At 37.0% G+C, this 230,686-nt stretch carries 212 protein-coding genes, 1 rRNA gene, 1 other RNA gene and 2 other annotated features (2 of these 216 running past the window's edge); of the genes, 162 read left to right on the top strand and 52 right to left on the bottom strand.

Going from position 1 to position 230,686, the window contains the following annotated elements:
* The 3 genes from VXM77_RS09245 to galE form a co-directional block, all read left to right on the top strand.
* Positions 1-412, top strand: partial view of a galactokinase gene (locus VXM77_RS09245; protein WP_161831197.1) — the 3' portion only. Its footprint begins 758 nt before the window's first position; 412 of the gene's 1,170 nt are visible here — the last part of the coding sequence; the start codon falls outside the window, past its left edge; the stop codon is at positions 410-412.
* Between the two features lie 94 nt (positions 413-506).
* Positions 507-2,027: a UDP-glucose--hexose-1-phosphate uridylyltransferase gene (galT, locus tag VXM77_RS09240; protein WP_338506138.1), complete on the top strand. Its 1,521-nt coding sequence runs from the start codon at positions 507-509 to the stop codon at positions 2,025-2,027.
* A 12-nt stretch (positions 2,028-2,039) separates the two neighbouring features.
* Complete coding sequence (gene galE, locus VXM77_RS09235; protein ID WP_161831194.1) at positions 2,040-3,020, top strand: UDP-glucose 4-epimerase GalE; 981 nt, start codon at positions 2,040-2,042, stop codon at positions 3,018-3,020.
* A 460-nt stretch (positions 3,021-3,480) separates the two neighbouring features.
* On the opposite strand, the gene VXM77_RS09230 is transcribed toward galE, so the two are convergent.
* Both VXM77_RS09230 and VXM77_RS09225 read right to left on the bottom strand, forming a co-directional pair.
* Positions 3,481-3,924 carry a hypothetical protein gene (locus VXM77_RS09230; RefSeq protein WP_202618704.1) on the bottom strand — a complete coding sequence of 148 codons (444 nt, stop codon included), beginning with the start codon at positions 3,922-3,924 and terminating at the stop codon, positions 3,481-3,483.
* Between the two features lie 75 nt (positions 3,925-3,999).
* The gene (locus VXM77_RS09225; RefSeq protein WP_161831192.1) at positions 4,000-4,542 is read right to left on the bottom strand and encodes a hypothetical protein; all 543 of its coding nucleotides are present in this window, start codon (positions 4,540-4,542) and stop codon (positions 4,000-4,002) included.
* Between the two features lie 128 nt (positions 4,543-4,670).
* On the opposite strand from VXM77_RS09225, the gene glpK reads away from it, so the two are divergent.
* From glpK to yjeM, 5 genes are all read left to right on the top strand, one after another.
* Positions 4,671-6,158, top strand: coding sequence for a glycerol kinase GlpK (glpK, locus tag VXM77_RS09220; protein ID WP_161831190.1), 1,488 nt, complete (start codon positions 4,671-4,673; stop codon positions 6,156-6,158).
* A 296-nt stretch (positions 6,159-6,454) separates the two neighbouring features.
* Entirely contained in the window at positions 6,455-7,135 is a 681-nt protein-coding gene (locus VXM77_RS09215; protein ID WP_161831188.1) for a DUF554 domain-containing protein, read from the top strand.
* A gap of 141 nt (positions 7,136-7,276) precedes the next feature.
* The gene (locus VXM77_RS09210) at positions 7,277-7,723 is read left to right on the top strand and encodes an NUDIX domain-containing protein (protein ID WP_161831186.1); all 447 of its coding nucleotides are present in this window, start codon (positions 7,277-7,279) and stop codon (positions 7,721-7,723) included.
* A 120-nt stretch (positions 7,724-7,843) separates the two neighbouring features.
* The gene (locus VXM77_RS09205; RefSeq protein WP_161831185.1) at positions 7,844-9,082 is read left to right on the top strand and encodes an aminopeptidase P N-terminal domain-containing protein; all 1,239 of its coding nucleotides are present in this window, start codon (positions 7,844-7,846) and stop codon (positions 9,080-9,082) included.
* A gap of 379 nt (positions 9,083-9,461) precedes the next feature.
* Positions 9,462-10,952, top strand: coding sequence for a glutamate/gamma-aminobutyrate family transporter YjeM (gene yjeM, locus VXM77_RS09200; protein ID WP_161831183.1), 1,491 nt, complete (start codon positions 9,462-9,464; stop codon positions 10,950-10,952).
* A 42-nt stretch (positions 10,953-10,994) separates the two neighbouring features.
* Here yjeM and VXM77_RS09195 read toward each other — a convergent pair whose 3' ends face one another.
* Together VXM77_RS09195 and VXM77_RS09190 are read right to left on the bottom strand one after the other, a co-directional pair.
* On the bottom strand, positions 10,995-11,957 hold the full coding sequence (locus VXM77_RS09195) for a Na/Pi symporter (RefSeq protein WP_338506132.1): 963 nt from the start codon (positions 11,955-11,957) through the stop codon (positions 10,995-10,997).
* A 135-nt stretch (positions 11,958-12,092) separates the two neighbouring features.
* Positions 12,093-13,709 (bottom strand): Na/Pi cotransporter family protein, encoded by a 1,617-nt coding sequence (locus VXM77_RS09190; RefSeq protein ID WP_338506129.1) that lies wholly within the window; start codon positions 13,707-13,709, stop codon positions 12,093-12,095.
* Between the two features lie 611 nt (positions 13,710-14,320).
* Here VXM77_RS09190 and sufC point away from each other — a divergent pair.
* From sufC to VXM77_RS09160, 6 genes are all read left to right on the top strand, one after another.
* A complete protein-coding gene (gene sufC, locus VXM77_RS09185; protein ID WP_161831178.1) occupies positions 14,321-15,163 on the top strand; it encodes a Fe-S cluster assembly ATPase SufC in 843 nt (280 codons plus the stop codon).
* Between the two features lie 70 nt (positions 15,164-15,233).
* Positions 15,234-16,451 carry a Fe-S cluster assembly protein SufD gene (gene sufD / locus VXM77_RS09180; protein ID WP_262951121.1) on the top strand — a complete coding sequence of 406 codons (1,218 nt, stop codon included), beginning with the start codon at positions 15,234-15,236 and terminating at the stop codon, positions 16,449-16,451.
* 4 nt (positions 16,452-16,455) lie between these two features.
* Positions 16,456-17,694, top strand: a complete 1,239-nt coding sequence (locus VXM77_RS09175; RefSeq protein WP_262951120.1) for a cysteine desulfurase — start codon at positions 16,456-16,458, stop codon at positions 17,692-17,694.
* Entirely contained in the window at positions 17,681-18,121 is a 441-nt protein-coding gene (gene sufU / locus VXM77_RS09170; protein WP_161831173.1) for a Fe-S cluster assembly sulfur transfer protein SufU, read from the top strand. Before VXM77_RS09175 ends, sufU begins: the two co-directional genes overlap by 14 nt.
* 45 nt (positions 18,122-18,166) lie before the next feature.
* Positions 18,167-19,588: a Fe-S cluster assembly protein SufB gene (gene sufB / locus VXM77_RS09165; RefSeq protein WP_317452441.1), complete on the top strand. Its 1,422-nt coding sequence runs from the start codon at positions 18,167-18,169 to the stop codon at positions 19,586-19,588.
* Between the two features lie 103 nt (positions 19,589-19,691).
* A complete protein-coding gene (locus VXM77_RS09160; protein WP_338506124.1) occupies positions 19,692-19,997 on the top strand; it encodes a DUF2892 domain-containing protein in 306 nt (101 codons plus the stop codon).
* A 494-nt stretch (positions 19,998-20,491) separates the two neighbouring features.
* On the opposite strand, the gene VXM77_RS09155 is transcribed toward VXM77_RS09160, so the two are convergent.
* On the bottom strand, positions 20,492-20,953 hold the full coding sequence (locus VXM77_RS09155) for a CBS domain-containing protein (protein ID WP_338506122.1): 462 nt from the start codon (positions 20,951-20,953) through the stop codon (positions 20,492-20,494).
* A 230-nt stretch (positions 20,954-21,183) separates the two neighbouring features.
* On the opposite strand from VXM77_RS09155, the gene VXM77_RS09150 reads away from it, so the two are divergent.
* From VXM77_RS09150 to VXM77_RS09125, 6 genes are all read left to right on the top strand, one after another.
* On the top strand, positions 21,184-21,516 hold the full coding sequence (locus VXM77_RS09150) for a DUF1805 domain-containing protein (RefSeq protein WP_202618701.1): 333 nt from the start codon (positions 21,184-21,186) through the stop codon (positions 21,514-21,516).
* A 309-nt stretch (positions 21,517-21,825) separates the two neighbouring features.
* The gene (glgB, locus tag VXM77_RS09145; RefSeq protein WP_338506120.1) at positions 21,826-23,841 is read left to right on the top strand and encodes a 1,4-alpha-glucan branching protein GlgB; all 2,016 of its coding nucleotides are present in this window, start codon (positions 21,826-21,828) and stop codon (positions 23,839-23,841) included.
* A 45-nt stretch (positions 23,842-23,886) separates the two neighbouring features.
* A complete protein-coding gene (locus VXM77_RS09140) occupies positions 23,887-25,059 on the top strand; it encodes a glucose-1-phosphate adenylyltransferase (protein WP_338506119.1) in 1,173 nt (390 codons plus the stop codon).
* On the top strand, positions 25,049-27,496 hold the full coding sequence (locus VXM77_RS09135; RefSeq protein ID WP_262951115.1) for a glycogen/starch synthase: 2,448 nt from the start codon (positions 25,049-25,051) through the stop codon (positions 27,494-27,496). Before VXM77_RS09140 ends, VXM77_RS09135 begins: the two co-directional genes overlap by 11 nt.
* Before the next feature lie 316 nt (positions 27,497-27,812).
* Entirely contained in the window at positions 27,813-30,242 is a 2,430-nt protein-coding gene (locus VXM77_RS09130; RefSeq protein ID WP_161831163.1) for a glycogen/starch/alpha-glucan phosphorylase, read from the top strand.
* Positions 30,243-30,621: 379 nt separating this feature from the next.
* Positions 30,622-30,813, top strand: coding sequence for a hypothetical protein (locus VXM77_RS09125; RefSeq protein WP_262951114.1), 192 nt, complete (start codon positions 30,622-30,624; stop codon positions 30,811-30,813).
* A 212-nt stretch (positions 30,814-31,025) separates the two neighbouring features.
* On the opposite strand, the gene VXM77_RS09120 is transcribed toward VXM77_RS09125, so the two are convergent.
* The 3 genes from VXM77_RS09120 to VXM77_RS09110 form a co-directional block, all read right to left on the bottom strand.
* Positions 31,026-31,667, bottom strand: a complete 642-nt coding sequence (locus VXM77_RS09120; protein ID WP_161831162.1) for a hypothetical protein — start codon at positions 31,665-31,667, stop codon at positions 31,026-31,028.
* Positions 31,668-31,679: 12 nt separating this feature from the next.
* The gene (locus VXM77_RS09115; protein WP_161831161.1) at positions 31,680-32,528 is read right to left on the bottom strand and encodes a polysaccharide deacetylase family protein; all 849 of its coding nucleotides are present in this window, start codon (positions 32,526-32,528) and stop codon (positions 31,680-31,682) included.
* A gap of 179 nt (positions 32,529-32,707) precedes the next feature.
* Positions 32,708-33,310 carry a methyltransferase domain-containing protein gene (locus VXM77_RS09110; RefSeq protein ID WP_161831159.1) on the bottom strand — a complete coding sequence of 201 codons (603 nt, stop codon included), beginning with the start codon at positions 33,308-33,310 and terminating at the stop codon, positions 32,708-32,710.
* Between the two features lie 150 nt (positions 33,311-33,460).
* Between VXM77_RS09110 and VXM77_RS09105 the strand changes: the two genes are divergently transcribed.
* From VXM77_RS09105 to rbr, 6 genes are all read left to right on the top strand, one after another.
* On the top strand, positions 33,461-35,359 hold the full coding sequence (locus VXM77_RS09105) for a DEAD/DEAH box helicase (protein ID WP_161831158.1): 1,899 nt from the start codon (positions 33,461-33,463) through the stop codon (positions 35,357-35,359).
* Entirely contained in the window at positions 35,356-35,832 is a 477-nt protein-coding gene (locus VXM77_RS09100) for a hypothetical protein (protein ID WP_161831156.1), read from the top strand. Before VXM77_RS09105 ends, VXM77_RS09100 begins: the two co-directional genes overlap by 4 nt.
* Positions 35,833-35,837: 5 nt before the next feature.
* Positions 35,838-36,395, top strand: a complete 558-nt coding sequence (locus tag VXM77_RS09095) for an NUDIX hydrolase (protein ID WP_161831154.1) — start codon at positions 35,838-35,840, stop codon at positions 36,393-36,395.
* A gap of 205 nt (positions 36,396-36,600) precedes the next feature.
* On the top strand, positions 36,601-37,935 hold the full coding sequence (locus VXM77_RS09090) for an ABC transporter substrate-binding protein (protein WP_262950676.1): 1,335 nt from the start codon (positions 36,601-36,603) through the stop codon (positions 37,933-37,935).
* Between the two features lie 118 nt (positions 37,936-38,053).
* Positions 38,054-38,878: a PHP domain-containing protein gene (locus VXM77_RS09085; protein WP_161831152.1), complete on the top strand. Its 825-nt coding sequence runs from the start codon at positions 38,054-38,056 to the stop codon at positions 38,876-38,878.
* A 163-nt stretch (positions 38,879-39,041) separates the two neighbouring features.
* Positions 39,042-39,620: a rubrerythrin gene (gene rbr / locus VXM77_RS09080; RefSeq protein WP_161831151.1), complete on the top strand. Its 579-nt coding sequence runs from the start codon at positions 39,042-39,044 to the stop codon at positions 39,618-39,620.
* A 33-nt stretch (positions 39,621-39,653) separates the two neighbouring features.
* On the opposite strand, the gene VXM77_RS09075 is transcribed toward rbr, so the two are convergent.
* Positions 39,654-40,988, bottom strand: coding sequence for a dicarboxylate/amino acid:cation symporter (locus tag VXM77_RS09075; protein WP_161831150.1), 1,335 nt, complete (start codon positions 40,986-40,988; stop codon positions 39,654-39,656).
* Positions 40,989-41,305: 317 nt separating this feature from the next.
* Between VXM77_RS09075 and VXM77_RS09070 the strand changes: the two genes are divergently transcribed.
* From VXM77_RS09070 to VXM77_RS09055, 4 genes are all read left to right on the top strand, one after another.
* Positions 41,306-42,169 carry a shikimate dehydrogenase gene (locus VXM77_RS09070; RefSeq protein WP_338506106.1) on the top strand — a complete coding sequence of 288 codons (864 nt, stop codon included), beginning with the start codon at positions 41,306-41,308 and terminating at the stop codon, positions 42,167-42,169.
* Between the two features lie 5 nt (positions 42,170-42,174).
* Positions 42,175-42,624, top strand: coding sequence for a type II 3-dehydroquinate dehydratase (gene aroQ / locus VXM77_RS09065; RefSeq protein ID WP_262953883.1), 450 nt, complete (start codon positions 42,175-42,177; stop codon positions 42,622-42,624).
* A 253-nt stretch (positions 42,625-42,877) separates the two neighbouring features.
* A complete protein-coding gene (locus tag VXM77_RS09060) occupies positions 42,878-43,573 on the top strand; it encodes an acyl-ACP thioesterase domain-containing protein (protein WP_262953888.1) in 696 nt (231 codons plus the stop codon).
* 107 nt (positions 43,574-43,680) lie between these two features.
* Positions 43,681-44,301 (top strand): hypothetical protein, encoded by a 621-nt coding sequence (locus tag VXM77_RS09055; RefSeq protein WP_262950680.1) that lies wholly within the window; start codon positions 43,681-43,683, stop codon positions 44,299-44,301.
* A gap of 58 nt (positions 44,302-44,359) precedes the next feature.
* Here the strand turns inward: VXM77_RS09055 and VXM77_RS09050 are convergent, their stop codons facing one another.
* Positions 44,360-45,208 (bottom strand): patatin family protein, encoded by an 849-nt coding sequence (locus tag VXM77_RS09050; RefSeq protein ID WP_338506104.1) that lies wholly within the window; start codon positions 45,206-45,208, stop codon positions 44,360-44,362.
* Between the two features lie 218 nt (positions 45,209-45,426).
* On the opposite strand from VXM77_RS09050, the gene VXM77_RS09045 reads away from it, so the two are divergent.
* Positions 45,427-46,302, top strand: coding sequence for a radical SAM/SPASM domain-containing protein (locus VXM77_RS09045; RefSeq protein WP_338506103.1), 876 nt, complete (start codon positions 45,427-45,429; stop codon positions 46,300-46,302).
* A gap of 11 nt (positions 46,303-46,313) precedes the next feature.
* On the top strand, positions 46,314-46,724 hold the full coding sequence (locus tag VXM77_RS09040; RefSeq protein ID WP_338506101.1) for a peptide deformylase: 411 nt from the start codon (positions 46,314-46,316) through the stop codon (positions 46,722-46,724).
* Positions 46,725-46,858: 134 nt separating this feature from the next.
* On the opposite strand, the gene VXM77_RS09035 is transcribed toward VXM77_RS09040, so the two are convergent.
* Positions 46,859-47,320 (bottom strand): hypothetical protein, encoded by a 462-nt coding sequence (locus VXM77_RS09035; protein ID WP_161831142.1) that lies wholly within the window; start codon positions 47,318-47,320, stop codon positions 46,859-46,861.
* A 418-nt stretch (positions 47,321-47,738) separates the two neighbouring features.
* On the opposite strand from VXM77_RS09035, the gene VXM77_RS09030 reads away from it, so the two are divergent.
* Positions 47,739-48,020, top strand: a complete 282-nt coding sequence (locus tag VXM77_RS09030; RefSeq protein ID WP_262950685.1) for a nucleotide pyrophosphohydrolase — start codon at positions 47,739-47,741, stop codon at positions 48,018-48,020.
* A 40-nt stretch (positions 48,021-48,060) separates the two neighbouring features.
* Here VXM77_RS09030 and VXM77_RS09025 read toward each other — a convergent pair whose 3' ends face one another.
* A complete protein-coding gene (locus tag VXM77_RS09025; RefSeq protein WP_161831140.1) occupies positions 48,061-48,600 on the bottom strand; it encodes a metal-dependent hydrolase in 540 nt (179 codons plus the stop codon).
* Between the two features lie 99 nt (positions 48,601-48,699).
* Between VXM77_RS09025 and VXM77_RS09020 the strand changes: the two genes are divergently transcribed.
* From VXM77_RS09020 to VXM77_RS08990, 7 genes are all read left to right on the top strand, one after another.
* Positions 48,700-51,306 carry an ATP-dependent helicase gene (locus VXM77_RS09020; protein ID WP_338506099.1) on the top strand — a complete coding sequence of 869 codons (2,607 nt, stop codon included), beginning with the start codon at positions 48,700-48,702 and terminating at the stop codon, positions 51,304-51,306.
* A 322-nt stretch (positions 51,307-51,628) separates the two neighbouring features.
* Positions 51,629-52,924 (top strand): hypothetical protein, encoded by a 1,296-nt coding sequence (locus tag VXM77_RS09015; RefSeq protein ID WP_161831138.1) that lies wholly within the window; start codon positions 51,629-51,631, stop codon positions 52,922-52,924.
* Positions 52,908-53,570 (top strand): DUF6320 domain-containing protein, encoded by a 663-nt coding sequence (locus VXM77_RS09010; protein ID WP_161831137.1) that lies wholly within the window; start codon positions 52,908-52,910, stop codon positions 53,568-53,570. The genes VXM77_RS09015 and VXM77_RS09010 overlap by 17 nt, the downstream gene beginning before the upstream one ends.
* Before the next feature lie 200 nt (positions 53,571-53,770).
* Positions 53,771-54,223, top strand: coding sequence for a zinc ribbon domain-containing protein (locus VXM77_RS09005; RefSeq protein ID WP_161831136.1), 453 nt, complete (start codon positions 53,771-53,773; stop codon positions 54,221-54,223).
* Between the two features lie 410 nt (positions 54,224-54,633).
* Entirely contained in the window at positions 54,634-54,831 is a 198-nt protein-coding gene (locus VXM77_RS09000) for a hypothetical protein (protein WP_338506096.1), read from the top strand.
* A 137-nt stretch (positions 54,832-54,968) separates the two neighbouring features.
* Positions 54,969-56,312, top strand: coding sequence for an AMMECR1 domain-containing protein (locus tag VXM77_RS08995; RefSeq protein WP_161831134.1), 1,344 nt, complete (start codon positions 54,969-54,971; stop codon positions 56,310-56,312).
* An 83-nt stretch (positions 56,313-56,395) separates the two neighbouring features.
* Positions 56,396-56,821: a DUF2871 domain-containing protein gene (locus VXM77_RS08990; protein WP_237658877.1), complete on the top strand. Its 426-nt coding sequence runs from the start codon at positions 56,396-56,398 to the stop codon at positions 56,819-56,821.
* Positions 56,822-56,847: 26 nt separating this feature from the next.
* On the opposite strand, the gene VXM77_RS08985 is transcribed toward VXM77_RS08990, so the two are convergent.
* Positions 56,848-57,933, bottom strand: a complete 1,086-nt coding sequence (locus VXM77_RS08985) for a lysylphosphatidylglycerol synthase transmembrane domain-containing protein (protein ID WP_161831133.1) — start codon at positions 57,931-57,933, stop codon at positions 56,848-56,850.
* A gap of 614 nt (positions 57,934-58,547) precedes the next feature.
* Between VXM77_RS08985 and VXM77_RS08980 the strand changes: the two genes are divergently transcribed.
* From VXM77_RS08980 to VXM77_RS08970, 3 genes are all read left to right on the top strand, one after another.
* Positions 58,548-59,747, top strand: coding sequence for a M20 family metallopeptidase (locus VXM77_RS08980; RefSeq protein ID WP_262953879.1), 1,200 nt, complete (start codon positions 58,548-58,550; stop codon positions 59,745-59,747).
* A gap of 168 nt (positions 59,748-59,915) precedes the next feature.
* On the top strand, positions 59,916-60,845 hold the full coding sequence (gene cysK / locus VXM77_RS08975) for a cysteine synthase A (RefSeq protein ID WP_161831131.1): 930 nt from the start codon (positions 59,916-59,918) through the stop codon (positions 60,843-60,845).
* Positions 60,846-60,863: 18 nt separating this feature from the next.
* A complete protein-coding gene (locus VXM77_RS08970) occupies positions 60,864-61,307 on the top strand; it encodes a hypothetical protein (protein WP_161831130.1) in 444 nt (147 codons plus the stop codon).
* Positions 61,308-61,507: 200 nt separating this feature from the next.
* Here the strand turns inward: VXM77_RS08970 and VXM77_RS08965 are convergent, their stop codons facing one another.
* Entirely contained in the window at positions 61,508-61,933 is a 426-nt protein-coding gene (locus VXM77_RS08965; RefSeq protein WP_161831129.1) for an Hsp20/alpha crystallin family protein, read from the bottom strand.
* Positions 61,934-62,059: 126 nt separating this feature from the next.
* Complete coding sequence (locus VXM77_RS08960; protein ID WP_161831128.1) at positions 62,060-63,166, bottom strand: DEAD/DEAH box helicase; 1,107 nt, start codon at positions 63,164-63,166, stop codon at positions 62,060-62,062.
* Between the two features lie 212 nt (positions 63,167-63,378).
* On the opposite strand from VXM77_RS08960, the gene VXM77_RS08955 reads away from it, so the two are divergent.
* The gene (locus VXM77_RS08955) at positions 63,379-65,142 is read left to right on the top strand and encodes a helicase-related protein (RefSeq protein ID WP_161831127.1); all 1,764 of its coding nucleotides are present in this window, start codon (positions 63,379-63,381) and stop codon (positions 65,140-65,142) included.
* 53 nt (positions 65,143-65,195) lie between these two features.
* Here the strand turns inward: VXM77_RS08955 and VXM77_RS08950 are convergent, their stop codons facing one another.
* Positions 65,196-65,828 carry a DUF6198 family protein gene (locus VXM77_RS08950; protein ID WP_161831126.1) on the bottom strand — a complete coding sequence of 211 codons (633 nt, stop codon included), beginning with the start codon at positions 65,826-65,828 and terminating at the stop codon, positions 65,196-65,198.
* Positions 65,829-66,558: 730 nt separating this feature from the next.
* Between VXM77_RS08950 and pulA the strand changes: the two genes are divergently transcribed.
* The 3 genes from pulA (at position 66,559) to VXM77_RS08935 (ending at position 71,202) form a co-directional block, all read left to right on the top strand.
* Entirely contained in the window at positions 66,559-68,688 is a 2,130-nt protein-coding gene (gene pulA / locus VXM77_RS08945; protein ID WP_161831248.1) for a type I pullulanase, read from the top strand.
* A gap of 113 nt (positions 68,689-68,801) precedes the next feature.
* Positions 68,802-70,283, top strand: coding sequence for a coproporphyrinogen dehydrogenase HemZ (gene hemZ / locus VXM77_RS08940; RefSeq protein WP_161831125.1), 1,482 nt, complete (start codon positions 68,802-68,804; stop codon positions 70,281-70,283).
* The gene (locus VXM77_RS08935; RefSeq protein ID WP_161831124.1) at positions 70,273-71,202 is read left to right on the top strand and encodes an HD domain-containing protein; all 930 of its coding nucleotides are present in this window, start codon (positions 70,273-70,275) and stop codon (positions 71,200-71,202) included. The genes hemZ and VXM77_RS08935 overlap by 11 nt, the downstream gene beginning before the upstream one ends.
* A 37-nt stretch (positions 71,203-71,239) precedes the next feature.
* Here VXM77_RS08935 and VXM77_RS08930 read toward each other — a convergent pair whose 3' ends face one another.
* Entirely contained in the window at positions 71,240-72,832 is a 1,593-nt protein-coding gene (locus tag VXM77_RS08930) for a peptidylprolyl isomerase (protein WP_161831123.1), read from the bottom strand.
* A 186-nt stretch (positions 72,833-73,018) separates the two neighbouring features.
* Between VXM77_RS08930 and VXM77_RS08925 the strand changes: the two genes are divergently transcribed.
* The 17 genes from VXM77_RS08925 (at position 73,019) to VXM77_RS08845 (ending at position 93,993) form a co-directional block, all read left to right on the top strand.
* On the top strand, positions 73,019-73,111 hold the full coding sequence (locus VXM77_RS08925; RefSeq protein WP_161831122.1) for a YjcZ family sporulation protein: 93 nt from the start codon (positions 73,019-73,021) through the stop codon (positions 73,109-73,111).
* A gap of 360 nt (positions 73,112-73,471) precedes the next feature.
* Positions 73,472-74,416, top strand: coding sequence for an IS30 family transposase (locus VXM77_RS08920; RefSeq protein WP_289461060.1), 945 nt, complete (start codon positions 73,472-73,474; stop codon positions 74,414-74,416).
* A gap of 279 nt (positions 74,417-74,695) precedes the next feature.
* A complete protein-coding gene (locus tag VXM77_RS08915; protein WP_161832289.1) occupies positions 74,696-75,178 on the top strand; it encodes an NAD(P)H-dependent oxidoreductase subunit E in 483 nt (160 codons plus the stop codon).
* 109 nt (positions 75,179-75,287) lie between these two features.
* The gene (locus VXM77_RS08910; protein ID WP_161832288.1) at positions 75,288-75,632 is read left to right on the top strand and encodes a hypothetical protein; all 345 of its coding nucleotides are present in this window, start codon (positions 75,288-75,290) and stop codon (positions 75,630-75,632) included.
* 56 nt (positions 75,633-75,688) lie between these two features.
* The gene (locus VXM77_RS08905) at positions 75,689-76,234 is read left to right on the top strand and encodes an ATP-binding protein (protein ID WP_161832287.1); all 546 of its coding nucleotides are present in this window, start codon (positions 75,689-75,691) and stop codon (positions 76,232-76,234) included.
* A 20-nt stretch (positions 76,235-76,254) separates the two neighbouring features.
* Positions 76,255-76,623, top strand: a complete 369-nt coding sequence (locus tag VXM77_RS08900) for a (2Fe-2S) ferredoxin domain-containing protein (RefSeq protein ID WP_161832286.1) — start codon at positions 76,255-76,257, stop codon at positions 76,621-76,623.
* Between the two features lie 31 nt (positions 76,624-76,654).
* Positions 76,655-78,475 (top strand): NADH-quinone oxidoreductase subunit NuoF, encoded by a 1,821-nt coding sequence (nuoF, locus tag VXM77_RS08895; RefSeq protein WP_161832285.1) that lies wholly within the window; start codon positions 76,655-76,657, stop codon positions 78,473-78,475.
* Positions 78,476-78,486: 11 nt separating this feature from the next.
* Positions 78,487-80,244: an NADH-dependent [FeFe] hydrogenase, group A6 gene (locus VXM77_RS08890; protein WP_161832284.1), complete on the top strand. Its 1,758-nt coding sequence runs from the start codon at positions 78,487-78,489 to the stop codon at positions 80,242-80,244.
* A gap of 493 nt (positions 80,245-80,737) precedes the next feature.
* Positions 80,738-84,310: a pyruvate:ferredoxin (flavodoxin) oxidoreductase gene (gene nifJ / locus VXM77_RS08885; RefSeq protein WP_161832283.1), complete on the top strand. Its 3,573-nt coding sequence runs from the start codon at positions 80,738-80,740 to the stop codon at positions 84,308-84,310.
* 359 nt (positions 84,311-84,669) lie between these two features.
* A complete protein-coding gene (gene glgC, locus VXM77_RS08880) occupies positions 84,670-85,935 on the top strand; it encodes a glucose-1-phosphate adenylyltransferase (RefSeq protein WP_161832282.1) in 1,266 nt (421 codons plus the stop codon).
* A 4-nt stretch (positions 85,936-85,939) separates the two neighbouring features.
* Entirely contained in the window at positions 85,940-87,361 is a 1,422-nt protein-coding gene (locus VXM77_RS08875; RefSeq protein WP_161832281.1) for a glycogen synthase, read from the top strand.
* A 471-nt stretch (positions 87,362-87,832) separates the two neighbouring features.
* Positions 87,833-88,396 carry a GTP cyclohydrolase I FolE gene (folE, locus tag VXM77_RS08870; protein ID WP_161832280.1) on the top strand — a complete coding sequence of 188 codons (564 nt, stop codon included), beginning with the start codon at positions 87,833-87,835 and terminating at the stop codon, positions 88,394-88,396.
* An 11-nt stretch (positions 88,397-88,407) separates the two neighbouring features.
* On the top strand, positions 88,408-89,559 hold the full coding sequence (gene aroC, locus VXM77_RS08865; protein WP_161832279.1) for a chorismate synthase: 1,152 nt from the start codon (positions 88,408-88,410) through the stop codon (positions 89,557-89,559).
* A complete protein-coding gene (gene aroB, locus VXM77_RS08860; RefSeq protein WP_161832278.1) occupies positions 89,559-90,641 on the top strand; it encodes a 3-dehydroquinate synthase in 1,083 nt (360 codons plus the stop codon). Before aroC ends, aroB begins: the two co-directional genes overlap by 1 nt.
* Positions 90,632-91,903 (top strand): 3-phosphoshikimate 1-carboxyvinyltransferase, encoded by a 1,272-nt coding sequence (gene aroA / locus VXM77_RS08855; RefSeq protein ID WP_161832277.1) that lies wholly within the window; start codon positions 90,632-90,634, stop codon positions 91,901-91,903. Before aroB ends, aroA begins: the two co-directional genes overlap by 10 nt.
* A gap of 10 nt (positions 91,904-91,913) precedes the next feature.
* Positions 91,914-93,164, top strand: a complete 1,251-nt coding sequence (locus tag VXM77_RS08850; RefSeq protein WP_161832276.1) for a tetratricopeptide repeat protein — start codon at positions 91,914-91,916, stop codon at positions 93,162-93,164.
* A gap of 100 nt (positions 93,165-93,264) precedes the next feature.
* On the top strand, positions 93,265-93,993 hold the full coding sequence (locus tag VXM77_RS08845; RefSeq protein ID WP_161832275.1) for a zinc metallopeptidase: 729 nt from the start codon (positions 93,265-93,267) through the stop codon (positions 93,991-93,993).
* A 272-nt stretch (positions 93,994-94,265) separates the two neighbouring features.
* On the opposite strand, the gene VXM77_RS08840 is transcribed toward VXM77_RS08845, so the two are convergent.
* Positions 94,266-94,976, bottom strand: a complete 711-nt coding sequence (locus VXM77_RS08840) for a hypothetical protein (RefSeq protein WP_161832274.1) — start codon at positions 94,974-94,976, stop codon at positions 94,266-94,268.
* 921 nt (positions 94,977-95,897) lie between these two features.
* Here VXM77_RS08840 and VXM77_RS08835 point away from each other — a divergent pair.
* A complete protein-coding gene (locus VXM77_RS08835) occupies positions 95,898-96,602 on the top strand; it encodes a phospholipase D-like domain-containing protein (protein ID WP_161832273.1) in 705 nt (234 codons plus the stop codon).
* Positions 96,603-96,684: 82 nt separating this feature from the next.
* Here the strand turns inward: VXM77_RS08835 and VXM77_RS08830 are convergent, their stop codons facing one another.
* The 3 genes from VXM77_RS08830 to VXM77_RS08820 all read right to left on the bottom strand — a co-directional run bounded on the left by VXM77_RS08830 (position 96,685) and on the right by VXM77_RS08820 (position 100,469).
* Positions 96,685-98,016: a recombinase family protein gene (locus tag VXM77_RS08830; protein WP_338506083.1), complete on the bottom strand. Its 1,332-nt coding sequence runs from the start codon at positions 98,014-98,016 to the stop codon at positions 96,685-96,687.
* 21 nt (positions 98,017-98,037) lie between these two features.
* Complete coding sequence (locus VXM77_RS08825) at positions 98,038-99,396, bottom strand: recombinase family protein (protein WP_161832271.1); 1,359 nt, start codon at positions 99,394-99,396, stop codon at positions 98,038-98,040.
* Between the two features lie 485 nt (positions 99,397-99,881).
* Complete coding sequence (locus VXM77_RS08820; protein WP_338506081.1) at positions 99,882-100,469, bottom strand: LexA family transcriptional regulator; 588 nt, start codon at positions 100,467-100,469, stop codon at positions 99,882-99,884.
* 354 nt (positions 100,470-100,823) lie between these two features.
* Here VXM77_RS08820 and VXM77_RS08815 point away from each other — a divergent pair, with 354 nt between their 5' ends.
* From VXM77_RS08815 to VXM77_RS08790, 6 genes are all read left to right on the top strand, one after another.
* Positions 100,824-101,072, top strand: a complete 249-nt coding sequence (locus VXM77_RS08815) for a helix-turn-helix transcriptional regulator (protein WP_262951198.1) — start codon at positions 100,824-100,826, stop codon at positions 101,070-101,072.
* A 153-nt stretch (positions 101,073-101,225) separates the two neighbouring features.
* Positions 101,226-101,546, top strand: coding sequence for a hypothetical protein (locus tag VXM77_RS08810; protein WP_262951197.1), 321 nt, complete (start codon positions 101,226-101,228; stop codon positions 101,544-101,546).
* Between the two features lie 11 nt (positions 101,547-101,557).
* Positions 101,558-101,761 (top strand): hypothetical protein, encoded by a 204-nt coding sequence (locus VXM77_RS08805; RefSeq protein ID WP_338506079.1) that lies wholly within the window; start codon positions 101,558-101,560, stop codon positions 101,759-101,761.
* 268 nt (positions 101,762-102,029) lie between these two features.
* Positions 102,030-102,902: a hypothetical protein gene (locus VXM77_RS08800; RefSeq protein ID WP_338506076.1), complete on the top strand. Its 873-nt coding sequence runs from the start codon at positions 102,030-102,032 to the stop codon at positions 102,900-102,902.
* 150 nt (positions 102,903-103,052) lie between these two features.
* Positions 103,053-103,238 carry a hypothetical protein gene (locus tag VXM77_RS08795; RefSeq protein ID WP_262951195.1) on the top strand — a complete coding sequence of 62 codons (186 nt, stop codon included), beginning with the start codon at positions 103,053-103,055 and terminating at the stop codon, positions 103,236-103,238.
* A gap of 27 nt (positions 103,239-103,265) precedes the next feature.
* On the top strand, positions 103,266-103,631 hold the full coding sequence (locus tag VXM77_RS08790; RefSeq protein ID WP_262951194.1) for a hypothetical protein: 366 nt from the start codon (positions 103,266-103,268) through the stop codon (positions 103,629-103,631).
* A 47-nt stretch (positions 103,632-103,678) separates the two neighbouring features.
* On the opposite strand, the gene VXM77_RS08785 is transcribed toward VXM77_RS08790, so the two are convergent.
* Positions 103,679-105,058 (bottom strand): P-loop NTPase fold protein, encoded by a 1,380-nt coding sequence (locus tag VXM77_RS08785; RefSeq protein ID WP_338506074.1) that lies wholly within the window; start codon positions 105,056-105,058, stop codon positions 103,679-103,681.
* A 290-nt stretch (positions 105,059-105,348) separates the two neighbouring features.
* A complete protein-coding gene (locus VXM77_RS08780; protein ID WP_262951192.1) occupies positions 105,349-106,479 on the bottom strand; it encodes a DNA cytosine methyltransferase in 1,131 nt (376 codons plus the stop codon).
* 34 nt (positions 106,480-106,513) lie between these two features.
* Here VXM77_RS08780 and VXM77_RS08775 point away from each other — a divergent pair, with 34 nt between their 5' ends.
* Positions 106,514-107,554: a hypothetical protein gene (locus VXM77_RS08775; RefSeq protein ID WP_262951191.1), complete on the top strand. Its 1,041-nt coding sequence runs from the start codon at positions 106,514-106,516 to the stop codon at positions 107,552-107,554.
* A 213-nt stretch (positions 107,555-107,767) separates the two neighbouring features.
* On the opposite strand, the gene VXM77_RS08770 is transcribed toward VXM77_RS08775, so the two are convergent.
* A complete protein-coding gene (locus VXM77_RS08770; protein ID WP_338506070.1) occupies positions 107,768-107,995 on the bottom strand; it encodes a hypothetical protein in 228 nt (75 codons plus the stop codon).
* A 258-nt stretch (positions 107,996-108,253) separates the two neighbouring features.
* Between VXM77_RS08770 and VXM77_RS08765 the strand changes: the two genes are divergently transcribed.
* The 4 genes from VXM77_RS08765 to VXM77_RS08750 all read left to right on the top strand — a co-directional run bounded on the left by VXM77_RS08765 (position 108,254) and on the right by VXM77_RS08750 (position 114,752).
* Entirely contained in the window at positions 108,254-108,688 is a 435-nt protein-coding gene (locus VXM77_RS08765) for a phage holin family protein (RefSeq protein ID WP_338507434.1), read from the top strand.
* Positions 108,688-109,455 (top strand): N-acetylmuramoyl-L-alanine amidase, encoded by a 768-nt coding sequence (locus VXM77_RS08760; RefSeq protein WP_338506068.1) that lies wholly within the window; start codon positions 108,688-108,690, stop codon positions 109,453-109,455. Before VXM77_RS08765 ends, VXM77_RS08760 begins: the two co-directional genes overlap by 1 nt.
* 153 nt (positions 109,456-109,608) lie before the next feature.
* Complete coding sequence (locus VXM77_RS08755) at positions 109,609-111,381, top strand: P-loop NTPase fold protein (RefSeq protein ID WP_338506066.1); 1,773 nt, start codon at positions 109,609-109,611, stop codon at positions 111,379-111,381.
* 782 nt (positions 111,382-112,163) lie between these two features.
* The gene (locus VXM77_RS08750) at positions 112,164-114,752 is read left to right on the top strand and encodes a Spaf_1101 family AAA-like ATPase (RefSeq protein WP_338506064.1); all 2,589 of its coding nucleotides are present in this window, start codon (positions 112,164-112,166) and stop codon (positions 114,750-114,752) included.
* A 326-nt stretch (positions 114,753-115,078) separates the two neighbouring features.
* Here VXM77_RS08750 and VXM77_RS08745 read toward each other — a convergent pair whose 3' ends face one another.
* Complete coding sequence (locus tag VXM77_RS08745) at positions 115,079-116,638, bottom strand: hypothetical protein (protein WP_338506063.1); 1,560 nt, start codon at positions 116,636-116,638, stop codon at positions 115,079-115,081.
* A gap of 459 nt (positions 116,639-117,097) precedes the next feature.
* A complete protein-coding gene (locus VXM77_RS08740) occupies positions 117,098-117,418 on the bottom strand; it encodes a hypothetical protein (protein WP_338506061.1) in 321 nt (106 codons plus the stop codon).
* Positions 117,419-118,256: 838 nt separating this feature from the next.
* On the opposite strand from VXM77_RS08740, the gene VXM77_RS08735 reads away from it, so the two are divergent.
* Both VXM77_RS08735 and VXM77_RS08730 read left to right on the top strand, forming a co-directional pair.
* Positions 118,257-119,036: an HNH endonuclease gene (locus tag VXM77_RS08735; protein ID WP_338506060.1), complete on the top strand. Its 780-nt coding sequence runs from the start codon at positions 118,257-118,259 to the stop codon at positions 119,034-119,036.
* A gap of 214 nt (positions 119,037-119,250) precedes the next feature.
* Positions 119,251-120,057: a hypothetical protein gene (locus VXM77_RS08730; RefSeq protein WP_338506057.1), complete on the top strand. Its 807-nt coding sequence runs from the start codon at positions 119,251-119,253 to the stop codon at positions 120,055-120,057.
* A gap of 127 nt (positions 120,058-120,184) precedes the next feature.
* On the opposite strand, the gene VXM77_RS08725 is transcribed toward VXM77_RS08730, so the two are convergent.
* Positions 120,185-120,385, bottom strand: a complete 201-nt coding sequence (locus VXM77_RS08725) for a hypothetical protein (protein WP_338506055.1) — start codon at positions 120,383-120,385, stop codon at positions 120,185-120,187.
* Between the two features lie 850 nt (positions 120,386-121,235).
* Here VXM77_RS08725 and VXM77_RS08720 point away from each other — a divergent pair.
* From VXM77_RS08720 to VXM77_RS08705, 4 genes are all read left to right on the top strand, one after another.
* Positions 121,236-121,442: a hypothetical protein gene (locus VXM77_RS08720; protein WP_338506053.1), complete on the top strand. Its 207-nt coding sequence runs from the start codon at positions 121,236-121,238 to the stop codon at positions 121,440-121,442.
* 317 nt (positions 121,443-121,759) lie between these two features.
* Complete coding sequence (locus VXM77_RS08715; protein WP_338506051.1) at positions 121,760-121,966, top strand: DUF1659 domain-containing protein; 207 nt, start codon at positions 121,760-121,762, stop codon at positions 121,964-121,966.
* A gap of 21 nt (positions 121,967-121,987) precedes the next feature.
* Positions 121,988-122,230, top strand: coding sequence for a DUF2922 domain-containing protein (locus tag VXM77_RS08710; protein ID WP_338506050.1), 243 nt, complete (start codon positions 121,988-121,990; stop codon positions 122,228-122,230).
* A gap of 442 nt (positions 122,231-122,672) precedes the next feature.
* Entirely contained in the window at positions 122,673-124,916 is a 2,244-nt protein-coding gene (locus VXM77_RS08705; protein WP_338507432.1) for a DUF3427 domain-containing protein, read from the top strand.
* 390 nt (positions 124,917-125,306) lie between these two features.
* On the opposite strand, the gene VXM77_RS08700 is transcribed toward VXM77_RS08705, so the two are convergent.
* Positions 125,307-125,699, bottom strand: a complete 393-nt coding sequence (locus VXM77_RS08700) for a (deoxy)nucleoside triphosphate pyrophosphohydrolase (RefSeq protein ID WP_161832651.1) — start codon at positions 125,697-125,699, stop codon at positions 125,307-125,309.
* Positions 125,700-125,725: 26 nt separating this feature from the next.
* Positions 125,726-126,598 carry a YitT family protein gene (locus VXM77_RS08695; RefSeq protein WP_161832652.1) on the bottom strand — a complete coding sequence of 291 codons (873 nt, stop codon included), beginning with the start codon at positions 126,596-126,598 and terminating at the stop codon, positions 125,726-125,728.
* A 493-nt stretch (positions 126,599-127,091) separates the two neighbouring features.
* Here VXM77_RS08695 and dapB point away from each other — a divergent pair, with 493 nt between their 5' ends.
* The 5 genes from dapB (at position 127,092) to nth (ending at position 130,881) form a co-directional block, all read left to right on the top strand.
* The gene (gene dapB / locus VXM77_RS08690; RefSeq protein WP_161832653.1) at positions 127,092-127,802 is read left to right on the top strand and encodes a 4-hydroxy-tetrahydrodipicolinate reductase; all 711 of its coding nucleotides are present in this window, start codon (positions 127,092-127,094) and stop codon (positions 127,800-127,802) included.
* A 98-nt stretch (positions 127,803-127,900) separates the two neighbouring features.
* On the top strand, positions 127,901-129,058 hold the full coding sequence (locus VXM77_RS08685; RefSeq protein WP_161832654.1) for a CCA tRNA nucleotidyltransferase: 1,158 nt from the start codon (positions 127,901-127,903) through the stop codon (positions 129,056-129,058).
* Positions 129,048-129,527, top strand: a complete 480-nt coding sequence (locus VXM77_RS08680) for a hypothetical protein (protein ID WP_262950434.1) — start codon at positions 129,048-129,050, stop codon at positions 129,525-129,527. Before VXM77_RS08685 ends, VXM77_RS08680 begins: the two co-directional genes overlap by 11 nt.
* 11 nt (positions 129,528-129,538) lie before the next feature.
* Complete coding sequence (locus VXM77_RS08675; RefSeq protein ID WP_262950435.1) at positions 129,539-130,213, top strand: DnaD domain protein; 675 nt, start codon at positions 129,539-129,541, stop codon at positions 130,211-130,213.
* 17 nt (positions 130,214-130,230) lie between these two features.
* The gene (gene nth, locus VXM77_RS08670; RefSeq protein WP_161832657.1) at positions 130,231-130,881 is read left to right on the top strand and encodes an endonuclease III; all 651 of its coding nucleotides are present in this window, start codon (positions 130,231-130,233) and stop codon (positions 130,879-130,881) included.
* Positions 130,882-130,920: 39 nt separating this feature from the next.
* Here nth and VXM77_RS08665 read toward each other — a convergent pair whose 3' ends face one another.
* On the bottom strand, positions 130,921-133,974 hold the full coding sequence (locus VXM77_RS08665) for a PBP1A family penicillin-binding protein (RefSeq protein WP_161832658.1): 3,054 nt from the start codon (positions 133,972-133,974) through the stop codon (positions 130,921-130,923).
* 21 nt (positions 133,975-133,995) lie between these two features.
* The gene (gene recU / locus VXM77_RS08660) at positions 133,996-134,580 is read right to left on the bottom strand and encodes a Holliday junction resolvase RecU (protein WP_161832659.1); all 585 of its coding nucleotides are present in this window, start codon (positions 134,578-134,580) and stop codon (positions 133,996-133,998) included.
* 158 nt (positions 134,581-134,738) lie between these two features.
* Between recU and rnpB the strand changes: the two genes are divergently transcribed.
* From rnpB to recA, 4 genes are all read left to right on the top strand, one after another.
* Positions 134,739-135,117: RNase P RNA component class B (gene rnpB, locus VXM77_RS08655), an RNA gene on the top strand.
* A 257-nt stretch (positions 135,118-135,374) separates the two neighbouring features.
* Entirely contained in the window at positions 135,375-136,241 is an 867-nt protein-coding gene (locus VXM77_RS08650) for a RodZ domain-containing protein (RefSeq protein WP_161832660.1), read from the top strand.
* Between the two features lie 8 nt (positions 136,242-136,249).
* The gene (pgsA, locus tag VXM77_RS08645) at positions 136,250-136,831 is read left to right on the top strand and encodes a CDP-diacylglycerol--glycerol-3-phosphate 3-phosphatidyltransferase (protein WP_161832661.1); all 582 of its coding nucleotides are present in this window, start codon (positions 136,250-136,252) and stop codon (positions 136,829-136,831) included.
* A gap of 153 nt (positions 136,832-136,984) precedes the next feature.
* Positions 136,985-138,007 carry a recombinase RecA gene (gene recA / locus VXM77_RS08640; RefSeq protein WP_161832662.1) on the top strand — a complete coding sequence of 341 codons (1,023 nt, stop codon included), beginning with the start codon at positions 136,985-136,987 and terminating at the stop codon, positions 138,005-138,007.
* Positions 138,008-138,144: 137 nt separating this feature from the next.
* On the opposite strand, the gene VXM77_RS08635 is transcribed toward recA, so the two are convergent.
* Both VXM77_RS08635 and VXM77_RS08630 read right to left on the bottom strand, forming a co-directional pair.
* Positions 138,145-138,939 (bottom strand): ISL3 family transposase, encoded by a 795-nt coding sequence (locus tag VXM77_RS08635; protein WP_338506044.1) that lies wholly within the window; start codon positions 138,937-138,939, stop codon positions 138,145-138,147.
* Positions 138,912-139,481 (bottom strand): transposase family protein, encoded by a 570-nt coding sequence (locus VXM77_RS08630; RefSeq protein ID WP_338505899.1) that lies wholly within the window; start codon positions 139,479-139,481, stop codon positions 138,912-138,914. The genes VXM77_RS08635 and VXM77_RS08630 overlap by 28 nt, the downstream gene beginning before the upstream one ends.
* A 338-nt stretch (positions 139,482-139,819) precedes the next feature.
* On the opposite strand from VXM77_RS08630, the gene rny reads away from it, so the two are divergent.
* The 9 genes from rny to miaA all read left to right on the top strand — a co-directional run bounded on the left by rny (position 139,820) and on the right by miaA (position 151,548).
* A complete protein-coding gene (gene rny / locus VXM77_RS08625) occupies positions 139,820-141,373 on the top strand; it encodes a ribonuclease Y (protein WP_338506042.1) in 1,554 nt (517 codons plus the stop codon).
* Positions 141,374-141,705: 332 nt separating this feature from the next.
* On the top strand, positions 141,706-142,497 hold the full coding sequence (locus tag VXM77_RS08620; RefSeq protein ID WP_161831942.1) for a TIGR00282 family metallophosphoesterase: 792 nt from the start codon (positions 141,706-141,708) through the stop codon (positions 142,495-142,497).
* A 91-nt stretch (positions 142,498-142,588) separates the two neighbouring features.
* Positions 142,589-142,852 carry a stage V sporulation protein S gene (locus tag VXM77_RS08615; protein ID WP_006785428.1) on the top strand — a complete coding sequence of 88 codons (264 nt, stop codon included), beginning with the start codon at positions 142,589-142,591 and terminating at the stop codon, positions 142,850-142,852.
* Between the two features lie 170 nt (positions 142,853-143,022).
* The gene (gene miaB / locus VXM77_RS08610) at positions 143,023-144,531 is read left to right on the top strand and encodes a tRNA (N6-isopentenyl adenosine(37)-C2)-methylthiotransferase MiaB (RefSeq protein ID WP_161831943.1); all 1,509 of its coding nucleotides are present in this window, start codon (positions 143,023-143,025) and stop codon (positions 144,529-144,531) included.
* Positions 144,515-144,865 (top strand): YlbF family regulator, encoded by a 351-nt coding sequence (locus tag VXM77_RS08605; protein ID WP_161831944.1) that lies wholly within the window; start codon positions 144,515-144,517, stop codon positions 144,863-144,865. Before miaB ends, VXM77_RS08605 begins: the two co-directional genes overlap by 17 nt.
* Before the next feature lie 147 nt (positions 144,866-145,012).
* On the top strand, positions 145,013-145,555 hold the full coding sequence (gene cotE / locus VXM77_RS08600; protein WP_161831945.1) for an outer spore coat protein CotE: 543 nt from the start codon (positions 145,013-145,015) through the stop codon (positions 145,553-145,555).
* A 410-nt stretch (positions 145,556-145,965) separates the two neighbouring features.
* Positions 145,966-148,698: a DNA mismatch repair protein MutS gene (gene mutS / locus VXM77_RS08595; RefSeq protein WP_262953652.1), complete on the top strand. Its 2,733-nt coding sequence runs from the start codon at positions 145,966-145,968 to the stop codon at positions 148,696-148,698.
* A 7-nt stretch (positions 148,699-148,705) separates the two neighbouring features.
* Positions 148,706-150,628, top strand: coding sequence for a DNA mismatch repair endonuclease MutL (mutL, locus tag VXM77_RS08590; RefSeq protein WP_262953653.1), 1,923 nt, complete (start codon positions 148,706-148,708; stop codon positions 150,626-150,628).
* An 8-nt stretch (positions 150,629-150,636) separates the two neighbouring features.
* Positions 150,637-151,548: a tRNA (adenosine(37)-N6)-dimethylallyltransferase MiaA gene (gene miaA / locus VXM77_RS08585; RefSeq protein ID WP_161831948.1), complete on the top strand. Its 912-nt coding sequence runs from the start codon at positions 150,637-150,639 to the stop codon at positions 151,546-151,548.
* Between the two features lie 33 nt (positions 151,549-151,581).
* On the opposite strand, the gene lexA is transcribed toward miaA, so the two are convergent.
* Positions 151,582-152,229 (bottom strand): transcriptional repressor LexA, encoded by a 648-nt coding sequence (lexA, locus tag VXM77_RS08580; RefSeq protein ID WP_161831949.1) that lies wholly within the window; start codon positions 152,227-152,229, stop codon positions 151,582-151,584.
* Between the two features lie 230 nt (positions 152,230-152,459).
* Between lexA and VXM77_RS08575 the strand changes: the two genes are divergently transcribed.
* From VXM77_RS08575 to VXM77_RS08565, 3 genes are all read left to right on the top strand, one after another.
* A complete protein-coding gene (locus VXM77_RS08575) occupies positions 152,460-152,702 on the top strand; it encodes a DUF896 domain-containing protein (protein WP_161831950.1) in 243 nt (80 codons plus the stop codon).
* 253 nt (positions 152,703-152,955) lie between these two features.
* Positions 152,956-154,935, top strand: coding sequence for a transketolase (tkt, locus tag VXM77_RS08570; RefSeq protein ID WP_161831951.1), 1,980 nt, complete (start codon positions 152,956-152,958; stop codon positions 154,933-154,935).
* 206 nt (positions 154,936-155,141) lie between these two features.
* Positions 155,142-155,363, top strand: coding sequence for a YneF family protein (locus VXM77_RS08565; protein WP_161831952.1), 222 nt, complete (start codon positions 155,142-155,144; stop codon positions 155,361-155,363).
* A gap of 144 nt (positions 155,364-155,507) precedes the next feature.
* Here the strand turns inward: VXM77_RS08565 and plsY are convergent, their stop codons facing one another.
* Positions 155,508-156,092 (bottom strand): glycerol-3-phosphate 1-O-acyltransferase PlsY, encoded by a 585-nt coding sequence (gene plsY / locus VXM77_RS08560; protein ID WP_161831953.1) that lies wholly within the window; start codon positions 156,090-156,092, stop codon positions 155,508-155,510.
* Between the two features lie 249 nt (positions 156,093-156,341).
* On the opposite strand from plsY, the gene parE reads away from it, so the two are divergent.
* The 22 genes from parE to tyrS all read left to right on the top strand — a co-directional run bounded on the left by parE (position 156,342) and on the right by tyrS (position 181,174).
* The gene (parE, locus tag VXM77_RS08555) at positions 156,342-158,276 is read left to right on the top strand and encodes a DNA topoisomerase IV subunit B (protein ID WP_161831954.1); all 1,935 of its coding nucleotides are present in this window, start codon (positions 156,342-156,344) and stop codon (positions 158,274-158,276) included.
* Between the two features lie 3 nt (positions 158,277-158,279).
* Positions 158,280-160,685: a DNA topoisomerase IV subunit A gene (gene parC, locus VXM77_RS08550; RefSeq protein WP_161831955.1), complete on the top strand. Its 2,406-nt coding sequence runs from the start codon at positions 158,280-158,282 to the stop codon at positions 160,683-160,685.
* A gap of 171 nt (positions 160,686-160,856) precedes the next feature.
* Positions 160,857-161,126, top strand: coding sequence for a YabP/YqfC family sporulation protein (locus VXM77_RS08545; RefSeq protein ID WP_161831956.1), 270 nt, complete (start codon positions 160,857-160,859; stop codon positions 161,124-161,126).
* Entirely contained in the window at positions 161,119-162,249 is a 1,131-nt protein-coding gene (locus tag VXM77_RS08540) for a sporulation protein YqfD (RefSeq protein ID WP_161831957.1), read from the top strand. Before VXM77_RS08545 ends, VXM77_RS08540 begins: the two co-directional genes overlap by 8 nt.
* Before the next feature lie 12 nt (positions 162,250-162,261).
* Positions 162,262-163,230 (top strand): PhoH family protein, encoded by a 969-nt coding sequence (locus VXM77_RS08535; RefSeq protein WP_161831958.1) that lies wholly within the window; start codon positions 162,262-162,264, stop codon positions 163,228-163,230.
* 13 nt (positions 163,231-163,243) lie between these two features.
* Positions 163,244-163,717: an rRNA maturation RNase YbeY gene (ybeY, locus tag VXM77_RS08530; RefSeq protein ID WP_161831959.1), complete on the top strand. Its 474-nt coding sequence runs from the start codon at positions 163,244-163,246 to the stop codon at positions 163,715-163,717.
* The gene (locus VXM77_RS08525) at positions 163,695-164,084 is read left to right on the top strand and encodes a diacylglycerol kinase family protein (RefSeq protein WP_161831960.1); all 390 of its coding nucleotides are present in this window, start codon (positions 163,695-163,697) and stop codon (positions 164,082-164,084) included. The genes ybeY and VXM77_RS08525 overlap by 23 nt, the downstream gene beginning before the upstream one ends.
* An 11-nt stretch (positions 164,085-164,095) precedes the next feature.
* Entirely contained in the window at positions 164,096-164,500 is a 405-nt protein-coding gene (gene cdd, locus VXM77_RS08520; protein WP_161831975.1) for a cytidine deaminase, read from the top strand.
* Positions 164,500-165,408, top strand: a complete 909-nt coding sequence (gene era, locus VXM77_RS08515) for a GTPase Era (protein ID WP_161831961.1) — start codon at positions 164,500-164,502, stop codon at positions 165,406-165,408. The genes cdd and era overlap by 1 nt, the downstream gene beginning before the upstream one ends.
* A gap of 113 nt (positions 165,409-165,521) precedes the next feature.
* A complete protein-coding gene (locus VXM77_RS08510) occupies positions 165,522-165,680 on the top strand; it encodes a YqzL family protein (protein ID WP_161831962.1) in 159 nt (52 codons plus the stop codon).
* A gap of 1 nt (position 165,681) precedes the next feature.
* Positions 165,682-166,422, top strand: a complete 741-nt coding sequence (gene recO, locus VXM77_RS08505; protein WP_161831963.1) for a DNA repair protein RecO — start codon at positions 165,682-165,684, stop codon at positions 166,420-166,422.
* A gap of 525 nt (positions 166,423-166,947) precedes the next feature.
* Positions 166,948-168,321, top strand: a complete 1,374-nt coding sequence (locus tag VXM77_RS08500) for a glycine--tRNA ligase (RefSeq protein ID WP_338506024.1) — start codon at positions 166,948-166,950, stop codon at positions 168,319-168,321.
* 54 nt (positions 168,322-168,375) lie between these two features.
* Positions 168,376-170,175 carry a DNA primase gene (gene dnaG / locus VXM77_RS08495; RefSeq protein WP_161831965.1) on the top strand — a complete coding sequence of 600 codons (1,800 nt, stop codon included), beginning with the start codon at positions 168,376-168,378 and terminating at the stop codon, positions 170,173-170,175.
* A gap of 13 nt (positions 170,176-170,188) precedes the next feature.
* Positions 170,189-171,571 (top strand): RNA polymerase sigma factor RpoD, encoded by a 1,383-nt coding sequence (rpoD, locus tag VXM77_RS08490; RefSeq protein WP_161831966.1) that lies wholly within the window; start codon positions 170,189-170,191, stop codon positions 171,569-171,571.
* An 11-nt stretch (positions 171,572-171,582) separates the two neighbouring features.
* Positions 171,583-172,266 (top strand): class I SAM-dependent methyltransferase, encoded by a 684-nt coding sequence (locus VXM77_RS08485; protein ID WP_338506022.1) that lies wholly within the window; start codon positions 171,583-171,585, stop codon positions 172,264-172,266.
* Entirely contained in the window at positions 172,263-172,751 is a 489-nt protein-coding gene (locus tag VXM77_RS08480) for a Nif3-like dinuclear metal center hexameric protein (RefSeq protein WP_338506021.1), read from the top strand. The genes VXM77_RS08485 and VXM77_RS08480 overlap by 4 nt, the downstream gene beginning before the upstream one ends.
* A gap of 81 nt (positions 172,752-172,832) precedes the next feature.
* The gene (locus tag VXM77_RS08475) at positions 172,833-173,369 is read left to right on the top strand and encodes a Nif3-like dinuclear metal center hexameric protein (RefSeq protein ID WP_338506018.1); all 537 of its coding nucleotides are present in this window, start codon (positions 172,833-172,835) and stop codon (positions 173,367-173,369) included.
* 73 nt (positions 173,370-173,442) lie between these two features.
* Positions 173,443-173,650 (top strand) — a binding site (T-box leader).
* A gap of 44 nt (positions 173,651-173,694) precedes the next feature.
* A complete protein-coding gene (gene pheS / locus VXM77_RS08470) occupies positions 173,695-174,723 on the top strand; it encodes a phenylalanine--tRNA ligase subunit alpha (protein WP_161831969.1) in 1,029 nt (342 codons plus the stop codon).
* 23 nt (positions 174,724-174,746) lie between these two features.
* Positions 174,747-177,164, top strand: coding sequence for a phenylalanine--tRNA ligase subunit beta (gene pheT, locus VXM77_RS08465; RefSeq protein ID WP_262953918.1), 2,418 nt, complete (start codon positions 174,747-174,749; stop codon positions 177,162-177,164).
* Positions 177,165-177,279: 115 nt separating this feature from the next.
* Positions 177,280-178,341, top strand: a complete 1,062-nt coding sequence (locus VXM77_RS08460; protein WP_161831971.1) for a bifunctional 3-deoxy-7-phosphoheptulonate synthase/chorismate mutase — start codon at positions 177,280-177,282, stop codon at positions 178,339-178,341.
* 219 nt (positions 178,342-178,560) lie between these two features.
* Complete coding sequence (locus tag VXM77_RS08455) at positions 178,561-179,550, top strand: substrate-binding domain-containing protein (RefSeq protein ID WP_161831972.1); 990 nt, start codon at positions 178,561-178,563, stop codon at positions 179,548-179,550.
* 44 nt (positions 179,551-179,594) lie between these two features.
* Positions 179,595-179,798: a binding site (T-box leader), on the top strand.
* 110 nt (positions 179,799-179,908) lie between these two features.
* A complete protein-coding gene (tyrS, locus tag VXM77_RS08450; RefSeq protein WP_161831973.1) occupies positions 179,909-181,174 on the top strand; it encodes a tyrosine--tRNA ligase in 1,266 nt (421 codons plus the stop codon).
* A gap of 90 nt (positions 181,175-181,264) precedes the next feature.
* Here the strand turns inward: tyrS and rpsD are convergent, their stop codons facing one another.
* The gene (gene rpsD, locus VXM77_RS08445) at positions 181,265-181,864 is read right to left on the bottom strand and encodes a 30S ribosomal protein S4 (RefSeq protein ID WP_055241189.1); all 600 of its coding nucleotides are present in this window, start codon (positions 181,862-181,864) and stop codon (positions 181,265-181,267) included.
* 656 nt (positions 181,865-182,520) lie between these two features.
* Between rpsD and VXM77_RS08440 the strand changes: the two genes are divergently transcribed.
* The 9 genes from VXM77_RS08440 (at position 182,521) to VXM77_RS08400 (ending at position 195,289) form a co-directional block, all read left to right on the top strand.
* Positions 182,521-184,248 carry a septation ring formation regulator EzrA gene (locus VXM77_RS08440; protein ID WP_161831974.1) on the top strand — a complete coding sequence of 576 codons (1,728 nt, stop codon included), beginning with the start codon at positions 182,521-182,523 and terminating at the stop codon, positions 184,246-184,248.
* A gap of 208 nt (positions 184,249-184,456) precedes the next feature.
* Positions 184,457-184,912 (top strand): IS200/IS605 family transposase, encoded by a 456-nt coding sequence (tnpA, locus tag VXM77_RS08435; RefSeq protein WP_161832950.1) that lies wholly within the window; start codon positions 184,457-184,459, stop codon positions 184,910-184,912.
* 541 nt (positions 184,913-185,453) lie between these two features.
* Positions 185,454-186,587 carry a cysteine desulfurase family protein gene (locus VXM77_RS08430; protein WP_262950451.1) on the top strand — a complete coding sequence of 378 codons (1,134 nt, stop codon included), beginning with the start codon at positions 185,454-185,456 and terminating at the stop codon, positions 186,585-186,587.
* Between the two features lie 46 nt (positions 186,588-186,633).
* On the top strand, positions 186,634-187,863 hold the full coding sequence (thiI, locus tag VXM77_RS08425) for a tRNA uracil 4-sulfurtransferase ThiI (RefSeq protein WP_161832837.1): 1,230 nt from the start codon (positions 186,634-186,636) through the stop codon (positions 187,861-187,863).
* 468 nt (positions 187,864-188,331) lie between these two features.
* Positions 188,332-190,929 carry a bifunctional acetaldehyde-CoA/alcohol dehydrogenase gene (gene adhE / locus VXM77_RS08420; RefSeq protein WP_262950453.1) on the top strand — a complete coding sequence of 866 codons (2,598 nt, stop codon included), beginning with the start codon at positions 188,332-188,334 and terminating at the stop codon, positions 190,927-190,929.
* A 641-nt stretch (positions 190,930-191,570) separates the two neighbouring features.
* Positions 191,571-192,398 carry a hypothetical protein gene (locus VXM77_RS08415; protein WP_161832835.1) on the top strand — a complete coding sequence of 276 codons (828 nt, stop codon included), beginning with the start codon at positions 191,571-191,573 and terminating at the stop codon, positions 192,396-192,398.
* Positions 192,399-192,415: 17 nt separating this feature from the next.
* Positions 192,416-193,897, top strand: a complete 1,482-nt coding sequence (locus VXM77_RS08410; protein ID WP_338506003.1) for a hypothetical protein — start codon at positions 192,416-192,418, stop codon at positions 193,895-193,897.
* Positions 193,898-193,947: 50 nt separating this feature from the next.
* Entirely contained in the window at positions 193,948-194,595 is a 648-nt protein-coding gene (locus VXM77_RS08405) for an ATP-binding cassette domain-containing protein (protein WP_161832833.1), read from the top strand.
* Positions 194,588-195,289 (top strand): hypothetical protein, encoded by a 702-nt coding sequence (locus tag VXM77_RS08400; protein WP_161832832.1) that lies wholly within the window; start codon positions 194,588-194,590, stop codon positions 195,287-195,289. Before VXM77_RS08405 ends, VXM77_RS08400 begins: the two co-directional genes overlap by 8 nt.
* A 1,013-nt stretch (positions 195,290-196,302) precedes the next feature.
* Here VXM77_RS08400 and VXM77_RS08395 read toward each other — a convergent pair.
* The 4 genes from VXM77_RS08395 to VXM77_RS08380 form a co-directional block, all read right to left on the bottom strand.
* Positions 196,303-196,506 carry an alpha/beta-type small acid-soluble spore protein gene (locus VXM77_RS08395; protein ID WP_161832367.1) on the bottom strand — a complete coding sequence of 68 codons (204 nt, stop codon included), beginning with the start codon at positions 196,504-196,506 and terminating at the stop codon, positions 196,303-196,305.
* A gap of 111 nt (positions 196,507-196,617) precedes the next feature.
* Entirely contained in the window at positions 196,618-196,815 is a 198-nt protein-coding gene (locus tag VXM77_RS08390) for an alpha/beta-type small acid-soluble spore protein (protein WP_161832366.1), read from the bottom strand.
* A 79-nt stretch (positions 196,816-196,894) separates the two neighbouring features.
* Positions 196,895-197,080: an alpha/beta-type small acid-soluble spore protein gene (locus VXM77_RS08385; protein ID WP_161832365.1), complete on the bottom strand. Its 186-nt coding sequence runs from the start codon at positions 197,078-197,080 to the stop codon at positions 196,895-196,897.
* 102 nt (positions 197,081-197,182) lie between these two features.
* Positions 197,183-197,380 carry an alpha/beta-type small acid-soluble spore protein gene (locus tag VXM77_RS08380; RefSeq protein WP_161832364.1) on the bottom strand — a complete coding sequence of 66 codons (198 nt, stop codon included), beginning with the start codon at positions 197,378-197,380 and terminating at the stop codon, positions 197,183-197,185.
* A 247-nt stretch (positions 197,381-197,627) separates the two neighbouring features.
* Between VXM77_RS08380 and VXM77_RS08375 the strand changes: the two genes are divergently transcribed.
* From VXM77_RS08375 to VXM77_RS08300, 16 genes are all read left to right on the top strand, one after another.
* Complete coding sequence (locus tag VXM77_RS08375) at positions 197,628-198,371, top strand: RNA methyltransferase (protein ID WP_338505998.1); 744 nt, start codon at positions 197,628-197,630, stop codon at positions 198,369-198,371.
* A gap of 170 nt (positions 198,372-198,541) precedes the next feature.
* Complete coding sequence (rimP, locus tag VXM77_RS08370) at positions 198,542-199,009, top strand: ribosome maturation factor RimP (protein WP_338505997.1); 468 nt, start codon at positions 198,542-198,544, stop codon at positions 199,007-199,009.
* Positions 199,010-199,024: 15 nt separating this feature from the next.
* Positions 199,025-200,080: a transcription termination factor NusA gene (gene nusA, locus VXM77_RS08365; protein WP_338505995.1), complete on the top strand. Its 1,056-nt coding sequence runs from the start codon at positions 199,025-199,027 to the stop codon at positions 200,078-200,080.
* A 27-nt stretch (positions 200,081-200,107) separates the two neighbouring features.
* Entirely contained in the window at positions 200,108-200,380 is a 273-nt protein-coding gene (locus VXM77_RS08360) for a YlxR family protein (RefSeq protein ID WP_161832360.1), read from the top strand.
* Between the two features lie 9 nt (positions 200,381-200,389).
* A complete protein-coding gene (locus tag VXM77_RS08355; protein WP_161832359.1) occupies positions 200,390-200,725 on the top strand; it encodes a ribosomal L7Ae/L30e/S12e/Gadd45 family protein in 336 nt (111 codons plus the stop codon).
* 79 nt (positions 200,726-200,804) lie between these two features.
* Positions 200,805-202,787 (top strand): translation initiation factor IF-2, encoded by a 1,983-nt coding sequence (gene infB / locus VXM77_RS08350; protein WP_161832358.1) that lies wholly within the window; start codon positions 200,805-200,807, stop codon positions 202,785-202,787.
* Between the two features lie 35 nt (positions 202,788-202,822).
* Positions 202,823-203,176 (top strand): 30S ribosome-binding factor RbfA, encoded by a 354-nt coding sequence (gene rbfA, locus VXM77_RS08345; RefSeq protein WP_161832357.1) that lies wholly within the window; start codon positions 202,823-202,825, stop codon positions 203,174-203,176.
* 327 nt (positions 203,177-203,503) lie between these two features.
* On the top strand, positions 203,504-203,956 hold the full coding sequence (locus tag VXM77_RS08340) for a DUF4362 domain-containing protein (protein WP_161832356.1): 453 nt from the start codon (positions 203,504-203,506) through the stop codon (positions 203,954-203,956).
* Positions 203,957-204,057: 101 nt separating this feature from the next.
* Positions 204,058-205,863: an excinuclease ABC subunit UvrC gene (uvrC, locus tag VXM77_RS08335; protein WP_262950954.1), complete on the top strand. Its 1,806-nt coding sequence runs from the start codon at positions 204,058-204,060 to the stop codon at positions 205,861-205,863.
* A 109-nt stretch (positions 205,864-205,972) separates the two neighbouring features.
* Positions 205,973-206,185 (top strand): LuxR C-terminal-related transcriptional regulator, encoded by a 213-nt coding sequence (locus tag VXM77_RS08330; protein ID WP_161832354.1) that lies wholly within the window; start codon positions 205,973-205,975, stop codon positions 206,183-206,185.
* 518 nt (positions 206,186-206,703) lie between these two features.
* Entirely contained in the window at positions 206,704-207,804 is a 1,101-nt protein-coding gene (locus VXM77_RS08325) for an exonuclease domain-containing protein (protein WP_161832353.1), read from the top strand.
* A gap of 120 nt (positions 207,805-207,924) precedes the next feature.
* On the top strand, positions 207,925-208,923 hold the full coding sequence (locus tag VXM77_RS08320) for a GerMN domain-containing protein (RefSeq protein ID WP_161832352.1): 999 nt from the start codon (positions 207,925-207,927) through the stop codon (positions 208,921-208,923).
* 57 nt (positions 208,924-208,980) lie between these two features.
* Positions 208,981-209,691, top strand: coding sequence for a ribonuclease PH (gene rph, locus VXM77_RS08315; protein ID WP_161832351.1), 711 nt, complete (start codon positions 208,981-208,983; stop codon positions 209,689-209,691).
* Positions 209,692-209,703: 12 nt separating this feature from the next.
* Complete coding sequence (locus VXM77_RS08310; protein WP_338505985.1) at positions 209,704-210,297, top strand: XTP/dITP diphosphatase; 594 nt, start codon at positions 209,704-209,706, stop codon at positions 210,295-210,297.
* Positions 210,298-210,310: 13 nt separating this feature from the next.
* Positions 210,311-210,820 (top strand): metallophosphoesterase, encoded by a 510-nt coding sequence (locus tag VXM77_RS08305; protein WP_338505983.1) that lies wholly within the window; start codon positions 210,311-210,313, stop codon positions 210,818-210,820.
* A 22-nt stretch (positions 210,821-210,842) separates the two neighbouring features.
* Positions 210,843-211,766, top strand: a complete 924-nt coding sequence (locus VXM77_RS08300) for a tetratricopeptide repeat protein (RefSeq protein ID WP_262950952.1) — start codon at positions 210,843-210,845, stop codon at positions 211,764-211,766.
* A 70-nt stretch (positions 211,767-211,836) separates the two neighbouring features.
* Here VXM77_RS08300 and VXM77_RS08295 read toward each other — a convergent pair whose 3' ends face one another.
* The 4 genes from VXM77_RS08295 to VXM77_RS08280 all read right to left on the bottom strand — a co-directional run bounded on the left by VXM77_RS08295 (position 211,837) and on the right by VXM77_RS08280 (position 216,781).
* Entirely contained in the window at positions 211,837-213,129 is a 1,293-nt protein-coding gene (locus VXM77_RS08295) for an ISL3 family transposase (protein ID WP_338505980.1), read from the bottom strand.
* A 407-nt stretch (positions 213,130-213,536) separates the two neighbouring features.
* Positions 213,537-214,688 carry an ABC transporter permease gene (locus VXM77_RS08290; RefSeq protein ID WP_161832341.1) on the bottom strand — a complete coding sequence of 384 codons (1,152 nt, stop codon included), beginning with the start codon at positions 214,686-214,688 and terminating at the stop codon, positions 213,537-213,539.
* Complete coding sequence (locus VXM77_RS08285; protein ID WP_161832340.1) at positions 214,675-215,841, bottom strand: ABC transporter permease; 1,167 nt, start codon at positions 215,839-215,841, stop codon at positions 214,675-214,677. The genes VXM77_RS08290 and VXM77_RS08285 overlap by 14 nt, the downstream gene beginning before the upstream one ends.
* Position 215,842: 1 nt before the next feature.
* Complete coding sequence (locus tag VXM77_RS08280) at positions 215,843-216,781, bottom strand: ABC transporter ATP-binding protein (protein WP_262950945.1); 939 nt, start codon at positions 216,779-216,781, stop codon at positions 215,843-215,845.
* 471 nt (positions 216,782-217,252) lie between these two features.
* On the opposite strand from VXM77_RS08280, the gene VXM77_RS08275 reads away from it, so the two are divergent.
* Entirely contained in the window at positions 217,253-217,474 is a 222-nt protein-coding gene (locus VXM77_RS08275) for a hypothetical protein (protein WP_338505978.1), read from the top strand.
* Between the two features lie 29 nt (positions 217,475-217,503).
* Here VXM77_RS08275 and pgeF read toward each other — a convergent pair whose 3' ends face one another.
* Positions 217,504-218,325 (bottom strand): peptidoglycan editing factor PgeF, encoded by an 822-nt coding sequence (gene pgeF / locus VXM77_RS08270; RefSeq protein WP_338505976.1) that lies wholly within the window; start codon positions 218,323-218,325, stop codon positions 217,504-217,506.
* A 184-nt stretch (positions 218,326-218,509) separates the two neighbouring features.
* Here pgeF and VXM77_RS08265 point away from each other — a divergent pair, with 184 nt between their 5' ends.
* On the top strand, positions 218,510-219,178 hold the full coding sequence (locus tag VXM77_RS08265) for a TrkA family potassium uptake protein (RefSeq protein WP_161832758.1): 669 nt from the start codon (positions 218,510-218,512) through the stop codon (positions 219,176-219,178).
* 181 nt (positions 219,179-219,359) lie between these two features.
* Positions 219,360-219,971, top strand: a complete 612-nt coding sequence (locus tag VXM77_RS08260; RefSeq protein WP_161832759.1) for a hypothetical protein — start codon at positions 219,360-219,362, stop codon at positions 219,969-219,971.
* A gap of 499 nt (positions 219,972-220,470) precedes the next feature.
* On the opposite strand, the gene VXM77_RS08255 is transcribed toward VXM77_RS08260, so the two are convergent.
* Entirely contained in the window at positions 220,471-222,165 is a 1,695-nt protein-coding gene (locus tag VXM77_RS08255; RefSeq protein ID WP_161832760.1) for a ribonuclease J, read from the bottom strand.
* 373 nt (positions 222,166-222,538) lie between these two features.
* Here VXM77_RS08255 and VXM77_RS08250 point away from each other — a divergent pair, with 373 nt between their 5' ends.
* Entirely contained in the window at positions 222,539-223,309 is a 771-nt protein-coding gene (locus tag VXM77_RS08250) for a Cof-type HAD-IIB family hydrolase (RefSeq protein WP_338505971.1), read from the top strand.
* A gap of 21 nt (positions 223,310-223,330) precedes the next feature.
* On the top strand, positions 223,331-224,668 hold the full coding sequence (locus tag VXM77_RS08245; protein WP_161832762.1) for a tetratricopeptide repeat protein: 1,338 nt from the start codon (positions 223,331-223,333) through the stop codon (positions 224,666-224,668).
* 28 nt (positions 224,669-224,696) lie between these two features.
* On the opposite strand, the gene def is transcribed toward VXM77_RS08245, so the two are convergent.
* The 6 genes from def to VXM77_RS08215 form a co-directional block, all read right to left on the bottom strand.
* A complete protein-coding gene (gene def, locus VXM77_RS08240) occupies positions 224,697-225,251 on the bottom strand; it encodes a peptide deformylase (protein ID WP_161832763.1) in 555 nt (184 codons plus the stop codon).
* Between the two features lie 157 nt (positions 225,252-225,408).
* Complete coding sequence (locus VXM77_RS08235) at positions 225,409-225,504, bottom strand: YjcZ family sporulation protein (RefSeq protein WP_161832764.1); 96 nt, start codon at positions 225,502-225,504, stop codon at positions 225,409-225,411.
* A gap of 95 nt (positions 225,505-225,599) precedes the next feature.
* Positions 225,600-225,812: a hypothetical protein gene (locus tag VXM77_RS08230; protein WP_161832765.1), complete on the bottom strand. Its 213-nt coding sequence runs from the start codon at positions 225,810-225,812 to the stop codon at positions 225,600-225,602.
* A gap of 115 nt (positions 225,813-225,927) precedes the next feature.
* Positions 225,928-226,107, bottom strand: coding sequence for a sporulation protein YjcZ (locus VXM77_RS08225; protein WP_161832766.1), 180 nt, complete (start codon positions 226,105-226,107; stop codon positions 225,928-225,930).
* A 173-nt stretch (positions 226,108-226,280) separates the two neighbouring features.
* The gene (locus tag VXM77_RS08220; RefSeq protein ID WP_161832767.1) at positions 226,281-226,439 is read right to left on the bottom strand and encodes a YjcZ family sporulation protein; all 159 of its coding nucleotides are present in this window, start codon (positions 226,437-226,439) and stop codon (positions 226,281-226,283) included.
* A 137-nt stretch (positions 226,440-226,576) separates the two neighbouring features.
* Positions 226,577-226,768 (bottom strand): YjcZ family sporulation protein, encoded by a 192-nt coding sequence (locus tag VXM77_RS08215; protein ID WP_338505966.1) that lies wholly within the window; start codon positions 226,766-226,768, stop codon positions 226,577-226,579.
* 206 nt (positions 226,769-226,974) lie between these two features.
* Here VXM77_RS08215 and VXM77_RS08210 point away from each other — a divergent pair, with 206 nt between their 5' ends.
* The 7 genes from VXM77_RS08210 to VXM77_RS08180 all read left to right on the top strand — a co-directional run.
* Positions 226,975-228,225 carry an FtsW/RodA/SpoVE family cell cycle protein gene (locus tag VXM77_RS08210; protein ID WP_237658986.1) on the top strand — a complete coding sequence of 417 codons (1,251 nt, stop codon included), beginning with the start codon at positions 226,975-226,977 and terminating at the stop codon, positions 228,223-228,225.
* Positions 228,226-228,375: 150 nt separating this feature from the next.
* Complete coding sequence (gene ylbD / locus VXM77_RS08205; RefSeq protein ID WP_161832770.1) at positions 228,376-228,825, top strand: spore coat protein YlbD; 450 nt, start codon at positions 228,376-228,378, stop codon at positions 228,823-228,825.
* An 11-nt stretch (positions 228,826-228,836) separates the two neighbouring features.
* Positions 228,837-229,061: a YlbE-like family protein gene (locus VXM77_RS08200; protein WP_161832771.1), complete on the top strand. Its 225-nt coding sequence runs from the start codon at positions 228,837-228,839 to the stop codon at positions 229,059-229,061.
* 128 nt (positions 229,062-229,189) lie between these two features.
* Positions 229,190-229,591 carry a YlbF family regulator gene (locus VXM77_RS08195; RefSeq protein WP_161832772.1) on the top strand — a complete coding sequence of 134 codons (402 nt, stop codon included), beginning with the start codon at positions 229,190-229,192 and terminating at the stop codon, positions 229,589-229,591.
* A gap of 19 nt (positions 229,592-229,610) precedes the next feature.
* Positions 229,611-229,832: a DUF2129 domain-containing protein gene (locus VXM77_RS08190; protein ID WP_161832773.1), complete on the top strand. Its 222-nt coding sequence runs from the start codon at positions 229,611-229,613 to the stop codon at positions 229,830-229,832.
* A 113-nt stretch (positions 229,833-229,945) separates the two neighbouring features.
* Positions 229,946-230,218, top strand: coding sequence for a 30S ribosomal protein S16 (gene rpsP / locus VXM77_RS08185; RefSeq protein WP_161832774.1), 273 nt, complete (start codon positions 229,946-229,948; stop codon positions 230,216-230,218).
* 408 nt (positions 230,219-230,626) lie between these two features.
* A 16S ribosomal RNA gene (locus VXM77_RS08180) occupies positions 230,627-230,686 on the top strand (it continues 1,457 nt past the right edge of the window).

Below are 230,686 nucleotides of genomic sequence, written 5' to 3'. Positions count from 1 at the left end.
AGAAGAATTTAATCGTGTTTCGAATGTAATTAATAAGGATGTTTTATATCGTCGTGCTAAACATGCGGTTACAGAAAATGAGCGTGTTAAATTAGCGACACATGCTTTAGCAGCAAAAGATTTAAAACGTTTCGGTCAATTATTAAATCAGTCACATAAATCTTTACGTGACGATTATGAGGTAACAGGAAAAGAGTTAGATACTATTGTTGAATTAGCTTGGGCACAAGAAGGGGTTTTAGGTGCTCGTATGACAGGTGCAGGATTTGGAGGATGTGCGATTGCACTTGTTCAAAATGATGCATTAGAAACGGTGAAAGAGGCTATTGCTAAAGGGTATAAGGAAAAAATCGGATACGATGCACAACTTTATGTGGCAACAATTGGAGATGGGACAAAAACAATTGCTTAAGAAAGGGAGCGTATGGGGGGACGATGAAAGATATTTCATCACACCCTCTTCGTCTTTTGCCTAAGATTGTAGATAGATAAGAGGAGAGTAGGATATGGACATTAATTATGAGATTAATCGTTTAATTCAGTTTGGATTAGCACATCATATGATTGAAGAGGCGGATGTTTTATACGCTGCAAATAAAATAATTGATCTTTTAAAAGTACCATCGTTTGAGTACGAATCAGTTGAAGGTGAGGACCTTGAAAACCCAAGTACCATTTTAGAGGGGATTTTAGATTATGCGGTAAAACAAGGGGTTTTAGAGTGCGATAGTATTGATCACCGCAACTTATTTGATACGAAAATCATGGATTGCTTAATGCCACGTCCGTCAGAAGTGGTTAAAACATTTGAAAGCTACTATGCGAAAGATCCGAAAGAGGCGACACGTTATTACTATGACCTAAGTAAAGCTTCGAATTATATTCGTTTGAGCCGAGTGGCTAAAAATGTGAGTTGGAAAACAACAACAAAATACGGGGATTTGGATATAACGATTAATTTATCAAAGCCTGAAAAGGATCCTAAAGCTATTGCATTAGCGAAAAGCTTACCAAGTTCTAATTACCCTAAGTGTTTACTTTGTCAAGAAAATGTGGGTTATGCAGGAACGTTGAATCATCCAGCTCGCCAAAATCATCGAATTATTCCATTAGAGTTAACCGATGAATCATGGTTTTTACAATACTCTCCTTATGTTTATTACAATGAGCATTGTATTGTTTTAAAAGGTGATCATGAACCGATGCAAATTTCACGCTTAACATTTGAACGCTTGTTACAATTTGTTAGTCAATTTAAGCATTATTTTTTAGGATCAAATGCTGATTTACCGATTGTTGGGGGATCAATTTTGACACATGACCATTTCCAAGGTGGAGCTTATGAATTTGCAATGGAGCAGGCTCCAATTTTAAAAACATTAAATGTGTTAAATTATCAAGATGTAGAGGTTGGTTTTGTTCAGTGGCCGTTAAGTGTTTTACGCTTAAGAGGTGAAGATCGTGATCGTCTTGTTGAGTTAGGAGATCTTATTTTAACGGCATGGCGCACATATAGCGATGAGGCACTCGGTATCTTCTCACATACTGATGGGGTACCACACAATACGATTACGCCGATTGCTCGTTTTAAAGATGGAAAATATGAGTTAGATTTAGTATTACGTAATAATCGTACGTCGGATGAGCATCCAGATGGAATTTATCATCCACACGCGCATCTTCATCATTTGAAAAAAGAGAATATTGGATTAATCGAGGTCATGGGGCTTGCAGTGTTACCAGGGCGACTTCTTCATGAGCTAGATGTGGTGAAGCAAGCTTTAGTTCGACGAGATCCAAATGTATTGGTAGCAGCGGGTCTTGAAAAGCATCTTCCATGGCTTAAGGAGATGTTAGCAGCCTATGCATCAGTCACGGCAGAAGAGGCGATGGATTTAATTCATGATGAAGTTGGGCAAAAATTTGTTGAAATCTTAGAGTGTTGTGGTGTATATAAATTAACAGACGAAGGATTAGATGGGGTTCAACGATTTATTAACCATATTAATATTAATTGTTCGTTATAAGGAGGAAAAAAGATGAAAGTTTTAGTGACAGGTGGAGCTGGATATATTGGATCTCATGCCGTTTATGCCTTAATTGAGCAAGGTCATGAAGTGGTTGTTGTTGATAATTTAGTGACGGGACATCGTGCAGATGTTCACCCGGATGCAAAGTTTTATCATGGAAGTATTGCTGACTACTGCTTTATGACGGACGTTTTACGAGGGGAGAATGTAGATGGCGTGATTCACTTTGCGGCCTACTCATTAGTGGGTGAAAGTATGACAAATCCGTATAAATATTACGATAATAATATGAGTGGAACGAATGTTTTATTAAAAGCCATGGTGGATTGTGGTGTTTCTAACATTGTTTTCTCTTCAACAGCTGCAACTTATGGAGAGGCGATGAATATTCCAATTTTAGAAACAGATCCAACGAATCCGACTAATGTTTACGGAGAAACAAAGTTAGCGATGGAACGTATGATTAATTGGTACCACCAAGCACATGCGATGAATTATGTTTCGTTACGTTATTTCAATGTAGCGGGGGCTCATCCATCAGGACTAATTGGAGAGAAACATGATCCTGAAACACACCTTATTCCGATTATTTTACAAGTGGCGTCAGGTCGTCGTGAAGCGATTAACGTGTTTGGAAATGATTATGATACGGCAGATGGAACGTGTATCCGTGATTATATCCATGTGTGCGATTTAGCTGAGGCTCATATTTTAGCGATGAAATACTTAGTTGAAGGTGGAGAAAGTACGATTTGTAACTTAGGAAATGGCGAAGGATTCAGTGTTTTAGAAATGATTGAAGCAGCACGTGAAGTGACAAATCATCCAATTCCAGCGATTATCTCTCCACGTCGTGCAGGAGATCCAGCTAAATTAATTGCTTCAAGCCAAAAAGCGCAAGATATTCTTGGATGGACGCCTAAACATCCAGAAGTCAAAGATATGATTGCGAGTGCATGGGCAGTCGAAAAGAAAAAAATGCAAGCTTAATGCAAGCAAAAAATAAATAATAAAAAAAAGATGATCCCGCGTCTGCGTAGATCATCTTTTTTTGGGTTTGAAAGAAAGTCAATTTTTTAGAGAAGTCTTGATGAGGTATATTTTAGGTGCAAAGAGGTACTAAGAATTGAACTTCTAGGAGGTATAAAAGGGTGAATGGGAAGGTAGGGCTCGTCTTTTTTTGTGCTCAGAATATTCAAAGGTGTGCAAACTGTTACATCATTTGTATTGAAAACGTATTCAATTTGTGGTAAAGTATAGATGTTATCACAGAACTCGTCTTTTGGGAGTATGGTTTGATCTGGGGGGATAGACCGGTTGTGACGACATGAAAGGAATGTAATCACGTTTAGTATTAATGAATGATCCTTCATCGACGGGATGGAGGAACGAAATGAATGATTTTTTATTATTTAATGATAAAAGCTACTTCACGGTGAAGTAGCTTTTTTTATGTTAAAATATAGTCATTTTTTAAGGAATCAGTCTCTGAAAAGTCGTAGCCTTGAAGTAAGTTCATATGTGAGAAAAGCTGAAAAAGATAAAGATCGCTCATCAGTTCTTCGTGAGAGTGGGTCCCGTTAGGTTCGATGAGTTCAATCTCGGTTAGGGGGTCTTCTCCATAATAGGTTTCGATATGAGCGATGAGTTCAATAGAGGGAGAGGGATGCTTTCCCATGTAGCGCAACATTCTTTCGATTTCAGATACGGTTTGTTCTAGGTTTAATTGTTTTAAGGTGATGAGTTCCGATGAGTTGAAGGTTTTATCATATTCCATTTTATAAAGACATCGCCCGAGTTCGTGGACAACAAAGAAGAGGTAATAGATATCAACATCATTTCCGGTAAAATCAATGGCGCCATCATGGCGCTTATAACTAATGAGGTACTTCATTAAAATCCCCTCCTTAAAATAAGTGCTTACTACAGTTTATTCAATAGAAGGTAATAATTTAACGAAAGAGGAGAATTACTTAAAAAAAGATTCAAAAAAATAGGGGGATATATTTTTATTTTGTTCATCATAAAACGTACAGTAAATGGTTTCGGGATGGACGCCGTTTAAGTTATAAACATACAGGAAGTAATCCTTATTTGATAGATTTTCGAGAAAGGTTTCTTGGTTTAGAATGAGTTCAAGCGTGCTTGCTTGCAAGTTTTCGTTGGCTCCCCAGATGATGAAGTAATCCTTTGTTTGGTACGTTTGACACTGGTTGGTATGGGCATGGAGGGCCGCTTGATGTTCACCGTCAAAACTATATCTCCAAAATAGAAGTGCATTGGGTTTATACCAGGCAACATCTAATTGATGCGTTTTTTCATTACGATATAAAATAAATATCTTCTCATCCCAATTCAGCTGTTTAATCACCTCAATTTCGTTACCTAACCGTCGACTTAAATGTGTCGTAAGTTCTGAGGGTGAGGCGGTTGTAAAGTGTAAGAGAGCTAAATCGACGGCGAGAAGTATAAAAAGGGCAGATAGACATTGGCGTTTAAGTTGCTTAATCATATAGGATCCTCCTAATGGTAAGTCGTCTTTTAAATGTATGCGCAGAAGCGGGGGATTATCATTTTAGAAGAGGATATTTTGAAAACGTGGTATAATGAATGAAAGGGCTTTTGAAAAGGAGTGAGAACATGGATTTAATTTTAGCCATTGATCAGGGAACAACGAGTACGCGAGCGATTGTATTTAATAAACAAGGCGAAATCATTGAGAAGGCGCAAGAAGAAATTTCATGTCTCTATCCCAAGTCAGGGTGGGTCATGCAAGACGCGAATGAAATTTGGATTTCGACCTTAGCGGTACTGAATCGGATCCTGTTATCTCCCAATATTGATGTGAATCAAATAAAAGGGATTGGAATTGCGAATCAACGTGAGACTACTCTTTTGTGGGATAAAAAGACAGGGCGTCCGCTTGATTTAGCCATTGTGTGGCAGTCTAGACAAACGGAGTCGATTTGTGAGGAGTGGAAAGCACGAGGACTTGAAGATTGGGTAAAATCTAAAACTGGATTATTAATTGATCCCTATTTTTCAGCCTCAAAAATTCGTTTTTTATTAGATACCATTCCCGGAATTGAAGAGAAAGTAAAAAATGGCGAGGTGCTATTTGGGACGATTGATAGTTATTTAGTTTGGAAACTTTCTGGGGGAACGACGCACATTACGGATGTAACGAATGCTTCTCGAACGCTGTTATTTAATATTCATACGGGGGAGTGGGATGATGAATTACTGGAGGCATTTAACATTCCAAGGTGTATTTTGCCTAAGGTTTGTCAGACATCGGAAGTGTATACGGAAACTGCAGCTCATTTAATGGGACGTTCAATTCCAATCGCAGCTGTTTGCGGTGATCAGCAGGCTGCTCTATTCGGACAAGCGTGTTTTCATAAGGGTGCTGTTAAAAATACGTATGGAACAGGCTGCTTTGTATTAATGAATACAGGAACAAAACCGGTGTGCTCTAATCATGGGTTATTGACGACGGTTGCTTGGAAGATTAAGGGGGAAGTTTACTATGCTTTAGAGGGAAGTGTGTTTGTGGGGGGAAGTGCGATTCAATGGCTACGAGATGGTTTACGGTTAATCAAGCATGCGAGCGACTCAGAATGTTATGCGAATCGGGTGGAGGATTGTGACGGCGTTTATGTGGTTCCTTCTTTTGTCGGATTAGGGACCCCTTATTGGGATAGTGAGGTGCGAGGGGGAATGTTTGGATTGAGCCGCGGAACAACGAAGGAACATGTGATTCGTGCAACACTTGAGTCGATTGCTTATCAGAGTAAAGACGTTATTTTAGCGATGGAAGAGGATATTCATCAATCAATTAGCGAATTAAAGGTTGATGGAGGGGCTGTTCAAAATAAATTTTTGATGCAGTTTCAAAGCGACCTTTTAGGTGTTAATGTACTCGTTCCTACGGTGACGGAAACGACGGCTTTAGGGGTTGCTTGTTTAGCAGGGCTTGCAACAGGTGTTTATCGGCATCTTGATGAAATTGCTGATTCAGTTCAGGCAGGACAGCGTTATTTCCCCCAGATGGACGAAAAAAGGCGAGTGCAACTCTATGAAGGGTGGAAATGCGCAATTCAAGCGGTACGAATTTTTAAAGCGTAAGGATCGAAGGGGCACCGGAGTAGGGGAAATAATTAATCCTGGAATCTATCCTTATAAGTACAAAATATGACAAAAAAATCGGCTATTGTTTCGTATAATAAAGAAGCAATAGGGGTGTGATTAGCAGAGAAAAAACTAGATTGATGATGGTTGGCAGCGTCTAACGATGATTGATTTAGTTTTTTTCTTTTGGGGATGCCCTGTCCGTTAGAAGAGGAATTTTTTAGAGTACACGGCGATGCGTCTAGGCGTGAAGCGCCTTTACCCAATAGGGTTATTAATAAGGGGGGAATACGGTGCTTGGGACGGTTGTTAATGCGGCGGCAATTCTAATTGGTGGAGGAGTTGGCTTGTTACTGAAGGGCGGGTTACCTAGTCGATTTAGTGAACAGGTTATGAGGGCTTTGTCGTTGTGTGTGTTATATATTGGGGTAACAGGAATCTTCGAGGGAGGCCAGACCCTTCGGTTGATTTTATCGATGGTCATCGGCACGTTAATCGGAGAAGGATTAGATTTGGATGCTAAAGTTGGGAGAATTAGTTCGTGGGTTGAACGCAAATTTCATCGACCGAATCAACATGTATCATTAGCTGAAGGATTTTTAACGGCTAGCTTATTATTTTGTGTGGGGGCGATGTCAATTGTAGGAGCACTTGAGGATGGACTAAAGGGAGATGCGTCTATTCTTTATACGAAGTCGATGCTTGATGGAATTTTCGCTCTTATTTTTTCATCAAGTTTAGGGGCAGGCGTTGTCTTAGCTAGTCTATTTGTTTTTATTTATCAAGGCTCTCTTTCGCTCTTAGCAGGAGTTATATCGCCGTTTTTAACGGAGGGTGTTATTTCGGAGATGACGTGCGTGGGTTCATTGATTATTATTGGATTGGCGCTCAATATGTTGAAAATAACAGATTTAAAGTTAATGAATTTTGTTCCATCTATTTTTATGCCAATTCTGTTAGCTATTATTAACTAAATAGGATGATTTTAGGTCATTGATTCCCGTGAGAATCTTGAAAAAAAAGTAAAAAAAAAGAGTAATAATACGTATCTAAGAAATTAAGGAGTATAATTAAGGAATGGCCGGTAAGTTTAATAAGAGATTGGAGTGGAGAGAATGATAGAGGATATTTTTGGGGAAAAATTACCGAATCAACAGTATAAGGATCGCAGAGGTGTATATGCCATCATTTTAAATGAAAAGAATGAGGTGGCGACGGTCAAACTTCCACATGGGTATGTTCTACCAGGAGGAGGGGTTGAAGGTGATGAAACAAAAGATGAGTGTCTTCGTCGAGAATGTTTAGAGGAATTAGGATGGGAAATTGAAATTAATCAATTTGTTTGTGTCGCGTCGAATTATCACTATTCAATGTATCGAAAGCAATACTTACATTCAATTGGTTATTTTTATTTAGCAACCTATGTCAAGCAAGTGACGGCTCCAATTGAAAAGGATCATCAATTAGTTTGGATGAGTTTAGAAGATTGTCGCTTAAATCTGATTTTAGATCATCAGGCGTGGGCAATCGAAAAAGTAATCGGTATCTTAGGTCAGCTGTAATCAAACAGCTGGACGATTACTTGGAAAATTTCGCTAATTGTTGTGAAGGAATATTTTTTTCTTAATATACATCCAAGGGATGTGCTATAATAATATAAAACTTTTAAAGGAGTGAGGAAAATGTTGGAAACGTTAAAGTTTAGACGTCAAAAATTAGGGGGAAATATTAAAGATAATTCATTATTAATTATTTTCTCAGGAGAGGCGCCTGTACGATCAGGAGATCAGTTTTATGACTATACACCTCACCGTAACTTCTACTATTTAACGAATTTAGACCAACCGAAGATGGCCTATGTTTTACGTAAATATAACGGTGTGATGGAAGAATATTTATTTATTGAACAAGTAACAGAGCTCGAAGAAAAATGGACAGGTAAACGTTTAAGTAAGGAAGAAGCAACTAAAAAATCAGGGATTAAAAATGTATTACCGATTGATGAACTGCGTACGGTTCTTGGTCGATGGTTATTAAATGATAACTTTGAGAATGCCTATTTTGATTTTGAGCGTGGATCTTATCAGCATGCAGATACCGTTCAAGTCTTATTTGCTAAGGAATTAAAGCGTCAATATCCATTTTTACACGTTCAAAATATTTATCATGATATCACCGCTTTACGTTTAATTAAATCAGAAGATGAAATCACCAACATGCGAACTGCGATTGAAAAAACTCGTTTAGGGATTGAAGCTTTAATGAGAAATTCTAAACCTGGAATGTATGAGTATCAATTAGAAGCACATTACGATTTTGTGATTAAAACTGAGGGAGTAAAACATACGTCGTTCCATACGATTGCTGCGGCTGGTGCTAATGCGACGGTTCTTCACTACGATAAGAGTACATCTATTTGCCAAGATGGAGATTTAATTTTATTTGATCTTGGATGCGAATGGAATTACTATTGTTCAGATATTTCGCGTACTTTCCCAATTAACGGAAAATTCAGTGATCGTCAACGTGAAGTCTACGAGGCTGTTTTAGAAGCTCAAATGGAAATTATTGATAACGTTAGACCAGGACTTTCAATGCAAGATTTAAATGAATTTGCGCGTAAAAGATTAGCAGAGGCGTGTCGAAAAGTAGGATTAATTGAGAAGGAAGAAGACGTAGAGAAGTATTATTATCATAAAATTGGTCACTATTTAGGATTAGATACACATGATGTTGGAGGTCGTGGTGGGATTTTACAACCAGGAATGGTTATTACGATTGAGCCAGGACTTTATATTGCGGAAGAAGGAATTGGAATTCGTATTGAAGATGATATTCTTGTCACAAAAGAGGGACATGAAAACTTATCAAAAGATATTATTAAATCAGTGGATGATATTGAAAACTTTATGAAAAAATAATTAATTTTCCCCTCGTAGACTAAGGTCATGAGGGGATTTTTTTGTAGTTCGTTAGTGGTAATTAAATTCGCTGCCGTTGTATGTTCGGTGAATAGTCACCCTTGAAAAATAGTTCTAATGATGAGATAAATCATTTAAGAAGAGAGAGGCTTCGTCGGTGGAACAGGATTCAGTGAAAAGAGGGATGACCATTCGCCTTTTTATTGTAAAATACAGGAATGTGATTTCAAGTGCATTTGTGATAAAATTCATCAAAACTTGACAAAATGAGTAGGTTATTGATAATCTAAAAGTATATACCCATTCTAAATGGGGTATAGTATAAAACGTTTAGTTCAATAATTGTAACTAAAATTTATTACACAAGGGAAGGGAAAGCATGGAAAAAAGTAGTTCTGGAAAGCTTACGTTAGTATCGCTTATTTTAATGATTTTTACATCAGTTTTTGGATTTGCTAACATGCCTCGTGGATTTTTCTTAATGGGTTATGCGGCAATTCCTTGGTATCTTGTGGCGGGAATTTTGTTTTTTATTCCTTATGCCTTTATGATTGCTGAATTTGGAGCAGCTTTTAAAAGTGAAAAAGGTGGAATTTACTCATGGATGGAAAAATCAGTAGGGCCACGTTACGCTTTTATGGGGATTTTTATGTGGTATGCCTCATATGTCATTTGGATGGTAAACGTTGCTTCAACGATTTGGGTTCCTGTTTCCAATTTGATCTTCGGTCATGATACGACGGGGCAATGGAGTATTTTCGGATTAGCAAGTTCTCAAGTTTTAGGAATTTTAGGAGTTATTTGGTTAATTCTTGTTTTCCTTTTAATTTCTCGTGGATTAGAGAGTATTAAAAAGATTACTTCAATTGGTGGAACTGCGGTTGCCTTATTAAATGTCGTTTTATTAGTGGGAGGTGTGACCATCCTTATTTTAAATAAAGGACAATTAGCACAACCGATTCATGATGTAGCGACATCGTTTACTGTTTCACCAAATAGTAATTATCATAGTATTATTTCAATTTTATCATTTTTAACGTTCGCTATTTTTGCTTTCGGTGGAACCGAAGTCGTAGGTGGGTTAGTTGATGAAACAGAGGACCCAGTTAAAACATTCCCTAAAGGATTATTAATTGCCGCTGGATGCATCGTATTAGGATATACGGTTGGTATCTTTATGGTTGGTATTTTTACAAATTGGGATAGCGTCTTATCAAGCCCAGATATTAATATGGGGAATGTAGCTTATGTGGTCATGAATAACTTAGGTTATGAGTTAGGATCAGCTTTAGGATTTGGAGAACAAGTTGCCTTACAAATGGGGGCATGGACAGCGCGCTTCGTTGGTTTATCAATGTTCTTAGCCTTTAGTGGAGCCTTTATGACTTTATCATATAGCCCATTAAAACAGTTAATTGAAGGAACGCCAAAAGAAATTTGGCCAGAAAAAATGACAAAAATGAAAAATGGATTACCTTTAAATGCGATGAAACTTCAAGCGCTTATCGCGATTACACTCCTAGCGTTAGTTTCATTTGGGGGAGAATCAGCAGCGAAGTTTTTTGATAAACTTGTTTTAATGACTAACGTTGCAATGACAATTCCTTACTTATTCATTGCCTTTGCATTTATTTCGTTTAAAAAACGAGATGATATTGAAAAGCCATTCGTCTTATATAAAAATAAGACAATTGCAATTGGAATTTCGTGGGTTGTAACGATTGTGGTTGCCTTTGCTAACATTTTCTCTATTGTAGAACCTGTAACAAGTGGAAACTATGATCAAACACTATGGATGATTGCAGGACCAACGCTTTTTAGTGCGATTGCTCTTGTATTATATGCTCGTTACGATAAACGTACAAAATAAAAAAAGGATGATTACGTGTAAGGCGTAATCATCTTTTTTGTTTTAATGATAGGTGTGACGGGAAAGTCTTTTTTTATCGTGAAAAACAAGTTCCGCAAATTTAACAAATAAACGACTAAATGGTAAAAATAAAAAGACAGTCGATAGATTGAAGAATAATTGTATATTAGCGACTTGGCGCTCCGGTGTAGAACTAAACGCATCTGTAAAATGAATGAGCACCTCGATGAAAGGTAAGAATAAAAGTGTTCCTAAAAGATTGAATGTAAAATGGATAAGGGCGGCTTGTTTTCCAGCTGTGTTTCCACCTAAGCTCGATAGGATGGCGGTGAGACATGTTCCAATCTCATGACCGAACAGAATAGGAATCGCTGTATATAGATTAATCGCACCTGTTGCAACGAGTGAAATTAGAATCGCCGTCGATGCCGATGAACTTTGAATCAAAAATGTAATAGACATTCCAAGTAAAATACAAAGTAATGGGTTTCCTTGGACGTTGAAAATGAGCTGTTTAAATAAGGGGGACATGACGATAGGTTCCATTGAAGTTTTAACAATCGCAAGGCCTAAAAATAACATCCCAAAGCTAAATAAAAAGTATCCTATGTAATGAGGCGTCCTTTTTTTAAAGAGAAGCATGCATGAGGCACCGATGAAAATAAAATAGGGGATCATCTCTGTAAGCTTTAAGGTAATGAGTTGCGTCGTTACCGTTGTTCCAAGGTTAGCCCCCATAATAACACCGGTCGCTTGTAAAAGGGTCATTAAACCGCTATCTACTAGACCTACAACGAGGACGGTGATGGCGGAACTACTTTGGACAAGTGCTGTAAAGAGGCAACCGATTAATGCTCCCTTGTAAGGTGAGGTAATCGTCGTTGAGACTGTTTCCTTTAATCTATTGCCCGCTAAGGATTTAAGCGCGTGGCTCATTTGCCTCATGCCATATAAAAATAACGCGAGGCCACAAAATAAGTTTAGTATGATAGGTAGGATAGTCATGTTCATTCACTCCTATTATGTATAGTATCTTTAAAAGTCTATGATTTTTAAAGATACTATAAACCATAAATACTTCGACGAACTTTCAGGTTAGAAATGAAAAAAAGATAGGATTCGATCCTATCTTTTTTAAAATTATTTTGCTGTCGTATTTCCTAAGCTTAGAACATATTCTGCAATATTAATCGAATGATCACCGATACGCTCAAAGTTTGAAATCGCGTCTAAGAAAACAGCACCACTGTGGGCATTACATTTATTCTGGCTTAAACGCTGAATATGTTTATCGCGTAAAAGTTCCTCTAAACGATCGATATTTTCTTCGAAAATCATCGTATCATTAGCTTTTTCACGATTGTTTGTTTTATAGCTTGTATAAGAAGATTTAATAGATTCAATCGTATAGTTATAAATTAATTTTAACTCTTCTAAAGCATCTTTTGTAAAAGTTAATTTTCCAGTTGAAACTTCCTGAGCTAACTCTGCGATGTTTTTACTATGATCTCCGATACGTTCAATGTCGTTCACGATTTTAATCATCGATGCAATACGGTTTGTATCGACTTCTGTAATATCATGTGATGAAATTGAGACTAAGAAGGTCGATAAATCGCGCTCAAGACGATTTATCTCAGCTTCATTTTCATAAATTTTCTTTGTTTGTGATAAATCGCTTTCGATTAAAGCATTTGTTGCCAGTGTAACATTCTCTTTAGCGAGTTCAAACATAGTTAAACTTTCTTGGAAAGCTTGTTCAAACGCAATCGTCGGCGATTCGAGGAAACGAGGATCGAGTCGATTGATGGTTGTTTCGCTTTCTTTATCTTTAAGAGCTAAGTTAGCTAATTTAACGAATAGTCCCGCAAATGGTAGTAATAAAGCAGCATTCACAATATTAAAAATGGTATGAGCATTGGCAATTTGTCTATCAATGTCTCCACCAATTGTTACAACAATTTGTGAGAGGAGATTAATAAATGGTAGGAAAATTAAAGTTCCTATTAGGTTAAACGCTAAGTGAATGAAGGCAGCTTTCTTAGCTACTTTATTGGCATTTAAACTTGATAATAAGGCAGTGACACAGGTTCCGATATTATTACCGAATAAGATTGGGATTGCGACTTGCAAGTTAATCGCACCAGTTGCAGCTAAGGATAAAAGAATTGCTGTTGATGCAGAAGAACTTTGAACGACGGCAGTCATAATGGCCCCAACTAAGATACCTAAGAACATATTTCCTTCAAGTGCCACAATTAAATCTTGGAAGAAAGTTGTCTCGGCAATTGGGCTCATTGACTCTTTCATCGTGGATAATCCCATGAACAGTAAACCAAAGCCGAAAATAATTTTTCCGATTTCTTTTCGATTTTGTTGCTTCATAAATAAGATGAGTGCCGCTCCGATAATAATGAATAACGGAATGTAATCGTCAATTTTAAATGTAATTAATTGACCCGTAATCGTTGTCCCGATATTGGCCCCCATAATAACCCCTACAGCTTGGTATAAGCTCATTAAACCGGCGTTAACGAAACCAACGACCATGACCGTAGTTGCACTACTACTTTGAATAATTGCTGTGACAATTGTTCCTACTAATGCCCCTTTAAACGGATTCGTAATGGCTTTATCGAAGAAAGATTTTAAACGAGATCCTGCAGCGTTTTCAAGACCGTCTCCCATAAATTCCATACCGAATAAAAATAAGGCGAGTCCACTAAATAGACCTAGTAAGATGTTTATGTGTTCCATACAGTTACCTCCAAATTTTATCCTGTTCAATCATACTACAAAATCGCTTAAATGAAAATAATATGTTAATAGAATTACCCATATTTAAATTAAAAAACCGTCATAATTTTTGAAATTATAAATATTTATCAATTTTTATAAAATCGTTTTTGAATCTAAGGAGAAAAGAGCATTCATTGTTGGGATGATATTGTTATTTATAAAGGTTGTAATTCTCATTTGTTGTGAGGAAAGAGAGGGGAGCTTCCTAAATTAATGATCATTGCTTTATGACAAAATTCAGGACTTTAAAGAGGATTTTTTTATTTTTAGGAAGATAGAGATTGGTTTACGTTAAATAAATCAATTTACGATTAAGGGGAGTTATGCTCATAACTTATAAGACAGTGACGTAATATTTCTTATGAAATCGAAAATAAATGATTTATATTTATAAATCACCGTATGTTATTGGATGAAATGTCTAAAACTAACAAAGATTGGGGGCTTTATCCTATAAAATAACTGATTTTAAAAGAAGGTTATTATATTATTTGGTTTTAAGATACTAATTTAGTATAATAAAATTAATTTGAAAAAAATGTAGATGATTTGAACGGAGGAAATATGACATGCAAAAACCTGTTTTAACGATATCAGAATTACATGCGAATGTTGAAGATAAAGAAATTTTAAAAGGTGTAAATTTAGAAATTAAAGGGGGAGAAGTTCACGCGATTATGGGGCCAAACGGAACGGGGAAATCAACGCTTTCTTCGACGATTATGGGGCATCCAAAATATAAGGTGACAGGTGGTCATGTCACATTAAATGAAAAAAATGTGTTAAAAATGTCAGTTGATGAACGTGCACGCGCAGGATTGTTTTTAGCGATGCAATATCCAGCAGAGGTTCCTGGTGTGACAAATTCAGACTTTTTACGCACAGCTATGCAAACGCGTATGGAAGACGGAAAGGATGTTCCATTATTTAAATTTATTCGTGAATTAGATAAGAGTGTGGCAAAGCTTGAAATGAGAGAGGATTTACCTCATCGTTATTTAAATGAAGGATTTTCAGGTGGAGAAAAGAAACGAAATGAAATTTTACAAATGCTCATGTTAAAACCGAGTATTGCCATTTTAGATGAAATTGACTCAGGACTAGACGTCGATGCGCTTCGAATCGTAGGAGAGGCTGTCAACTCAATGCGAAGTGAAAACTTTGGGTGCTTGTTAATTACTCACTACCAACGTTTACTTGATCACATTAAGCCTGACTTTGTCCATATTATGATGAAAGGACGTATCGTTAAGTCTGGTGGTGCAGAATTAATCGAAAAAATTGATCGTGAAGGATATGATTGGATTAAAAAAGAATTAGGGATTGACGATGAACGCGTCATTGTAGAAGATGAAAAACGTAAAGTTGTATCAATTGGAACGTGCGCAACGAAAGAAATGTTAGACCTTTAATCTAAGCCAATACTATTAAGTTTATAAATAAATGAAAGTTTAATGTAATAGATGAAAGGGGTCAAATAAAATGACGCAGTTACCAAATTGGTTTAATGAAATGCAAAAAACGGTATTGGATAAAATGAAGACATTGGCCTTGCCTAAAGCGGATGGCACAGTGATTAAAAAGTGGGCTTTTGATCAACCTGAGATGCGTCAGGAGATGAAAGTTAATCAGGAGGATGTTTTATCAGCACTCACGTTTTTAAATGATGAAGCGGAAAAAAACATGATGATTGTTTGTGACGGTGAAATAATCTATAAGAAGTTAACCGAGGCATTTGATGGTGTAACGATTGCGACTTTAGAAGAAGCGTTAACGACGTATGAGGAGTTATTTAAATCTCATTTAATGTCGGTAGTTCCAATGGAGGAAAATCAATTAGTCGCGACTAATGTTGCGCATTTAAATAGTGGATTATTTATTCATATCCCTAAGAATAAGGTCATTGAAGAATGTTTGAATGTCATCTATGTTCAAATGAACGGATCGTTAATGAATCGCACACTCGTGGTGGCGGAACCGAATTCCCAATTTAAATATATCGAAAATTATTACAATCAGTCTCAAGCGATGATTAATGCGGTGTCTGAGGTTGTTGTTTTAGATAATGCGCAAGTTGAGTATGCGGCAATGGATCGATTACACGAACAAACAACGGTTTATCAATGTCGTAAAGCTTCAGTTTCCTCAAATGGTAGATTTTTATTATCATTGGGTGCATTAAATGATGGAAATACGGTATCTGAAAACTTAGTAGATTTAAATGGACAGGGTGCGTCGGCATGGGTGAAGACGGTTGCTATTGCAGAAGGTGGACAAAAGCAAAATATTACAATTAATATTGAGCACCATGCCCCGTATACAGAGGGTCACATTGTGAATCATGGAGTGTCAAAGGATGCAGCGCAGTTAACGTTTAATGGAATTGGAAAGATTAATAAAGGAATGCGTGGATCAAATGCTCAACAGGAAAGTCGTGCGATGATTTTATCTGAAACGGCCCGCGCTGATGCTAATCCAATCTTATTAATTGATGAATACGATGTGCAGGCGGGACATGCTGCGGGTGTCGGAAAAGTTGATGAAGAACAACTTTATTATTTAATGAGTCGTGGGTTAACGCGCCAAGCGGCCGAAATTTTAATTATTCATGGGTTTTTAATGCCTTTTATTGAAGATATTCAAAGTGAATCAATTAAAGCTGAATTCGTAAAAGTAATCGAACGTAAAATTAACGCTTAAAGAGGTGAATGTAATGTCAATTGATGTGAATCGAATCCGTGAAGATTTTCCTATTTTAAAGGAAGAGATGAATGGGCACCCTTTAGTTTATTTAGATAGTGGTGCAACGACATTAAAGCCTCAAAAGGTCATTGATGCCGTCAATAATTACAATACAAAGACAACCTCAAATGTTCATCGTGGCGTCTATCAGTTGAGTAATGATGCCACTGAATTATACGAGGGAGCTCGAGAAAAGGTTAGACAATTAATTAATGCTAAGACGGCATCTGAAATTGTCTTCACTAAAGGGGCGACGCATTCTTTAAATTTAGTGGCCCAAAGTTTCGGTCTCTATCATTTAAAGGCAGGAGACGAAATTATTGTGTCTGAGTTAGAACACCACAGTAGTTTCTTACCTTGGCAACACGTAGCACGGGTGACGGGGGCTGTTTTAAAGTTTATTCCTCTTGATGCGACAGGACATATTACGGTTGACAATTTTAAAAAAGTTTTAAGTGAAAAGACGAAGGTTGTTGCCATTAACTATGTTTCTAATGTAATGGGGTATGAATCGCCAATTAAAGAAATTACTGCATTAGCTCATGAAGTGGGAGCGATTGTTTCAGTTGATGCTGCACAGGCTGTTCCGCATATGAAGATTGATGTTCAAGACCTAGATTGTGATTTTTTATCATTTAGTGCTCATAAAATGTGTGGGCCGACTGGGGTTGGTGTTTTATACGGTAAATATGATCTTTTAAATTCATTAGAGCCTATTGAATTTGGTGGAGAGATGATTGATATCGTAGGAGAAACAACATCAACTTGGAAAGATGCTCCTTATCGCTTTGAAGCGGGAACACCTGTTATTGCAGGTGCGATTGGATTAGGAGCAGCAATTGACTACTTACAATCTATTGGCTTTGATGCGATTGCTCAACACGAGTTGGAACTTCGTGAATATGCGGTTTCAAAGTTAGATGAATTAGGTGGAATTACAATCTTTAATCGTGATGCAAAGACGGGGATTATCTCATTTAATATCGATGGGGTTCATCCGCATGATGCAGCGACGATTTATGATACGGAAGGAATTTGTGTTCGTGCAGGACATCATTGTGCGCAACCCCTTATGGGATGGCTATGCCAACCTGCTACACTAAGAGCAAGTTTTTATTTATATAATACAAAAGAGGAAGTGGATGCATTTATTGAGGCCACTCGTAAAGGAAAGGAGTTTTTTGACGGTGTCTTTTTCTAATTTAGAGCAACTATATCGCCAAGTTATTATGGATCATTATAAAAACCCTCGTAATAAAGGATTATTGCAAGAGGACGGATATCATGAAGTACATTTAAAAAATCCAACCTGCGGCGACGATATTACTGTTCAAGTAAAGGTTGAAGATGGAAAACTGACTGATTTACGTCATCAAGGGACAGGGTGTTCAATTTGCTGTTCTTCAGCGTCTGTTATGACGCAAACATTAAAGGAAAAAACATTAGATGAAGCTCAAGCTATTACAAATAACTTTTATGAACTAGTAAAAGGAAACGACTATGATGAAGAGTTAGATATGGGGGATTCACCTGTTTATCAAGGTGTTTCAAAATTTCCAGCACGTGTAAAATGTGCAACTATTTCATGGAAGGCTGCAGAGCAAGCGATTAACGAATTAAAAAAATAAGAGTTAAGATGGATATCATACCAAACCGAAATGGAGGGTTACTGGGTGAGCGCTGAAATAAAAGAAAAAAAGCATGAACTTGAAGGTATTGTAACGGACTATAAATACGGTTTTAAGACCGAACATAAAAATTTAAAAGACACGGGAAAAGGAATTTCTGAAGCGGTTGTTAGGGAAATCTCAGCGATTAAAGGTGAACCAGAGTGGATGCTTAATTATCGGTTAAAGGCTTATGCCCATTTCGCAAAAACAAAGATGCCAGCATGGGGACCTGACTTATCAGAAATTGACTTTGACGAGTATACTTATTACATTAAACCTTCTGAAAAGGCTGAAAATAGTTGGGAAGACGTTCCTGATGAAATTAAGGATACATTTGATAAATTAGGAATTCCTGAAGCAGAGGCTAAATTTTTATCAGGGGTTTCAACTCAATATGAATCAGAAGTGGTTTATCACAATAACCAAAAAGAACTTGAAGAAGCTGGCGTTATTTTTATGGATACAGATTCTGCCTTACGCCAATATCCAGATTTATTTAAAGAATATTTTGGTAAGGTTATTCCATATGCGGATAATAAATTTGCCGCGTTAAACAGTGCAGTTTGGTCAGGAGGATCGTTTATTTACGTTCCAAAAGGGGTTAAAATTGAAAAACCGCTCCAATCTTATTTCCGTATTAATACAGAAAGCATGGGACAATTCGAGCGAACATTGATTATTGTTGATGAGGGAGCTGATATCCATTATGTTGAAGGATGTACGGCACCGACCTATTCTGCCGATTCGTTACACGCCGCTGTTGTAGAGATTTATGTTCGCAAAGGTGGGCGTTGTCGATACTCAACGATTCAGAACTGGTCAAATAATATTTTAAACCTAGTAACGAAACGTGCTGTGTGTGAAGATTACGCGCATATGGAATGGATTGACGGGAATATCGGATCAAAGATTACAATGAAGTATCCGGCGTGTGTGTTAAAAGGTGAAGGTGCGAAGGGAACAACGATCTCAATTGCTTTTGCTGGAGAAGGACAAATCCAGGATGCAGGGGCTAAAATGATTCACTTAGCTCCTAATACGTCATCGACGATTATTTCGAAATCATTGTCACGAAATGGTGGAAATGTAACTTATCGTGGGATTGTCGAGCATGGGAAAAAAGCGAAGGGAGCAAAATCTCATGTGGAATGTGATACGATTATTTTAGATAGTCTTTCAAAGTCAGATACAATTCCGTATAACATTGTAAAGAATGATGATGTTACTATCCAACATGAGGCGACAGTTTCTAAAGTTTCAGAGGAACAGTTATTTTATTTAATGAGCCGAGGGTTAACTGAAGAACAAGCAACAGAAATGATTGTTATGGGATTCATCGAACCTTTCGCAAAAGAGTTACCGATGGAATATGCTGTAGAATTAAACCAATTATTAAAATTAGAAATGAACGGATCAATTGGATAAAAGATAAAGGTGAAAAGGCAATGTGTCTAATTAGACATTGCCTTTTTGTTGTATATATTTGTCGAAAAAGTGGAATATTAAACACGAAAGGAATGATGAATCTATGTGTGTGAAAAATGTTGGGCGTACAGACGCTTATATTCGAATTAGTGCAGGGTTAATGCTCATTAGTTTAGGAATCATGAAGCATAAAGGATGTTTAGCTGCTTTAGGGAGTCTTAAAGTTGCAGAAGGGGTAACAAGATATTGCCCAGTTTTAGATCTTTTCAACTGCTCAACGATGTCTGATGAGGAATTATTAGATGAGGCATTAGGAAGTTGTGTCTTAGATGTTGAGGAAGATGATGATGAATTCGAAGAGTTAGAGCATGAATGTGGATGTCATTGTGACCATCATGCAGAGGCGTAGGATAGCCATTCGTTTAAATGGGCCTCTTTTCTTTAAACAGAGTTAATTCTGTTAACTAAAAGTCGTTCAAAGGCTTAAACGAGTCTGTTAATTTATTTAGTTTTGGATGGCGAAAAAACTCGTAGTACTTATCCATTCATGATAGGGTAGGCGCTACGAGTTTTTTTATGAGCTCAAAAAGGGAGGGAACTCTAGGAGGATTAAGGATTCGATTTCCTTCAAGGCGTTGTCTTAAGAGATGAAGTTATTTATAGACCTCCCGGACAAGTGAATGTCATTCTAGTGTGATGATTAATAGGTTAAAGTGGCTAGGACGCTCTAAATAGAAATGGGGAATTTTTGACGGGATGACAAAGGTGTTTTTCACCAATATAAAAACGAAAATATCGTTAAGTAAGATACTTTCGTTTTTACGGTTAATTCTACTATAAGGGGCTTTATCAAGGGTGAGATGATAGGGTGGAAAAGTGAGGAATGATTGAATATCAATCATTTTATAGTGGAAAATCGTCAACCTCTAAGTCGCAATTAGGGTTTGTACAAGGTTCAGATATTTCTTTTAGTGCAATTTCAGCACGCCCATCCGTCAATTGGTGGATGGCCAAATCACCAAGGGTAATCATTCCAACTAATCTCCCCTCATCGTCCGTAACGGGGAGGCGGCGCACCTGTTTATCGGCCATGAGTGAGATGGCGCATCCGACTTCTGCATCTTCTTTAATGGTGTAAACGGGTTGCGTCATGATTTCTTCGACTTTAGTATTCATAGGGAGGATATCAGCGAACGCCCGGATGACAATATCACGATCTGTAATAATACCGATGACCTGTGAAGCATCATCGATGACAGGAACGGAACCAATATTATTTTTTTTCATCATTCGAGAGGCATTTAAAACAGTATCGTGAGCGGTAATTGCTTCAATACCATCAGTCATAAATTGTTTTACATTCATGAACAGGACTCCTTACCTTTTATATTTGTATTTAGTTTGTGCAATCACCGGAGTCTTATCCCACTTTTTAGTTTATTCATTCAGAACGTGTAAGAGTTTTAATAGGGAAAGAGGTAGGGATAAGAATCAGATTCTATTCTCCCCTGGAGTGAGAAGTTTATTAATTTCGTTAAATTTTAGGGAAAGGATATCATGAATGATTTTTTGTGCGCATATGCTATAGGGAGGTGATGAGTGTGCTAAACATAAATAAAATTAACATTGAAGGTTATGAATTCTTAACTTATGAGGTAGCGTTACCTAAAACTACATTATTTATTGTGTCACATGAAACGGTGGGTTATATCATGTGTGCGGCTCTTGATATTGATTTCTTTAATAATAGTGAAAAGTTAAGAGCTCGTAAAATTATTGCAGGGCGTGCAGAAGGAGTTCGTAGTATTCAACAACTTTTAGATGCTCCGCTTGCGAAAGTAACGGTTGCTTGCGAGGAGTTAGGAATTAAACCGGGGACAATTGGTAGAGATGCCTTAGTGTTAATGGCAAAGAGCGTTGAAAAATAGTTTTATAAAAGGGGTTATCCGTTAGAGGATAATCTTTTTTATTGTCAGGCTCTGGTTAGTGGGAGATGCCTTGTGCCAATCAGTAGGGGATATCTACTGGGACGGGGGAACCTATTAAAAAGTATAAAACTACGATGCATCCTTCAAAATTAGACAAATCAATTCCCTATTCTACGCTATAATAAAGGAATGAATGATTTACCATATTAATTCGAATATCGGGTGACACTCGTTCTTTAGAAGTTGAGATGTGGAATATCATTTAAAAGGAACAGGCGTCGCGCTACTGTTTATTAAGGGGGAAGTTTAATGTTTGAATTTGAATTAGCACAGGAAAATCGCAACTCATTTAAAAATGAAATTAAAAGTAGCTTAGTAAAAAAGGTGAAACCTTATTGCGAATTTACGGATATCGATCGCTACTTTTTTAGCGAGGGGACACATAAGCAACTTTATAAAAAGTTTGGGGCACATGTTGTTCGTGACGAATCAGGAATTTTAGGAACATACTTTTGTGTTTATGCGCCTCATGCTAAACACGTGGCAGTTGTTGGTGATTTTAATCATTGGAATGGAGAATTGCATGGTATGATTGGAGAGAATGGAATCTGGTCACTTTACATTCCAAAATTGCAAGAGGGTCATTTATATAAATATGAAATTACAACATCATGGGGGGAAAAAATCCTTAAAGCCGATCCTTACGCTTTTTATGCGGAAAATCGTCCAAATACGGCTTCAATGATTTATGATATTGAAGGATTTGAGTGGACAGATGAGAAGTGGGTTAACAAACGCCGACAATCTAATATTTTTGAACAACCGTTAAATATTTATGAATTACACCTAGGATCTTGGCGTCGTGGGGAAGAGCTAGTAGAGACAGAATCTTTTCATACTTATGCTGAAATCGCGGATGATTTAATTCAATATGTCTTAGATCATAGCTATACGCATATCGAATTAATGCCACTTTATGAACATCCATTTGATGGGTCTTGGGGATACCAAGCAACAGGATATTACGCAGCGAGTAGCCGTTACGGGGAACCAAAGGATCTCATGATGTTTATTAATCGATGCCACGAAGCAGGAATTGGTGTTATTATGGACTGGGTTCCAGGACATTTCTGCCGTGATGCACATGGTCTTTATAAATTTGATGGGGAAGCAGTTTACGAATATCCATTTGATGATGCGGCCGTTTCAGAATGGGGAACAGCTAACTTTGATTTAGCTAAAGGAGAAGTACGTAGTTTCTTAATTTCAAATGCTTTATTTTGGATGAAGTACTACCATGTCGATGGATTCCGTGTTGATGCCGTGGCAAATATTATTTATTGGGGTGGAAATAAGGAGCGTGGTGAAAATCACGGTGCCATTGAATTCTTAAAACGTATGAATACTGAAATCTTTGCCGAGGATGATAAAGTATTAATGATTGCTGAGGATTCAACAAGCTATCCATTAGTCACTGCACCAGTTTCTGTTGGCGGGTTAGGATTTAGTTACAAATGGAATATGGGATGGATGAACGATACATTAGACTATATTGAATTAGATAATATTTATCGTCCATATCATCATAACTACATTACTTTTGCAATGGCATACGCCTATAGTGAAAACTTTGTCTTACCATTTTCGCATGATGAAGTTGTCCATGGGAAGAAATCATTAGTTGATAAAGCTCCAGGAGATTACTGGCAAAAAATGGCCCAATATCGTTTGTTATGTACTTACCAAATGACATTACCAGGTAAGAAGTTGAACTTTATGGCAAATGAAATTGCTCAATTCCATGAGTGGAAAGATAAGGAGCAAGTGGACTGGCATTTATTAACGTATCCGGCTCATGATGCGTCAAATCGATATATTAAAGATTTAAATAAAGTCTATTTAAATAATGCAGCGTTTTGGGAATTAGATCATTCATTTGAAGGATTTGAATGGATTGACGTTAATAATAATGAGCAAAGTATGTTCTCTTATATTCGCCGTGCGAAAGATTCTGAGGATTTTGTCGTAGTTGTGCTAAACTTCAAACCAGTTTCTTACCATAACTATCGTCTTGGTGTTCCAAAAGAAGGAGAATATGTAGAGGTTTTAAATAGTGATCGTAATTATTATCACGGATCAAATCAATATAATGGATTACCATTGGTTGCATCTGAAGGAATCTGTCATGGAAAACCATATTTTATTGAAATGACGATTCCACCATATGGGGCAGTTATTTTAAAGTATCGTGCTAAAAAAAATGAAGAGGTTGTTTTAGAGGAAGAGGAATTAATTGAGACAATTGAGACAGAGATGGAAGCTTAATTGTTCGTTGTTTTGAAGGTATTTTGCTAAGGGGAGGGGAAAAGAATGGCAGTTAATAGTGTCGCTATGATATTAGCCGGGGGGAAAGGAACCCGATTAAAAGAGCTAACCATTCATCGTCCTAAGCCTGCCGTATCATTTGCAGGAAAGTATCGTCTAATAGACTTCGTATTAAGTAATTGTACAAATTCAGGAATTGATCAGGTTGGGGTATTAACACAATATGAACCGTTAGAATTAAATAGTTATATTGGAGAGGGGAGTTCATGGGATCTTGATGTCCATGGGGCATCTGTTACATTAATGGGGCCTTATACGTCTCGTGATTATGGGTTCTTATGGCAAGGGGGAACAGCTGAGGCTGTCATATTAAATATGCCATTTATTGAGCAATATAACCCAGATTATTTATTGGTTTTATCGGCAGATCATATTTATAAAATGGATTACCGTAAGTTGATTGATTATCATATTGAAAAGGGATCTCAATTGACAATTTCAACGATTCGTGTTCCCGAAGAAGAGACTAAAAGATTTGGAATGTTGAAGGTTGATCATGAAAATCGAGTGATAGAGTTTGAAGAAAAGCCTCAGAAAACAGAAAGTCGTTTAGCATCAATGGGGGTCTATGTTTTTAGTTGGAAGAAGTTTAAAGATGATATTATTCATAAGTATCAAAGACATCTTTATGAGGGGGTCGATTTTGCTCAAGATGTTATTCCTTACTTTATCGAGACGGATTCGGCTGTGTTTGCTTATGAGTATAAGGGGTACTGGCGCGATGTTGGAACGGTTGAAGGTTATTGGAAGGCACATATGGATTTATTAGATTCAGATAATGATTTAAATCTGCATGATTATAGTTGGCCTATTTTCTCAAAAACACCTAACCTCCCGCCACATCATATTTTAAAGGAGGCTAAGGTCCGAAATACTTGGATTAATGAGGGGAGCATGGTTTTCGGTGAAATATATGATTCAATCATTGGTCACCGTTGCGTTATTCAAGAGCGCTCCATTGTTGAAAAAAGTGTCATTTTAACGAGTGCTCAAATTGAACATGATTGCCACATTAGTTATGCAGTTATCGGAGATGAAGTTGTGATTCCGGCTCATACTGAGATTCACGGCGATGAAACAAATATTATTTTGGTGACAAATGATAATTTAGAGGAAATTCTTGAGCATCAGGGGAGGGGAGAAGATCATGAAAAATAAGGCATTGTGTGTGATTGATGGAACGAATACTTCCCAATCGCTTCAAAACTTACTAAATCAGCGTTGTGTAGCCGCCCTACCTTTTGCAGGACGTTATCGTTTAGTCGATTTCGCCCTATCGAATGCCGTCCATTCTGGGCTTACAAATGTATCAATTTTTCCGGATGGGGACTATCACTCATTAAGTGACCATATCCGCTCGGGAAAATTTTGGGGTCTTGATCGTAAGGTCGATGGGCTATTCTTGCTTCCCCCTAAAAAAGAAGTAAGTGCCATTGCAAATACGCTCACTTTTGCGAGAATGAGGGAATATATTGAATATTTCCTCCGTTCTCGACAAAAATATGTGGTTTTATATCATGCTAATATTATTACGACCATTCCATTTGAAGAGTTGGTTCAGTCACATATCGATTCAAAATCAGATGTGACTCAGGTTCATTATCGAAATAAACCGGTTAATATTTTTGTTTTATCTCGCGAATATTTAATTGATTTAATTTTAAAGTATGAGATTTCACCATATCAAACGGTTCTTGATCTAGTTGAAATGAATGATGGAATTAAGATTAATCGTTATGAGCATCGTATTTACACGCGTACCATTGATTCTATTTTGTCGTACTATCGAGCAAATCTTGATATGCTACATTATGAGTACGGGTTTCAAATTTTCTTGCTTGAGCGTCCCGTTCTTACGAAGACAAAAGATGAGTCACCGACGTTTTATACGAAACAAGCCGATGTTACTAATTCAATGATTGCCAATGGATGTCGAATTGAAGGTAAGGTCGAAAACTGTGTGCTATTTCGAGATGTAACGATTAAACGAGGGGCCATTGTTAGAAACTCGGTTATTTTACCGCGAACGGTTATTGGGGAAAATAGTATTATTGAACAGGTCATTACGGATAAGCATGTTTATATTAGTGACGGGGCTCGCCTAAGTGGTCAAGAGTATACCCCTATTGTTATTGGCAAGGGGCAGCGAGTGATTGGTAATAAAGGAATTAGCGTCGCTCAAATCTCAACTGAATGTGTTCCATTCTATAAAACGGGGGGACTCGCTGATGTAACGTTTGAACTTACACAGGAACTTATTAATCAGGGGTTAAATGTGGATGTTATTTTACCACTTTTTAACTCATTATCTGATCGATACCAGGAAAATTTAAGTCATGAATTACGATCGGTTGCTGTGATAGGGAAATTGGATGTTCCTTATGATGTTTATCGTTATACGAAAGATGGAATTAATTATTATTTCATTTCATGTGGAGAGTTAACACGTGAAAAATTATATGGTTATCGTGATGATTGTCAACGCTATGAATTATACTGTTATCTAGCTTTAGACTTTATTGAAAAAAGTGGACATAAATATGATATTATTCATTCTCATGACTGGTTAACGGGTCTAGTTCCATATTTCATGAAAAATGTATTTGCAAAACGGAGCAATCACTTTATGTTCACAAAAACGGTGTTTACGATTCATAATATTCATTATCAAGGAATATGCGATGTATCAGATTTAGCCATTATATCGCAATTTGATTCAATACCAAATGAAGTGATGCTATTTGAAAAAGTCAACTTTATGAAAACGGCTATTGTAACAAGTGATGAGGTGACAACCGTTTCTGAAACTTATTGTAATGAAATTTGTTATCCATATTTTGCGGAGGGGCTTGATCGCTTTATTGTCGCACGAAAAGATCATTTACATGGTATTTTAAATGGGATTAATTATAATTATAATAATCCGGCAACGGATTTGAGTATTTATAAACGATATACACCGAAGACCGTTGAAAATAAGAAAGAGAATAAATGTCAAATGCAACGTGAATTAGGACTTCCAGTGAATCCAAATGTGCCGGTCATTGGAATGGTTTCGCGTTTAGTTGAACAAAAGGGGTTTGATCTTATTTTAAAGGTCTTTGAAGAACTCATGAATGAAAATGTTCAATTCGTTTTATTAGGCGATGGGGATTACAAATATACGAGTTTCTTTAAGGCAATGGCCCAAAAGTACCCGAATAAGGTTTCTGTAAATATCGGATTTTACTCATATAATTCTCAAATGATCTATGCAGGAAGTGACCTTTTCTTAATGCCTTCACGTTTTGAACCGTGTGGGATTAGCCAAATGATAGCATTAAAATATGGAACGATCCCGGTTGTAAGGGAAACAGGGGGATTAAAGGATACTATTATTCCATATAATGAATTTATTCAACATGGAAATGGATTCGGTTTTGCTCACTATAACGCGCATGATATGTTGTTTACATTAAAGCGTGCGATTAATTTTTATCATATGCCTGAACATTGGGATAAATTAGTTCAGAGTGCCATGAGTCAAGATTTAAGTTGGAAAAATTCAACGGAAAAATATATTAATCTTTATAGAAATTTAATTAATGAAGAGTAGGAGTCGGATTAGACTCCTTTTTTTATGAGGTGATTCCATCACCTTTAATAGGGATCAGGTTTATGAAGATAAGAGCGTTATTTTTTTGATGGCACCATGATATTGAAAGAGAGAGGTATTTCTGTAATATTTTGGTTCTGGCGAAATAAACGAGATGAAATTTGCAGAAATATAGCATTTTTTAGCTTTAAAAGGAACGCGTTACATCTGAAACAGAGCTTTCATCTTTTAAATTATCTGATATAATAAGATTATGAAATGGAAAGATATGTAACATCGGAGGGGTGTTGCATACATGGAAGGGAGATTTATTCTCATGGCTAATGTATTTGCGAATAAAGACGTATTTAAGGATACGTTTCAGACGCGAGTGGAACAAATTTACGGCGTTAAATTTGAAGAAAGTACACCGCACCAAAGATATTTCACACTAGGGACACTTGTTCGTGAGTATATCTCATCAAATTGGATTGAGACAAACGAGGCGATTGTTGAGGGGAAGCATAAACAAGTCTACTATTTCTCAATGGAGTTTTTGATGGGACGTTTATTAACAAATAACATCATGAACTTGGGAATCCGTCCGGTTATTGAAGAAGCAATGAATGAGTTAGCAATTGACTTAAATGAATTAGAGCGCATTGAGGCAGATGCGGGTCTTGGTAATGGGGGATTAGGTCGTCTAGCAGCATGTTTTATGGACTCTATTGCATCTTTAGGATTACCAGGGCACGGTAATGGATTACGTTATCGTTATGGATTCTTTGAGCAAAAGATTATCGATGGTTATCAAGTAGAAATTCCAGATAAATGGTTACAACGTGGTTACGTATGGGAAGTTCGTAAGTCAAATGAATCGGTTGAAATTCCGTTCTACGGACACGTTCAAATAGAGAATGTTGATGGGAAAGAAGTCTATAAACATGTACCAGCTGAGTATGTAAGAGCTGTGCCTTATGATGTACCTGTTGTAGGGGACGTAGCGAATAACAATAAAACGGTTAATACATTACGTTTATGGTCATCGGAACCGACAGAAAATAAGTATCCTGATCATATTTCAGCTGTTGAATATGAAAAAGATGTACGTAATATTTCAGAATTCTTATATCCAGATGATTCAACAATAGAAGGAAAAATCTTACGTTTAAAACAACAATACTTCTTTGTAGCAGCCGGTGTAAGATGGGCTGTACGTCAACATAAAGAAGTTTACGGAACATTGAATAATTTCCATGAAAAAAATGTGTTACATATTAACGATACGCATCCAGCCTTAATCGTTCCAGAATTAATGCGTATTTTAATTGATGAAGAGGGGTACGGTTGGGATCAAGCTTGGGAAATTACTCAACATTCATGTGCTTACACGAACCATACAATTTTAGCGGAAGCACTTGAAAAATGGCCGGTTGATTTATTCCAACCATTATTACCACGTATTTATATGATTACGGAGGAAATTAACCGTCGTTACTGTTTAAAATTATTAGAGTTATATCCAAATCAACCAGAGAAAGTAGCTGAATTAGCTATTATTGGATATAATCAAGTGCGTATGGCTCATTTAGCAATTGTCGGGTCATTTAGCATTAATGGGGTTGCACAGTTACATACAGATATCTTAACTCATATTGAGATGAAAGATTTCTATCAAATGTATCCGGATCGTTTTAATAATAAAACAAACGGAATCACGCATCGTCGTTGGTTATTACATTGTAATCCAGAATTAACAAAGTTATTAGATAAAGAAATCGGAACAGGGTATCATACGAATACGTTTGAATTAGCGAAATTAGAGGATAAATTACATGATGAGCGAGTTCAAAAAGAAATTATGAATATGAAATATGCTCGTAAACAAGCGTTAGCAAATCGTATTGAACGTGAGCAAGGTGTGAAGTTAGATCCAAACTCGATTTTTGATATTCAAGTTAAGCGTCTTCATGCGTATAAACGCCAGTTGTTAAACGCAATGCATATTATGTATTTATACAATCGATTAAAAGAGGATGAACAATTTAGAGCGAACTTCCATCCTCAATCATTCATCTTCGGAGCAAAGGCAGCATCAGGTTACTATTTTGCTAAGAAGGTTATTAAACTTATTAATTCGATTGCTCAAAAAGTTAATAATGATCCAGAAACGTCTAACTTATTAAAAGTTGTTTTCGTAGAAAATTACAATGTCACGTATGCTGAGTTAATTATGCCAGCTGCTGATTTATCGGAACAAATTTCTACGGCATCAAAAGAGGCATCAGGAACAGGAAACATGAAGTTTATGATGAATGGGGCTATGACCATTGGAACATTAGATGGAGCGAATGTTGAAATTCATGAGCTAGTTGGAGATGAAAATAGCTTTATCTTTGGATTAAATGCGGATGAAGTTAATGATTACCAACAAAATGGTGGATATAACCCATGGAATCTTTACCATACAGATGTTCGTATTCGTCGTGTATTAGATCAATTAGTTAATGGATTCTTAACACCAGATAAAGAAGAATTCCGCGATATCTTTAATGCCGTGACACATAATGGCGATGAGTATTTTGTCTTAAAAGACTTTGATGCTTATGTGCGTGCGCAGGAGGCTGCTAATCAAGCTTATAAAAATCGCAAGAAATGGACTGAAATGTCAATGATTAATATTGCACGTTCTGGTAAATTCTCATCAGACCGTACGATTCAAGAATATGCAGACCAAATTTGGCATTTAGAAAAATTAAAATTTTAATAAAAAAAATCTCACGTTAGCGTGAGATTTTTTTTATTATTAAGACCTCAATAAGTTCTTATGTGATAAAATCGCTAGTTATTCATTGCATATATAGGGAATTTTTGGTAATTTATTGTTATAGATAAATAAGGCGGTGAAAATAGGAGGGGTTGAATGTTTTTAACGGTTGGACATAAGATTAAGTTATGCCGTAAGAGGCAACGTTTTAAAATGCGATGAAAAATTTATTTGTCAGTCTAACAGTATAGAAATTAGGATTTCTATAGCAGTGGTTGTAGAATATCCCCCTCTTGATCACAGTAGATCTATAAATATTCTGCTTTTAGTTGAGACAAATAAAGACTAACATCCTAATCATTTGATAAGGAGGGAGAAAATGTCTAATTTATTAAAGGTTATTATTTGTTTAATATTAATTTTCACGTTAATTAACTCAGTATTGCGCATTATATTAACAATAGGAATGGGTGGAATAGGAAAAATAGGATACGCATGGCCAGCTCTATTACATGTAGTTATTGTGATATATTTTTGTAAAGTTATTATTTCTTTTCGTAAAAGGGTATAGCGTTTAGCTAGGCTCTTTTATGATCCTCAATGAGTGATATAGATGAACTTGAAAGATTAACGATGAAAAAAGATTTATTAATTTACTCTAATTTGTAAGACTGACTGTAAAAGATGATAAGTTTTTTAGACGATTATCTATCGAGCACACAAAAAAAGACACCTTGATAGGTGTCTTTTTTTGTGTTTTTTTATGGTTAATGAGTTAACAAATTATGCGGTTTTTAATACTTCGTATAACTTTTCTTTTAGCTGATAGTAATGATTTGTTGCCTCAACATAATCATTATAACTGTCTTTCACCTGATTAAATGATGTTGTTACACTATTAAAGTATTGAATCGCTGTACTTGGTTTATCTTGATCAAAATTTTCCTTTAAACCTTTTAAGTTTTTGTTGAGTGCGCTAAGTTGTTGATTAAAGATTTTTAATGTATCTAGACGTTTTTTTTCAGCATCAATGGCCTCCGTCGCTACTTTCTTTTGGTCTTCTGTTAAAGCGGAAGTTGTTTTTTCAAGTTTAGATGTGACATCGGTTTTAATAAATTCAGCTAATTGGACCTCTAATTTTTTTGTTTCGTCGTATGCCTGATTGAAGGTTTCAAATGCTTGATCGGTTTCTGTTCCTTCAGTATAAGTTTCACCTAAGGTAATTAAAGCTTGGACAGCCTCATATAATTGGCTTACATTTTTTTCAATCGTTAAATCACTGACCGTTGTTTCATTTTCAATCTTTTTATCTATTTCGCTAAGCGTTGAATAGGTTTTTGTTTTAGGTGTTTGGTATGAAAAGGCGATAGTGAGGCCAATTCCTGTAATCACGATAGCCAATATAATTGATATTACTTTTTTCATGAAAAGGTCCTCCTAAATATCTTCGCTATTAAAGAAATTTCTACTAAAATGTTGTTCTGGGTTATAAGGTAGGAATTCATATCCTAGGTTTTGATAATACTCAATGACACGTGGCAATGCCTCAAGTGTTGAATTTTTCTCATGGAATAAAACGACTAGATTGGTAGCGGCTGATTTTAATTGCATATCTGCTTCAATTTTTTCTAAAATTTGATTTGCATCGCTATATTTCCAGTCTAAAGAATCAACGTCCCAATCCCAACATTTGAACCCAGCTTCATTTAAAGCTTTGATGTGTTCTGGTGTAAAGGTTCCTCCACCTGTTCCATAAGGGGCGCGGCAAAGTTCACTTTTAAATCCACCTGTCATTTCTTCAATCAAATTTTGTTCCTCTTTCAATTCAGCAACAAAGTTTGCAGGTCCGTTATCACCATATAGGTGGTTGTAGTTGTGAGACAGGGTATGCATTCCGATATAATGCCCGTCATCTTTCATTCGTTGCAATACTGCTTGTGCTTGATTATTATTAGTGAGGGAAGTTCCGAGGACAAAAAATGTTCCTTTTACTTGATATTGATCTAGAATGTCCATGACTTTGGGAGCATTCGCAGAGGGTCCGTCATCGAATGTAAGGTATACAAATTTTACTTCTTGATTACGCCAGCGTTTAAGCGGTGCTGATGAATCAAAGGCTAACTGTTCCAGTTTAGGTTTTTCAAAGGATAATTTTTTTTCCTGATTTGATGCATTTAAAAAAAATCCCCCGGCAATGATTAAAACACTAATAATTGTAAGAGATAAATAAAACAGTGGTGACGGTTTTTTCTTCGTCGAATAGTAATCTCGGTTGTAATAGGCCATAAGTCATCTCCCTTTCTCTGATTTTAATTGTTCCCTCACGGTTTAATGGAGGGGATATCCTATGTATAGTATATCCTAAATTACAGAATAAAACAAAATACTTTTTTTTTTGGATGAAAAAATTAGAATTGGTCTTTAATTATGTCACAATTTGCGATATTATTAGGTATTATTTTAAGCTAGATTCCAAGACCATAAATTAAAAAACGCTCCCTATGATCCTTATGGTAGTTTGGAAGTGTGATTTCTTTTTTTAAATGGAAAGGAGTTCGCTGATCAAGAAAATATTGATAGTCATCAGAGGGATAGTAAAGAATGAGTTCAACTTCACGGTAACACTCCTCGAGAGAGATTAAAATTTTTTCAATAATTTTTCTAAATATTTGAATTGAAAATGGATTAAAGAAGTAAAACTTATTTTCATTTGAACGAATGGGGTAGGTTTCACCGAGTCCACAATAAAAGGTGATATCATTTTGTGCAAAGGGATGCTTTTTAAAATAGTTTTTTTTGTTAAGAAGGGCTACTTCATAAAATTGTTCATTCATTTCTATCCCGGTGACGGGGATTTGAAAGAAATGATGAATATAAAAGTTGAGACGCCCTTTTCCGCAACCATAATCAACCACATGGTCGTTTTGATTTAAGGTATAGTTTTCAAATAGAAAGTTTAGAACCTCATAAGGTGTCGGTTCGTATCGATGGTATAGATGTGAGGTATGATATTTATCTGTCCCTTGTGTTTCAATATTTAATAAATGTTCATAGTCTTTTTCAGTCACGAGTGATACCCCCATTTGAATTTAATAATTTAATTGTAGGGGCATCCGGTTGAAGTTGCAACCGAGATCTTTTATTTTATAAAAATAAGTGGTGGTTTTTATAAAAAAATATAAAATGAGGCTATTATCTAAGGAAAGGGGAGTGAAAAGATGCGTGAGGCGGGAGAGATTCGCGTAAAAAAGATGTCGGCTCACAGACATCCTTATGAGCATCAGTCGGAGGCTTTAGAGGTTTTGGGGGAGATGGATAAGCATTCGAGTTTTAAATCTGTACTCGTTATCCCAACGGGGGGTGGAAAAACATTAACGGCATGTTGGTGGTTATTAAAGGGGGCGCTTAACAATAATAAAAAGGTATTATGGTTGGCGCATCGACAAATGTTATTAGAGCAAGCTGCAAAAACATTTGAAGACAATGCTTTTTCTGATGTGATGACCCAACGATCAGGATTTACCTATCGAATAATTTCGGGGGCACATCAATCGATGCAGGAGGTTCAGCCAGGTGATGATTTGCTCATTGTGAGTAAAGATAGTTTATGTAAACGATTAAAATTTTTGAATAAATGGTTAAAAAAGGAAACGGAGATTTACGTCATTATTGATGAGGCGCATCATGCGAGTGCTCCGACGTATGAAAAGATTTTACAACATATTCAAAATCGAGTGGCATCCGTTAAATTATTAGGATTAACGGCTACTCCTTTTCGAACGGATACGCGTTATTTGAGTGATGTTTTTCCGGATGATATCGCCTATAAGGTTGATTTAATTGATTTAATAAAACGTGGGATTTTATCAATGCCGTATTTTGAGGAATGCCAAACAGAATTAGTTTTAACTTTGACGGATCAGGAGAAAAAGCAACTCATGGTAGACGATTTTCCCATTGAAATTGCGGAAAAGATGGCTAATCATAAGTTAAGAAACGCAGCGATTGTTAGGCAGTATGATAAAGAAAAATATGGTCCTACTATTGTTTTTGCTATTAACCGACTTCATGCCCTTGTTCTAAAATCGTTATTTGAAAAGGCAAAGATTCGTTGTGGTGTAATCATTTCCCGGGAAACGGATGATATTTTGGAAATGAAGCAATTGGTGATGGAGAATGAATCTATTATATTAGATTATCAGTTAGGAAAAATTGATGTTTTAATAAATGTTAATATTTTGACGGAGGGAATAGATTTGCCGATGACTCGTTCGGTCTTTTTAACCCGCCCGACCACATCTGCTGCTTTAATGACGCAAATGATTGGCCGAGCATTACGAGGTGTGAAGGCGGGGGGAACGCATCAAGCCTATATTGTTAGTTTTATTGATGATTGGCAGGACCAGGTGAAGTGGGTTAATGCTAAGACCTTACTACAGGATCGAGAGGAAATAGTTGAAGAAATGGGCGATGAAAAAGAAGAAACTCAGAAAATGTATGAGAAAATTTCTTTTGCCAAATTGGAGGAGTATATCCATTTGCTAGACTCTAGTATTGATACAAAGGCACTTGAATCAATCCCCTTTATTAAGCGTGTTCCTTTGGGAATGTATGCATTTACTCTAGTGGATCGGGGAATTGAGCGAAGTCATCAAATTTTAGTTTACGATAGTACAAAGCGACGTTACGATCATTTAATTGCCCAATTACCGACGTTTTTTGACTATCATCACGTTCATGAAGAGATTACCTCTATTCAACTCTTAAATAAATTAACAGAGATTTGTGCACGTCGTTGCTTTTTAGGAGAAATGATTCCATCCTATGATGAACGTGACATTCAAGCGTTGTTACGTTATTTCAGTCGCTATCGAGAGGCGCCTCCATTTATTCCACTTGATGAGATGGAAAGGAAGAGTCTTGACTTGTCACAGGTTGCCTGCCAAATTATTGAGAAGAATATGACGAGAGCACAGCAACGGGCCTACATTGATTCACTTTGGAATGACCCAGAGCAACTATTCTCTATTTACTTTCACAAAAAACTGTTCTTTGTCCAACAATTGAATATTGAATTAAGAAGATGTTTAAAAGAGGAGGAAAATAAACAGAGATGAATCCTTATGATATTGCTGCTTTTTTGTCAGATGTTGAGTTACCCTATGTAAAAGAACGCCATCTGATTAAGCAAATTCACCACGATTTGGCGGTGAAGACATCGTTGGCGACATTTGAAATAGCCATCGATCATTGTTTAATAAGGCTAGATTCACAATTAGAGCGGGAACTTCAACAGTTAAGATCACACGGCGAATGTTTAATGGGGGGAGTAAATCCTATTCAAGATATGGCGCATTATTTAAAGGTGATTAAATTAAAACTCCTGTATACCGAAGCGGAGTATGTCAAACTAAAATTACGCACCCTTTTAAAACTTGTGGGTTATAAAAGAAGAGGGGAAAAGGTTATGAGCGAGTTTGATGAGTTACTGGATGAACTTAATCTGTTAGTGTTTGTCAAAGGAGAACTTGTCATTAAGAGGGTTGAAATAGGACTCGATGATTTTATGACAATTCGATTAAGGAGTTGATTTGAATGTTAAAGGAAAAAATTGAAGGATACGTGCCTCAAAATAAACAGGAGATGCAAGATAAAAAGGTAATGCTCGATTACTTGAATTTATTTGGGTCTCAATTACTGACACGAGAAAATGAATTTGCCCATTTTACAAGTTCAGGGTTTGTGTTGAATGAGGCGAGAGATAAAGTATTGATGGTCTATCATCATATTTATAATAGTTGGGCATGGACTGGAGGGCACGCAGATGGGCAAGCGGATTTATTGGCCGTTGCCTTAAAAGAAGCGAGAGAGGAGACGGGGGTTAAACACTTGACTCCGTTAACTGATGACATCATGTCAATTGAAATTTTACCGGTTATTGGGCACATGAAACGTGGAGAATATGTAAGTGCTCATCAGCATTTAAATGTTTCATATGTTTTAATTGCTAGTGAAACAGATGAGTTACGAATTAAAGAAGATGAAAATAGTCAGGTAGGATGGATTCCTGTTGATGAGATCAAACATTATGTGAGAGAAGAACATATGCTTCCCATTTATGAAAAGTTAATTCGACGTGTAAGCAAGGTTTAAGGCAGACTATGAAATGAAAAGGGTTTAATTGTTCCTGAAAAATGTCATTTTTGTGTTCTTTTTGTGAAATATTTGAAAACTATTGCATAAAGTGAAAAAATTGTATATAATCCTCTCGTAAAGTAAAAAGAACGACCCTTACCTGTTGGGAGGTAAGTCTTTTTCAAAAAATTCAATGGCCATATTGAATGGGAGGACGAAGAAAGTGAAAAAATTATTAGCATCATTTGCTGTATTATTTGGATTATCTTCGATGGTTGCTTGTTCACAAGACCAAAAAGAAGAAGGTAAAAAAGAAGAGAGCAACATTGTAAAAACAATTGAAAACCCAGTAGAAATTGAGTTTTGGCATGCGATGTCAGGACCAAACGAAACAGCGGTTAATCATTTAGTTGAGGAATTTAACGCAACAGTTGGGAAAGAAAAAGGAATTACAGTTAAACCTGTTTATCAAGGGTCTTATCCAGATTTAAAATCAAAAATTACGGCAGCAATTCGCGCTAAATCAGCACCTGCAATTGCTCAAGCTTATCCAGACTGGGTTGCTGAGTATTTACAATCAGGAGCAGTTGTTGAATTAGACGATTATATTTTCGATAAAGAAGTAGGAATTGAAAACTTTGATGATATTGCAAAAGCTTATCGCGATGAAAATAGTCAATATGAAGGTGGAAAATTCTATTCATTACCATTTAACAAATCGACAGAAGTTTTATACTATAACAAAACATTCTTCGAAGAAAATAATTTAGAAGTTCCAACAACTTGGGAAGAATTAGAAGAAGTATCTAAAAAAATTACTGAATTAACAGGAAATCCTGCATTTGGATTCGATTCAGCGGAGAATGCATTCCTTACTTTAGTTAAACAATTTGGTGGAGAATATACAAATACTAAAGGTGAAGTGTTATTTGGGGAATCAGATGCAGCAGTTGAAATGTTAGAAATGATTCAAAAGAATACAGATGCTGGATACTGGCGTTTACCAGGTGAAGATAAATATATGTCAGGACCATTTACAAGTGGTTTAGTACAAATGTTTGTTGGATCAACATCAGGAGCAGCACATGTTATTAATGGATTAAAAGAAACAAATGCGTTTGAATGGTCAGCAGCACCAATCCCTCAAAAGAGTGAAGATACAAAAGCGGTTATTCAACAAGGGACAAACGTTGTTGTGATGAAACAAGGATCAACAACTGATGAGCAAGTTTATGCAGCTTATGAGTTCGCTAAATTCTTAGGAACACATGATGCAAACCTTTACTGGACAATGAATACAGGATACTTACCAATTCGTCAAACAGTTGTTGACTCTGAAGAGTATCAAAACTATATCATTGAGTCTGGAGATATGACAAAAGAAGCTGGACCAAAACAATCAGATTACTATTTCTACGATGTAGTGTTTGTAAACCCTGATTTCAGTTCATACAATGTACGTACAGCAGCAGGTGTTGCGGTTGAAAATGTTGTATTAAATGGAATGGAACCACAAGCTGCAGTCGATGAAGCTTTAAAATCATTAGGTTTAAAATAACAAAAAGAAGATAGCCATTGGCTATCTTTTTTTTGATAAATAGGGTAGAGGAATGGATGTTGCTATAAATGTCGAATTTCGTTATAATGAAATCAAAAACGAGAAGGAGATGGATTAAATGTTAGTCGATTTACATATGCATTCTTACTATTCTGATGGATCGTTTTCTCCGAGAGAGGTGGTGGAGTTAGCAAAGAAAAAGGGTCTCGGTTTCATTTCAATTACGGACCATAATACGATTGCTGCCCACGACGAGTTTGAAAAATCTTGTCAGGAACTCGGAATGAATTATGTCCTTGGCGTGGAACTAGACTGTGTTTTTGGAGAACGATCGATTCATTTGCTTGCCTATCAATTTAAGGTAGATGAGGGCTTATTAGAGGTGATTAAAAGATCGCGTCAGCAGTTAGATCAAATGGGAGTTGATTTAATTCAACTCATGGAAAAAGATTATGATCAGCTTTCATCGACGGATTACGAGGCATATACTTATAATCGTCGGTTAGGTGGTTTTAAAGGAATTCATTATTTAAAAGATCGGGGAATTACTGAAAGCCTGATGGATGGATTAAAAGTTTATCGTGACTATGGAATCTTTTATTCCAATTACGATTTTCCACGCGTTGAGGAGGCCATTAAACACATTCATCGTTGTGGTGGGAAGGCTGTGCTAGCGCATCCAGGAAAATATTATCGGCAATCTTCATTAGAAGACGTTCGTAAAGATTTTAATCGATTGCTTCAAGCCGGAATTGATGGAATTGAATGTTATTATCCGATCCATAGTGATGAGTTAACCGCATGTTGTGTTGATTTTTGCAAGCAACATGACTTAATGATGACGGTAGGATGCGATTGCCATGGGGAAATGAGTAAAAAAGATAATGAGTATGTGATGGGATGTTTGAAAAAGGATGAAACAGAGTTAAACTTAAAATTCTAATGCTAGGAAGGATTCGGCGTCTTCATACCCTATATTTCGTGTCAACAATCAGAAGGTGGGTAACCGATTTTCATCAAGCGTCTATTTTCAATTAGTTCTTGAATGTTTAAGCCCCCCTAGAGCATATAGTTAAAAGGAATATATGTTTAATGGGGGTGGTGGCATGAATCGGGATATTGAGAAAATTGATAAACCAACGTTACGGCAGGCCCTAAAGGGGACTGAGTCTGAGAAAAATCTTCAAAAAGCGTTAATCGGTGAGGCATTGGCTCATAGTCGATACCAGTTTTATGCCAAGTGTGCAAAGTCGGCTGGCTATGAACAAATAGCGGCGATTTTTTTAGAGACAGCAGGAAATGAACAGGCACATGCTGAGATTTGGTTTCAACTTCTTGAGGGAGGGGAGCTTACAGCGGAGGAGGCTTTAAATTCTGCGGCCTATTTTGAACACGGAGAATGGACCGATATGTATCCATCATTTGCGGAGGTGGCTCAAAGCGAAGGGTTTGAAGAATTAGCTCAAGAGTTTTTAAATGTAGCTGCTATTGAGCGAGGTCACGAGCAACGATTCCGAGAACTTTTAAAGAATGTTGATACCGATCATGTTTTTGAAAAGGAACAGCCCGTCATCTGGGTTTGTCGTCATTGTGGTCATCGTGTCTATGCGAAGGAGGCACCCGATCATTGTCCGGTTTGTGGCCATCCAAGAGGCTATTTTGAGTTACTGTGTCATAACTATTAAAAAAGCATCGATCGGGATGATCGATGCTTTTTTTTATAAAGAATGATAAGTTTCTTCGTCTAAGGCGTTTTCGGATTTAGCAACGGCTACAGCTGTTGCGGCATCTCCTACAACGTTTAAGGCAGTCACTAACATTTCTACTGGACGGTTAATAGCTAGGATTAATGAGTAGGCAAGTAAAGCGGCATCATTTTGGTACCCCATTCCTGATAAGACCGTGAATAGGATGACCGCTCCTGCCCCTGGAGCAGCCGGTGTTCCGATTGAGGCGATGAGTGCCAAAATCGCGATAAGTGAAATACTTCCGACTGTTACTTGATAGCCTGCACTTGAAGCGATAAAGATTGCGGCAATCACTTGCATAATCGCTGTTCCATTCATATTAATGGTCATTCCAAGTGGAAGAATAAATGAGGCGATTTCTTTATTAACACCTAACTCTTCTGTTGTCGTTTTTGTATTTAACGGTAAGGTTGCTGCTGACGATGAAGTTGAGAATCCGAACATCGCCACTTTAGCCGTTTTTTTAACGAAGGCCATCGGATTTAATCGGGTCATGATAAAAATAAATAGGGCATATCCTAGTGTGAGGAACACTAACAGAGTAAGGACTACGGTAATAACATAAGCTAGTGCTGGTTTTAAATGCTCAACACCGTAGATGGCAAATGTACGTGTTAATAAAACGAAGATAGCGAAAGGTCCAAATTTAGTGATTAAGAAGGTTAAGAAGACCGTGATAATCTTGTTAACATCTTCAAGTAATTTCTTTAATACGCTAATTTGTTCACCTAAATGATTAATAGATAATCCTGTGACGACAGCTAAGAAAACAATAGATAAGATACTTCCATTTGTTGCAAAGACTGAGGTAATGTTATTTGGAATAGCCTTGACAAAAATAAGAAGTGGATTTGATCCGGTTGTTCCTGTTTGAGCGCTCATATTGTCGATGTTTACATTAAAAATTCCAAATTGATTAGCGACTAAACCGACGATTCCGGCTAATACTAAGGCAAAGAGTGAGGTGATTAAGAATCCCCCAATTGTTTTATAAGATAGACGTCCTAGTGTCTTTGTATCAGAGATACGGCACATCGCAAGCGCGATTGAAGTAAAAACCATTGGGACAATGACAAGTTGCATAGAATTTAAAAAAAGTTGCCCAAGAATGTAGAAGATTCCAATTGCATCAGTGGCCCCCTCGGCACTAATATCTTGAAATAGAAGTTTATTAATCGTTGCCCATAGATTAGGATTGCTATTGAGTAAATGCTCGCGTAAAACTAAAAATAATGACCCAAATGTTAATCCGCAGATTAGGGCAATAGCCATTTGAATCGCTAGACGGTTCTGATTTTTTTTCATGACTTTCTCTCCTTGGTGTTTATAATTAGAACCCTATTCGCTAATGGAATAGATGAAAAAAGCCCTAAGTCATAAAGGGATCCTTTAAAACTTAAGGCAATAAACATACAGCGCATCATTAAAACAGACAAAGTAGCTTCTTTATTGTCAAATCACGACTATATCTTTCCTTAATTACTTCTCGTGAGTAATCTTAAAGGGTTCCTATTGAAAATAAATATATCTTGTTTTCATCATAGAGTCAAGATTTATTTTACAAAAGCAGACAAAAATGTTATGGTGATTATAACATGGAATAGTTTAGAAGGAGTGATGAGATGAAGTCACAAATTAGTGGTACGACGCAATTAATTGGGATCGTTGCGAATCCTATTCGGCACAGTATTTCACCGAAAATGCATAATGCGGCATTTGAAAAGCTTCAACTGGACTACGCTTACTTAGCTTTTGAGGTTGAAGAGGGACAATTAGCGGAGGCCGTTGCTGGACTACGAGCGTTAGGGGCCCGTGGCTTTAATGTGTCGATGCCGTATAAAAGTAAAGTGATTCCGTATTTAGACGAGTTATCACCCGCCGCAACACTGTGTCAGGCAGTTAATACGGTTGTGAACGAGGCCGGTAAATTAGTTGGACATATGACTGATGGCAGTGGATTGATGCAAGCGTTAAGAGATGAAGGATTTGAAGTTAGGAGAAAAAAAATTACGATTGTCGGCTGTGGCGGAGCTGGGAAAGCCATTCAAATTCAAGCGGCACTCGATGGAGCCCGAGAGTTAGCCATCTTTAATCGATCGGTGGCTCGTGGCCAAGAGATGGCAGATTTAATTAATCGTCACACCTCGACAAAGGCGACCTTTTATCCGTTAGGCGATGAGGCATTACTGAAAGAACAATTGGCAACAAGTGATTTATTGATTAATGCGACCAATATTGGGATGGGCGAATTAAAGGATCAGTCGTTTATTAGAGATTCAAGTCTTCTTCCAAGGGATTTGTTCGTGTGTGACATCATTTATAACCCTGCAAAGACGAAACTTTTACAGCAAGCCGAAGAGAGGGGTTGCCGCATCATGAATGGAGTTGGCATGATTATTTATCAGGGAGCGGAGGCCTTTAAAAAATGGACGCACCATGAGATGCCCATTGAAGAAATCAAAAACGTGTTAAATTTGAAAGGATGATAACGATGAAGCTACTCGTATTAAATGGTCCTAATTTAAATATGGTTGGTATTCGTGAACGAGGGGTTTACGGGACGAAAACTTATATGGAAATGGTTCACTATATTAAAGAAGTGGCAAAGGAACGTGGCCACGATATTGAGGTGCGACAAAGTAACAGTGAAGGGGAGCTCATCGATTGGATTCATGAAGCCTATTTAAAAGGTTATGAAGGGGTAATTATGAATCCAGGGGCATACACTCACTATAGCTATGCGATTTTTGATGCGATAAAATCAATTGCTCCCATCCCCGTTGTTGAGGTTCATTTATCAAATGTCCACGCACGGGAATCTTTTCGACAGACTTCAGTGACGGCACCCGCTTGTGTGGGGCAGCTTTGTGGTTTCGGAGAATTGGGATATGGTTTAGCTATTCAAGCGCTTGAGCAGGCCGTTCAATCACTAAACGGTTAATGTTTTGTCTATCAACGATAAAAAATCGATGAATCGAAAGATGATAGAAGTTTTAGCTTATTCGTAAAGAAAGGCACCCTATCAGCAGGTGATAACGTATCATCAGTGATTAGGGTGCTCCATTTTTTCATCCTAACCATCGGGAAGTGTGAGCAGACGGAATACGGCAGGCGGGGATTGCCGTATTTTTTTATTGTTTAAATAGGAAAATTTTAGTTATAATAGAGAAAAAGGAGGGATTGATTTGTATAAAATGAATGGCTGTGTGCGATTTAGTGAGGTAGGAGAAGATGGGCGGTTAACATTACCCCATTTGATTAATTATTTTCAAGATTGTAGTACATTTCATTTAGAGGATATCGGATTAGGGACAGACTACTTTGTCCAACAAAATCTAGCCTTTTATATTTTATCGTGGCAAATTGAAATCAATCGCCTTCCTTATTTAGGTGAGGAAATTAAGGTAGGGACGTTGATTTATGGATGTAAAGGGATGTTTGGCTATCGAAATTATATCATGTATGACGTTGCGGGAAATATTTTAGCTTACGCTAATTTATGCGGATGCTTTATTGATGCATCGACGGGAAAATTTGTTAAATTATCAGAGGATGAGGTTGAAAAGTATCCGATTGAAGAAAAAATAGAGATGAATTATTTACCCCGTAAAATTAAAGTTCCTTCGAGTAATCAGGTGTTAGAACCCATTCGCGTGAGAAGGCATCAGATTGATGTGAATGCACATGTTAACAATAGTCAGTATGTTGCGATGGCCCTTGACTGTTTAGAAGGAACAGAAACGCTGACACAAATACGGGTTGAATATAAGCGAGCAGCTAAATTAGGAGATGTCATTATCCCAACCGTTACAAAGGAAGGCCAGTCGTATTATGTGACCCTATGTGATGATCAGATGCAACCGTATACGGTTATTACTTTCGGGGTTTAAAGAGGAGGAAGTCTTTTTTAAGCCTTCAGTTTTTGTTATAATCTGTCATTTATTTGAGACGGACGCATATACTTTACTAAAGACAGATAGGTATCGGGGATGATAAAATGACTATCGTTGATGAAGGTTTTATGAGCGATGAGGGAACCGAAAAACTGATTCAGGCGACCAATGAGATGCTAGATTATTGTGAGGCCTGTGAAAGTAAGGGAAATGAATTTATTAAAATTGCGAACTGTATTTTAAACCGAGAGGAGTATTATGATTTTTTATCGGTCTATAAAAAATTCGATAATAATTTTGGAATCTTAGAAAGTTTATCATCACAGGTGACATTTCCAACAACAATTTTACAGGCGGTTTCAATTACAGCGACGATTAAAGAAATTCAACGGAATATTGAAGATTTAGTTCAAATGATGGAGGTTGCTCATCTACGAATTGAAACGCAACAAATCAATGTTCATATGGCACGACTCATTGAACGACTCATTGAATTTATGGATTTTGATGCCATTGATTATGATGATTTAAGCAAGGCAATGGAGAGTACGTTTATGATTTTAAAGGTACTTGATGTGTTTGATGAGGAATACAAGGAGGCTTATTATCCAATGAATGTACTTCATATTATTCCTTTTCATACGAAGGCAGAAGCATATAGTTATGCGTTACAGCATGGAATTAGTCGTGATTTTATTTTAAATCGTCACGGGCACCTTTTATAAGGGGATTTAAAGAAAGCCCGTCTTTGTAACTGAATAAAAAAGGCTAGAACGAGGGGTTCTAGCCTTTTTTATTCCATTGTTTTAGACGGTCGAGTGTTTCAAGGGCATCCTGATATCCAAGATCATATAGTTTCTTTAGTTTTTCTTTATCCTTTTCAAAGCGACTAATTTTAACGGGGGAGTGAGGTGCAATAACGGTAGTTTGTCCGCGAGCCTCTAACTCTTTAATCAATGAGAGCGTGTCATTATACATTGCATGACGGTGATCGAGTGCCTTAATCATATTCGGATATTTTTTTAATACGTTCTTATAAATCGAGCGAAATCCTTCAGGTTTTTTGATATAGTCTCGGTCGCGGGTAAGGACGACAATCACATGGTCACATCCATCGGCCAAGGCTTGTTTAACAGGTATGGAATCAGAGGTTCCTCCATCTAAGTAATCGCGCCCCTGATATCGAACGACAGGGGAGAAGACAGGAATGGAGGAAGAGGCTTTGATGAGCGTGGAGTCGTAATTAAGATTTGATTTGTCAAAATAGACGCATTGACCGGTAAGCGCATCAGTTACCCCAAGTTTAAATTCACAGGGTGAAGAGAGAAAGGTTTCGTAATCGAAGGGGTCGAGTTGGTGAGGAATTTCATCAAAGATGAAATCCATTCCAAATAAAGACTTCGTTTGAATAAAATTTCTAAGACTAAGGTAGCGTTTGTCATGGAGATAATTCGTATTAATACGAAATCCGCGTCCACGTTGCATCGAAACGTAAGAAACGCCATGGCAGGCCCCTGCCGATACCCCAATCACGTAGTCAACGAGTAAGTGATGATCTAAAAAACAATCGAGGACCCCACACGTATACAGTCCACGCATGCCGCCACCTTCTAAAACTAGTCCAAGTTTCATCGTATGTCTCCTTTCAAATGCGTTGTATATCTTTTTACATTATGCCATATTTTGATAAATATGTAAGGGATTGATTCAAAGATCTTGCTTTTTTTATTAATAGGGGAGGGAGAAAGCGGGAATCCTCATTTTATTCGGTTCTTTTTTTGTTTTATAATGTAGAATCGTGTTAAAATAGGAGAGATCTATTCGTTGATAATGACTAGGAGGGTGAGACGATGCCAAGGTTTAAACGAGTCTATATTGAGATTACGAATCAGTGTAATTTAAAGTGTGATTTTTGTCCAAGTGCTATGCTCGGTCGTGGTGGGCGCATGATGAATGAAACAGACTTTATTCATATTTTAAAGGAAGTAAAGCCGTATACCGATTATTTATATTTTCATTTATTAGGGGAGCCCTTCTTAAATCCGAGGCTTGAGCGTTTTTTACAATTGAGTCATGAATCCGGCATGCAAGTCAATCTTACGACCAATGGTGTTCTTATTCAAAAGGTGGCCCCAATTTTGATAAAGTCCCCAGCTTTAAGACAAATAAACTTTTCTATTCATTCGTTTGAAGCGAATGAACAAACAGGGACGTTAAAGGATTATTTATTAAACATTGCCCGTTTTATTAAGGAGGCACAGTCTGAACGTCCTCTTTATTGTAATCTTCGATTATGGAATATGGATGCGGAAGAGTTAAAGGCTAAAAATACGTTGAATACTGATATTTTACGTTTGATTGAGGATGTTTTTGAGTTAGATTTTAGTTTAAGCGAGCGATTACAACAGACGCATCAGGTTAAGATTAAGGATCGCGTGTTTATTCATATGGCGGAAAAGTTTGCATGGCCGACGCTAAATCGTGAGGTGATTAGTGAGCGGTTATTTTGTTATGGCTTACGGGATCATTTGGCGATTCAGGCGGATGGGACGGTGGTTCCGTGTTGTTTAGATAGTGAGGGAAATATTCCGCTTGGAAATATTCATCAAACGCCGTTGCGTGAGATTTTAGCAAGTGAACGCGCGGTTAATCTATATGAGGGGTTCTCGCAACGAAAAGCAGTTGAAGAGTTATGTAAGCGGTGTGGGTATGCCCAACGATATTAAGGAGTGATAAGATGATTCGTCCGATTATGAAAGATGTTAATTTTTTATCGAAGAAATCGGTAGTGGCAACGAAAGCCGATTTAGCTGCTGCTAATGATTTAGTGGATACTTTACGGGCCAACTTAGATGGCTGTGTTGGAATGGCGGCTAATATGATTGGTGTACAGAAGCGCATCATTGCATTTGCTGTTGGGGAAATGATTGTTGTGATGATGAATCCGGTCATCGTGAAAAAGAAAAAACGCTATGTAACAACAGAAGGGTGTTTATCACTAACCGGTGTACGCGAGGCGGTAAGGTATGAGGAGATTGAGGTTGAGTATACGGATCGAAATTTTGTTAAACACCGTGGGACTTTTACAGGCTTCGTTGCTCAAATTATTCAACACGAAATCGATCATTGCAATGGAATTATTATTTAAGTAGAAGTGTTCGTCTTCTTACTGATGGGCTAAATGGCGAGGATAACCCTCATGCTCGAAATAACAAAAAGGCACCTTAATGGTGTCTTTTTGCTTGGAGATGAATAAAAAAAGCTCTCTTAATGAGAGCTTCTTCAGGGGCTTTTTGATGAACTAGAAATCAAAAAGCCAATCGTTGTCGAGACGAGGTGACCAATTTGAAAAATTCCATCGTTGTAAACGTCGCCACCGATCATCGTATAGATTGTTAATGTAATCAGACAAATGAAACAGACACCTGCTGTAAAGAAAATATGGATATTGGTACCCTTTAAGAGGTGGTGTGTGTTTTCTTTTTCTTCACATGGACAAGTTTTTTCAGAAGATGATTTTGTTCCGGTTGGGATGTTCATTCCTAAAATATAACCAAAAATACTCGATAGACTCGTTTGAAAAATGGCATTAATCGTTGGTTGAGAGCTTAGTGCAGGAATGAAGACAGCACAAATTAACTGAATTAACAGGAGGATGCCGATGAGAAGAACAGATTTACAGGCTAAATCTAATTTGTGCCATTCACGCTGCATTTTTCGACATAGGGGGAATCTTTTTTTCAAGAGCATCACCTGATTTATTAATCGTTAATACACTATATTGTATGCGCTTTACTTTTGAGGTGTTTGGGGGTTTTGGATGGAAAAAGTTGAATGGAATTAATTGGATATAAAAGCAAGGGAAATCCAAAAAACTTTCGAGGGGCGTTTACTTTCTGGGGGGGAATTAATGAATAGAACCTTTTCTTCAATGAGGCGTGTTTAATTGATTTGGATCCATGCAAAAGGAATTCGGATACGGGGGTGGGTTTTAAAGGTTAAGACGGATGAGAGTTTGTCAATGGATGTTTATCTCCCAATGGTTTTCCTTAGAAAAAAGACGGAGACCGCAGGAGAACGGAATGAAATAATTTTTGATTTGAATGTATGGTTTATTAAAATATATGGTAAAATAATACATAAGTAGAAATGAGGTTACAAGATGAAAGAAACGATGCAAAAAATTATGGAATTTCGTGATGAACGGGGATGGAAACCGTATCACACGCCGGAAAATTTGGCAAAATCGATTTCAATTGAAGCAGCGGAATTATTAGAGTGTTTTCAATGGGATCATTCGTTTGATCAGGAACATGTCTGTGAAGAATTAGCGGACGTGCTTATTTATTGTTTACAGATGGTTGATGTATTGGAAGTAGACGCTAAAGAGATTATTTTTAGTAAGTTAGAAAAAAATGCGATGAAGTATCCGGTTCAAAAATAAAGGCTGTTTCTAAAGAAACGGCTTTTTATCAAAGCGATTGTTATTCATAATAGGGGCTTAATTTGATTAAAAGATACGTGAATAAAGTTAAAAAGAGGATTCCGTTAATCACGCCTTCGCCTTTGGCGCCCGTTTTAAAATTAGCGATCCGTATCTTCTTTTTCCACGGATAAAAAAGGCACACGCCTTGAGTGGTTAAGAGGTCGAGAAAAATGTGCGAGCTATGTCCCACGAGGAGCCCGGTGATAAGTAACGTGTAGAAGTCTTGTCCAATATTGAGGTAAGGCGCATAGCTAAGGAGAAGTAGGAACAAGAAAATAGAGAGTAGACTGTGGGTTAAGGTCCGATGTTTAAAGTGTGTTGAGATAAAGGTAGACGTAACAGGGAATAAGCTCCCGATTTGGGAGTTTTTTAAATCGATGTCGGGTAATGTTGAACCAATGATGGTTGCTGTGCAATAAAGGGTAATTATAAAGAGTTGTGAAGCGGCATTGGCGTGTGAATAAAGATGGGCGATCAAATATTGTTGAGTTACCACTCCAAAGACGAGTCCCGCTCGTTGATGCGTCGTTGTTGTCATAGTTAGTCTGCTCCTCTGGGGTCTTCGATTCAAAAGTGTTGTTTAAGTTTATTATACCGTAAAATGCGAATAAATGTTTGTTTTTATTATATCTAATTTATGGAAGGGAATGGACGAAATGGGTTAGATCAGGCATTAAAACAATTAAATCAAGCACAGCGAAGGGTTGTAGAGGAGTTAGAACAGTCTTTGTTGGTTATGGCACCTGCGGGAACAGGGAAAACGAATGTCATTGCACTGCGTACCGCTAAATTTATTGAAGCGGGAATTCAACCGTCACAAATTTTATGTTTAACATTTACTAATAAGGCATGCCATGAATTAAAGGATCGCCTAACAAAGGTAATTGGTGTTAAATCCAAGGGAATTGTTGTTAAAACGTTTCATAGTCTTTGCTATCAATTAATTAAGGAAGAGGCGAAAGCTCTTGGAAAGTTATCGACCGACGTTGTTGTGATTGATGAAGAGGATGCGAAAGAGGTGATTAAACGCTTGGTGGGGCGTGAGGGACTTCTGATGGATCACGTGTTTGAGTATATTCAATCGCTCAAAGTGTATCAAATGGGGCGTCGCCCACTCGATTCCTCTCTTGTCCAAGAGTTTCACCAATCCGAGGCGGCGTTACGATTATTGTACCGTTTAAAAAATTCGGATGCAGGATGCGAGACACTTGCTTACTTGTCGCAGTATGGAAGTTGGCTTTATCTAGAATACCAACATTATTTAAGGCACCACCAATTTTTAGATTTTAATGATTTATTACTTTATGCGGATGAGTGTTTATCGCAGAAGGAGATTTTAACCCGTTGGCAATCTCGATTCGCGGTTGTGGTGGTTGATGAGGTGCAAGATACAAGCTTAATTGAATATCACTTAATTAAAAAGATTGCCCATTCGTTGAACTTTAGCGCGTTTGGTGACTTTAATCAAACGATTTATGAATGGCGTGACTCTAATCCTGTCGTTATTCGACAAAAGATTATTGAGGATTTTTCTCCGCTTTGTTTAGAATTATCGTTGAATTATCGTTCGACGAAGCGGCTCGTCATGCTCGGTGCTAATTATTTAGAAAATGGGAAACAGGTAGGGCTTATTCATCGTCATTTATCACCTAAATGCATCGAATCCGCAAGCGACGAGATGGGGACTGCTCCAGTTTTTTATGAGGCAGCGACTAAACAAGAGGAAATGAATTTTATTATTGATCATTTAAAGTATCAAAGACAGGAGGAACTTGCTAATACGGTCATCTTGACTCGGAGTAATCGTCAAAATAGTGAAGTGGCAAACTTTTTGCAGGCCGAGGGTATTGCGTGTTATTTGGTGGATCAGTTGACACTATTTAAGCGAAAAAATATAAAGGACCTACTCTCTGTGATTAAATTTTATTTAAATCCATACGATGAACTTTCCCTCAAACGTTTTTTACCTTTATTCGGTGAAACAATTGATTGGAATCAAATGAGTCATCCAGCGTATTTAAAGCGATATAAAGAATATGATTTACGGCTTACCGACTTTTTTAGACGAGAGGCTTATCAGGAGGGAGAGCCTTACGGACTATTAAAAAAAGTTCACGAGGAGGGTCGTTTAGTTATCTTTGATGTGGAATCGACAGGACTTGATGTGACACGGGATGAAGTCGTTCAAATTGCCGCTATTGCCTTGCAAAATGGACGCGTCATTGAGACATTTGAGCGGTTTATTAAACCTCATCAATCAGTTGGAGATTCGGCACTTGTTCATGGGTTTACAGATGAATTTTTAGAATGTCGTGGTGAAGAGGCAGTCACAGTTTTTTCTGACTTTTTACAGTTTATTCAGGGGGCCTTACTCATTGGTCATAATGTGGGATATGATATGAAAATTGTTCGTTCACACATGGGTCGCATCGGACTTATTTTTGAGGGAATGATTGGGGTTTACGACACGCTAGATATCGTTCGTCGACTTTATCCGAACTTAGTTAATCATAAGTTAGATACGGTGAGTGACTTTATTGGTGTTGATCACGAACCGACTCACAATGCAATGGATGATATTTTAGCAACAAAGGATGTTTTGTTAAAAAGTATGCCTCGGTTGATGCAGGCACATGAAAAGCGAAAGAATGTGATGGCTTATTATCAAGAAAAATTAAATCCGGTCATCGAACAATTGCACGAATTTTATGCGCTCATTGAAACAAAAACGCCAATGGCTGTGTTGTTAACATTGAAAGAACGCTTTAAACACGTAGAAGAAGATAAGGTTGAAAATGAAACCGTTGAACAGGCAAAATTTGAGGAATTCATCGCCTTTGTTGAGGCGTTTTATCGTGCAACGCTGAAAAGGGATAATGGCTTATTCATGTGGGAAGTTTGGATGCGTTTGCTTGAGCAACTTTCGTTATCGAGCAGTGAGCTAGATCGTGTGATGAAAGATCAAAATAAACTAGCGGTGATCACGGTTCATCAATCAAAAGGATTGGAATTTGATCACGTCATTATTCCATTTTTGAATAAGGGAATGTTTCCGCTTGATTTTCAAGGAACGAATCAAGAGGAAGAGTGCCGGCTTTTTTATGTGGCAATGACGCGAGCGAAAAAGACGTTACTATTGACGCGCCACGTAAAGGAGCATAGCACATCAAAGAGGGAGAAAGAGCGTAGTCCATTTATTGATTATTTATATACAATGGCTGAAGGTCAGATGAATAATCGTTAGCTACACCATTGTAGATGTAAAGGGTAGGCTTAGGTGGCTTTAAATTTGACACCTTTTCTTCCCCCTGTCCTTTTTCCAGGGGATTAAAAAGAAAGTTTTCTTCCTAGCTTTCACCTTTTAAATCGTGTATGATTAGTTTATAAAAGCCCTAGATGGAACGACTCATGAGCAGGGATAATTATTCGTGCGTGTTGAAAGGGCCGAATAACCGATGGGGCTGTGAAGATTAAGAGGACGTGATGCAACGGGAACGCACATGTTTTTTAGGAGGCACTGATTCTATTTTGACGGCGCTAAGATAAAAGAAGAGGGGAGGTTAAGTATGAATGAAAATTTTCAAACTTTTTATTGGAGTAAATTAGATAACGTGGCTAAATTATATGCCCTTGTTTCAAATGCGAGGGCGACAAATGTTTTTCGAATTTCGGTTCAGATGAAAGAGACGATTCAACCGGAACCTTTGGTAGCCGCATTAAAACAGGCGCTTGTAGAAATGCCTTCATTCCGCGTTCGTTTACGGCACGGATTATTTTGGTCTTATTTTGATATGAATGATCAACGTCCTAAAGTTCGAAAGGAATATACCTATCCTTGTTCTAAATTGACCAAGTTTACTAATAATAATTACTTGTTCAATGTGACGTACTATGAAACCTTTATTCATTTAGAGATTTTTCATGCCTTGGCGGACGGGGCGGCTGCTACTCAGTTTTTAAAGGTCGTTGTTTACTACTATTTAAAAAATCGGTATCCCACGCAATCGTTTGCCCCGCTTCATCTTGGACAACAACAAGTCTCTTTACCAGCGATGGATGAGGATAGTTTTTTAAAGGTGAAAAGTGAAGCGAAGGGGAAGGTGATTCCTCAAACCACCGTTGCTTATAAAATAAGAGGGATAAAAAAACGTCCCCAAGAGTTAAAGGTTATTCATGGGACACTATCGACTCAGCAGGTGATTAAGGTTGCCAAAGCGCATCAAGTGAGCGTGTCTTCCTTTATTTGTGCGGCGCTTATCTATGCCATTTATGAGTCAAATTATCGATTTAATCAAGATCAATCACCGATTATTGTGACCGTTCCGTTTGATTTACGACTACACTTTGATTCTCAGACGTTACGTAACTTTTTTTTCAATGTGGATGTGAAAATTCAACCAACCGCAGATATGACGTTTGAGGAGTTATTAAAACAAGTCGATCGGCAGTTAAAGGATGGGAAACAATTGGATGTGATTCGACGTAAAATAAAGGATAATGTCAGTGCACAAAAAAATATGATGATTCGTTTCGTGCCCTTATTGATTAAAAATATGGTGATGCGTCATATTTATCGGGAGGCAGATAAGGGCGTGACGACCACAGTATCTAATTTAGGGAGAATTGAGTTCGCAGATGAAGTGCAGCCTTATGTTGAACAAGTTCGCGTCCTTATTCCGTTGACCCCTCACCAACCTATTCGATGTGGCGTCATTTCGTATCAAGATCAATTGACTGTCACGTTCACTTCCGCTTTAGAAGAGGTGGATGTTCAACGATTCTTCTTTAGATTTTTAAAAAAATACGGAATGGAGCCTACCATTTCATGTAATGAGGAGTTTAATCATGAAATACTGTATTAAATGTCAGATGAACATTCAAAATCAACTCCATTTTTGTCCCCTTTGCGGACAAGAACTAGAGTCCGTGACTAACGACACACGCCGTGATTATCCTGAACGTTTTGCTAAACGTCGCCGCTATTCCTTACGAAAACTTTTGATTTTTGCAGCGATTGTCGTGATCTTTTTTTCTTTAATGAGCGGCGTTTTCCATCATGTAGAGTGGAGTCTGGTGGCCATTATTTCGGTTATTACGATTTATTTAACAAGTAGTGCTATTTTAGGGGTGAGAGTGCGGAAAAATATTGGTCCGAACTTGTTAATGCAAGTCGTCGGGATTTCAAGTATTGCTCTTATGATTGATGTCTTTTTCGGTTATCAGGGATGGGCGTTAGAGCTTATTCTCCCATTGACGTTAGCAGTTGGAACAACGGTTATTACCGGGACGATTGCATTTAATTCAAAGCAATTTACGAATCTTGTGATTTATCAATTAATTTTAGGGTTCATTGGTGTCATCCTATTAGTTTTAATATATTTTAGATTTATTGTTTTACACCAGTTTGCCGTGTTTGGAAGTTACTATACGATTTTAACGTGCGTCGGCCTCTTCTTTTTTGCTGACCGTCAAATGATTCATGAACTTAAGAAAAAGTTTCATTATTAACGTTGTAAAAGGTAACTGGAAGTTTTAACTTCTGGTTACCTTTTTTGTCGATTGGATGCCTCACGCTCTTCTTTTACCACGGGTCAACAGCCGTTTACGATTGATTAGGATAAAAGGTGGAGCGGAGCTAGTTATAGTTTGATTGGTGACTGAATATAATGAGGTGATATCATCAATCTAATGGACTAGGGGGAGAAGGAATGAATGCATTTTTTGAGGGAATCGGAAGGAAGTTTTCCCAAACGGGACAGGATGCTGTAAAGAAGACGAAAGATTTGGCGGAAATATCACGTATCAATTCACAGATGACGGAGGAGGAAAAGAAGTTAAATAAGCTATATATGAAACTCGGACAGTTATATTATCAAATGAATAAGGAAACTGCCGATGCTGTGTATTTAGATATTTTTCAAGCGATCGGAGGTTGCTTACAAACGATGGATCGATATCAGGTGATGGTTGATGAAATTAGAGGAATTAAAAAGTGTCGTCGCTGTCAAACAGAGGTTGCACTATCTTCAATGTTTTGCCCGACATGTGGTAATAAATTAAGCGATGATCGTGAAACAGGTGTCTCAACGATTTGCCCAGACTGTGGGATGGAGAATGGATCAAGTGCGACGACATGTATGAAGTGTGGGAAATTACTTTAATAAAGTGTGGAGGATTGACGCGGATGAACGCCGGAAATCCCCTTTTTTTATGAAAAGATGTAGGGGCTAACCGGTGAACGGACTATCGGTAACTAGAGTTTGATGAGATGTAAAGTAATGAAAATAATAGAAATAAATAATATTTTTAACTAAAATGTAAAAAAAGGTTGAAATGAAACGAAGGATTTGTATAAATAGTATTATATTCCAATAAAGAGCGAGGGGTGGAGTTATTCTAGCTGTTTTTGTAACGGTGGCGAAACGATTAGCTAGAGTTGCAGGATCCTATCATGCTCGCCATTTAATGGATGGAGGTACACCGAAATTAGCTAAATCAAACCGTTGGATTGGGCGATGAAAAAGACGTGTACTTGAGTTGGATTCTAATAGAAATAGGAGGGGTAGGAAGAATGGAGAAATCACTTGTCTATGGATTCATCTGGTTTGTCGTGACTTATCTTTTAGATAAAGGGGTCTTATATGTCTTAAGGGTGAACCAAATCATCGACCCATCGCAGGAACTAAATCTTGGTTTAGATTTTTTACTTTGGTTAGTCGTCGGGGCTATCGTTTACGGCGTGGGGGCCTTCATGTTTAAACAAAAATAAAGGTGGATACAAAAAAGCGTCGGGAACTGCCGACGTTTTTTTGTTTGCCAATGAGGGATATCCGTTTAAAAAGCGTATAAACTATTAGAGATATTTTGTCTGCCGATAGGGGTGGACGAAAGAAATGAGGTGTACCTTTGAAAGGATATTACTTAATGCCCCATCCACTGATGTTAATTCCTGAGATTGGAAAGGGTGAAAGCTTAAAACTATATCAAGTGAGTCTAGCTTGCCACCAGATTGCCCAGGAGTTGAAAGACTTATCCGTTAAAACCATTATCATATTGGTGGCGGCCCCGAAGGATAAGCCCTATTTTGGTCTTTACGGTGGCGATCGATTTAATGGGAATTTTAATGATTTCGCATCAGAATCTATGGAGATTCATGGGAAACTAAATGAAGATTTTATTCAAAAACTGCAAGAGTTGGCGATGAGGGACGGATTACCCGTTTTAATAAAGGCAACAGAGGAATGCCAGTTAGATGAGAAAGTGCTTATTCCACTTTCATTTATCCAAAAATATGTTGAAGATTATCAATTAGTTCCGATGACTTGTCCTGTCTTTGATGACCGGACCCTCTATTTATTTGGCATGCATCTACAGGAGGTAGCCCATTTATCGCAAGAACCCGTGGCGGTGATTATCAGCTCTAATTTATCACAAGGGCCCTCTGCTACGCATGCGGTCTCATTTGATCAGACATTTTTAAACCTAATGACATCTAAACAACCACTTTCGCTATTTGATTTAAGTGAAGAGATCGAGTTTCAACAAAACGAGGACGTCGTTTCCTTAATGAAGATTTTACTTGGAACGTTAGATGGAAAACGAATAGGGGGAGAACTTTATGCTTACCAAAATCCATTTGGTGTTGGATATGGCGTCCTTTCTTTAACTGCTCTTGGTCCGGGGACCAAGGCGTATAAATACATTGGAAGGTCAGGTGAAGTGAAAGGTGGGGAATTACTAAGGGGGAATAATCCTTATGTTTCATTAGCGAGAAAATGTATGGAAGATTATATGAGCGGGACGAAAACCTTGTTAAGTAAGGCGGCTATTCCTGAAATGATGATCATTCATCGCCATGGTGTCTTTGTTTCGTTTTATAAAGAAGGGACTTTACTTGGACGATTTGGAGATGTACAACCTTGTACGGATTGTGTAGCAACTGAAATCATGCATCATACCCTCTCTTTCATCCGCACATTAGAAACGTCAATGACGGAAGGTGAACTTTCACAACTTAAAGTGACCATTGATTTAGCGTTAAATCCGCAGGTTGTGACTGCCGAGGACCTTAATCCTACTTTTTATGGAATTAAGGTCAGTAAGGGGGATCATCAGGGAGTTATATTACCAAAGGACGGTACCTATCAATCTAGTAGGGATCAACTTTTGCTCGCCTGTGGGCAAGCGGGGATTCCCTTTAGTGAACAGATGACCATTGAACGGTTTGAAGTCATTCATTATGAGGAATAAGCCCCTTCTTTTAGGGCCTATTATTTGACAGAGGGGAATAATTGGGCTAAAATGGGGGAAACATTTGAAGAGGAGTGGATGGAATGATGATCAAGAAATTATGGAATCTTTCATTTACGTATACGTTGATTGCCCTTTTATCAGGTGTCTTTTATCGTGAGTATACAAGGGGAATTGGTTATACGGAGGCAACAAACTTATCGCTTTTACATACCCATTTATTTGTGTTAGGAATGCTATTTTTCTTAATTGTATTAGCATTAGAGTCAATTTTCAAACTAAGCCAACAAAAATTATTTAATGGTTTTTTATGGACGTACAATATAGGCTTAATCGTGAGTTCTGTGATGATGGCAGTTCGTGGATGGTTGCAAACGCAAGGTGGCGAGCTTTCACGTGCAGTAGATGCCTCTGTTTCTGGAATGGCAGGAGTAGGACATATTTTACTTGGGGTTGGAATCGTGTTATTTTTCTTCAATTTAAAGGGTGCCATTTCATCAAAGGCGTAACAAAAAAGACGTATGGGCAAATTGCCCTAATACGTCTTTTTTAATTGCCAGGGAGTTGATTGTTGATCGGGGGATGGCATCCTGGGTATTTTTTTGTTTTTAGTAAAAGTTAAATGGACAATCATTGAAATGATTCCACTAATAATTAAAAAGGAATAGAAGCTGATTCCTCGACATAAAAGCATCGCTGGTAAGATGAGATGTGTCGTGAAGAGTAGCTTGAACGCACTCATAAATGCATTTTCTGAGGCACCAACCGATCCGGGTAACGGAATAGAGGAAACCGCTAAAGAGACGAGCGATTGAACCGAAATAATTTGAAAGAGGCTAAATCCTTCGAGATGAAAAGCCTTATAGACAAAGTAAGGAATTAAATAACTTGCCGTTAATTGAACAGTTGTTGTTAGAATCACACGTAATAATAATAGAGGCTGTGTTTTGATATAATCTGCACCTTTGGTGTATTCCTTCACCATGGCCTCTAATTTTTCTCGTTTCTTTTCAACATTTTTAATTAAATGTAACCTGCTCAGTATTCCAGTGACCCCATTAATTAATTTATAAATGAATTTTTTTGAGAACATCGCTAATAAAATACCTGCGGTAAGAAGCGTGTTCATACAGACGCTAAACATTAAAAAGTATTTAATACCGCTTAAATTTTCTAAAATAAATTGTTGGTTAAATAAAAAGACGATGAACGCATAAATCATCATGACCACTTGGTAAACGGCAGTGATAATGAGCAAATTAAGGGATGAATATGAGAGGTGAATATTCGCTTTATTCATATAAAACATTTGAGCGGGTTGGCCCCCTGAGGCAGACGGGGTAATTGAGCTAAAGTAAAAGCCAACGAAGGCAAAGCCAAGACATTTAAGATAAGAAATTTTTTGTCCAAGTGCTCGCAAAATAGAGAAGGTATTAAAGGCCTCACAGCTCACAAACGTAAACATCATAAAAAGTCCAAGTAGTAGATAAAGAGGGTTGACACTTTCAATGGTTTCTAAAAGCGTTGCCATTGATTGATCCTTAAGGATAAAGTATCCCGTTAGGATAATTAAGCAGGCCATAAAGAGTAGGCTTAGTAATTGTTTTAATTTGCTGTTCATACGTGCATCACCTCTTTTGATAAAAGTTAAATAATTGTTAGCTATCCATATAAAAAAAGCTATTTTCTTTCATTATGGTAAAAAAGTTAGTGTTTTACCCGTTCACTCGTAATTTTTTTCTTTTTCGTCAAACTTCATGAAGTATTATAGCATATCTATCTTCATTTCGTAAGGGAGCGACTTTCGAAAATTTGGTAGATATTATTGATAAATGAAATAGATTGGAAATGACCATATTATAACGAGAAAAGTAAAAAATACGGAAGGGCCCGATTTACTTTTAGTATATGAGATAAATCTTAATATTTAGCTTTTAAAATTCTCAAGATTTTCTAAATCTTTTTAAAAACACGTCAATCTACCCCCGTTTTTAAATCCGAGCTGGTTAGGACAATTGATGAAAGGTAGATAAACGGTTTCGGATTCTTTCACTTAGAAATCTACACGATGAAGTGGATTTAATGCTAGATGATAAGAGAATTGAGACTTTTAGAGGGTCAAACGGTTGAAAAGAAGATGGGGATTTTTGTTTCCATCTAGGTGGCTACCGTTACCGATTTTTTGTTTAGACGTAATTTAATAACACCTAAAGATTGAAGAAGGAGATTTTTGATATGAGTCAGATTGAGGATTATTTAACGCAGGTGGCTAACCATGTTCAACAAAATAAGGAGAAGTATGTGACCCTGAGTCATCAACTTCATGAACACCCCGAAATAGGGAATGAAGAGCGGTTTGCATGTTCGCAATTAACACACGCCTTAAAAGAGGCGGGGTTTGAGATTAAGATTGACATTGCGACTCACCCAACCGGCTTTATAGCTATAAAAGATAGCCATAAGGAGGGCCCATCCATTGGGATTTTAATGGAGTATGATGCCTTGAAAAAAATAGGCCATGCATGTGGGCATAATGTGATTGCAATGATGAGTTTAGGAGCAGCACTTGCGACGGCATCAGTGATGGATGAACTTGGAGGGCGCTTGATTGTATACGGAACGCCAGCTGAAGAGGGGGGGCCTCATGGTAGTGCTAAGGAGAGCTACGTTCGTGAGCATCTTTTTGACAAGGTTGATGCCTGTATGATGATTCATCCCTTTCATACAACAGCGCCAACACAGCCCACTCTCGCCATTCGAAAAATTAATTTTGAGTTTTTTGGGCGAGCCTCTCATGCAGCGGCCGCACCGGAAAAGGGGATTAATGCATTAGACGCCATGATTTTATTTTATAATGGTATTAATGCCATGAGACAACAATTGCCGAAAGGCGTTTTGATTCATGGGGTCATTACTGATGGGGGAGAGGCTGCTAATATTATTCCTGCTCATACGCAGGCGAGTTTTTATATCCGAGCTCCTTATTTTGAGTTATGCGAAACGTATAAAGATAAGGTCATTAAAATTGGTGAGGGAGCAGCACTTGCGACGGGATGTACGTTCTCCTATGATGAATCACTCAATTGTGTTAAGCAAATGTTAATTATTCCAAGTTATGAGAAATTGTTTGTAGAAGAGGCCCGCCGATTAAACTTAGAGGTGAAAACGAAAAATTGTAAAAGTATTGGCTCGACGGATGCCGGAAATGTAAGTCAGGTTGTGCCGACGATTCATCCGACGATCAAGATATGTGATGAACCGGTGACACTTCATACCGAGGCATTTAAGGCGGCGGCTCATAGTCAACAGGCCGACCAGGCAATTAGGGACGGCGCCATTATTTTATCACGAATTGCAGTGCGCTTATTAATGGAGCCAGACACGTTAAAAGAGATTAAAGACGATTTTTCTAAAGTAAAACAAAATCTACGGTAACAAGAGAACGGGTGGAAGATTGTAGGTTCCACCCTTTTTGACTTTAGTCAACGGATTGTTGTTAAACAGTCAATTTAGAAAAATGACTATTAATAGGGAAGAATGAATATGATTTTTAGTGAGGAAGTTATTTTTTATGGATGCTTAATAGATGAGGGGGCGTATCCTATGGCATATATTGCAAATCAATTGGTAGATTTAATTGGAAATACACCGTTGTTAAGGTTAAATGGGCTTGCGCATGAGGAAGGGTTGCAGGCAGATGTTGTGGTGAAGTTAGAATATTTTAATCCATTAGGAAGTATTAAAGATCGCGTGGCTTACGCTATGATTAAGGATGCTGAAACTAGGGGAATATTGACAAAGGATTCGACGATTATTGAACCAACGAGTGGGAATACAGGGATTGGGCTTGCCTTTGTGTCAGCAGTCTGTGGGTATAAACTTATATTAGTGATGCCGGAAACGATGAGTGTTGAACGACGAAATTTATTAACGGCATTAGGCGCTCAACTTGTTTTAACGGATGGTGCTAAGGGCATGACAGGAGCAATTGATAAGGCTCAGGAATTATGTAGAAGCACACCTGGTGGTGTCACATTGGGGCAATTTGATAATCCAGCGAATCCAGCGATTCATAAGGTAACGACAGCGGTAGAAATTTGGGATGACGTTGATGGTGAGATGGATATTTTTGTCGCGGGGATTGGAACCGGAGGGACTTTGAGCGGTGTCGGAGAAGTGTTAAAAATGTATCGCAAAGATATTCAAGTGGTTGGGGTCGAACCGCTAGGGTCTGCCGTTTTATCGGGAAAAGAAGCAGGGCCACACCGAATTCAGGGAATAGGGGCTGGCTTTGTTCCCCCTGTTTTAAATACAGACATTTTGGATGAGGTGATAGCTGTATCTGATGAGGATGCCTTAACTATGATGCGTCAATTGGCACGCTTAGAGGGATTGTTAGTCGGTATTTCTTCTGGGGCAGCCGTTTTTGCCGCCTGTCAATTAGCGAAACGAGAAGAGAATCGCGGAAAGCGAATCGTTGTGATTTGCCCTGATAGTGGAGAGCGTTATTTATCAATGGGGGTTTATCATTAAAGTAAGGGGATGCGTGTTATGAAACGATTGCTAGTTGCTTTAAGCCTTGCGACAATTCCTCTTTATGGGTGTCACAATGGAAATTTAGATTCCTCAATAAATGAAGAGGAAAATTGGAAAGCTCAGGAGATTGTTGTTTTAAAGGCAGACGAATCAACGGTTGTTAAACGTTTATCTCAAGAAGTTGAAATTGTTCACTTTATTGGAAGCTTACAGTTAGATCAGTGGAAGGTCGCCACGTTACCAAAAGGATTAACGCTTCTCGGAACGTTCTCATTCAATCAGGAAGAGACGGTAAAATTCGGCCATGATGGTCTGTCATCTAAAGAAAATCATAGGTGTGATTTGTTATACTACGAGGATAGCCGGTATGTGACGTTAAAGGTCATTGGCTTTCAGATACATTTTGAAATTCCACCGCATGACGCCCGTGAGTTACAATCGTATTTCACGGATAAATAGGAATATAAAAACTTGCTAACATAAATCAATATAATTTTAGAAAAAATTTATTTTTTTATCGTTGAAAAAAGCTGATGTCAACAAACATCAGCTTTTTTTTCGGTGTCGATTACGCGCCAGGTCTTTACTTTTGAATTGATATTCCTCTGAAAAGGCTAGTGTGCAAGAATCTCTCCGATTGGTATCGAAGCCACCCTTCGTTATTTAATATCAATGGTACGACGATTGAGGACCACCGTTTCTAGTTTAGGTAAAATAATGGTGAGTGTATCGTCTTTTAACGTGGCAGTAATTTGATCAACATCGACGTCGTAAAGACTAAAAGCTTGGCTAAAGGACTGACTTTGATAAGATTGAAAAGAATCTTCCGTCGTATTTAATGATTGATGAATGGTTAAAATGAGTTGTTGGTTTTCAACATTTAATTGAATGTCTTCTCGTTTTAGATTTTTAAGTGTGAGTGTGAAGACGTATTCGTTTCCCTTATCTTCAAATGCGGTGTTATTGATTGGGGCAAGCGCCGATTGAAAAGAATTAATGACCATATTTTCAAGCTGGTCAAATAAATTAAAAAAGTTAAAAGGAGTGACAGAGTTATTATTTCTGTCAGTTGGTAAATTAGACATGTTAATAACCTCCTGTTTCAAAATTCAGACTATACAACATTAGCGTATGCGGTTGGGCGTTATTGGTGAGAGATTTTTTAAAATTAAATAAAGAAAGGAGTCTCCCATTCGGGTGACTCCTTTTGGTTATTTAAATGTTCGTCGTGGTAAGTTGCGGCGTAATTTTCGCTCAATCATGTTGAATTCTAAGTTATCCTTTGGGGCGACGAACATGCAAGTATATCCGTCTTCACCCGCGCGCCCTGTTCTCCCAATTCGATGAATATAAGTTTCTGGTGTTTCAGGGACATCGTAGTTATAAATGTGTGTGACACCAGAAATATCTAATCCACGGGATGCAACATCAGTTGCAATGAGATACTGTAAATCAGCCTCACGAAATGATTTTAAAATTCGTTCCCGTTTATTTTGGGCAATATCACTATGAATGACTTGAACATTAAATTTTTGTTTTTTCATTTTCGCAAAGAGCTCATTGGCACGTCGTTTGGTCCGCACGAAGATGATAGCTAAAAAGGGGTTATCTTCTTGGAGCGCTTGAGCCAGCCGATCAAATTTTTGTCGATCAGTCGTTTCGACGACTTCTTGGCGGATAGTATCAAGCGTCACTTTTTTAGGCTCAATGTTTACGACAACCGGAGAATAGGTATAGTAGTAAGCTAGCTTTTTAACATTAGGAGCCATTGTTGCTGAGAAACAAAGCGTTTGACGGTTACGCGGGGTCGCTCTTAAAATTTGATCTACCTCATTTTTAAATCCCATCAGTAACATTTGATCCGCCTCATCAATGACCACGGTTTTAACATGATTTAAATCAATGGTCTTTCGCTCTAAGTGGTCGAGGAGCCGTCCCGGCGTTGCGATAATTAAATGGATATTTTTTTTCAATTTATTAAGTTGGGAACCAATGTTTCTTCCTCCGTATGCGGCAAGGACATTGAGTTTTTTTGCTTTTGCTAGTTGTTCGGCTTGTTCAGTAATTTGCAAGGCTAATTCACGTGTAGGAGTAATAATTAAAGCCTCCGTTTTAGTAGATTCTGGCGAAATTCTTTCAAATAGCGGGAGTAGGAAAGCTAATGTTTTCCCGGTTCCTGTTTGGGCTTGGGCAATCACATCTTTATCAGCGATAATTAATGGAATACATTCTTGTTGAATAGCTGTTGGTGTTTTAATTCCTGATTTTTTTAGAATTTGAACGAGGGGTTCACTCATTCCTAATGATTTAAAATTCATAAATGACAGACCTTTCGTTAAATAGATTCAATTAATGATACCACAGACTGACGTAAAATACATAAAAAGATAAATAAAGACAGGATGAGATGATGCCGATTGTTCTCCTTTTTTGCTTGAAAGCACTGATATTATTTAGCCTTTGAACATATTATATAGTAGAAACCTTAAACCACAATCCATCTGATGACATAGGGTGAAAGAGGTGTCTTATGAAGAAAATACAGGGAATTGATAAAGAAATTAAAAAACTTAAGGCGCACCTTAATCAGTTAACATTAAATGATAAGACAAAATCAATGGGAGGTTTATTAAATAAGGAAAATATTTTACGTAAAAAAATGAAAATTATTCTTTATTTATTTGACCAATTAGAGGAGATGAATGAACGAAATTTGTATGAAGCTTATTTGTTACAACTTAAAGAAACATCGAAACAGATTTTGACTTTATACAATGAAGAGAATGAAACAGAATATCAATTAGAGGAAGTTATTGAAGGGTTTGAGGAAGAGTATATTCAAACAGGAGTGTTATCCATTTTACTTAGTCACTATTTACCTGAGTTAATGCATGCTCCTCACCATGCTAAATTGCCGACTCACCCTAAGGATGAATATCCGCGAGCACGTCAGATGAAACGAAAATTTTATTTGCATTTAGGAGAAACGAATACAGGGAAAACGTATCAGGCGATGAAGGCATTAGAGAAAGGAAAAAACGGCATTTATTTGGCGCCTCTTCGACTCTTAGCTCTTGAAAATTATGAGAAGATGAATCAAGATGGAGTTCCTTGTCATTTATTAACAGGTGAGGAAGAAGTGATTGTTGATGGGGCGCAACATATTAGTTGTACAATAGAAAAACTAGATTTAGAGTTAGAGTATGACGTTGCGGTTATTGATGAGGTTCAATTAATTCAAGATAGTGTTCGGGGTTCTTCGTGGACTCGTGCTATTTTAGGAATCTTAAGTCCAGAGATTCATTTGTGTGGGGCACTTAATGCAAAGTCTTTACTTATTCAGATGATAACAGAATGCGGAGATGAATACCAATGTCTTGAGTATACACGAAATGTGCCGCTACAATTTGAATCGATGCCTTATCAGCTAAATAGACCCGAAAAGGGAGATGCGCTCATTGCTTTCTCAAAGAAAAAAGTGCTTGAGTTATCAAGATATTATCAAGACCGAGGATATAAGACGAGTATTATTTACGGTGATCTTCCCCCAGAGGTTCGGCGTGTTCAATATCAGTCATTTATTGAGGGAGAAAGTGAGTTGTTAATTTCGACGGATGCAATTGGGATGGGAGTTAACTTACCAATTAGAAGGATTGTGTTCGTAAGTGTTAAGAAGTTTGATGGGGAAAAGGTTCGGGAGTTGACTTCGCAGGAGGTTAAACAAATCGCGGGACGTGCAGGGCGAAAGGGAATTTATGATATTGGGTATGTAGCAGCAATTGATGAAAATCTTTCTTTTGTTGAGGAAAAGTTGAAATGTAAAGATGAGGTGATTAATCAGGCTGTTATTGGTCCACACGAATCGATGCTTGAAATCCAAGGAATCCCACTCATTGAAAAGCTTATGATTTGGGAGGAGCATTATCGAAACTTAGAGCATTATAAGCAGATGGATATCGAGGGTTATTTATATGTCCTAGGGCAAATTAAGCGGTACAAGTTATCACAATGGGCTCAATGGAAAATTATGAAATTACCGATTAATGTAATGCAGCCAGAGTTGCTCCATTTATTGTTGATTTATATTGAGGAGTACTTTATGAATGATAATCGAGAAATTACTAAACCACGACTGCATGCCGAGGACTTAGAGGTATTAGAAACACATTATCAAGAAGTTAACCTCTATTATTCTTTTTCCAAGGCGTTCCATTTAGATTTTGATATAAATTGGGTGTACCGAGAACGTTCTAAAATCAGTAAAAAATTGAACTATCTCTTGTGGCGTCTTTAAGGCAAAAAAAAAGCAACACCGGTCATGTTGCTTTTTTCAATCGCCTGATTAAATTAGTTTGGAATGATTTGTGTGGCCTTTTTCTCAATGATTGGCAAGAAGTATTGGATACAAGGTCCAATTAAGAGTGTTGTAATAATAGTTCCTAAACCTAAAGCTCCACCTAATGTAAACCCAACAACGATACAAATAACGTCCATTGTAATACGAACCCATTTATATTGCCAGTTTGATTTATCAACAATGATAAGTGGTAATTGATCGGTTGGAGCAACACTTAAATTAGCTGATTTTAAGATTGAGAATCCGATTGAAATAACGACGCAGCTAATAGCGACAATCAATAAACGAACGATTAAAGGTAAGGCTGCAATTCCAACGTTTTCTAAAGCTAAGTTAATTAAATCGAGGAAAGGTCCTGCTGTAATAACTGCTAAAAATGTTCCGAGACGGATATATTCACGTGTGAAGATAAGCATTCCAATGAATACAGTTCCCATGACAAGGATGTTCGCTTGTCCTACTGTGATATTTAATAAATTTGATAATCCTTGCATAAAGATGGTGAACGAATCAACCCCAGTGCTTGATTTAATAAAGAAAGCAACCCCTAATTGAATGATGAAGCATCCAACTAAAAAGAAACCAATTCGAATAGCATAGTTTTTAATGTTAAATTTACTCATTTATAATCCTCCTAAAATAGTTCCCACGTTTTAGATAACACTTACAATTGTAACTGTATTCATCATACAAAAAATATGTGATGTTGTCAATTTAAATATGTTTTTTTGTCACTTTATTATGAAAGAGGTCCCATTTTTTTGAAAATATTATGGAATGATAGGTACATAATGTAATAGATAGGAAAAAGTGGATATTTATAAGAGGATGTTGTCTATGATGGAATAAAATCACGCATACTAAAGAAGTGGTAATAATTTTGTCACGTTCCTATATATAAATAAGTCCATTATCTACACTTAATTTAATAAATGAAATAAGAGAAGTGGAAGCACTTTAAGGTGGATAGCTCATCAGTCAAAATTTTTTATCTTTAAAAGAATTCTAATGTGTTGCAGTCATCGGTTTTGACTTGATCTAAATGTAACAATGAGCGCGATTTTATTAAAGGTGAAGTTTTTATTGCTTTAGATGTACTTTGTCTTTTTATTCGATTCATTCAAAAGTTAAGGTTGCTTCATGAGAGGTGGAATTTCTTTCGCTTTATACATGGGTTTAAAATTCGGTGTTATCGGAAAAATATTTTGACCACTAACTCATCGAGGACGGTCTAGATTTATTTTTGATAGATTGCTCTTGCTTCTCGTTTTAGATGAAGGGTGGAAAGATATAAGGAATTTCCGTTTATATATAGATGAAAATGAGTGTAAGGAGGGATGTTTAGTGTTAACGATGCAAGGAAGATTTTCATGCTATTTAGATGAGTATAATAAGATTACGGTACTTGTTCCTAAAAGTTACTATGGGGGAGAAATTGATCCATTTTATTTAATTGATACAGAGACCTCGGAAACTTACGAATTAAAGGTCGAAGAAAAATGTGATTTTTATAATGAGATTAAGTATATTTTGTCGATTAAAGGTTTCGTTAAAGTCGGAACTGAATATCAAGTGATTGATACTTATCAAAATACCAACTATCTATTTTTAGGATACATTGCTAGAACGGCTGAATTTGATAAACGATTTTATTATGAAGGTCAAGATCTAGGGCCTACCTATCGAAAGGAAAGGACTCAATTTAAGGTATGGGCCCCTACGGCGACGCAAGTACAGCTCATTTTATATGAAGATGATGTGACTCATTTTAGACGCATGAAAAGATGCCCTCGAGGGGTATGGGAGTTAACGATTGATCAGGATTTGGAGGGTTGTCGCTATCGCTATGAGATTGTAAATAATCTTATTCGTCAAGAGGCCATTGATCCTTATGCTATTGCCTCAACGGCCAATGCTGAGTATAGTGTGGTTGTGGATCCCTCGAAGTGTGTAAAAGTAAATCAGGCTATTCGTCCTAAATTGGAACATCCGACGGATGCCATTATTTATGAGTTAAGTATTCGTGATTTTACTATCGATCCCTCGTCACGCGTGAACCAACGTGGAAAATTTTTGGGACTTACAGAGGAAGTCGTGGACGAAAAAACTGGGCGTCGCTTTGGTCTTGCGTATCTTAAAGAACTTGGGGTAACGCATATTCAATTGCTACCTATTTTTGATTTTTCAGGTGTCGATGAGCTAAATCCTCTAGATTCCTATAATTGGGGCTATAATCCTGCACAATATAATGTTCCAGAGGGGAGTTATGCCTCAGATGTTCATAACCCGTATACTCGCATTAATGAACTTCGAACGATGATTAATTGTTTGCATGAAAATGGATTTGGGGTTATTATGGATGTGGTATATAATCATGTTTATGAACGAAGAACTTTTCCATTTGATGCGATGGTTCCTACGTATTTTTATCGTTATGATTATCAAGGGATGCCGTCCGATGGAAGTGGATGTGGGAATGATTTAGCCACTGAGCGACGAATGGTACGTAAATTTATTTTGGATTCTATTAAGTTTTGGACAAAAGAATATGGCGTGGATGGATTCCGATTTGATTTGATGGGGATTCTCGATGTGGATACGATGAATGAAATTAGTCAATTTTGTGAGGAATATGACCCAAGTATTTTATTATACGGTGAAGGTTGGGATATGAATACCCCGTTACCACAAGCCCAAAAGGCGGCAAAGTTTAATGCTTATAAATTACCTCGTATTGCTCATTTTAATGATGCTTTTCGCGATACGATTAAGGGACATACGTTTAATCATCAGGATCGAGGGTTAGCACTAGGGAATTTTGGTTCTGCTAACTATGGAAAACGATTGCTATCAGGAAGTTCGGGTTTAAATGAAGATATGTTTTATCAACCGACCCAAAGTATTAATTATATCGAATGTCACGACAATCATACGCTTTGGGATCGAATGAAACTATCAAATAGTGATGAAGATAGTCTAACCTGGCAAAAACGACAGATATTAGCAACTGCAATGGTCATTTTAGCACAAGGAATTCCATTTATTCATTGTGGGCAAGAATTTTTTAGAAGTAAGCAAGGGGTTGAAAATAGTTATAATTCACCCGATTCAATTAATGCTATTCGATGGGATGAAGCGTATCAGCATGAAAAAAGTATGAATTTAGTTAAAGGGTACATTAAAATTCGTCGGGCACATCGTGCCTTCCGTTTACATAACGCCTATCTTGTAAAAAAACATCTGTCTATTTTTCAACATCATAATTCTGTGATAGAATATAATTTGAGAAATGTGAAGGATTACGGATGTTGGAACGACATTCGGGTATTCTTTAACACTCAAAATTATGAAGTGAATATACCTATCATTACTTCTGATTTTACGTTGATTGCTGATGAAAATCAAAGTGGGATTACTCCCATTAAATTACTAACAGGTGATTTGAAAATGCCGCCTTTAAGTGTGATGATTCTTGTAAAATAATGCAGCTTTTAAAAGGTAAGACATTGAGATGATGATAGGGCTTAAGTCAAAATAGATAGTGAAAAATCCTTAGCACTGCTAAGGATTTTTTATTCAGAAATGGAGTGCAAATCATGACGGATATTGTCCATATTAAAGTAGAGGGAATCGAAGATGAACTTATTTTAAGCGCTATGCAAGTACTGAATCAGACGTTTTATGAAACGTCGTCCATTAATCAATCATCGGCTCCAAATCTAACGTTTAAGTTTTCTGAGCGGATGGAGAATGATCGTCTCCTTGTGCAGGGGGAGTTAAATGGCAAGGTACAATCGCTTGAAAGAAAAGTCGTTTTAAAACAGGAAACTAAGATTCGTAAATATGCGTATCTAGCGGTGTATTTACTTTTATTACAACAACATACAGGAAAAGTTCAATCATGGGGATTGTTAAATGGGATGCGTCCTACGAAGCTTGTTCATGGGATGAAAAAACGAAACTATAGCGATACTGAAATTAAGGAGTATATGCAAGAGGAGTATTTAGTGTCTGATGAGAAGATTGATTTGTTACTAGAAGTGGCTAATCATCAATTAAAGGTTATTCCTGACTTACACACCATCCATGAAGAAGTTAGTATTTATATTGGGATTCCATTTTGCCCAACACGTTGTGCGTATTGTACGTTTGCCGCGTATGCTTATGAACCGTTTAAAAAATGGGTTGAACCGTTTTTAGATGCCTTACTAGAGGAAGTTAAAATAGTTGGGTCCTTTGTTAAAGAAAGAGGCATTAAAATTACCTCTATTTACTTCGGTGGGGGAACAGCCACCACCTTAACGAAGGAACAGTTCGAAACGTTACTCCTCACGGTTTATCAAAATTTAGCTAGTGCAGCAGAGGTGCGCGAAATTACGGTGGAAGCGGGACGGCCAGATACGATTACACCAGAGAAGTTAGCGTTATTAAAGCAGTATGGAATTCACCGAATTAGCATTAATCCGCAATCATTTCATCAGCGAACGTTAGATGAAATTGGCCGTCATCATACGGTTGAGGATGTCATTGAAAAATATGAGATGGCAAAGCAATATGGGTTTGATAATGTGAACATGGACCTTATTGTGGGACTTCCAAACGAAGGATGTGAAGAGCTTGCCTATAGTTTAAGGGAAATAGAGCGGTTACAACCTGAATCGTTAACGGTTCATATGCTTGCCTTTAAACGACGTTCGAAAATAACGAAGAATCGTGGACTTTATACGACTGCTTCAAAAGAAGAGTTACAACGCATGGGTCAAATGACGTATGATTTTGCGAAAGAAAATCACTATATTCCGTATTATTTATACCGACAAAAAAATATTTCAGGTAACATGGAGAATATCGGATATTCTAAGGTTGGACAAGAGAGTATTTATAATATTTTAATTATGGAAGAAGCACAAAATATTTTAGGATTAGGTGTTGGTGCATCAAGTAAATATTTAATTGGGACTTCTGTTCATAATCCAAAAGATTTAAAAACATATATTGATTCTTATCAAACGTATGCCGATAAGAAGATTGAGACACTCATTGAAAGTTTGGAGATAGGTGATACACATGCAAATTAAAGATTTAAAAGCAAAAGAGGATACAACATTAACTGTTATGATTAAGTCTGTTCAGTCGCTAAGAACGGCTGCACAAAAACCGTATTTAAAATTTGAATTTGTAGATAAGAGTGGTTCGATTTTTGCGAATAAGTGGAGTGTGAAACCGAGTGAGTTAGAAGCTTTTTCGGCAGGACAAATTGTGACGGTCAAAGGATTGGTTCAACTTTATAATGCTCAAAAGCAGTGGAATATTGAATCCATTTCTGTGGTAGAGGGGGATGTCGATCCCGCTGATTACGTCGAATCTTCTTCAATGACAGTTGAGTCATTAAAGGAATATATGGGGCAGTTTATGGGGCAAATGCAAGAGGGATATTATAAGGAGGTTCTTCAATACTTCTTAGACAAATATGAACAAGAATTTTATGTGCATCCGGCAGCCAGCCGAATGCATCATGCCTTTCGCTCAGGACTAGCTCAACATGTTTTTGAAATGTTGAAAATGGGAGAAGCTTATTGTGAGCTTTATCCGATTGTAAATCGTGACTTGCTCTATGCTGGAATTATTTTGCATGACCTTGGAAAATTATTTGAGATGAGCTATGAAAAGTGTGTTAAGACGGAGTATACGCTTGAGGGGTTAATGGTTGGACATATTAATATGATGGTTTCAATGATTGACGAAGCTTCTCGTGAGTTAGGCTATCAAGGGGAAGAGGTATTGTTTTTAAAGCATATGGTTATTGCTCATCACGGGAAATTAGAATGGGGTTCACCTAAGGAACCTATGATTATTGAAGCTGAATTACTACATTATTTAGATGTTGTCTCTGCTAAGATGACGGCAGCGACGATGGCGCTTCAGCACTGTGCCGCTGGAGAAATGAGTGATCGTATTCCGATGTTAGATAACCGAAGATTTTATCACCATAAATAAAAAAATGACTGGTCGTTTTAGACCAGTCATTTTTTTATTATTCAGCTGTATCTCCTGTTTCTTGATTGTTTTCCTCAGCAGGTTGATTTTCATTTGATTGTGTTTGACGGGCAGCCTCTTCATCGGCAGCTTGTTTTTCGATGTTCGCTACAATTGTTTCATAACGTTTTTGTAATGTCTCATCGGTAAATTTAAAGTTAGCCTCTGAGCGGAATTTAATTAATAATGTCTCTAAACGTAATTGAGTATATTGTTGTTGGCGTGCTAATGACTCAAGTTCTTCTTTCGCATCTTCGAAAGATTTTACTTCAGTTTTTTCTTCAGCTTCTTTATCTGTTGATTCTGATTTTTCAGCTTTATCGGCTTGTGCTTTTTCACCGTATTTTTCATCATATAATTGTTGAAGCATTTCATCTGTAATCGGGTAAGCCTCGGCTAAGGCTGCATCTTGCAATTGAGCGAGTTTGAAATATTCATAAATTTCATCGTCGTTATTTAATCCGTTTTGCGCCATTGCTGTATAATAATTTGTTCCGTAAGCAACTTTAAATTGATCAATTAATTCTTTAATGGCTTTTTTGTCAACTGGATATTTCTTTTCTAATAATTTACCGTCAATTAATGAAATTCCATCAGATAATCCGTAAGCTGGAACTAATTCATTGTATAATTGCTCAACCGTATATTCATGGTCTTTAATTTTAGCAACGACTGAATTACTAGTTTCATTTGATTTTTTATATGTTTTTGAATAATCAGTATATTGCTCTTCTAAGAAGTCGTTCATTAAGACAAATCCTGCTTCTTCACGTTTTTCCGCAAGGGCGGCAACGAACGCTTCATCTGATAATTTTTTCTCACGAAGTTTTTCAGTTAATTCCTCTTTTACTTCTTCAAATGGTTTTTTCTCACCTTCAGAGTATTTATAAATGACGTGATATCCAAATTTTGTTTTAACTGGCTCTGTTGTATACGTTCCAACCTCAAGAGCGTAAGCAGCATCTTCGAAATCACTAATCATGGCATCTTGACCGAATGTTCCAAGATCTCCACCTTTATCTTTTGTTCCATCCGTTCCATATTCTTTTGCTAACTCTTGGAAAGTCGCTTCTTTATCTTCTGCTTCATCTAATTTTTTTATAATTTCTTTTGCTGTTTTTTCATCAGCTACTAAAATATGACGAGCTCCAATTTCGTAAGCTCTCTCATATGCTTTTTCAAGTTCTGCATCCGTTACGACTGAAATTTCATCCGCTACTTTTTGGCGATATAAATTTAATTCGATATATTGGCGAAGTTCCGCTTCATCCTTAAATCCTTGAGCAGTTAAAAATTCCTCAAAATTAGCATTTTTTTCTTTATATTGAGCGATGATTTTATCGACTTCCGCTTCATCAATTTCATATTGTTGAGATAAAACATCGAAATCAACTAAGTCTAATAGTGCACCTAATCCCGCTTTGGTTACCATTTTATCAAATACTTGTTGTTTTGTAATATCACCGACATCAGAGGTAATAAATTTTTCATTTCCATTTGGGACACTCATCCCAATTTCGTTTTTATTTGAACAGGCACCGAGAAATAATGTTGTAACAACGGCCGCTGTTGCTAGGAAGTACTTTTTCATTGTGTTCACATCCTCTATTTTGTTTAATTTAACGTTTTTAATCATATCATTTTTCAAATTTTGGAACAATATTTTTTTGGTAGGTTTTTGTGGAATTTGAGTAAAAACATAAACCAAATTGCGAAAAATTCATAGGATATATTAGCTCAGGAAACTGAGTGGAAAGGTTGGAAAGGAGTTGAGATTATGTTCGGAAATGGTTGTGCATTTATCTTAGTTTTATTTATCTTATTAGTTATTATTGGATGCGGATGTGGATGCGGATTCGGTATGTGCTAATCGAAATAAAATGAGATCCAAGTAATCTTAAGCTCAATTGGGAGCCTATATCTAAATTATGATTAAATTTTAAGGAGAGATTTATTATGTGTGGAAATAACTGTGCATTTATTTTAGTTTTATTTATTTTATTAGTGATCATCAGCTGCTGCTGTGGTAGAATGGTTTGCTAATTAGTAAATAATTTATAGTGATAAAAAGTGAATGGTATCCGCTATTATGTGGGGAAAAGGACCGTAAGGTCCTTTTTATTATGACAGATTGTAATATTAAGTGCGACAAATAAAAAAAGCTCATAAATAGAATTCTTTGTTATAGAATGAAGTTACCACACCAAATTCTTAACAAGGAGATCTATTTATGAGTTATAAACATCTTAACACATTTGAGCGTACACGTATAGAAGTTCTTTCAAAAATGGGTTATTCAACGAGACAAATTGCGGGGCAATTAAATCGTCATCATTCAACCATTGCTCGTGAACTAAAACGAAATACTCAAAAGACGTATCAAGCAGAGCTAGCAGATGAATTAGCCGAGCAACGTCGCTTAGTTTGTCATCGTCCAGAGACCAAATCTGAAGAAGTTATTCAAACCATCCAACATTATTTAAAGTTAACCTGGTCGCCTGAACAAATTTCTAATACGGTTTTAAAGGGTGTTATTTCATTCAAAACTATTTATCGTTGGATTTATGACGGAACGATTTTGTTAGGGGATTTAAGCTGTTTAAGGCAAAAGGGAAAACGCCGAAAACCACGAGAAACACGCGGACGATTTAACATTGGGACATCAATTCATCAACGTCCGAAAGAGGTAAAAAAACGTCAGGCATTTGGTCATTGGGAACTTGATACAGTTGTTTCAAGCCGTGGTAAAAGTAAAGGATGTTTAGCTACATTTATTGAACGTCAAACACGATTTTATGTCGCCGTTAAAATCGAAAATCGCTCAGCATCTGAAATGTACCGAGCGATTAGTGAGTTATATGAACATTTTCCTAAAGACACCTTTAAAACTTATACCGTTGATCGAGGAAAAGAGTTTGCTTGTTATTCCAAAGTAGAAGCAGATTTAAAGGTTCCTGTTTACTTCGCTGACGCCTATTCCTCTTGGCAAAGAGGAAGTAATGAAAATGCCAATGGTCTTCTTCGAGAATTCTTTCCGAAGAAGACGGACTTAGCACGAGTTAGTGAGAAAGAGATTGATGAAGCCCTCCTCCTCATTAATCATCGACCACGAAAATGCTTAGGTTGGAAAACTTCATTCGAGCTATTTCATGAGAAACTGTCGCATTTGTATTGACAATTCGTCTTATGCAAAAATAAGCCTAGGATAGTTTAGAATAGCTATTTCCTTATTATAAGGATAAGAGATAGAGAAGGGATCTTTAATCCCATTCACATGGGTTTGTTAGAAAGTCTTTTTAAATGTCTAAATTGTACTCAAGAGACATATAGTTTATTAGGTGTCAAAAAGAGATTAAATCAGAGGCGATTTATTTGATTTAAGTTTTTTTTCAAGTAGATAAACACCGACTTTTTGGTCATCTCTTTGATTCTTAATTATTAAGGAGGAGGTCTCATGAGACAATCAAGTTTAACGCCAGAAAATTATGAAAAGTTGTCACTTTTTATCGAGGCGCATTCGAAAGAGACGGATGGCTTAATGCCGATTTTACATGAAGCACAAAATATTTTTGGGTATATTCCACTTGAGGTTCAAAAATTTATCTCAAGTCGGACGGGAATCTCGGTAGCTAGAATTCATGGAGTCGTTACGTTCTATTCCCAATTTTCAACAACTCCTAAAGGTGAGCATGTGGTCGGGGTTTGCTTAGGAACGGCTTGTTATGTCAAAGGTTCGCAGGCGATTTTAGATAAAATAAAGGCAGAGCTTGGAATTGAACCTGACCAGACAACGGCTGATGGAAAATTTTCATTAGTAGCCACACGTTGTATTGGGGCCTGTGGGTTAGCCCCTGTTATGACGGTAGATGATGAGGTTTATGGAAAGGTGACATTGAAACAAATTGATGACATCTTTAAAAAGTATAACGATGAATGAATCTATCCCATTTTTGCAAGGGGCGAATGAAGCGACAGGGTCGGTTTGAGCCTACCCTCGATGCTTAGAAAATTTGCTTAAATGGGTAAGAATAAAAGGAATGATAGCTGTGAATAGGAGTCCAACTTTTAAATGTTTCCCTATTTATGCGTTAAGTCCCGGGATAGACGATCAACTTCAACAGGTTCATGACCTATATGTAGGTGATTTATTGAGTCACGTGTTAAAGCAGGCTAAACCTCATCAAGTATGGTTAACGGTTCAGAGTCATCCAACGATTGTTGCGGTTGCAAGTTTAAAAAATTTAAGGGCAATTATTGTGGTAGACGGAGTGGAGGTACCGGCAGAAACGATAGAGGCTGCTAGTCAAAATGGAGTTCATTTATTTTCTTCTCCTTTGAGCGCTGTCGAACTTATCAAGTTATTTACATTGAGGGATAGCCAGAGGTATTGAAATGAGATAGTGCGTCTGGTGATTGAGGACAACGATGATGTGGAGGAGGAAAAGGGATGCGGGACTTATCAATGTCTATTTTAGACCTGGCAATGAATTCAATTCGGGCGCATGCAACGGTGATTGAAATTAAGGTCGCGGAAACATTAGAGTGGAACGAACTTGAACTTGAAATTAAGGATAATGGGGTTGGAATGTCGTCACAGGTGTGCAAGGAAGCAACTTATCCTTTTTTTACAACGAAGAGTAATCATAGAGTAGGATTAGGGATTCCGTTACTGATTGAGCGGGCTAAACGGTGTGAAGGAAATGTTCTTATTCAGTCTAGGGAAGGAATTGGAACGAGTGTACGCGCTAAAATGAAGCTCAATCATCTGGATCGTCCACCCTTTGGAAATATCCATCAGACGTTGTATACCATTATTCAGATAGCCCCCACGGTTAATCTGATTTATATGCATCAAAAGGGATCATTGAATTATCGATTTGAGACGCTAAGCGTCAGAGAAGTTGTGGGTGAGGAATTAGTGAATCATCCGAATACAATAGCGTGGGTGAAGCGAGAAATTGAGACAAATGATTTTTCATTTACATCCTATTGAGATGAGGGGAGTGATTGGTTGTGAAAACATTAGAGGAGTTGGAGCAAATTCGTAAGCGCACATTAGATGATTTGCATTTAAGACGTCTTGATCAGGCACCGGTCAAAGTAGTGGTTGGTATGGGGACATGTGGCATTGCCTCAGGTGCGAGAGAAGTTTTAAAAGCGTTTGTACACGAGGTGAATCAACAAGGCTTAATGAATGTAATGATCACTCAATCGGGGGAATTTGAAGTGTGCGGAAATGAACCGGTCGTGGAGATTTTTGATCATTTAGGGAAAACAACGTATCTTCAGATGAATGAGGAGAAAGCAAAACACGTTGTCCTAGAACATTTAATGAACGGAAAGGTCGTATCTGAGTTTACGGAAGATAGCACTTCTATTTAGATGTTTTTTGTAAATAAGAGGGGGGAACTTCATGTCAGAATATCGTGCGCATGTTTTGATTTGTGGAGGAACGGGTTGCACGTCTTCACGGTCAAAAGAGATTAAACAAGCATTAGAGGAAAAACTAGAAGAGCTCGGACTTGACGAGGAAGTCAAAGTGACGATGACGGGGTGCTTTGGCTTATGTGAAGCGGGACCGATTATGATTGTCTATCCAGAAGGTGTTTTTTATTCTAAGGTAAAGGTAAGCGATGTAGATAAGATTGCAACGGAGCACCTATTAAAAGGACGAATTGTTAAAGAGTTACTTTATAAGGAAGCATTAGTTGATGGTGAGGTTAAATCCGTCAATGAAGTCGAGTTTTATGCAAAACAAACCCGATTAGCTTTAAGAAATTGTGGGAAAATTAACCCTGAAAATATTGATGAGTACATTGCCTACGATGGATATAAGGCATTAGCCAAGGCATTAACTGAAATGACACCTGAGGAAATTATTGATCAAATTAAAACATCAGGTTTACGCGGTCGTGGGGGTGGAGGATTTCCAACTGGATTGAAGTGGGAGTTTACCTATAAGGCAAAAGGAGATCAAAAATATGTGGCTTGTAATGCCGATGAAGGTGACCCAGGAGCCTTTATGGATCGTTCTATTTTAGAGGGAGATCCGCATGCCGTTTTGGAGGCTATGGCTATTGCAGGATATGCCGTAGGTGCTAATACGGGGTATATTTATGTTAGAGCAGAGTACCCTATTGCGGTTAAACGATTGCAGATTGCCATTGAACAAGCCCATGAATACGGAATGCTAGGGGAAAATATTTTTAATACAGGTTTTAATTTTGATATTGAATTACGTTTAGGTGCAGGGGCATTTGTTTGTGGTGAAGAAACAGCTCTTATCGAATCGATTGAAGGAAAGCGGGGAATGCCGCGTCCACGTCCACCTTTTCCAGCGGTTAAAGGGGTATGGGGAAAACCAACATTATTGAATAATGTTGAGACGTATGCGAATGTGCCGCAAATTATTTTAAATGGGGGCGAATGGTTTTCAAGTATTGGAACTGAACGCTCGAAGGGAACAAAAGTATTTGCATTAGGTGGAAAAATTAATAATACGGGACTTGTTGAGATTCCAATGGGAACGACTCTTCGCGAGGTTGTTTACGATATTGGGGGTGGAATTCCGAACGGGAAAAAATTTAAAGCTGCCCAAACAGGAGGACCATCGGGAGGATGTTTAACTGAGGAATATTTAGATACGGCCATCGATTTTGATAATTTAGTTTCACTGGGTTCAATGATGGGATCTGGGGGATTAATCGTTATGGATGAAGATAACTGCATGGTTGATATCGCCCATTTTTATTTAGATTTTACATGCGATGAATCGTGCGGTAAGTGTACGCCTTGCCGTGAAGGAACGAAACGTATGAAAGAAATTCTAAAAAAAATCACGGAGGGAAAAGGTGAACTTAAAGATTTGGATGAGCTCGAACACTTAGCAAAATATATTAAGGAAAATTCGCTATGTGGTTTAGGTCAATCTGCTCCGAATCCTGTATTGTCAACATTACGCCATTTTAAAGAGGAATATTTAGCGCACGTTGTTGATAAACGTTGTCCGGCAGGAGTTTGTTCAAATTTATTAGAGTATTATATCACTGAGAAATGCATCGGTTGTGGTTCATGTGCGAGATCTTGTCCAGTGCACTGCATTCAACCTATTGGGGAAGTTGTGAATGCTAAAACAGGACGTCGTCGCCATGTGATTGACCCAGAGGCGTGTATTAAATGTGGTTCTTGTATGGCCCACTGTCCGACTAAAATTAGTGCAATTATTAAACGATAGGGGGAGGAAAGATGGGAGTCGTTCATATTACTTTAAATGGAATGCCGTATACGGTTCCTGATACGTATACGATTTTAGAGGCTGCACGCGAGGCAGGGATTAAAATCCCAACCCTTTGTTTTTTGAAAGATTTAAATGAAACAGGTGCTTGTCGAGTGTGCGTTGTTGAAGTGAAAGGCGCTCGTTCGCTCGTAACGGCATGTAATATGAAAGTGAGCGAGGGAATGGAAATTAAAACACATTCAAAACGTGTGTTAGACGCCAGAAAAATGACCGTCGAACTTTTACTTGCTAATCACCGTGTCGAATGTACGACATGTGAACGTAATCATGACTGTGAGTTGAAACAATTGTCTAATGATTTAAATTGTGATACCCATCGGTTTAGTGGGGAATGCCGAGTTCCATTTTATCGGGATGATTCATATTCCATTGTGAGAGATACATCGAAATGTATTTTATGCGGTCGTTGTGTTGCCGCCTGTCGTGAAAAAGCAGGGACAGAAGTGTTAGCCTTTAACCAACGAGGCTTTCAAACGTACATTGGACCAGCCTTTGAGATGAGTATGGATCAAGCAGGGTGTATTCATTGTGGACAATGTATTAATGTTTGTCCAACAGCAGCTCTGTCAGAACATTCAACAATTGATGAGGTCATTCAAGCGATTGATGATCCAGATAAAGTGGTTGTCTTTCAAGTGGCACCTGCCGTCCGTGCTGCTTTAGGTGAAGAGTTTGGCTTACCAATTGGAACTCACGTTGGGGGAAAAATTGCGGCAGCCCTTCGTCGAATTGGCGGCCCAACAGCGAAAGTTTTTGATACTAACTTTAGTGCAGATTTAACCATAATGGAAGAGGCCTATGAATTATTAGATCGTGTTAAAAATAACGGTGTCTTACCCATGATTACTTCATGTTCACCGGGATGGATTCGATTAGCTGAGCAATATCGACCTGAAATTTTACCGCATCTTTCTTCATGCAAGTCACCCCAACAAATGTTTGGTGCGATTTTAAAATCTTATTGGGCGGAAAAAAATCAAGTAGACCCAGCTAACATCTATTGTGTTTCGGTAATGCCATGCATTGCTAAAAAAGGAGAGTTAGAACGAGAAGAGATGAAGACAAACGGCTTGCAGGATGTAGATGCTTCTATCACAACACGTGAACTTGCACGAATGATTCGAATGTACGGTCTTGACTTTGTTCATTTACCTGATGAGGCTTTTGATCAACCTTTAAGTGAATACAGCGGGGCTGGAACCATTTTTGGGGTAACCGGAGGTGTGATGGAGGCCGCCTTAAGAACAGCGGCAGATGTCTTATCTGGACAAAGCCTAGAAGAAATTACTTATCATTCAGTGCGTGGGGTTGATGATTTAAAAGAGGCAACTTTAACGGTGGGGGATTTAACATTGAATGTTGCGGTCGTTCATGGTGGAAAGCATGCCTTAGAACTGGTGGATCAAATTTTAAAAGGTCAAAAACAGTATCACTTTGTAGAAATTATGGGATGTAGTGGTGGATGTGTAGCTGGTGGTGGTCAACCCCATGTACCAGCGTCGCTTTACAATGCAGGAGTCGATGTGAGAAGTAAACGGGCTCAGGCACTTTATAGTGATGATGAGCGACAACATATCCGAAAATCTCATGAAAATCCAGTTATTTCAGCTTTATATCAGGAATATTTAGGCGAACCTAATAGCCATAAGGCACATGAACTCTTACATACAACGTATGTCAAGAGAGATATTTATTCTCAAGACTAGGGAGAGGTTAAAAGAGGGGATTCTACTGAAAGTGAAGGCCGTTATCTTTTCATGAATGGGACCTAGCGTTTGAGTAGGATCCATCGTGTTATAAAAAATCCATTTATGAGCAATACTCTTGGGGTGTGACCGAGTGAAACTTACGAGGGCTCATGGTAAAACTAATGAGTCCTGTAAGTTTTTTACGAGGTAAAAAAATAATCGTTATAATGTTTTTTAAAAATAAAAGCAAATAACTTTGATAGTTGATAAATGTTAGGTATACTAAGAAAGTAAAGATGAAAAAACGTTCCTTTTATCGAATTAAATCGTTATTTAAGCGAAGGGTAAGAATGGGTTCGATAAGGGGAAAATAAAGGTTTACACCATTAATTGATTATGATGTTAAAAAATGTTAGAATCATAATGGAAGCATTTTACTATCATTGTTTTGAAGAGTTAAGTATAGTATAATGGACATATTTCTAGTTATGAATGAGGGAGGTTAAGTTTTATGTCTAAAGTGTTCCAATCAATGGACGGATGCCAAGCAGCGGCTTATGTTTCGTATGCATTTACAGAGGTCGCAGGAATTTATCCAATTACGCCGTCAACACCTATGGCGGAGTATACAGATTTATGGGCATCACAAGGTAAGAAAAATTTATTTGGAGCTCCAGTGAAATTAGTGGAGATGCAATCAGAAGCGGGGGCAGCTGGAACAGTCCATGGATCGTTACAAGCAGGTGCATTAACAACGACTTATACAGCATCACAAGGGTTATTATTAAAAGTTCCAAATATGTATAAAATTGCGGGTGAATTATTACCTGGAGTTATTCACGTATCGGCTCGTGCGATCGCGGCTCAATCATTATCAATCTTTGGGGATCATCAAGATATTTATGCTGCTCGTCAAACAGGATTTGCTATGTTATCGACAAGTTCTGTTCAAGAGGTGATGGACCTAGGAGGAATTGCTCACTTAGCAGCGATTAAATCAAGTGTTCCATTCTTACATTTCTTTGATGGATTCCGTACATCACATGAAATTCAAAAAATCGAAGTGATGGACTATGCAGAGTTAGGAAAATTATTAGATTATGATAAAGTACGTGAATTCCGCGCTCGTGCGATTAACCCAAATCACCCAGTGACAAAAGGTTCAGCACAAAATGACGATGTTTACTTCCAAACACGCGAAGTTCAAAATAAATATTACGATGCAGTACCAGCCATCGTTGCAGATTATATGGAGAAAATTAGCGAAATTACAGGTCGCGAGTATAAACCATTTATGTATTATGGGGCAGAAGATGCGACTGAAATTATCGTAGCCATGGGATCAATCACAGAAACGATTAAAGAAACAGTTGATTATTTAATTAAAAATGAAGGACGCAAAGTCGGGGTTATTACCGTTCATTTATACCGTCCATTTAGTTCAGAATACTTCTTCAATGTATTACCAAAAACGGTAGAACGTATTGCGGTTTTAGACCGTACGAAAGAACCAGGGGCAACAAGTGAGCCATTATGTTTAGATATCCGTTCAATTTTCCATGGCCGTGAAAATGCTCCAAAAATTGTAGGAGGTCGTTTCGGATTATCTTCTAAAGATACAACACCTTCACATATTGTTGCAATCTATGATAATCTATCAGGTGAAATGAAAGATGACTTCACGGTAGGTATTATTGATGATGTGACGTTTAAATCATTACCAGTTAAAGAAGAAATCATGGTTTTAAATGATGATGTAACCGAAGCGTTATTCTTTGGATTAGGATCAGATGGAACAATTGGTGCTAATAAAAATACAATTAAAATCATTGGAGAAAATACGGATTTATATGCGCAAGCATATTTCGCCTATGATTCGAAGAAATCAGGTGGATTAACACGTTCTAACTTACGTTTTGGAAAAGATGTTATCCGTGCGCCTTATTTAGTTTCTACACCAAGCTTCGTTTCATGTTCAATGGATACATACATTGGAAAATATGATATGATTAGCGGATTACGCCAAGGTGGAACGTTCTTATTAAATACGGTTCATTCAGCAGAAGAGATTGTAGAACACATGCCAAATAGCTTTAAAAAGTTATTAGCACAAAAAGAGGCGAAATTCTATATTATTGATGCCGTGACATTAGCTAAAGAAATTGGATTAGGACGTCGTACAAATACGATTATGCAATCTGCTTTCTTTAAATTAAATGAACAAATTATGCCTTACGCTCGTGCGCAAGAATTAATGAAAAAGTATGTAGAAAAATTATATTCACGTAAAGGTGAGGCTATTATTGCGATGAACTTTGCTGCGATTGATAAAGGGGCAGAGGGATTAGTAGAAGTTACAGTTGATCCTGCATGGGTGAACTTAGCCGACGAAGAGGTAAAAGTTTCTGAAGGACGCCCTCATTTCGTAGAAACAATTGCTGATGTGATTAACCATAGTAAAGGAGATACTTTACCTGTTTCAGCATTTGTTGATTATGCGGATGGAACAATGCCAAATGGAACAGCGGCCTATGAAAAACGTGGAATTGCAAACTTTGTTCCAAAATGGATTGAGGAAAACTGTATCCAATGTAACCAATGTGCTTACGTATGTCCTCATGCGGTTATTCGTCCATTCTTAGTGACTGAGGCTGAAAAGGCGCAAGCGCCAGAAGGAACACGTACATTAAAAGCAATTGGTAAAGGATTAGATGGTTTAGAGTACTGTATTCAAGTTTCAACATTAGACTGTACAGGATGTGAAGTATGTGCCCACATCTGTCCAGGTAAAAAAGGAAATAAAGCATTAGTTATGGTTCCAATTGGTGAAGAGTTAGAAGCAGGGCAAGCTGCTCGTGCGGATTACTTCTTCAACGAAGTGTCTTATAAAGATGATTTATTACCGAAAACAACGGTTAAAGGTTCTCAATTTGCTCAACCATTATTCGAATTCTCAGGAGCATGTGCAGGATGTGGAGAAACGCCATACATTAGTTTATTAACGCGTTTATTTGGTGATCGTATGACTATCGCCAATGCAACAGGATGTTCATCAATCTACGGTGCATCATTCCCTGCAACACCTTATACAACAAACGCTGAAGGGAAAGGTCCTGCATGGGCGAACTCATTATTCGAAGATAATGCAGAGTTTGGATTCGGTATGCACATTGCAGCAGAAACATTACGTAACCGTATCGGATTATTAATGGAAGAAAATATCGAAAAAGTTGATGCTGAATTAGCGGGATTATTTACGAAATGGTTAGATAACCGTAATAGTGGAGAAGTAACAAAAGCATTAGCTCCTCAATTAGAGGTTGCAATTGCAAACTCTTCGAATCAAGAGGTTCAAGAAATTTTAGATTTAAAAGATTACTTAGTTAAACAATCGAACTGGATTATTGGTGGAGATGGATGGGCTTATGACATCGGTTATGGTGGATTAGACCACGTTATCGCTAATAATGAAGATGTTAATATTTTAGTTTTAGATACAGAGGTTTACTCGAATACAGGTGGTCAGTCATCTAAGTCATCGCGTGCCGCTTCAATCGCTAAATTTACAGCGTCAGGTAAAGGTGGTAAGAAAAAAGACTTAGCTGCCATTGCGATGTCATATGGACACGTTTATGTTGCCCAAGTTTCTCACGGTGCAAATCAAGCACAGGTAATCAAAGCAATGATGGAAGCTGAAAAACATCAAGGTCCATCAATTGTTATCGCTTATTCACCATGTATCGCACACGGGATTAAAGGCGGTTTAGCAAACTCAATGAGCCAAGCAAAATTAGCTACTGAATGTGGCTATTGGCCAACATATCGTTTCAATCCTGAGTTATTAGAGGCTGGGAAAAATCCATTACAATTGGATTCAAAAGCTCCAAATTGGGATAAATACCGTGACTTCTTAATGAGTGAAGCTCGTTATGCTCAGGTGACAAAAATTAATCCAGATCATGCAGAGGAGTTGTTAGAGGCTAATCGTAAAGATGCACAACGTCGATTCCGCCAATTACAACGTATGGCTGCTTTAGACTTCTCAGATGAGGTTGAAGTAGAAGAAACAGTAACTGAAGAATAATTTCATAAATACGTACTCACACATCAAAAATGTCTAACGTAGGGGAACCCCTCGCGTTAGACATTTTTTTATTGGTTAAATTAACGGATTTAGTCAGTCTAGTGGGGTTTTCTCTCCACTCATTAAAAGACAAAAAAGAACATCTAAGGGTCATAAAAGAAATAAAAATGTCGAGAAAACGTTTTCTTGGTAGGTGATGTGTAACGGGTTACGATAAAACAGAATAATTATGAGGTATGTGACAAAAGACGATAAAAATACCGAATCTAGCGTGATAATATTAGGTGGTTCGAAGGTGCTAAGTAGTGCTGAATAAAAATTAATAGCCAGCTTAAACGATAGAAATGGGGGAATTTTTAATGAAGACTTTAGCTATGATTTTAGCAGGAGGGCGTGGGTCACGCTTAGACATTTTATCACTTGGGAGAGCAAAACCAAGCGTTCCATTCGCAGGAAAATTTAGAATTATCGATTTCGTATTGAGTAACTGTTCAAATTCAGAAATCTATGATATTGGGATTTTAACTCAATACTTACCTTTATCATTAAACGAGCATATTGGGGTAGGTCAAGCTTGGGATTTTGACCGTAAAAATACAGGAGTTACATTATTACAACCATGTGAAGGGCATTCATCAGATCAATGGTATACAGGAACGGCGGATGCAATTTTACAAAACATTAGTTATATTAAACGTAAAAATCCGGATAATGTTTTAATTTTATCAGGAGATCATATTTATAAAATGGATTATCGTCCATTAATTGAACAACACATTAATAACAATGCAGATGTAACCGTTTGTGCACAAGAAGTAGATTGGGCGGAAGCTTCACGTTTTGGAATTTTAACAGATGATGAGAACGGACGTATTGTAGAATTCGCTGAAAAACCAGCAGAACCTAAAAGTAATTTAGCTTCTATGGGAATTTATGTGTTTAAAACAGATGTATTAATCAATACATTACAACATCTTAAAAAAGAGGGATTAGATTTTGGTAGCGATGTTATCCCACATTTAATTGAGCATGGACACGTCTATTCTTACCGCTTCCGTGATTATTGGAAAGATGTTGGAACTTATGAATCATATTTAGAGGCTAACTTAGAATTAACAACAACTGTTGATCAAATTCAATTAGACATGTATGATCCAAATTGGATTATTCATACAAAGAGCGAGGAAAAACCAACAGCTAAATTTGGTTCAAAAGCTCAAGTTTGCCAAAGTTTAATTTCAAATGGATCAATCGTCGCTGGATCAGTTACAAAGTGCGTGGTAAGTCCAGGTGTTCATATTCATCCAAATGCAATTGTTCGTAATAGTATTATTATGAATGACACAATTATTGAAGAAGGATGTGTCATTGACGGAGCAATCATTGATAAAGAATGTGTCATCGGTAAAGGAAGTATTATTGGACGCGGAGCAGTATCATGTGCAAATGAAGATAAACCAAAAGTATTATCTAGTGGTTTAAATGTTATTGGTAAAGGGGTACGTCTACCTGAGGGAACAATTGTTGAAAGAAACGTTCGTATCTTCCCACATGTTTCAGAAGAAGACTTCAATGATAAAATCATCACTTGTGGTCGTACAATCTATCCTGCTAAGGAGGCCTAAGCCGGTGAAAGTTGCATTTGTCTCGTCAGAAGTTTATCCATTTATTAAAACAGGGGGGCTAGCCGATGTGGCATACGCCCTTCCAAAAGCATTAGCCAAACAAGGTCATGATGTTTGTGTGATTTTGCCGGGCTATAAACAAATCCCAGAAGGGTTATTAAAAGGGGCCTATTGGGTGACGAATGTTGAAGTCATGGGGAAAATGTTCTGGATTAACTGTGTTGAATTAGAGGGAATCAAATATTATTTAATGTTTGAACCTTTATTTTCAAATCGTGATTCTATCTATGATTGTCCGGACCGTGATTACCAATTTGCAATGTTCTGTGAGGTTACGTTAAGGTTATTGAAAAATATTAACTTCCAGCCAGATATTATTCATACAAATGATTGGCAAACAGGATTGATTCCATTCTTTATGAATCAACGCTATTATGCGGATCCATTTTACTATAATACAAAAACGGTCTATACCATTCATAACTTACGATTCCAAGGTCAATTTTCATCGCATGCTGTTCGCCATCTAGGCTATCGTTTTGATGATATTCAAATTAACTACATGCAGTTAGGAATCCAGTATGCGAATAAGGTAACAACGGTTAGCGAAACGTATGCGAAAGAAATTCTAACTGATTTTTATGGAGAGAATCTAAATCATATTTTAAAAATGCGTCAAGCGGATTTAACAGGAATTGTTAATGGAATTGATGTGGATTTATTTAATCCAGAAACGGATCCGGCATTAGTTTCTCCATATACCGTTGAAACGCTTGAATTAAAGGCTAAAAATAAAGAAGAGTTACAACAGCGCTTTAATTTAGAAGTAAATCCTGATATTCCATTAATCGGTATTATCACTCGATTAGACTCACAAAAAGGGCTTGATTTAATCACACACATTTTAGAAGAGCACTTAATTTATGATCGCGTACAGTTTTTCTTACTTGGATCAGGGGAAGCGAAATACGAACAATATTTCCAATGGATTCGCGATAAATACCCAAATCAAGTTGGAATCTATTTAGGATATAACGGAGAGCTTGCTAATTTAGTTTATGGAGCAAGCGATATGTTCTTAATGCCGTCATTATATGAGCCATGTGGATTATCACAATTAATTTCACTCCGTTACGGAACGGTTCCGATTGTACGTGAAACGGGAGGATTAAACGATACGGTTCATTCGTACAACGAAGAAACAATCGAAGGAAACGGATTTAGTTTTACAAATTACAATGCACACGATATGCTACACACACTTCGCCGCGCGGTAAATTATTATCGTCAAGATAAAGATGTTTGGCGCCAATTGATAGTTGCAGGGATGACAGGAGATTATTCTTGGGAAAATTCGGCCCAACGCTATGTTGAATTATATCAATCAATGATGGATCAACCATTAGAAAGCATAAAAGCAAGCTAACTTGCTTTTATGCTTTTTTTTCTCATATAACCGAGAAATAACCATCGGTTTCAGATAACGATTAATTATCAGCGATGATAAACTGCCACGTAGAATGGTTCTAATTTTTGATAAGGTGAGAATTTAATGTATGAGGAGGATTCTCGTTTGTCATTAGGATGGTTGTTATTGTTATCCTGTTGAAGGAATGACGCAACGTCAATGGAAGGCCATTTTTGAAAAAGTTAAATTTATGAAAGGCAGTGGGTTATGGGAACAATATTTTTCTTTGCTTAGAAGGTGTGCGGGGAAGTAGAGTTTTTTTGAGATTAAAAGAGGGGGGATGTTTAAGGACCCTCTCTTTGTCTTATAATAGGAAATAACGGGAGACATAGAGCGCGTATTTTGAAAATGTTCGTCATTTTTAATATAGAATATGATAAAATAGCATATATATTTAAATGTCGAATGACTAGGTGAAAAGGTGATAATATGTCAGTGGATAAAAGTAAAATTGAAACAGCGGTTAAGATGATTTTAGAAGCAGTTGGAGAGGATCCAAATCGACCAGGAATCATTGACACACCAGCGCGTGTCGCACGTATGTATGAAGAAGTTTTCTCAGGGTTACATGAGGATCCGAAAAAACATTTAGAGGTTTATTTTAGTGAGGAATATGATCAATATGTCGTTGTTCAAGATATCGTTTTCCATTCGATGTGTGAGCATCATTTACTGCCATTTTTCGGACGAGTTCATGTGGCTTATTATCCGGAAAATAATGAGGTTGTTGGATTAAGTAAAATTGCACGTGTAACAGACGTCATTTCAAGAAGACCTCAACTTCAAGAACGTATGGGAAAACAGATAGGAGATACAATTGCGAATTCGATTCAATCTAAAGGGGTCATGGTAGTCATCGAGGCTGAACATATGTGCATGGTGATGCGCGGCATTAAGAAACCTGGTGCAATCACGAAAACTATTTATAGCACTGGAATTTTTAAAGAAGATTTAGCGATGAGACAGGAAGTGTTAAATTTAATAAAAGGATAAGGAGGAATAGGATGCGTTATTTATGTAGCGGTGAATCACATGGTCCACAGTTAACGGCTATTATTGAAGGGGTTCCTGCGGGGCTTTTGTTAACTGAAGAGATGATTAACAAAGATCTTAAACTCCGTCAACAAGGCTATGGACGTGGCGATCGAATGAAGATAGAAAGTGACCAAGTGCAGATTACAAGTGGGGTACGCCATGGGATGACACTTGGATCGCCTATTACACTCGTTATAAAGAATAAGGATAATAAAAATTGGTCAGAGGTCATGGCTATTGAGCCAATTCCTTCATTAGAATACGACATTAAAAAGGTTCCACGACCTGGACATGCGGATTTAGTAGGGGCGATGAAATACGGACACCGTGATTTAAGAAATGTATTAGAGCGTTCCTCAGCCCGTGAGACGGCCATTCGCGTTGCCGTTGGTGCTGTTGCTAAACAAATTTTAGCGGCGCTAGGAATTGAGGTTCTTTCGCACGTTTTACAAATTGGAAAGGTTTCAATCGGGGAAACGCATTTATCCTTTGACGAAATTAAAGAGGCTATTCAAGACTCGCCTGTTCGATGTGTGGACCCGATTGTTTCTGCTAAGATGTGTGCACATATCGATGATGCGAAAAAACAAGGGGATTCAGTAGGAGGAATCGTTCAGGTTCTCGCTAAAAATGTGCCACCGGCCCTTGGAACCTATGTTCAATTTGATCGTAAGTTAGACGCCAAAATTGCGGCCGCTTTTATCGGGGTTCAGTCGGTAAAAGGGGTGTATTTTGGTGATGCGATGCTTTCAAGTTCTTCTTTTGGAAGTGAGGTTCATGACCAAATTGCCTATGACCAAGGATTTATACGAACGAGTAATCACTACGGTGGCTTCGAGGGTGGAATGACTAATGGAATGCCATTGGTTGTCCATGCGATGATTAAACCTATTCCAACGTTATACCAACCCTTGAATTCGATTCATATAGAAACGAAAAAGGTTGAAAAGAGTATGATTGAGCGATCAGATAGTTGTGTGGTGCCGGCGGCCGGAATTGTCCTAGAATCTGTGCTTGCGATGGAGTTAGCCCGTGAAATTTTAGAGGAGTTTGGATCAAATCAAATGTCAAACTTAGTAGAGGCGATGAATCGTCATCGTCAAGCGATGAGGGATTTTTAATGAAACAATTACAAGTTAAAACGTCATCAAGTGAATATCCCATTTACATTGGGGAAGACTGCCTAAGTGTCCTAGCGCCTTTTTTACAACAGGCAACTCAAACGATTGTTGTGACCGATCAAACAGTCTATGATTTACATTATCAAAAGTTATCACACGTATTGCCGGAAAATACGATAACTTATATTATTACTCCCGGGGAAAGCTCAAAAAGCTTTGATTGTTATCATCAGATTCAGACGTTCCTTATCGAAAGTCAAGTCGATCGTCAAGCCTGTTTACTTGCCTTCGGTGGGGGCGTTGTGGGCGATTTAGCTGGATTTGTTGCCGCGACTTATATGAGAGGGATAGATTTTATTCAAATTCCAACGACATTACTGGCCCATGATAGTGCTATTGGAGGGAAGGTCGCTATTAATCATGAATTAGGAAAAAATTTAATTGGCGCTTTTTATCCCCCAAAAGCCGTGGTTTATGATTTGCGTTTTTTAAGAACACTATCGGAAAAGGAATGGCGATGTGGGTTAGCAGAGATGGTTAAGCATGGATTTATTGCGAATCCCTCTTTACTTCGTCAGTTGCTACAAATTCAATCGTTAGATGCCCTTTTGGACGAGACTTTTGCCCAGTTATTAATTCAAAGCCTCATGGTGAAAATGGAAATTGTTCAAATGGATGAGTTTGAACAGGGATGTCGTGCCTATCTAAATTTTGGTCATACATTTGGACATGCCATTGAATTAGATGAAAAGGAACTTTCCCATGGAGAGGCCGTTGCGATTGGTATCTTATTTTCGCTTTACTTAAGTGAACATATTTTTGGTATTGATTTAGCTATCGGTCAATATTTGACCTATTTAAAACGACTGCATTTCCCACTTCCGTTTAACGTCGATCATGCTAAACGGTATTTAGGGTACATGATGCATGATAAAAAAAATCAACGAAAACAGGTGCGCTTCGTCTTGCTAAATCAACTAGCTAAACCCGAGTTGGTTTCATTTTCGATAGCGGGGCTTGAAACGTTACTTAAACAATTTCTTAGCGAATTCACGACGAAGGAGGAGCGTGTATGTCACTAAAAGGAAGTTTAACGGTAGCTTCAGATAAGTCGATTACTCATCGTGCTATTATATTTAGTAGCCTTTCAAAGGGAACAACCCAGATTTATAACCCACTTCTTGGGGAAGATTGTCTAAGTACACTTGAAATATTTAAAAGCTTTGGCGTTAAATCTCACATTGAGAATAACTGTTTAACGATTACGAGTCCGGGAATCGACTCCTTTGAGATTGAGTCTCCAGTTTTAGATGCTAAAAATTCCGGGACGACAGCGCGCCTATTAATGGGCGTGTTTCCTTATTTGAAAAAACCGGTGACATTAATCGGGGATGACTCTTTATCAAGGCGGCCAATGAGACGGGTAGTGACCCCGCTTTCTCAAATGGGAGCGCGCATTGAATTAAAGGAGGAAGCAACGCTTCCGGCTCATATCTTTCCAAGTCACTTAAGTGGTATCTCGTATGTATTACCTGTTGCTAGCGCACAAGTTAAATCGGCGGTGATGTTAGCGGGGATGTTAGCAAAGGGAAGAACAACGATTAGTGAACCGATTCCCACGAGAGATCACACCGAAAAGATGTTTGAAGATTTTAAAATTCACTATCAAAAGCTCAATCGAGTGATTACGATTGAGGGCCCTCAAATGCCCCAAACACCTGGAGAAGTTTTTGTACCTGGAGATATTTCTTCTGCGGCCTTTTTTATAGTTGCCGCACTGATTGTTCCTGGAAGTGAAATTATCATAAATAATGTGGGAATTAATGAAACGAGATCCGGGATTATTGACGTTATTCAGTCGATGGGAGGAAATTTGACCCTTCTTAACCCACGTTATTTTGGAGGCGAGCCTGTAGCTGATTTAAAGGTAGAGTATACGCCTCGTCTAACGGCAACGGTTATTGAGGGAGAGTTGATTCCACGCTTAATTGATGAAATTCCTATCTTAGCCTTGCTTGCAACTAGAGCGGTTGGAACAACAGTCATTAAGGATGCTGAGGAGTTAAAGGTTAAAGAAACGAATCGTATCGATGTAACTGTTCAGCAATTGTCATCGATAGGAGCTAAGATTAAGGCGACAGAAGACGGAATGATTATTGAGGGAAATCCTATGGAGGATTTTTGCGAGGCTAAGGTATCTAGCCATAAAGATCATCGTATTGCGATGATGCTTTGCGTCGCTTCACTCTTATTAGACAAACCATTAGTTATTGAAGATGTTGAGTCTATGAATATATCTTATCCGGACTTTTTACAACATTTACAAGCGTTATCAGAAAATTAGAGGTGTTAAAATGGCAATTGAATATTTTATTGAAAAATACGAACAAGGACAATTAACAGAGGATATCATTGAGAAAATGCAACATTTTGCATTTGATGCAACGGACGATGAAATTTTTATTATTGCACAAATTTTTGCTGCTATTTCTCATGTTTCAAAGGCCATTGAACTCGTTGAACCGTTGCTCGCTAAATATCCTAATGAGGTGAACTTAAAAACCTTTTTAGCGGACTTATATTTAGACTTAGCAGAAGATGAAAAAGCGTTAGAGCTTTTATCTGGAAGCGACGAAGAAACAAATGTTAGTGTATTATTATTAGAGGCCGACATGTATATCGCTCAGGGACTATTTGAAGTTGCTGAAGATAAATTAAAAAAGGCGCTTGCCCTAGAACCTAAGAATGATTTAATTCACTTAGCGTATGCTGAATTTTACTATCATATTGGGGCTTTTGAACAAGCGTTAGATTTATACTTAGATTTGATTGAATGTGCCTTAAATGCAGAGGTTAACGTCTATGATCGATTAGCAACATGTTATAGTCATATCGGTGAGTTTGAACAGGCACTTCAACAATTTAACTTATCAGAAAAGTACTTTGGAAAATTAAATACAGATCAATTATTTAACAAAGGATTTCTTGCGTATCAAGTAGGAGACTATTCATTAGCTAAGCGCACGTTTAATGAGCTCAAAGAACTTGATCCTAGCTATGACACGATTTACCCATTACTCGGTAAGATATATTTAAAGGAAGAAGAGGCGAATCGGGCCCTTGAAGTGATTCAGGAGGGAATTAAACATAATGAGTTTAATGCCGAACTCTACTTTTTAAAAGGAGAAGCGCTTGAACAATTAAAGGATTTAGAAGGAGCGCGTGATGCATACTATGAAACATTAAATTTAGATCCTGAAGATGTCGAGGCTGCTTTAAGAGGAAATCGTATCTGTTTAGCCCTTCACGACTATGAGGAAGTGGTCCATAATGTTCACCATTATGAGGAAAATGGACTATTTGATGATCATTTTGAATGGGATTTAGCTATCGCCTTTTTAGAGTTAGAAGACTATGATCAAGCGGCGGCTTCTTTTGAAAAGGCATGGATGAATTATAAAGACAATCCTGACTTTTTATTCGATTATGCTCAGTTTTTAATTGAGGAAGGGCGCCAAAGCGAGGCAGTAACTCACTTAGAAACTATTTTACGTCTGGATGCCACATTAGCACCAGCACGAGAGTTATTAGAGAATTTGATGTAACAATTGTATAAAACTCAAAAAAGATTTCCTAGTCTTTAAAGATTAACTTTTAAATGGTGTATAATAAGTTTAGTGTTAATCGAGTAGAGGTGATTGAACAATGTTCTTATATTATGGAGGTTATTACGGTGGATACGGGATGAGTTCGCATTCATCGTATTGGATTTATTTATTAATTGCTTTATTAGTTCCGATGTTAGCGCAGGCGTATTTATCATCAACATTTAATCAATATTTACGTGTCCGTGCTTCATCTGGGTTAACGGGAGCAGATGTGGCTCGTCGTATTCTAGATCGTAATGGATTAACGGACGTTCATTTAACAGAAGTTGGAGGACGCCTGAGTGATCATTATGATCCGACACATAAAACGGTTCGCTTATCTCATGATATTTACTACGGAACATCGCTTGCAGCCTTAGCGGTAGCGGCCCATGAATGTGGTCATGCGATTCAGCATGCGAATGCCTATGCTCCTTTGCAAATCCGTTCGGCAATGTTTCCTATTGTGAATTTTGCTAATAAATTTGGATATTTAGCCATTGTATTAGGATTTATTTTCGGTGGATCTCAATTTCTATTATTAGGGATTATCCTCGTTGGGATTACCGTCTTATTTCAGTTGGTTACGTTGCCCGTTGAATTTAATGCTTCGGCACGCGCTTTAAACCAGCTTTCAGAGATGAATATTTTATATAGCGGAGAAGAAAAAGCGGGGGCACGAAAAGTGTTAACGGCAGCAGCATTAACTTATGTTGCAGGAGCAGTGGTGGCCGTTGCGGAGTTATTACGTTTAATTATGATTTTTAATTCACGTCAAAATGACTAAAAAAAGGAGATTGACTATTAAGTCAATCTCCTTTTTTCGTATTCATTCCTGAAAATATAAAAAAAGACATCATTAGGGGGAGGATGTCTTTTTTTAAAGTAGCATATTTTATAGAAACAGAAGAAGAATGGAATTCTTCTTTTGGAATGATTTAATTATATCACATATTTTATTAAAATCAAACATTTTTCACCATTTTTTGATAAAATATGTCGATTTTTATCTTAATTGTGATGGAATGATCTTAAAATTAGGTGAAATGGATAACTTAATCAGATGACTATCTGACTGAATTGATGATGTGTTAACAAATAAACATCTGATGTGATGAAGGCGGGGGACTTAACCGCTGTTAAATGATGATGTTTTAAGAAATAAACGGTCGTATAACAAAATTTGTTTTTAAACCGAACATAGCGCTTTTCATAGGATATAATTTCGATATATTTGGTGTCGTGTTTATCGATGATGGGAATCAACTCTTTTTTAATCATCATTCCTTCAAGAAATTCATTCTCATTTTCTTGTTCTGGTTCAAGTTGCTGAATGTAACAATTAGATCCTTCAATTGATTTAACATTTTGCCGCATCTCGCCAATAAAAGATTCATGGGTTTGGATGAGATCATAAAGAGAAAGATAGTCACAATTGGCCCTTTGAAATAAAAGGGCGGGAGGATCCTCATAATTACCATTGACATTAAACTCTAGCATGCCGTAATGGATCATCCGTCCGAATGTAACCTTTTGATCGATAGCCATTCCATTCTCTAAAATAAGATACTTCTTCATCATAAAGTTAGCGGGCGAATCTTTTATTTCGATTTTTTGAGTGATAAATTCGAAAATACCAATCATGTTGGATTCTAGTAATAACGTTTTACAGTGATCGCATTCTGAGACAGTGAGCATAAAGGAATGCCCCTCAAATTCAGGGGAATCCGATGCCCGCGTCACAAACGGGGTATTTAAAATTTGTTGCATCTAAGGAACCTCCTTATTTATTCTCTTTTAAATGGATTAGAATGATCTATTAATAGCATAATGGGGGTCCTTTTAAAAGAGGGGGCTAGAATAAAAATTAAAAAACAACTGGTTTCAGGGAAGAAAATCCAGTTGTTTAATGAAAGATATTATTTTTTATTAAAGAAGGAGTTTTGGTGGAAGTTTCTCAAACTCAATAAGTGGAGAATCTAGGATGTCAATCAACGAAGTTGTTGTCTCCACTTATAGGGAGTTAATTATTCTGTTCTATCTAGCTGCTTTCCCTACACTTAAGTTATGGACTAATTAATCAATTTTTATTCAGTCCTTCATTAAAATTTATAAAAAAAAACGTTCGGGGGGACGAACGTTTTTTTAGGAGAGAGTAATATGAAGTTTTTAGGGGGGGAGTAAGTTTAAAACTTACCCTTATAATATGGACAATAATCAAAAAAATATTCAGACAAATAAAGAAATAAAAAAAATATTCAAAAGGGTTAGAAAATCAAAACTCCTTAAATTGAAAAAGCGTTCATGGGGGGGATGAACGCTTTTTCAAATTTAATAAATTTAGGAAGAGTTATATGTGAAAAATATTTTAGGGAGTGTAAGCTTATCACTTACACTTCTGTTATTGGCAAAATAAGTAAGAAATATTCACGGCTTTAAATCTTTTTATTAAATTATATGTTTGGGATCTTTAGCTAGCTGGGCTGGCGGGTAATTTTTATAACTAAACCTGAGGCGAGGACGGCGTTCACCGCGAAAGAGTTCGACCGTATGCTTAGATAGATAAGTGGCTCTTTAAATAACAATGCTTTGGATGGTGGAACGTTATCTTTTAGGAGGAATAGGGTTAAATCTAAGATAGTTGTGGTAAAATAATAATAATTTAATAATAAAAAAGGAATGATATGATAAATGGAACAAGAAACTACCTTTATCCGAAATCACGGCTCACAAAATGTTTTAAGCGATTTGCTGATGTCGCTTGAAGAGTGCGAGAAATTTTATTTCACGGTGGCCTTTATGACATTTGGTGGGGTGCAATTATTGGTACAGAAGTTAAATGAATTAAAGGAACGTGGAGTTCACGGGAAAATTTTGACCTCTACTTACCAGCAATTTTCAGAACCAAAAGCGATTGAAAAATTACAGAGTTTTAAAAATATTGAAGTCCGATTATATGATGAGCCTATAGAGGGAGGTTTGCATGCCAAAGGTTATCTTTTCATGAGAGGGAATTGGGTGGAGGTATATATTGGATCGTCTAATTTAACACCGAGTGCATTAAGGCAAAATATTGAATGGAACGTTAAATTAATCAAATCTGTTGAGGATGCGATGGTAAAGGAAATATTAGCAGATTACCAAACGCTCTGGGAACGTGCGGGGATTTTAACTGAGGAAAAGCTTGAAAAATATCGACAAAGCTATCAAAAATATCAACTATTTAAAAAAGAAAATGTGATGGAGATAGACCACGTCGCCAAAAGTGAAATTCCTCAACCTAATTCGATGCAACAACTTGCGATGGAACGTCTGCGTCGTTTACGTGAAAAGGGAGAGAGTAAAGCATTAGTTATTGCGGCTACAACTGTTCTATCTGAAAACCTAAATTTATAAATGTTTATTTATATGGCTTCGGTGGGAGGTCTTTTTTTTATGACGAAACTAAAAAAACGTTCATGGGAGATGAACGCTTTGTTTAGTTATTCCAGGTGATGTCGAGGGTGTTATCGATAATGGTGATGTTTTTGATGAGGTGTTTAACCAGGGAATCAAGGGTGGTGGAATTTTCTTCGGCTGAGGGTGCTTTTTGTTTGGCCTCAGTTTCGCTAATTTTTTGGAGGAGAGTTTGTTTTTGTTCGGTGAGGGCATTTAGTTTTTGTTGGAAAGTTTTTTTGGTGAGTTGGCCATCGGTGTAGAGGTCGATGAGTTTACTTGTTTTTTGGTCAATGGTTTTGAGTTTTCGCTTAAAGGCAACGAGATCAGTTTTATATTTTTTCTGGTTAAGTTGTTGAAGGTGTTTGATTTGTGCCATGACTTGTTGTTCGAGGGCCTCTCGGGTAATCCTACTGTTATAGCATTTTTGTGGATGGGTTTTGGGAAGTTTTCTATTTTCGCACATGTAGTAGCTTTCATAGGCCTTTTCCCCGTCTGCTTTGGTGATGCGGCGATTATACACTTTGTAAACGGCTCCGCAGTGACCGCAGGTGATGAGTCCGGTGAAGGTTTTGTTTTTTGGGCCCATCCTATTGGGATTGGTGATTTCTTGTCGGGCTTGTTGGACAGCATCGAAGAGCTCTTCTGTGATGAGGGCCTCGTGTGAGCCTTTGTGCCATTCGCCCGCAAAAGAGACTTCGCCGAGGTAGAGACGACTTTTTAGGATGTTAGATAGTCGTTGATATCTAAGTTTTTTAAAGCCTTCGGCTTGGAGCTGTTTATTGACTCGGGCTACGGATTTGAGTTCGAGATAGGATTCGAAAATACGTTGGACGTGGTGACGTTCTGATTCATTGACAACGAGTTGGCCGCGGGCAAGTCGGGTATAGCCATAGGGGGTAGTGCCTGCGCCACCAGCCCAAAGTCCTTCTTCTTGTACCATTTTTTGATGGCATGTGTAGAGGCGTTCTTTGATGTTTTCACGTTCGAGTTGAGCGAAGGTAGAAAGGATTCCAATCGCCGCCCGCCCGAATGGGGTTTGGGTATCAATGGTTTCACTGAGGGAGATGAATTCGACGTGATGGGGAAGAAAAAGTTCTTCGATGAGGGAGAGGGTATCACGTTGGGAACGACTCAATCGGTCGAGGCGGTAGACAAGGACGAGGTCAATTTTTTTAGCTTGAATGTCTTTAATGAGCTGTTGTAAAGCGGGACGGTTCAAGTTCGAACCACTGTATCCACCATCGATATAGTCAGTGACGTGGGTCCATCCTCTCGCCTGACAGTAGGATCGAAGTTTTTCGTGTTGGACGTCGAGTCCATATTTTTCGATTTGTTGTTCGGTAGAGACGCGTAAATATAGGGCAACGTTCATAAGGGCCTCCTGGGTGTGACGTTATTTTTTCCAAATGATTTCTAAATCGGTCGGGTGAACGATGATGTGGTCAATAAATAAATCAATGATGGAAGTCTGGGTTTCGAGGTCGCACTCGAATAGATTAGGGATGCCGTCTTGAATCATTTGTTCCATGGCGGTTTGTTCATAGTTAGATTCCTTCGACTTTGAAAGGAGTTCCTCTTTTTGTTTGTTGTAGTCGGCGAGTTTTGTCTCATAATGCTCTTTGGAGAGTCCAGATTCGAGGTAGAGGTCGATAAGCTTGCTAATCTTGTTATCAAGTTTTTCAAGTTGTGGTTGAATGTCCTCGGGCTTTTTCGTTTGAGGAGGGGCTTGGTAATCACCTGCCTCAAGGTTCATGATGCGTGTAAAGATCTCCTTCTCTAAAGTGGTTCTTCGAAGATTTCGATTAGTACATTTACAGCCACCCTCAGGGGCAACTTTGCGATTTTTACAAATCATGTAGTAGTATTTGTTCCCGCTTTTTTTCTCGCGGTTCATATAGGATAGGTAAGTTTCGCCGCATTCACCACAGATGATTTTTCGTCGGAAGACGTTGTTTTTGATTTTACCAAAGTTTTTACGAGTGCTTTGTTCGAAGACGGTTTGGACGGCATTGAAGAGGTCTTCGGTAATCAGGGCCTCGTGTGAACCTTTATGCCATTCACCTGCGAATGAGACTTCGCCAAGGTATAGGCGATTTTTAAGGAGCGTGAGAATTCGGTGTTTAGGAATCGGCTTAAATCCTTCCTTTTCTAACTTTTGTTGGACTTTGATGTAGGATTTAAGGGAGACATATTCCTCAAAGATGCGACGGACGTGGTGACGTTCATTTTCGTTGACGACGAGTTGGCCACGTTCGAGGCGTGTATAGCCATAGGGGGTAGTAGCAGCTCCGCCCGCCCAAAGTCCTTCGTCTTTGACCATTTTGAGACGTCCTGATTTGAGACGCTCGGTGATGGTTTCCCGTTCAAGTTGGGCGAACACGGACATGATTCCAATCATGGCGCGACCAAAAGGCGTGCTTGTGTCGATAGTCTCACTAATGGAGATGAATTCGACGTTGTGGGGAAGAAATTTATCTTCAATCAGGTAAATCGTATCCCGTTGGGAACGACTCAGACGATCGAGGCGATAGACAACCACGGCGTTGATAAGACCTTGTTCAATATCTTCTTGCAGTTTGATTAAAGCGGGACGATTTAGGTTTGAACCACTGTATCCCCCGTCAATGTACTCGACGACATCCGTCCAGCCTTTTGATTTGCAAAGAGCATAAATCCGCTCCTTTTGGACGGGAATACTATAATTCTCAATCTGCTTCTCAGTCGAAACGCGGGCATAAAGAGCAACTTTCATAATAATGACACCTCCTATATAAGGTTGAACCGAGCGGTTAAAAGTTCGTAGTGGTCGCAAAAACAACCGTCGGATTCGCTTTTAGAATCCCAGAGTTGTTTGAGACTACATAGGAATTTTGCTCGGTGAAACTAGACTGCATAAAAGGTTGAAAGGTGCGGGGGAAATCTCGTAGGGGATGTAGAAATGGCGAAGACTTCAAAGAAAGTCATAGACCATTTCAAATCTTCATAGAGATTTTGCACCTCGAAACTAGATTGCGTATAAGGTTGAATGAGTTACCTGCCATTTACGGAGTAAATGTCTCCTCCTTTGGAAGGGCTTGGGTCACCTGCCATTTACGGAGTAAATGTCTCCTCCTTTGGTAGGGCTTGGGTCACCTGCCATTTACGGAGTAAAGGTTTCCTCCTTTGGTAGGGCTTGGGTTACCTGCCATTTACGGAGTAAATGTTTCCTCCTTTGGTAGGGCTTTAGTCACCGGTCGCCTACTTGATGAAGGGGGTGATCGTAAAGCTATATTTACCGAGGACGTTCATGTTTTTAACGTCGTTTCCAACAAGGTTAATGAGTTCACCATCGCCAAGAACCGGTCGTAAAGTGATGATGTCCTTGTCGACGAGGTAAAGTTTTCGAACGATCGCTTGTTCGGCATTTAATGAGACGGCAACAATATCGCCTGATTGGACTTTTTGATCTTTATTAAAGATGACATAGCAACCATTATCCGGGAAGGTAGGGTGTTCGACTTTGATACCGAAGTAATTTCCTACCTGTTCAGGATAGGGATTTTTAAGGTCATCAATTGGATTTCCTAATTTGTCACCATAAATGGCATCATAAATAATGATTTTATCTTTTTGTGTTGGAACGTATTCTTCGGCCCCGAGTAATGCGAGGTGTGAGACCTGAAGGACACTCGCCAGGAGCCTTAGTTTATCTCGCTTAATATTGACAATGTCGCCCGACTCCCATTTTCCGACGGTTGAGCGATCGGCGTGGCAGCGATCCGCGAGCTCTTGTTGCGTGAGTCCGAGTTCGAGACGACGAGTTTTAATAATATCTTTCATTTCCATAGTCTAATCCATCCTTTAATTTGTTTGTCTACGTCTATCATACTATAGGTCGGTAGAATCACGAATAACATAACTCACTCACTCGCTACTTTTTGTAGATTTTCGACAAATACAAACAAATCTTAACAAACAGAAGGGGATTTTACTCCTCAAATCACACAAAATGGGTTTTGTGTCGAAAAGGAGGTTAATTTCATAAAATATTTGGTTAATTTGGCTAAACTAAGGGAGCTAATTGTAAATGTTAGCGGTTTATAATTGTGAAGAAGACGAAGAGTGTTGTATCATAGGGGTGAGCCAAGTCAACATCAGGGGATGACTTGCTAAATGGAAGGGATGAAAGGGGATTAGATAATGGATATTACATTGTTGAAGGAGTATATGGAATTAAGGGGATTAACACTTGAACAGTTTGCACACGCCTTAGGCGTGAAAAAGAGTTATATTTGTTCTCGAATCAAGTATCCAGAGCGTTTATCAAATCAAGATATTCTAGCAATGGCGGATTTATTAAAGTTGAGACCCTATGAAATAACGAACGTATTTTTTCCAGAAGAGGCTATCTTTAGCCTCTCCCATTTAAAAAAGACTTCTTTTTTTTAGGATAGTAGTGATTTTATTCAACATTTTAGAGGGGTCTAGGTCTTTCAATTTCGGTGTTTTTGATTGTTATGAGGATTATAATCACATAACAATCTTATTTTTCACAATAAATGTGATTTTATTCAACATTAAGAAAAAATTAGGGGGATGTTTATGAAGATTAATACGCCACTTGGGGTTTTGGAGTTTTCAAATTTGCTTGGGAGTTATGGCTTCTCATCGGTAGAGTCAAAAAAGTCAATGAAGACGTTAGATTTTCAGACGTTTGAAGAGGGATTGGAAGTGTTATGGTACTTTGATGAGCAGATGCGGGCTAGAACCCGGATCAGTGGGGTGAAAAATTTGCCGCTTGATTATGAGTATTATTGTGCGTGCGGTTTTTCATTTAACTCAGGATTTGCTATTAAGCAGATTCGATGTCATAAATGCCAGGCACTCATGTCACAACATAAGCTATCAAAAATGGCTGTTTAAGGGGGAATTAAATGGTGTGGTTTCAGGTGTATGAGGTCAATCGGTGTGGTCGTGCGACAGGATATAAGGTGATGAAAGGAAGGCAACAGGTCGGTACGCTTGAGTACCGTGATCCGTGTTGGATTGGGGCCGTCTCCGATGGTTCAAAAATTGTGATGAAACAGGACGCGTCGGTGAGAACCGTCGTCGATTGGGTCGTGAAAATAACAAGTTAGAACATACCTAAAAAAATGAAGTCGTGACAAACTTCATTTTTCTTTTACTAAAAATTATGTGGGGGTGCCTCCCCTTAACGGGCTTGTATACGGTATTAACAAGTCGTACAAAAAGTTGAGAGGTGCGGGTTAAATCTCGTAGGGGATGTAGAAATGGCGAAGACTTCAAAGAAAGTCATAGACCATTTCAAACCTTCATAGAGATTTTGCACTTCGAAACTAGATTACCAAAAAGTTGAGTGAACAAAATGGGAATGGGGTTTGGGAGATGAAGCGGGTTTTTGATGATTATGATTATGAGCGGATATATGACAAGCAGTTGGATTTAAGTACGGGTGAGTTGTTGGAGGAGGTGGTGAGGCCCCAACGGGGCGTAGCTTATACAACGGCTACGATTAAATCAGGAAATCAATTTGAAGTAGAGATTTATCCGTCTTTTCGTCATCAAATCCCTGACATGATTAGGAGGCACAAGGAGAAGAAGCGGGAAAGTCGTGAATGTCAGAAGAATCTGAATGATCGTCATGCGAAGAAAAAATTATTTCGATTAATTCATGAAAATTTTTATCCCGGTGATTATTGGTGTACGTTTACTTTCGCAGAAGATCCGAAGGATTTGGAGACGGCAGAGAAATTATGCAAAAACTTTTTTAGACGAATTAATCGAGCAAGAAAGAAAAAAGGGTTAGAGAATGCGAAGTATGTTTATATCATTGAGGAAGCAGAAAGGCTGCATCTTCATTTAGTGATGGATAATGGCCTAAGTAAACAAGAAATGGAGTTAAAGTGGGGACTCGGATTTTCTCATATCCAAACATTAAATTATTACAAGGATGAAAACTTTATCGGAATTTGTGAGTACATGGTTAAAGAGAGAAAGAACATTCGCTTGAAAGGGAAGAAACGGTGGGGTTCTAGCAAAGGGAATCTTGTCTTACCCAAACCATCCAAGAATCGGACGAAGTTAAGCAGGAAAAAAGTCATGGATATGGTCTTAAATCAAGATTTCATTGGTGAACGGTTAGAGCGTGAATACCCGCAATATCAATTTAAAGAAGTTGAAATTCGTTACAACGACTGGAATGGATTATTTTATATCTATGCCAGAATGCAAAGTAAAAAACAAAGGATAAGGAGATAGGAGTATGACAAATAAAAGGTTGAACTTAGCGGTTAACTCATGCAGAAAGTGAGAAGCCCTTGCAGTGTTTTTAAACACAAAGAGGGATGGAACTTTACCAATGAGTTGCTAAGTGAAACTAGATTGAAAAAATTAGAGGGGGAGTTTTCTATGACATATTTAGAACTATTAACGACATTTGATTTAGAGATTTTAGCGGAGACGTCACGGATTTTGAAACTATTAAAAGATAATGAATTAATTGCGATGGAGCAACGGAATCGTGCGGATTTCTGTGCACGGTATTGTGATAGATTGCAAGAACGTGTGACGTCTCAAAGTAACAAACCTCATTAAATATCATTTCTATATGGAGGGATAGATATGGATTTTGAAGAGTATTTGAAGAAAAATTGTTTGAGTGTGAGGGAGTTTTCAAGATTATACGGTTTAGACTATTACACCTTAGTTCGATTAAAAAATGGAACCATCACCCGTAATCGGTCTATCCAAAAAGTTTTTAATACATTAGGCATTGAGAATGAACGCCCGAAGCGGGTTGATACGGATATGTCTTTTTTCACGCAGGAATCAATTTGTATTCAACATGAGAGGAGAGGAGATATCTATTGCTATAACGCTTGCCAGTTGAATGAGATTGAGGAGTATCTGAATAGGCATCAGATTCCGTATTATGTGAGAAGTTTTAAGGATTACTGGAAGATTAAATACGATAAGGGGGCAAGGTAAATAAAAAAAGAGCAAGGGATACTTGCTCGTGGTAGATAAATAAAAAATTAGTCTAGGACAAAATTGTCAGCAAATTCTAATTTATGCTGGATGTTGTTTTCTATGAAAAAAGCAATTAATGATAGGCAATCTGTGGATATTGGTTTACCGTTCTCATCAATCGGTATGACGGTAAATTCAGGCTTATCGTCAGCGTAAGTTAAACCATAGGAACTATCGGCAACGAGATTAAGATTTAAATATTTTTCTAGTGCTTGAGTAATCACTCGTTGTTTGTTTTCGCTCAAACGCTTAGATTCGTTTCGATCGGAAGTATTGATTGATTTAATCCTTTTTAATATATCTTCGGTGGTGTAATTGCGGGCGAGAATTTGATTATAAAGTCCAGGGTCTTTAAATTTAAGTATAATGAGGATTGCGTATAGGTAAGAGGATGTTGTTGTATAAAGTGGACTAAAAAATTTATTTGATGGATTAAAGTTTGGAATGAGGGGAAGAAGGAAGCTTAGATAAGTATATAGTCTATCTACATCTCTTAAGGAATAATCGTATACACGAATCAGTTTACCCAATATAAATGAAAAGTCTTTGGTATTTTTATAGGACGAAAAGAGGGTACTACTCTTTAACTCCCAATAATTTTGTAAGTTAGGGTGGGGAAGTCTAAATTCTATATCAAATATTCGTCTGAGATAGGCAACGCTATCACTTTTGTATCCATATCGATTAGAAATAGTATGAGAAAGCTGCTCTTTATCTATAGATAAAATAAATATAAACCCCTCAACGTCAAATATATGTTTTATTACTTCTAATAATTCAATGGTATAAGTAGGGCGACAACGATCTAATTCGTCGACAAATATAATAATTTTTTTTCTCAACTGTTTTTGGTATTCGGCCATCGTAGTTTTTAATTTTTGACGAAATTTTTTCTGCTCAATTATTTCCTTTATTTGCATTGTATTTATTTTTCGTTTGATGTCCCTAAATGTTTTATCATCTTCAAGGTTTACTAAAAAGTCATCCAGATTAAGAGTTCCCTGACTACATATTTTGAGAGCAATATTACTTCCAATTTTTGCACCTTCAACGATGCCATAAGATAATTCTTCCATTGTATTTTTGAAGGGAGAATTGCTCTCCTCAATATGATTCAGTAGGGTTAAAAAGATATCTACGAGGGGTTCGCTATTGTAATCATTTATCCATGCATTGAAGTAAATGGGTTCATATGTATCAGTGTATTTGATTTTCAACATATTCTGCCACATAAGCACAAAAGATGTTTTACCGGTTCCCCATGGCGAATCAATGGAAATAACAAGGGAATCATTTTGATTCTCAATAACTTGCATCAAATTTTCTGCGACAATTTCTCTGTTTAATAAATCTTCTTCAAATGAGGTCAAAACCTTTTCTCTCATTCGCTTATTCACTCCTTATTATTCTATATTTATTAGTACTTTTAATATGTGGTAACGGATAATTCTCAGAATTTCAGTAAAAAAAAGAGCACCATAGGATTTTTTAAATTCTAAGGTGCTCTTTTTAGGTAGGTACTTAATACCATTATAATATAATTAAAATTGGTATTCAACTCCCTACATTTATTAAATTCTTATAATATATTCATTAAAAATTTAATATGGTAGTATAGTTAAGTAACCACTATTGTACCCAAAATAGGAATTTGAAGTATGGGAAGAACTTTTTTTTAATGGATCTCAATTTGGTTTAATGTTGATAATGTGTGATAGACTGCCCTTGCAAGATGCCAGGCCATGACGGGAGGAACAGCATTTCCAATCATTTTATATGCCGAACTGGCCGAAGCCGTAAAGATATAAGAATCAGGAAAAGATTGTAGGCGGGCACATTCACGAACACTTAATCGTCTCCACCCTGTCATATCATCGGTATCTTTTAGATGAGTACGGTAGTGAGCCTCAATATTTCCATGATGTTCTGCACGAATTGTTGGAGAGGGTTTGTCAGCTGAAATTTTATTATTTCCTTGCATTTTTTTACCGGGATAAAATTTCGCTTTTGAAATATCACGTGTTGTGTGGTTAGCGACAGAATAGGTATTAACTTGGTCCCAAAGGTCGTCAATTCCATCCTTGGCTGTTCTCCATTTATTTCCCGTTTTTTCTCCGTGTTCATCGTATAAGGGGAGCGGATAGTATTGATCGTTAATGGTACCTATGTCTTTGCGAATCCCCATAATAATTACCCGACGACGCATTTGCGGAACACCGTAATCTGCAGCGGTTAAGACTTGATATTGAACATCGTATCCTGCCGAATCAAAGTCCTTAAGAATAATATCTAGCGCAGATGTATGGACTTCATCTCCGTTTAGATTTTTTCGAGAGTTTCGTATTCCATCTACATTTTCTGCAATAAACATTTTAGGACGATAGTGGTTTATTATGCGAATCATATCTAGATATAATTGACCTCGTGGATCGCTTAGTCCACCACGTTTTCCCGCATAGCTAAAGGTTTGGCAAGGAAATCCTCCTAGTATAATGTCGACTTCTATGTGTGGAAGATCTTCTGCGGTTATGTCACTAATACTTTTTCGCTCAACTTTGTGATGAAAATTGTCCTCATATACATCTGCAGCTTGTTTGAAAATATCGTTTGCAAATACGATATTAAATGGATTTTTTTCATAGTTTGTGCCTAAAAAATCAAATCCCCCGATGAACCCTAAATCCATGCCACCTGCACCAGAAAACAAACTGAGCACATTTAATGGTCTAGATTGGGACGGAACATTCACTTGAAAAGCATTAATAGTATTATAGGTCTTATGATAGTATGTTTTAGCAGTAGTCATTTTAAAATTATCCTTTCAGAATGGAGTTGGTAAAGTGGAAATTAAAGAAGTATTAGAATTGATAAAGAAAAAAATAGAGGCAATTAATCCCGTTCCTTCAAAATATCTTGTGAGTAGAGGTAATAATAATGGGTTTGAAGAGCTTGTTCCTGAAATTGCAAAGGAAGTTAGTCAAGAAATAAGTGACGACTTAGAGGTAATTGTTCACTATGGACACCATTTTCCAGATATGGATCTAATTCTTAATGGAAGACGCTATGGTATTGAGCTAAAGAGTAGGAATAATGGTTCATGGGATACAAATGGTAATTCCGTATTCGAGAGTATAAGTGATGAAGAATATGAGGAAATATTTGTTTTATTTGGTAGTCATATCAAGGGAGCAGCACAAATAAAGGTTAGATATAGGCCTTACTGGGAGGTTACCTCAGCAATTACTGTAACTCATAGCCCACGTTTTAAAATTAATATGAATACTGATAACAGCGTTTTCAAAAGTGAGGAGGAGTACAGCGCTTTAAGGAAAATGTCTGAGGAAGAAAAAGTTTTATTTTTACAACAGTACCTAAAGGCTAATACAGCGGGTGTTAAGTGGTTTGTTCCGCAACAGTCAGGAATAAAACCAACCTCAATTAATTTATTGGAAAAGGACATTCAGCGAAAGAGAATAGCCGAAGTGCTAGTAATTTTTCCGCAAGATTTAATTGCCCAAAAGAGTGATTATAATCGTAGTGCTGAGTATCTGATTACGACGTATTACTACTATAGTAGCTCATTTAGGGATTTCTTTAGTGCAGGAGGGAAGTGGAAAATAGGGGAAGTAGAATTCCCACAAATTTTTAAAAGAGTATTTGACAACCGATTAATAATTAGAGAGATATTAGAGGATGCAAATGACTCTTTTAAAAATTTAGCCTATCAATCGTGGGGAGAAATTCCAATCTCCTTAAAGAAAGATAGTTTTTTAGAAGACTATAAAAGGGTATTGGATTATTTAGGTAATAAAAGTTTTTTAAATATTCTTCAGCAAAGTAACATAAAAAACATCTCCGCATTAATTGATCCTGCTAATTAATTATATCACTCTCGCATATGCGCGTCAATTATCGCGTGATTTAATGTTTGTTCTTTTTGTAAATAAATATGAACAAATGTCTATTAAGGTAGAAAAATATTTTGTTATAGGTGACACTATGAGGTATTTCCTTAAAGCAATTGAAAATTAAATAAAAAAAGATTAATCTGACACAAGTCATTGACTAAGGTCAGGTTAATCTTTTTTTTATATTTATGATTTGACAAAGATGGGGGATTGATCTCCAAAATAAGCGCCAATTACATTAAATTCAAAGTATTCGACCGCTTCTTCGTAAGTCATTTGATCCCGCTTCATGAAGATTTCAATACATTTCTTCTCATCATAAATGGTTGTTGGTGGCATTCCTATTCGTTCTCCAATTCCAATTAAAGCATCATCTAAACCATCTAGATAAATCAAATTTTCTAATTCATCCATATCCGTCGCTCCTTTTTATAGTTATTAAATTATATGCTAAAAGAAAAGGACTATGTCATGAAAAGAATGCACCTATTTAAGCAGTATCTTGACTTAATGATTGAGCGTGAAAGAAATAAAAGAAAAGGGTATTTTTTACCTAGGGAGTCATGCTTAATAACCCTTATCATGCTCTTTTCATACAGCCCTTAAACCGAGGTTTGTTGAGGGTGTAAATGGCTTTATAATTAATTAAGATAGGAGGTGAGGGAAGTGGTTATGACGAAGATGATTGAAGTGTTTTCGCATGAAGTGGTAGTTCCAGTAGCGGGACTGACGTTAGTCGTCTTTTTGATGGTGTGCGATATTCTGAGTGGAATTTTCAAAGCCGTAGCGATGCGGCGGGGAGTCAATTCCACGATAGGAACGAATGGCTTGATCCGAAAAGCGGGGGTGCTACTGGCATTACTTGTCTTCATTGTGATTGACTCTTTAGTCGAATTGAATTTGGTGACAATGATCCCAACCGATGTACTTTCTATTTTTAAACTTGAAGAAACTCAAATCGGATTAAGCCATGTGATGCTTGGGTTCTTTGGATTATTTGAGTTGGTTAGTTTGTTTGAAAATCTCGGGGAGGTCGGGGTACCTTTACCACGCTTTATAAGTAAATTTATTGAACGATTACGAAACACATTAGAGGGGGAAGAGTAATGGCTTATACATTTAGAAAGCAACTTGTTTCAAAAGATAAATATTCTTTAAAATGCCCGTACACGATGACGGTGGAGTATATTACCGTTCATGATACCGCGAATCGGGCGAGTGCGGAAAACGAGATTAAGTATATGACGACAAATAATTTAGAAGTTTCCTATCATCTTGCTGTTGACGAGGTGCAAGCCATTCAGGGGCTTCCATTTAACCGCAACAGTTGGTCTTGCGGGGACGGTTCCAATGGTCTTGGAAACCGCAAGGGCATTAGTGTAGAAATTTGTCGTCCGCTACATGAAGATGGATTCTTGTATGAGCAGGCTGAGGAAAATGCGGTCTATGTAGTGGCGAGACTGTTGCATCAGTTTGGGTTGCCGATTGAACGCCTGAAAAGGCATCAGGATTGGAGTGGGAAGATGTGCCCGAATCGGATTTTGGGCAACCATAAGTGGGAGAACTTCAGGTACCGTGTGAAATGGGTGCTAGATGAAATCAAAAAGGGGAATATTGAGGCCCCACTTGAAGCGGGAACAACCGCCCTTAAACAAAATGCAAGCCCCGCTCCTGCAACAAAAATATTTCTAGTGGAAATCACCTGTGACTCATTAAACATCAGAGAGAAAGCCGACTTTAACTCTAAAATAGTTGGAACTGTGAAGCGGGGCGAAGTCTTTACAATCGTTAAAGAAGAAAACGGACTCGGCAAGTTAAAGTCAGGAGCCGGCTACATTAGCATGAATAGTAAGTACGTCAAAAAGAGAGCCTAACGGCTCTTTTTATATTATAAAAATTAGATAAATCTTTAAATACAGATGGTAGATGCAGACCGATATTTCAAATTTATGTGTATTATTTATAAAAATTGGGAATGATAAAAGGGAATTTTATATATTTAAGTTTTTCATTAAGGAGGTCTTCTTTTGGATCAATTAAAAACTTTATCTGCAGAGGAGATTACAGACGTTGTTAAAAGATTTTTAGACAATCAACTTTATAATTCAGCTTTATTAATAGACGGAAAATGGGGAACTGGAAAAACTTATTTTTTAAAGACAACTTTAATACCGAAAATTAAAGAGCATGGACCTAAAAGACCATTGTATGTCTCGTTAAATGGAATTAACTCTATTGAAGAAATTAAGAATCAAATCACTGTTTCCTTTATAACTGAAATGGCAAGCGGGGGTGGGGATAAAAAGGTCTTAAGAAAGGGAGTCACACAAAGTGGTATTCAAAAACTGGGAGGATTTTTAAGGGTAGGAAAAAGTCTTTTAAAAAAATATATTGATATTGATGGTATCAAAATAAATATTGCGGATTATCTGGATTTCAGTAAGTTTGTATTAATTTTTGATGATTTAGAGAGATGTGCCTGTCCAGTTAATGAGGTAATGGGTTATCTCAATAACTTTGTTGAACATCAGGGAGCAAAGGTAATTTTGATTGCAAATGAGACTGAAATATGTGGTGGGAATGATAAAAAAGAAAGAGATAAGTATGAAAAAATTAAGGAGAAATTAGTAGGTCATACTATTCGTTACAATCCATCATTAATAGATATTTATGAAAATTTAATAGAGACTCATGTACACGATGAAAATTTAAAGCAGTTATTAAAAGAACATATAGGCAGTGATATAGATTATGCCTTAAAATTAGAGCATCCGAATATAAGAACGTATCTATTTTATTTAGAAAAAATAATGGGACTATACAATAATTTGGGAGATTATAAAGATAATATGGCTCTTTTTAGTAAAATTCGTTTATATACCTATGTGATATGTATCAAATATAAATTAGGTATTTATTCAGGTGATTGGGAAGAAGGTGAATTATATAAGAATATTCCTCTCATTGAAAATGACATGACCGGTCCTAGAATTCTAGGGTTTAGTATGATAGATAGGTATATTTTAGAGGGATCTTTAAACAAGGATAGGCTTGAAAGCGGGATGGAACTGTATTTAAAGGAACAAGAGGACGAAGGTAACCCTTTAACACTACTTGCGGACTGGTATACATATACAGAGGTAGAAGTAAATGAGGCATTGAATAAAGTTTTAGATAAATTAGTTAATAATGAATATACAGTGACCCAATATCAAAGTTTAGCTAACAGTATAATTGATTTGTATAATGCTGGGTTTGAGGGTGTCCATATAGATAGGGTGTATAATCAAATTAAAAAAAATATTGAATCCTTTCCGTTATCTATATTAAATGATTTGAATTTTAAAAGATTGGGACACAGATATTACGGTAGTAGGGCTCTAAGTTTAGTGAAGGGTCTGAATGAAAAGGTTAATGAAGTTATTTATGCCGATAGAAAGGTAAAGTTAGAACAATGTTTAAGAGAATCTGGTTGGGGAGAAAAATTATACGACATGGTACAAGAAACGACTGTTCCGTTGGAAGAGAGAATTTTTATGAAGGGTATTAATATTGAAGACTTATACCAAGCCATTTTAAATGCGTCAAATAAAGATTTAGCTTATCTAAGGTACTCTATTTATGATTTCTATCGTTATAATAATATAAATCAATATTATAAGGATGATATTCCCAGTATAACGAAGTTAATAGATAAATTGAAAAATACGGATGAAAATAAATGTGATGCTGTGAAGAAAATTAATATTAAATTACTGTTAGAAATATTGGAAGATAAGCTTGAACTTTTAAAAAAATAGTAGAGGGGAAGAACAAAAGGTGGCAATTGTTGTTAATAGGCTCCTTTTAGTTGTTTTTTTATTGTTCATAAAAATGCTTCAAAGTAAATTCAATATTGGTGGCGTCTTTGCAGTAGTGGGGGGGGCTAATTCTTTGAGTTGGCTGAGGTTATTAATGCGTTCTAATTGTTCGATTTAGTCGTGCGTCTTATTAACAGCAACAGTATCCGTAACTAAATCTATCCCGCTTCCATCATGCCCTTAATCTCTATCCCCCACATCAAGTCACTTAAGGCCACCTACTTCGTGGGGTGTGTGCCAGTGCCTTGATAGTGGAGGAATTGTTGTAAGGATAAGGGGAGCACTCTAGTAGCGGGACATAGCATAAGAAAGGCAAATTGTTCGGCGTGCCAATCTATTTGCCGTGTTCTCTTAAATAAAAAACAACTGGTTCCGTGTACTGGAAGCAGTTGTTTAATGAAAGATATTATTTTTTAGAGTAGCCTTTGGTGGAAAGTTCTCAAACTCAAATTTGATTACGTTTATATTTCTAATATAAAGAATGATTCTTCATCAGAAATGGCACTTGACAATTTCTTTCTATTAAAACAGTTAATTTAAGTTTTAAAATTAGCTATTTTCTGTGTCATTTGAACAGCAGTTTAATTGAAAAAATATTTTCAAAAATTAAGAACCAATATGGGGGATAAGATTAAAGAATAGGTAAACGTTTGTTTGTAGTTTTGTTGTCGTGTATAATTATCTCGAAAAAATAGTTTTTTTGAAAGTGAGGTCGATAAAAGATGGGTTCAAATCGTATTACTTCGGCTATGGATGAAAATAAACAAAAAATGGTAGATTCAGAACGTATTGTTTCTATGATGATTGAAAAAGAGAAAAAGAGGAAAAAGAATATAGCGAGATTTCATAAATGTATTTTTCATATGCATTCGCCAGTTTCTCATGATTATAAGCTTATTGATGGAGTAAAAAATTGGAGAGAGTTATCGGAGAGAGATTTACTTAAAATTGCTGGGGAGAAAAAATTACCTTTGAATCTAATTTCTAAAGACCACTTAGATTCTTTAGCAAAAGATAATTATGAGTCAAGATTAGAATTATTAGCTTTTTTTTTGTTGGCTCATGAACTGATGATTAAGGATATTGAGCTAGTAGTGCTAACTGATCACAATACAATTTTAGGTTATCACAAATTGGTAAAATCTATAACGATGTTATATGAGCAATTTAAAGGTTGTTATAAAGTTTGTACAGAGGTTATTCTAGGTATTGAAATTTCCTGTTCTGATAAATGTCATGTTGTTGGAATTTTTAATGAAAAAATTCATATTCATCCATTACAAGAATGGATTGATGAATGTATAATGTCAGATAACGATGGGACATTTTTAAATAGCATAGAGGTTTTGAAAAAAATAAATAAAATAGGAGGGATGGGCTATATAGCCCATTTGAATTCATTACCACTTTTTAATGAGGGGCATGTTAACGGAGCATATAAGGAACATTTATTTAAGTTAGAATATAATCATTTTTTTGGAGTATCTGTTAAAGATGAAGAAATTGAAGAGGGAAAAAATAACTATAAAGAGATAGCGAAAAAGAAGGCAAAGATTCAAAATAAAAATATACGTCCTTTTGTGAACAAATATTTTAATTATATTATTGACGAAGATTCGCATTTATTGGAGGAAGTTGGGGGTAGAAGTTTTTGGATAAAAGGGCAACGGTTGGATTACCACATGATGTATGATGCTTTAAATGATTTTCAGACCTCTATTTCGCATGAAAAACCGACCGAAATATCGTCGTATATAAAGAGTTTATATATTGATAACAAATGCTTTTATAAAGGTCAAAGTGGTGAAGGAATGATTATTCCCTTTTCAGAAAATATGAATGCTTTGATAGGTGGACGTGGTACAGGGAAAAGCACTATGTTAAATATTATTGAATTTTTAGCGTCCCAAATTGTTGAAAATAAAAAAACGTTAGAATATATAATTAAACAAGGAACTATTTGTTTATTGTATTCTCATAAAGGACGGGATTATTATATTATGTTTCATAGTGGTGGTGGTGATGATAACGATAAAGAATTTATTAGAAAGTGTTTTCCTGCTAATGGTGGAGGATATATTGATAAAGAAAATGAGAGAACGCAAAGGAAAACAGTGATTCAAGATAGAATACAAATTTTCCAATATGAGAATGGTAAAATTAAGGAAATTACTCAAGTTAAGAAATTATTAGATGAGATGTTCACACGAAAGTTTTCAGTAAATCATTTAGTAAATATAGCCGGTAATCAATCAGAAACAGTCGAGTTTATTTTAGATTTATTGAATAAAAATTCTGAATTAAATAAGGGAGTATCACTTTCAACTTCAGGAAGAACGTGGAAATGGATTGAGAAGAAGTATAAGGGGTTAAAAGAAGCATTGTCTAAAAGAAAAAAAGAGGTTGACAAAGTAATACTTCCCTTTAATGAAAGTCAAAATAATAAGATTAGAATTACCTATAGGCAAAAGAAAATGAATGAATTTTCATTTAGTTGGAAAGGTATACTAGGTATATATTCAGAGGATTTTAACAAACCGTTCTGTAAGTATAATATAACGAATGAGAGTGTAATGGGATTAATAGAAGATTTATCATCCCAGACAAATCCCATTGACGTAGCATTGAGATTTTATAAACGAGACTATAAATCATTGATTAATCGAGTAGAAATAGAAAAATATTGCATGGATGAAAGTATTGCGAATATTAACCGTGATTTGGTGAAACTGAATCAAGACAATATTACCGATTTTTTTGATGCATTAAAAAACAAAATATGTAATGGTGAAATACTAATCTGCAACTTTTTAAGAAAATACCTAAAAGACGTAGAGTCGTTTGGGTTAGATTTTAATATTAATAATAAAGAATCTACTCAAAATTTGGGATTATTATTTAAGCCCATAGATGAAGTTTCGATGGGACAAAAAGTTGTTGCTATGATTTCTTTTATTTTAGAATACAGTAAATTCACAAATGATTTAAGTCCCTTAATTATAGACCAACCTGAGGACAATCTAGATAATCAATATATTTATCGTAACCTAGTAAAAGATTTTAGAAGTATAAAAAATTCTCGCCAAATCATAATTGCCACTCATAATTCCACGATTCTTATTAATTCAGGTTGTGAAAATGTTATCATTCTGCAGTCTGATAATGCACGAGCATGGATGGAGAAAAACGGATACTCTAAAAATAAGGAAATAAATCGTAGAGTTATAAATATTCTCGAAGGAGGGGTTGAAGCCTTTCAAAATAAGGTGAAAATATATAGGGAGAATATAGATTTCAAAAAAATTTATTAATTGAAATCTATGCAGCAGTAGGGATATGAAACAAGGCTTAGATAATTATAATTATCTTGGTATATTGTATAGGCCTAAATCTGTTTCTCCCCAAAAGAAAGTAATAAAAATAGGCTTGACATGTCGCTAGATCATTGACATCATTAGCCTTTTCTTATCCCATTTCTATGTACAATATGGCCCCACAAATATCAATCCACTCATGCCGACTATATACTAGCATATGTGTGGGCATCGGTACCGGGATATTTTTTGGGGGGATTAATAAAGATACCTTTATTGTAGCGGGATATATAGCAAAAAACAACTGGTTCCATGTAGGGGAATCAGTTGTTTTTTAGTTGTTCATAGAGATGTTTAAGGGTGAGTTCAAGATTGGTGGTGTTGCCGCAGTAGTGGAGGGTGGCGCCGGTTTGTTTGATTTTTTGGTACATGGCATGGGAGTTATAGGCGTCATTGAAGAAGAGGGTATCTGATTTTTTGAGGTGGCTGAGGTTTTTGTTGAGATCCTCAACAGAAACGAAGTGCCAGGTTGGGAGTTGTTGTTTGAGGGCGTGTTGCCAGGTTGGATGGCCACCGATGAGAAAGCATGGGTGGGCCATCAAGTAGTCGGTCATCGTCTTGGTATCGGGTTGATCTTCTTCTTGTTTGCGGGTGAATCGTGCTTGGAGGGAATGGTTTTCTTGTTGAAGGTTTTTTATTTGTTGTTGAAGGGATTGGACGGTGTTATCAGCTCGGTTTAGTTTTTTTAGGAGGGACGTGTTCTCTTCTTCTATGTTTTTAAGTTGTTGTTTGAGGGTGGCGATATTATCCAAGAGTGTTTGTTCCTGGGTGTTTAATTGGTCTATTTTAGCCGAATAGTCAGCCTTGAGTGTGTTTAATTCAATGAGGTTTTCTTCATAGTCATTTACGAGGTAGTTATTTTTAATGGCGGTGTAATCCCGGATGAGGGCGTCGAGTAAGAGGTGAGTTCCGAGGAGTTCTTCAAAAGGTTGCGGGGATTGGAAGGTCGCTTTGACGTAGCTCGTTAGGGCGAGGAGTTGGGTTAAAGAGGCATGGGTTACAGGGGTGATGTTTTCTAGGTCAATGATGTTAATGTTGTGATGAGCGAGCAAGTGGGCAGTTGTATTGATTCCACGGGCGAGGTCGTTTGAAAAGGCGATGGTGTTTAGCTGTTCGGGGGCGGTTTTAAGGGATGGATTTTGTTTGAGGGCCTCGGTTGCGTGGGTGTGACCAATGGCGCTGATAAAGTGAGTGAGGGGAAGTTTAAATGTCTTTTTCTTGAGACCAAGGTGAGCGTAGCGGGCCATAAAATGATGGGTGTCATCGTCTGAGTCAGATGGCAGGGGGACCTCTTGGTTAATGAGATGAAAAGAGGTTTTGAGCACGCCTAGGGCGTAGGGAGTACAGTTGATTTTGGTTTGGGTTAGGCGACACAAATAGAGGATAATCGTAAAGTAACTAAAGGAAGACAGGGTGGAATCCAGTCCACTTTTAGCAATCTGGTTAAGCATGTTATCCCTGAGGTGAAGGATGTCAATGACGGGATGATGAACAATCGAATGATAAAGGAATTTATATCCCTTTTTGATTAGTCTTAGGGTTTGGTGAGAGTGGCCATTCTTTACCTCATCGAGGTAAATCCCGCTAAATTGTTGAATCCCTCGGTAGTTAGCGGCACAAAGGCTTAGAAGATAGGGATGGTTGTAATACTCGCTTTCTTTGAAAAGTTGATAGTATTTCTTTGTATCCGTTTCGTAAAGCGTTGCGATTTCTTGATGCAAGTACGCATGACTTCCAATCGCAACGATCATATATAAATCAAAATCTTTTATTTTCAAGGCATGAATTAATTCGTGTGCCGTATACAATGTCGTCTGTTTCATAAAATCTCCTCCAATATCAGACATTATATAATGAAATATAGTGAAAAGCGATGACTTGAAGGAGTCAATATTTTTGATTTTCTAATAAAAAAAACGTTCAGGGGGATGAACGTTTTCTATAATATAAGAAATTTAGGAAGAGTTTTGTAATTAAAATATTTTAGGGGGTGTAAGCAAATTACTTACATTATTGTTATTGGTAAAGAGAGTAAAAGTTATTCATAGAAGCAAGATAATTTTATTTAAAGAATGTCCCGCTTCAAGCTATGCCACAAGATCTATCAGACAGTGGTGCTATTGCTTACTCAGATGGTTTTGTTAAACAAGGAAACTTTAATCTATAAACCTAGTCGATTTCTTCTAACTCCAACAAACGACTTCTAACAATCCCACCAGTGTCAAACTATCGTTTTCCTCAGAGGTGGCCTTGTTAGATCGCTAAACTGGAATAAGTAGAATTCAGACTAAATCGTTAATTAGGTTAATTAATGCAGTAGCAAATATTTCTTCTTGACCTTTACCAATCAGTAGCACGTTATCTAACTCTAATAAATCATTTTGTTTTTTTGTTGAGGGATTCCCTGCATAATTAAACTCAATGTATCCAGTTGTTACAGTAGGTTTTTTCATTTTTATTGAGGATAAGTTTTTAAGGTAAATAATTAATCGGCCACTGTATTCATCTAAAGAAAGTGCCTTACCACTTTTTAAAATTTCTACTCTGTTGTTATAAATCTTAACTGTACCATCATTAAAATTATAATTAAATAATTCAGTCATATTACATTCACCTCCCTGTAGTATAATGTATTGCAGTAAAAACGTTTCTAAAACTAAGAAGGACTCAAATATTTATATGGATAGGCTAATCATGGTTACACATCATTAGCCTTTTCTTATTTGATTTATCCCGCTACAACTAAGAACCGAACTAACCAACAATCCATAGACGCCCTACGTGGTAGGGGCGTGTGGGATTGTTGGTTAGTTTTTATGTTAATAGAGACAGAGATAAATCCCCTCAATAGTTGAGCGGGGAACCGCAACAGTTGAGGGGATTGGTTTTAATAGGGGATGAATAGAACGCAGGGCGATCTATTCATTTTGTGTTATAGGAAGATATTTTTGGAAAGGGGGACTTTGTATCAAAGTGGTCCTTAATAAAGGTGGACACAAGATCTATCAGACAGTGGTGCTATTGCTTACTCAGATGGGGGTGTTAAACAGGGAAACTTTAATCTATAAACATAGTCTATTTCTTCCAATCCAAACAAGCGAATTTTAACCATTCCATCACGTCGCCAATAGGCTCTTTGGGAGGATTGGTTAAATCGCTAAACTGGAAGCGGGAATTTAATAGGGATAGGCTAATCATGCATTCGCATCATTAGCCTTTTCTTATTTGATTTATCCCGCTACAAGGAAGAACCGAACTAATCATCAATCCGTAGACGCTCTACGTGGTAGGGGCGTGTGGGCTTGTTGGTTAGTTTTTGTGTTGAAGGAAGGTGCCTTCCAGTAGAGAGAAAAATCCCCTCAACGATGTATGGGATTGATTGTTAATATGGTGACTGTTAGTTATAATAGTAGGTATCGGTTAGAATGGGGAGTGAGGACAGTGCAGTGGATTATTCCATGTGATTTAAATTATTATGATGCGATAAGTGCCTTTTCTAGTTTGAAAACGATAGATTGGCGGCAAAATAACCGGTATGCTGTAGGGGATACGGTGTTTATTTATGCTTCGGCGCCTTATCAAAAAATTATGTTTAAAACGAAAGTTTTAGCAGTAGATCTCCTGTACGAGGATACAATTGATGATTTTACTTTTTGGAAAGTACCAGTTGATGAACGGGAGAAAGAGAAAAGGAAATCACGTCGATATGTAAGGTTACAATTAATTAAGTTTTTGGAATGTGACGATTTAGGGCTAGAATCTCTACTGAAGCAAGGTTTAAAAAAAGCACCACAAGGTGCAGTAAAGTGTCAGAATGATAAACTTCAATTAGGTGAATATATTGAGAAATATTTTGCGCAGGATACTCTGGATGATAAATTGGATGTGATTGAAGAGGATAATTATTACGAAGGAAATAGTGTTGAGGTTCAACTTAATAGATATGAGCGGAGTGTTGAGGCAAGAGAGAAGTGTATTGAATTTCATGGATGCCATTGTAAGATTTGTGGGTTTGATTTTGAAGAAGTGTATGGAGATGCAGGAAGGGGATTTATTCATGTTCACCATATTGTTCCAATATCAGAAGTCAAGGAAGAATATTTGGTGAATTATCAAAAGGACTTAATCCCGGTTTGTCCAAATTGTCATGCAATCATTCACAGAAGAAAAAAACCGTATACTGTTCAAGAATTAAAGCAAATACTACGAATTAGAAAGTAGACGTATGATAGGCTAATCATGTTCACACATCATTAGCCTTTTTCTTATGAGATTTGTTATAAAACTGGATTTTTTGGTTTAATTGTATAAAAGTTTATGTTTTGGGGAAATATGTAAAGGTGGTAATGGAGGAATGGTTAGTATTTAGATTAGGTTGGGGGAAGGAAATGAGTTCGTTATAGCATTTTTATCAAGATTATAGGAGGGTGTTCAGATGTCTAATCCTTTAGCCATAAAATCAAATGAAACTAAATTTTTTGCGGTTTTAAAATCGGCACTTGATTTACCTTATGTCAAAATCAATCGGGATGAATTTTTAGAAAGAGAATTATCTAAAAGGTTTCCTAGGGAAACAGTTAATTTAGCTATCAAGAAAAATCCAGCTTATGCTGGGATTACCGTCGATCAAATTGAAGAAATTGCACAGGCTTGTATTGCTAGTGAAACAACTCGGGTCACTGCTTTATCAGCGGCAGCGGGAATTCCCGGTGGGTTAGCCGCGTTAGGGACTGCCCCAGCGGATGTTGCTCAGTACTTTGGTCATGTATTACGCGTGCTTTATAAGTTAATTTATTTATATGGGTGGACGGATTTATGCGATGCTCAAGGAAATTATGATGATGAAACTTTAAACCAGTTAACGTTGTTTATTGGAGTTATGTTTGGTGTGAGAGTCGCATCGGGTGCGGTCGTTAAGATAGCGGGTGTTACCGCAAACAAATTGGAAGCAACGATAGCGAATAAGGCATTAACAAAAGGAACAATCTATCCCATTGTAAAAAAGGTGGCTGGAACTTTAGGTGTGACAATCAATAAACAGCTTTTTGCGAAGTACGTTGGAAATGTGGTTCCTGTTATTGGAAGTGTTGTGTCAGGAGGGTTAACTTATGCGATGTTTAAACCTTCTGCTATCAGATTGAAAAAATACTTAGAGAAACTCCCGACGGCTAACGTAGCAGCGTATCGATTTGGTGGTGAAACAAACTTTTCATCAGTAATATTAGAAGGTGAGCTCGTTTAATTGACCGTTAATATTTTTTACTTAAGAGGAATGTCTTCCAAAAGCGGGAAAAGAAAATCCCCTCAATAGTTGAGGGGAATTGTTTTTTTATCGTATTTTTTAAAAGTTTCTCAGCTTTTGAGTGGTATTATTCATTATTTTTTTGTGACATATTTTCATATAATTGTCCAATATTATTAAGGCAATATAATGCAAAAATAATAAATAACGCTCTAGCTACTACAATTCCATCTACGGATAAATCATATCCATGATGATTCAAAAATTCCGTATCAAAAACAAGATACAAAGAAATAAAAATTCCAATTAGATTACAAAAAATTATCATACTTTATCTCCTATTCTTAAAATATTTTTAATATTTCAACCATGCATATTCTCCATACATAGGTTTTTTTACTGTATATTTATTTGAACTAATGACCCTTCCTGTAACCATGTCATACATTCTATTTCTATTTTATATTTAATACAATCCCCGATATATACCCTTGGTTGGCTCTACCATTTCATGTGTAGTTTTCCTTGGAGGGTCCTGTTAAATCGCTAGTGTTAATAGCTGATGATGACGAGGACGAGAATGAGAATGAAAAGATAGTTAAGTTGGTTGCTTTCTTGTAATCGGCATTGTTCATGTAAATAGTTCAGGAATAGTTTTTCGTTCGTGGAGTTGGGGGATGCTTTGTTTAGTTTTTCGAGGGTGCGTTGGTAATTTTTTTTATGTTTTTCTTTATAGATGCGGTGGCAAAATCCACCTATAAAGAAACAGAGAATGATAAGTGATCGATCAGATATCATGGTTTTCGCTCCTTTTGGTAAAATTTATTAAGTATAATAATACAAAATTTTACAAAAGTAAACAAATTTCCGTATTTAATTTTGATGTAAGCCTATTTATTTCAATTATATGTTCAATGGTTATTCGAGGGTGATGATTGATAAAATGAAAAAAGCAAGGTCAGGGTACTGAAAAAGTACGACGAACCTTGCTTTTTTTTATGAGAAAATACTAACTGCTTTCTATATTATTTATGTAACTGATAAAAGGGAGATGAAGTGAATGAAAAAGTGCTTCTCCAAACGTCAAGAAGTATCTTAATACTTTATGAGAAAATAACGACTTTTATCTATGGTATTTTTGTAGTCCCTAAAAGGGGAAAAATATAGGAGGAATTTTGATGGAAGATTTATCAAAACTTATTTTAGATGTATGTTTAGCGATGAATTTAGTAATTACCATGATAGCCTATGGATTAACCATTATCACACTGGAAGTAATTCCAGATAACTGGTATTTTAAAAAGTGCAGTCGGATTCAGTTTGAGAGATTTGTTTTCTTTTGTTATTTTTTGATTATTTGGGGTATAACATTAATTTGGTTGTAATGAATCACGCATATTTTTGATTTATTTGGTGCCCACCATTAGAAGGTGGGCTTGTTAAGTGGGAAGATAGGGGATCGTATATCAATCCCTATCTTTTTATTTAAGGATAAAAAAAACCAGACATCAAATTTGGGAGAGGATGTCTGGTATTGGGAGTTATATATATTAAATTTGGGATGATTAAATTATAACATGAAAGTATTTACAATGGAAGAAGTATTTTGTCAGAACGTGACTTTTTTGAAAGTGTAAATGGGAATATAATTGAATTATAGGGGATAAAGTCTCCTAAACAATAATGAAAGTGGGGAAATAGTATGAATGATATTTATGATCGCCGATTATCAATTTATTTGAACGTGGGGCTTGATGATGATGGGAAGGATGTTATCAAGGCGAAGACGTTCTCTAACGTCCGATTAGACACAACAGACGAGGAGTTAACAGAGTTTGCACAAAAGTATGTCGCTTTATCATCAGGAGCGAACACGAAAAATATAGTCGCTGACTACCGTATGCTTTAATAATTAAGGGGGAAATGAAAAATGGCTATGGAAGAAACATACACACTTACTTGTAAATTTAAGGACACAGAAAATAAGACGCGTAGCATCGAGGTGAACAATCCAACTGCGAACTTAACGAATGACAAGATTTTAGATTTCATGAATCACGTCATCGACAGCAACGTGTTAGTCTTGAATGAACTAGATCCGAACTTAAAGTTCGCCAAAATTGATGGCGCATATCTCACAACTAAAACAGTTGAAGATATTACTTTAGTTTAGTCTAAAAGGCTTGGGGTGATGGTTAGGCTTTCGTACACGTCGTAACCCAGGGTCAAAATTCATGAAGTGGATTTTGTGACCTGGGAAGACTTGAAAGAAAGACTGTCACTCCAAGCTAGATTGTATAAAAAGTTGAGGGGTGTGGGTTAAATCTCCTACGAGATTTTGTAACCCGAAACTAGATTGCGTAGAGGAAGAAAGTCACTTCGAAAGGAGTGGCTTTTTTTGGTACTTAAAAAGGGTAGTCCAGTGTGCCTAATTGTGTTAGAATAAATAAGCCGTTAGGCAACACATCTATCATATATCACATTATTATAAAAAGCAGTCGTCAATGAATGGGGACTGCTTTTAATTTGAAAAATAAAAAGAAACGTTGATTAAAATATGATATAATAAAAATGAAAAGGGCCAACTTTTTAAACGTTCATCATTGGGATGATTTATCTTAAAAAACCAGTCAAGTAGCAACCCGCTACCTCACTGGTTTTTTCTTTTTGCACGGAATTTATCTTTTAGGTTTTCAGGAGGTATCGCTACAGGAGCAGGTAAAACGTATATGTCGGCGTTTGATGTGGCGCAAGTGAATCCAAATCGAATGTTATTTCTTGTTCATCGTGAAGATATTTTATATCGGGCAAAGGAGACGTTTGAATATGTGCTAGGTAAAACGGGTAAGAAAATGGGGATTTATACCTCCAATGTTAAGGAGGTAGAGGCGGATTACTTATTTTCTACTGTCCAAACAATGTCCCGGCATTTTAAAAATTATGCAAGGGATTCTTTTGATTATTTGATTGTTGATGAGGCTCACCATATCGGGGGAGAAACTTATCAGCAGTTGTTAAATTACTTTACGCCAAAGTTTTTATTAGGGATGACAGCAACGCCCGAACGATGTGACGATTTTAATATTTTTGATTGTTTTGATGGGCACGTCGCGTTAGAAGTACGACTTCGTGATGCGCTTGAGCAACGTTTAATTGTACCCTTTCACTATTTTGGGATTCGTGATATCGACGGTGTTGATTTGAGTAATATTAAGGCAGACCAAATTCACGAATTAACTAAACGTTTAAAAGTAAATGAACGTGTTTCTTTTATTTTAGAGCAGATGGATTTATACGGGCATGATGGTCGCTATCGTAAGGGAATTGGTTTTTGCGCAAGTATTGAACATGCTGAGTATATGACGAAGAAATTTAATGAAGCATCAGTTCCGAGTGTCTGTTTAACGGGGAATCATTCTCCGAAAGAGCGCCAGGTGATGATGAATCGCCTAGCTTGCGATGAGGATCCTCTTGAAATGATTTTCACAGTAGATATTTTTAACGAGGGAATCGATATTCCGAGCATTAATACGGTGTTAATGCTTCGCCCAACGCAATCTCCGATTATTTTTATTCAACAGTTGGGAAGGGGACTGCGGAAAAATGAAGATAAAGAATTTTTAACGGTTCTTGATTTTATTGGAAATCATAAAAAGTCCTTTTTAATGGCAATTGCACTTAGTGGAGATCGTTTTTATGATAAGGATAGTTTAAAAGTAGCTGTGGCGACTAACTTTGCGGGACATTTAGGAGATAGTTTTGTCACTTTAGACGCAATTTCTAAAGAGCAAATCCTTAGTCAACTAGAGAACGAAAAATTTAATTCGATGATGTACCTCAAAGAAGCATATGCCGAGTTTAAGCGGATGAAACGCGGGCAGATTCCGTACATGTTATGTGATTATTTAGGGTGTGAGGGAGCCCCCGATCCGTTAGCTTTTGTCAAAAAATCTAAGACATATTTACAGTTTATTTATCAGGTAGAGAAGGATTTATTCTTAGAATCTGTACTAAGTCACGACACTTTTGTAAAGGTTTTAAAGGAGTGGTCATCTCAACTGCCATTAAAGAGACCTTATGAGTTTATTCTCATGAAATATTTGTTAAATCACCGGGAAGTGATGACATTAAACCAGGAACTAGCAACACGGGAAATTTTAAAATATGTGGATTCTGTTTCACCAACAAGTGTCACTCATGCCCTTGAATGCCTCGGACAAACCTATTATGATCTGAGTGATCAGGCTCAATATGTTCAAACATTTGATTGGATAGGTGGGACATTAGTGACCTTACCCGTTTTTAATCAATTACGATCAGTTCCGCATTTTAAAACTTACTTAGATGATGTGTTGACCTATGGTCTTGTTCGTTACCAGGAAGAATTTTCAACCGCTGATTATGGGGACCCTTTTTTAAAGCTGTATGAAACGTATTCTATGCGGGAGGTTGCTAAGGTGGCTAATTATAATAAGAAACATAGTGCCTTTCGTGGGAGCGGCTTGTTGACGTATAAGAATAATTTCTTTTTATTTGTTGAGTTGCATAAAGAAAAAGATATTAAGGAAAGCATTAATTATGATGATTGTCTGACGTCATCTCGGACATTTCAGTGGCAATCTCCAAATAAAACAACCCAGGAGTCTCCGCAAGGACAAAATTTAATTAAAAATGTAGAGCGTCAGATTCACCTGCATTTATTTGTAAGAAAATTTAAAAAACTTGATGGCGATGTTCAGCCGTATATTTATTTAGGAAAAGCCAATACCCTGTCAGCAAGTGGAAATAATCCAATTACTCTTCAACTAGAATTGGAACATGAAATTCCACCACAACTCTATCGCGAACTTAGTTATTAAATGAAATAGAGAGGATGGAGGGCTCATGAAAAATTAACGTTGCTAGCCTCAGTTATTTTGGGTGATTCCAAAAAACGAGGCTAGTGATGGATAAATAAAACGGCTTTTGTAGGTATGTAAAAAAACTAGACGTCCTTCTTATGGAAGGCATCTAGTTTTTTGTAAATTAGTTTGATGATATAAGAAAACAGAGAAAAATCTATTATTTAGGGGGGGGTTAGATTTCTCCTTGGATTGATTTTATTATAGCATATTTTCCACCATTTTCAAGCATCCTTCTACATTTTTTGAGAAAAATAGAGAGAGTTTCCAATGAAAATGATGGAGAGTGTAAGCGATGGGCTAAATGAAAAGACTCTATTCGATTTATTCGAAATAGAGTCTTTTCATTTAATTGTTTAAAAGTCGTTTTACGGCCGGAATATCGGCAGGTGCCCAACGGAGTTTTTCGAGTTGATCGACGTCTACCCACATGAGTTTAGCGTGTTCTTTGGCGATAGGGGTTCCCGAAATTAATTGGCAATCGATCGTTATGAAATGAACAATCAAATTCTCATACTCATGGAAATAGTTGTCTCTTAACTGTAAGGGTTCAATCACGCAATTTAATTCTTCTAAGATTTCACGACGAATGGCTTCATTAAAGGTTTCACCCGGTTCAACTTTACCGCCCGGAAATTCCCAATAGTTTGGGAGTGACATTTGAGGTGAACGAAGGGCGCACAAAATCTGGTTATGTTCATTTTTGATAATGGCAGCGACGACAGGTATAGTTTTTTTCAACGGTTATCAGCTCCTCTTATGCATGATTAGTCAAGGTAAGGCAATCCATTGGCATCGAAGGTAAATCCTTCTCCAAGTGTTTCATAAACATGGCTCACACTCACAAAGGCCTGAGGATCAATGGTATAAATTATTTCTTTGAGTGAATTGAGCTCACGCTTATTAATAATTGTTAAAATAATTGTTTTTTCGGTTTTATTGTAAGAACCCATTCCATGAATAAAAGTAGCTCCTCGAGACATTTTTTGATGGATGGCATCGGCAATATCTTGGTAGGCATCTGAGATAATGAGGACTTTATGTCCCGCTTGAAATCCTTCTTGAAAGCGTTCGATAATTTTTGAGGCGATATAAAGCCCAAGAATGGTATAAATAGCGTTGGTAAATGATAGAAAGATAACTAATGAAATCCCGATGACAATAGCGTCAAAGGTAAACATCGTGCGCGCCATTGGAATCCCTAATTTATCTTTTATAATTTTGGCTATAATATCGACTCCTCCCGTGGTTCCCCCAGCGTTAAAAATAATGCCAAGCCCTGTCCCAATTAGAACCCCCATTCCTATTGAGGCGATAATCATATCGTTGGGTAGTGGGGGAATAATATGCCCTAATGATTCAAATAGGCTTAAGAAGAGAGAGAGCATACATGTTCCATAAATGGTTAACCAAAAACCACGTTTTGTAAATTGACGGTAGCCAATAATGAGCATTGGAATATTTAGTAGAAGATTGCTAACTCCAGTACTAATTCCAAATAAATGATAAAGAATAATTGTAATTCCAGTAAATCCCCCTTCGGCCATTTGATTGACAATGGCGAAATTAACGACTCCTAATGCCATGAGTGCAGTTCCAATCGTAATAAAAAATAGTTGTTTTAAGAGTTTGAATGACATGTGAGCGACCCCTCCTTGAATGAATAATTTAATGATTATTATAGCAAAATTTTCTAAAATATACAATTATCGTGATTTTTAGGTCAAGGAATTTGACAATTTTTTGACGAATAGACGTGATATGGCCAAATAGACCTTAAAGATAAAGGACCTTATGTTGGCTACAACAGCCGGGAGGGGTTGCAGAAGTTAAGTTTAAAAAAGAGGGCAAAGTTCGGTGAAATGAACTTCGTTTTTAAGCAGATAAATGTGTGGTCTCGTGTTAGTAAGGGGATTGTAGTAAGCCCATCTAGTGTTGAATAATTCTTTGGTTTACGGCGAGGTTGTGTATTGAGTGGCGAATAGGAGGTGCGCTTTATTTTAGTCAGCTTATCCTTTGGATGTGGCACAAAGTTTTATACGGGAATTAATATTTTTTCTTAACAATAGGTGAAGTTATCACACTTTTTATGATTTGCAATACAATAAAATAGGCAAATAAAGGAGTGATAAGATGAAAAGAGTTGTTGTCGGTGGATTAGAGGGAAGAATGGGAAGTTTTCTCGTTGAGGCATTGAAAGTTGAGGAAGATATTACGTTAGTTGCCGGTGTGAGTGAAGTGGAGTGTCTAGAAGGGGAAACCCCTATTTATAACGATATAGATAAGGTCCTTGCAGAGGTGGATTTTGATGTTTATATTGATTTTACGGTTTATACCTTTGCAAAGGAAGCGGCAGAAAAGATGTTAAAGGCTGGAAAATCTATTGTTATCGGAACGACGGGCTTTAACAAAGAAGATGTAGATTATTTGAAAGAAGTGGCGAAGGAGTATGGTGGAAGGGGGGTTATTGCGCCTAACTTTTCTGTCGGTGCGATTTTAATTAATAAATTTACGGAGATTTGTTCGCATTACTTTGATAACTTTGAGATTGTGGAGTATCATCATGTGAATAAGAAGGATCAGCCTTCAGGAACGGCAACCTACATTGCAAATACCCTTGATTGTGCATTAAAACGTAAATTAGCTTCTACGCATGTTCATAGTGTACGTATGCCTGGTGTCTTGGCAAAACATCAAGTTTTGGTAAGTGATGAATATCAAACGCTTGAGTTGATTCATCAGTCGAATAGTCGTCATTCATTTGAAAAGGGAATTATTTTAGCTATTCGTAAAGTTGGTGAATTGGACGAACTTGTTTATGGATTACAACATTTATTAGATTAAACCTTCCGAGCGAAGGTTTTTTTATGATAAAAAGTTGATTATAAGCTTTAATCTTCAGTATAATAAGAAGAGTATAAATTTGAGATGGAGTGTGTGTCATGGACTTGTTAGCAGCTGGTACGAGTGTTTTAGAAACGTTGAATGGGGCGGGATATGAGGCCTATTTTGTTGGAGGAATGGTTCGGGATCGGTTAATCGGACGTCCAATCTACGATGTTGATATTACGACCTCTGCCACGCCTGATACGGTCATGTCATTATTTGATAAAACAATAGCAACTGGCTTGCAACATGGGACAGTCACAGTGATGATCGGGAAGATCCCCGTTGAGGTCACAACGTTCCGAGTGGAAAGCCACTATATTGATTATCGCCGTCCGAAGGAAGTGCGTTTTACTCGCTCATTAGATGAGGATTTGAGACGTCGCGACTTCACGATTAATGCCATTGCGATGGACCGAGAAGGTCAGCTCCTAGATCCCATTGGAGGGCGAGAGGATCTTGAAAAATCGTTAATTGTCTGCGTAGGGAAACCAACTGAGCGGTTTCAAGAGGACCCTTTAAGAATTTTACGTGGAATACGCTTTGTTTCTAAGCTTGGTTTTTCATTAGAAGCTGAAACATTAGCTGCAATGATTGAAACGAAAGAATTATTACAACAGATTTCCATGGAAAGAGTTAAAAAGGAACTAGAAGGCATGGTGAAAGGGGACTTTTTTCAAAAGGCGATGAATGATGCCTATGAAATGGATTTAATGTCAGTCATCCCGTTTTTTAATGGCTTAAATAAATATCGACAACGTTGCTATGAAGCAATCACACATCCTATTATATTGTTTGCATTGGCTGGATTAACATGCGATAATTTAGCTGAATATTTAGCGGCCTGGCCTTTTTCACGGGTAGAACGCAAATGTATTGAGGTATTATGTCATGCCCTGAATCAGGAGGTAGACCCTACTTATTTTACTTATTTATATGGGGAAGAGTGGGCAAGGTTTTACCATCAAATGAAATTATTTATCCATCAGGAAAACGTTCCGTATCAGGTGGTTGATTTACCGATTAGTGATCGCCGCGAATTGTTGATTAGTGGAAAGGTGATTGCTGAGGTGATTCAGCGTCCGAAGGGACCGTGGATTCAGGAACTATTAAGGAAAATAGAGTATTTAGTTGTAATGAATCAATTGAAAAATGAGAAAGAAACGTTAATTCAGTATATAAAGAATGAGATGGAGGAAGCTGATGATGAATAAAAAAAATAAGTGGTTAAAAAGAGCTGTCCTTTTAATTGTTGTTTTGCTTGCGATAGGTGTGATTTCGTTTGCTTCGTATGTTTTACAATATGATAAACAGTTACTGACCTATCAGGAGTCCTTATCTAAGCTACCGGAAGTTAAAAAGGTATTAGAAATATCGCAATATAACGGCGAAGAGCAGTATTATGTCGCGAAGGTTCAGTTGACATCAGGTAAGGATTATTATTATTTTATTAAAGATAATACCGTTAAGTTAAGCTGTGAGACGAAGGATTTAATGACGAAAAAGCAAGTAGAGGAAAAAGTAGCGAATGTTATCGATCAGGGTGTGATTAAACATTACTATTTAGGTGTTTATGGTGAGACACCGATTTATGAAGTTCTTGTGACGAATGATAAAGGTGATTTTTATGTCATTTTAGATGCGAAAACATCAGAGGTATTATTACAATTTAAGGCGAAATAGGAGCGGTTGTGGTGTACGGATTATGGAAAGATAATTTACTTGATTTTAATACGTTATTATTAACAACTTATAAAGAATTAGGATTGAACGAGCAGGAGTATGTGTTGTTAGTGTTGCTCGCTCGCTTACTAAAAACAAATCCTTCGGGCTGGACGTTTAGTGATATTTCAACACATATGACGATTGATGAGGCAAATTGCTCGGTGTTATTTATTAATCTTGTTGAAAGACAGTATATTACAGTGAGTAGTAAAATGGATGAGCGAGGGAAGCGGTTTGAGGAATACTCGATTGCCCCTCTGTTTGAAAAGATAGAGACGTTATTAAGACAACAAAAGACGCAAGCTACATCTACCCAACGTGAAGAAATTTTTAGTATGATTGAACAGGAGTTTGGGATTTTAAGCCCGTTAGACATTGAAACCATTCATCTTTGGATGACAGAGGATAATTTTGACCCGGAGTTAATTAAGCTAGCTATTCGGGAAATGAATTCTTATCAAATTAAATCAATCCGTTATATTGATAAAATTTTGCTGGATTGGAAGAAAAAAAATATTAAAACAGTAGAAGAGGCTAAACGACAATTAATCGCCTTTCGTCAACGTAAGCAATCATCGATGACGACAGAAACTCAAACGGTTTCTGTTGATCCCAATTTTTATTATGATTGGATGAACGAGTAAAGCTAAAGGAGTACATTATGGTATCGAAGAAAAAAGCAGCAGAAATGATAGATGTGATGGAAGAATTATTTCCAGATGCCCATTGTGAGTTGAATTTTACGAATGAATTTGAATTGGTCCTTGCTGTGTTACTATCAGCTCAAACGACGGATAAAAGTGTAAATAAACTAACGGCGCAATTATTTCAAAAATATAAGACACCTGAAGATTATTTAGAGGTGACGCTTGAAGAGCTTGAACAGGATTTAAGGACGATTGGGCTTTATCGAAGTAAAGCAAAAAATATTCAGGCGTTATGTCGTTTGTTAATTGAGGAATATCAAGGCGTTGTCCCGCATATATTTGAAGAGTTGGTAAAGTTACCGGGTGTGGGGAGAAAGACGGCTAATGTTGTACTATCTGTTGGTTTTAATGTTCCACGAATAGCGGTGGATACACATGTGGAACGGGTATCAAAGCGATTGGGATTCGCCAAAGCGGATGATACGGTATTAGAGGTGGAACATAAATTGATGAAGTTAATTAAAGAGGATCGTTGGTCTAAGTCACACCATTTAATGATCTTCTTTGGCAGATATCATTGTACGGCCAAAAATCCTAAATGTGAAACCTGCCCACTCTTTACAAATTGTAAGGAAGGGAAGAAATTAATAAAGAAGGCAAAATAAAAAGGACTCCATGAAAGGAATCCTTTTTATTTTATTTAATTAGTCTGTTGAGTCATCATTTTCAGGAAATCCTAGAATGCCTGAGTTCTCATCATCTGGAAGGTCATCAGGTGACTGATCGGGTGATTGGTCAGGTCCAGTACTTGGTGGCGGCGTTGTTGAATCATTGCCTTTAGGTCCTTTTGAAATAGTAATGGTTAAGGTTGAACCTGGGGAAATAGCCGATCCAATTCCAGGATTTGAACCAATATAAGCTCCTTTTGGTAATGTTGCATGGAATTCTTCTTTAATTGAGACATTGACTGAATTTAATGAAGCCCACGCTTGATACTGACTAATGAAATCAGACTCATTTTTAAAGTTTGGTACAACTAATTGAGCCGACGCGATGACAACACTTAATGTTTCACCTGGGAAAATTGTACCTGTTGCCGGAGAGGTTGAAAGAACAAGACCGGCATCTACTTCATTTGATGCTGTTTCCGAGTAAGAAACATTAACTCCATTTGTTGATGCCCATTCTTCAACTTGTTGTTTTGTCCAACCTTTCATATTAGGGATGGTCACAGGTTTTGAGCAATTTTCACAGTTGATTGTAATAGAATTAGAGTTTTCACTTGTTAGGGCACCTGAATTTTCGTAACGTGCACGAATGTAGAAATCCTTGTAGCGTGCCATATCACCAATTGAAACATTATCAATTGTTAAGGCATTACTTGTGGTTGAACCTAGTAAGACTTCACTACCAGCGTAATCTCGTGCATAAACATCATAAACTGTTGCTCCGATAATCTGAATTTGTTTTAGCATCATGCGCAGTTCAGATTCGGTTGGATTTAATTTAGGCATCTGACTAATATTCGTTGCCTTTGTTGCTAAACTTGCGGCGTTAGCAATCTGAGAAGTGATTTCAGAGGTTGAAAGTGTATATCCTTTGATATGGTCCCATGAAAACTGAAGAGCTGAACCTGTATAAGAACCTGCAAAGTTTTTAGGGGTACTTAATTGTTGGAAACGAGTAGATGTTCCCTTAGGTCCATGTCCTTTAATAAATAACTCAGATGAAATATATTGACTTGGTGTAAATTTCGATGGCGATTGTACTTCACCGTCTTTATCACCACTTTCTTGCTCGATTGAATGGGATTGAATGCTGCTTGGACGCTTAGGTTCCTCATATCCTGCAGGATTTAAGTACTTCATCAATGTGTTGAAGACATACCATGGTTTAGATTGTGAGGATTGTGTAATGTATCCGTCTTTATTTTCATTAAATCCTGTCCAAATAGCGGCAGTATAGTAATTAGAATAACCAACAAACCATGAATCGCGAATGGCATTGTCAGGATATCCATATTTTGAACGTTCAGATGGATCAAGGTTTGTTGTTCCTGTTTTTCCAGATAAGTACATGCTACCGACATTAGCTGTTGTTCCTGTTCCCTCAGTCATAACGGTATGTAGCATATCTGTTAGTAAATAGGCTGTTTCCTCACTGATTGCACGATGAGATTCTTGGTCTGCCTTAATGACAGTTCCATCATTTGTAATAATTTTTTCAACTGTAATCGGCTCGTTATAGATTCCACCATTTCCAAATGTTGCATAGGCCGCTGCCATTTGAAGAGGCGAGTATCCTGTTGAAGCTCCACCGATGGCCATTGATTCATATAATGTTTCTTCATCGTTAAACTCAAATCCTAAGTTTTCAGCAAAGGCTTGAACATCTTTTGCTCCTACAGCATTAAAGGCTTTTACGGCAGGAACGTTTAATGATTTGTTAAGGGCATAACGGATTGTCATACGCCCTTGATATTCATGGTTATAGTTATGGACAATACGTCCACTTCCATCTTGATAGGTATATAATTCATCATCAAGTGTTGTCCCAGATCCCCATTTTAAATATTCGATCGCCGGTCCATATGCGAAGATGGGTTTAGCGGTTGAACCCGGTTGACGTTTTAATTGTGTCGCAAAGTTAACTCCACGCTCTACGCCTTCTTCATTAACGCCACCACCAATCGCACGAACTTGTCCGGTTTGGGTATCCATAAAAACAATTCCTGATTGAACATCTGTTGACTTAGCTAATCCAGTTGCCGACCAATCAACATACTTGTTAGAGTTTTGGATATCGTAAACAAGTGATTGCGCCTCAGGGTCTAAAGTCGTGTAGATTTGAAGACCAGAGTAAGGGTCTAAATCATATTTGTTTTCGATTTCATTTAAGACGGCATCAATGAATGACTGATACTTCGTATTATCGAATTCATCTGATTTATGATAAACGAGCATATCAGTAATCGGTTCAGCAGCAGCGAGATTTGCTAAGTCTTTTGTGATATAACCGTGCTTAACCATTAATTTTAAAACGATATCGCGACGTTTTTCTGCCGAATCGGCATAGCGGTCAGGACGGTAATTTTCAGGTGCCTGTACAAGCCCTGCCAATGTTGCGGCTTGAGAAAGGGTTAAATCATTTGCTGTTGTCCCAAAATAGTATTCTGCCGCTTTTTGAATCCCATTGATTCCACCCCCGAAAGGTGAATAATTTAAATAGGCTTCAATGATTTGTTCTTTTGTTAGTTGTTTTTCAATTTTAATAGCTAGGTATAATTCTTTGATTTTACGATCAATACTTTTTTCACTTGTTAAGTGTGTTTGCTTAATTAGCTGTTGTGTTAATGTACTTGCACCTTGATCAAAATCACCCGATTGAAGGTTTCCGATGAGGGCGACTAGGAAACGTTGCCAATCGGCACCTGAATGCTCATAGAATTTTGAATCCTCTGTTGCAATAATTGCATCAATTAACACAGGAGAGATATCTTGGTAGGAAACCCATTCACGCTTTTGGATTCCGAGCTCATCGATAATATTTCCATCCTTATCATAAATGATTGTTGATTCTGTTGCATAAATTTTTGATACATCGAGTTCAGGAGCTGTCTCAATTGTTTTTATGAGAATAAAACTCCCGATCATCATGGCAGCAATTCCCCCTAGCAGCCCCACTAATATAAAGGATTTAAATACAGTCCCAATTGCTTGGAGCAGGGTGAAGGAAAATTTACCTTTGTTTTTCTTCATCTAAGTCACCACCTTATAGTATTATAAGAAAAGTTCTTCAACTACTTTTAAGTAATCAATTCGTGGAAAAGCTCCTTCAGGAATCATCGTTCCATATTGCGCAAATTCTTTCCGAGAAATAGAACGTCTACTACCTAATTTATATTCTTGCCAAAACGTTGCAAGGTTTTCACACGGTAGTAGATAAATTTCATTAAATTTTGCAAATTTTACGAGTAAAAAAGTTATCCCCCCATTTTTATTGACGGCCATCATATGATTTACTTGATGCTCGTGTAAATTCTGTAAAGGAAAGAGAGTAGCGTTTAAAGTTTCCTTGGCTTCAAAATCAATGTATTTCCCTTTAAAGACTCCATTGAAGTCTGTTGTAGAGGGCGTTCTAAAGTATGCCTCTGTAATGACAGCTGCTGCACGTTTAGGGTAATGAACTTTAACAATTTGAACAGGAGTCGGCTTTTTATGAATAACCGCCTTATTGGCTGCCAAATAATGTTCATTTGATTTTGTTAAATCATCTTCAAAAGACATTCCGCGCTTTCCAAATGAAATTGTTTTTTCGCTCGTACTCTTAAGTGTTGGTTTCTTTTTATGAGGATAATTTACCACAGAATTATACACCTCCTAACTCTATATCTTATCAAATAATAGGTAAAAAAGCTAATCTTTAATCAGATTTCATGTTTAATTCATACAATTTATAGACGTATTGTATTATTTTTACATTTGACAATTTCGTCTGTTTTTGACATAATGAATGTTACATAGCAATTGGGTAATTGCGCTGTCCTTTTGGATGGTGAGGAAAGTCCATGCTCGCACAATCTGAGATGATTGTAGTGTTCGTGCCTAACGAAACAATAAGTTAGGGCAGTTAATCATTAACTGACGGCTGGGAACGTACCTAAGTCTTTAGATAGGGTATTATTACCTTTAAAAGTGCCACAGTGACGATGTCGTTTGGAAACAAACGAAGTGGAACGGGTAAACCCCACGAGCGAGAAACCCAAATTTGGTAGGGGCACTCCTAAAGCAGAAATGAATGCATATGGGAGGTAAAGTGAAAACTTTACAGACAGATAATTACCGCCTGAGTACGAGGAGGCATCCGCTTGAGTACAACGGTACAGAACATGGCTTATAGATTGCTATTCATGTAAAAAGCACAACAATTAGTTGTGTTTTTTTTATTAATAAAATAGAGGGTTTATGTATGAATCGATGAATTTAACTAAACCTATGAAAAGGATTAAAGTTTAAACAGGGTCATCTGATGAACTGTTGGATAGAGAAAATAAACCATTCTTTACAAAAAAATACCTATATTTACTTTTTTATTAAATATAGGTATGCTATTATTAGTTTAGTTTGCTTATAAAAGGATGTTTGTGGGAGGTGCCAAGATGGATTTTTCAAATAAAGAAAGCAATCAACAATTAGCTGATTATTTGCGAGAACAACGACAAAATCAAAACCTTGACCTAGAAGAAGTATCTGCTAAAATTGGTGTTCCAATTCAGCATTTAAAAAGTATTGAGCAAGGTGATTTTGAACGATTTGATTCGTTTTATTTGAAAATGTATATTAAAAAGTATGCAACATATTTATCGTTGAATGTTGGGGAGTTGTATCAACAATTTTACGGAAATCAAATTCAAAAAGAGGTTGAGGTAAAAATTCATAAGCAACAGGTTGAAAGAAGAAATCAAAACCTAGGACGGATTGCGGGGGTTATTTGCGGTATTTTAGTCATCGGGCTAGGCATTTTTTATGTCGTTGATATGGTTAAAAGTGCAGAGCCGAAAGAGGATAAAAATATTGTAATTAATAATCCAAATTCTTCAACGTTACTTGAGGCTGAGAAGAAGGAAGATAAAGATCTCAGTGAAGAGAAACCATCAAAACAGGATGAAGCTCCTAAGGCTGAGGAACCTGTTGTGAATGAAACGGTGGATATAAAATTAATTTCTCAACAAAATAAAGAACTTGTTTTTGATGTGACAACCAAAAAAACTGAGGTAGATTTAAAGTTAGAATTTACCGCATCTTGTTGGTTGAGTATGACGCTAGGAACGCAGAATCTAATTCCAGGGGAAACGTATCAAGCGGGCGGAGTATTTGAGCATAAAGTAACGAATGATCAGTTTGGAACGTTAGAACTGAATGTCGGGGATGCAACAGCAGTTCGTGTTTTAGTTGATAATCAACCGCTTGAATTTCAACCATCAAGTCCGCATCAATATATAAAAATTAATCTGAAAACTGAGTAGGTGTGAGTATGAACTTAGCAAATAAGTTAACATTGTTACGTATTATTTTAATTCCATTTTTTATTGTGTGTTTCTATATTCCAAGTTTAATTGTCAACACAGTAGCTGTTAATAATTATTTAATTCCCTATGCGAACCTTTTAGGGTTAATTATCTTTTTATTAGCTGCAATTACTGATTTTATTGACGGTTATGTGGCGCGAAAATATAATATGATTACTGATTTTGGAAAATTTATGGACCCGTTAGCGGATAAACTATTAGTAACAGCAGCTCTTTTAGTTTTACTAGAAAATGGTTTGATTTCAGGATGGGTTGTCTTTGTTATTTTAGCTCGTGAGTTTATTGTAACAGGATTTAGAACCATTGCAGCTTCAAAAGGTGTTGTTATTGCAGCGGGATGGCTAGGGAAGATTAAAACGGTTGTTCAATTTATGATGATTTCCACTTTATTGTTATTAAATTATCCATTTGAGATTTTCAACTGGCCGGTGGATCGAATTTTCATTGCATTAGCTGTTGTCTTAACAGTTGCCTCAGGTGTTGAATATATCTACAAAAATTTACATATTTTCGATGAAGCGAAGTAAGATAGAACAAAAAAGCGAACAAGTTTTCGCTTTTTTGTTGCTTTTAGAGAAAAATTAGTTTATTATTAAAATAAATTAAAGGAATTTAGACCTAAAATGGGTATGTTAAAAGTAGATAGAAAAAATAAAACAGGATCTAGGAGGATATAGTTGATGAGTAATAATCGTGAAGCTGCGCTTATGCAAGCGTTGAAAAGTATTGAAAAGCAATACGGTAAAGGATCTGTCATGAAGTTAGGAGAAAAAACGGATACTCGAATAGAGGTTATTTCGTCGGGATCTTTAGCGTTAGACTCGGCCTTAGGTGTTGGTGGTTATCCTCGTGGACGTGTCATTGAAATTTATGGTCCAGAGAGTTCTGGTAAAACAACTTTTGCATTACATGCGATTGCAGAAGTACAAAAATCAGGTGGAACGGCAGCTTTTATTGATGCAGAGCATGCCCTTGATCCAGCTTATGCGGCAAAATTAGGTGTAGATACAGACGAGTTACTTGTTTCCCAACCAGATACTGGGGAACAGGCGTTAGAAATTGCCGAGGCTTTAGTTCGAAGTGGAGCTATTGATATTTTAGTTGTCGATTCAGTAGCGGCATTAGTTCCACGTGCGGAAATTGAAGGGGAGATGGGTGATTCGCATGTTGGATTACAGGCTCGCCTTATGTCACAGGCTTTACGTAAATTATCTGGAGCAATTAATACGACAAAGACAATTGCAATCTTTATTAACCAAATTCGTGAGAAAGTTGGAATTATGTTTGGTAACCCAGAAGTTACACCAGGTGGAAGAGCGTTAAAGTTCTATTCAACAATTAGACTTGAGGTGCGACGCGGTGAGGCGATTAAGCTTGGAACAGATATCGTCGGAAATGTTGCTAAGATTAAAGTTGTAAAAAATAAGGTAGCTCCTCCATTTAAAACAGTTGAGGTTGATGTGATGTACGGTGAAGGGGTATCTAAACAAGGTGAGATTCTCGATTTAGCGGTTGATTATAATATCATTGAAAAAAGCGGTTCTTGGTATTCTTATCGAGGAGAAAAGATGGGACAAGGACGTGAAAATGCTAAATTATTCCTTAAAGAAAATCCATTCATTATGGAAGAAATTGCAGACCTTATTCGAGCAGAATTGAATATTCCTACATCAGGACATGAGGAAATCATGATTGAGGAATAATAAAAAAGAGATAAATGAGTTGGGTAGACTCGTTTATCTCTTTTTCTATTGAAATTTACAGGGATTTATTGGCTCTTTGTCAAATCGTGTGGGTGAATAAAATCTATACATGTAATCAAGAGGAATTAGGCCATTCTTTAGACGGCTTGGTTCCTCTTCTTTTTTTGTTCAAAAGTGTATTTATGAATAATCAAAATTCTTGCTTTGAAATGGTAGAAACTACGGTATCCGAAGGCAATACGTTTAATGACTTTAATGTTATTGTTAATTCCTTCGAGTACTCCATTTGTATAAGGAGTTTCGATAGTATTTTTGACATAATCTTGATAATGAGTGAGTGTTTTTAAAGCTGTTTTCATTTCGTGTGAAAGCAGGTCAGAGGGGTGTTGAATGGCATGATGAAATATTTCAAGGTTACGAAGTTTAATAGCCTGTTGGACAGTTTGGTAGAAATCATAAGTCTCCTTTAGTTCAGGGTCTAGGGCTAATAAAAAGTCAATAATTTCTTGTTGAGAGATCATCTTTTTGAAGCAGTTGGAATAGAAGTAATGAGTGGCATTAAGATCTTCTTGGGCTTTTAAGAGAAGTCGCCAATAATGTTTGAATTTATTATAAAACTCTTTATTTTGATTCATGAAACGAATGCGTGTTTTATTAAGAGCACGAGAGACTAGTTGAACGATATGAAATTTATCTAAAACAATCTTAGCCTTAGGGAATACCTCTTTAATGAGTGTCATATAAGGGGCGTACATGTCAATGACGACGTGGGTTACACCTTCACGAGCTGCTTTAGAAAATCGCATAAAATAAGTCCTTAGTGTACTTAAGCGACGGTCTTCAACGATATCAATTAGCTTTCCATTGGACGCATCACAAAAAATGAAGGACATTGCTCCGTTCCCTACCAATGGAGGATACATGCTTCGCATGGCAGGTGACCCTCGGCCGATTTAACCGACTTAAACTCGTCAAAACAAAGAACTTTTGGGAGAGAATTAAAGGGAAGCGGCTGTTCTTCATAGGAAGAATGAATGACGCGGTTAACGGTTGAATGAGAAACGTTAAGCTCACGTGCAATATCTGTTTCGGATTTCTTATGACTAGCTTCTAAAAAGATGGCTTGTTTTACGGGAGTGGAAATAAAACAATTAGGGTTAACAAGAGATGTTTCTAGGGTAAATGTTCGGTCACAATGACGGCATTTATAACGTTGTTTTTTTAAGTCTAGATAAGCATCAAATCCGGAAATTTTGACTAGCTTAATACGTGAAGTTTTGAAGCCGTGTTTAATGATATTTGAGTCAAAAGAATGACCACAGTGGTAGCAATGAGTCGGTTGAAAAGAAAGAGTTCCCAAAATAAGTTTAGAACGAACATTCTTAATCTGAGTTTCTTGGATACAATTTTTTGAAAAAGTAATATTTTTATCTTTTAAATCAAGTAAAGTTGAGATACAATTAGTGTGAGACATAAACCCAATCCTTTCGTGTTGTTTTAGCCGATTACATTGTATAGGATTTTGGGGACTATGTCTCTTTTTTTGTCTTAATATTTATGGCAATCAAAAAGGTGTGAGTAATCCCACCCACACCAAATATTATAGAACCTTTATTTTTTCTTGAACAACTCCTTCACCAATTTTTGGTGTTAGTTTTGGTTAGATTGGGGTGGAATTCTTGACATGTTATTACAATAATATTAAAATAAAGAATGTAGTATTATATCATAATGCTAATTATCTTAAAACTATAGAGCCGTTAAATAGATCTATGGCGGATAATCGTATATCAAATAATTGGAGGTGGACTTATGTCACAAATTATCATCTCCATTTTGCTAGTAGGGATAGGGTTAGTTATTGGGTATTTTATGAGAAAAAAGGTGTATGAGGCTGAGTTAGAGAGAGCACAACAAACAGCTGCACATATTATCTCAAAATCTGAAAAAGAAGCGGAATCAAAGAAAAAAGAGGCACTTTTAGAAACAAAAGAAGAGGTCCAACGACTTAAAGTTGGTGCAGAACGTGACATTAAGGAGAAGAAGACGGAACTTGTACGCTTAGAGGAACGTTTAGTCCAGAGAGAGGAAACTATTGATCGCCGTATTTTGAATTTAGAGAAGCGTGAAATGGCACTTGAAAAGAAAGATGAAGCCATCGCTGAAAAACAACTCGAACTAAAAGAACTAGAAAGCAAAGTGGAAGAAACTTTAGAAGGGCAACGACAAAAGTTAATTGAAATCTCGGGATTAACCGTGGATGAAGCCCGCGACATTATTTTTAAACAAGTTGAGGATGAGATGTCTCACGAGGTTGCGAAGTATATTAAAGAAGAGGAAGAGAAGGCGCGATTAGAAGCCGATAAAAAGGCGAAGGAATTAATTGTATTAGCCATTCAGAAATATGCTTCGGAACAGACAAGTGATTATAGTGTAAATGTTGTTAATTTACCTAGTGATGAAATGAAGGGACGTATTATTGGACGTGAGGGACGCAATATTCGTACGATTGAATCGTTAACAGGTGTGGATTTAATTATAGACGATACGCCAGAAGCGGTCGTTTTATCATGCTTTGATCCAATCCGACGTGAAATTGCTCGTATTACACTTGAGACCTTAGTTCAAGATGGGCGAATTCATCCAGCTCGAATTGAGGAAATCGTTGAAAAGACTCGTCGTGAAGTTGACTTGCGCATTCGCGAATATGGAGAAAATGCTGTATTTGAAGTTGGAATTGGTAAAGTTCATCCAGACTTGATGAAAATTTTAGGTCGACTTAATTACCGTACAAGTTATGGGCAAAATGTATTAAAGCACTCAATGGAGGTTGCATTTTTAGCTGGAATAATTGCTGCGGAGTTAGGGGAAGATGTTAAGTTAGCTAAACGAGCAGGATTATTGCACGATATTGGAAAAGCTGTTGACCATGAAGTTGAAGGTAGTCACGTTGAGATTGGAATAGAGTTAGCGACGCGTTATCGCGAACATCCAGTTGTCATCGATGGAATTGCATCGCATCATGGGGATCGTGAACCTCAAAGTTTAATTGCTGTCATTGTGGCAGCAGCCGATACATTATCTGCTGCTAGACCTGGAGCAAGAAGTGAATCATTAGAAAATTATGTGAAACGTTTGGAACAACTTGAAAACATTGCATGCCGTTTCGAAGGTGTTGAGAAGGCGTTTGCTATTCAAGCAGGACGTGAAGTTCGTGTCGCTGTTATTCCAGAACAATTAGATGATGTTCAAGCTCACCAAGTAGCTCGTGATATTCGTCAAACGATTGAAAATGAATTAGAATACCCTGGAAATATTAAAATAACAGTAATTCGTGAAACACGTGCTGTTGAAACCGCAAGATAACGAATAGGTATTAAATGGTGTAAGAGCTATTAATGGGGATTCATTAATAGCTCTTTACTATGTGTAAGGAAAGAATCATTTACGGTGTGTGTCTTAATCCTCGTTAGGCACACCCTAGTTAAAGAGATGTACCGATATTGGGATTTTTACTAGATGAACAGGGGACGCGGTGAACTTTAGATGATGTGGTGTCTTTTACGACCTCATGACGATGGGTTAAGATAGGGCTTTAAAATGTGGAAAGTAGCACGGGCTATTTAGAGAAATAAAAGAGTTTAACGAGTGATAGATCATTAACAACGAGTGAATTGACGACTAGAAAGGCGGATAACATGAAAATTTTATTTATTGGAGATATTTATGGATCGTTGGGACGAGAAATGATTAAGGAGAAACTACCTAAAATTAAGGAGAAATACAAACCTCATTTTATTATTGCTAATGGTGAGAATATTTGTCATGGAAAAGGGATTAATGAAAAGTACTATAAATTCTTACTTGAACAAGGGGTTAATGTTATTACGCTTGGAAATCATACATGGGATAATCGTTCGGTCTTTGATTTTATTGACGATACAGATAAATTGATTCGTCCGGCTAATTTTCCAGATTCTAACCCGGGTAAGGGGTTAACTTTTGTTAAGTTTAATGCCTACGAGGTAGCGGTAATTTCTATTCAGGGGCGTACTTTTATGCCGATGAGTAATTGTCCATTTGAAAAGGTAGATAAGTTGATTGAAGAGGCTAAAAAGCGCACGAATATTATATTTGTTGATTTTCATGCAGAGGCAACAAGTGAAAAGGTAGCGATGGGGTATTTTTTAGATGGACGTGCTAGTGCCGTTGTCGGGACGCATACCCATGTGCCAACGGCAGATGAGCGAGTTTTAGCTAAAGGAACGGCCTATATTACGGACGTTGGAATGACTGGACCTTTAGACGGAGTAATTGGGGTTGAACGTGAAAATGTTATTAATAAGTTTATAACAGGGCTTCCTATTCGTTTCAATGCTCTTGAACAAGGAGCGGCACAACTAAATGCTGTCTTAGTAGATATTAACGAAAAGACTGGGAAAGCTACTGCAATTGAGCGTATCAATTTGAAAAAAGAATCTGCTTTTTAAAAAGTAGTCATTTAATTACTTTAAAGTAGTCATTTAATTGTTTTTGCGTGCATAGAATGTCTGTGTAAAACAAAAACAGAGGGGGACTACTATGGAAGTATTAAAAGTATCATCAAAATCAAATCCAAATTCAGTTGCGGGAGCATTAGCTAATGCATTTCGTGAGAGAGGGCTTGTTGAAATTCAAGCAATTGGGGCAGGAGCATTAAATCAAGCAGTGAAGGCTATTGCTATCGCTCGAGGATATGTAGCTCCAACAGGTAAAGATTTAATTTGTATTCCAGCGTTTACGGATATCTTAATTGATGGAGAAGAGCGCACGGCGATTAAATTAATTGTGGAATCACGCCAGTAGCGAAAAAGCTAGTACCTTATGAGGTGCTAGCTTTTTTTTATGTGTCAAAACGGGTGGTTTACATTAGTTGATTATTTGATAGGATGTAATGTATAATAGACAAAGTGACTCAGGTTTTGTCACATAGCGAATGAAGTTGATGAATAAATCTTTAAATATAGGTGATAAAAATGAACGAACAACAAAAGGAATTATCGTTACAAGCAAATACGCAAAAAGGGGAAAAGGACTATAGCCGTTATTTTCAACGTCCAAGCATTAAAGATGCTCGTAAGCGTAGTCGTGAACAGGCACATGTCCACCGTGATTTTGCCATTGAAGAATCAATTAAAAACATTGGACAAGGGAAAAAGTATTTAATTCAAACTTATGGATGTCAGATGAACGAACATGATTCTGAGGCTATTATTGGAATTGCAGAGGAGTTAGGATATACAAAGGCTAACTCTCATGAAGAGGCGGATTTAATTATTTTAAATACGTGTGCCATCCGTGAAAATGCTGAGAACCGTGTTTTTGGTGAGTTAGGGCGTTTAAAACCATTAAAACGAACAAATCCGGATTTAATATTAGGAGTTTGCGGATGTATGTCGCAAGAAGAAAAAGTCGTGAACCAAATCATGGAGAAACATCAACATGTCGATCTTGTTTTTGGAACACACAATATCTACCGCTTACCAGAATATATCCATAATGCCTTAATGGGGAAAGAGCGTGTCATTGAAGTGTGGTCTCAAGAAGGGGAAATCATTGAGAATATGCCACGTACTCGTCAAGGGCATACTAAGGCATGGGTAAATATTATGTATGGTTGCGATGAGTTCTGTACATACTGTATCGTTCCTTACACACGCGGTAAAGAACGAAGCCGCTTACCAGAGGATATCATTGCTGAGATTAAGCACTTAGCGGAAGAAGGATATCAAGAAGTAACCTTACTTGGACAAAATGTTAATGCCTATGGGAAAGACTTTAAAGACCGTGAATACACATTTGGTGATTTATTAAATGACTTACATGAAATTGACATTCCACGTATTCGTTTTACGACATCTCATCCACGTGATTTTGATGAAAAGACGATTAATGCATTAGCAAAACGTGGAAACTTAATGGAACACATTCATTTACCTGTTCAGTCAGGAAATAATGAAGTGTTAAAACGTATGAACCGTAAATATACACGTGAGATGTACTTACAATTAGTACGCGACTTAAAAGCAGCTATTCCAGGGGTATCAATTACAACGGATATTATTGTTGGGTTCCCTGGGGAAACAGAAGAACAATTCCAAGAGACTTTATCATTAGTTGAAGAAGTAGGTTATGAAGGGGCCTTTACATTTATTTTCTCACCACGTGAAGGAACACCTGCTGCGAAAATGGAGGATAATGTTTCTGAAGCTGAGAAAAAGGATCGTTTAAACCGTTTAAATGAGGCTATTAACCGAGGATTCCGTGCAGGAAATAAACGATTCGAAGGTCAAATTGTAGAAGTTTTAGTTGAGGGAACAAGCAAAAACGATGATACAATGTTAGCAGGTTACACTCGTCATAATAAACTCGTTAACTTCAAAGGTGATGAGAAAAAGATTGGTCAAGTTGTTAAGGTTAAAATTACAGAGGCTAAAACATGGCACTTAACTGGGGAAATGGTATCGGATGATAGTATTAACTAATTTACCGTCTTTTGAGCGCTTGAGTGAAAAATTAGCGAATGATCCTGTGATTGAGCGATATGTTATGCTAACTAAAAAAGTTCATCAAAATAAAAAACTACTCGCCATGTATGACGAGTATATAAAGAAACAAAAGGAAGTTATAAAGTTTGACCATTATGGAAAATCTAATGCCAAATCTCAAAAAGAGAATGAGTTAAAAGCGTTAGAGGAGGAACTTTATAACCATCCTCTCTTTAATGAATATATTCAAATCCAAATTGAGTTAAATGAACTCTTTTCGACGATGGCTCATATAATACAGTATAAGGTTAATAAACATCTTAGTGAATAGCTAAGATGTTTTTAATTTTAGGATGAATGAGGATAGGAAGTAAGACAAATACACTTTTCCTACGAAAAAGAAAACCTTATAAAATGATTTAATTAAGTATCAAATAGGTGAAGAGCTGAATATAGTATCAGTGAGGAGGTATTCAGGATGAATGATATTCGTGAAATTGTAACAAAAGCCGTGATTGGTAAAGGGAAAAAAAGATTTAAAATCACATCACCTCTTAATGATTTAAGAAGTCCTGCAGATAGTATTTTAGGGTGCTGGATCATTAATCATAAATTTGGAGCTAGAAAATGTGATAATGCTGTTGATGTAAAAGGTATGTATGATATTAACGTATGGTACTCATTTGCGGATAATACGCAAACAGAAGTGGCGCGTCAAACTATTGAATATGATGACCAAGTTAATGTTCATCGTACAATTCGTGATTGTTTATATGAAGGTGATGAAGTCATTGCTAGAACGATTCAACAACCAACTTGTGTGGATGCAAGAATTGAAGATGGTGAAATTGTGGTTGAAGTTGAGTTCGAAATTGTGGTTGAAGTCATCGGGGAAACAAAAATGCGCGTTTCAATCTTAGGACCTGTTGAAAACGATGTTGATACAGATGATGAAGATGATGAAATCGATCAACAAATTAACCCGAACTTTTTGAAAAGTTCACCTTTTAGAGGAGAATAAGGCAGGAATGCCTTATTCTTTTTTTTTTATTTTGAGGAGTTTAGGACAATGATGATTAAAAAAACGTAAAAATGTCCATATATAAGTCTAGATAGGTTTTTTATAGAAAAAACTTGAGCTCAATGAGTAAGGTCCTGTATAGCTTGTCGATTAGATATCAGGTAAGTTTCCTAAAAGGGGAACGGAATGACAGTGATATTTATAGAGGTAGATAAATAGGTATACCGTTTTAGGGCTCGTTTGATAGGGGGAATCGTAAGTTTTTTTTAGTATAAATCGTGTTGATGAGTTTTCTCTGCCTTTTAACCCGTAATGGATGGCGATAAGCAAAATGAATAATTCTTAAAGCTATCGTTTCGACAATTTATGCTATAATATAAGAATGTGTAAAAGAAGAAGGAGTTTTTAGCATGCGCAATAAGAATGAATATACACCGATGATGCAACAATATTTAACGATAAAGGAAAACTATCAAGACGCCTTTGTTTTTTTTAGATTAGGAGATTTTTATGAATTATTTTTTGAGGATGCCCAACTTGCTTCTAAAGAACTAGAAATTGCGTTAACTGGGCGAGAAGCGGGAACGGCGGAGCGCGTCCCTATGTGTGGAGTACCTCATCATTCCGCCGATACTTATATGAACCGCCTCATTGAACGAGGGTATAAGGTTGCCGTTTGTGAACAGGTGGAGGATCCTACGAGTGCGAAGGGTGTTGTTCGTCGAGAGGTCGTTCGATTATTAACCCCTGGAACGGTGATGAATCAAACAGCTTTAAATGAGAAAGAGAATAACTTTATCCTCTCAGTTTTTTCATGTCCAGATGCCTATACGGTGGCATATTGTGATTTATCAACGGGAGAAAATTATGCCATGCGTCTGCCAAAGGAAGACCAGTTATTAGTAGGAGAATTGATTAGTTTAGGGTGTAAAGAAATTGTTGTAGGAGCCGATGTTAATATTCAAATGTTTGATAATTTAAGGGCCCTTAAACACCTTGTTCTATCTATGGAAGAATCGTGTGAAATTCCTATTGAATATCAACTTTTGGCACAGGAAATTAAAGACGAAGGATTAAGAAATGCCTTTGGGCGTTTAATTAATTATTTAACACGGACGCAAAAAGGCGCACTTGGACACTTGCAGCCGATTAGTTTAACAAAAAATGATAGCTATTTAAGCATTGATTATAATTCGCGACGAAATTTAGAGTTGACTGAAACGATTCGTTCGAAAGCACGACAAGGTTCATTACTTTGGTTATTGGATAAAACGAAAACGGCAATGGGGAGCCGACTATTGAAACAATGGATTGAACGTCCGTCTATCGATAAGGGCGTGATCGAAGAACGACTCGATGTGGTTGAAGCTTTTATGAATGATTTTATGTTAAAGGAGGAGCTAAAACAACACCTGGATGAAGTCTACGATTTAGAGCGTGTGTCAGGACGTATTGGTTTTGGAAATGCGAATGCACGAGACCTACTTCAGTTAAATTCATCGCTTTTACAAATTCCAATGATTAAAACGTTATTATCCACATTGCCGATGCCAACGATTCAACAACAATTGGATAAGCTAGAAGATTGTACAGATATAACGTCTGTACTATCGAAGGCGTTGGTCGATAATCCGCCGCTTAGTATTAAAGAAGGTGGGATTATTAAGGAAGGTTATAATGAAACGTTGGATGAATATCGATATATCGTCTCTCACGGAAAAGAATGGATCTTAGCGTTAGAGGCAGCTGAACGTGAGAAAACCGGAATTCGTTCGTTAAAAATCAAGTATAATAAAGTATTTGGTTATTATATTGAAATTAGCAAAGCCAATCTTCATTTAATTCCAGACGATGCTGGATATGAGCGTAAGCAGACGCTTGTGAATGCTGAACGTTTTATTACAAAGGAGTTAAAAGAAAAAGAAAATTTAATTTTAAATGCCGAAGAAAAATCAATCCAGTTAGAATATGAACTGTTTTTAGAATTACGTCAACTCATTAAAAATGATATTCCTAAGATTCAACAGATTGCAAAAATCATGGCATATTTTGATGTTTTACAAGCTTTTGCAACGATTAGTGAAGAAAGTCGATATGTTCGCCCTCAGTTGAATGAAAACCATACTATTGAGGTTAGAGACGGGCGCCATCCTGTGGTTGAACGTGTACTAAAGGATGCGCAATACGTTGAAAATGATTGCATCATGCCCGATGATTTATCTGTGTTATTAATCACGGGACCGAATATGTCGGGGAAATCGACGTATATGCGTCAGATGGCTTTGATTTCTGTTATGGCACAAATGGGGTGCTTTGTTCCGGCCAGCTATGCGAACCTTCCTATTTTTGATCAGATTTTCACTCGCATTGGGGCAGCCGATGACCTAGTTTCGGGACATAGTACGTTTATGGTAGAGATGATGGAAACGAATTATGCGATTGAACACGCGACAAAGAATAGTTTGATTTTATTAGATGAAATTGGACGTGGGACGGCAACCTTTGATGGGATGGCGTTAGCACAGTCAATTATTGAATATGTCCACGATGAAATTGGTGCGAAGACATTATTTTCGACGCATTATCATGAATTAACACAGCTTGAAAAGAAGTGTGCGCATCTAGAAAATCGTCATGTACGTGCTAAGGAGCATGAGGGCCAATTAATTTTTATGCATAAGGTGATGGAAGGACCTTCAGATAAAAGTTACGGGATTCATGTGGCGGAAATCGCGAAGTTACCTAAACCACTCATTACGAGAGCGAAAGAGTTATTACACGCCTTAGAACAAGATAAACTATCGATTCATTCTTCGTCTAACATGCAAGATGTTGAGGAAGAAAAATGGAAGATTCAGGATCAAACTGTCAATGGAGATGACGAGGTGAAAGAAGAAGAGTCCGTCGTGAATGACGTGATGCCGAAGGTTGTGGTCCCAAATATTGAACCGGGACAACTTTCTTTATTTGAAAAGGTACAGAGACCGAAAAAAGAGGTTCCTCAAGAAATTTCAATCCCACAACCGCATCCTTATGAAGAGATTATTAAGGAGTTAGAGGCCATCGATTTATATCAATTAACACCGATGCAGGCAATGAATGTCATGTATGAATTAAAAGTGAAAATGAATCAACGAAAGTAGGTAGGTTATGGGGAAAATACAACGAATGAGCGATCAATTAGCTAATATGATTGCAGCGGGAGAAGTTATTGAACGTCCCGCTTCAGTTGTTAAAGAGTTACTCGAAAATGCGATTGATGCTCAGAGTACAAGTATTGAGGTTCATTTACAAGATTCAGGAATACGACAAATTAAGGTTATTGATAATGGTGAGGGAATGAATGAGGAAGATGCCCACCTTGCGTTTGAACGCCATGCGACAAGTAAAATTAAAACGCAATATGATATTTTTAGGATTCAAACTCTCGGCTTTCGAGGGGAAGCCTTACCGTCGATTGCCTCAGTTTCCGATGTTCATGTCAAGACGTCCGATGGGGTGCAAAGTGGCTTACATTTAAATATTAAAGGCGGGAACGTGATCACCTCTAAACCGGGGGTGATGCGTAAGGGAACAGAGATGGAGGTTAACCATTTATTTTTTAATACGCCAGCCCGGCTGAAGCATATTAAATCTTTAAATACGGAGCTGAGCCATATCACCGATTATATGAATAAAATTGCGTTATCTCATCCGAATATTGCATTTAAGTTATTTAATAATCAACGATTGTTATTTCAAACAAATGGACAAAACAATCTGCAAAGCGTGATTGCTAGTGTTTATGGATTTGATATTGCAAAGAAAATGATACCGATTAAAGCTAAAAATGATACGTATGAGATTGAAGGCTTTATTAGTGACCCTATTATTAATCGGGCCTCAAGAAATTACATCACGCTTATTGTGAATGGGCGTGCCATCCGTCATTATCCTATCACGCGTTCCATTTTGGAGGCGTACCATACGTTATTACCTAAAGATAAGTATCCGATTGTTGTCCTCCATTTAACTTTTGATCCAATGCTCGTGGATGTGAATGTCCATCCAGCAAAACTAGAGGTGCGATTTTCACAGGAGGAGTCGTTAAAGTCATTTATTTATACAGAGATTAAAAATGTGTTGCAACAAGTAGAATACATTCCGAATCCATTTGTTAAAGCGATGACAGTTGAACCAGAACCACGATTGATTCAACCGAAACTAGAGGAGTCTGTTCGAGAAGGAGAGCCTTCTTCGCCTATCACCGTCCCAAAATCAAAGACGTCTTCTTATCAAACATCGACGCCATCTGTATCGTATGTTAATAAGAGTGTGATTCGGGATGAGGAGAATGAAAGCAGTGGAGAACCCTTACCAAAATCCGGACACTCATATACTCCGAAGATGGTTGAGGCCAAAGGCGCGCTACCTTCACATCAGGGAAGGATAGAGGAAGAATCAAGGTCGAAGGAGGCGCTTCAAGTTTCTGTTCCAACGAAAACACGTGACCGAAAACTTGAGCTTTATTATATTGGGCAATTGCATGGAACCTATTTATTAGCTCAAAATGAAGAGGGATTGTTTATTGTGGACCAACATGCCGCAATGGAGCGTGTTCAGTATGAAAAAAACTATCAACTTCTCCAAGATGTTAATGGGGATTGTATAGAACTTCTTATTCCAATCGTTTTAAAATATTCATCAGATGAGTTACTGTTGCTAAAGGATCATCTATCTTCTCTTTTAAAGTTTGGATTTGAAATTGAAGAGTTTGGCGGCCAATCGTTAGTTGTCCGGACGGTTCCAGTTTGGGCACAACAACTAGATGTTAAATTAATTGCTGAAACGATTCTTCATCAGGTGATGTTAGATCGTCGAGTTGATATTGGAAAATTACGCGAATCGGTGGCGGTGATGATGAGTTGTAAGGGATCGATTAAAGCCAATCAATATATTAATGAGCATGAGATTAAGGAGCTGCTTCAAAGTCTTTGTTACTGCGAACAGCCTTATACGTGTCCGCATGGTCGTCCGATTATAGTAAAAATGACAAAATATGAAATTGAAAAAATGTTTAAACGGGTAATGTAGGTGAAAAAATGGATGTATTATGTATTGTAGGTCCAACGGCGGTTGGTAAAACGAAGATGAGTATTGAGCTTGCTAAACGCCTAAATGGTGAAATAATTAGTGGCGATTCGATGCAAATTTATCGAACAATGGACATTGGAACGGCAAAGATTTCAGTAAAAGAACGAGAAGGAATCGTTCATCATTTGATTGATGAAAAGGAACCGGAGGAGTCTTATTCAGTCGCTGATTTTCAACGGACGGTTCGGGCTAAAATTGCAGAGATTAAATCACGAGGAAAGTTACCTATTATTGTAGGTGGTACGGGACTTTATATAAAAAGTGTATTGTACGATTATGAATTTGTGCAGGATGCTGATTCTAAGGATTCAGACCCGTCAAAATATGCGCACTTAACGAATGATGAGTTACATGCGATGTTAAAAAAGGTAGATGAAGAAGGGGCCAAGGCCATTCATCCGAATAATCGTAAGCGAGTGATTCGAGCGCTTGAAATTTATACGACATCAGGAATGAAAAAGTCAGAAATGATTGAACAACAAGAACACCGACTCATTTATGATGCTTGTGTGATTGGATTAACGGATGATCGGCAAGTTTTATATGAGAGAATTAATAAACGGGTGGATCAGATGTATGAAGAAGGATTAGTTGAAGAAGTGCGTTCGCTCTTTGATCGAGGAATTCCTGAAACCACTCAATCGATTCGAGCGATTGGTTACAAGGAGCTATATGACTATTTTAAAGGGAACCTGTCCCTTGATGAGAGCAAGGAACTAATTAAAAGGAATTCTCGTCGCTATGCGAAACGTCAATATACATGGTTTAATAATCAAATGGAAGTTGTTTGGTTTCAAGTTAATGTAGCAGCATTCGAAAAAACGGTCGATGAGGTTTTAGATTATTTGAAAACGAGATAAAAAAAACTGTTCACGTCGTGTGAACAGTTTTTTTTACATTGTTCTAAATAGGCCAATGACTTTACCGAGAATCGTAACATGGGTTGAAAAAATAGGTTCTAGTAAGTCATTTTCAGGTTGGAGTCGTACATATTCAGCTTCTCTAAAGAAACGTTTAACAGTGACTTCATGCCCCTCATCTAGCATCGCCACAATAATGTCACCATTATGAGCATCGCTTTGTTGTTTAACGATAATTTGGTCACCATCATAAATTCCCGCGTTAATCATGGAATCCCCGGATACGTTTAACATAAACACTTTTTGATGGGGGGGGACTAAATGGGTGGGAAGGGGAAAGAAATCATCTGGATTTTCGATGGCTTCAATCGGAGAGCCTGCCGTCACTTTTCCAATCAGCGGAATATTGATGACCGATTTTAGTTCCTGTTGAGGAGGGGAAACCTTAGATGATTCGTTTGTTGTTTCAGGCGATAAAATCATAATTCCACGTGTGGTAGATTTATCTTTCCGTATGAACCCCTTCTTTTCTAACTGATTAAGTTGATTGTGAACCGATGCTGTTGAAGATAGGCCAACGGCTAAACCAATTTCACGGACACTAGGCGGATATCCCCGTTTATCGACCTCTTGTTTGATAAAGTCTAAAATGGCTTGTTGCCTTTTCGTAATAGGTTTCATAATAGCTCTCCTCCTTCCAAATCATAGCCTTATTATATCAGTATTTTGATAACTTATCAAACGTTCGTTCTTTTTTTTGCAGTGAATTGTTAGTGTAAAATATGGAAAATGTTCAAAGAGGAAGGAGGAGAGAACCTAAAAGATTAATGAGGTTTTTAGACATTATGAGTTATCAATTGATAATAAATTTGGTATATTAATGATGGGAAGACTAATCGAGGTGATATATTATGTTAACAACAGAAAAAATGAACCGTTTAAACGAGTTAGCTAAAAAGAAAAAGGCTGGAGCACTTACTGAAGAAGAGGTGAAGGAGCAACAGGCTCTTCGTGAAGAATATTTAACAACCTTTAGAGAAAGTATGAAAAATACGATTGAAAATGTACGCGTCATTGATCCAAATGGTGAGGATGTCACCCCAGAGAAGTTAAAACAAATTCAGGCAAAACGTCAGAATGAGGAGATCCATTAAACGAGAAAGACCCTTTAATAGAAGAGGGTCTTTTTTCTTTTAATAATGAGTCAGATTAACCTAATATTTCATTTTTTTCTTTCCTTGGAATAAAATAACGGAAATGAAGCAAGATATTAAAAATGAGAGTAGTATCGTTTTTGAGTTTGTTCTTTTTTGTAGGATGTAAGGAAAAAATATCTTTTTTTCTAATATATTGTAAAATATTTGACAATAGGGTAAGATATAGATGGTATAAAAGGAGGTCACTGATATGGAAAATAACATCTCATTACAATCAATTAATGCGATTCGTACGTTAGGAATCGACGCTATTAATAAGGCAAAATCGGGTCACCCGGGTGTTGTGTTAGGGGCAGCACCAATGGCTTATACTTTATTTACAAAGCATATGAATATTAACCCAACGAATAGTCATTGGTTTAATCGTGACCGCTTCGTTTTAGCAGCGGGACACGGGTCTATGTTACTTTACTCGCTTTTACATTTATCAGGTTATCAAGTAAGTATGGAGGATATTAAACAATTTCGTCAGTGGGACTCTAAAACACCGGGTCATCCAGAGTTTGGACATACGGATGGAGTCGATGCAACAAGCGGACCTTTAGGTCAAGGGATTCCGATGGCAATCGGGATGGCTTTAGCTGAAAAATATTTAGCGGCGCGCTACAATAAAGAGGGATACCCACTGATTGACCATTATAACTTTGTTATTTGTGGTGATGGTGATTTAATGGAGGGGGTAACAAGCGAGGCCTCTTCATTAGCAGGACATTTAGGATTAGGAAAAGTTGTTGTTTTATATGATTCAAATGACATTTGTTTAGATGGTGACTTAACACAAAGTTTTACTGAGGACGTTTTAAAACGTTATGAGTCATATGGATGGCATGTTCAACGCGTGGAAGATGGAACGGATATTCAGGCGATTGATCAAGCCATCGAATGTGCAAAAAAAGAAGTAAATAAACCATCGATTATTGAAATTAAAACAGTGATTGGGTATGGTTCAAAGTTACAAGGAACAAATGCAGTTCACGGGGCTCCACTTGGTGAAGAGGATGGAGCGTATGCGAAGGAACAGTACGGTTGGAATCATGAACCTTTCGCCATCCCACAAGAGGTGTACGATCATTTTGAACAGAGCGTAAAAGTACGTGGTCAAGAATCAAATCAGGCATGGGATAAGTTATTTTCTGATTACTCAAAACAATATCCAGAATTAGCAAAAGAATTGGAAAAAGCAATCAATAATGAATTAGTTGTTGATTTAGAAACGGTGATGCCAACTTATGAGGTAGGACATTCTCAAGCGACTCGTGATACGAACCATGAGGCAATTAATGCTATTTCAGAAGTAATTCCTTATTTCTTAGGTGGGTCAGCTGACCTATCTCATTCAAATAAAACGAATATTAAAAATGGTGGAGATTTCTCAAAAGTTACACCATCTGGTCGAAATATTTATTTCGGTGTTCGTGAATTTGCAATGGCATCTATTTTAAATGGGATGATGTTACACGGTGGTGTTCGTGTATTTGGAGGAACTTTCTTTGTCTTCTGTGACTATTTAAAACCTGCTATGCGTATGGCAGCCTTAATGGGACTACCTGTCACTTATGTTTTAACGCATGATTCGATTGCTGTAGGGGAAGATGGACCAACACATGAACCAATTGAACAATTAGCTATGTTACGTACAATTCCTAATTTTTCTGTTATTCGTCCAGCGGACGCAAATGAAACAGCTGCAGCATGGCGCTTAGCGATGGAGTCTAAATCTACACCGACAGCATTAATTTTAACGCGTCAAAACTTAACAACTATGGCTAATACAACATACGAAGGTGTGAGCAAAGGGGCATATGTTGTAAGTGAAGCCCAAAAAGAAATGGATGGAATCTTAATTGCTACAGGATCAGAAGTTAACTTAGCTGTTGCCGCACAGACTGCTTTAGCAGCCGAGGGGATTCATGTTCGTGTCGTAAGTATGCCATCAATGGATTTATTTGAAAAGCAACCAAAAGAATATCGCGAATTAATTCTTCCAAAATCAGTGACTAAACGTTTAGCGATTGAAATGGGAGCGACATATGGATGGCATAAGTATGTTGGATTTGAAGGTGACGTCCTTGGAATTGATCGTTTTGGGGCATCTGCACCGGCAAACAAAGTCATTGAGGCTTATGGATTTACTGTTGAGAATGTTGTTTCTTTATATAAAGCACTATAAGAGTTTTTTAAGATTGTTTTCTTTGAAGAAAACAATCTTTTTTTTGTGTCTAGCTAATTGAGAGGTGAATATTTTTGAAAACGCTGTCTAATATTAGCGGTAGACAGTGATTTGGCCGAGATTTACTTGACATCTTAGCTATAATTTAGTATAAATTGAATATGATAGTGGTCTATTGAATTGTAAAATGTTTGGAGGAAATAGATATGTTTACGAGTTGGGTATTCTGGTTATGGATTGTAATTGCGTTATTAGTAGGAGCCGCTGTTGGTTTTGTTGTTGCACAACGTCAATTAAAAAAATATTTACAAAAAAATCCACCGATTAACGAAGAAGTTGTTCGTACAATGATGATGCAAATGGGTCGCACGCCTTCTCAAAAGCAAATTAATCAAGTGATGAAACAAATTAATCAAAACATGAAATAAATAAAAAGCATTAAATGAATGACTCATTTAATGCTTTTTTTTATTGAAAGGATGTCAGTTGAAAAGAAAGTTTGGGTTACTTCTTATAATTTAGAGAGTGACGTCATATATTCAAGTACAATCTAGGATAAGGTAGACTGTTTTCTATAAGAAGGAAACTTTATTCTCAGTTCCATTTAAGATTCTTTTATAATTAGGAATGTGTTTAATAATGATAAAGACAGCAAAGATAGTTAACATGATTCGTGCGGTTAAATCATAATTACCAAGCCAAACAATAAACACAGCTGCGATTGAAATAATTGTTGACGAAAGGGAAACCATTTTCCATATTTTCAGCGTAATAACAAAGATGATAAATAAGGTGATAAAGAGAAGGGGCGAGTAAAATAAAATAATCCCTGCACTTGTTGCGACCGCTTTTCCACCCTTGAAGTTAGCGAAGATGGGATAAATGTGACCAATTAGGGCAAAAACGGCGATGATTAAAGGAGAAATCGTTGCACCCGCATATTTGGCAATTAAGAAGGCAAGTCCCCCTTTTAGAATATCTAAGATAAAAACAATAGCCCCGCCTTTTTTTCCTAAGACTCGGAACGCATTTGTACTTCCTAAGTTTCCAGACCCGTAATTACGGATATCTTTGTTGTAAAAGGTTTTCCCAATCACAAGCGCTGAGGGGAAAGAACCTAATAAATAAGCGATGATCATTAATATTAAATTTCTCATTTAAATCCTCCTTTTTGTAGGAATATTATAACATATAGACCGATAATAGTAGGCGGTTTTGCAAAAAAAATATAAAAAACCTCTTTTTCGACATATTTCACACTGTTATTCGTATTCTAATTAATGTATAATACTTTTATTTTGTATAGAAATAAAAATGGGGGTTAAATAAAGTTGTGCAAATAAGCCCTTTTATTTAAAGACAAAATCTTTTAAAATGAGATAATGGAAAGAGAAAGGAGTGTCATCATGTCGACGCACTTAAATTATAACGAAGATTCGATACAGGTACTCGAGGGACTTGAGGCTGTACGAAAAAGACCAGGGATGTACATCGGGTCTACAGATGGCCGTGGATTACATCATCTCGTTTATGAAATTGTTGATAACGCCATTGATGAGGTTTTAGCCGGGTATGGAAATTATATAAAAGTAACGATTCATGAAAATAACAGTATTAGCGTTCAAGATTGTGGCCGTGGGGTTCCAACAGGAATGCATAAATCGGGGAAACCAACACCGGAGGTTATTTATACTGTCTTGCATGCTGGTGGAAAGTTTGGTGCAGGTGGCTATAAGACATCTGGTGGATTACATGGTGTTGGTGCCAGTGTTGTCAATGCATTGTCAGAATGGTTAGAAGTTGTTATTAAAAGGGACGGATCAATTTTCCGTCAACGTTTTGAAAATGGTGGACATCCAGTTACAGGATTAGAGGTTATTGGTAAAACAAAAGAGACGGGAACACTTGTAACGTTTAAACCCGACCCAGAAATTTTTTCAACGACGGTTTATTCTTATGATGTGCTAGCGGAGCGATTACGTGAATCAGCCTTTTTGCTAAAGGGATTAAAGATTGAATTAGTAGATTTACGAAACGATAAAGAAGAGATTTTTCATTATGAGGATGGAATTAAGTCTTTTGTTAGCTTCTTAAATGAAGGAAAAGATACGTTACATGAAGTAGTTTACTTTGAAGGGGAGAGTCAGGATATTGAAGTGGATTTTGCATTTCAGTACTCTGGTAGCTACTCTGAAAATATTTTATCGTTTGTTAATAACGTTCGTACAAAAGATGGGGGAACCCATGAAACAGGTGCAAAGGCCGTTCTTACACGTATTTTTAATGACTATGCTCGAAGAAATGGCCTTTTAAAAGAGAAGGACAAAAATTTAGAGGGTGCCGATATTCGAGAAGGCTTAGCCGCTATCATTTCTGTAAGAATTCCTGAACGTCTCTTACAATTTGAGGGGCAAACAAAGGCGAAACTTGGAACGCCTGAAGCTCGATCAGCGGTAGATAACGTTATTTCGGAAAAGTTAACCTTTTTCTTTAATGAAAATGGGGCAGTAGCCACGCAGCTTATTAAGAAAGCCGTGAAAGCGGCGCAGGTTCGTGAAGCGGCACGTAAGGCACGTGAGGATGCGCGTAGTGGAAAAACGAAGAAGAAAAAGGAAACAAATTTATCTGGAAAGTTAACACCGGCTCAGACAAAAAATCCGCAAAAGAATGAATTATTTTTAGTGGAGGGGGACTCAGCAGGTGGGTCTGCAAAACTCGGTCGTAATCGTGCTTTTCAAGCTATTCTTCCGCTTCGTGGAAAGGTGATTAATACAGAAAAGGCGAAAATGGAAGATATTTTTAAAAACGAAGAGATAAATACGATGATTTATACGATTGGTGCCGGTGTTGGGGCTAATTTTGAGTTGAGTGATGTTAATTATGATAAAATTATCATTATGACCGATGCCGATACGGATGGGGCTCATATTCAAGTTTTATTATTAACGTTTTTCTTCCGCTATATGAAAGAGTTAGTAGAAGCTGGAAAGGTTTATATTGCCTTACCACCTCTTTACAAGGTATCAAAAGGTCAAGGGAAAAAACAGGTGATTGAATATGCTTGGACGGATGAAGAATTAAGTGAAGTGATTGCTAAAGTTGGAAAAGGTTATACCCTTCAACGCTATAAAGGTCTCGGTGAAATGAATGCGGATCAGTTATGGGATACAACGATGAATCCAGAAACAAGAACGTTGATTCAAGTAACAATTGATGATGCCGCCGATGCCGATCACCGCGTCACAACGCTCATGGGTGATAAAGTTGAACCACGACGTGAATGGATTGAACAAAATGTGGACTTTACCATGGAAGATGATTATGACATAGAGAGGGTGTAATTTATGAATAAATCGACTCAAGAGCGTGTCCAACCGATGCGCTTAGAGGATATTATGGGCGACCGTTTTGGCCGCTACTCGAAATATATTATTCAAGATCGGGCATTACCTGATGTAAGGGATGGGTTGAAGCCCGTTCAGCGACGAATTTTATATGCAATGTATAAAGATGGAAATACTTTTGAAAAGCCGTTTCGTAAATCAGCGAAAACGGTAGGTAATGTTATCGGTAACTATCATCCTCACGGGGATTCATCTGTGTATGATGCGATGGTTCGTCTTTCACAAGATTGGAAGTTACGTGAACCACTTGTGCAAATGCACGGAAACAACGGGAGTATTGATGGCGATCCGGCTGCGGCGATGCGTTATACAGAAGCACGTTTATCGTCTATTTCTGGTTTATTATTAAGAGATATTGATAAAAACTTAGTCGATTTTATCCCTAACTTTGATGACTCGATGACAGAGCCTACGGTATTACCTGCCTTTTTTCCTAATTTATTAGTGAATGGTGCGACGGGAATTTCAGCGGGGTATGCGACGGATATTCCTCCCCACAACTTAGGTGAAATTATTAATGCAGTTATTTACCGAATGAATCATAAGCAATGTACGCTTGATGATATTTTAACGTTTGTTCAAGGCCCAGATTTTCCAACAGGGGCTATTATTCAAGGAGAACAGGAGATTAAAAAGGCGTATACTACTGGAAAAGGTAGAATTGTTATTCGTTCAAAAACCGAAATTGAACCGATTCGTGGGGGACGGGAACAAATTGTTGTGACTGAAATTCCTTATGAAGTGAACAAAGCTAATTTAGTTAAAAAAATAGATGATTTACGAATCGATAAAAAAGTTGAAGGGATCATGGAGGTTCGAGATGAAACGGACCGCAATGGGTTACGTGTGGTTATCGAACTTAAAAAAGATGTGAAATCTGATTTAGTGTTGAACTATCTCTTTAAAAATACGGATTTGCAGATTTCTTATAATATTAACATGGTAGCTATTCATAATAAACGTCCGGTGTTGATGGGCTTAATGGAGTTAATTGACGCTTATATTCAACACCAAAAAGAAGTTGTGACGAATCGCTCGAATTTTGATCTTAAGCGTGCACGAGAACGTCAGCATATTGTCGAAGGGTTAATTAAAATGGTTTCGGTTTTAGATGAGGTCGTTCATCTTATTCGTCAATCAAAGGATAAGGCAGATGCAAAACAAAATTTAATTAAAGCTTTTGAATTTAGTGAGCGCCAGGCAGAGGCCATTGTGATGTTACAGTTATACCGTTTAACCAATACGGATGTGACGGCTCTTCAACAAGAAAATAGCGAATTGACTCAGCGAATTGAAGAGTTAACAGCTATTTTAAGTAGTGAAACGAGGTTATTACACGTCATTCAAGAAGAATTGGCACAAGTGAAGAAACAATTCGAGACGCCACGTCGAAGTGTCATTGAAAAGCATATCCAAGAAATTAAAATTGATGAAACAGATATGGTCGTTAAAGAAGACGTGATGGTTGCCATTACAAAAGATGGATACGTGAAGCGAACAACATTGCGTTCTTATAATGCAACGAAATCAGATGTGCAAGCCATGAAAGAGGGAGACGCACTGGTGGCTAAATTGCAACTGGATACCTTGCAGACTATTTTGATGTTTACTAACAGGGGAAGCTTTATCTATTTACCAGTCTTTAAGTTACCTGAATTTAAATGGAAGGATCTTGGGCAACATGTTTCTAACCTTGTGACGATGGATTCAGAAGAGAAGATTATTGCTGTTTACCCAGTGACGAATTTTAAAACAGAGGAATATTTCTTCTTTACAACGGCGAGTGGGATGATTAAGAAAACACGTTTAAGTGATTTTGAGGTCTCACGTTATCACCGTGCGATGGTTGCCATGTCAGTTAAAGAAGAGGACGAACTTGTTTCTGTTATTCGTGCTTCATTTATGAATGATGTGATTATGGTCACTAAGAAGGGATATTTATTGAAGTTTAGTGATACAGAGATTACACCGACGGGGCTTAAAGCGATGGGGGTAAAAGGAATTCAATTAGGAAATGATGACCAGCTCGTTAAGGTTTTATTGGCTGCAGTTAATGATGAACTCCTATTATTAACTCAAAGAGGAAATATTAAAAAGTTAAAAGTTAAAGATATTGCCTTATCTTCAAGAAATAAAAAAGGATGTTTAGGAATTAAGACATTAAAATCAAATCCGCATTATTTTGTGGATGTTATTAAAGTGATTCCTAACCAGGAAGTGTCTATTTTAACAGTAGACGGTCTGACAAAATTAAATACAGCATTTAAAGCGGTAGATTTAAATTCAGTAGGAACAAATATGGTAGATTCCCTGGCTTTAAAGTTTGTCGTTAGCGAAGTAGAGTAAAAAAACGATTCCTTTTAGGAATCGTTTTTTTATTCTAAACATAGGATGTTAGTGAGATAAATGAAAGGACAGGAGCCTAAAAGTTTTAGTAATTTACTCATATTTGGTGGCTATGTTTCATAAAATCTTATGAGCATACGAACAGTTAATAAGAAAAATGATGGTGATAAAATGGAAATGGTGAATAAGGTTGAATCATTAATCTTTAAGCAGGCGTTAAACTATCCTCTCATTCAACTCATTAAGAATAAAACCGTCATTGTAAATGATCATTGTACGGTGGAGAATTTTACGGAAACGTCTTGTATTTTAAAGACCCCAGAAAATAAGTATATTATTTCGGGAGAAAACTTAAGAATTAAAGAGTATGGTGACTTAGTTATTCGTATTGAAAGTGATCGGATAAAAAAAATAGAAATAGTCGGTGATAGGAATGAATAACAAATGGTTAGGAATATTTATAGCAAAGGTGCAAATTTTAGTTCCTGATATGACGGAAATCAATCAACTCAGGCGACAGAACGTGATGTTGTATGGAGTGAAACGAAAAAAGGAGGGTTATTTAGTAACGATTCGAAAGGATGTTGCGAAGCAATTAGACAGGGATTATCCGATTGTTCGAGAAATCTCTATCTATCCTTCGGTCCTAAAAATTATTGTTCCACTTGTCGTGTTGACTTTTATCTTGATGTCACTGATGGATAAGTACACGATTGGTTATCAAATCCATGGTAACTTAAATAAGCAAGAGACGGAAGAATTAGAAACGTTGCTAGCGCCTCATTTTAAACAGTTTGGGCCATTAGCCTTTTTGCAGGGCGATCTTGAGGCCATTGAGGCAGAATTGAAGGAACATTACAATGAGTATGCCTGGATTAATATTTACCGTAAGGGAACAGATATTGTATTTGAAGTCTATAATACTCCGGTAGAGGAGCGAGAAGACTTGGATACGTATTCGGATACGCTTTATGCTAAACGATCGGGTGTCATTCGGGATTATAAGGTTTCAAGCTGCCGGGTGTTAGTTGAACAAAATCAGCTAGTGAAGGAAGGAGACCCGCTAGTAACTTGTTATGTTGAACAACCTTATACCACAGAAATTATCCCGATTGAGGATACGGCGAAGGGGGAGGTATTTGCTGATACTTGGTACGAAGCCATCGTGACAGCGGAGAAAGTAGATGTCCAAGAAGGATTTACGGCTAATAAGGAAACGAAGTATGTACTTCATGTCGGGGGGATAGACTTAAAACTTCCAAGCAAAAAGGTAAGTTATGAAAAGTATGAAGAAGTAAAGAAATCATATAATCCCTTCTTTTTTCTAAAAAAATCACCCCTTTATTTAGAAAAAATACAATATTATGAAAAAAGTGATATAATGAGAGTAAATACTTCTGAGGAGTTAAAAGAAAATCTTCTGACTATTATTAAAAATAAATACAAACAAGAGACAGATGATGAGTTTATCATTAAAAATTTGGAGATAATATCAGAGGAAGAGACAGAGACACAGTTTATTTTTAAGTGTCATCTGACAGTATACGAAAATATTGCATATTAGAGGAGCTGGATTATGAGTAAAGACCCTATTAAAATACCTGCAGTGTTTGAAACTATTGATGAGACGATCTCAGTGGTGGGACATCATGATAAACATTTAAAAATCTTTGAAGATTATTACAATGTTGAGATTTCCCTACGTGGGGATCAGATATATTTATTTGGAGATGAGAAGAAGGCGGCTATCATTCGAGAAGTGTTAATGGCGCTTGTTGAATTACACCGCAAAGGAAAAGAAATTACAGAACGCGATGTCTTATATGCGATTAAAATGAACGAACAACATCGTCTAGGTGATTTAGAATCATTATTCGATGAGCGGTATAAAATTATTAAAACCGTTCAAGGAAAAATGATTTATGCAAAAACATTTAATCAAAAGGACTATTATCGTAAAATTCAGGACAATGACTTAGTATTTGGAATTGGACCAGCGGGAACAGGGAAAACTTATTTAGCAGTTGTAATCGGGGTTGCACTGCTTAAAAAGAATATCGTCCGCAAAATTATTTTAACGCGTCCAGTCGTTGAAGCGGGGGAAAACCTTGGGTTCTTGCCAGGGGATTTAAAAGAAAAAGTGGATCCTTATTTAAGACCGTTATATGATGCGTTATATGACGTATTAGGATTAGAACAAACCGAAAAAATGATTGAACGCGGCATTATTGAGATTGCCCCGTTAGCCTATATGCGTGGTCGTACGTTAGAAGACGCGTATATCATTTTAGATGAGGCTCAAAATACGACAAAGCAACAGATGAAAATGTTCTTAACGCGTTTAGGTTTTAATTCTAAGATGGTCGTAACGGGGGATGAAACGCAAATCGATTTACCGAAACCCGTTAAATCAGGATTAAAACATGCAAAAGAAATTTTATCAGACGTTAAGGGAATTGAATTTGTTCAATTTGAAACAGTCGATGTAGTGCGTCATACATTAGTTCAAAAAATTATTGAAAGTTATGAGTCTTCAGGTGAATAAAAGGAGTAAAAAAATGGCAGTTGATATCCAGTTTTATAATCAAACAGACGAAGCAGTGGATGTATATGAAAAAATGGTTGAAATCGTTGTAAATGAAACCATTAAGCAGGAAAAATTAGATCAGGAAACGTTAGAATGCAGCTTTATTTTTGTTGATAATGAACAAATCCGAGAGATTAATGCTAATTATCGAAATAAAGATGCCGTGACGGATGTCATTACATTTGCCATTGAAGATGAAATTCCCGGAGAAATTAAAATTCAAGGAGTGCCAATGCCAAGAATGTTAGGTGATGTCTTTATCTCATTACCGAGAACACGCGAACAGGCTGAGCGTTATGGGCATTCCTTTGAGCGGGAATTAAGTTTTCTTGCTGTGCATGGATGCCTTCATCTTCTCGGGTATGATCACTTAGAACCCGAGGAGGAAAAAATCATGTTTGGTAAACAGGAGGAGGTTTTAAATGCGCTCGGAATACAACGCTAAAGAGGAGCATTCCGTTTATGCCGTGTTAAAATCTTTTCGACCTGCCATTCGTGGTATCTTGACAGCATCTGCAATAGGGCGTAATATAAAGGTTCACTATCTAGCAGTAATAGCTGCTATGATGGGTGGCCTTTATTTTGATATTACTAAGATAGAGTTTTTAATTATTTTAGTGGTGATTATGCAAGTTATTTGCCTCGAGATGGTGAATACTGCCATTGAAAAGACGGTTGATTTGGTAACAAGTGAGTATCATCCTTATGCTAAAATTGCGAAAGATGTTGCCGCAGGAGCCGTATTAATCGCGGCCATTTTTTCAGTGATTATTGGAGGAATTATTTTTCTTCCATATTTATTAAAAATGTAGGTGAAAGTATGATAAAAGAAATGTATGCAGATTTAATCGAAGCAGCGAAAGAAGCTTACCAAAATGCTTATGTCCCTTATTCGAAATTTCCAGTAGGGGCTGCCTTAAAATTAACAGATGGAACTATTATTAATGGAGCTAATATTGAAAATGCTTCATTTGGATTAACGAACTGTGCTGAGCGCTCAGCTTTATTTACAGCCTTTACAAAAGGTTATCGTCGAGAAGATATTGAGGCGATTGCTGTTGTAGCGAATACGGATCGTCCTATCTCACCTTGTGGGGCATGCCGTCAAGTGATGAGTGAACTTATGCCGGCTGATGCAACGGTTATCCTATTAAGCAATAAAGACGAGATCAAAAGCTATCGTGTCTTTGAATTACTACCTTATTCATTTACATCGGAGGATCTATAATGACTAATGCAGCATTTAAATCAGGATTTGTTTCAATTATTGGACGCCCAAATGTCGGGAAATCAACATTTTTAAATCGCGTACTAGGGAAAAAAATCGCGATTATGAGCGATAAGCCTCAGACAACTCGAAATAAAATTCAGGGGGTTATTACAGATAGTGATTCCCAAACGATTTTTATCGATACACCGGGAATTCACAAACCGAAACATGAATTAGGGAAATTTATGACCGATTTAGCAATTGGGACCTTAAATGAAGTAGACGCAGTTATGTTTATGGTCAATGCAACTGAAAAATTAGGTCGTGGTGACCAATTTATTTTAGAGCATTTAAAGTCGGTGAAACAGCCGGTATTCCTTGTAATTAATAAAATCGATTTAATTACGAAGGAAGAATTACTCGCCGTTATTGCTACTTACCGTGAATATCATGAATTCGCTGGTATTATTCCGATTTCGGCAATGACAGGGGAAAATATTGACACGCTACTCTCTGTTATTAAGGAAGAATTACCAGAGGGACCACAATTTTATCCGTCCGATCATATTACCGATCATCCCGAACGTTTTATTATTTCAGAATTAATTCGTGAGAAGGTGTTGCATTTAACTCATGAGGAAGTTCCTCATTCTGTAGCGGTTGTGATTGATAAAATTGAGAAGGTAGAAGGTAAAAATGTGATTGATGTGATGGCAACGATTGTCGTAGAACGTCCGTCTCAAAAAGGAATCTTAATCGGTAAAGGTGGAAAAATGCTTAAAGATATTGGGACATTGGCACGAAAAGATATCGTTAAGCTATTAGGAACAAAAATTTACCTTGAATTATGGGTAAAGGTACAAAAAGATTGGCGTAATAAAAAGTTATATTTAAATGATTTTGGTTATAGCGAAAAAGAATATTAATTCGACTGATTAAGACAAAAGTTTAGGTTAATTTTTCATAATTTTTAGATTCTAGGATATACTAAAAAATAGGGACTAAAAATAATAGCGTAGCTAGTAAGAAGGGATTATACATGAATAGTCTAGAATGGGAAATCTTCAAACGTACGGGAAAAATTGATCACTATTTGTTAATGAAAGAATCAGAAGAATTAACAGTAGATAATTTAACGACCGAATTCTCAGACGAGATTGCTGATGTGAAACCTGCTAAAGTTACAGAGGAGGAGTAACGTGGCACTTGATGTAGAAGGAATTGTATTAAAGAGCTTTAATTACGGCGAACATCACAAAATTGTAAAGGTTTTAACAGAAGAAAAAGGAGTTATTGGCGTTTTCGTTCAAAACGCCAATAAAGTTAATACGAAGAAAAGTGCACTCGTTCAACCATTAACGTGTGCACGTTTTAATTTGAACTCCTCACACCAAGCAAACAGTGATCTTTACTTTGCTTATAGTGGGGATGTTATCGAATATTATTTAAATTTAAAATTGAATTATGAACACATGGCTTATTTTTATTGCATGGTTGAAATCATTCTAAAAGGGATGATTGATGAACGCTTTAGCAGATATACATATCACATGTTTAAACAGTTTCTGACAGCGGCTGAGGAAGGATACTCTCCGTATCTATTGAATCTTATTTTTCAATTAAAAATGTTACCCGCTCTTGGAATTGCCCCTGTAATGGATTGCTGTGCGGTTTGTCGAAGCACTGAAGATATTGTGACATTAAGTATCCGTCAAGGAGGACTTGTGTGTAAGAGATGTTATCAACCCGTGGAGCCTATTTTAATTGATGCACCTTTAATTCCAATGGTGCGTGCCCTGTATAAATTAGAGGTGGATGTCTTGCCAGACATCGATCTTGATGAAGATATTTTAAAACCAATTGAGCAATTCCTAGATGCTTACTATGATTCATACGCTGGATTTAAATTACAGACTAAAAAGTTTATAAATGATTTATAAGGAGCCTTAGGCTCTTTTTTTATCGAAAGGACGCCGCTATTGTTTTGTAAGTTTTTATTTAGAAAATGATTCGTGAGTTTATATTTTGTGAGATAGGCCATTCATCGGGTCTTAGGGAGAGAATAGGGGAAGTGGGGCCTATTGCGTAATGTTTTTTATAAATGTGTAGGCATTCGTTGAAAATATTATCTTTTTGCTGTCGTTTTTAGTATTTTTGTATATTGTCAAGCAAGGTTTGATATAATATAATGGTAGTAGTATAATGCAATATTTGTGTGAAGACGAAGAGGAGTACTTTAGATCAGGTTGGAGGATAGCGAGTCTGGGATGGTGAAAGCCAGATTTCAACGACTTTAGGAAGGGACTTCCGAGCACGATTAATAAAGTGGTAAAGTCAGTTGATTTTACAAGTAGGGTGGAACCGCGGGAAAAACTCTCGTCCCTATGCTCAGGGCATAGGTATGGGAGTTTTTATTTTCTCTATGCCTATGGCGCCTGAAGTGTCAGTGAAAAAGGAGCGATAAAATGAGTCAAGTAACAATGGAAAAAATCGTTAGTATGTGTAAAACACAGGGATTTGTCTACCAAGGAAGTGAGATTTACGGTGGTTTAGCTAATACATGGGATTACGGACCATTAGGGGTTGAATTAAAAAATAACGTAAAAAAAGCATGGTGGAAAAAATTCATTCAAGAATCACCATATAATGTAGGATTAGACAGTGCGATTTTAATGAATCCACAAACATGGGTTGCTTCAGGACACGTCGGAGGATTCAGTGATCCGTTAATGGATTGTAAAGCATGTAAAAGTCGTCACCGTGCAGATAAATTAATTGAAGACCATGGGGATGATATCATTGCCGATGGATGGTCAGAAGAACAAATGATGAACTACATTCGCGAACATCAGATTGCTTGTCCAAATTGTGGCGCTCATGATTTTACGGATATTCGCCAATTTGAATTAATGTTTAAGACACATATGGGGGTTGTATCAGACGATAAATCAGTGGTTTATTTACGCCCTGAAACAGCACAAGGAATTTTCGTCAACTTTAAAAATGTTCAACGTACAAGTCGTAAAAAAGTTCCATTTGGAATTGGACAAATCGGAAAATCTTTCCGTAACGAAATTACACCAGGAAACTTTACCTTCCGTACACGCGAGTTTGAACAAATGGAGTTAGAATTCTTCTGTAAACCTGGTGAGGATGGACAATGGTATGAATTTTGGAAACAATACTGCTGGAATTGGTTAGTGAATTTAGGAATGAATCCTGATCATATCCGTCAACGTGAACATTCACAAGAAGAGTTAAGTCACTATAGTAATGGAACGTCAGATATCGAGTATCGTTTCCCATTTGGTTGGGGAGAATTATGGGGTGTTGCTAATCGTACAGATTTTGATTTAAAAGCCCATATGAAAGAATCAGGAGTTAACTTCGAATACCAAGACCCAACAACAAATGAAAAATATGTTCCATATTGTATCGAGCCTTCAGTTGGGGCAGACCGTGTGACACTTGCTTTCTTAATTGATGCCTATCAAGAAGAAACATTAGAAAACGGTGAAACGCGTGAAGTCTTAAAATTCCACCCAGCTTTAGCACCATATAAGGTAGCAGTGTTACCACTTGTTAAAAAATTAAATGAACAAGCTTTAGAAGTTTTCTCAACATTAGCACAACATATGATGGTTGATTACGATGAGGCAGGAACAATTGGTAAACGTTATAGACGTCAAGATGCCATCGGAACGCCATACTGTGTGACATTTGATTATGATTCATTAGACGATAAAAAGGTAACTGTTCGTCATCGCGATACAATGGAGCAAGAACGTGTTGCTATTGATGAATTAGTTGATTATTTAACAGCAAAAATTCAATTTTAATTGATTACACTTTGCTAGGTGAAGCAAAATACGAGATGGAAGAGGGTGAATGCAATGGGAAGGAATAAAATTCCTCAGGAGTTATTTGATGAAGTCATCGCAAAAAGTGATATTGTTGATGTCATTGGCGATTATGTGCAGTTAAGTAAAGCAGGTAAAAATTATAAGGGGTTATGTCCTTTCCATGGTGAAAATACCCCTTCCTTTGTCGTATCTCCTGATAAAGGAATTTATAAGTGCTTTGGTTGCGGTGAAGGGGGTAATGTTGTTTCCTTTGTTTCCTCAATTGAAGCTGTTTCATACCCTCAAGCAATTTTAAAATTAGCTCAGCGGGCGGGCATTCAAACAGACATTAGCGTGTCATCGGATTCGAGCCAAAAAGAGGCACAGTTTAAAAATGAGTTTGCGATTTTAGAGTTTGCAAAGGGATTTTATCATTACTATTTAAACCATACAAAAGACGGAAAAGAAGCATTATCCTATTTGAAAGAACGAGGGATTGATAGCGAAACGATTGATGCGTTTGGGATTGGATTAGCTCCCTCCTATTCGGATGCTCTGGTGAAAACATTAACGAACAATCAGTACCCGTTAGAATTGGCGGCCCAAGTCGGCCTACTTAATGAACACAACGGTCATTACTACGATCGCTTCAAATCCCGTATCATGTTTCCGATTTCAGATAAGCTCGGACACGTGGTTGGATTTAGTGGACGAGTCTTCTTAGATGGGGATACCCATTTAGGAAAATATGTTAATTCACCAGAATCCAATGTTTTTCAGAAAGGGAAGCTTATTTATCACTTAAATGAAGCGAAACGTTCAATTCGAAGACATAATCGCGTTTTATTATTTGAAGGCTTTTTGGATGTAATCGCCGCCGTTAAAGCCGGGTTTGATGAATCTGTAGCGACGATGGGAACGGCGTTAACTGAAGAACATAGCCGTGAATTACGTCGTTTAACGGATAAAATCATTCTTTGTTTTGATGGAGATAAGGCGGGGCTATCCGCAGCAAGTAAGGCCATTCCTATTTTAATGGCGCAAAATTTTTCAATAAGTGTCGCTGAATTTCCAAATAATATGGACCCGGACGAGTTCATTAAAACTTACGGGAGCGAGGCCTTTTCTAAACTTATTGATCAAGCGATTCCAGCTATTGATTATCAGTATCTCTCAATCAGGCGTCAATTTAATTTAGATTTTGTTAGTCATCGTGAACAATTTAAACGACAAATCTATCACTTTGCCTATACCTTACAAAGCGCAACACTAAAAGAGTTGATTTTAAAAAAATTAGCTCATGATATTTCAATCGGTGAACAGAGTATTCTTCAGGAGTTTAATTATAGCAGTAAAAGTCAAGTGTATAAAAATGTAAATATTAACAACAATAAAAACGAAAACGTACAAATACATTCAAGACAAGTACGAGATACTAAATATGAACGATCTGAAAAAATGTTAATTCACTACATGTTAAAAGAGCGACGTGTCGCTTTGAAGGTGGAAAAAGAGTTAAATGGATATTTAAACGATTCTACGCGTCGAAATATTGTGTTGTATATTCTCGATTATTACACGACGCATGAAACGATGAATTTACAATATTTTTTAAATTGGATTGATGAGGATTTAGTCAAGCCTATTACAGATATTATTTTTGAATGCGAATCATTGCCTCCACTGGGTGATGATGAAGTAATTAACGATTTAATTTCTGTTATTAAAGAATATGTTTATAGAGTACAAATGGAACAGTTGAAAAAACAAATTAGCGAAGCAACATTAGATCACCAAAAATTAGAATTACTAGGTAAAGTGAATCAACTCAAACAACAGTTTGAGAAGTAGAAGGAGTGGTTTTATGTCAAATCCGGTACTTGACGAAAGAAAAATACTAGAAATTAATAACCGGCTTATTAAATTAGGTAAAAAGCGCGGCTATTTAACATATGATGAAATCAATAATGATTTTGCACAAGTTCAATTAGACCCAGAAATGATTAGCTCTTTTTTAGACTTATATGATTCGGAAGGAATTAATATCGTGAAAGCCGAAAAGGTAACGGAACCGAAGGTAGTTAAAGCGAAGCCTGAAGAGGTTGAAGAAACACCAGCGTTGATTTTACCAGAATTTAATACGGATGAGGATGAAGAGGAAAATATTCCTGCCGATTTTAGTGCCGAAGAAGAAGTTGATTTAGAAGAAAAATTTGATGACTTTGAATTTACATCACAATTCAAAATTAATGATCCTGTCCGAATGTATTTAAAAGAAATTGGTCGTGTAGAATTACTATCGAGTCAAGAAGAAATCGGATTTGCTAAAAAGATTGAGTGTGGGGATATCTCGGCAGAAATCATGGAAATTCGCCGACAAAATGAAGAAATTCCATCTGAATTGCTTGAACGTATCGATTCATTAATTAAAAATGCGGGTGAAGCTAATGACGGAAATGAATATTTAATTGGAATTACTGAATTAACGGACGAGCAAGCGCGCCGTGTCATTCTAGAAGGTGAATACGCTAAAAAACGTCTGGTAGAGGCCAATTTACGTTTAGTTGTTAGTATTGCGAAACGTCATGTTGGGCGTGGAATGTTATTTTTAGATTTAATTCAAGAAGGAAATATGGGGCTTATTAAAGCAGTTGAAAAGTTTGACTACCGAAAAGGATTTAAATTTTCAACATATGCCACATGGTGGATTCGTCAGGCGATTACACGTGCGATTGCTGACCAAGCTCGTACCATTCGTATCCCAGTGCATATGGTCGAAACGATTAATAAACTTGTTCGCATTCAACGTCAACTTGTTCAAGAATTAGGGCGTGAACCATTACCAGAAGAAATTTCTGATAAGATGGGAATTTCCCCGGAAAAAGTGCGAGAAATTTTAAAAATTTCTCAAGAACCTGTTTCATTAGAATCTCCAGTCGGTGAAGAGGACGATTCTCACTTAGGTGACTTTATTCCAGATGCGGATGCTTTATCACCATCTGAATTCGCTTCTAATGAGATGTTAAAAAAAGAATTAGACGATGTATTAGAGACGTTAACGGATCGCGAGGAACGCGTCTTACGTTTACGTTTTGGACTTGAGGACGGACGTACTCGAACACTTGAAGAGGTAGGAAAAGAGTTCGGAGTGACACGCGAACGTATTCGCCAAATCGAGGCTAAGGCTTTACGTAAACTACGTCATCCTTCTCGTAGTCGTCGATTAAAAGACTTTATGGAAGAATAGGATTAGAGACTATGAATTGCGAATTATCGTTACGATTACAAACATGTCTGGATGCTCTTCATCCTTTACAATCAATTGCCGATATTGGAACGGACCACGCTTATTTACCTTGTGCCGGACTATTAAGAGGACAATTGAAAAGAGCCATTGCAGCCGATGTTGGGGTAGGTCCACTAGAGGCTGCTAAGGCAACTATTTCAAAATATAACTTAGACGATCTCATTGAGACGCGTTTAGGATCAGGACTGAGTGTTATAAAGCCAGGTGAAGTTGAGGGCGTGGTTATTGCTGGAATGGGAGGAAAGTTGATTACATCGATTTTAGAGGCGGATATCCCGCTGGCTAAATCTTTTAATCGACTCATTCTACAACCTAATTTGGATGCTAATGTATTACGCACCTTTTTAATGAAAAATCAATTTGAGATTGTAGATGAGAAAATTGTTCTTGATGAAAAAAAATTTTATGAGATTATTGTTGTGCAACCGAGTCAAACTCCGGTGGTGTATAACGAATTAGATCTCGAATTTGGTCCTGTTTTAAGACGTCAGTCATCTTGTAAGGTCTTCGAAGAAAGATGGCAAAAGGAATATGATAAAAACAATCAAATTATTAATCAATTACCGGCTCATCATCCAAGAATCGATGCTTTAAATCATCGTCAATCGCTTTTAAAAGAGGTATTAAAAAAATGAGTTTGACTATTAGTGCGGTTATAAAAAAACTTGAAGAATGGTTTCCAAAAAAATTAGCTTATGATAAAGATCCAATCGGACTTCATATTGGAAATGTTAATCGCCCACTGACAACGGCCTTAGTCACACTTGATGTGACATTGGCGGTTGTTGAAGAGGCAATTGAAAAGGGTTCTAATTTAATCATTGCCCATCACCCATTCATTTATCGTCCTTTAGCAACCGTTAACACGAATACGCCAAAAGGAAAAATTGTTGAACTTTGTATTAAACATGATATTTGTGTTTATTGTATGCATACAAATTTTGATATTGCTACTAATGGAATGAATGATTGTTTAGCTCATGCTTTAGGTTTAAAAAATATTAAACCCCTTATTCCAACGAAACGTGAGGAGTATGTAAAACTTATCGTTTATGTGCCTCAGACTCATGTAGAGAAGGTCCGTCAGGCGATGGGGGACCTAGGAGTCGGGCAAATTTGAAACTACTCACATTGTACATTTGTTTCTGAGGGAATAGGTTCTTTTAAACCATTAACAAATAGCAATCCTTTTATAGGTGAGGTGAATCAACTAGAGCATGTGAACGAGTCTAAGATTGAAGGCGTTGTTCAAGCTAGTGAAGTTCAGTCTGTGATTAGTAAAATAAAAGAGGTCCATCCTTATGAGGAAATGGCATACGACGTTTACCCACTGCAAGTGACGATGCCAGGAGCTCAATATGGACTCGGACGTGTTGGAAATATTTCAGAACCACTTGAAGCAGCAGCGTACATCAAACAGGTTAAACAAGCATTAAATATTTCGAATGCTCGATTTGTTGGAAATTTAAATAAAAAAATTAAAACGGTAGCTGTCATCGGTGGGAGCGGAAGTAGCTATTTTGGTCCTGTTAAGGCACGTAAGGTGGATTTATTTATTACAGGAGATGTTGGGTTTCATGATGCTCAGGATGCACAAGATATGGGGTTAAATGTCTTAGACGTCGGACACCATGCGGAATGTATGATGAAGCAACATGTAGCCAATCTGTTAAATGAATGGGTAGCAGGGATAGCGATCGATTCAAAAATTAGTACGGAGCCCTTTCAGTTTGTCTAATGAAATAGGGCCTAATTGATATAAGTTCTTGTACATTTTTGATGAAAAAGATATAATAGAGATTAAGAAAAATAAAAAAACGTTGAAAAAGGCATAGTAAAGAGGAATTGACTATTGAGGGAGAAAGTGTCCTAGACTGCAAACACTTTTATAGGTAAACTCTTGAATTCACCTTTGGAGTGATGCTAATCCCATCCGGTTTAAACCGTTATTGTTACTGAAGTGGCTAAGGATTTTGATCTTAGCAATAAAGGTGGTACCGCGTGTGAAACGTCCTTTTTAGGACGTTTTTTTATTTGAAAAGAATATAGATGGAGGAATAAAAATGCTAGATCGATTAAAAGAATTGCAAGTTCAAGCTTTAGCGGAAGTTGGACAAACAACTGATTTAAAAGAATTAAATAATCTTCGCGTCAAGTATTTAGGGAAAAAGGGACCCATTCAAGAAGTCATGAAAAATATGAAAGACATGGCCCCAGAAGAGCGCAAAAGTGCTGGTCAGGTTTCAAATGAAGTTAAAACGGCTATTTCGCAAGCGATTGAAAGTAAAAAAGTAGAACTTGAAGAGGTAGCAATTGCGATGCAATTGGCGAGTGAAACAATTGATGTGACACTTCCAGGTCGTCGAACACGTATCGGAGTTGTTCATCCATTACAAGCTGTGACAAATGAGGTTGAATCTTTATTTATTTCAATGGGGTATACTGTTGAAGAAGGTCCAGAAGTTGAGTGGGATCATTACAACTTTGAATTACTTAACTTACCTAAAGGGCATCCAGCACGTGACATGCAAGATTCATTTTATATTACAGAGGAGTCGTTATTACGTACGCATACTTCTCCTGTTCAAGCACGTGTATTAGAAGCGGCAAAAGGAAAAGGACCTGTTAAAATTATCTGTCCTGGGAAAGTCTATCGACGTGATGATGATGATGCGACGCATTCACACCAATTTACACAAATCGAGGGATTAGTGATTGATACAGATATTACAATGGCGGACTTAAAGGGGACTTTATTAGAATTAGCGCGCAAGATGTTTGGTGAGGATCGCGAAATTCGTTTACGCCCATCATTCTTCCCATTCACGGAACCATCGGTTGAGGTGGATGTTACATGTTCTAAGTGTTCGGGTCATGGATGTAATATTTGTAAGGGAACAGGATGGATTGAAATCTTAGGTGCTGGAATGGTGCATCCAAATGTGTTAGAAATGTCAGGATTTGATTCTAAGAAATATCAAGGATTTGCCTTCGGAATTGGGGCAGAACGTATTGCGATGTTAAAGTATGGCATTGAAGATATTCGAAATTTCTATATTAATGATTTAAGATTTATCAATCAATTTAAATAAGATAAAAGTGGGAGGCTATTTACATGTTAGTTTCAGTGAATTGGTTAAGCCAGTACGTTGATTTAAGCGATATAAATCCAAAAGAGTTAGCAGAGAAGATTACGCGTACAGGAATAGAGGTTGAATCGGTGAACGTTCTATCAACCGCTACAAATGTGGTGATTGGTTATGTGGAGGAACGTGTGCAACATCCAAATGCGGATAAATTATCGGTTTGTCAAGTCAATGTTGGTGGAGAAGACGGAGTTGTACAAATCGTGTGTGGTGCGAAAAATATCGCAGCTGGACAAAAAATTATTGTCGCTAAACCGGGTGCAGTTTTACCTGGAAATTTCAAAATTAAAAAATCAAAATTACGCGGTGAGGCTTCAAACGGAATGTGTTGTTCATTAAAGGAGTTAGGAATTGAACAAAAGTTAGTTCCACATGCTTATGCGGATGGAATTTTCGTTTGCGCAGATGATGCTCCAATCGGAATGGACGCCTTAGAGTACTTAAAATTCCATGATACGATTATTGAACTAGGACTAACACCTAACCGTATGGATTGCTTATCGATGTATGGGGTGGCTTACGAAGTTGCAGCTATCTTATCACGTGACGTTCATTTTGATGCGGTGAATGTGCAGGAGGTAAAAGAATCGGCAGCTGAATTAATTAAAGTGAGCTCGATGACAAACAAAGCGCCTCGCTATCTAGCTCGCGTCGTAAAAAATGTTGAGATCAAGGAATCTCCACAATGGTTACAGGCCCGCTTAATTGCAGCAGGAATGCGTCCTAAAAATAATGTTGTCGATGTCACAAACTATGTGATGTTAGAGATGGGGCAGCCTTTACACGCTTTTGACTATGATACAATTTCTTCAAAAGAGATTGTGGTAAGAGAGGCCGTATCAGGGGAAACAATGACTACTTTAGATGGGACAGATCGTGAGTTAGTTGCGGGCGACCTCGTGATTACGGATGGAGTTAAACCGATTGCGATTGCAGGAGTGATGGGAGGACTTGAGACAGAAGTAACGGATCAGACAACTAATGTCTTATTAGAGTCTGCTTTATTTGATCGTTTATCTGTTCGCCAAACATCAACACGCCTAGGATTACGTTCAGAATCATCAGCACGCTTTGAAAAAGGAATTGATCCAAATCGTACAGAATTAGCGCTTAATCGTGCTGCTGAATTGTTGGCACAATTGGCGAACGGGGAAGTTTGTCAAGGAATTGTAGCATGTGATGAGTGGGTAATGACGCCAGTTGTCATTGAAATTACAGCTGATAAAATTAACTCTGTTTTAGGAACAACGATGACAACAGATGAAGTGGCCACTATTTGGGAAAGATTAGGTTTTGCTTATACGGTAGATCAAGAGGTGTTTAAAGTTAATGTTCCTTCTCGTCGATTAGATATTACTATTGTTGAGGATTTAATTGAGGAGGCAGGACGTATTTACGGATATGATAATATTCCAATGACGCTTCCGGCGACGGATATGAAGGGCGGATATAGTCCACTTCAATTACTTCGTCATCAAGCGCATCAAACGTTAATGGCATGTGGTCTTACTCAAGTGATTACTTACTCTTTAACAGGAGCTAAGAAGGCGGAACAATGTTTATCATTGCCAAAAACTAAGAAGGAGCTTGTGAAATTGGCGATGCCAATGAGCGAAGAACGCGCTTATTTACGTCAATCGACAATTCCTCAATTGTTAGAAGTTGTTGCCTATAATAATGCACGTACGATTGAGAACGTTGCAATTTATGAAATTGGGAAGGTCTATGCTAAAGAAAATGATCGCTATTTAGAGGAAACAAAGATTTCGGGAGCAATGACGGGTCATTTAGAAACAAATAAGTGGCAATCAAAAGTTGAAAAAGTTGATTTTTATATGGTGAAAGGGTATGTGGATACACTTTTAGAAGAGATGGGTCATTTAAATGTGACTTATGTGCCTGTTGTACCTGAAGAGTATAAAGATTTTCATCCAGGACGTTCGGCAATGGTATACGTTAATGAGGTATTAGTCGGAGTTGTTGGACAAATTCATCCAGAATTACAACGTACGCTTGATTTAAATGAGACGTATGTCTTTGAATTATCATTAGATCTTTTATTTACATTAGATTCATCAAGACAATCGTATAAACCAGTGCCTAAGCATCCGGGAATGACACGCGATATTGCTTTAGTTGTGAACCGAGATGTTTTAGCGGGAGATTTAGTGCAAACGATAAAAAGAGCGGCTAATAAGCTTTTACAAAATGTAGAAGTCTTCGATGTTTACGAAGGTAAAGGTGTTGAAGATGGTAAGAAATCAGTTGCTATTTCATTGTATTATTTAGATAATGAGAAGACTTTAACTGATGAGGACTTACAACCTGTTCATCAAAAAGTATTAAATGCTTTAACAGATGAACATTCAGCTGTTTTACGCGGTTAGTAAAAAAGGGGAGCAAGTAAATCTTGTTCCTTTTTTTACCTTATTTGTGCTAATAAGTTAAAAAAAGTAATTAATCCCTATAATAACATATAAACTATAATCATGAGGTGATAACATGACAAGTGAAAATTTAACACAATTAAGAAATCGAATTGATGAAATTAACGATCAATTGTTAGATTTATTAAATGAGCGAACAGCTTTAGTAGAGGCAATTGGTCGTGAAAAGGACAAGCAAGGATTAAAAAAATATGATCCGATTCGTGAACAGCAAATTATAGAAAAGTTAAGAGAAAAAAATCAGGGACCCTTAACAGATGAGATGCTGATTCACGTATTCAAAGAAATTTTTAAAGTAAGTGTCAAACTTCAAGAAGAGAAAAGTCATAAAAAGGGATTACTCGTTTCGCGTAAAAATAAATTAGAAGATACTGTCATCGATGTTCAAGGGGATATGATTGGTGATGGTGAACCGACCTTTGTTTTCGGTCCATGTAGCGTAGAATCAAAGGAACAAATGGAGCGTGTTGCAAAAAATCTATCTGAAAAAGGATTAAAGTATATTAGAGGTGGGGCATTTAAGCCACGTACATCTCCTTATGATTTCCAAGGGCTTGGTATTGAAGGGTTAAAGATGATGTCGGAAGCAGCTAAAAAATATGGTTTACGTGTGGTGAGTGAAATCATGGATGCAGGTGATTTAGAGGCCGCCTTACCATACGTTGATGTCATCCAAATTGGGGCACGTAATATGCAGAACTTTTCCCTGCTAAAAGCATTAGGGCATATTAACAAACCGGTTTTATTAAAGCGCGGATTAAGTGCAACCATTGAAGAGTTTGTCAATGCTGCGGAATATATTGCGATGCATGGAAATCCAAATGTGATGTTATGCGAACGTGGAATTCGTACATATGAAAAGGCAACACGTAATACATTAGATATTTCAGCAGTGCCTATTTTAAAACGTGAAACGCATTTACCTGTTTTTGTTGATATTACCCACTCAACAGGACGTAAGGATATTTTATTACCGATTGCAAAGGCGGCTTTAGCGGTTGGAGCTGATGGAATTATGGCTGAGGTACATCCAAACCCAATGTTGGCGTTATCGGATGCTAATCAGCAAATGAGTTTAGAAGAATTTGATTTATTTTACAAAAAACTACGCAACTAGAATAAGTTAAACATTTCCTGTCCATACTAAAAATAAGTAGAAAAAGCAAGCGATTTAAAAATGAAAATTTTCATTAAAATGTTGATAAATAAGTACAATTCTTATAAAATGGTAGAGAGAGTTGAATAAACAGACAATATTAGTGCTTACAATGTCGATAATTGTGAGTAATCAAAATAAAAAAGTGCAGGAAATTTTAAAGCAGTAGGAGTGTATGATATGTCTAAAGTAACCATTTATGACGTGGCACGTGTTGCAGATGTTTCATTAGCGACCGTTTCACGCGTGTTAAATAACCCTGAAAAGGTAAAACCAAAAACACGTGAGCGTGTTTTAACAGCAATTAAGGAGTTGGGATATCGTCCTAATGCGATTGCACGAGGATTAGCGAGTCGCCGTTCAACTAATGTTGGACTGATTGTCCCAACATGTTCACGTGCATCAGCATCGGAAATGATCGATGGGGTAGCTGATATTGCGGATAAATATCGCTATTCTGTGTTCTTAAATGTCACACATAATGAAAATGATATTGCGAATAATGCGTGGCAAAATATGATTGCTTCTCAGGTTGATGGTGTTTTAATGATGGCCGATAAATTAACAGATGATGAGGTTGAGCGATTAGCTACGGACACGGTTCCAACTGTATTATTATCAGTTAAAGATTTAGAAGGTCGTTTACCCGCTGTTTTAATTGATTATGAATTAGCTGCTTATGAAGCAACTAAAAAGTTAATTGAAAACGGAAATAAAGATATCGCGTTTATTACTTCAAGTTCACACCATGCGATGAACGATTTAAAAGAACAAGGGTATCGTCGAGCATTAGAGGAAGCGGGATTAGAACCTCGTGTCTTAGGTTTATATACTAAATTTGAAAGTTCATTAAATGCGTTTAAAGAGTTTTTTGATAATAATAAAGCGCCAGAAGCAGCTTTAGCGGTTCGTGATTCGGTAGCTGTCATGTTTATGAATGCGGCCATTGATCATGGAATTAATGTTCCTCAAGATTTAGAAATTATCGGATTCCAAAATACAAAATATGCGATTATGTCACGCCCACAATTAAGTACAATTAACATTCCGACTTATGATATTGGGGCTGTTGCCATGCGCTTATTAACTAAATTGATGAAAGAGGAAGAAATTACGGAAACTCAAATTACGTTACCTCACTCATTTGTTTGGCGTCAAACGACTCGATAATCTTGACAGTATAAGATATAATTTGTTATAATCCAAACGTTAATAATAATGCAATGATAAGACACAAGTAATGATTATTAAAGGGCAGTGACAGAGACTTAGTGATTGGTGAGAACTAAGGCCGTGATAATCACGAATTACATTCTTGGAGCATGTTCGTTAGAACCGGTTTTTACCGTTATCAACTTGAGTGGTTAAATAGACGATATTTAACAAGTAGGGTGGTACCGCGACATTTCGTCCCTTCATGATGTTTTTAAACATCTGAAGGGTTTTTTTTATGGCGCGAAGAAGAGGTTCGAATCTAGCATGCTTTAAGGAAGTGAATGATCTAAAAATGATTAAATGAGGTGAACCTATGAAGAATGAATTTTTAAAAGAATTACAGTGGCGTGGTTTAATTAACGACTGTACAGATTTAGAAGCATTAGATGCATTAATGGAAGAAGGAAATATTAAACTTTATTGTGGATTTGACCCAACGGCAGATAGTTTACATATTGGATCATTACTTCCTATTTTAACGTTAAAGAGATTTCAACGAGCAGGGCATAAGCCACTTCCACTTGTAGGAGGGGCTACAGGATTAATTGGAGACCCAACAGGACGTTCAGCAGAACGCCAAGAAAATAGCCATGAGACGGTTATTAAATGGTCAGAAAGTATTAAACGTCAGTTGTCGCAGTTTCTTGAGTTTGGTGATCAATCAAACGCGGCTGAGTTAGTAAATAACTATGATTGGACATCAAATTTAAGTATGATTGAATTTTTACGTGACTTCGGAAAATACTTTAATATTAATTATATTTTGGCGAAAGATACGGTATGCTCTCGTTTAGATCACGGAATGACATTTACCGAGTTTTCATACACAATTTTACAAGGGATGGATTTTAAACACTTATACGAGACTAAAAAATGTGTTCTTCAAATTGGTGGATCAGATCAATGGGGGAATATTACATCAGGGTTAGAATTAATCCGTAAAACGATGGGCCATGAGGCGAAAGCAGTTGGGTTAACGATGCCATTAGTGACAAAGTCTGATGGAACAAAATTCGGAAAAACTGCTGGTGGAGCGATTTGGCTAGATCGTACGAAAACAACTCCTTATGAAATGTATCAGTTTTTAATTAATACGGCGGATGAAGATGCGATTAAATTCTTAAAATATTTTACTTTCTTATCACAGGAAGAAATTAATGCGATTGAAGAAGCATTTACAGCGGCACCACATGAACGTTTAGCACAAAAGGCATTAGCGAAAGAAGTGGTGACACTTGTTCACGGGTACGAGGCTTATGAGCAAGCTTTAAAAATTACTCAAGCATTATTTAGCGGGAATTTATCAGATCTATCAGCTGAAGAGATTGAAGTTGGGTTTAAAGATGTGCCTTCAGTTGAATTAGCAGAAGATTTAAACTTAGTTGATGCCCTTGTTTTTGCGAAAGCAGCAAGCTCAAAACGTGAATCACGTGAGTTCATTAATAATAACTCAATTTCTATTAACGGTGAAAAGGTGAAGGACTTAGACTATGTAGTTTCTAAAGAACAAGCCATTGGTGGTAAATTTACAGTTATTCGTCGTGGAAAGAAAAAATATTTCTTAATTAAACATGTTTAAAAGGAAAGATAAATTCTTTCCTTTTTTTATTGAATTGAATAAAAAAAAGACTTCGATTGCTCGAAGTCTTTTTTACCGTTAGATTAAAGATTAACGGCTGTAGAACTCTACGATTAAGTTTTCGTGGATATCAGCGAATACTTCAGAACGTTCTGGTAAACGTACGAATGTTCCAGTCATTGTAGCTTCATCGAATGATACGAAGTCTGGACGGTGAACAGTTCCTTCTAAAGCAGCTTTGATAATAGCTAAGTTAGCTGACTTTTCACGAACGCTGATTGTTTGTCCTGGTTTTACTGAGTAAGATGGGATATCAACGCGTTGTCCATCTACTAAGATGTGACCATGGTTAACTAACTGACGTGCTTGACGACGAGTGTTAGCTAATCCTAAACGGTATACTAAGTTATCAAGACGAGATTCTAATAAGTATAAGAAGTTCTCACCATGTTTACCTTGTAATTTACCAGCGCGGTCGTATGTACGACGGAATTGACGCTCAGTCATTCCATATGCATGACGTAATTTTTGTTTTTCTTGTAATTGTAATCCGTATTCAGAGATTTTTTTACGTGCTTGTCCGTGTTGCCCAGGTGCATAAGGGCGTTTTTGTAATTCTTTACCGTTTTCTAAGATTGAGTATCCTAAACGACGAGAAATTTTCCAGCTTGGTCCAGTATAACGAGCCATGCTATGACCTCCTTTTAATTTGTCAGAATTTTGATTTTGCATATCAAAAAAGGAGAAAATTTATCCGATACTATAAGTTAGATTAAAATCCCATATCCTCGCCTTTGCAGCCAAAAGGTTATACGATATGCCATCAATCCCTTTAAAGGGAATATTGAGGTTTAATCTAATCATCACAGTTAGATAAAAAGCTGCCTTTCATCAACGCACTCCAGTATAATATCAAGATTCAATATTATTGTCAACAAAAAATCAAAGTTCTAAACAATTTCTAAAAATTTCATCATAAATTCTATCAATTTGAATGGTTTCGACAATTAGTTGCAGAAAGTGTTGCTATAAATGTGTTTTAATGTCTTCAAGATGGAGATTGTGTTTTCCAAATCCCTCTTGTTTGGGGTATTTCGTGAAAGTTTTCTATCTTCGGGTCTAATATAAGAAGTGAAGATACCGAGGATGAGTCGACCTATAGGGGTTGGATAGGATAAGAAAAGCAATCATTTTCTTCATTTAGAAAAGAAAAAAATGAGAGGTTAATGATCAGTGTCGTTTCTTAAAAAGTCAGTAGAAAACCGTAGAAAGCATAGGATTTTTTATCAAATTATGATATGATTATTTAACAATAACTCATTTATAAAACATGGTGGGAGGATACTATGATAGATTTTAAATTACTTATTTTGATCCTAATGATTGTTATATTGGCCATTGTATTAATTTATTCAGTCATTATTGTCTCAAAGAAGAAGCAATATTATGCGAAAATTGATGATTTAGATTATATGAAACATGAGATTTCTAATCAGACCGTTCCATTTGAATTAGCCAAGCTTCGCAGTACTAAAAAGAGTGAGCGAATTGTCAAATTGGTTCAACAATGGGAACGTCGTTGGGGAAAATTAGAGTCAGATTTTATTATGGTAACCGAACAAATTATTTATACGGAGGAACTCGTTGCAGATAAAAGCTTCTCAGAAGCCGATGAGCAATTAATGGAGTTACAACAAACGCTTGATGGATTAAAAGAAGAAGTTGAACAATTAATTGAAGAAATTAAAGCGTTAAAGAAATCAGAGGAGCGTAATCGTTCAAATGTCATCGCTTTAAAAGACTCTTTTGAACAACTTAAATTTCGCTATGAAACGGAAGAGGAAAAATACTCTGATTTTAAAGAAGAAATGAAGACCTTATTTAAAGATGTTGAAGTTTTCTTTTTGAAATTTAATGAATGTATGGATGATTGCAACTATGATTTGGCAGATGAAACATTAGAATTAATTAAATCACATATCGAAACAATTACTTATATGTTTGAACGGGCGCCTCTTTACAAGGAAACATTGACAAATGAGTTAAAACCTTTATTAAGAGAAGTATTAAAAAGTTATGAAACGATTATTTCATCTGGAGTTTACCTCAAGCATTTACAGATAAAAGAAACGATCTCTTATTATCATGGTCAGTTAGAAGAGATTCCTCAGTGGATTAAACGTTTTGATTTTGAAAGAATTGAAGCGACGTTATTAGAGATTCATGATAATGCAAAGCAAATGATTGAATTTATGAAAAAAGAGTACGATCTTCAAACGACGATCAAAGAAATGGTCATGAAGATGAAGGTGACCATGCAACAGATTAAGGAGCAAGGAGAAACATTAAACGCTCGTTACGAAAATATAAAGGATAATTATCGTCTTCCAGAGGAGGAAGAGCAACAATTTAATTTACTTTTAAATGAGCTGAAAATTGTAAATAATGAGTTTACTTATTTACTGGGTCGAATAGAGGAAAATCAAACGGCTAATTCAACACTTGTTCGAGAACTCACATCAATGGGGCAACAAGGCATTGAATTAAAAGAGCAATTACGATTATTTGATGGTGAGATTGAAGGACTTTATGCAGGGGAAAAGGAATGTCGTCAAAAAGCGTTAATGTTGTTAAAGACGTTTAATCAGTTAAAAGGGATGTATCATCAAGTTCGTTTTCCAATTGAGAATGAAGAAACAGTAGAGCTAATTAAACGAGCGAATTTTTCTGTTCAATTGCTTTTTGATACGATCGGTCGTCTTCCGATTAATATTGCGGAAATTGATAAACAATTGACGCTTGTTCAGGCATCGATTGATGAGCTTTCAACGCGTGTAGAGACAGAGGTTTTAGAGGCACAACTTGCGGAACGATTAATGATTTATGGTCATCGATATATCGAGCGTGAGGGAATGTACGTCGTGGATTTGACCATTGCAGAGGATCAATTTCGTCAAGGAAATTATGCCACAGTTATAAAAAAAATGTATGAGTTATTAAAAGAGGTTGAGGGAGCATCCTTTGAAATAACATTTAAACAATTTAAACAACAAGTAAAAATGGGATTGGTTTAGGGGGAAAACTATCTATGTCGTTCGTTAACGAGTAGATAGTTTTTCTTTTTATTAGAGACTTTAGTCTGTTGAACACGCAAAGCGTGTGAAGCATAAAACCACCCGCTATGCGGGTGGCGAATAAAAGTTTATAACCCCATTAAAAAATCACCTTTTTTCCTATAATAGAGTTGTTTAAGCTACTATTTTAGAAGAGAAGGTGATTTTTATGGCGAATCAAACAAATAGTTTATCGCACACAAAATGGATGTGCAAATACCATATTGTGTTTACTCCTAAGTATAGACGAAAAATAATATATAATCAATATAAAACAAGTATAAGAGATATTTTAAAACAACTTTGTGCCTATAAAGGAGTTGAAATTATTGAAGGGCATTTAATGCCAGATCATGTCCATATGTTAGTAAGTATTCCACCTAAAATGAGTGTATCTAGTTTTATGGGATATTTGAAAGGAAAGAGTGCATTGATGATGTTTGATAAACATGCAAATTTGAAATACAAATTTGGAAATCGGCATTTTTGGGCAGAAGGATATTATGTCAGTACGGTTGGCCTAAATGAGGCAACGATAAGGAAATATATTCAGGATCAGGAAAAGCATGATATTGCGATGGATAAATTAAGTGTAAAAGAATATGAAGACCCCTTTAAGGGGTAGCCAGTAGAACGAGCACTCCTTTAGGGGTGAGCAAAGGTGGCAATGGCAAGTAGCTTGAACAAAGTGAAAGCTAGCGCCTTGAGACGCTAGCCGGTAATCAGGGCTTATAGCCCTGGAGAAAACTACCCGTTTGACGGGTAGTTTTTATTAGTAAAAGGTCCTTCTCTAAGCATTCACTTGAATTTAAAAGGAAAAAAATAATGATTTCAATGCAATAAGTGAAGTGAATTTTTTACAGATGCATATTATAATAGTAAGAGACCAACCATGCCTTTTTATATCAGGTGAATCGTAATTTTTTTGACATTTTTACGTCGAATTTCATATTTTATAGTGTAAGCAGATCATAAAACAACCATTTTGTATGTCATAAACTCAGAAAATATTGCGATTTGAGATTATATGCGTTATGTGGTATAATGTCGAAACAATAAGGTAGCACGTGAAGAGGTTATTGAATTCGTCTCATTTAAAAAAGAATTCATCCGAGTTAAAAAGTTTAAAATGGTTCTGAGATGTTTATGTCGGAAGGAGAATCAAAATGATTTATTTAGATAATAGTGCAACAACTCCTGTCGATCCAGAAGTATTAAAAGCCTTTGTAAAAGTTAATGAAAATTTTTGGGGAAATCCGAGTTCATTACATGCGTTTGGGGCGAGAGCCGAACAACTTCTTATTCAAGCAGAAAAACAAGTTCTAACGCTTTTAAACGCCAAAAACCATAAGGTTATTTTCAATTCTGGAGCAACAGAAAGTAACAACTTAGCGATTCGTGGGTTTTGTCATGCTTACAAAAAACGTGGGAACCATATTATTACCACTCCTATTGAGCACGCATCAGTTCATGAAACGATTGAGGAATTAGAGCAAGAAGGTTTCCGAGTCACTTATATTGACGTTACGGCAACGAAAGAGGGGATCCTTCAACAAATTCAAGAGGCGATTTGTGAAGATACGATTTTAATTTCATGTATGCATGTCAATAATGAAATGGGAATGATCCTCCCTATTTATGAAATTGGACAATTACTTAAAAAGTATCCAAAAGTTAAGTTTCATGTGGATGCTGTTCAAAGTATTGGGAAAATTCCTGTGGATATAGATAAAATGAATATTGACTTATTATCATTGTCTGCTCATAAGTTTCACGGTGTTAAAGGGTGTGGGGCTTTGATTATGAATCAATATTTAACTCTAGCTCCAGAAATTACAGGTGGGCATCAAATGTATGGCCTTCGTTCAGGAACGATCAACGTTGCTGGAGCTGTTTCTTTAGCCAAAGCATTACGATTAGTGATTGAGCCACTAGATAGTAATTATCGTCATGTTAAAAGTCTTTTTGACTACGCGATACAAGAATTAGAAAAAATAGACGGTGTTGTCATCAATAGTAACCGTGAAGAACAGACCCCATATATCATTAATTTTGCCGCAGTTCCAATTAAAGGGGAAACGTTAGTCCATGCGCTTGAAGAATACGACGTGTATATCTCTGCGAAGTCCGCTTGTTCTTCAAAATCGGCGGCTGCCTCAAGAATTTTGATGGCACTAGGAATTGGTGAAGACATCGCCTTAGAAAGTGTGCGAGTTAGTTTCTCTGATCGTTCTACTAAAGAAGATGTCGATCAGTTAATTAAAGCTTTAAAAGTAGTCATCGCTCAATTAAAATATTAATCATCTTAGCAAAATCATAGTTTTAGACGAGGAAGGAAATGATGAAATGATTTATGATCGTATTTTAGTCCGTTATGGTGAATTATCGATTAAAGGGAAAAATCGTAAGTATTTTAAAAATGCCTTACATAAAATAATTAGACGTAAATTAAGTGATTTGAAGCAATTAAAGTATGAAGTGACTCGTGATCGTTTTTATATTATTTTAAATGGGACAAATCCTGACCTTGTGACGGAGCAACTAGATAAAGTATTCGGATTACAATCATACAGTTTGACGGCACGTTGTGAAAATGATATTGATGCGATTAAAGCATTAGCTTTAGAGATCATTAATGAGCAACCAGCTGTTAAAACAACATTCAAGGTTGAAACTAAACGTTCAGATAAGCAATTTCCGATGCAATCGGGTGAAATTTCACGTGCAGTTGGTGCTCATCTTCTTATTAATACGTCTCATCTAAGTGTTGATGTGCATCATCCTGATATGACTGTTTTTGTAGAGGTTCGTCGCGAAGGAACATTTATTATGGCTGAACATATTAAAGGATTAGGTGGTTTCCCAGTAGGAATTAGCGGGAAAGGTCTTCTCATGATTTCAGGAGGAATTGATAGTCCTGTTGCCGGTTATTTAATGCAAAAACGCGGGGTTGAAGTAGAGGCCATTCACTTTGCTTCTCCACCTTATACATCTATTCGTTCAAAGCAAAAAGTTCTTGATTTAATGGAAAAAAATGCACATTATGCGCCTGAAGGTCGTATTGATGTACATATCGTTCCATTTACGCAATTACAAACCGCGATTTACGAGAACATTCCGAGCAGTTATACGATGACGGTTATGCGCCGTATGATGTATCGTATTGCTGAAGGAATTGCCAAAAAACGTGAAATTTTAGTTTTAGCAAATGGGGAAAGTTTAGGACAGGTAGCGTCTCAAACGTTGGCAAGCATGTATGCAATTAATGCCGTTACTAATATGCCGATTATTCGTCCAGTGGCCACCCTTGATAAAAATGAAATTATTGAAATTGCGAAAAAAATCGATACTTATGATATCTCAATTCGTCCATATGAAGATTGTTGTACGGTCTTTGTTCCTGAACATCCGGCGACAAATCCATCGCTTGAAAAGTGTGTGGAATTTGAACAAAACTTTGATTTTGACTCTCTTGTACAACAATGTATTGATCAAACAGAAATCATTACAGTGAGTGCAGGAGAAATGATTGAACTTGAAGATAATACAGCATGTGCACTGAATGATTTATTTTAAAAGGGCAGACAAATTCATTTAATACGAGTGAGTAGACGGGCAAGTCAGAATCCACGAGGTGAGTGGATTCCGACTTGCCTTTTTTATTTGCCGCTAGACGGTCATAACGAGTTGAACGTTTATGGAAAGGGAGTATCGTCTTAAGAATGACTCGCCTCTTACAGGATGGTGAGACCTACTTAAAAGCGATAAGGTTAGCCATCCATTAAGAGAGGATAATAAGGACCTAAACAGAGGGAGCGAATAAAGGGGGGAAATGAGTCATGAAGTGTCGGACGAAAAACAAGTTGAGCTAGGTTCTTCTAGTGTAAAATGGAAGGAGCGTAGTAATAAGCTAAGTGTCTAATTATTACTAATTTGTGAAAAAAATATAATTAAACCGCGTTTTTGTTAGACAAATAATTCACAATGTAGTATACTTAAGAGGAATCAAAGTGAATCTATTCACAATTTTGAGGAGGAGTCGGAATGACAAATAGAATTACAAATGTTGAGGAATTAATGTCAACTCTTGAAACGATGAGAGCTGCTCAACGTGAGTTTGCAACATTTACACAAGAACAAGTAGACGAATTATTTTACAAGGCGGCAATGGCAATCAATAATTTGCGCATTCCGTTAGCACAAATGGCAGTTGAAGAAACAGGAATGGGGTTAGTTGAGGATAAGATCATTAAGAATCACTATGCATCTGAGTACATCTATAATAAATATCGTGATGTAAAAACGTGTGGAGTGTTATCAGAGGACTTATCATTTGGAATTCAAAAAATTGCTGAACCAGTGGGGGTAATTGGTGCAGTCATCCCGACAACAAATCCAACGTCAACAGCATGTTTTAAATGTTTAATGGCGATTAAAACGCGTAACGCGATTGTTATTTCAGCCCATCCTCGTGCAAAAAATTGTACGAATTATACGGCTCAAGTGATTCGTGAAACAATTGAGGCAGCGGGGGCTCCAAAAGGATTAATCGCATGGATTGATGCGCCAAGTATTGAATTAACAAATACAGTAATGCGCGAAGTGGATCTGATTTTAGCAACAGGTGGTCCAGGAATGGTAAAATCAGCTTACTCTTCAGGAACGCCAGCTATTGGAGTAGGTGCAGGAAATACACCAGTTATTTTCCATAAAACATGTAATGTTCCAATGGCAGTAAACTCTTTACTACTTTCAAAAACGTTTGATTACGGTGTGATTTGTGCATCTGAGCAATCAATTATTGTTGATGAGGCAATTTATGAAGGTGTTAAATCGGAACTTAAAAAACGTGGGGCATTAATTTTAAATGATGAACAATTAGAGGCAGTTCGTCGTACGATTATTATCAATGGGGCATTAAATGCTAAAATTGTAGGACAACCTGCTTATAAAATTGCTGAATTAGCTGGATTTGAAGTTCCAAAGGATACTAAAATCTTAGTTGGTGAAGTAACGGATACCTCTTTAGAAGAACCTTTTGCTCATGAAAAATTGTCTGTTGTTTTAGCAATGTACAAATCTTCAAATCATGAAGAAGCAGTAGAAATGGCCGAAACATTAGTGAACCATAGTGGATTAGGACATACGTCGGCTATTTATGCGGATGAATTACGTGCGAAAGCAGATATTGAAGCAATGATGTTACGTATGCGTACAACAACTGTTTTAATTAATCAACCGACGGCACACGGAGGAATTGGAGATATCTTCAACTTTGCTTTAGCCCCATCATTAACATTAGGTTGTGGATCTTGGGGAAATAACTCAGTATCAGAAAACGTTGGTCCGCAACATTTAATTAATATTAAGACAGTGGCTAAAAGGAGAGAAAATATGCTTTGGTTTAAAGTGCCAGCAAAAGTTTACTATAAATTTGGATGCTTACCAGTAGCATTAGAAGATTTAAAATTTGATGGGAAAAAACGAGCATTCATCGTAACGGATAAAGTATTATTTGATTTAGGATATACGAAACATGTGACAGATGAGTTAGATCGCTATAATATTCAATACACGATGTTTACTGATGTTCACCCAGATCCATTATTATCAGATGCTAAAAAAGGTGCCGAAGCAATGGCTAATTTCCAACCAGATGTAATCATTGCCCTAGGTGGAGGATCTGCGATGGATGCCGCTAAAATTATGTGGGTTTTATATGAACACCCACAAACAGATTTTGCTGATTTAGCGATGCGTTTCATGGATGTTCGCAAACGTATTTATCGTTTCCCTAAAATGGGACAAAAATCTAGCCTTGTATGTATTGCAACATCAGCAGGGACTGGATCAGAGGTTACGCCATTTGCCGTTATTACGGATGATGAAACAGGAATTAAGTATCCATTAGCGGATTATGAATTAACGCCAACGATGGCCATTGTTGACCCAGCTTTAATGTTATCAATGCCAAAAGGGTTATGTGCAGCTTCAGGGATTGATGTTTTAACACATGCTCTTGAATCTTTAGTAGCGACTGTTGCAACGGAATACACAATTCCATTATCACTCGAGTCTGCAAAATTAGTTTTTGAATATCTTCCAGAGTCTTACCATGGAGGAGCTGAGGCGAAGGTGGCAAAAGAAAGAATGGCCAATGCTTCATGTATGGCAGGAATGGCATTTTCTAATGCAATGTTAGGATTATGTCACTCAATGGCACATAAATTAGGAGCAAGATTCCATATTCCTCATGGAATTGCGAATGCCTTACTTATTAATGAAGTCATTAAATATAACGCGACAGATGCACCATTTAAACAAGGAACATTCCCACAATATGAAACACCTCAAGCAATTGAGCGTTATGCAAAAGCAGCAGATTATCTAGGATTAACAGGAAATACGGATGAAGAAAAAGTAGAAGCTTTAATTCGTAAAATTAACGAATTAAAACAAGAAATTAATATTCCGGCAAGCATTTCAGAATGTAATGTATCAGAAGAGGAGTTCTTAGCATCACTTGATAGCTTAGCTGTAGAAGCATTTGATGATCAATGTACAGCAGCAAATCCTCGCTATCCATTAATTCAAGATATCAAACAATTATATTTAAATGCTTTCTATGGAGAAGCAAAATAAGTTTTTTATTTTAAATTTCGCATACTTACTCTGACAAAAAAGGCGGTCTACCTTAGGGTGGATCGCCTTTTTATGTGGGAGAATGAGTCATTACAGAGGGAATTAATCAATGAAAGAAGACGCAAGGTGTGTTTGATTTATAATTTCAATCAATGGTAAACGATAAATGTTGTTTGCGAGTCAGACTTCACTATTTATTTTTAAGAGGGACAACGCGCCTTCAGTTCATTTCATGGCTTGGCGGTATAAAATGATTTTAATTTTAAGAGACATAGATATCCCTTTTTATACATTTTTTTATTAAAAAAAACATAAATCACAAAAAAACACAATTAGGGAAATAAAGGTAGTATAATGGAGGTAACAAGTTGATAGGCAAGATGAGAAGAGAGTCAGCATGAATAACTTGTCATTGGACCATGTAAGTCATGTATCAAAACCGGTAAGAATGTCTTAAGAAAATGAAAGTTATAAAATCATTAGATAATATACAATTGTCGATTTAAAACTATCCTTTGAAATTAGTTTCTTAAAGTGTAGTTTTTTATTAATATCTAGGAGAGTTTTTAGGATAACTTCACGGTTCTAATGACAACACCAATGGTTGATATGATAGAGGAGTAGGCAAAGGAGGATTAATTGTGTGGGAGTTGTATCTTAACGAATTGAGGAAAGGGTTTCGTCGGATTGAGGTTAGATTTATTTCGATGCTATTTCTTTTGATTTGTATTTTAGCATTTTTAGTTAATTGCTTGGAGTTTTATGGGACATCCTTTTCGTTTATTCGAAGGGCAAGTCAAATGACGATTATGATTAGTTGTTATAGTAGTTATTTTCTTAGTCTTATTACAATGTTGTTGCCATTATTGGCAGGTTTTTTATATTCAGATAATTTTATTTTAGAAAAAAACAATGGGACATTATCGCTTCTTTTAACGAGGACGTCATTAAAGCGAATTATGGTATCTAAAGTTTTTGCTGTCATGACGCTCCCATTTGTCATTTCTTTTTTTAGTTTAAGCGTTAATATCCTATTAACTTATTTTACTTTTCCAAGTATTGCTGGGGATAGTGACCTTAGTTTTCCAGCATACGATATTGGATTGAATCAATACTCTTCCCTTTACGCTTTTGATTTGCTAAGGTTAAATTCAGAATGGGGATATACGTATTTTTATGTTTTATTAATTAGCCTTTTTGCGAGCGTCCTCGCCGTATTCATTTTTTCCGTGGTTAACTGGGTAGGGAAAAATAGTTATTTAACCATCATTGGTATTTTTATCGGATTTATTATGGGGGGATTAGCATTAGCGCTAACTGGAATGGAACGTTGGAGTTGGCATATTGCGTTTAGACCCTATGCTCTTGGCAGTGCAATTACCCCTTTTCTATGGCTCATTGGTTTAGTTGTGATTGCTATTGGCCTTCTTATTATTTATACTCGGCGAGTGGAGTTGATTGAGTCATGATCTTTGAGAAAAATTTGTTGAAACGCATTTGGTTAGGGGGATTTGGAAGGACCTTATTAATGGTAAGTTTCACGCTCTCGGTTCTTTATTCCTTCCTTGCATTTAGGAGTTATTCGGGGCTATTTTATCAATTTGAAAGATTATACTCTATTCAATCTAACACAGTTATTATAAATTTTTTTATCTGTCCTTTATTTTTAGTTATTTTAATGTGGTTTTGGAATCAATATACAAATATTCAGGTTCTTCTAAGATTTAAAGGTAGTCGAAAAAAATTGATGGGGCAATTAAAGTTAATCATGATAAACGCTTGTCTGTTTGTTACGTTGTTTAACTTGCCGTTTTTTCTTTTAGGAGTGTGGATTTTAGTAGCCGACCAATCGCCAGTAGCCCTCATTTTAATTTTATTCTCGAGTTGCCTACAATTTATTGGTTTTAATCTATTAGGAAATTTACAGCTATTAATCCAATTAAAAACAAACCAATCCATTGTTTCATTTTTAATAGGGGTCGTCCTACTCCAAATTCCAGAATTGCTAGGGGATCTTCTTCGCCAACCTAATCTTTCAATCAGTCGGATCATCTATTTAAACAATTGGTTTCTTCCAGGTGGAGATATACAAGATAATTTAGTCGCATTGGTTGTGATGAGTTTCCTTTGGCTGGGTACTTTTATTTTATTACAGCGTATGCATCGGGAGCGAGGACGTCTTCAGAGACAACGTTATTTTCTAAAAAGGGTGGGCTTATTTAATCATAAAAGATTACTTATTCATGCCCTAACTTGTGCTATTGTTTTAACGGTATATTCCTATTTAATTGGGAATCTTCAACAAGAAGGAAGTATGTTTGAAGCAACCTTGTCGATGTTTAATGTCGTAGAATTTGATTTTTTACAAACCATTATTCCGATATTTATCTTTTCCCTGCCGTTTATTTCTTTTATCTCCTTAAATGGAGACAAGATATATCGTGATTATTTTGAGAGGGGAGAGCTTGTTCTCACAAGAATTCAACGTAAAAGGATTTGGTTCGTCAAAATGATGAGTGAATTGCTAAAAGAAAGTACTCTTTTTTGTTCGGGGCTTATCATGATGACCTTGGGGCTCTCTGTCTTTTTGGGTTATCATTTCGAGTTGTATTTATTTGAAGAAGTTGCAATTCTTTTCGGATTACTCGTACTATTTTTTAGTTTGATGACTCTTCTTTCTAATCTTGTATGTTTTTTAACGAAAAGTAGTTTAGGAGGAATCGTTACCATTACGGTGTTTTATGCGTCTTTTCTTATGGTGGCTTATTTGTATGAATGGCATCCATCATTTTTATTTATGATAAAATGGCTTCCTGTCTCGCAAATTGTGATGTCGTGGCATACTGAATTAATGGCGTTAACCCATACAAGTTTTACATTTAGTTTTTCTTTTGTTTATCTGTTAGTGGGTCTTCTTGTTTGTAGTGGAGTATTATATCACGTGTTTAAAAAGACAGAAAATTATTAAATAGTAAAAAAATGAAGTGAACATTTAAATTTTTAATTGGGGTGAAAAAAATGCATAATGTAGTTTTAATGAATGTTTCTAAAACAATAGGTCATGACGATGTTTTAAAAAATATTTCTGCAACATTTGAATCAGGAAAGATTTATGGTATTTTTGGAAGAAATGGGTCGGGTAAAACGATGCTTTTTCGTGCGATTTGTGGATTAATTAAAATAACAACAGGGGAGATCCATTTCAACGATCTCAAACTTCATCGGGATGTTTCGTATGCTCCTAATGTAGGAGTCATTATTGAAACTCCGTCATTTTGGAAAGAGTTTAGTGGATTTGAAAATTTAAAGATGTTAGCATCTATTCAGGGAAAAATAACTGATGTGGAAATCATAGAATCTTTACGAAGAGTTGGGCTTGACCCGCAGGATAAACGACCAGTAAAAAAATACTCTTTGGGAATGAAACAAAGATTAGCGATTGCCCAGGGGATTATGGAAAACCCGGATTTGATTGTTTTTGACGAGCCTACAAATGCCTTAGATGAAGAGGCGGTCCAATTGTTAAGACAAATTCTAATTGAGGAAAAAGAGCGAGGGGCAATTGTCTTAATTGCAAGTCATAATAAAGATGACATCCGATTATTGGCCGATGTTTTTATGAAAATGGAGAGCGGAAGACTTTCAGAGGTGACGACGTATGAGTAAAGGAACAAAATTATTCATTTTTACCATCATCTTACTCATTGGTGGAGCTTTTATTTTTGGGCAAGTGACAAGAAAATCTTTCGATTTGAATAATAAAATTGCAAATTTTGAGGAATTTCAACACTTTCAAGCAGAATCCTTTTCTTATCGGCCGATGAATTATTTTAATGATGATATTCAAACAGTAGAGGAGTTGGAGAAAGCATCGGATTTAATCGTGACAGTTTCTGAGGTTCGAGAAAGGGAATTAGTCAAACAGGCAACGAAAACGACTCTAGTTATCGATAAAGTATTAAAGGGGGAGGTTAATTCAGGGGATGAAATTATCCTTTACGAACCGGCGTATTTCATCAAATGGATGGATGATCATCAAAATGGCTACTTTGACTCATCGGGTTATCAATTGATTCAAGATGGGAATAAATACATCTTGTTTTTGAGCCATTTACAAGCTCCACAGGGTTATAAGTGGTCAGAGGAAGAGAAACGATCATTCTTACCAACTTCGCAATTATACGCTAAATATCCGTTAACTATAAATACAGAGGTCGAATCTCAGTTAATGGATGAGGGTCAATTGTTAGAGACGTGGGGGCAAACCCGGGATTACGAACTTTTAATAAACGATAAGCAAATACTTAACCACTATATTAGCTTAAAAAATCAGATTCTTACTAAATATTTAAAAAAGTAAGGGGCGTCCTAATAATAGGATAAACCTCCTTTTTTAAATATAAAAAAAGGCGATTTATCTTCATGATAGATCGTCTTTTTCTGATAAGGAGCCCTCTCCTAAGAAACAAAAAAAGTAGCACAGCATGCTGTGCTACTTTTACTATGGTAGATTCGGATAGATTTAAAGTTAAACCAGTCCAACGGGAACACCTCATTTACTAACAGAAGTTAATAGAAATCGGTTAACTTAAAGCTTAAAGACTCCAATGGGAACACCTCATTTACTAACAGAAGTTAATAGAAATCGGTTAACTTAAAGCTTAAAGACTCCAATGGGAACACCTCATTTACTAACAGAAGTTAATAGAAATCGGTTAACTTAAAGCTTAAAGACTCCAATGGGAACACCTCATTTACTAACAGAAGTTAATAGAAATCGGTTAACTTAAAGCTTAAAGACTCCAACGGAAACACCTCATTTACTAACAGAAGTTAATAGAAATCGGTCAACTTAAAGCTTAAAGACTCCAACGGGAACACCTCATTTACTAACGGAAGTTAATAGAAATATCGGTTAACTTAAAGCTTAAAGACTCAAACGGGAACACCTCATTTACTAACAGAAGTTAATAGAAATCGGTTCACTTAAAGCTTAAAGACTCCAACGGGAACACCTCATTTACTAACAGAAGTTAATAAAATTAGGTAGATTTAAAACTAAATCACTCCAACGGAAACACCTCATTTACTAACGGAAGTTAATAGAAATCGGTTAACTTAAAGCTCAAAGACTCCAATGGGAACACCTCATTTATAAATATAAAGTGTAGTTGTTTGGAAAGAATCTACATAGTAGGCGGATTAGTTGTCATAGTTATCCCTCACATTTTTATTAGGATGAAAGTCATCATTTTTTATAGACTAGAAGAAGGAGAAGTCCTTTCTTCTAGTCGGGGGAGGGGATTCTTTATGAGTGAGAAGACCCTCATTAACTTCATCTACTGATACATGTATAAGGATAAGGTTCTTTTATTATTCTTGGCTTTGAGCCCCTAATTGTTGTTGGGCTTGTTTAACTAAACGTTTAGTAATTTCTCCACCAACAGAACCGTTTTGGCGAGCTGTTGCATCGGCACCTAATTGAACACCTTGTTCACTCGCAATCTCATATTTCATTTGATCGATTGCATTTTTTGCTCCAGGCACTACTAATTTATTTTTTGATTGACTAGCCATTTGAATGACCTCCTTATAAAGTAGCGAGTGCCGATTATTTTATGACAGATGTCTTTGAACTGGCACCCTGCTACCCGTATTTAAATAAATCGTATGAATAACTAAACTAGATTACTCTTGAGAGTTACCGCTTAATTGTTGTTGAGCTTGTTTAACTAAGCGTTTTGTAATTTCTCCACCGACAGAACCATTTTGGCGTGAAGAAGTATCAGGGCCTAAATTTACACCGAATTCTTTAGCAATCTCAGCTTTCATTTGATCAATTGCATTTTGAGCACCAGGAACCACTAATTTATTACGTGTTGACATATAAATAACCTCCTGACATACCATTAAGGGAAAATGTAATTTTTAAACGCTGTTACAACTCTAAATCGGAAAAATGGAATTATTTAGTTAAACTTTGTTTAGCCTTTGCAATTAAACGTTTAGTAATTTCGCCACCAACTGCACCATTTTCTTTAGCTGTTGCATGACGGCCAAAGTTTACACCAAGTTCTTTAGCAATTTCGGCTTTCATTTGATCAATTGCATTTTGAGCACCAGGAACCACTAATTTATTACGTGTTGCCATGATGATAACCTCCTAACCTAACATTTTGTATAAAACTTAAGAAATAGAGGATAAATACTACTTAATCAGAGCCATTTTTTACTTAAAGAATGACGTTAAATTCTATTCTTGGCTGAATTGTTGTTGTGCTTGTTTAACGAGACGTTTAGTGATTTCACCACCAACTGAACCGTTTTGACGAGCAGTTGCATCAGCTCCAAGTTGAACACCGAATTCGTTTGCAATTTCGGCTTTCATTTGGTTGACGGCATCTTTTGCACCAGGAACCACTAATTTATTTTTGCTTGATTGGTTTGCCATGTTTATCACCTCCTGACAATCATAATTTGTGCACTATCGACAAAAAGATACACGAAAAAATAATTTTTTTTATTTTTTTATCTCGTTCACTTGAAAAAGATGAAGAAATAGTTCATTTAACTTCACAAGAATGTCTTGATAAATCGGATAAATGTCTAAAATAATCTGGATAAAAGGTTAAAAAGATAGGGACGAATAGTGTAAAATAGTGTATGAAAAAGGAATTCTATAAATAATAGGTGATTAAATGCTAATCGAATCAAGTAATAATTCAAATGTAAAACGATGGATGAAATTAAAACAGAAGAAATATCGTTCCCAATTCAATCAATTTATTGTTGAAGGGGAACATTTAGTTTTAGAGGCCTTAAAAGCAAAAGTGGTAAAGGAGATCATTATAAGGGAACATAGTCAGTTGCCTGATTCAATTCAACCTCACGAGTGTACGGTGTACCAATTAAAAGAGAGTTTATTTACCCAATTGGCATCTACTCAGGCACCTCAATCGGTGATGGCCGTTTGTGAGATGAAACAAAAGCCCGTAACAGAAATGAACCGATTATTACTCCTAGACCGTGTTCAAGATCCAGGAAATTTAGGAACGTTACTAAGAAGTGCGGTTGCCTTCGGTTTTGATGGGGTTATCTTAGGTGAGGGTTGTGTCGATGTTTATAATGAAAAAGTGATTCGATCAACACAGGGTGCCATTTTTACCTTGGCCATGGAATCTCATTCGTTATCGGACTATATTAAAAGACTGATGGAACAAGGAATCCATGTTTTTGGAACAAGCCTTTATCACGGATCTCCGCTTTCAACCATTGAGGAATTTCCACGAATGGCCTTTATGTTAGGAAATGAGGGAAGTGGCGTGCAAACGGAATTATTAGAGTTAACGCATCAAAATATTTTTATTGAAATGAGTGAAAATATTGAATCTTTAAATGTTTCGATTGCGGGAAGTATTATAATGTATCATTTTCGTCAATAATAAGGAGGAAAGACCTTCGTCTTCCTTCCTCGAAAAAGATAATTATTCATCAATGCCTTTACTCATGGATGAAAGTGTGTTACAATAATTTCACATAGTATTTCGAGAAAGAGTGGGGTTTCCCACTCTTTTGTATTATGGTTAAAATGTTTGAAAGAGGTGAAATCCTAATGTCAAATATCGTAGCTCAAACAGAAATGTTGGTTCAACCGATTTGTGAAGCGGCGGGTGTTGAACTTGTGGATGTCGAATATGTAAAAGAAGGGCAGTCGTTTTTTCTTCGCGTGTATGTAGATACACCAGAGGGAATTGATATCGATCAGTGCGCAGACGTTGCTGAGGCATTAAGTCAACAATTAGATCAACAGGATTATATAGAAGGTGAGTATGTATTAGAGGTTTCATCACCGGGTGCTGAGCGTCCGTTAAAGACGCAAGAGGCGGTGAAGGGTGCCCTAGGATCTTATATTAATGTAAGAACATATAAAGCGATTGATGGTCAAAAAGAATTTGAAGGATATTTAACAAATTTTGAAGACGAAATCATGCAATTAGAAATCATGGTTAAAACACGTAAAAAAACAGTTGAAATTCCTTATGACATGGCATCTAAGGTTCGACTTGCAATTAAGTTTTAAGGAGGATATATCAGAATGAATACGAAAGAGTTTTTTGCTGCTCTTGAATTATTAGAAAAAGAAAAAGGTATTTCAAAAGATATTATTATCGAGGCTTTTGAACACGCTTTAATTAGTGCATATAAGAAAAATTTTAATCAAGCGACAAATGTTAAAGTTGAAATTAATGAACACACAGGAACTGTTAAATTATATCAACAAAAAACAGTAACAGAAGACGTCACACGTCCGCAAGAACAAATTAGCCTTTCAGAAGCGATGAAAATTAATCCTCATTACGAAGAAGGAGATATTATCAACTTTGAGGTAACGCCAAAAGATTTTGGACGTATTGCAACGCAAACGGCTAAACAAGTGGTGAAACAACGTATTCGCCAAGCAGAACGCGATAACTTGCTTCAAGAGTTTAAAGATCGCGAAGGTGAAATTGTAACTGGGATTGTCGTAAAAGATGATGGAAAACATGTGTTTGTTGACTTAGGAAAAATTGAAGCCTTACTTCCGATGCGTGAAATTATGAACCCAGATGAAATCAAACCTAATTCACGTATTAAAGTTTATATTAGTAAGATCGAATCAAAAAATAAAGGACCTGTTGTTTACGTTTCACGTAAAGATCCTAATTTAATTAAACGTTTATTTGAGTTAGAAGTTCCTGAAATTTATGATGGAACGGTTGAAATTATGTCAGTTGCTCGTGATGCAGGGGACCGTACAAAAATTTGTGTCTTCTCTGAGGACCCAAACGTGGATCCAGTTGGAGCTTGCGTTGGACCATCAGGACAACGTGTTCAAAACATTGTTGACGAGTTAAACGGAGAGAAAATTGATATTATTCACTACTCAAAAGATCCAGAAGTATTAGTTGCTAATGCGTTAAGCCCAGCACAAGTAACAAAGGTTGTTGTAGATGAATCAAGAAAAGCGACAACGGTGTTAGTTCCAGATAATCAATTATCTTTAGCGATTGGAAAACGCGGGCAAAATGCTCGACTTGCTGCCCAATTAACAGGATGGAAAATTGATATTAAACCGGAATCAGAGGCTGCTAATTTAGATATTGAATTATAGGAAAAGGTCACGCAAGGAGGTCATGGAATGAAACAAAGAAAAATCCCGATGCGTAAATGTGTGATTACAGGTGAGAAAAAGCCAAAGAAGGAATTAATTCGTATTGTTCGTGGAACAGATGGTGAGGTATCGGTTGATACGACAGGTAAAAAAAATGGTCGTGGTGTTTACCTTCACTTAACGGAGGAAGTTGTAGCGCTTGCTCGTAAAAAAAATGTTTTAAGCCGTCATTTAGAAGTTGAAGTTCCTGAATCTATTTATGAGGAATTGGCTAAGCAGGCTCAAAAACAAGTGAAATAGGTGAAGACGATGAATAATCGGCAATGGTTAAATTTTTTAGGATTAGCATTTAGCGCCGGAGCAGTTATAACAGGTGAACAGTTAGTCGTTGGAGCTATCCAAAGTAAAAAAGTTCATTTCGTTATATTAGCAGAAGATATCGGTGGAAATACGTTTAAAAAAGTAACGGATAAATGCAAGTTTTATGGAATAGAGTGGGTTCAAAAAGGACAGAGCGATGAGCTTGGTCATGCTTTAGGGAAAGACTTCCGTAAAGTCATTGGAATCACGGATCCTAATTTTTCGAAAGCTTTAAAGAATAAGATTCATGCACAGATGCATACATTAAATGAGACGACAAACTAAGAATTTATCAGTGAATTAACGATTAGAAGTTACGAGTTAACGGATAATTTTAAAGATTAAATTCTTAATCAAACATGTCATGTTAGGAGACGATGTTATATTGATGTTAGATAAAAATTTAAAGAATAAAGATCATGTACAAGCAAAGGGCGGAAAAGATTCATCTCATGATGATGATTTATTTAAATACGATGAATATGTAGAAGTAAAACGTCCGAAAATTACGAAAAAGAAAAAATCAAATCAAAAGAAAACAAAAAATGAAAAAAGCGATCGTATTGCAAACGTGCCTGTTAAAGAAGATAAAGATGCGGCTATTGTTTATTACAGTGAGGAGTTAACAGTAGGTGATTTAGCAGAACGTTTAGGAAAATCAACAGGCGAAATTGTTAAGCAATTATTAATGCTTGGAATGATGGCGACAGTTAATCAAACATTAGATCGTGAAACAGTAGAATTATTAGCAGAAGAAGCAGGGTTTGAAGTTAAAGATAAGATTTTTACCGATGTTACAGAGTTTGAGAAAATTGTGATTGAAGATTCAGAAGAAGATTTAGAAAAACGTCCACCGGTTGTTACAATTATGGGACACGTTGACCATGGAAAAACAACATTATTAGATGCTATTCGTAATTCACGCGTTGTTACAGGTGAAGCAGGAGGAATTACTCAGCATATCGGGGCGTACCAAGTTAATCATGGTGGAAATGTTATTACATTCTTAGATACACCAGGCCATGCTGCATTCACATCGATGCGTGCTCGTGGTGCTCAAGTGACAGATATCTGTGTTCTTGTTGTTGCATCTGATGATGGGGTTATGCCACAAACAAAAGAAGCCATCGATCATGCTAAGGCAGCGGGAGTTCCAATTATTGTTGCCATTAATAAAATGGATAAGCCAACGGCAAACCCAGAACGTGTTATGCAAGAATTACTTGAATTCTCATTAGTTCCTGAAGATTGGGGAGGAGATACGATTTATGTTAAGTTATCTGCTTTACAAGGAGAAGGAATTGATGATTTATTAGAAATGATTAACCTTGTGTCTGAAATGAATGAATATAAAGCAAATCCAAAACGTTTAGCAACGGGAACAGTTATCGAAGCGAAATTAGATAAAGGTCGTGGGCCAGTTGCCACTTTATTAGTAGAAAACGGAACATTACGTATTGGAGATGCAATTGTTGTTGGGAATACACACGGACGTGTGCGTGCCATGGTTAATGATTTAAATCAACGTATTGACACAGCGGGACCATCAACACCAATTGAAATTACGGGATTAAATGATGTGCCTCAAGCTGGAGATCGTTTCATGGTCTTCCCAAGTGAAAAAGAGGCTCGCCAAATTGCAGACCAACGTGCGGCAAACGCTCGTGAGTTAGGAAATAAACCTGGTAAGGCCGTTTCATTAGATGAACTTTTCTCACAAATTCAAGAGGGAGAAATGAAAGAATTAAATGTGATCATCAAAGGGGACGTGCAAGGTTCAGTCGAAGCTTTAAGTGGATCACTTCAAAAAATTGATGTTGAAGGGGTTAAAATTAATATTATTCGCGGATCAGTCGGAACGATTACAGAAACAGACGTGACGTTAGCAGCGGCTTCAAATGCGATTATTATTGGATTTAACGTTCGTCCATCGGCAACAACTCGTAATCAAGCAGATGCAGAAGGCGTAGATATCCGTTTACACTCAATTATTTACAAAGTAATTGAAGAAATCGAAGCAGCGATGAAAGGGATGTTAGACCCAATCTTCGAAGAAAAAGTAACTGGACAATTAGAAGTTCGTCAGACATTTAAAGTGTCTAAAGTGGGAACAATCGCCGGATGTTATGTAACAGATGGATCTGTGTCTCGTAATGCAAGTGTTCGTGTTATTCGAGATGGAATTGTTGTCTTCGAAGGACAATTAGGTTCATTAAAACGTTTTAAAGACGAAGTTAAAGAAGTAAATTACGGTTATGAGTGTGGAATCACAATCGAACGTTATAATGATATTAAAGAAGGCGACATTATTGAAGCTTACGTGATGGAAGAAGTTAAGCGCGCATAGTTAAGATAGAATTAGATGAAAAAGGGTGATTGAAGATGTCACAGATTCGAGTACAAAAACTTTCAAAACAAATTGAACGTGATGTAACAGATATCATCATGAATGAAATTAAGGATACTAAAGTAGGATTTGTAACGGTCACAGGGGCAGAGGTAACAAGTGATTTATCATTTTGTAAAATCTATTATTCTGTGTTAGGTGGAGAAAACCGTCGTGAAGCAGCAACGAAGGCCCTAACTCGTGCGAAAGGATTTATTCGTAGCGAATTAGGAAAACGTATGTCTACACGTAAGGTTCCTGATTTAATTTTTGAAATTGATGAATCAATTGCGTACGGAAATAAAATTGATACTATGTTGGCAGATTTACGTCGACAAGGAAAAATGTAAAAAGTGCGAGGACATCTAGATGGTAGATGTCCTCTTTTTTATAGTAGGAACTGACGCATGCCACTTTTCTCACCGAGGTGGTGAAAAAGGTAGAGACACGGTGGCATTTTTACAAAATGTCTCATGAAAATAAAAAAGTTCTATTGTTTTTCTAAAAAAAGAAAAGAGTCCATAAATAACTTCAATTATCGTTTAAATCTAACGTAAACGAATAAAATAATGGAATTATATCAACAATTAGGGAATTACGCTCAGGAATCTCTTGTTTTCGACAGTTAGTGAATGATAAAATAATAGTATAAGTGACACAATAGGCGGTGGGAATTTGTGAAAAAAGCAGGAGTCAGTGTTGGCGTTGTCATGATTTTAATGTTAGTAGGGAGTTTCTTTTTTAAAGGAAATACTAATTTACTTGTTAGCGCCCATGAAACATATGATATTGTACAAGGGGAGTTAGACGGTCATGTGATTCAACAAGACGGAAAAGTGTTGAATTTAGCTCGTCTAGAGCGATTCTATAAACAGATGCGTCGTGGAAATGATGATCATATCATCATGGCTTTATCCCAGGCAGGAAAGTATGAAATTTATGAATTACATTTTTCAAATGGGAAGTTAAAACTCTTTTATGATATGAATGATGATGGTCAGGGACGAAAAGAGTATAAAGTTAAAGTTTACGAATCGATGAAAAAAATTTATAAGAAAGATAAAATTACGTATCTCTTAGTAAATGGTGAAGAAGAACGAGCAATTTTATCATATAATTTAAATGAATAATCCACACTAATCCTAGGAACCTTTCATGAATGGTGAAAGAAAGCTAGGATTTTTTAGTGTGAAGTTAAAGGCAATTGAATAAGTAAAGAGGTGATTAGATTATGAATCAACTATTAAAGGATAAGTTATCTTTACTTCCGATGAATCCAGGATGCTATTTGATGAAGGATGCAAAGGGACAAGTCATCTATGTTGGAAAAGCAAAACGATTAAAAAACCGAGTGAAATCCTATTTTACGGGTTCTCATAATGGAAAGACGGCGCGTTTAGTTCGTGAAATTGTTGATTTTGAATATATTATTACGACGAGTGAACTTGAGGCACTCGTCTTAGAAATTAATCTCATCAAGAAATATGACCCGAAGTATAACATTATGTTAACGGATGATAAACATTATCCTTATATTAAAATTACAAATGAGCAGCATCCACGCCTGGTGATTACGCGTAAAATAAAAAAAGACGGTGGTAAATATTTTGGGCCATACCCTAATGCAACGGCAGCCAATGAAACCTTACGTTTATTAAATAAACTTTACCCTTTGAGAAAATGTCATACGATTCCGAAGAAGGTTTGTTTGTACTATCATATTCATCAATGTTTAGGACCTTGCGAGTATGAGGTGTCATCCGCTGTCTATAAGCCGTATCTCGATGAAATATCACGTGTTTTAAAGGGGGATTATTCAAAGATAAAAGCGGATTTAGTGAAGCGAATGGAAGCGGCAGCTGAAAATTTAGAGTTTGAACGTGCTAAAGAGTATCGGGACTTAATGTATCATATTGAGGCAACGATTGAAAAGCAGAAAATGACACTCAATGACTTTATTGATCGTGATGTTTTCGGCTATGCCGAAGAGGACGGACGGGTGTGTGTGCAGGTCTTTTTTATTCGCCAAGGAAAAGTCATTGAACGAGAGGTTTCTATCTTTGACGGAATTTCTGATGTTCATGAGGCGGTTATGACGTTTATCGGACGTTTTTATCAAGGAAGTAATACGTTAAAGCCAAAGGAGATATTTATTCCGGCAACGCTTGATCAGGAGCTTTTAAGCGCGTTATTGGATGTCAAAGTGGTTGTTCCAAAACAGGGTGAAAAAAAAGAACTTGTTGAGTTAGCGATGAAAAATGCTCAAATGGCTTTGAGTGAAAAAATGCAGTTAATTGAAAAGCAGGAGGAGCGGACCTTAAAAGCGGTTGAAAAGTTAGGGGAGTTATTAAATTTACCGACGCCACATCGCATTGAAGCGTTTGATAATTCTCATCACCAAGGAATGGACACAGTTTCTGCAATGGTAGTGTTTACAGATGGTCGTCCAGATAAAAAGGAATATCGTAAATATAAAATTACAACTACATCAGATGGCGATGATTACCAAGCAATGAAAGAGGTTGTTTATCGCCGATATTTTAAGGTGTTAAATGAGGGACTACCGGCACCGGATTTAATTGTGATGGATGGGGGAAAAGGTCAGGTAAGAGTGGCTATGGAGGTTTTAGCGTCGTTAAACTTAGCTATTCCTGTTGTTGGCTTGGTGAAGGATGAGAGGCATCGAACGTCTATTTTACTTGATGGACGTGATATGGAGGAAATTGATTTAAAGAAAAAAGGGCGAGCCAATGTGTTTAACCTATTGACGCGAATTCAGGATGAAGTTCACCGATTTGTATTAAGTTTCCACCATCAAAGTTCAAAGAACCGTCAGCTAACGTCTATTTTGGATGAAATTCCGGGGATTGGACCGAAGAGAAAACGGGTTCTGATTCAAAATTTCGGCTCACTTGAAAAGATGTTAGAGGCGGATGATCAACAATATCAGCAACTGGGATTTTCTAACGAGTTAATTAGCCGAATTAAATTATTTATCAGCGAGGAGTTACAAAAAAAGGATGAGATCTCTCGCTAATTATAGGCACTTATTTAAGTTTTTCTCATAGGATATATTAGATGTGGTGAACAGGTCACCATGTCAATGAGGAAAATGACTACCTCAACAGAATAAGGGGGTAGAAAGCTTGAATAAAGGTCAGTCAATTTTAACGAAACGTGAAAAAGAAATATTTGATTTACTGGTTCATAACTTGACCACTCGCGAGATTGCCGATCAACTATCAATCAGTGAAAAAACCGTTCGAAATCATATTTCGAATGTGATTTTAAAATTAAATGTTAAGGGACGCTCTCAAGCTATTGTTGAGCTTTTAAGACTTGGTGTTATTACACTATAAGGCGATCCCTTAATGTTAGTTTATCCTAAAGAATTAAACCCTGTCTTTTTCCAAGGTCGAGCGAATAGGGAAAAAGAGCAGGATAAGTCCCATAAATAAGATAAATACTTTCATCAGTCATAAAAAAACCGTCCTTCGTCTTATTAGGAAGAGGGAATGCGGATAGATGCTCATGAAAGTATTTTTTTATGTGCGCTAAAAGAAGCGGTAAACAGTGGACGTGAGGTCATTCTTTTGTTCGACTTCCTTCAGACGGGCCCCAGGATCGGTGGGCATTTTTTTGCCGCATGAACGAGAGACAATCAAGACCAATGAGCGCTATCACCTGTTTCTTATTTTTTGGACGTGTTATTTTTTCAGAAGATAGATAGGAAAAAAATGGGTTAGTTATAAGAAAAAAGTAGGCTCTTAGTAGATTAAAGGCAAAAAATGTACTATAATAGTAGTAAACGAGGAGCCGAAAGGTTCAAACTTTAGAAAATGAGGGTCCCACTCCACGCATGAGAGGGGGCGACTAGATGGAAGTGATAAGAATGCTCGGACATACCGGTGTTGTTTTGAAAATAAATGGTGAAGAACATAAAATATTTATAAATGAAACGTGGTTTTCGTTTGATCCGAAACTAACGGTATCGCCTTCTTTAATAGGGCAGTCCGTGCAATATAGTTTAGGGGCAAAGAATCGGGTGAATCATTTAGAATTAATGGTACAACCGATGAAGGAATTAAAGGGTAAGATACAGTCGCTAAATTTAGCTATTCCGCGAATCTCTTTACATATCAATGGCAAACTTTTACACTTTTATATTCCTTATAAACATTTTAATACAATTAAATATCAATACAAACCAGGGGACTTTTTACACTTTACGTATAATCCCATGGAATTTAAGTTAAAGAACGCTTCTTACTATGCCTTAACTTCTATTATAACGGATCCTAAGAAAAAGGGTGAAAATACACAAGGAGTGAAGCGGGAATTGCAACGGACGTTAAAGACGTTAGTCGAATCCCCATATTATGCTTTTTTAGATTTAGAATTTTCAATGAGTGGTCCAGAATATCGGGGAATGAAATTTCAACCGGAAATTATCCAGTTTGGATTGATTGTGGCAGATTCGGATGGAAATTTAGTTGAAAAATTTTCAGCCTATGTGAGACCAACATTATTTCCTCATTTAACGATGAAAGCACAAGAATTTTTGAAGATTACGCCATCAGCCGTTGCGTACGGAATGAGCTATCGCAATTTTTATGACTGCATTAAGGAAGTGATTTTAAAATATAATCCTGTGTTCTTGGTCTGGGGCGTTTCCGATGGATTTATTTTAGAAAATTCTTACCAAATTAATCATGTGAGTCCTTTGTTTGAACCTGAACGCTTGATTGATTTACAACGAATTCATCGTCAATATTATCAAATCGGGCAGGATATTGGACTTTACAATGCGATGCGAAGTTATGAAATGTTTAACGGGGCGCAGATTCATGATGCATTAGTGGACGCTCTTGTCTTACGAAATATTTTTTATAAATTTAAGTCTATTTTATTAACGAAAGAAAACTATCCATTTAAGGAGAATTACTTAATGATGATGACCAATCGGGCACTCCGCTAGCAAGGACGTTGCTTGTTCATCCTGTGTGGTTTTGTCGACTTATGAGATAACCTGTTCAAAAGGTTATCTTTTTTTTATTCCCTCATATAGTAGGTATATATTGAAAAAGAGGTGAAAAAAATGCAAACAAAATGGATCAAACGATTAACGTTACCTGTCCTTGCCATGTTATTTATTTATTATGCGAGTCATTCTTCAGATCCTGCAACGAGTAACTTAGTGAATACGATGAGTGAACAAAAGCAAGAACAAACGATGTATTCATCAGAAGACTATTACGCGGTTTATGCGCTCCATGATTCAAATAATTTAGTGAAAACTTATGTGAAAAAAGGGGAGCAGACAGACCGCATTGAGGAGATTTTTAGTCTTTTAACAACGAATGCCAATCAGTTACCAACGAATACGACATCCCTTGTTTCGCCTGATGCAAAATTAAATGATTATAAATTGAAAAATGGAACATTAACGTTAGATTTATCATCAGAATTTTTAGATTATACCTCTGATGACGAAGCCGATTTATTATCATCAATTGTTTGGACTTATACGGAATTACCGGATGTTGATAAGGTAAAATTTGAAATTGATGGAAAGGCAATGTCTAATTTAAATGGGGCAATGTCAGTTGAGCGTGGTCTTGATCGTTCAATGGGAATTAACTTAGAGATCGATACGATGAGTTTAGATCATACGCAATTAGTGACGCTATATTTTATGACGGATGATAGTAAAGAAGGGTTACTTGTTCCAGTGACGCGTTTAATCTCTGATACCATCGATCCAATCACTTATGCTGTTTCAGCTTTAATTCAAGGGCCAGCTGGTGAAAATTATGTGAGTGTTTTTGATCAAAATACAACGTTATTAGAGGATCCGGTGTTAACAGATGGGCTGCTTTCTTTAAACTTCAGCTCGGATTTATATTATAATAATGATCAAACGGAGGTTTCGTCGACGATGCTAAAACAATTAGTTATGACGTTAACGGAAGTGGATGAAGTTGAGATGGTTTCTGTTTCGATTGATGGTAATATTAAAGTCATGGATGATACGTCTCGTTCGATTGCGGTTCCAACGGCACGAACAAACGTGGAATCATTTATTGAGGCTCACTAAAAAGGATTATGTTATAATAGAGGATGAACGTTTTAATTTGGCAAGTAAGGTGATAATATGAGAACAAACGAACGTAAAAATAATGAACGTAGAACTGTCGAATTCATTCCTCACTATATAACACATCCAGAAGGAGCTGTCCTTGTTTCTTTTGGAAACACCAAGGTGATTTGTACGGCGACGATTGAAAATAAGTTACCACCATTTATGCGTGGTCAAGGAAAAGGCTGGATTACAGCTGAATATTCGATGTTACCGCGAGCGACGAATACCCGAAATATTCGCGAGTCTGCTCGTGGAAAACAAAGTGGGAGAACGATGGAAATACAACGTCTAATTGGTCGTTCACTTCGCGCAGCTGTTGATCTTGAGGCATTAGGTGAACGCACCATTTGGATTGACTGCGATGTTATCCAAGCAGATGGAGGAACACGAACAGCTTCTATTACGGGGGCAATGGTCGCCTTAAAATTAGCATTTGACCGCTTAGTTGCTGATCAAGTGTTAGAAAAGTCGCCGTTAAAAGAATACGTGGCTGCTATTTCAGTTGGAATTTTAAATGGTGAAGTTATTCTTGATCTTGATTACGATGAGGATTCTGTCGCCGAAGTTGATATGAATGTCATTATGACTGAGGGCGGACAATTTGTAGAGATTCAAGGAACGGGAGAGGAAGCGACATACTCGCATGCCGAGTTACTTAAGATGCTTGACGTTGCTAGTCAAGGAATCCGAGAATTGATTGATTTACAAAAACAGGTGAATTAAGGAGTCGTTAAGATGAAAGAAATAATTATTGCAACGAAAAATGCAGGTAAAGCCAAAGAATTTGAACATATATTTAAACCGTATAACGTCCGTGTGAAATCTCTTCTTGATTTTGAAGAAATGGATGACATCGTTGAAGATGGTAAAACATTTGAAGAAAATGCTTTAATTAAAGCGCGAGCGATTGCCAGTCAATTTAATCAGATGGTGCTTGCCGATGACTCGGGGCTTGAGGTCGATGCTCTTGATGGACGTCCTGGCGTGTATAGCGCACGTTATGCAGGTGAGGGGCGAAATGATGAGGATAATATTTTAAAAGTCCTTCATGAATTAGAAGGTGTTCCAACAGATGAGCGCGGGGCGCGTTTTGTTTGTGCGTTAGCTATTGTGACTCCTCAAGGTGATGAAGTGGTTGTTCGTGGAACATGCGAAGGTCGCATTTTAACGGAATGTCTAGGAACCGAGGGATTCGGTTATGATCCCATTTTTTATCTCCCTCATTTATCAAAAACAATGGCACAACTTCCAAAAAGTGAAAAGAATGTGTTAAGTCATCGTGCAGATGCTTTTGTGAAGCTTCAACCTTACTTAGAGAAACTATTGTAAGGAGGGCGCACAGATGAAAATTGTTGCTGTGAGTGATAGTCATGGAAATGATTGGGACCTTTTAGCGATTCGCGAACGTCATTTACAGGAGGCCGATTTATTCATTCACTGTGGGGATAGCGAACTCCTTGATGACGATGCTGCGATGCAAGGCTATTTGAGTGTTTGTGGAAACTGTGACTATCGGTCACAGGCCCCGTTAAAGCGAGTGGAGTCTTTGGCGCATGACGTCACCTTATTTATGACACATGGCCATACGTATGGAGTGAAATACTCCTTACAAAAATTATACTATCAAGCCTTAGAGGTAGGAGCCAACTTGGTTTGTTATGGACATTCGCACTATGTCGGAGCTGAAATGATAGAGGGGATTTTATTTATGAATCCTGGAAGTCTTTCTTTTCCCCGGAATACACGAGAAAAAACGTATGCTATCATTACGGTGTCCGATCGAGCGTTTGAAGTGGCTTATCTAGAAGGGGGCACTGGCGAGACCTTAATTCGTCAAACATTTAAACGTTAAATGAGAAAGGTAGGGGGGACTCGTGACAGAACAAACTTACCAGTATTATTTAAATCAAAAAGCAGTCGGAGCCCATTATTTAGAAATTGGTAATCCGATGAAAGCATTAGAACATTTTATTAATGCGTATCAAACCACCTATGGGTGTGAAGATTTAGATCTCATGTTAGAATTAGCCTTTTTGTATGATGAGGTTGAAAATCCGGAACAAGCAATCGCCATCTTTTCACAAATGATTGAGGTGGATCCTACGTTTCCAACGTCATATTATGGACTAGCGACTATTTATGATGATCATGAAGATTATGAACGAGCGATTTATTATTATCAAAAAACCATTGAACTTGATCCGGAATACGAAACAGCCCACTTTTTCTTAGCTAATATTTATGATGAATTGGGCGACAATCAAAAGGCGATTGCTCACTATGAAAAAACCATTGAAATCGATCCCTCATATTACTACGCGTATATCAATTTAGGATGCATTTATGAGGCGGAAGATAAAAACTTGAAGGCGTATCATTATTTTTACCGTGCGCATCAAGTTAATCCAGCAGACTATACGGCATTATTCAACTTAGGTGTGGCATGCCGTAAACTTGGACAAGTAAAAGAAGCTATCCGTTATTATAGAAAGTCACTGGGTGCGAATCCTCAATATGCGTTTACTTATTTGAATCTTGCGCTGATTTATAAAGAAGTATTTGAGGACTATGAAGAAAGTATCAAGTTGTATACGGAGGGGATTAAATATAATCCGCAAATGTCGGTGCTTTATTATAATCGAGCGTGTTGCTATGCGTTACTCAATGAATTTGAAAAGTCATTAGATGACATCCAGATTGCGACGCAGATTAGTCCAAGTTTACTGGATTATATGAAATCAGACGATGAGTTAGTGCAGGTGAAAAAGTTACCTCGCTATCAGGCGATGTATCAATAAAATGGCTCTTTGTCAAATCGTGTGGGTGAATAAAATCTATACATGTAATCAAGAGGAATTAGGCCATTCTTTAGACGGCTTGGTTCCTCTTCTTTTTTTGTTCAAAAGTGTATTTATGAATAATCAAAATTCTTGCTTTGAAATGGTAGAAACTACGGTATCCGAAGGCAATACGTTTAATGACTTTAATGTTATTGTTAATTCCTTCGAGTACTCCATTTGTATAAGGAGTTTCGATAGTATTTTTGACATAATCTTGATAATGAGTGAGTGTTTTTAAAGCTGTTTTCATTTCGTGTGAAAGCAGGTCAGAGGGGTGTTGAATGGCATGATGAAATATTTCAAGGTTACGAAGTTTAATAGCCTGTTGGACAGTTTGGTAGAAATCATAAGTCTCCTTTAGTTCAGGGTCTAGGGCTAATAAAAAGTCAATAATTTCTTGTTGAGAGATCATCTTTTTGAAGCAGTTGGAATAGAAGTAATGAGTGGCATTAAGATCTTCTTGGGCTTTTAAGAGAAGTCGCCAATAATGTTTGAATTTATTATAAAACTCTTTATTTTGATTCATGAAACGAATGCGTGTTTTATTAAGAGCACGAGAGACTAGTTGAACGATATGAAATTTATCTAAAACAATCTTAGCCTTAGGGAATACCTCTTTAATGAGTGTCATATAAGGGGCGTACATGTCAATGACGACGTGGGTTACACCTTCACGAGCTGCTTTAGAAAATCGCATAAAATAAGTCCTTAGTGTACTTAAGCGACGGTCTTCAACGATATCAATTAGCTTTCCATTGGACGCATCACAAAAAATGAAGGACATTGCTCCCTCGGCCGATTTAACCGACTTAAACTCGTCAAAACAAAGAACTTTTGGGAGAGAATTAAAGGGAAGCGGCTGTTCTTCATAGGAAGAATGAATGACGCGGTTAACGGTTGAATGAGAAACGTTAAGCTCACGTGCAATATCTGTTTCGGATTTCTTATGACTAGCTTCTAAAAAGATGGCTTGTTTTACGGGAGTGGAAATAAAACAATTAGGGTTAACAAGAGATGTTTCTAGGGTAAATGTTCGGTCACAATGACGGCATTTATAACGTTGTTTTTTTAAGTCTAGATAAGCATCAAATCCGGAAATTTTGACTAGCTTAATACGTGAAGTTTTGAAGCCGTGTTTAATGATATTTGAGTCAAAAGAATGACCACAGTGGTAGCAATGAGTCGGTTGAAAAGAAAGAGTTCCCAAAATAAGTTTAGAACGAACATTCTTAATCTGAGTTTCTTGGATACAATTTTTTGAAAAAGTAATATTTTTATCTTTTAAATCAAGTAAAGTTGAGATACAATTAGTGTGAGACATAAACCCAATCCTTTCGTGTTTTTTTGGTCGATTACATTGTATAGAATTTGGGACGTTATGTCTCTTTTTTTGTACTTATTTTTTAATTCCAATAAAAGAGGTGTGGGCATCACCCACACCAAATATTATAGAACCGTTATTTTTACCTTATTATGCATCTGCTCAATCCAAACGTTTAAACGCCTCATTGGCATTAAACGTTCCTCCCTTTAACGGATGATAAATCTTTGATCACTTAACTAAGGTAGCCAACGGGCTACCTTTTTCTTTTTAATCCGATAAAAAAAGCTCTCATCTCTCTCAACAAAGGAGAGAGGATGAAAGCTTCTTATAAATGAATGAATCGTTAGATGTTTTTTTTATCGGATATTTTATCTTGTTAACTAATCTGTTGGTCACTAAAAACTTTATCCAATTTTTCGTCTTCTTTGAGAAACGAGTTGGGTAAGAATCATAAATAGAACGCTAAATCCGAAGATGATGACCATGTTAATCAGAATGGGTTTGAGGGTATCAAGGTGAAAGGCTTCTACAGTTTTCAGTAATTCATTCGTTTTGATGTAATAAAACGTAGGAATCGCATGGGCAATCGTGAGGACGGAATCGGGTAACCACTCCATCGGAACGAAGGCGCCGCATAAAAAACTAGAACCGAGTGCAATCACATTGACAATCCCGCTAATGGCATTTGGACTGCGAACGAGGGTTCCAATCAAAAAGGCGAGACTTGTCGCACATAGAGTTAACATGAAAGCATTGATGATATAAATCAGACCATGAGGACTCCACATGATGTCGCCGACCAAAAGGAAGCTAATAGCGACATAAATAAGCCAGATGAGCAGGGCATATAAACCATTCGAAAGAAGCAAAATTCGATTATGTTTATTTTCTCCAATTGGGCTAATCAGGCGTCGCTTTTTAACAGTCGGTTGATTAAAATGATTAAGAAGTAAGCTAACGATAAAAATGAGACAGGCAAGAATACTATAACTTGCAAAGTTATAATAAGAAGTAGCTTTCGTTAACTGATCGACATCAAGCAAAGAGACCATGTTGACTTTCACTGTTTGGGCAAGTGTTTCGTCAACGAAGGTTGTTAATTCGTGGGCATCCATCCCCATTTTCTGATAGATTGAGGCCGTGTTTAGATAGCGAGACAAAATCATCTCTGCTAAAGAAGCCTGGTAGTCCCCCGTACTCTTCACCGTTAGTTCAGGAGCACTCCCCGCCATAAAGTTTTCACTATAGTCATCAGGAATATCAATCACATAGTTGGCCTCTCGATAAAAGAGCGCATCATTGATCTGTTCTTCTTCAGAAGACGTTGCCACCTTTAAATGACTTGCCGTTTTTAAATAGTCGATAAGATGACGACTGAGGGTCCCCTGTTCATCCTGATTAATGACGATGATATTAGGCTTGCTAGCGACGAAGTCCAAGTTTTTTTCATTCGTTTTCATATTCGCCGCCGCGAATCCGATTAATATGACGGTATAAAGAATCACCAGTGGAAGGTTTCTTTTTAAAAGTTTCCAATACGTTTTAAATACGGTCATACGTTTGCCCCCTTAAACTGAAGATTGAGATTCCGATGAGAACAACAGAAACCATTAATAAATGGAAGATGTTAGCCCAATAACGATCAAATGTTTCGTAATAATATAATGAATAAAGCCCATCTGTAATCATACTGGCAGGGTTCAGTTGATTTAAGAGTGGGAGATGCGTATCAATCACATACTTCATCGTAATTCCCATCATTCCGGAAAGGAAACAGCCAAGCATGGTGAGCGAGATCAAGATGCCGATTTTTATATTTTCATTGACTTTAAATAAAACGCCGACGGCCATCCCCAGTGTAAGACCACAAAAACTTCCGATGATGGCGAGCAATACAATTAAAGGAAGGTGCTCCCCATAATCGACCTTTAAAATAAAGACCGTATAGGCAAATAATAGGGCAAGTCCGAGAAGTTGAACGAAATAACTAGCAAGTAAATGGCTAAAAATAAGACGCCATTTTTTCACCGGTGAGATGGATGTCCGCTTTCCTTGAGGGGACATGTTAGCTAAAATCCGATTGATAGAAATCATACTTAAGGTTCCTCCATAAAGACAAGTCATTGCCACCAACGTATAAAATTCAACTTGAGTGTAGCTTAAATGCTCACTAGAGCGATCAACAACCCTGACGTTGTTTTCATTGACCAAGTTGATGACGTCTTGGTAAATTTCTTCCGGATTGGGCGCTATTTCAGGGGCTTCACTTATTTTCTTTTCAATAAGATGAGAAATGAGTTGACTGCGTTGATTCATTTCTTCGGTGACAAACTGGAAGATGGTTTCGTCAATTCCATTGGTGTTAAATGTCAATTGGGGTTCTTGTTCTTTCAGTTGTAAATAACCCACGATGGCGTTATCTTCTAATAATTTTTTTGCTTCTTCCGCTGTCGTATAGCGGGTTTGAAATAGCTGGTGGTCGCTCTTTGGTGAGCTCAGTGTATCGAAGGCGGTTTTAAAAATACTGTTTTTGGTTAATTCTTCATCCTCTACAATGGCAATCGGAATGATGGATAATTTTTCACTATTTTCAATATTGGAAAAGGCAAGGTAAAAAAAAGTTCCAAGAATCAGAGGAAAGGCGAAGGTCCAAAAAATGAGCATTTTATCTTTGATGAGCATTTTAAACGCATAGTTCAAATGACGCATATTAATCACGCAACTCCTTTCCAGTTAAGGTTAGGAAGACATCGTTAAGAGTTGGACGTTGAGAATAAATCGTCGTGTAATGGAGTGGGGTTTGTTTAAGGTATTCAATCATCTCAATTAGGTTGTTTTTTCCTGATTTATAAGTGATGATGAGATGTGGTGCTTGATAACGAACATCATCGACGTTTTTAAGTGTCTTTAGCTTATTTAGTTCATCTAAAGGTAGATCATGAATTTCAACTATAACTTTTTCTTCAATTTGCGTTTTCTCTTTTAGTTCGTCGGCCGTCCCCATGGCAATAATTTTCCCCTTATCAAGAATGATGACACGGTCACAAAGTTGCTCAACCTCTTCCATATAATGAGTGGTGTAAATGATGGTAGCACCGTTCTTTCTTAATTGTTTGATGCCGTTTAGAATATGGTTCCGACTCTGAGGATCAACCGCAACGGTTGGTTCGTCTAAAAAAATTAATTTAGGGCGGTGGGCAATCCCACAGGCAATATTGAGTCGTCTTAAGAGACCTCCGGATAATTTTTTGGGATAAAATTTTTTATAATCTTCGAGTCCAACGAGTTGAATGGCCTCTTCAATGGCTTGTCGCCGTGTCGCTTGATCTTTGATGTAGAGTCCGCAAAAATAATCGATATTTTCATAGACGGTGAGTTCATCGAAGACGGCAACTTCTTGAAAGATGACGCCAATTTGTGCTTTTAAATCATAAGCATCGGGTTTCATTTTTTTGTCAAAGAGTTCAATCGTTCCGTTGTTAAAGTTGAGGAGGGAGAGGAGACAGTTAATCGTGGTTGATTTCCCGCTTCCATTTGGACCGAGTAATCCGACAATTTCTCCCTCATAGACACGAAATGACAAGTCATCTACAGCTAAAACCTCCTGATATTGTTTCGTTAAATGCTCGACGTTAATCATAGTCTTCATGTTTAGGCTCCTTTCACTTAATGGATTGATAATGAAATATATGAGAAAAAAAGGCCATCTAGTACGGATAAGGACGAAAAATGAGGAGGTGTAGTTGGAAGAACGAGGAATCGCTTTTAGATACTGGAGTCTTTTTGATGAGCGAGTGGCATCCTTTTTGTCTGTACATCTTTAATGGAATCGAAGATCAGGAGGCATAGTGGGAAAGACAGGGGGATAGAATATATTGAGCCCTCGCTCATCGATGGATTGGAAAAGAGAAACCGTTATTTCTTTTCACGGATCATGAAAAGAAACCCGTGGAATGATAATTGACTATGAGGAGGGAGAAAAGGTGTCTATGCTTTGGAAGGTGGGTGATTTGTCGTGGAGGTCATCATTCTTTTAGGATTACTCCTGCTTTATTTTAAAATGGGAAGACTAGAGAAACGGATAAAAATAAGGGAATTAGGAGAAGAGGAGGGAATGAAAATGTCAAAAATTTTACAGTCCTTAGTCAATCAATCATGTCAGATGACATTTGATGAGGAATGGTACGGGGATGCCGTTTTACCAGTTGGTGCGACGTTAGTGACCGTGCTTGAAGTCGATGAGCAGTGGATCAAAATTTCGTATCAGGATAAGAAAAAGGGTGAAGTGACTAAAATTGTTCGAATTGAACGTGTTGAGGGGATTGAACTCTTAAAGGAATAAAAAAAACTTGCGAAAAATCGCAAGTTTTTTTATTCTTCAGATTTTAAACAGATAAAGTTCATCATGCGTCCTGTTTCTTTATTTCGTCTGAAGCTAAAGAATAAATCATCATCCGTATATGTGCAATAAGAAGTAGTTAAAATATTTTCTGCTGGAACGCCTTCATAAAGGGCTTGTTTGTAGTTGAGTAGTTTTGGGTCAAATTTATATTGTCCATTTCCAAGTTCAACAAAGGTTTCTTCCCATCCATCAACGTTCGATTTTTCGATTTCATTGATGACTAAATCATCGACGCGATACGCATCACGACCAATACAAGGTCCAATGGCTACCCAAATATCTTTTGGATCAATCTGTTCAACCTCTTTTAATGTTCGTAACATTTCATGCATCATTCCGTCAACCGTTCCGCGCCATCCGGCATGAGCAACTCCTATGAGCTCACGCGTTGGAACGTAAAAATAAAGTGGGGTACAGTCTGCATAAAACGTGGCTAAGACGATATCCTTTTCTGTTGTATAGAGTCCGTCGGTCGCTTTAATCCCTGATTCAAAATTATAAACACCGGCTCCTAAATCATCGTGTGTGACTTTATGGACATTTGTCGTATGTAATTGTTCGGCAAATACCCATTTTTCTAACGGTAATTTTAAGTGATTGGCGACAAGTTGACGATTTTTTAAAACAGCTTCTGGTTTGTCGCCCACATGATAGGCAATATTTAGCCCTTCAAATGCTCCAACGGATACGCCCCCCTTGTTCGTACTAAACCCGGCAACTAAGTGTTTGTTTTGACTCATCCATGGATTTAAAAAGAGTAAGTGTTCGTTTAAAATAAATGGTTCCTTCATTTTATCACCTCATGTTTTATTATAGCAGAGACCACTGAATTTATAAAAAAACTTCGCCTGATTGCAATAGAAATTTGTGATGAATCGTGTTAAAATAGGTGAGAATATAAAATAATCAGATCAGATTAAATATGAGGTGCCATGTGTTAGTAAAAGACGCACCGGTAATAAAGAGGGATTATTTATGGAAAAGAAAGATACAACGTTTGCCGTCATTGGATGTGGGCAATTTGGTGGAAGTGTCGTTGAGGAATTAGCTCGCCAAGGAGCGGACGTCTTAGCGATTGATTGTAATGAAGAAGTGATTAAAAAATACGTAAATATTGCGACACAAGCCATTATTTTAGACTCGACAGATGAAGAGGCGCTAAGAAGTATCGGAATTCGTAACATTGATCATGTTATTGTTGGAATCGGCCAAAATATTCAGGCGAGTATTTTAACGGCGCTGTTATTAAAGGAAATTGGTGTCAATAAAGTGACCGTTAAAGTTGTAAATGACTATCATAAGAAAGTAATTTTGAAAATTGGAGCCGACTCGGTTATTCAACCCGAAAAGGATACTGGAAAGCGATTAGCTCATCAAATGTTATCGGATTTCGTTTTAGATTACTTAGTGTTATCTGATAACTATAGTATCGTCGAAGTATTAGCAGCGGGGCCGATTATCGGACAAACCTTGATTGATTTAAATATTCCTCAACGATTTGGAATTAATATTGCTGCGATTAAACGTAACTACAATATTGTCGTTCCTCAAGCTAATACTGAAATTAAAGAAGGCGATGTATTGCTTGTTATTGGCGCAAATAAAGATATTAGTGAATTTGATCACTGGCTTTTACATACTTAAGTGAAGAAAAGGGGAGGCTTTTGTCCTCCTTTTTTTGATGATAACTGTTTAGGAAATGCATTAAATCATGAATAAAATGTAAAAATGTGGTGAAAAATATAAAAGAGACACAAAAAGAACAAGTATCAGTCAGGTTATATGGTATACTGAAAAAAAGATAAATGAAATGAGGAGTTAGATTATGCAAAAAAAAATAAAATGGGCCGCTTGTGCCATGATGAGTCTTCTTTTAGTCACAGGATGTAGTGGCGCTAAATTACCAGAAGGTGATGTTAAAGTTGTCAATCAACAGGTGAGTGGTGTCATCGATTTATTATTACAATCGGCTGACTATGGTGGAAATCAGAGTACGGTGACTTCGATGTTATTACCTACAGGTTCATCGTACGACATTAAAATGGCAGTTGAGCAGTATGAAGCTGGTCAATTAGTGAATACGATTGAAGTTCCAACTTATACAACTGAAGAGATGGAGAAAAATTCTCTGATTCATTTAATTCTCAATATTGGGAAAGAGGATGTAAAATCAATTTTTTCAATTGCTGAAGTAGACAATGAAAAAACAACCGATAAAAAAAATCCAGAATATAAAATGGAGAAAACAAACGCACCAGCCATTAATTTTGAAAAACGAGTAACCCTTGATCAATATGGGGGTGAACTTGGAAAAGAGTTTGTCTTAGCTGCCTATACAACAGGTGGATCATCAGATATGAATTTAGAGACGTATCAAGATGAGCTTGCTAATTACGAGACAGCATCGATTGTTAAAGTAACAATCACAAAAAAATAAGATAAAAAGCGTGTCATCTCCTGGCACGCTTTTTATCTTGAAATGGAATGCCTTTTAACCGTTTCGTGTCCGCTTCGATAAAAACGTTGACGTCTTCAAGGTTTTTCTAAAGCAATCAGTCAACGAGGCAACTTGAATGGATTCGCCTACTTTTAAGGCCCCGTTAGGCCTCTTCGCGTCAGCGATGAGATGAAAATTTATACGTTGAGATGGGGAATCACATTCGATGTGCAACAAGCATCAGCGGATACGCTGCCGCCTCGTTAGGGACAACACGACCAGTTTACGGTTCGAGTTGAATCTACTTGAAAGGGACCTATGCCGTTTCTTTCAAGTAAGCCATTCTATTTTAACGGGGATTGATTAACGAATAGATTTGGTGTCGGATGAAGGAAAGACTAAGAGAAATGGAGCAATGATTTATGAGTCAAACGAGTTCAGAAATTTCTCATCTAGAAAAAGAAAAAGGCCGTTCTATTTGAACGGTCTTTTTCTTTATTTAAATTTCCATAATAATCGGTAAAATCATCGGGCGACGTTGGGTTTTGCTAAATAAAAATGGAGAAACAACGTCACAGATAGCAGATTTTAATTCTTCAGTTGAGAAGTGCTTAGAAGATTGTAATTTATGTAATACAACTTCTCGTACAGCACTTTCAGTATTTTTAATTAAATCTTCAGATTCTTTCATGTAGACAAATCCACGTGACACAACATTAGGTCCATTGAGGAGACGTTTCTCCGAGCGTTTGATTGATACAGCGACAATGACGAGACCGTCTTCAGATAACACCTTACGGTCACGGATGATTTCTGTCCCTACATCACCTAAACCACTATTATCTGTATAAACAGTTCCTGATGGCACACGTCCCGCTAATCGGGCACCATGTTGATTAAAGGCAAGAACTTCTCCGTTGTTAATGACAAAGCAATTTTCTTCCTTAACGCCACATTGCATACCTAATTGGGCGTGAACGCTTAACATGCGGTATTCCCCGTGGATAGGTAGGAAGTATTTAGGACGCATGAGGCTTAACATGAGTTTTAACTCTTCTTGTCCAGCATGTCCTGAAGTATGAATGTCAGTAAGAGGACTATGTGTGATTACTTCAGCCCCTGCACGATATAAAGCATTGATGGTGCGACCTACACTTAGCGCATTCCCTGGAATCGGTGAGGAAGAAAAAATAACGGTATCACCAGGAATAATTTGAATTTGACGGTGTGTTCCATTAGCGATGCGAGAGAGCGCTGCTAACGGTTCACCTTGAGATCCTGTACATAAAATTGTAACTTCTTCCTGAGGTAAATGTTTAATTTCATTCGCAGCAATAAAGGTATCTTCAGGACAGCGGATATAACCGTACTCTAATCCAATTTTAATCGTTGCTTCCATACTGCGACCGAAAATAGCAATTTTACGATTAGTGGCAATACACGCCTCAACGATTTGTTGAACACGGTGAACATTTGAAGCAAAGGTTGCAATAATGATGCGTCCTTTAATTTTTTTGAACGTGTCACCTAAATTTTCACCGACGCGACGTTCAGAAATAGTGAAAATCGGCAATTCGCTATTTGTACTATCTGACAATAGACATAAAACACCCTCTTCACCTAAGCGTGCCATTTTGGCATAGTCTGCAGGAGGTCCGATAGGTGTAAAGTCAAATTTGAAGTCCCCTGTATGGACAATTGTTCCATGAGGTGTTTTGATTGCGATTCCGTATGAATCAGGAATACTGTGATTGGTACGGAAGAATTCAAATGTAAAATGTTTCGATTTGATTACCGTGTCGGAATTAAATTCAACAATATTTGCCTGACGCATTAACTTGCGCTCTTCAAGTTTATTTTTAATAAGTCCAATGGCTAGTTTTCCAGCATAGATTTTAGGAATCGTCAATTGACGAAGTAAAAATGGGATTCCACCGATATGGTCTTCATGACCATGCGTAATGAATAAACCAACAATCTTTTCTTGATTATCAATTAAATACTGATAATCAGGAATGACGTAGTCAACCCCAAGTAAATAATCTTCAGGGAATTTAATTCCCGCATCAATAATACAGATTTCATCTTTGTACTGGACACAGTACATATTCTTTCCAACTTCACCTAAACCACCGAGCGCAAAAACTGCGACATCATTAGGTTTAATGTGAGAGTTTTTTTTACGTTGACTCATAAAGCACTCCCTTTCAATCAATATCATGAGTATTTTTTCAAAAAATTAATCCATATGACGTAAAGCAAAATAAATGTTTTTCTCAAACGTCTTTGGTCCTAACCTTATTTTGGACATCTTTTAAAGATTATATCACGTGACTTCAAAAAGGTCGAAAAAATAATTTTTAAATTAAAATCTCATTAAAGTGTGTTATCTTTATTATTATACCATTACATCAAAGGAATATCATCGATTAGCACTTGAATTTCTTCAATAAATTTACTATCATGATGAAAAAGAAGAAAAATGGCAATGATAGTAGAAGGAGATAGAAGATACGACGTTATTGAAAAATAGACACAGTTGTTTTTAAAAAGGAAGGATGGGTCATATGACGAAAGATTTAATTTTATTTGATATCGATGGGACGCTTTTACAGAGCGAAAAAAATACGATTCCAATAAGTACAATCGAAGCCCTTCAAAAGTTAAAAGAGGCTGGGCATGAGTTGGCTATTGCAACAGGGCGTGCCTTATTTTTAGTTGATGAACAAATTCGTTCGTTACCGTTTGAGACGTTTGTGACGGCCAATGGGCAACATATTTTACATCAAGGGCAAGTCATCTACGAAAATGCCATTTCAAAAGAGGTAATTGAACGATTAATTGAAAAATCGCATGCCCGTAATCAAGGGATTGGGCTACTATCTGCAACGCGTTCTGGTTTGACAAAATATACGGATGAACTAGCGAAATCTTTTGATCGCGTGTCAATTCCAATTCCCGATGTGATCGATGACCTTCATCATCAGGATGCCATTTTACAGGCCTGGTATTTCTCTGAGGATTTTGAACAGTTATCTGACGAATTTAAGGAAGACTTACGCTTTGTTCCGTGGATTGATTTTGGCGCTGATATTGTTCCACTTAATGGATCAAAAGCGGAAGGAATCAGACAATTAGTGTCGCATCTTAAACAGAAGCCTAGACGTGTGATTGCCTTTGGTGATGGGTATAATGACATTGAAATGTTGCAATTAGCCGATATCGGAGTCGCGATGGGGAATGCGAGTGAGGAAGTGAAAGCACACGCTGATTTTGTGACTAAGCGTATCGATGAAGACGGAATATTTTATGCGTGTGAACAATTAGGGTTATTTTAATAGGAAAAGAGGAGAATCAGCATGAGTGACTTATCACCTTTAGAGTATGTTGAACAGTTGTTAGACGAGAAGCGCTTTGATGAAGCAGAATCATTGTTGCTTGAGCAGCTTAATAATCATCCTGATTTAGCAGCTGTTTATAATGCTTTGGCCATTATTTGTATCGAATCATATCAAGACTATACGCGTGCTGAAAAATATTATCGTGAGGCTATTGTGCATCAACCGGATTCAGCAACCCTATATTTTAATTTAGCTATTTTATATGAGCAGTTTTTGAATCGACCTGCTGAGGCGGTCATTAGCTATGAAAAGGCCATCTCTCTTGATGAGGGGTATGTTGATGCCTACTTGAACCTTGCAGAACTTTGTATTGAGTGGAATGAAGATGTCGATTTAGCTTTAAAGTGCAGTCATCAGGTCGAAACATTGGAGTTCGAGAATGCGAGAAATCTTAACAACTTAGGGTGCTTATATTTGAAGTATCGGCAGGACGTTGACCAAGCGATTGCTTATTTTGAAAAAGCGGTCGAATTCTCTTCTAATCCGGCCACGGCCTTAGCCAATTTAGCGGATGCTTATGTTCGAAATGATCAACTGGAGGAAGCCAAGGAAGCCTATGAAAAATCATTAGCGTTGGAACCTAATCATTCTCTTGTTAATCATAATTACGCGCATATTTTACGACATCATTTTGGCGCGTATGAGGAGGCCATTGTTTTTTATAAAAAGGCGATCGAATGTGACCCCTTCTCATTGGTGTCTTATCAAGGGTTACGAGGTCTGTACGCTTATGATTTGCACGATCCTAAACGAGGGGTTGAGGTATTGGTTGAGGCCCTGACATATTTTAAAAATGAAGAGGGATTGGTGTTAGAAATTGCTAATATTTATGATTTTGAGTTAAACGATTATAAAGAGGCGATGCATTACTATGAATATGTGTTGACGATTAATCCAAATAATTTATTAGCACTTAATGCCCTGGCTTATTTAGACGTGGAGATATTCAAAAACTATTCAAAAGCTCTTGAATATTATTTACGGGTTCTAGAAGTTGATCCCCATACGCCAAGTACCTTGGTGAATATCGGGCATCTTTACTTCTACCATTTATCCGACTACAAAGAGGCGAAGTGTTATTACTTACAGGCAGACGAACTCATTCGTCAAAAAAATACTCCCGTTAAATATGCAGGGGAGTTATACTATAATTTAGGAATTCTTTATGAAAACTATTTAGGTGATAATTATCACGCCGTGGAGTCTTATGAGAAGGCTGTTTCTTACGGGCAGGATAAAAACGCCGAGAAACGATTAATTCGCTTATACGAAAAACTTCCACAACGTATTCAATAAAAAAAAAGCCAAGAATCTCCTTGGCTTTTTAAAATTCTAATGGTTGCGCATTAGCGATTGGAGCTAATGGCTGCTCTTTATTAATGCGGTCCGTGAAGAGGTGACCGTTTAAGTGATCGATTTCATGTTGGAAAACGACAGCAACGTAGTCGCGAACACGAAACTTAACTAATTGACCTTTGACGTTATAACCTTGGATGGTTACGCGGCGGTGTCTTGGAACAAATCCTTCTACTTCACGGTCAATAGAGAGACATCCTTCACCTGTTGGAAGATAGGTCATTTCTTCAGAATAGCTAACAATCTTAGGATTGGCTAAAGCAATGGAATAAAGTTTTCCTTTTTCATCCTCCGTGTGCACGGCGATAATGCGTTTATCTAAGTTTAACTGAGGGGCCGCTAAGCCTACGCTCTCGCGAAGTTGATATTTTTTTGCGATTTCGGGTGATTGACTATTAATAATAAATTGTAGCATGTTATTCATTAATTTTACATCGTCTTTGCTTAGTGGAACTGAAACTTCAGTTGCGACTTTTGCTAATGTTGGATGTCCCTCGCGAATAATGTCTTGCATTGTAATCATTAAGAACTCTCCCTTCTAATGTCGTTTCTATTATAACAAACAAACGATCATTTGGCTAATAAGTCAAAAAGGAAATTTATACAAACGAAAAGAGGTGCAAAGTAGCACCTCTTTTTTATGATGAGACATATTTACTATTTTTATTCATAAGCTGTTATTAACGACAGCAGCAGCAACCGATGATAACAAGTAAAATAAATAATACTAAGAAAAATGCACATCCACCACCAAAATTACTTTCACCACAACACATTGTACATACCTCCTTGATTAACGCTCACTATATCATACGTTTTTTTATTTGTTTCGTTCCACATTCCTAATGGACTTGAACGATTCATTTTTTAATTAGTAGCCGCAACCGCAACCACATCCGCCGAAACCGCAGCCTCCAAATCCACCGCAGCCACAACCGCAACCGCAAAGAATAATTAAGATAAAGAGAACTAAGATGAAAGCGCAGCAACATCCACCGAAACCGCAACCTCCACCACAACCTGCAACTGGCATGACTGGTACGCAAGGTTGAGCGCAATTATAACCTACTCCATTGTAATACATGAGTAATTCCTCCTTTTAAATTTAGGCTCACTATATCATACGTTAGAAGAAGGAAATGGTTATTAGAAAATGAATCATTCCATTAATTTGAGGAATTTATCATTCCTCGGGGGAATTAGCAGCCACAGTCACAGTTGCTAGCGCAACCTCTACCGAATCCACCGCAACCGCAGATGATAGCTAATAAGATGAATAAGACTAAGATGAAGGCGAATCCACCGCAACCTCCACCACAATTTGATACTGGTGCTACAGGAGCACAAGGTGTATAGCAGTTATATCCGTAATTATACATAAAACATTCTCCTTTCGTTTTTAACAACTTCAAGATATCATACGCAAAAGGAAGGATAATGGTTAATGAATTTAGGAAAAAGATATTTTTTCTTTTAATGGACGATTAAAAAGGCCCCCATAAGGGGGCCCTCCACACTATAATCTGTCAGTTACTTTTGCAAGAAGTGAGGACTAGCAACCACAACCGCTACCGAATCCGAATCCACCGCAGCTACAAATAATAGCTAATAAGATGAATAGAACTAAGATGAAGGCAAATCCACATCCAGTACCTCCACAAGCAGCTCCAGAATAGCAAGGTGTATAGCAGTTATATCCATAATTATACATTTTAATTTCCTCCTTAAGATGATTACCTCAATATATCATATGTCAGTTTATCGAAATGGTTCGTTTGTAAATGAATCACTTCGATTTTTTGTGTATCAGTTTACAAAGGATGATTTACAATCCTAAACTATTCTCTATTAGCATCGGTCTGCTAAAAAGCAATATCCGAGAACGACTAATAGGATGAATAGAACGAGGATAAGAGCGAAACTGTTACTTCGACCAGTTGTGACAGTGTTTTGATAAGTAACAGGTGCATATCCACCATAACCATATCCACCAACGTATCCTCCGTAGCTATAGGCACATCCTGTTCCATAGTTGTACATCTTTTGTCCCTCCCTCATTCCTGATTACACTGTATTATACGCTCCTAATCAAACTTAGTTCATGCCAATCACCTATTTTTTATCGAAATATAGCGTTCTGTAATTTGGGGAAACATGTTAAAATAAAGTAACGACTAATGGAGAAGTTGAGGAGGAGAGACAGGATTATGAGCGGTTTAAAAAGGAGAAAAAGGATGACCGGTATGATGAATCGAGCCAAAGTCTATATCCGCGAGCTAGCAGAACGATTAGAGGGATTGGATAAATTAACACTAACCTTAGCCATTATACTATTCGCGATTGGGATTATCATGGTCTATAGTATTACAAGTATTTCTATTTATAATGGGGTGAACGGAGATCCTTCGAATATTGTCATAAAGACGTTAATATTCGGAGTGATTGGTCTGGTTGCGATGATCATTATCCTTCTTATCCCGTATAAGTGGATAAAAAATTTAAGTGTGATAGCAGTGGTCATTTGTCCGCTCCTTTTACTTTTTACACTGATGTTCGCAAGAGGGTCTTCAAGTTCTGATGTTCGCAGTTGGTTTGAAATTGGCTCAATAAAGATTCAACCGGCGGAGTTTGTTAAAATCGGAATGATTATGGCAATCGCTTGGTTATTTGATAAACATGCGCAAAAGGGTGTTTATTATATTCGGGGGTATAAAAAGACACATTGGTCTATTCAACGCATCTGGCAAAGCTTTTTGGGAATCCTCATTTATGTTGGACTTTGTTCGGGGCTTGTGTTACTTCAGCCTGACTTTGGGTCATCCTTGATCATTGGCCTTATTGGTTTAATCATGTTTTTAGCGACGGGTGTGCAATGGAAGATTTTCAAACCTGTCTTTTGGATAGGGGTTGCCGGTGTGTTGGTAGTCGGTCTTTTGGCGGCTAAGTTTTTCCCTTATCAATTAGAACGTTTTACGATTTGGGCGGATCCATTTAATCATCCGAAAGGATTCCAAAACGTGATGGGTTACACAGCGATTGCCCTAGGGGGGCTAGGTGGTGTAGGCGTTGGAAAAAGCACACAGAAGTACGGGTATGTTTTAGAGCCTCACAACGATATGATTTCAACGATACTGGCCGAAGAGTTAGGCGTTTTTGTTGTTTTTTTAATTATGGTGGTTTATTTTATTATGGCGACACGTTGTTTCTTAACCGCACTTCGATGTAAAGACCGTTTTTCAGCGCTAGTTGCGGTGGGAGTGGGCGCTATCTTTTTAGCCCAACCTTTTATTAACCTAGGGGGCGCTAGTGGGGCGATTCCATTAACGGGGGTAACACTTCCACTCATTAGCTATGGGGGATCGAGTTTAATGTCGATGTTTCTTGGAATTGGGCTTTATTTAAATATTTCGATGGAACAATTTATATCTACCAAACGGTTAAAGGAACAGCGGGAGCAAATGATTAAAACAAAAGTTGTCCCTTTAATAAAAGAATAAATATTGAACGAGCCTTAGTCACGGACTAAGGCCTTTTTCATATGATAAAAGTAAGAGCAGACGATTGTTCCTTAAGGATAAACAATAACGGGTCACTAATTAAGGGTGCTGCTTATAATCAGGTGATTCGGGTTAGTGAGGTGACAGAAAGTGGACAATCAAGTAGAAGAATTTAAACAATTTGCTCGTAAATATCCAGGATTAAAATATGAGGTCCGTAGTGGAAAAGCAACGTGGCAATCTATATTTGAGGAATGGTATTTATACGGGGAAGAGGATAGTCAATGGGAAAAGTTTAAAGAAATTCCAAAAGATACAGTGGCCTCAAAAGAAACGGTAACGGCGGATGAAAAAAGTAGTAGTGATTCGAAATCGTCGACATCAACGATGAGTGGGGCGGAAATGATGACACAGGCCTTTCAATATATTCAAAAAATGGATATGAATAAAGTTCAACAAACAATGGGGACTGTGCAAAAATTTATTCAACTTTTCCAATCCTTCCAAGGATCTGGTGGCGCCGGAGCAGGGGCTTCTTTAGGTGCGGCTGCGAGTCAACGACAGTCATTTCCAGGCTTGTTCTCAAAATTTGATGATTAGGAGATGAGTAGATGGAGATTATGTATCAAATCGTGAATAATGTTGAACAGCGGGATTATATTCGAATGTATCCCATTTGGTATAAAGAATTAAACCGAAATCCGGAACGTTATCAAGAGTTTGTTAATGAGATTGAAACGATAAAAAAACAATCGCAACCAACACGTCTACAAAAATTTGAAAAACAGTTAAATGTGGCACAATTTATGTTAAGAATGCTTAATAGTAATAAGTAAGGGAGTTATCTAAAAAAACCATCTTTAATCAGGTGGTTTTTTTGTTTAATAGGATCGGGGCATTTGTTAGAAAAACAATTAATTAGTCAAGGCAATTAGCCTGTGTTATAATAAAATGGGTGATTAAATTGTTAAACAGTAGTGAGTATATACAATTATGCGAAGAAATTGGAGACGATATTCTATCTCTTCCACTTTGCCAAGAATATAAAGAATTACGCCATGAAATAGAAACGAGTGTTGAAATTAAAAATTTAATAGCGAATTTTGAAAGAGCAAAACAAAGTTACGCGGAAGTAGAGCGTTATGGTGGGAAATACCATCCCGATTACAAGGACGTTTCAAAACGGTTAGTTGAGGCCAAGACGGCACTTTTTCAGAATGAGACGGTTCAGAAATTTAAGAACTGTGAAAAGAGTATTCAGTCTATATTAGACGAAATTGCCAGTTATCTAATGGGCGTTGTTGAGTTTAAAGAAGGAAAAAAAGCACAGGCCTGTGGGTGTAAAAACGGGAGCTGTTCTTGTTAAAACAGAAGGGGGAATGAACTTGGATCAGAATAGATTGCAACTGATCGTGTATACACGAAAGAATAATGTTCAACAAAAGATGTTTCAATTTGGTCATGTTGTGTATATATCGAAAAAGATGAATTATGTATGTTTGTATATCAATGAAAATCAGAAAGATTACGTGATCGGTAAGATCAGAAACTTACATGGTGTTCAACGGATTGAAATAGGTCCTGAAGTATTAGAAGCAATAAAATAAAATGTGTTAAGTAAAAATGCTTGACACTTAAATGAGATGTTGTTATAATCATAAGTGTCGTGTTAAGGGGAATGCCTTAACAATATAAAAATGTTTAAAAATTGGAGGAATATATAATGGTAAAATTACGTTTAACTCGTATGGGATCTAAGAAAAAACCTTTCTACCGTATCGTAGCATCTAACTCAGTAAGTCCACGTGACGGACGTTTCATCGAAGTAATCGGAACTTATAATCCAGTTGCTCAACCAGCAATCGTTTCAATTAACGAAGAATTAGCGATGAAATGGTTACGTAACGGAGCACAACCAACTGATACAGTTCGTGCTTTATTCTCAGCTGAAGGAATCATGACTAAATTCCATAACGAAAAATACGCTAAATAATTAATTTATTCACACTGAATTAGCACATACTTTATTTCTAAATATAAAAATGGGCACCTGAAGGCAGTAGCTTTTAGGTGCCCATTAAATTTTTAAAAAAGGAGAGGAGAGATAGGGGGAGGAGTGGACAGCTGTCAAAGGATTCTCTTTCTTATCGTACCGTTATCGTTTATTTAATAAAAAAAGATAAAAGGTGTTTGACAATACGAAATAAACCTGATAAACTTAAAAAGTCGCCAAGAGCGGTGGACGAAAAACTTACAAAAAAAGATAAAAAAACATTTGACAGAAAAAGTCGAATGTAGTAAGATAAAGAAGTCGCCAAAAGGCGAGAGAAGTTCTTTGAAAACTAAACAGAACGTCAAGAATCATGAGCGAAAGAAATTTCGCAAGCTAAGGAAACAAACAATTATGGAGAGTTTGATCCTGGCTCAGGATGAACGCTGGCGGCGTGCCTAATACATGCAA

It is taken from the genome of Turicibacter sp. KK003, assembly GCF_037014675.1.
GTDB classification, from domain to species: domain Bacteria; phylum Bacillota_I; class Bacilli_A; order MOL361; family Turicibacteraceae; genus Turicibacter; species Turicibacter faecis.
Note: the sequence above shows the minus strand (reverse complement) of the source record. Positions and strands in the feature narration are given on the sequence as shown.

Excerpts from the sequence above, each read along its gene's own strand:
- galT (WP_338506138.1), top strand. The coding sequence starts at position 507 with ATGGACATTAATTATGAGATTAATCGTTTAATTCAGTTTGGATTAGCA.
- galE (WP_161831194.1), top strand. The coding sequence starts at position 2,040 with ATGAAAGTTTTAGTGACAGGTGGAGCTGGATATATTGGATCTCATGCC.
- VXM77_RS09230 (WP_202618704.1), bottom strand. The coding sequence starts at position 3,924 with ATGAAGTACCTCATTAGTTATAAGCGCCATGATGGCGCCATTGATTTT.
- VXM77_RS09225 (WP_161831192.1), bottom strand. The coding sequence starts at position 4,542 with ATGATTAAGCAACTTAAACGCCAATGTCTATCTGCCCTTTTTATACTT.
- glpK (WP_161831190.1), top strand. The coding sequence starts at position 4,671 with ATGGATTTAATTTTAGCCATTGATCAGGGAACAACGAGTACGCGAGCG.
- VXM77_RS09210 (WP_161831186.1), top strand. The coding sequence starts at position 7,277 with ATGATAGAGGATATTTTTGGGGAAAAATTACCGAATCAACAGTATAAG.
- VXM77_RS09205 (WP_161831185.1), top strand. The coding sequence starts at position 7,844 with ATGTTGGAAACGTTAAAGTTTAGACGTCAAAAATTAGGGGGAAATATT.
- yjeM (WP_161831183.1), top strand. The coding sequence starts at position 9,462 with ATGGAAAAAAGTAGTTCTGGAAAGCTTACGTTAGTATCGCTTATTTTA.
- VXM77_RS09195 (WP_338506132.1), bottom strand. The coding sequence starts at position 11,957 with ATGACTATCCTACCTATCATACTAAACTTATTTTGTGGCCTCGCGTTA.
- VXM77_RS09190 (WP_338506129.1), bottom strand. The coding sequence starts at position 13,709 with ATGGAACACATAAACATCTTACTAGGTCTATTTAGTGGACTCGCCTTA.
- sufC (WP_161831178.1), top strand. The coding sequence starts at position 14,321 with ATGCAAAAACCTGTTTTAACGATATCAGAATTACATGCGAATGTTGAA.
- sufD (WP_262951121.1), top strand. The coding sequence starts at position 15,234 with ATGACGCAGTTACCAAATTGGTTTAATGAAATGCAAAAAACGGTATTG.
- VXM77_RS09160 (WP_338506124.1), top strand. The coding sequence starts at position 19,692 with ATGTGTGTGAAAAATGTTGGGCGTACAGACGCTTATATTCGAATTAGT.
- VXM77_RS09155 (WP_338506122.1), bottom strand. The coding sequence starts at position 20,953 with ATGAATGTAAAACAATTTATGACTGATGGTATTGAAGCAATTACCGCT.
- VXM77_RS09150 (WP_202618701.1), top strand. The coding sequence starts at position 21,184 with ATGAGTGTGCTAAACATAAATAAAATTAACATTGAAGGTTATGAATTC.
- glgB (WP_338506120.1), top strand. The coding sequence starts at position 21,826 with ATGTTTGAATTTGAATTAGCACAGGAAAATCGCAACTCATTTAAAAAT.
- VXM77_RS09140 (WP_338506119.1), top strand. The coding sequence starts at position 23,887 with ATGGCAGTTAATAGTGTCGCTATGATATTAGCCGGGGGGAAAGGAACC.
- VXM77_RS09135 (WP_262951115.1), top strand. The coding sequence starts at position 25,049 with ATGAAAAATAAGGCATTGTGTGTGATTGATGGAACGAATACTTCCCAA.
- VXM77_RS09130 (WP_161831163.1), top strand. The coding sequence starts at position 27,813 with ATGGCTAATGTATTTGCGAATAAAGACGTATTTAAGGATACGTTTCAG.
- VXM77_RS09125 (WP_262951114.1), top strand. The coding sequence starts at position 30,622 with ATGTCTAATTTATTAAAGGTTATTATTTGTTTAATATTAATTTTCACG.
- VXM77_RS09120 (WP_161831162.1), bottom strand. The coding sequence starts at position 31,667 with ATGAAAAAAGTAATATCAATTATATTGGCTATCGTGATTACAGGAATT.
- VXM77_RS09115 (WP_161831161.1), bottom strand. The coding sequence starts at position 32,528 with ATGGCCTATTACAACCGAGATTACTATTCGACGAAGAAAAAACCGTCA.
- VXM77_RS09105 (WP_161831158.1), top strand. The coding sequence starts at position 33,461 with ATGCGTGAGGCGGGAGAGATTCGCGTAAAAAAGATGTCGGCTCACAGA.
- VXM77_RS09100 (WP_161831156.1), top strand. The coding sequence starts at position 35,356 with ATGAATCCTTATGATATTGCTGCTTTTTTGTCAGATGTTGAGTTACCC.
- VXM77_RS09095 (WP_161831154.1), top strand. The coding sequence starts at position 35,838 with ATGTTAAAGGAAAAAATTGAAGGATACGTGCCTCAAAATAAACAGGAG.
- VXM77_RS09085 (WP_161831152.1), top strand. The coding sequence starts at position 38,054 with ATGTTAGTCGATTTACATATGCATTCTTACTATTCTGATGGATCGTTT.
- rbr (WP_161831151.1), top strand. The coding sequence starts at position 39,042 with ATGAATCGGGATATTGAGAAAATTGATAAACCAACGTTACGGCAGGCC.
- VXM77_RS09075 (WP_161831150.1), bottom strand. The coding sequence starts at position 40,988 with ATGAAAAAAAATCAGAACCGTCTAGCGATTCAAATGGCTATTGCCCTA.
- VXM77_RS09070 (WP_338506106.1), top strand. The coding sequence starts at position 41,306 with ATGAAGTCACAAATTAGTGGTACGACGCAATTAATTGGGATCGTTGCG.
- aroQ (WP_262953883.1), top strand. The coding sequence starts at position 42,175 with ATGAAGCTACTCGTATTAAATGGTCCTAATTTAAATATGGTTGGTATT.
- VXM77_RS09060 (WP_262953888.1), top strand. The coding sequence starts at position 42,878 with ATGAATGGCTGTGTGCGATTTAGTGAGGTAGGAGAAGATGGGCGGTTA.
- VXM77_RS09055 (WP_262950680.1), top strand. The coding sequence starts at position 43,681 with ATGACTATCGTTGATGAAGGTTTTATGAGCGATGAGGGAACCGAAAAA.
- VXM77_RS09050 (WP_338506104.1), bottom strand. The coding sequence starts at position 45,208 with ATGAAACTTGGACTAGTTTTAGAAGGTGGCGGCATGCGTGGACTGTAT.
- VXM77_RS09045 (WP_338506103.1), top strand. The coding sequence starts at position 45,427 with ATGCCAAGGTTTAAACGAGTCTATATTGAGATTACGAATCAGTGTAAT.
- VXM77_RS09040 (WP_338506101.1), top strand. The coding sequence starts at position 46,314 with ATGATTCGTCCGATTATGAAAGATGTTAATTTTTTATCGAAGAAATCG.
- VXM77_RS09030 (WP_262950685.1), top strand. The coding sequence starts at position 47,739 with ATGAAAGAAACGATGCAAAAAATTATGGAATTTCGTGATGAACGGGGA.
- VXM77_RS09025 (WP_161831140.1), bottom strand. The coding sequence starts at position 48,600 with ATGACAACAACGACGCATCAACGAGCGGGACTCGTCTTTGGAGTGGTA.
- VXM77_RS09020 (WP_338506099.1), top strand. The coding sequence starts at position 48,700 with ATGGAAGGGAATGGACGAAATGGGTTAGATCAGGCATTAAAACAATTA.
- VXM77_RS09015 (WP_161831138.1), top strand. The coding sequence starts at position 51,629 with ATGAATGAAAATTTTCAAACTTTTTATTGGAGTAAATTAGATAACGTG.
- VXM77_RS09010 (WP_161831137.1), top strand. The coding sequence starts at position 52,908 with ATGAAATACTGTATTAAATGTCAGATGAACATTCAAAATCAACTCCAT.
- VXM77_RS09005 (WP_161831136.1), top strand. The coding sequence starts at position 53,771 with ATGAATGCATTTTTTGAGGGAATCGGAAGGAAGTTTTCCCAAACGGGA.
- VXM77_RS09000 (WP_338506096.1), top strand. The coding sequence starts at position 54,634 with ATGGAGAAATCACTTGTCTATGGATTCATCTGGTTTGTCGTGACTTAT.
- VXM77_RS08990 (WP_237658877.1), top strand. The coding sequence starts at position 56,396 with ATGATGATCAAGAAATTATGGAATCTTTCATTTACGTATACGTTGATT.
- VXM77_RS08985 (WP_161831133.1), bottom strand. The coding sequence starts at position 57,933 with ATGAACAGCAAATTAAAACAATTACTAAGCCTACTCTTTATGGCCTGC.
- VXM77_RS08980 (WP_262953879.1), top strand. The coding sequence starts at position 58,548 with ATGAGTCAGATTGAGGATTATTTAACGCAGGTGGCTAACCATGTTCAA.
- cysK (WP_161831131.1), top strand. The coding sequence starts at position 59,916 with ATGGCATATATTGCAAATCAATTGGTAGATTTAATTGGAAATACACCG.
- VXM77_RS08970 (WP_161831130.1), top strand. The coding sequence starts at position 60,864 with ATGAAACGATTGCTAGTTGCTTTAAGCCTTGCGACAATTCCTCTTTAT.
- VXM77_RS08965 (WP_161831129.1), bottom strand. The coding sequence starts at position 61,933 with ATGTCTAATTTACCAACTGACAGAAATAATAACTCTGTCACTCCTTTT.
- VXM77_RS08960 (WP_161831128.1), bottom strand. The coding sequence starts at position 63,166 with ATGAATTTTAAATCATTAGGAATGAGTGAACCCCTCGTTCAAATTCTA.
- VXM77_RS08955 (WP_161831127.1), top strand. The coding sequence starts at position 63,379 with ATGAAGAAAATACAGGGAATTGATAAAGAAATTAAAAAACTTAAGGCG.
- VXM77_RS08950 (WP_161831126.1), bottom strand. The coding sequence starts at position 65,828 with ATGAGTAAATTTAACATTAAAAACTATGCTATTCGAATTGGTTTCTTT.
- pulA (WP_161831248.1), top strand. The coding sequence starts at position 66,559 with ATGCAAGGAAGATTTTCATGCTATTTAGATGAGTATAATAAGATTACG.
- hemZ (WP_161831125.1), top strand. The coding sequence starts at position 68,802 with ATGACGGATATTGTCCATATTAAAGTAGAGGGAATCGAAGATGAACTT.
- VXM77_RS08935 (WP_161831124.1), top strand. The coding sequence starts at position 70,273 with ATGCAAATTAAAGATTTAAAAGCAAAAGAGGATACAACATTAACTGTT.
- VXM77_RS08930 (WP_161831123.1), bottom strand. The coding sequence starts at position 72,832 with ATGAAAAAGTACTTCCTAGCAACAGCGGCCGTTGTTACAACATTATTT.
- VXM77_RS08925 (WP_161831122.1), top strand. The coding sequence starts at position 73,019 with ATGTTCGGAAATGGTTGTGCATTTATCTTAGTTTTATTTATCTTATTA.
- VXM77_RS08920 (WP_289461060.1), top strand. The coding sequence starts at position 73,472 with ATGAGTTATAAACATCTTAACACATTTGAGCGTACACGTATAGAAGTT.
- VXM77_RS08915 (WP_161832289.1), top strand. The coding sequence starts at position 74,696 with ATGAGACAATCAAGTTTAACGCCAGAAAATTATGAAAAGTTGTCACTT.
- VXM77_RS08905 (WP_161832287.1), top strand. The coding sequence starts at position 75,689 with ATGCGGGACTTATCAATGTCTATTTTAGACCTGGCAATGAATTCAATT.
- nuoF (WP_161832285.1), top strand. The coding sequence starts at position 76,655 with ATGTCAGAATATCGTGCGCATGTTTTGATTTGTGGAGGAACGGGTTGC.
- VXM77_RS08890 (WP_161832284.1), top strand. The coding sequence starts at position 78,487 with ATGGGAGTCGTTCATATTACTTTAAATGGAATGCCGTATACGGTTCCT.
- nifJ (WP_161832283.1), top strand. The coding sequence starts at position 80,738 with ATGTCTAAAGTGTTCCAATCAATGGACGGATGCCAAGCAGCGGCTTAT.
- glgC (WP_161832282.1), top strand. The coding sequence starts at position 84,670 with ATGAAGACTTTAGCTATGATTTTAGCAGGAGGGCGTGGGTCACGCTTA.
- folE (WP_161832280.1), top strand. The coding sequence starts at position 87,833 with ATGTCAGTGGATAAAAGTAAAATTGAAACAGCGGTTAAGATGATTTTA.
- aroC (WP_161832279.1), top strand. The coding sequence starts at position 88,408 with ATGCGTTATTTATGTAGCGGTGAATCACATGGTCCACAGTTAACGGCT.
- aroB (WP_161832278.1), top strand. The coding sequence starts at position 89,559 with ATGAAACAATTACAAGTTAAAACGTCATCAAGTGAATATCCCATTTAC.
- aroA (WP_161832277.1), top strand. The coding sequence starts at position 90,632 with ATGTCACTAAAAGGAAGTTTAACGGTAGCTTCAGATAAGTCGATTACT.
- VXM77_RS08850 (WP_161832276.1), top strand. The coding sequence starts at position 91,914 with ATGGCAATTGAATATTTTATTGAAAAATACGAACAAGGACAATTAACA.
- VXM77_RS08845 (WP_161832275.1), top strand. The coding sequence starts at position 93,265 with ATGTTCTTATATTATGGAGGTTATTACGGTGGATACGGGATGAGTTCG.
- VXM77_RS08840 (WP_161832274.1), bottom strand. The coding sequence starts at position 94,976 with ATGCAACAAATTTTAAATACCCCGTTTGTGACGCGGGCATCGGATTCC.
- VXM77_RS08835 (WP_161832273.1), top strand. The coding sequence starts at position 95,898 with ATGGAACAAGAAACTACCTTTATCCGAAATCACGGCTCACAAAATGTT.
- VXM77_RS08830 (WP_338506083.1), bottom strand. The coding sequence starts at position 98,016 with ATGAACGTTGCCCTATATTTACGCGTCTCTACCGAACAACAAATCGAA.
- VXM77_RS08825 (WP_161832271.1), bottom strand. The coding sequence starts at position 99,396 with ATGAAAGTTGCTCTTTATGCCCGCGTTTCGACTGAGAAGCAGATTGAG.
- VXM77_RS08820 (WP_338506081.1), bottom strand. The coding sequence starts at position 100,469 with ATGGAAATGAAAGATATTATTAAAACTCGTCGTCTCGAACTCGGACTC.
- VXM77_RS08815 (WP_262951198.1), top strand. The coding sequence starts at position 100,824 with ATGGATATTACATTGTTGAAGGAGTATATGGAATTAAGGGGATTAACA.
- VXM77_RS08810 (WP_262951197.1), top strand. The coding sequence starts at position 101,226 with ATGAAGATTAATACGCCACTTGGGGTTTTGGAGTTTTCAAATTTGCTT.
- VXM77_RS08805 (WP_338506079.1), top strand. The coding sequence starts at position 101,558 with ATGGTGTGGTTTCAGGTGTATGAGGTCAATCGGTGTGGTCGTGCGACA.
- VXM77_RS08800 (WP_338506076.1), top strand. The coding sequence starts at position 102,030 with ATGAAGCGGGTTTTTGATGATTATGATTATGAGCGGATATATGACAAG.
- VXM77_RS08795 (WP_262951195.1), top strand. The coding sequence starts at position 103,053 with ATGACATATTTAGAACTATTAACGACATTTGATTTAGAGATTTTAGCG.
- VXM77_RS08790 (WP_262951194.1), top strand. The coding sequence starts at position 103,266 with ATGGATTTTGAAGAGTATTTGAAGAAAAATTGTTTGAGTGTGAGGGAG.
- VXM77_RS08785 (WP_338506074.1), bottom strand. The coding sequence starts at position 105,058 with ATGAGAGAAAAGGTTTTGACCTCATTTGAAGAAGATTTATTAAACAGA.
- VXM77_RS08780 (WP_262951192.1), bottom strand. The coding sequence starts at position 106,479 with ATGACTACTGCTAAAACATACTATCATAAGACCTATAATACTATTAAT.
- VXM77_RS08770 (WP_338506070.1), bottom strand. The coding sequence starts at position 107,995 with ATGGATGAATTAGAAAATTTGATTTATCTAGATGGTTTAGATGATGCT.
- VXM77_RS08765 (WP_338507434.1), top strand. The coding sequence starts at position 108,254 with ATGACGAAGATGATTGAAGTGTTTTCGCATGAAGTGGTAGTTCCAGTA.
- VXM77_RS08760 (WP_338506068.1), top strand. The coding sequence starts at position 108,688 with ATGGCTTATACATTTAGAAAGCAACTTGTTTCAAAAGATAAATATTCT.
- VXM77_RS08750 (WP_338506064.1), top strand. The coding sequence starts at position 112,164 with ATGGGTTCAAATCGTATTACTTCGGCTATGGATGAAAATAAACAAAAA.
- VXM77_RS08745 (WP_338506063.1), bottom strand. The coding sequence starts at position 116,638 with ATGAAACAGACGACATTGTATACGGCACACGAATTAATTCATGCCTTG.
- VXM77_RS08740 (WP_338506061.1), bottom strand. The coding sequence starts at position 117,418 with ATGACTGAATTATTTAATTATAATTTTAATGATGGTACAGTTAAGATT.
- VXM77_RS08730 (WP_338506057.1), top strand. The coding sequence starts at position 119,251 with ATGTCTAATCCTTTAGCCATAAAATCAAATGAAACTAAATTTTTTGCG.
- VXM77_RS08725 (WP_338506055.1), bottom strand. The coding sequence starts at position 120,385 with ATGATAATTTTTTGTAATCTAATTGGAATTTTTATTTCTTTGTATCTT.
- VXM77_RS08720 (WP_338506053.1), top strand. The coding sequence starts at position 121,236 with ATGGAAGATTTATCAAAACTTATTTTAGATGTATGTTTAGCGATGAAT.
- VXM77_RS08715 (WP_338506051.1), top strand. The coding sequence starts at position 121,760 with ATGAATGATATTTATGATCGCCGATTATCAATTTATTTGAACGTGGGG.
- VXM77_RS08710 (WP_338506050.1), top strand. The coding sequence starts at position 121,988 with ATGGCTATGGAAGAAACATACACACTTACTTGTAAATTTAAGGACACA.
- VXM77_RS08695 (WP_161832652.1), bottom strand. The coding sequence starts at position 126,598 with ATGTCATTCAAACTCTTAAAACAACTATTTTTTATTACGATTGGAACT.
- dapB (WP_161832653.1), top strand. The coding sequence starts at position 127,092 with ATGAAAAGAGTTGTTGTCGGTGGATTAGAGGGAAGAATGGGAAGTTTT.
- VXM77_RS08685 (WP_161832654.1), top strand. The coding sequence starts at position 127,901 with ATGGACTTGTTAGCAGCTGGTACGAGTGTTTTAGAAACGTTGAATGGG.
- VXM77_RS08680 (WP_262950434.1), top strand. The coding sequence starts at position 129,048 with ATGATGAATAAAAAAAATAAGTGGTTAAAAAGAGCTGTCCTTTTAATT.
- nth (WP_161832657.1), top strand. The coding sequence starts at position 130,231 with ATGGTATCGAAGAAAAAAGCAGCAGAAATGATAGATGTGATGGAAGAA.
- VXM77_RS08665 (WP_161832658.1), bottom strand. The coding sequence starts at position 133,974 with ATGAAGAAAAACAAAGGTAAATTTTCCTTCACCCTGCTCCAAGCAATT.
- VXM77_RS08650 (WP_161832660.1), top strand. The coding sequence starts at position 135,375 with ATGGATTTTTCAAATAAAGAAAGCAATCAACAATTAGCTGATTATTTG.
- pgsA (WP_161832661.1), top strand. The coding sequence starts at position 136,250 with ATGAACTTAGCAAATAAGTTAACATTGTTACGTATTATTTTAATTCCA.
- recA (WP_161832662.1), top strand. The coding sequence starts at position 136,985 with ATGAGTAATAATCGTGAAGCTGCGCTTATGCAAGCGTTGAAAAGTATT.
- VXM77_RS08635 (WP_338506044.1), bottom strand. The coding sequence starts at position 138,939 with ATGCGAAGCATGTATCCTCCATTGGTAGGGAACGGAGCAATGTCCTTC.
- VXM77_RS08630 (WP_338505899.1), bottom strand. The coding sequence starts at position 139,481 with ATGTCTCACACTAATTGTATCTCAACTTTACTTGATTTAAAAGATAAA.
- rny (WP_338506042.1), top strand. The coding sequence starts at position 139,820 with ATGTCACAAATTATCATCTCCATTTTGCTAGTAGGGATAGGGTTAGTT.
- VXM77_RS08620 (WP_161831942.1), top strand. The coding sequence starts at position 141,706 with ATGAAAATTTTATTTATTGGAGATATTTATGGATCGTTGGGACGAGAA.
- VXM77_RS08615 (WP_006785428.1), top strand. The coding sequence starts at position 142,589 with ATGGAAGTATTAAAAGTATCATCAAAATCAAATCCAAATTCAGTTGCG.
- miaB (WP_161831943.1), top strand. The coding sequence starts at position 143,023 with ATGAACGAACAACAAAAGGAATTATCGTTACAAGCAAATACGCAAAAA.
- VXM77_RS08605 (WP_161831944.1), top strand. The coding sequence starts at position 144,515 with ATGATAGTATTAACTAATTTACCGTCTTTTGAGCGCTTGAGTGAAAAA.
- cotE (WP_161831945.1), top strand. The coding sequence starts at position 145,013 with ATGAATGATATTCGTGAAATTGTAACAAAAGCCGTGATTGGTAAAGGG.
- mutS (WP_262953652.1), top strand. The coding sequence starts at position 145,966 with ATGCGCAATAAGAATGAATATACACCGATGATGCAACAATATTTAACG.
- mutL (WP_262953653.1), top strand. The coding sequence starts at position 148,706 with ATGGGGAAAATACAACGAATGAGCGATCAATTAGCTAATATGATTGCA.
- miaA (WP_161831948.1), top strand. The coding sequence starts at position 150,637 with ATGGATGTATTATGTATTGTAGGTCCAACGGCGGTTGGTAAAACGAAG.
- lexA (WP_161831949.1), bottom strand. The coding sequence starts at position 152,229 with ATGAAACCTATTACGAAAAGGCAACAAGCCATTTTAGACTTTATCAAA.
- VXM77_RS08575 (WP_161831950.1), top strand. The coding sequence starts at position 152,460 with ATGTTAACAACAGAAAAAATGAACCGTTTAAACGAGTTAGCTAAAAAG.
- tkt (WP_161831951.1), top strand. The coding sequence starts at position 152,956 with ATGGAAAATAACATCTCATTACAATCAATTAATGCGATTCGTACGTTA.
- VXM77_RS08565 (WP_161831952.1), top strand. The coding sequence starts at position 155,142 with ATGTTTACGAGTTGGGTATTCTGGTTATGGATTGTAATTGCGTTATTA.
- plsY (WP_161831953.1), bottom strand. The coding sequence starts at position 156,092 with ATGAGAAATTTAATATTAATGATCATCGCTTATTTATTAGGTTCTTTC.
- parE (WP_161831954.1), top strand. The coding sequence starts at position 156,342 with ATGTCGACGCACTTAAATTATAACGAAGATTCGATACAGGTACTCGAG.
- parC (WP_161831955.1), top strand. The coding sequence starts at position 158,280 with ATGAATAAATCGACTCAAGAGCGTGTCCAACCGATGCGCTTAGAGGAT.
- VXM77_RS08545 (WP_161831956.1), top strand. The coding sequence starts at position 160,857 with ATGGAAATGGTGAATAAGGTTGAATCATTAATCTTTAAGCAGGCGTTA.
- VXM77_RS08540 (WP_161831957.1), top strand. The coding sequence starts at position 161,119 with ATGAATAACAAATGGTTAGGAATATTTATAGCAAAGGTGCAAATTTTA.
- VXM77_RS08535 (WP_161831958.1), top strand. The coding sequence starts at position 162,262 with ATGAGTAAAGACCCTATTAAAATACCTGCAGTGTTTGAAACTATTGAT.
- ybeY (WP_161831959.1), top strand. The coding sequence starts at position 163,244 with ATGGCAGTTGATATCCAGTTTTATAATCAAACAGACGAAGCAGTGGAT.
- VXM77_RS08525 (WP_161831960.1), top strand. The coding sequence starts at position 163,695 with ATGCGCTCGGAATACAACGCTAAAGAGGAGCATTCCGTTTATGCCGTG.
- era (WP_161831961.1), top strand. The coding sequence starts at position 164,500 with ATGACTAATGCAGCATTTAAATCAGGATTTGTTTCAATTATTGGACGC.
- VXM77_RS08510 (WP_161831962.1), top strand. The coding sequence starts at position 165,522 with ATGAATAGTCTAGAATGGGAAATCTTCAAACGTACGGGAAAAATTGAT.
- VXM77_RS08500 (WP_338506024.1), top strand. The coding sequence starts at position 166,948 with ATGAGTCAAGTAACAATGGAAAAAATCGTTAGTATGTGTAAAACACAG.
- dnaG (WP_161831965.1), top strand. The coding sequence starts at position 168,376 with ATGGGAAGGAATAAAATTCCTCAGGAGTTATTTGATGAAGTCATCGCA.
- rpoD (WP_161831966.1), top strand. The coding sequence starts at position 170,189 with ATGTCAAATCCGGTACTTGACGAAAGAAAAATACTAGAAATTAATAAC.
- VXM77_RS08485 (WP_338506022.1), top strand. The coding sequence starts at position 171,583 with ATGAATTGCGAATTATCGTTACGATTACAAACATGTCTGGATGCTCTT.
- VXM77_RS08480 (WP_338506021.1), top strand. The coding sequence starts at position 172,263 with ATGAGTTTGACTATTAGTGCGGTTATAAAAAAACTTGAAGAATGGTTT.
- pheS (WP_161831969.1), top strand. The coding sequence starts at position 173,695 with ATGCTAGATCGATTAAAAGAATTGCAAGTTCAAGCTTTAGCGGAAGTT.
- pheT (WP_262953918.1), top strand. The coding sequence starts at position 174,747 with ATGTTAGTTTCAGTGAATTGGTTAAGCCAGTACGTTGATTTAAGCGAT.
- VXM77_RS08460 (WP_161831971.1), top strand. The coding sequence starts at position 177,280 with ATGACAAGTGAAAATTTAACACAATTAAGAAATCGAATTGATGAAATT.
- VXM77_RS08455 (WP_161831972.1), top strand. The coding sequence starts at position 178,561 with ATGTCTAAAGTAACCATTTATGACGTGGCACGTGTTGCAGATGTTTCA.
- tyrS (WP_161831973.1), top strand. The coding sequence starts at position 179,909 with ATGAAGAATGAATTTTTAAAAGAATTACAGTGGCGTGGTTTAATTAAC.
- rpsD (WP_055241189.1), bottom strand. The coding sequence starts at position 181,864 with ATGGCTCGTTATACTGGACCAAGCTGGAAAATTTCTCGTCGTTTAGGA.
- VXM77_RS08440 (WP_161831974.1), top strand. The coding sequence starts at position 182,521 with ATGATAGATTTTAAATTACTTATTTTGATCCTAATGATTGTTATATTG.
- tnpA (WP_161832950.1), top strand. The coding sequence starts at position 184,457 with ATGGCGAATCAAACAAATAGTTTATCGCACACAAAATGGATGTGCAAA.
- VXM77_RS08430 (WP_262950451.1), top strand. The coding sequence starts at position 185,454 with ATGATTTATTTAGATAATAGTGCAACAACTCCTGTCGATCCAGAAGTA.
- thiI (WP_161832837.1), top strand. The coding sequence starts at position 186,634 with ATGATTTATGATCGTATTTTAGTCCGTTATGGTGAATTATCGATTAAA.
- adhE (WP_262950453.1), top strand. The coding sequence starts at position 188,332 with ATGACAAATAGAATTACAAATGTTGAGGAATTAATGTCAACTCTTGAA.
- VXM77_RS08405 (WP_161832833.1), top strand. The coding sequence starts at position 193,948 with ATGCATAATGTAGTTTTAATGAATGTTTCTAAAACAATAGGTCATGAC.
- VXM77_RS08400 (WP_161832832.1), top strand. The coding sequence starts at position 194,588 with ATGAGTAAAGGAACAAAATTATTCATTTTTACCATCATCTTACTCATT.
- VXM77_RS08395 (WP_161832367.1), bottom strand. The coding sequence starts at position 196,506 with ATGGCTAGTCAATCAAAAAATAAATTAGTAGTGCCTGGAGCAAAAAAT.
- VXM77_RS08390 (WP_161832366.1), bottom strand. The coding sequence starts at position 196,815 with ATGTCAACACGTAATAAATTAGTGGTTCCTGGTGCTCAAAATGCAATT.
- VXM77_RS08385 (WP_161832365.1), bottom strand. The coding sequence starts at position 197,080 with ATGGCAACACGTAATAAATTAGTGGTTCCTGGTGCTCAAAATGCAATT.
- VXM77_RS08380 (WP_161832364.1), bottom strand. The coding sequence starts at position 197,380 with ATGGCAAACCAATCAAGCAAAAATAAATTAGTGGTTCCTGGTGCAAAA.
- VXM77_RS08375 (WP_338505998.1), top strand. The coding sequence starts at position 197,628 with ATGCTAATCGAATCAAGTAATAATTCAAATGTAAAACGATGGATGAAA.
- rimP (WP_338505997.1), top strand. The coding sequence starts at position 198,542 with ATGTCAAATATCGTAGCTCAAACAGAAATGTTGGTTCAACCGATTTGT.
- nusA (WP_338505995.1), top strand. The coding sequence starts at position 199,025 with ATGAATACGAAAGAGTTTTTTGCTGCTCTTGAATTATTAGAAAAAGAA.
- VXM77_RS08360 (WP_161832360.1), top strand. The coding sequence starts at position 200,108 with ATGAAACAAAGAAAAATCCCGATGCGTAAATGTGTGATTACAGGTGAG.
- VXM77_RS08355 (WP_161832359.1), top strand. The coding sequence starts at position 200,390 with ATGAATAATCGGCAATGGTTAAATTTTTTAGGATTAGCATTTAGCGCC.
- infB (WP_161832358.1), top strand. The coding sequence starts at position 200,805 with ATGTTAGGAGACGATGTTATATTGATGTTAGATAAAAATTTAAAGAAT.
- rbfA (WP_161832357.1), top strand. The coding sequence starts at position 202,823 with ATGTCACAGATTCGAGTACAAAAACTTTCAAAACAAATTGAACGTGAT.
- uvrC (WP_262950954.1), top strand. The coding sequence starts at position 204,058 with ATGAATCAACTATTAAAGGATAAGTTATCTTTACTTCCGATGAATCCA.
- VXM77_RS08325 (WP_161832353.1), top strand. The coding sequence starts at position 206,704 with ATGGAAGTGATAAGAATGCTCGGACATACCGGTGTTGTTTTGAAAATA.
- VXM77_RS08320 (WP_161832352.1), top strand. The coding sequence starts at position 207,925 with ATGCAAACAAAATGGATCAAACGATTAACGTTACCTGTCCTTGCCATG.
- rph (WP_161832351.1), top strand. The coding sequence starts at position 208,981 with ATGAGAACAAACGAACGTAAAAATAATGAACGTAGAACTGTCGAATTC.
- VXM77_RS08310 (WP_338505985.1), top strand. The coding sequence starts at position 209,704 with ATGAAAGAAATAATTATTGCAACGAAAAATGCAGGTAAAGCCAAAGAA.
- VXM77_RS08305 (WP_338505983.1), top strand. The coding sequence starts at position 210,311 with ATGAAAATTGTTGCTGTGAGTGATAGTCATGGAAATGATTGGGACCTT.
- VXM77_RS08295 (WP_338505980.1), bottom strand. The coding sequence starts at position 213,129 with ATGTCTCACACTAATTGTATCTCAACTTTACTTGATTTAAAAGATAAA.
- VXM77_RS08290 (WP_161832341.1), bottom strand. The coding sequence starts at position 214,688 with ATGACCGTATTTAAAACGTATTGGAAACTTTTAAAAAGAAACCTTCCA.
- VXM77_RS08285 (WP_161832340.1), bottom strand. The coding sequence starts at position 215,841 with ATGCGTCATTTGAACTATGCGTTTAAAATGCTCATCAAAGATAAAATG.
- VXM77_RS08280 (WP_262950945.1), bottom strand. The coding sequence starts at position 216,781 with ATGAAGACTATGATTAACGTCGAGCATTTAACGAAACAATATCAGGAG.
- VXM77_RS08275 (WP_338505978.1), top strand. The coding sequence starts at position 217,253 with ATGTCAAAAATTTTACAGTCCTTAGTCAATCAATCATGTCAGATGACA.
- pgeF (WP_338505976.1), bottom strand. The coding sequence starts at position 218,325 with ATGAAGGAACCATTTATTTTAAACGAACACTTACTCTTTTTAAATCCA.
- VXM77_RS08265 (WP_161832758.1), top strand. The coding sequence starts at position 218,510 with ATGGAAAAGAAAGATACAACGTTTGCCGTCATTGGATGTGGGCAATTT.
- VXM77_RS08260 (WP_161832759.1), top strand. The coding sequence starts at position 219,360 with ATGCAAAAAAAAATAAAATGGGCCGCTTGTGCCATGATGAGTCTTCTT.
- VXM77_RS08255 (WP_161832760.1), bottom strand. The coding sequence starts at position 222,165 with ATGAGTCAACGTAAAAAAAACTCTCACATTAAACCTAATGATGTCGCA.
- VXM77_RS08250 (WP_338505971.1), top strand. The coding sequence starts at position 222,539 with ATGACGAAAGATTTAATTTTATTTGATATCGATGGGACGCTTTTACAG.
- VXM77_RS08245 (WP_161832762.1), top strand. The coding sequence starts at position 223,331 with ATGAGTGACTTATCACCTTTAGAGTATGTTGAACAGTTGTTAGACGAG.
- def (WP_161832763.1), bottom strand. The coding sequence starts at position 225,251 with ATGATTACAATGCAAGACATTATTCGCGAGGGACATCCAACATTAGCA.
- VXM77_RS08235 (WP_161832764.1), bottom strand. The coding sequence starts at position 225,504 with ATGTGTTGTGGTGAAAGTAATTTTGGTGGTGGATGTGCATTTTTCTTA.
- VXM77_RS08230 (WP_161832765.1), bottom strand. The coding sequence starts at position 225,812 with ATGTATTACAATGGAGTAGGTTATAATTGCGCTCAACCTTGCGTACCA.
- VXM77_RS08225 (WP_161832766.1), bottom strand. The coding sequence starts at position 226,107 with ATGTATAATTACGGATATAACTGCTATACACCTTGTGCTCCTGTAGCA.
- VXM77_RS08220 (WP_161832767.1), bottom strand. The coding sequence starts at position 226,439 with ATGTATAATTATGGATATAACTGCTATACACCTTGCTATTCTGGAGCT.
- VXM77_RS08215 (WP_338505966.1), bottom strand. The coding sequence starts at position 226,768 with ATGTACAACTATGGAACAGGATGTGCCTATAGCTACGGAGGATACGTT.
- VXM77_RS08210 (WP_237658986.1), top strand. The coding sequence starts at position 226,975 with ATGAATCGAGCCAAAGTCTATATCCGCGAGCTAGCAGAACGATTAGAG.
- VXM77_RS08200 (WP_161832771.1), top strand. The coding sequence starts at position 228,837 with ATGGAGATTATGTATCAAATCGTGAATAATGTTGAACAGCGGGATTAT.